Genomic DNA, 223,721 nt, shown 5'->3' on the forward strand with positions numbered 1-223,721 from the left:
GCGTCGCGCTGCCGGGTCTCTTTCGCCAGCGCCTTCTCGGCCTCGCGCAGCCGCTCGGCGAGCTTCTTCACCTTGCCGGCGGCACGGTCGGACTCGTCGCCCAGCGACTTCCCTGCGCCGCCGCGGTGCTGGGTGCCGTGGACGTCGAGGCCCCGCAGCGGAGGGGACGGAGCGAACAGGCCGCCGCTGGCGAACCCGGGGAGGTCCGCCTTCGGCACGCGGCGTTCGTTGAGTGCGGCCATGAACCCGACGCCGTAGTGCTTGACCGCGGCTGCCTGCTGCACGAACTCGTAGTTCGACAGGCGGGCGTTGATGAGGTCGTCGCGGGGCCCACCCGGGCCAGTGACCAACCCGCCGCCGGCGCGCCGCTCACGTCGCCCCTCGGTGGGAGTGACGAACTCGCGTACCTCCCGGCGCACCGTCGTGATGGTGATCGTCGAGTCGCGGTCCTTCGCCGCCTGGTCGAGGGTGCGAGCGACCGCCCGGGCTCGCTCTGAGGCCTCGTCCTTGATGGTCATCAGCGCCTCGCGCTGCTCCTCGGTGAGCTTGTACTTGGCCACCAACCGGTCCACGTCGGCGACCGTCCTCGGGATGTTGCCCGCGCTCAGCCGGGTCTGGACCGCCCGAGGCAGCTCGTCGTACGCCGCCTTGACCGCGCGCGTCGTCGCCCGAACCTGGGCGGCGTTGTCCTGGATCAGGCCCTTGACCATCTGCCACGTCAGCCCCTGGGAGCGGAGGAACTTGCCCATCTGCTGCTCGCCGATGCCGAGCTGCCCGCCGAGGCGCACCAGCTCTCGGCGGCCCTCCTTCATGATCCGGGTCAGCCGGTCCGGCCCTGCACCGTCGGCGTCGGCCGCCACCATCTTGTCGGTGAGAGCTGTGATGCGCTCCTGGACGGCGGCGCGGTTCTGGATGGCGGCGTTGCTGTCGCCGACGAGTATGCGGTTCTTGGCCAGGTCGTCGTTGAGGGTGCGAAGCCCGGTGATCCAGGCGTCGTTGGCCCTGGTGACGTCCATTTGCGGCGTCAGCAGCGCGTCGAGAGCTGCGCGCAGCGCGTCTGCTGAGTCGGCGGCCGAGAGCATGACGTCGCCGGAGTCGGTGATGACCTTGTTCAGGTTGGTCATGCGGCCGGCGTTGCTGTCGGTCTCGCGGAGCTCTTCGTTGATCTTGCTGAGAGCGTCGTCGTAGGGCGTCAGGTCGCCGGTGTTGGTGGCGACAGTCCGCGCGGCGATCGCTCGCAGCCCGGTCCCCTGGCCCTCGATGAACTCCTGCTGCTCCTTGAGCCGGGCCAGGTCCTCCTGGCTGAGGCCGAGGCTGTCCATCGCGGGCCGGGCCCGCAGCAGCGCTGCCTCGAGCTCGGCGACCGATCGGGCGGACCCGTCGAGGGGGCCGATGGTCATGCCGAGCGACTCACCCAGGCCGGCCGCGGCCTCCTGGTTGATGCGCATCTGGTTCTCGAGGGCGGCCAGGTCCTCCTCGGCGGTGTCGGCCTGGTCGCCCTTCCAGGCGTCGAAGATCCGGAACCCGCCGGCCACGGCCGGGTTGAACCAGGCGTCACCGGCGAGCCCGCCGTTGTCCTCGCTGTCGGCGCGCAGCTTGTCGAGCTCGGCCTTCGTGGCAGCCAGACCGGACTGCATGGCGGTGAAGTCGCTCCCGGCGAGCGCGGCCTGGGTGCGGTCGATGGCGGCCTCGACGTCGTCGTTCGCGGCCGCGAAGTCCATCGCCAGACCGACGGCTGCACCGGCCGCGGTGCCCCACGGACCGGCCAGCGTGCCGGCCATGGCCAGCATCGCGGTGTTCGTCAGCCCGACCTCCTCCGATGCACCGGAGGCGAGCAGCCCGACCCCCACGGCCATGCCGCCACCGCGAGCGACCTGCGACATGCGGGCGGCGCGCTGCTGCGCGGCGACGACCGAGGGGTGCGGGGCGGCCGCGGCGCCCTGTAGGTGCGCCGGCAGGCCGGGGATGGGCGTGGGCGGTCGCGTCGCCGTGGGCGTGCGCCACGGGGCGACGAGCGCGGCGACGGCCGAGGACTGGGCCACGGCGGCGGTGCGGCTGAACAGTCGCAGCGCGGCGACGGCGGCGAGGATCGGGGTGGCCATGTCGGAGTCGGCGATGGTCTCGACGACGTTGAGCACTGCAGTCAGCCCGGTCAGGACCGGCCCGCCGAGCGGGGCCGCGGCCTCGACGACCGCGGTGACGGCGGAGACGAGGCTGGTGAACAGCTCAGCGACCGCGGGTCCGTTGGCGTGGGCGTAGACCAGGAACGACTCGACCGACTCGCGGCCCTCACTGCTCCCGGCCCAGGAGTCGAAGCCCTGGGCGACGTCCTCAACCCAGGACAAGAACCGGTCGTTGCCGGGGTCGAGGTTCATCCACAGCTCGCCGGCGCCGTGGGCTAGGTCGCCGAAGACGCGGCCGAGGGTGGCGACGGCGGACGGCATCTCGGTCTCGAGGTAGTCCAGGAGTTCCGCCCACCGGTCGGAAGCGAGCGACTCGGCGCCGCGGGCGATGACGCCGCCGCCGGCGGCACCGGTGCGCTCGAGGATGGCGGCGATCTTGGGTCCGACGCGCTCGAAGTCGACGAGAGATTCGGTCAGCCCGGGCATCCAGCCCTCGGCGGCGGCGTCCTGGATCATGCTGAGGGTGGGCTTGAACTTCTCGAAGTCGGCGACGAACCGGCGGGCGGCGGGCGAGAGGTCGGTCAGCGCCTCGCGGGCCTTCTCGAGGGTGGCGGCGGTCGGGTCGAGCCGGTAGGCGTCAATCGCCTTCACGGCGTCGCCCACGCCCTGGAATGCCACGATCATGGAGCCGCCGGCGATGCCGGCCGCGGTGGCGGCGGTGGCCAGCCCACCGAGCGCCTGAGCCCCGACGGCGCCGATCGGGATCAGAGCCGGCGCGATCCCGATGATTCCGTCAATCGCGAGGCCGACCCGCCCGGAGAACCGGTCGAGCACGTTGCCCGCCTGCTCGACCTCGACGCTCGTACGCCGCACTTGGCTGCCGGCGGTCTGGGTGCTGCTGCCGAACCGGGTCATGCCGCCGGTTCCCCGCGACGCGGCGGCGTTGAGCTCGTCGACCCGCCGGCGAGCCTCCGCGAGCGCGGTCGAGGTGGTGTCGCTGTCGCGGCCGAGCCCCTGCACGTCGCCCCGCATGCCCCCGATCGCTCCGCCGGCGCGACGCGCCGACGCCTCGACGCCGCCGAGCTGGGCGTCGAGGAGCGCCGCGCGAGCAGACAGCGCGTCGAACTCCCGCGCCATCTCTCGCGCGTTGCGCTGAGCGTGCGCGATGTCGAGCCGCAGCCGCATCTCGACGGAGCGGTCCATGGTCAGCCTCCGGTGCTGGTGTCGGCGAGGTCGTCGAGGCGGGCGGCCCAGAGGTCGACCTCGAGGAGCGCCTGGGCGGCCGGCTCGTGCAAGGTGCCGTCGGCAGTCAGCGGCAGGTCGGCCAGGAGCCGCTCGGACACCCATGGGTTGCCGGGAGCGCGAACGCTCAGGATGCGTCGGGCTGTGACCTCGCGATCGAGGGCGGCCTTCTCACGGTCTAGGGCGCCGGCCTGCTCGTCTAGCTCGTCGACCCGCTGGCTCGCCTCCTTGATCCAGACGACCTCGGCCTCGTCGACGAGCAACGGCGGCGTCTGCCACGTCGTCCGTGCAGCGCGCCAGCCGGCGACGACAGCGGCCCAGGCGCGCTCCCAGGGGCGCATCGGGCGGGCGGTCGACGGGTCGCCGGGTTGCCACCCGTCGCAACACCGGCAGCGCCTCATGCGTCCGCCGTGCTGAGGTCGCCAACCTTGCCGGTGAGCGCGGCCAGGTGTTCGCGCGCGGCGGCGATCTCGTCGGGGAGTTCGGCCAGCCTGATCTGGGCCCGGGCGTGGCGGTTGCGGATGGTCTGGGGGTTGGGCACCAGTCCCATCGCACGCTCCTCGGCGAGCTGGGCGTCGACGTCGGCGGGCATGGTGCGCTCGAGCGACTCGAGCTCGTCGAGGATCTGCTGCTGGCGCGCGACGGCGACGAGGTGGCGTCGCGCCGGCACGAGGGCGCCCGCGCCGAGGCACTGCGGCAGGTCCTCGCCCTTGAGTTCCGCGTCGGGATCCTGGCCGTTGGCCACTGCGCGGACGGCCGCCGCGTGTCGTCGTGCCGTAGTAGCTCGGGAGGTCAGGACGTGGGTCTTCGCGTGCGTGATCCTGCGGCGGCCGTTTCCCAGGTTCTCGGTGTTGCGCTCCTCGTCGTAGAGCTCGACGAGCGCGCGGTCGTAGTCGACGAACGAGACGCCCTCCTCGCCCTCGAGCTCGGCGAAGATCCGCGCGACCTTCGCCTGGTGCGCCGCGAGCTCGCGCGCGGCCGTCTCCGCGTCAGCGGCCAGGCGGTCCGCCTCCCGGTGCAGGTAAGCCACCTCGACACGGGCCACTCGCGGCTGAGTTGCCAGGACAGCTCGGCCGGCCAGGTCGATGCGCGCCGTCAGCCGAGCTGTCTCGGTGACGATGCCGTCTGCCGCGGCTGGGTCGTCGAGCACCAGGTCGCCGGCGCGTGCGGTGAGGCTCTCCAACTCGGCCTCAGCCGTCGACTGGGATTCCTCCCACTGCTCGACGACGCGACGTTGCTCGAGCACAGCGTCACGTGCCGCGGCGACCGCGGTGGCCAGGTCCTCCTCGGTGCGGCCGATGGTCTCGCGCGGCAACGTCGTCACGAGCTGACCCCCGCCTGGCGCTCCTGCTTGCGGACCCAGTCCGCCACCAGGCCACGCATCCCGCTCTGGCCCTCAGCGCGCGCCAGCATCTCCCGCACCTCGGCCTCCGTGACCGGCTTGGGCGCCTTCGACTCGGAGAGGGAGCCGCCCGCCTTGGCCTGCCCGTCGACGCGCGCGCCGATGCGCTGCACCGCGGTCTCCATCGCCGGCGACATCGGCGTCAGTCCGCCGTACCCCGACGGGCGCAGCGACGTCGCGACGTCGACGAAACCGAAGTACTGGCCCGACTGCATCGCCGCCGCTCCGCGCGTGGCTTCCTCGACGGTGAAGCCGGCCTCGATGAAGTGCTCATGCATCGAGTCGGCAGCGGGGGCCTTCAGCCCGAGCGCCTCGTCGATCTGCTCCCACGGGTCGTTGGACATCTGGTGCTCCTCAAGGGGTTCGGGTCGGCGGTGCTACGCCGCGACGCGCGGCTGCTGGACGAGCTCGACGTTGACCGTGCCGGCGCCGGCTGCCTTGGTGGCGCCGGTGGCGAGGCCCTTGTCGATGACGGGGCGGGTGTGGCCGAACAGCGTGTTGCCGCCGGCCGTGGTGGTGAGGGCGTTGCCGGCGGTGATGTAGATCGCCGTGCCGACGTCGTTGACGGCCTCGGGGACCGTCAGGGCGTAGCAGCCGTCGGGCTGGACGGAGGCGTAGCCGGCGGGGTTGCCGACGCCGCCGAACTGCTTGCCGCCGACGACCTCGGTGCGGTCGGTCTCGGCGACGCCGATGAAGCCGCCGACCTTGACGGGGTCGCCGGAGCGGATGCCGGCGGGGACCGGCAGCGAGATGGCCGGGCGGCTGCCGGCGAAGACCTGGTTCTTGGACATGCTCAGGCTCCCGTCTTGAGGCCGAGGGCCTCGTCGATCTGGTCGATGGATGGTGTGACCCGGCTGCCGCCGAATCCCCGGACGAGTCCCACGCCCGCCGGGTCATGCTTGGTGACCGCCTCGGCGTCGACGAGCCGGATGAACGCGGCCTCGTCGAGGTCACCGGCCTCGGTGAGCGACCGATCGAGGTCGGCGAGGAAGCCCCTCACCTCGAGATCGGAGAACGTGACGCCCGCCCACCGCGCCCGCTCGACGACGAGCACGCTCGCCCGCCCGGTCACGGCTTCACTCACGTCGCTCATCTGCTGTGCCTCCGTCTGTCCCACTCGGCTGCCGACGAAGCCCGGATGAGCCACGTCCCGTTGTCCAGCTGGCGGCCGGCCAGCCCTGTCTCGCCACCACGACGACACAAACGCCGGATCCATTCGACGCTCACCCGGTACTGGTCGGCCGCCTCCCGCGCTGTCACCTCGGGATCACCACTGGGCGCCTCCGACCCTGCACCGAGTTCCGGCCCTGCCTGTTCCGGAGTTCCGACCTCGGAACCCATCCGGTCGCGCCACTGCCGCACGGACTCAGTCATCGAGTCCATGCCGCTGAGGATCTCCTGCGCAAAGAGCTGCCGCTCCTCGTCGCCGCTGGCACCCCACGCCTGGGCCTTCTGGACCAGCGCTGGGCCCTCGTCGCGCAGGATCACCGCGGCGAGCCGCGGCCCGATGACCGCCGGCAGCAGCGGCCGCCGTCGATACCCCGTCACGTCCCGCCCCGCCAGCACGCCGCGCACAGCTGCGCCGTCACCAGGTAGCCGGCGGCCTCGAACTGCAAGGGCAGCAGGGGGCCACGCGCCACGCTCGGGGCGGCGCCGCACGAGTCGCACACCTGCGACGCCGCCGGCCTAGTCGACACCAGCGCGATCGAGCAAAGCCCGCAGAGCAGGCCGACAGTCGGGTAGAGCCGCACTACTCCCAGGTAAGTCGGATCCGCGACGTGCTCGCACCACTCGGTCCACCACTCGACGTCGCCGGCCTTCGGGGGCAGCCGTCCAGAGAGGCGCCCAACCAGCAGTTGGGCTGCCAGTGACTCCACCGACGCGCTCTGGCGCCTGTGCCGCGCCGGCACCGAAGCATGCCACCGCGCCGCCGCCTCGACCGCCGCCGCCGCCCGCTGGTCCCGCACGAACGGTGCGACCGGGATCCGTTGCTGACCGGTCACTGGCCACCCCCGCGCGCGAGCCGATCCGCCGGCGACAGGCCACCCCACACCCCATGCCGCTCCCCCGCCGCCAGCGCGTACACCAGGCACTGGCGCCGCACCGGGCACCACGTGCAGCCCTGCACCGCGAACTCGACGTCGACCGCACCAGCCGGCGACGTCGGACGGTCCGGCCACCACCGCGCTGGGTCCCGCTCGCACGGCACCGGACGCCCCTCGACACGGACCTCGGCGACCACAGCCTGCAGCGCCACCCACGCCCCGGCCGCCCGGGCAGGCACACCCCACGCCGGCCACTCCGCAGCGGGCTGATCAACCGCCTGCGGAATGTCGGAGGTCGCCCCTACCGTCGTCACCACCCCGACACCCATAGCGCTCGATCCCGACTAGGAGACGCCGCCGTGACCGACCTACCTGCCGAGAACCCAGCACTCACCGACGCACGCCTGATGCGTGCCCTCGTCGAACTGACCGACCAACACCCCAGCGACCGCTGCAGCGGCGTCGACGCCGCAGCCTCCGCCGGCGTCGATGACGCGCTCGTCGAGGACTCCGTCTCCCGCCTCAAGCGCCGCGGCCTGGTCATCCCCGACGGCGGCCCGACACGCATGGGCGACGGGAACAGGCACTCCGGCCTGCGCGTCACCCCAGCGGGATACGACTTCGCCGCCGGCCTCGGACCACTCGGACGCTGACCGCCGATGACCACCACACCGCCACCGCCCAACCAGCCGCCGCTGCCAGACCGCTGGCACAGCCGCGACTTCCCGGTCCTGCTCGAGGCCGCCAAGATCCTTGACAGCAGCGAGACCCTCGACGACAACACGGGACCGCAAGAGATCGCCGACTTGCTCGGCATCCCAACGCAGGAAGCCAGGACTGCGCTACACGCACTGGTGGACGGCCGATACCTGCACCTGTCCCGGGCCACCGCGCCAGGAGGCGACGCATCCGCCCAAGCGTTCGCCGCTTGGTTCCCCAGCTGGTTCGTGCTCGGCGAGCGCGGACGTCGCGCCGTCGGACTCTGGCCCGGCGACCGCGCCGCCGAGACCCTCGTCGACCTGCTCCGCCAGGCCGAGGACTCCACGACCGACCCCGAAGAGCGGACCCTCATCCGCCGTGCCGCCGGCGCCGTCAGCTCGGTCTCCCGTGACGTCATCGTCGACGTCACCGCAGCCTTCGTCCGCTCCCAGACCGGGCTCTGATCGATGAGCGCCGACACCGCCGCCGCCCTCATCGCCGGCATCGCACTTGCTGTGGCGATTGCGACCTTCGTCCGCGGCGAGCTCAACGCCAAGAGTGCGGACCGCGCCGAGCGGGTGGCCCGCGACGCGCTCAGCGAGTCCAAGCGCTTGGCCGACTCGGTCGAGGAGATTGAACGCCACCGAGCCCCGCGGGTGCAGTGGGCCGTCGACCACGACGGACAAGAGTCGTTCCTCCGCAACCAGGGCCAAGCGACCGCGTACGCCGTCGAACTCGACTGCCCCGCCGCAGTCCTGTTCGAGGTCACCGACACACCTCGTGACGTCCAGTCTGGCGAGGCCGTCCGGTTCTGGACGGTCACGAGCTCGGGGGGTGACCCGCTTGAGCTGATCGTGACCTGGTCCGACACCCCATCCGGCGTGCGCCGCCCCTGGCGCCAACCGCTCTGATGGACGGCAGCACCGCGGCCGCAGCCGCCTCCGCACTGATCGCAGCCGGCGCCCTGGCCGTCGCCGTCATCGCCGTGCGCCGAGCCGGCGACGCGAACGACATCGCCAACCGCTCCGCCACCTCTGCAGCCGCAGCTAACCGGATCGCTGACGAAGCCCTGGACCTGGCGCATAAGGCTGAGGCCCGCGCTCAGCGGCTCGAGGATCGGGCCAACGAACGCAACGACGTCCGCTGGGAGCGCAGGCCGTGGATCGGCACCCACCGCCCAGGTTCGGGTGGCGTCAAGTTCCAGCACGTGGGCACTGACGACGCGCGCGACGTGCACCTGGTCATCGAGCTCATCGAGACGGGCCAGCACCTGCGCGACTCCCACCGAACTGTCGCGCCAGGGGACCCCATTGCCCGCGACCTCACTGGCCAGATCACGACGGCGCGGCATGCCGCCCGCCCAATCCGGGACGTCGACGGGATGGAAGCCCCGGCAGACCCGGCACTCGCCACGCTGACCGCGCGCGTGTCGATCACCTGGCAGACAGAGTCCGGGGTGGCGCACTCGTTCGACGCCGGCACCGTCCAGCTGGTGTGACCGGGTTCCTCTCCAGGAGTCAAGTGCCCAGCCGCTGACCTGCACGAACAGTGCGTGTGGGTGCAGCGTGGGCACACCCCGAAGGCCACGCATCAGCCTCGACCTCCGGTGTCGAGCGGCCCGACCATGACCGAGAGCCGACGACGCTGCAACCGATCCAGGAACCGCGACCGATCACGCGCCGGCGTCAGCACCCGAGCCGGCTCGATCGCCAGCGCCATCGCCACCCGCAACAAGTCCTCGCGCGACAGCACCTCGAGGTCGAGGCGCACCGACGCCACCGCGGCGTCGACGCTCTCCGCCTGCATCGCCGACTCGATAGCGTCGTACGCCACCAGGTGCGCACCCGCCGTGGTCATCATCGGTCTGCTCCCGGCGACTGGTCACCGGTGCCACCGGCCGGCAACGCCATCGGCCGCACAACCGGACCGCCTGCCTCGACCTGCAGCGGCTCGAGGCCGGAGAGGAACCGGTCGACCATCGCCGTCCGCACCGCCGGCGCGACGCCACCCACCTCGAGCGCAGCCAGGAACGCCGAGGTCACCAGCGTCGCGCGCTCCTGCTCGAGCGCGAGGTGCCGCTCCGCGATCCCGAGCCGAGCCGTGTCGACGAGGACCTGGCGCAACTCCTTGAGCACCCTGGCCCAGGCGAGCGACGTCGGCCCGTCGAGCGCCTCCTGCGCGAGCCGAGCACCGAGCACGTCGGCCGCGTGCTGCAACTTCCCGGTGAGCGACTGCAGCGCGCCGACCGGATCGACCACCGGCGCCGCGTTCGGATCCCACACCAGCTCCAGCAGCGCAGTTGCCTCGGCCTCAGTGCGCCGACGCTGCGCAGCCTCGCGAGCCTGGGGCGACGCGCCGCCGTGCATCACACACACCGACTGGCCAGGAGCAGGGAACCTCTTGCACCGCCTGCCCGAGCGGCGCGACGTCGCCTTGCATCGCCGGTCATCGACGGCATGGGGTCGGTCCGGTTGCCCGCCGGGCATGGGGTCGGCGGACTCGGCCGCGCTGGTCGTCTGCGGTCGATCGTCGTCCATGGGGTCGCCGGGGACGGGCGTCGTCCACGGGGTGTCCGAGCCGCGGCGCGGGTCGTTCGTGGTGGTGCGGGTCATCGGGCCTCGGTTGTGTCGTGGTCGGTTAGTTCCCCGGGTGGAGTAGCTGCGTTGTCTTCCCTGGGACGACCTCCCTCCCCATAAGGGAGGTGGGGGAGGTCGTCGGACGTCCCTGGGGGAGGTGCTGGGGAGGTCGAGGGATGTGGGGACGTGAGCGTGAAGATCCGAGCGCCCCTGGCTCCTGCCTTCGAGACGACGCGGCCGTCCTTCTCCAGGAGCTGAGCTGCTTTGGTGCCGTCGCCCTTGGAGTGGGCGAGCTCGAGGTCGCCGCTGGTGAGGAGTGCCTTGATGGCGGTATCGAGCTGGTTGCCGGACATGCTGGGTGTCTCGGCGAGGAGGTCCGCGACGACGGGGACCAGGTCGCGGATGCGACGGACGATGGTGGCGCTCTTGCGGGAGCCGGCGCCGGTCATGGTCAGGAGCCGGGTGACCGGGTCGAAGTCGAGGGCGTCCTCGTTGACGAGGATGTCGCGGCCCTCGGCGCGGAGGAACCGGGCGCGTTCGTCGTCCCTGGCTCGGGTCAGGGTGATGATCGAGTCGGCCCAGTCCTCGAGGGCGGTGGATCCGCGGGTGCGTTCGCCGTTCCAGCCGGCGTGTGCGGTGAGGACGATGTCGCGGGCGCCGACTTCGGTGCGGGCGAAGAGGTCTAGGTCGGTGAGCCAGGCGCCGACCTCGCCGGGGTCGTTCTGGCTGGTGCCGGTGTAGGCGCGGCCGAAGGGGTCGACGATGAGGGTCTCGACGTCGAGGTCGCGGAGGCGGGCGGCGAGGGATTCGCGGTCCTCATCGACGCCGAGGGGGTTGCGGCGGCCGCGGAGGTTGACCAGGAAGAGGCGGTTGTGGTCGATGCCGACCTCATCGGCCCAGGTGGCGAGCATGTGCCCGGACACCTCGTAGTTGAGGAACGCGATGCGGCCGGTGACCTTCTGGTGGACGGGGAAGCGCCCGAGGAGGTCGCCGCCACGCAGCAAGCAGCGAGCGAGGTTCAACTGCAGCGTCGTCTTGCCCGTCTTGCGCTGCGCGACGACCAGCGTGCCGGCGTCGGAGGGGATCAGCCCTTCGACGCGGTGAGCTGGCGGCGCCGGCCGGGCCAGGACGTCGCCGAGGAAGCCGGCGTCGAAGGGCGGGACCGGTGTCGCTGCGCGCTGCTCGGCCGCGAAGAGGGCCTCGGCCTCGTGCGCGGCTCGGCGGCGGTTCAGGGCGCTCCGGACAGCTTCATCGTGCCGGCGGGCCTCGTCTGCGACGGCGAGCTGGTGAGCGTTGGCACGCTCGAACTCGGCATCGTGCTGGGCGATGCGTTCGGCCTCCCGCTCGCGCTCGGCGATCTCGTCGTCGGTCCAGGCGGGCATGTCGTCCACGGAGGCACTCACGCCGGCCCCCGGTGGGGCTCGATGTCGCGGCGCTGCTGCTCGATCGCGTCGTACGCCGCGTCGAGGCGCCGGCCGTCGAAGTCGGAGAGCAGTGCGGTCGCGGTGTGGTGGAACGCGACGTCGACCAGGCCGTCGACGCCGGCCGCACGGTGGCGACAGTTGATCGCGGCCTCGGCGGAGCGGCGTGCCTGCTCGTCGAGCTCGGCCTCAGTGGCGCGGCCGGTGTAGTCGCCTTCCCGGGGGGCGGCCCACTCGTGCATGCGGGCGCGGCGGGTCCAGTAGGCGGCCCATGCCTGGGTCCAGACGTCCTGTAGCACCCGGGCTTGGAGGTGGGCGACCGAGGTACGGGGGTGGGTGGGTGCGGCGGTCACTGGGCCACCACCCGGATGTCGCGGAACGGCTGGGCGCCGCGGGATCGCCACCAGGGGCAGGTCGCGTCGTGGAACACCTCGACGCGAGCGAACGTGGGCCCCGCCGCGGCGACGTCGTCGACGAGTCGCACGCGCGACCGGCAGTCGGGGCAGCGCGCGGCCGAGCGAACAGCCTTCCGGCGTCTCGTGCGGGCCGGACTGCTCACAGGCCACCCCTGTGACGGGGTCGTTCAGCAGCTCTGCCGTCCGGCGTTGTCTGTTGCTGCTGCGGCGGAGGCGTGGGCATCATGGGGTCGGGTCTCCTGCTTCCTGAGGGCGAGGATCTGGGCGTCGGCGTCACCGGTGGCAGGTGGCGCCGTCCGCACGTCGGGGGCGTAGCCGACGAGCTCGAGCAGCCGCGGCACCGGGACGACAAGGCGTCGCCCGAGAGGCAGCGTCGGGATGTCGCCACGCTGTGCCGCGGCGTACGCGGCCTTGCGGCCGAGCCCGAGCAGCTCACCGGCTTCAGGCACGGTGATCGTCAGCGGGAGAGTGACGGTGATCGTCTGCATCACGCGACCGCTTCCTGCAGGGCTTCGAGTGCCTCGACCCATTGGGCGAGCTGAGCCTGCTGTGGTCGGGCCGCGCCGGTCTCCCAGCGCGACAGTGTCGCTCGATCGACGCCGAGGGCCCGCGCGAGGCGTTCCTGGCTCACGCCGGCCGAAACGCGTATCTCTCGAGCGACGGGGGGCTTGGTGAGCTGGTGGGCACGTCGAACCTGGGCAAGCAGGTCCTCAAGTGGCGCCGTGGTCATGAGACGAGGTTGACCGTTGGCGCACGTTAAAAGCAACAGCACTTGCACGGTGCGTGTCTCGTTTATCGGTGCCGCAAGTGAGACACCGTGCGCTAGTCGTGCAGAGCCTGTTGCATTTGCAGTAGCGGGTGCGTACGGTCCGAACCGTGACCGATCGCCATCCCTACACGGTGCACATCCCCCCGCGCGAGGCGCACCTGACGCCCGACACCTGGATCCGGGTCGAGAGCGCGAGCCTCACTCAGCCCGTGTGGATCAAGCTCAGAGTCGTGGGCAACCACCGCCCAGTCGTCGCCGGATTGCAGTTCGACGACGGCCGCGAAGTCACCGGGCGCCAACTGCGAGAGTTGCGACTTCCGGAGATCGCCCAGGCGGTCTATGACGCCGCCCTGACAGCGACACGCGCCAAGTGGGACCAGGCTCAGGAGGCGAAACAGAGGCTCCTAGACCAGTTCGGCTACACAGAGGACACGCTTCATGGCATCCCCTCGCCCCTGCTTCCTGGCGAGCCCTCCGAGGCGTCGCGTGTCGCGGGCGAATGGGTGGGTGCAGGACTGCGCGCCCGTCACCTAGCTCGCTGGCTCGATGAGGTGTCAGACGCCACCAGCGACCTAGAGCACACGCCAAGGGGACGCGGTGCAGCACCACCCACCGAGGAGGACTTCCGCACGTTCGCGCGCGTCTACCTCGAAGAGGCCACGGTCGAGCCGACGTCAGCAACGTCGCGGACCGCGAAGCGGCTGCAGATGTCCCGACCGACCGCATACCGCTGGCTGGATCAGGTCCGCGACCGCGGCCTCGTGCCGTCGCGAGAGGCGACGTCGTGAGCGCCGTGTTCCGCCGGTGCGGCTGCCGCGACGACGCTGGCCGTCAATACGGCACGCTTCCCGAGCGACCCACCGCCGAGCAGCGCGCCAGGGCTTGTCCGTTGATGGCCACCGACCCACGCCACGGCGCCTGGACCTTCCGTGTCTCCGCCGGGACAGTCACCGACCCGACCACGGGACGGAAGAAGCGTCAGCAGATCCGCGGCGGCACCTACCCCACGAAGCGTGACGCTCAAGCCGAGCGGAACCGAGCGCTCTCGAAGCTCGACGCCGGCAAACTCGTCACCCCGTCCCGGGAGACCCTGGCCGAGTACCTGCCTCGCTGGCTCGAGCGTCGAGCAACGACCGGCGTCAACGGCCGCAAGCCACTGGCCGGCACCACGCTGGCGAACTACCGACGCTACGTCGACCAGGACCTCATCCCGTCCAGGCTCGGCGCCATGCGGCTGCGCGACATCCGCCGTGGCCACGTGCAGGCGTACGTCGACGACCTGGTCACAGCCGACCGGGGCGCAACGACCGTGCGCCGGATCGTCGCCACGCTGCAGTCAGCGTTCACCAGCGCTGTTCGAGACGAGCTGATCGACGAGAGCCCCGCCCGACTCCTCGAGCTGCCCCCGATCGACCGCAAGGCGTTCGAGGCGTGGGAGCCGGAGCAGGTCGGACACTTCCTCGACGTCGCCGCCCAGCACCGGCTCGGCGCGTTCTACGAGACGGCCGTCTGGACCGGTCTGCGTCGCGCCGAGCTCTGCGCCCTGCGATGGGACGACGTCGACCTCAGCAGCCGGGAGCTGCGCGTCCGGAAGTCCAAGACAGACGCCGGCGTCCGCCGGGTGCCCCTCAGCGACGCGGCCGCCGGCGCCCTGGTGGCGTGGCAGATCGCTCAGAGCGCCGAGCGCGAAGCGTGGGGCGCGGCCTACCAGGACAGCGGACTGGTGTTCACAATGGAGAACGGCCGCCCGCTGCTCCTGCTGTACACCACCAGGCTCTTCGACAAGCTGCGGATCCGCGCCGGCCTGCCCGCAATGACGCTGCACGGCCTGCGCCACACGTGCGCGACGCTCTACCTGAACTCCGGGTCGGACATCGAGTTCGTCTCCAAGCTGCTGGGTCACAGCGACGTGCGGGTCACGTCGTCGATCTACAGCCACCAGGTCCGCAGCGTCGGGCGTGAGCGCGCCGACCAGGCCGCGGCGATGGTCCCTCGGGGGGCCTCGGTGCCCACACTGCACCCACAACCGTCTCAGGACGCGCAACAGGCCGCCTCCGCGATGAGCGGAGACGGCCTGTGACCTGCGGTGTTGCTTGCTCCCCCGGTTGGACTCGAACCAACGACATCCTGATTAACAGTCAAGCGCTCTGCCAACTGAGCTACAGGGGATCGTGCGGGGATACGGTAGCAAGGCTCCGCGGCCAGCGGGAATCGGGTCAGCGCCGACCCATCACCGGTGTCTGGATGACCTTGACGCCGATGCGCCGGTCGACGAGCTTGCCCCGCCCCTGGGGCATCGGCTCGAACTTGTTGCCGTGCAGCACGACGCCCTCCTCCTTGCTGCCCGAGAGCAGGACGCCGGGCGTGCCGAGCTCCTTGAGCCGCTTCTGCAGGGGCTCGAACCCGCCCGACCCGGACCCGCCCGCGGAGCGGGACAGGACCACGTGCAGGCCGATGTCGCGCGCCTGCGGCAGGAACTCGACGAGCTGGTGCAGCGGGTTGGGCTGCTGGGCGGCGATCATCTCGTAGTCGTCGATCAGCAGGAACAGCTTCGGGCCCTCCCAGCGCGGGATCTCCTGGGCGGTCGGGTCGATCTTGATGCTGCCCAGCCGCTCGCGCAGGGCCGCGGCGATCTGCTTGGCCATCTCGGGGGCGTCGGCGGAGTTCATCACGTAGGCCAGCTGGTGGCCGGTGGTGATCGCGCCGATCAGGCCGCGGCGGTAGTCGAAGGTGAGGATCTTGGCCTCCTTCGGCGTCCACCTGGTCGTGATGCCGCGGGCGATCGCGCGGAGCAGGTTCGACTTGCCCGACTCCACGTCCCCGAGGACCAGGAAGTGAGGCTCGGCGTCGAAGTTGACGAAGACCGGGGAGAGCGTGTCCTCGTCGATGCCGATCGGGATGACCGCACGCTCGGCGTCGGGCGCCGGCAGGTCGTCGTACGGCATCTGGCGCGGGAGCAGGCGCACCGGCGGTGCCGCGGGGCCGGTCCAGGCAGCGCTGACCTGCTTGACCAGGTCGGCGACACCGTCGCCGACGTCGCGGGCGTCGGTGCCCCCGTCGATGCGGGGCAGGGCGGTGAGGTAGTGGAGCTTGTTGCGGCTCAGCCCGCGGCCGGGCGACTTCTCCGGCACGTTCTTGGCGGCCCGCCGGTCGACGTCGGACTCGGCGGGGTCGCCCAGCCGCAGCTCGAGGCGCGTGGTGATCAGGTCGCGGATGGCCGGGCGCAGCTCCAGCCACCGCTGGATCGAGAGCACGACGTGCACCCCGAAACCGATGCCGCGGGTGGCGATCTGGGTGATCTGGCCCTCGAGCTCCTCGTGGTCGGAGCGGATCGTGCCCCAGCCGTCGACCACGAGGAAGACGTCGCCGAAGCCGTCGCTGGCGACGGTGCCGGCCTCGATCATCCGACGGTAGCTGGCCATCGAGTCGATGCGGTGCGCGGTGAACAGCGCCTCGCGCGCGTCGAGCAGCGCCCGCATCTCCGCGACCGTGCGTCGGAGCCGCTCGGGGTCGAGGCGGCTGGCCACCGAGCCGACGTGCGGCAGGTCGGCGAGGCCGTTGAGCGTGCCGCCGCCGAAGTCGATGCAGTAGAACTGCACGTCCTGCGGCGTGTGGGTGAGCGCGAGGCTGGCGATGAGCGAGCGGAGCAGGGTGCTCTTGCCGCTCTGCGGCCCGCCCACCACCACGCAGTGGGACGACGCCAGGTTGACCCACAGCGGGTCGCGGCGCTGGTCGAAGGGCTTGTCCTCGATGCCGATCGGCGCCGACAGGAACCGCGCCGGGTCCCACTGCTGCGGCTGCAGCCCGCGCTCGCCGGCGACCAGCGGCGGGAGCAGCGCGTCCAGCGGCGGCGGCTCGTCGAGCGGGGGCAGCCAGATCTGCCGCGCGGCCATGCCGCGGCCCTTGAGCCGGTCGACCGTGATGTCGAGCAGCGTCTCGCTCGGGCCGGCGTGCCGCGGCTCGACGGGCTCGGCGTCGACGGGCGTGGCCTCGACCTGCACCGGCATGAAGTCGAGCTGGTAGGGCAGCACCTGGGCGTCGGTGCGGTCGTCGGAGGACCCACCGCCCACCGTGGAGGTGCGCTTGTACGGCGCCGAGACGTACGCCGCCCGGAACCGCACCAACCCCTCGGTCGCCTCCTTGAGGTAGGCGTGGCCCGGTGCGCTCGGCAGCTCGTAGGCGTCGGGGACGCCGAGCACCGAGCGGCTCTCCATCGCCGAGAAGGTCCGCAGCCCGACCCGGTAGGACAGGTGGGTGTCGAGGCCGCGGAGCTTGCCCTCCTCGAGCCGCTGCGAGGCCAGCATCAGGTGCACGCCCAGCGAACGCCCGAGCCGGCCGATCATCACGAACAGGTCGATGAAGTCGGGCTTGGCGCTGAGCAGCTCGCTGAACTCGTCGACGACGACGAACAGCGACGGCATCGGCTCGAGCGGGGCGCCCTGCTCGCGGGCCTTCTCGTAGTCCTTGAGCGAGGCATAGTTGCCGGCCGCTCGCAGTGCCTCCTGGCGGCGGACCATCTCGCCCTCGATGGCGTCCTTCATCCGGTCGACGAGGATGAGCTCGTCCTCCAGGTTGGTGATCACCGCCGAGGTGTGGGGCAGCACGTCGAGGCTGGCGAAGGTGGCGCCACCCTTGAAGTCGACGAGCACGAAGTTGAGGACCTCGGGCGAGTGGGTCACCGCCATCCCGAGCACGAGGGTGCGGAGCAGCTCGGACTTGCCGGAGCCGGTGGCGCCGATGACCAGTCCGTGCGGTCCCATGCCGCCCTGCGCCGACTCCTTGATGTCGAGGTCGACCGGCTGCCCGCTCGGGCCGATGCCGATCGGCACCCGCAGCCGGTCGCGCGGCGCGCGCGGCCGCCAGGTCGCGCTCGTGTCGATGTTGTACGGGTCGCCGAGGCGCAGCAGCTCGGGGAGCGTGACGTCGACGGTGAGCAGGTCGGTCGGCTCGGCGTCGGAGGACGACGCCGCCGAGACGCGCCAGCCGCTCATGCAGCGCGCGAGCGTCTCGCACTCGGTCAGCGACAGGGCGTCGGGCACGCCGAGCACCGACCTGCTGACCTCCTCGGAGCGGCCCTCGCGCCGCACCATCGCGATCGTGTCGTCGCGGAGCTCGAGGCGGAGCACGCCGTTGGCCCGGTCGGTGGGCAGCACCCCACGGATGTCGATGACGGTCACACCCTGCACGAGGCCGGAGGTCAGCTGCGCCTCGGGAGGCACCCGCCCCCCGTCGAGGACGACGACCAGGTGCGGACCGTCGGCGCCGGCCTCGGCCCCGAACCGCGGCCGGTTGCGCAGCGCCTCGCCCATGTGCGACTCGATCGCGAGCAGGTCCTCGTTGACCAGGCGGACCTGGCCGACGGCGTCGACCTCGTCGGCGAGACCGTGGGGCAGCCACTTCAGCCACTCCCAGCGACCGACCGCGGCCCGGCCGGCGCAGACCGCGATCCGGACGTCGTCGGGCGTCTGCAGCGTGGCGAGCTGGGCGACCATGGCGCGCGCCAGGGCCCGGCCCTCCTCGACGGGACCGTCGATGCTGATCAGGCCGAAGGCGCGCAGCGAGACCGCGACGGGCAGCTCGGAGACCCGGTTGTGGGTGCTGACGAAGCGGCGCAGGGAGCCGGCCGAGATGGGTTCGAGGTCCTCGACCGGTTTCGTCTCGGGGGTCACCAGCGTCACCGCGAGGCGTTGCGGACCGCGGCCCACCCGCACGGCGAGGTGGTCGACGTCGGAGGAGCGGCGCTCCCACAGCCGGGTGCCGAGCGCGATGCACCACAGCGACGCCGGCTCGGGGTGGTGCCAGAGCGCAGCCTTGCGCTGCTGCTCGGCCGCCTTGCGCACGCGTCGTCGTACCTGGACGAGGTAGCGCTGGTAGTCGCGCCGGTCGGCGTCGAGCTTGCGCCGCTTCTCCCCCGCCTGGCGGCCGATGTTGCCGAAGGCCATCGCGGCGAAGCTGATGCCGATCATGCCCATCGCGATCATCATCACCGGCTCGCCCCGGGCGCGGGTCGACATCATCAGCGCCATGCCGCCGGCCCCGGCGAGCATCGGGAGCACCATCAGCGCCTGGCCGAGACCGCCGCCCTGCTGGGTCTCCGGGAGCTCGGGCGGGGAGTCGAGGACGATCTCGCCGCGGGGCTCGGCCGGAGGCTTCTGCCGCGCGGGCCGCTGGAACACGTGCGTACCCACGTCCACCCTTCCGAGCTCGTCGTCGCGGGGATCCGGACCCATCCCGGGCCGGCAGGCGCGGATGGTCCAGGATGGTAACGACCACGACGGGTGACGTCCAAGGAGGTGCGGTGGCCACGACTGCCACGTCGAGCCTGTGCCGGCTCACGGTGATGACCACGCAGACCCGGGTGGACCTCGCGGTCCCCCTCGACCTCACCGTCGCCGAGCTGCTGACCACGCTGGTCCGCACCCTCGGCCCGCAGGTGGCCGACCAGGGCGCCTCCGCCGGCGGCTTCGTGCTGCAGCGGGCCGGCGAGGCGCCGCTCGACCACGCCACCACCCTGCGCGCCGGCGAGATCCGCGACGGCGACGTGCTGCACCTGCGGATGCGGGCGACCCAGATGCCCGAGATCGCCTACGACGACGTGCTCGACGCCGTCGCCACCGGCGTCCTGACCCGCTCGGTGCGCTGGTCGGCCGACCACACCGCCCGCGCGTGCCTGGTCGGCGCGTCGCTGTGCGTGGCCTTCGTGCTGGCCGCCTGCCTGCTCAGCGGGCCGTCGTGGACGGTCCCGACGGCGATCGCCGGCGGCACCAGCCTGCTCCTGCTCGGCGCCGCCACCGCCCTCGATCGGGCCTACCAGCAGCGCGGGGCGGCCCTCACCGCCGCCGGCTGGGCCGTCGTCGCGGCGGCCTGCGCCGGGGCGACCGTCGTCGGCGGCGACGAGCGCCCGTGGGAGTTCGGCGCGACGCAGCTGCTGCCGGCCGGTGCGGCCGCCGTGCTGGTCTCGGTGCTCGGCCTGATCCTGCTCACCCGGGGCGTGCCGGGGCTCGTGGCGGTGACCGGCACCGGGCTGCTCGCCGCGATCGGGTCGGCCGCGGCCGACCTCGGCGACTTCGACGTGGCGGCCACGGCCGCGTTCACGGCCGGGGTCGCGCTGCTGGCCTCCCCCGCGATCCCGGTGGCGGCGTTCAAGCTGTCCCGGCTCGCGCTGCCGTTCGTCCCCACCGGTGCCGGCGACCTGCGCGCCGACCGCTCGACCATCGACGGCACCCGCGTCCTGGGTCAGGCGGCGCGGGCCGACCAGTTCATGACCGGCATCGTGGTCGCACTGGCGGCCGTGCTGGCCAGCGCCGGCGTCATCCTGGCCCAGGGCAGCACCAGCGCCCAGATCCTCGCCGGCGTCTTGGGCGGCATCTGCGTCCTGCGCGCCCGCCTGTTCACCGGGCGCTCGCAGCGGATGTCGATGCTCCTCGCGGGCGCCGTCGCGGGCCTCGCCCTGCTGACCCACCTGGCGATGAGCAACGACGACGCCACGCTCCGCCTCCTGGCCGTGGCGCTCCCGGTGGCCGGCCTGGCCCTGACCATGCTCGCGCTGGTCACGGTGCTGCCGGGTCGCCGCTACGCGCCGCCGAGCGGCCGCGCCGCCGACGTCATCGAGTCGATCCTCGTGCTGTCGGTCCTGCCCCTGATCCTCGGCGTCATCGGGGTCTACGCCGAGCTGCGCCAGGTCCTGGGCTGAACCGACGGGCCGGGGTCAGCGGGCCGCGGAGTGCAGCACGGCCGAGCGCAGCACCTGGGCCTCGGCCGGCGAGGCGTCGACCCGCACCAGCTCGGCCCGGCCGCGGGTGACCATCGCGATCGTCTGCGGCGGGAGCCCCGCGGCGAGCCTGGTCCGGGTGGCGTCGTCGAGCCCGAGGAGCCGCGCCAGACCGGCCGCCAGGTCGGGGTCCATCGCGCCGAGGGCGACGACGTCGGCCCGCGCGTACGACGACAGGGCCGACCGGGCAGCCGCGCCACCCAGGCCGGTGCGCACGGTGCGCAGGTCGAACAGGCACTGCCAGTCGGCGACCTCGCGCAGCGGACGCCGCTCGTCGGGCCGGTCGTCGACGACCACCATCGGCCCCCGCTGGCGCAGCAGCGGGCTGTCGTCGGGGACGAGCCGGGCATCGGCGCCGTGCTGGAGCACCGGTGCCCACGACGACGGCCGGTCGCTGACCACCCGCACCGGGGTCCCCGACAGCGCGGCGCGCATGGTGAGCAGCTGCGCCGCGAACCCGCCGGAGCACACCACGACCCGGGTCGGCACGGGGCGGAACAGCCGCACCGAGAACGGCCCGGACCGGCCGGTGCCCAGGTAGGCGCCCGTCGCAGCCGCGGGCAGGCTCTGCCCCGCTCGCACCACCGACTCGCTCATGGCGTCACCTCGCCTCGGCCGGGACGCCGAGCAGCGTCGTCGCGCGCAGCAGCGGTACCTGGTCGCCGACGGGCCGGTGCAGCGTCAGCCCGGCCGCGCGGGTGGCGCCCTCGAGGGTGCGGGCGCACTCCCGCACGGCCGCGGCGGGCCCGCTGAGCCGCACCAGCAGCCGTACGGTCGGCTTCCGCTGCGGCGGCGGACCCGGCTGCAGCGTCACGCTCGTGGCGACGATCGGGACGGGCAGGGAGGCGGCGATCTGCTCGAGCTGGCCCAGGGCGTCCCTCCCGGTCACCGCGAAGGTCATCGAGATCGACCCGGCCACCACGACGTGGTCGGTGCGCTCGGCGACCGGCGGCACGGAGCCGTCGGCCGCGGCCACCGGCCCAAGGCTGGAGGCGTTGTGCAGCTCGACCACCGCCGCCGGGAGCCGCCGGATCGCCACGCCGGCACCGTTGAGGACCTCCTCGGCGCGCAGCACGCACCGGCGCAGGATCTGCTGGACCGCCGGGGTCCCACCGCGGGAGGCGATCACGTCGGCGGCGAGTGCGGTGTCGAGCGAGAGCACCAGGAACCTCGACGTGAGCCGGGCGATCGGTGCGCCGCCCGACGGGGTGCCCGTGCCGGGCGCGGCCGGCGACACGAGGCAGACGACCCGCACGCTGGACAGCGGCACGTCCTCGACGGTGAGCAGCTGTGCCAGGCCCGCCAGCGGGATCGGGGGGTCGTCGTTGAAGACGTCGAGCAGCGGCAGCGCCAGCGGCACGCTCCACGTGGTGGCGTCCTTGATCGCGCCCACCGAGACGCCGCCGCTCCCCCGCGGCACCGTGACGACCTCGTAGGCCCCGCCGGCCAGCGAGGCGATGCCGGCCCCCGTCACCCGGCGGCGTCGTCGGCGCATCGCGAACCACGACCGCAGGACCAGGTAGGTGCTGCGCCGACGCCACGGCAGCAGGAGCAGCAGGCACACGACCGCGACCGCGGCGCCCGCCACGAGCCAGGCGCCCTCCTGGACCAGGCCGATCGCCACCGCCGCCGCCGCGACCTCCAGCAGCACGAGCTGGGTGCGGGTCGGCCGTGGCATGCGGGCGAGTATGCCGGACACCATAAGGTGTCCCGGGTCCTGCCCACCATCGGCGAAGGAGGCATCGTGCAGACCCGTCGCGACCAGCTCCACGCCTACCGCTTCATGACCCGGCGCGCCATGTCGGCCCTGGTCACGGGCGAGCCCGACACCGTCGAGCCACCGATGCGCCGCCTCGTCGTGACGACGATCAGCGGGGTGATGATCGCGATCGTCGTGGCCGCGGCGTTCCTGGTCATCGGCCTGCTGCGACCCGGGTCGGGTGAGGACTGGAAGGAAGACGGCACCGTGGTGGTCGAGCGCGGGACCGGCGCGCCGTTCGTGATGAGCAACGGCGTGCTGCACCCCGCCGTGAACTACCCGTCGGCGGTCCTCGCCTCGGGGGCCACCGGCACCGTCGAGGCCCAGCAGGTGAGCCCCGACGACCTGGCCACGGTCGAGCGCGGGGAGCGGATCGGGATCCCGGGACTGCCGGGGAGCCTGCCGCCCGACGACGACCTGCGCACCGACCCGGTGACCATCTGCTCGCGGGCCGACGGCGAGGGCGCCAACGTCACGGCGATGGTCACGGTCGACGTCGGCTCGGGTGAGACCGTGCCCGGCATCCCCGACGACGAGGCCGTCGTGGTGAGGTCGTTCGGCCGCGAGAAGGGCGACCTGTACCTGCTCTGGCGCGGGCAGCGGCACCTGATCGAGCCGGAGGTCAACACCGCGCTGGGGTTCCGCGGCAGCCAGGTCAGGGTGGGCCGGGCGTTCTTGTCGGCGCTGCCGCTCGGCGCCTCCTTCGCCACCCCCGAGATCGCCGGGCTCGGCGACCCCCGCCCCCTCGGCAACGGCAGGACCCTGCGCGTGGGGCAGCTCGTCCGGGTCGCCGACGACGACGTCCGGGTGCTGCTCGACGACGGCCTCGTGGCCGTCGACGAGGTCCAGGCCCGGCTGCTCGGCACGCTGACGGTCGACGGCCAGCCCCTGGACGACGTCGAGCTGCCCGTCGGCGACCTCGCCGAGATCGGCGCGTCCACCGGGGCGGCGCCCGACCTGGCTCGGCAGACCAGCGGGTTGCCGACGACGCTGCCTGCGCCGTCCGAGGCGGCCGAGACCGTGCACGGGGTCTGCGCGTCCTACCGGCACGGGGAGCCGGTGCCCGTCCTCGGCGTGCCGGACGGCGAGGAGCAGCCGAGCGAGCCCACCGGGGACAGCAGCCTCTCGGCGCAGGGCCTGGCCGACGTCGTGACCGTCCCGCCCGGGACCGGGATGCTCGCCAGCTCGCCGCAGGCCGCCGCGGTCAGCCTCATCACCGACGAGGGGGTGCGCCACCAGGCCGCCACCCTCGCGACCCTCGCGGGGTTCGGCTACGGCAACGAGACGCCCGTCGAGCTTCCCGTCGAGCTGCTCGCCGTCATCCCCGATGCCGAGGCCCTCGACCCAGGTGCGGCCCTCGAGCCGGCCCCTCTCTCCGCGTCGACCACCGCGGCTTCCTCAGCCTCCTGATCCGTTCATCTCGCGTCCGTCGCCCGTCCCCGGTCCGCCGTGATACGCAGGACGAAATCCGTGGTGTCGTTGTTTAGCGGTGTCGACCGCGGGCATGTCAGCCACTACGTGACCACCAACCCAAGGAGGAACCACCGTGGCCGGATTCGGAACCAGCCAGGAAGCAATGGCCGCTGGTGCGGCCCATGTCAACGAAGCCACCGAGCAGGTGCAGGGGCACATCAACAGCCTCCGCTCCGAGGTCGAGACCATGCGCGGCGGCTGGGGCGGTGAGGCCTCGAACGCGTTCGGGGTCCTGCACACGAACTTCGAGAACCAGGCGAACCGCATCAACAACGCTCTGCGCGCCATGTACGAGGCGCTGGGGGCCACGCGTGCGACGTACGCGGCCCAGGAGGAGCAGGAGACGTCCAACATCACCAGCATGGCTGGCCAGATCAACGAGTCCTGAGGAGACACACCATGAGCGAGATCCGCGTCAATTTCGGTTCACTCGAGGGCGGCCAGGCCGGCATCCAGGCGAACCACGGTCGCCTCGTCGGTTCGCTGGACGACCTGGAGGCCAACCTGCAGCCGATGCTGTCCACCTGGGACGGTGAGGCCCGCGAGGCCTACTTCCGCTGCAAGCAGGAGTGGGACGCCGCCGCCGAGGCGATGTCCACCACGTTGCAGCAGATCGGCCAGCTGGTCGGCAACGCGCACCAGAACTACACCGCCGCCGAGCGCTCCGCGACCAACACCTGGTCCTGACGTACCGACGGCTCCGACGCAGGGCGGCCGGGGCCTCCAGCCCCGGCCGCCGTGCGCGGTCAGCCTGACCCAACCGAGGAGATTCGTAGATGACTGGAGAGACGCAAGGCTTCCGGATCAAGCCCGAGGAGCTCTTGGACGTCGCCGACATGGTCGCGGACCTGTTGGACGAGGTCTCGGGCTCCGGCGGCAACATCGCAGGAAGTCACGAGCAGTTCACGAGGGACGCCGCCACGAGCCACATGAGTGCCGCGTGGTCGTCGATCTTCAAGGAGTCGGCCAACGGCATCGCCGTGGAGGCCTACGACTACCAGTTCAGGGGGATGGACGCGAAGTACCAGGCGATCATCCAACAGCTGACGACGCTCGAGCAGGCGTGCCGGTCCACCGGCCAGACCTACCTCGACCGCGACCAGGACACCACGACCAACGTCAACCAGGTCGACGCGGGCTCCAGCCCGTCCGGACCGATCCCGGGGGTGTGAGACATGGCTGGCCAGGACGGATACACCACCGGAGCACAGGGCTACGACTTCTGGAGCGAGGGCGACGGCAACGCCGAGGGCATCAAGGAGCAGCTCCTCAACAGCAACCCCAACCTGCTCGACCCGATCATCGGCTCCATGATGGACACGCACGCCATGGGCGGCACCATCATCAGCCGGATGAACACCATCGAGGCGCGCCTGCGCGACGCCTGGGGCGGCGAGAACGCCGACACGGCCCTCGACACGGTGGGCAAGATCAAGACCAACGGCGAGACGCTGGAGACCGAGGCCAAGGCGGTCCACGACCCGCTCACGCAGTTCAAGTCGTCCTGGGTCGCCGTCAAGGGCGAGGCCGAGGGGCTCGACGCGACCCCGGTGTCGCACAGCATCGCGCTCGGTGTGGTCAGCCCGGTCGCGGGCGTGGCCTCCCACCTGAACAACGACAACGACGAGGCCCGCGCGCTGACCAAGCGCCTGGTCGAGGACTACCAGGCCGCGATCAACCAGATGCCGGGCGAGTACGTCTGGCAGCAGCCGCTCGACACGGTCTCGAACGAGCCGTACACGCCGCCGACCACGGATGGTCCGGGCCCGGGTCTGCCCAACCCCGGTCCTGGGGGTCCCGGCGGACCGGGCGTCCCCGGAGGCATGGGCGACTTCAACGGACCCAACGGACCCAAGGACCCGCCCGACCTGCCCGGCGTGCCCGGCACTCCCGGCGGCCCCGGTGGGCCCGGCCTGCCCGGCGGCCCCGGTGAGCCCGGTCTGCCCGGCACCCCGGGCGGCCCCGGCGGCCCCGGCTACCCCGGCGGCCCTGGCGGCATCGGCCCGGGCGGACCTGGCGGACCCGGCGGACCCGGCATCGGGATCGACCCGAACTCGTCCCTGGCCGGCATCGGCCCGGGCGGACCCGGCCCGGGTCCCGGCCTCGGTGGCCCCGGCCCCGGTGGCGGTCTGAGTGCCGGGCCTGGTCCCGGTGCTGCCGGCGGCCTGGCCGGCCCCGGTCCGGCCGGCGGTCCGGCCGGCGGTCCCGGAGGGGGTGCCGGCGGTGGGGTCGGCGGACCCGGTCGCACCGGCGGCCCCGGCATGATGCCGATGATGGGTCAGGGTGGTCAGAACGACGACGAGGAGAGCGAGCGCTCCACCTGGCTCGCCGAGGACGAAGACGTCTGGAGCGGCGAGGACCTGCCGCCCAACCTCACCTAGACCCCTACGGTTGCCTCCATGTCATTCGCTGTGACCCAGCGACAGCGCCGGCGGTTCGCCGCCGGCGCTGTCGCCGTCCTGGCCGGTCTCGTCGCCCCGACCGTCGTCGCGACCCCGGCTCCGGCCCGGCCCGCTGCACCGGCCGTCGACGTCCGCGCCGAGCAGTGGTGGCTCGACATCCTGAGCGCCGAGGAGGTCTGGGAGCGGCACACCCGCGGCGAGGGCGTCGTCGTCGCCGTCGTCGACGACGGCGTGCACCCCGGCGGTGACCTCGAGGGGGCCGTGCTCCGCGGGTTCACCGAGGACGGCACCGGTCGCGGCGACATCGGCGACGACGGTGAGTACCACGGCACCACGATGGCGACCAGGATCGCCGGGCGCGGCAACGGTCCGGGGATCATGGGGGTGGCCCCGGACGCGAACATCCTGCCGGTCCGCATCTCCGCCAACGACGACATCACCCAGGCCCTCGAGGTGCTCACCGAGATGCCCGACCCGCCGGAGGTCGTCAACATCTCCATCGCCGGCGACGGCACCTGCCCGCCCGAGATGCAGACCGCCGTCGCCGGTGCCGTCGAGGCCGGGATGATCCTGGTCGCGGGCACCGGCAACGACGGCGAGCTCTCCGGGTCCCGGTCGACCTACCCGGCCTCGTGCGCGGGCGTGGTCGCGGTCGGCGCCTACGGCTACTACGGCCGCAGCGGCGACCGCCTCGACCTCCGCGTCTGGGAGGAGAGCGAGTCACCGCCCTACCTCTCGCTGGTGGCCCCGGGCGTGCGGATGATCGCCTTCGCCCCGGGGGCGACCACACCGGTCTACTTCGACGGCACCAGCGACGCCACCGCCGTCGCCTCCGGTGCCTTCGCCCTGGTCCGTGGCGCCTTCCCCGACATGCCCTCGCGCGAGCTCGTGGCCCGCGTGCTCGCGACCGCGCGCCCGCTCGACCTGGCCGAGAGCAACGACGGCAAGAAGAACGACGCGTGGGGCTTCGGCACGATCCGGCCCCGCTCGGCCATCCAGGACGACGTGCCTGCCGGCGCACCCAACCCCGTCTACGCCGCGCTCGACGACCTCGCGCCGCCGCCCGACGACGCCGGCCCCGCCGGCGGGGGGCCCGACGACGCGCCTAGCGCGGCGTCCGACACCGGCCCACCCGAGACCGCCGCCCCTGACGACGACGGCGACAGCGTCGTCGTGATCGCCGCGGTGGCCGGCGTGCTCCTGATCATCCTCCTCGCCGTCGGCCTCGGTGTCGCGCTGTCGCGCCGCGGGCCGCGCCGACCGACCGGACCCGGGTGGCCCACATGACGACCGACCAGCACCTCCTCCGCCGCGGCGCCGAGGAGACCCTGCGACACCCCGCCGACCTCCAGGACCTGCTGGCCCACCGGCGGTGGGTGCGTCGTACCCGACCGTTCGGCCACGTCGTGGCCCACGACGTCTTCACCCCCGACTTCTACGGCCGCCTGCACACGCAGGTGACCGGGCTCCTCGACGACGGCACGACGTTCGCCTCGCGCAACATGGGCGCCTACGACGCCTCGTCGTCGATGATCGCGGCCCACCGCGAGGGGCCCCTGGGGCTGTTCATCTCCCGTGCCTGGCACGACCTCATCGCCGGTGTCTGGGGCATGGAGGCCACCGGTGACGTGACCGCCACGCTGCACCACCACGCACCGGGTGGCCGCAGCGGCTGGCCGCACAACGACCTCAACCCGGGATGGTTCGCCGGCCCCGAGCCGGCCGCCGACGAGATCCGCCTGGCCGACAACGACGTCGTCCACCACCACACGGGTGCGGCCGCACCCGGCATCGAGACCCGTGAGTGCGTGCGTGGCGTGGCCCTGCTGTTCTACCTGGGCAACCCGGAGTGGCAGCCCGGCGACGGCGGCGAGACCGGGCTGTTCGACTCGCAGAGCGGCGCGCGGCACGGCGCCTACGCGGCGGTCCCGCCGATCAACAACTCGTTCGTCATGTTCGAGTGCACGCCCTTCAGCTGGCACTCGTTCCTGACCAACCGCACGCCGCGGACGTCCGTGGTGATGTGGTTGCACCGCCGCAAGGACGAGGTCATCGACCGCTGGGGGGAGAAGAGCATTGTCTACTGGGGCTCCTGAGTCCGGACGCCGTGTCTGCGTCATCACCGGGGCCGGCGGCACGCTGGGCTCGGCGTTCTGCCGCGCCCACGCCGCCGACTACGACATCGTCGCCGTCTGCCGGCACCGGGCGCCCGACGTCGCTTCGCAGTACGACTCCCACGTCGACCCGCTCGACCCGGGTCGCGACATCGACGGCGGCCGGGTCTTCGTCGTGCACACCGACCTGGAGAAGGAGGGCGAGGTCGAGCACGTCGTCGACCTCGTGCTCGCCCGCTACGGCCGGGTCGACCTGCTGGTCAACAACGCGGGCCTGGGCTACCAGGGCGTCGCCCTCGTCGACGGCGAGGCCGCCCTCGAGTCCTTCGACCGCTACTTCAAGATCAACGTGCACGTGCCGATGCGGCTGGCCGTGCGGTTCGCCCAGCGCTTCTGGACCGCCCAGGACCGCGACAACCGCGAGCACAACCGCAACGTCGTCAACGTCTCGAGCATCGCCGGCAACCGCGTCTACCCCGGCGGCCAAGCGGTGTACGGCGCGTCCAAGGCCGCGCTGAACCACCTCACCCGCCACCTGGCAGCCGAGTTCGAGCAGTTCGGCGTGCGGGTCAACGGCCTGGCACCCAACAGCTTCCCCGGCATCGTGGCCACCGAGACCGTCGCCGACGCGATCGTCCGCCTCGACCGCGAGTCGGTGACCGGCAAGATCCTCGCCCTCGGCACCTGAGCGGGTCCGGCGGCCGGGCTCAGGGAGCCGGGTGCGTACGCCGCCGCTCCGCGGCCGTACGACGCCACGCCATGCTGCCGATCGTGACGAGAGCGGCGGTGCCGAGGAGCCCCGCCCCCACGCCGTAGGCGATGTTCTGCAGCGTCCGGTCGGGGGGCTCGGGCAGGTCGGGCGGTGCGATCGCGGGCAGTGGCTCCGCGGGCACCTCGAGCCGCTTGTCGTCGCGGGTCGCGGTGACGGCGAGGTAGGGGTTGACGATGCCGTAGCCGTAGTGGTCGTCGGGCACGGTGGCGCCCGGCCGGTCGGCCGTGGCCTTGATCCGGCGCACCACCTCGTCGGCCGGCAGCCTCGGGTAGCGCTCACGGACCAGGGCCGCGGTGGCACTGACGAACGGCGTGGCGAAGCTGGTGCCGCTGTAGAAGCGGAAGTCGTCCTCGAACGAGGTGAGGCCCACGATCCCCGATCCCGGGGCGACGACACCGAGGTAGGACCCGTAGGTGGACTCCTCGATGACCGCGTCGTTCTCGTCGGTGGCGCCCACGGCCAGCACGTGCGCGAACTCGTCGTCGTCGGCGTACGCCGCCGGCCAGCCGGGCGCGTTGCCCTCGGCGCCGTCGTTGCCGGACGCGGCGACGACGACCACGTCCGCCGCGCCCGCCTCCAGCACGGCGCTCCGGACACCGGGGTCGTCGACGGGGACCACCAGCGACATGTTGATGACGTCGGCGCCCGCCTCGACGGCGGCGTCGATGGCGCGCACCACGCTCGCAGGCGTGGAGAGGTCCTCGGTGTCGGGGTCGTCCTGCTTGATCGGCATGATCGTCGCCTCACGCGCGAGGCCGACGAACCCGGTCTCCGCCACGGCCGGGGCGGCGATGATCGAGGTCACGCCCGTGCCGTGCCCCTCCTCGTCGCAGTCCTTGATGTCGTCGGGCTGGTAGGGCGGCCCCAGCACGTTGAGCCCCGGTGCGCGTCGCAGGTCGGCCAGCTGCGACTGCGACGTGTCGAGCCCGCTGTCGATGACCGCAACCAGGACGCCGGCACCGGTGGCGACCCGGTGCACCCGCTGGAAGTCGAGCCGGTCCTGGGCCCACGGGACCTCGGCGTACCCGTCGAGGCGGTCGGCGGCGCTGGCGTTGTCGCAGTCGTTGCCCGGACCGGCGTACGCCGGTGCGTGGCTGCCGACGGGACCGACCACGGCCGCCAGCCCCAGCGCCAGCGCGGCTGCGGCACGGCCGGTCACGGCGCGCCCCGATCGCACGGTCCCCACCACGGCAGGTTAGCCGTTCACCCGAGGCCGACCTCGGTGCGGGCGGCGACGAGCGCCTCGGCGGCGGCCAGCCGGACGAGGGGGTCGTCGGGGTCGACGCCCTCGTCGTACTCGTAGACCCAGGAGAGGTCTCCCGTGCGTCCGGGCGCGCGCCGGGCGATCACCCGGACGCCGCGACGGTCGGTGACGGGGACGTGCCGCTGGTAGACGACCGAGGCCGTGACGCGCTCGCGGATCAACTCGACGAGCCGGGCGGGCTCGGCGACGACGTAGACGTGCTCGGGGCGGTGCTCCCCCCACGCGCCGACCTCGGTGAGCCGCAGGGTGGTGGTCTCGCGGTCCCAGTCGGCCGCCTCGACCTCCTCCCACGGCACCCGCTCGGGGGCGTAGAAGGCGTCGCGGGTGCCGCCGATCGTGGTGCCGTCGTCGGTCGTGGCCCAGGCCAGGAGCCGCTCCCCCGGGCCGACCGGCAGGTCGGGACGCCGCGCGCGGGCCCTCACTGCTGCCCCACGATCCGGTCGCGCAGGGTGCGCCGGTACTGCTCGAGGGCGGCGAGCTCGCCGAAGAGCTTGTTGTAGTCGGCCGCCTGGTCGACGGGGTTGGTGCGCTGCAGCCGTGCCTTGACGTCGGCGATCCGCCGGATCGCGGTGAGCTCGAGCAGTCGGAAGACGTAGAGGGAGACGTAGGTGGCGTCGGGTGTCTTCATCAGGGGCTCGACCGCCAGCGCGCTGACCACCGACGAGACCGCCGGGTCGGTGGCGGCGTTGCGCAGCCGGGTGGCCCACTGGGGGTCGTCGGCGCCCGCCACCAGGCCGCCCGCAGCGGCGACGAGCTCCCACACGCCGCGGTAGGTCGGGTGGGTGAAGTCGTTGACGCCGATGTCGGCGGTCGTGCGCCCGATCGCGATCGGGTGCTGCAGCACGAGCTTGAGGGTCTCGCGCTCGATCGCGAACCGGGGGTCGCGCAGGTCGGGCACGGCCGAGCGCGGGCGTGCGGCCGGGGCGGGCTCGGGGGTGCCACCGGCCGAGCGCCGGGCGGCGCGGCGTACCTCGGCCAGGACGACGTCGGTGTCGACCTCGGCGCCGATCATCTTGGTGATCTCCTGGGCGAACGCGACCACCTTGGACTGGTCGCGCACCGAGGCGACCAGCCGCGCGCTCTCGCGCATCGCGTCGATGCGACCGTCGGCGCGGTCGAGGTCGTACTTGCTGACGATGTTGCCGAGCACGAACCGGTAGAGCGGCTGCCGCCGGGCGACGAGGTCGCGGACGGCGGCGTCGCCGTCGCGGATGCGCAGGTCGCACGGGTCGAGGCCCTCGGGCTGGACGGCGACGTAGGTCTGGGAGACGAACTTCTGGTCGCCCTCGAACGCCTTGAGCGCGGCGCGCTGGCCGGCGGCGTCGCCGTCAAAGGTGAAGATCACTTCACCGCGGAACTCGTCGTGGTCGTGCATGAAGCGGCGCAGCACCCGGGTGTGGTCGTCGCCGAACGCGGTGCCGCAGGAGGCGACCGCGGTGGTGACGCCGGCGAGGTGGCAGGCCATCACGTCGGTGTAGCCCTCGACGACCACGGCCTGGGAGGTCTTGCCGATGGAGGTGCGGGCGAGGTCGATGCCGTAGAGGACGTGGCTCTTCTTGTAGAGCGTGGTCTCGGGGGTGTTGAGGTACTTGGCCTCGATGCGGTCGTCGTCGAAGATCCGGCGCGCACCGAACCCGATGGTCGCGCCGCCCGGCTCGCGGATCGGCCACAGCAGGCGCCCGCGGAACCGGTCGTACGCCGACCGCCCGACCGCCACCAGCCCGGCCGCGACCGCCTCGTCCTGGCTGAAGCCGCGCCCGCGCAGGTGGCGCAGCAGGTCCTCCCCGCCGCGGGGCGCGAAGCCCATCCCGAACTGCTCGGCCGCGGCCTGGTCGAACCCCCGCTCCTGGAGGAACGTGCGCCCGGCGACGGCGTCGGGGGCGCCGAGGTGCTCGGCGTAGAACTCCTGCGCGACCCGGTTGGCCTCGACGAGCCGCTGGCGCGGTGGGCCCTTGGGACGGTCGTCGTGACCGTCGCCCTCCTCGCGCCGCAGCTGGACGCCGGCCTTGTCGGCCAGCCGCTCGACCGCCTCGGTGAAGGAGAGGCCGTCGATCTGCATCACGAAGCTGATGGCGTCGCCGCCGGCCTGGCAGCCGAAGCAGTGGTAGAAGTGCCGCTGCGGGTTGACGTTGAACGACGGCGTCTTCTCGTCGTGGAACGGGCACAGGCCCTTCAGCGACCCGCCGCCGGCGTTGCGGAGGGTGACGTAGTCGCCGACGACCTCCTCGATGCGGACCTTCTCGCGGACTTCTGCGATGTCCTCCTCGCGGATCCGGCCTGCCACCCCGCGATCCTACGGGCGGCCCGGCGCGCTCAGTAGGCGCCCGTCGTCACGTTGTGGAGATCGTCGCCGGCCGCCCACCGGTGCAGCTGGTCGCGCACCAACCGGTGGGCCCGCGGCCACATGGCACTGGTCATCCCACCGACGTGCGGGGTGACCAGCAGGCCGGGCGCGTCCCAGAGCGGGTGGTCGGCCGGCAGGGGCTCGGGGTCGGTCACGTCGAGCGCTGCGGTGAGCCGGCGCGAGCCGAGCGCGGCCATCAGGTCGTCGGTGACCACGACGGGTCCGCGGGCGAGGTTGACCAGCAGCGCGCCGTCCCTCATCCGGGCCAGGAACCCCGCGTCGACCAGGCCGCGCGTCTCGTCGGTCAGCGGCACGACGAGCACCACGACGTCGGCCCCGGGCAGCAGGTCGGGCAGCTCGTCGAGGGCGTGGACGCCGTCGCGGGCGGTGCGTGCGACCCGGGTGAGCTCGACCTCGAACGGCGCGAGCCGCGCCTCGATCGCGCGGCCGATGGCGCCGTACCCGACGAGCAGGACGCGGCGGTCGGCCAGCGACGGGCGCCACCCGCCGGCCCACGCGTGGCGCTGTTGGGCGCGCACCGCGTCGGGGATGCCGCGCAGCGACGCCAGCACGAGGGTGAGCGCGAGCTCGGCGGTGGAGGCGTCGTGGATCCCGCGGCCGCTGCACAGCACCACCCCGTCGGGCACGTGGCCGCGCACGTTGTCGACGCCGGCGGTGAGCGTCTGCACGACCTCCAACGAGGCCATCCGCGGGATCACCGCGCTCACCTCCGGGCCGAGCCGGTAGGGCGGCACGTAGAACCGCACGTCCCCGACCGTCCCGGGCACGTCGCCGTCGACGGGGTCGACGACCTCGTAGCGCAGGCCGGTCGGCGGGTCACCGAGCTCGGCGGGGTCGAACGGCAGCCAGACCAGGGGTGCGGACACGCCACCGACCCTACGGACCCGGCCGGCCGAACGGTGTCCGATTCCCGCTCGGATGCGGCGTCCGACGCCCGCCGGACGAGCCCGGCACGAGCGGTCAGGCTCGCTGCATGACCACCCAGAACCCCGTCCCTGTCCGCCTGTCCCTCGTCACCGGAGCCACCCGGGGCCTCGGCCGCGCCGTCGCCCACGCACTCGCCGACGTGGACGACCACGTCATCGTCACCGGCCGCCGGCAGCCGGACGTCGACGAGGTCGTGGCCGAGCTGGTCCGACGCGGGGGGACGGCGAGCGGCGTCGTCCTCGACGTCGACTCCCCCGCCTCGGTGCGGTGCGCCGCCGACGAGGTCCGCGAGCGCTGGGGCCACCTCGACGTGCTCGTCAACAACGCCGGGATCCTGCCCGAGGCCACCGCGGCACCCGACGTACTGGTGGACCACGCGGTGCTCGAGCGGACGTTCCGCACCAACGTGCTCGGCGCCGCCGCGGTGCTCGACGCCTTCGTGCCGCTGGTGCGCCGCAGCTACGCCGGGCGGATCGTCAACGTGTCGTCGACGATGGGCTCGCTCACCGACCAGGCCGACCCGGCGTCGCCGTACTTCGACACCGCCGTGCCGGCGTACCGGGCCTCGAAGGCCGCCCTCAACAGCCTCACGATCTCGCTCGCGAAGCTCCTGGCCGACACCCCCGTCGTCGTCACCGCGGTCTGCCCCGGGTTCGTCCGCACCGAGCTCACGCCGATCAACGACCAGGCACCGCTTGCACCGCACGAGGCCGCCCGGGTCGTCGTCGACGCCGCATCGGTGGGGGCGGACACCCCGTCGGGCGCCTTCGTCGGCGCCGCCGGCCCGATCGCCTGGTAGCGACCGGGCGCTCAGCCCGCCACGAACCGCGCGTGGCGGGCGACGGCGGAGGCGTCGGTGAGGGAGGCGACCTGGTCGACGACGACGCGGAGCCGGGCGGCGTCGTCGGGTGCGGCCCGCCAGTCGTCGGCGTAGACGCGGTCGAGACCGTGCGGGGCGCGGTCGCACAGGACGGCGACCAGCTCGGCGAGCAGCTCACGCTGGTGCTCGAGCGCCGCGACCCGGTCGGCGGCCTGCATCACGTAGTGCGCCGCGATGCCCTTGAGCACCGCGATCTCGAGCAGGGTCCGGTCGGGCAGCACCAGGTCGGTGCGGTAGCGCGCCAGCGGACCCTCACCCGCGGCGAAGGTGGCCTGCTGGACGTCGCCGCAGAACCGGCCGATCAGGTCGCTGGTGAGGTTCTTCAGCGCCGCCTGGTGCCGCCGGGTGCCGGCGTACGACGTGGTCGGCCAGCCGTCGATCGAGCACAGTCCGTCGAGCGCGGCGTCGAGGTCGGCGTCGTGGGCGTCGGGGAGGTACCACTCGCGCAGCGTGTCCCACACGGCGGGACGGTCGAGGGTGGTGAGGTCGAGGCGGCCGGCCACGACGCCGTCCTCGACGTCGTGGACGGAGTAGGCGACGTCGTCGGCGAGGTCCATCACCTGCGCCTCGAGGCACAGCCGGCGCGGCGGGGCGCCGCTGCGCATCCAGTCGAAGACCGGGCGGTCGTCGGCGTACACGCCGAACTTCTGGGCGTCGGGACCCTCGGCGCCGCGCAGCCACGGGTACTTGGTGCAGGCGTCGAGGGTGGCGCGGGTGAGGTTGAGGCCGACCGAGACGTCGCCGTCGAAGGTCTTGGCCTCGAGCCTGGTCAGCAGCCGCAGCGTCTGGGCGTTGCCCTCGAACCCGCCGCACGCCTCGCTGACCTCGGCCAGGGCGCGCTCGCCGTTGTGCCCGAACGGCGGGTGGCCGAGGTCGTGGGCGAGGGCAGCGGTCTCGCTGATGTCGGGCTGGCTGCCCAGCGCGCGCGACAGGTCGCGCGCGACCTGGGCGACCTCGAGGGAGTGGGTGAGCCGGTTGCGCACGAAGTCGTCGGACTGCGGCCCCACGACCTGCGTCTTGGCCGCGAGCCGCCGTGACGAGGCGGCGTGGACGACCCGCGCCCGGTCACGCTCGAACGGCGTCCGCTCCGGCGCGTCGACGCGCTTGGGCGGCTCGACCACGCGCCGCTCGCGGGCCGCGGCGTCGTACAGCTCGTCGTCGGACATCAGCCCCAGCCTAGGGACGCCGGGTTCCGGGGTGCGGCCCGGGACCGGCACGCCCGGCGGGTCGCCGTACCCTGACGCGTGACTGACCGCGCGCGAGGCGTCCGCCAGGACGCCGGCGCCGGTCGAGAGGTGAGGGGCATGTCGACGTCGAGCGGTCCCCTGCGACTCCGGCTGGTCGAGCACCCCGGCACCGACCGGCTCGACGGCGGCTGGTGGCCGCGGACCCGCGACCTGGCCGTCGAGCTGCGCGAGCTGGTCGGGCAGTGGCCGGCAGAGCGCGGGCGGCTGGTGCACGCCCGGGTCTCACCACAGGACTGGGACTCCCCTGCCGGGCCGGTGTCGGTGTCGGGCGCGACGGTCGAGACCGGGCCGGAGGGCGACGACGCGCACGTGGCCGTCCTCACCACGGCGGACGGCACCGTGCTGCGCCTGCTGGTCGTGCCGCCCGGATTCGCCGCCGCCCACGGCGACGAGGCACTGCTGGCCGCGGCGAGCCGGGGCAACGCCCACCCGGCGTCCGAGCTGCTCGACGAGGTGGTGGCCCACCCGCCGTCGCCGGCCGCCGACCACTGGACCGACTCCCGGGAGCCCCGCGAGCAGGACTCCACGGCGCCGTAGGACCAGCGGGACCCGACGGCCCGACGGCCCGACGGCCCGCCGGCGTCGGTCAGTACGTCGTGACGTGCACGTGGTCGTAGTGGTTGGCGGTGGTGGACCCGCGGTCCTCCATGCCCCGCCAGCCCTCGCCCGAGCGCTCGACGGACCAGATCTGCTGGGAGTAGATGAGGTAGCTGACCCCGAGCTCGGCGTAGTACTTGCGCACGAACTCGGCGACCTGCCACCCGCGGTCGCCGGAGACCATGATGTCGACGGCGATGCCCTGGGCGTGCTCACCGTCGCTGCGGAAGGTGCCGAAGATGGTGATCTCGGGGAACTCGGCGCAGACGGCGGCGTGCACCTTCTTGATGTTCTCGCTGACGCCGGAGGGCACCGAGGTGCCGTTGGTGCAGTCACCGCCCAGCGCGAACGGCTCCTCCTCGGAGAGGTAGCCCGCGGTCACCCAGCGGGTCTCGGTCTCCTCCCAGACGATCTCGACGCGGCCCTGCAGGCTGCGGCCGGTGACCAGCACCTGCTCGCCGGCGTCGACCTCGCCGGTGTTGGCGGCGTCCTCGGCGGGCGTGGACCAGAGGTTGAGCAGCTCGGTCGTCCAGAGCCGGGTGTCGGCCTGGCGGATCGCCGCGCGGACGGCCTCGGGGGCCATCATCAGCTCGGCCTCGGTCGGGGGCGCGGGCTTGCGCTTGACCTGCTTCGGCTCGCCCTCCAGCCGGGCTCCCCCGCGGCTCGTGATGCTGCGCGACGTGGCGGGCTGGCGCTCGATCACCTCGCCGACCATCTCGGCGGCGGGGTCGACGGTGTCACCGACGACCGGCGCCTCGGCCGTGGGCGCGGCGGTCAGGCTGGCGGGGGCCACCTCGGCGCCGATCACACCGATCGAGACGACGCCGGCGGTGGCGACGACGGCCAGCGGGCCGGCGAGGGTGATGGCGCGGAGCTGGGTGATGCGGGCTCCGAGGAGCCGGCGGGCATTGGTTTCCCGCTTGTGGCGATGTTGAGCCACAGCGCTGGTCCTTTGCGTGTCGATGTCAGGGCTGTGCCCGCCGGGTCACGGCGGGCACGAGGACCGAGTGAAGCACACCCGCGCGGGTGGCGGGCAATCTCTCCCCACCCTCTCGCGGGTGTCCTCGGTCACCCGGGTTCAAAACCGCAGGTCAGGCGTTCGATCGCGCGGCAACGGCAGATCGCGCGGGCCCGGATGTGCCGTTCCCGTTCGATCGCGCGGCAACGGCAGATCGCGCGGGCCCGGATGTGCCGTTCCCGTTCGATCGCGCGGCAACGACAGATCGCGCGGGCCCGAATGTGCCGTTCCCGTTCGATCGCGCGGCAACGACAGATCGCACGGGCCCAATTCTGCCGTTCCCGTTCGATCGCGCGGCAACGGCAGATCGCGAGGTGGCCCCAGCGCCACCGCGCCCGATGGAGGGACCTAGCCCCCGCTGGTCTCACCGGCGTCCTCGCGCAGCACCGTGCGGGTGCCGTCGGTGTCGTCGAGCCACCCCTCGGGCAGGACCACCCGCGCCCGGGGGCTCCCCTGGCGGCCGCGGGGGGTGCCGAGCTCGGAGACGGGGAACGGCTCGTCGGGGTCGAGCCCGGCCAGCAGGGCGTCGAGGTCGGCGAGGGTGGTGACGAGCGCGAGGGCGCGGCGTACGTCGCCGCCGGCGGCGAAGCCCTTGAGGTACCAGGCCACGTGCTTGCGGAACTCCTTGCAGCCGCGCTCCTCGCCCATGTGCTCGCACAGCAGCTCGGCGTGCCGGCGCATCATCACCGCGACCTCGCCCAGCGTGGGCAGCGTGCGCACCTCCTCGCCGGCGAAGGCGGCGGCCAGGTCGCGGAACAGCCAGGGGCGTCCGAGGCAGCCACGACCCACGACCACGCCCGCGGCGCCGGTCTGCTCGACCATGCGCAGCGCGTCGCCGGCCTCCCAGATGTCGCCGTTGCCGAGCACCGGGATGCCGACGTGGTCGACGAGGGTGCCGATCGCCTCCCAGTCGGCCTGGCCGCTGTAGGCCTGGACGACGGTGCGGCCGTGCAGGGCGATCGCGGCGCACCCCGACTCCTCGGCGATCCGGCCGGCGTCGAGGTAGGTGAGGTGGTCGTCGTCGAGGCCCTTGCGGGTCTTGATCGTCACCGGGACGTCGTACGGCGCGGCCGCCGCGACCGCCTGCGCCAGGATCTCGCCCAGCAGGTTGCGCTTCCACGGCAGCGCGCCGCCGCCGCCCTTGCGGGTCACCTTGGGCACCGGGCAGCCGAAGTTGAGGTCGACGTGGGCGACCCCGTGGTCGCCGCAGAGGATCTCCACGGCCTTGCCGACGTAGACCGGATCGGTGCCGTAGAGCTGGACCGACCGCACCGTCTCGAGCTCGTCGAAGGCGAGCATCCGCAGCGTGGTGTCGTCGCCCTCGACCAGCCCGCGGCTGGTGATCATCTCGCAGACGTAGAGGCCCGCGCCCTGCTCGGCGCAGAGCCGGCGGTAGGCGGCGTTGGTGATGCCGGCCATCGGGGCCAGCACCACGGGGGTCTCGACCCGGAGCGGGCCGAGCCGGAGCGGGGCGGTCACCGGTCCATGATGGACCGGCGCGCGGACGGGCCGGAAATCCGCCGCCCGGCGTCAGTCGGCGTCAGTCGGCGTCAGTCGGCGTCAGTCGGCGTCAGTCGGCGTCAGTCGGCGGCGTCGCCGCCGCGCGTGCCCTTGCGGTCACCCCGTTCGCGGCCACGGTCGGCGAGGTCCTTGACCTTGCCGGTCCAGGTGATCGGCACCACGCCCTCGGGCGGGCGGAACATGACCTGCTCGAGCTCGGCGCCGCGTGGCACCAGGAAGATCAGGCACGAGCGCGCCTCGTCGCCGGGGGCGAAGATCGCGGGCAGCGTCGAGCCGGGGCACGGCTCGAAGTCCTGGTCGACGCCGGTCGGCGGGACGAGCCGCTGCTCGGAGTCGACGACGTAGAGCGGCAGCTGGCGTCCGCCCAGGTCGGTGTCGCCGCCGTTGCCGACGTCGACGGTGACGAAGTACGGCGTGGCGGTGGCCATCTCGCGGTCGAGCTCGAAGCCGACCAGCGACTTCTCCACCGTGGTCCGCTCGACCCGGACGACGCTGACCCCCACGACGCCGACGACGTCCTGGCGCGGCTTCCACGCCGCGAGCGCCGGCTCCCGGAGGTCGAGGTCGGTGCCGGGCTCGGTCAGCTCGCGCCCCTCCGGGGCCGGCAGGTACGACGCCGGGTCGGTCGGGGCGGTGTCGGTGGCCGCGTCGGTCGCCGTCGTGGAGGTGGGTTCCGGCCCACTGTCGGCGTCGTCGGAGGAGCCCCCGCCGCCGCACGCCGCGAGCAGCACCCCCGCGGCAGCGGTGGCGACGACGGCGAGCGGGCGGCGGGGCACGTCAGCAGCCGACGAGTCGCTCGGCAAGGTAGGCCGTGACGCCCGCGAGCGGGACCCGCGACTGCGCCATCGAGTCGCGCTCGCGGATCGTGACCGCGTCGTCGTCGAGGGTGTCGAAGTCGACGGTGATGCAGAACGGCGTACCGATCTCGTCGTGGCGGCTGTAGCGCTTGCCGATCGAGCCGGCGTCGTCGAAGTCGATGTTCCACGAGCGGCGCAGCTCGGCGGCGAGGGCGCGGGCCTTCGGCGACAGGTCGGCGTTGCGGCTCAGCGGCAGCACCGCGGCCTTGACCGGCGCGAGCCGCGGGTCGAGGCGCAGCACGACCCGCTTGCGCGAGCCGCCCTTGGTGTCGGGCGCCTCGTCCTCGGTGTAGGCGTCGACCAGGAACGTCATCAGGCTGCGGCTCAGCCCGGCCGCCGGCTCGATGACGTAGGGCACGTAGCGCTCGTCGGCCGCCTGGTCGAAGTAGCTGAGGTCCTTGCCCGAGGCCTCGCTGTGGGTCTTGAGGTCGAAGTCGGTGCGGTTGGCGATGCCCTCGAGCTCGCCCCACTCCGAGCCCTGGAACCGGAAGCGGTACTCGATGTCGACGGTGCGGGTCGAGTAGTGGCTCAGCTTCTCCTGCGGGTGCTCGAAGTGGCGCAGGTTGTCGGGGTCGATGCCGAGGTCGACGTACCACCGGGTGCGCTCGTCGATCCAGTACTGGTGCCACTCCTCGTCCTCGCCCGGCTTGACGAAGAACTCCATCTCCATCTGCTCGAACTCGCGGGTGCGGAAGATGAAGTTGCCCGGCGTGATCTCGTTGCGGAAGCTCTTGCCGATCTGCGCGATCCCGAACGGCGGCTTGGTGCGGCTGCTGGTCACCACGTTGGCAAAGTTGAGGAAGATGCCCTGCGCGGTCTCGGGGCGCAGGTAGTGCAGGCCCGACTCGTCCTCGACGACGCCGAGGTAGGTCTTCAGCAGCCCGGAGAACTGGCGCGGCTCGGTCCACGCGCCGCGGGTGCCGCAGTTGGGGCAGGCCAGCGTGGCCAGGTCGATGGTGTCGGGGTCGACGGCCTCGTCGCCGTCCTTGGCCTTCTTCTCCGCCGCCGCCTCCTGGAGGTGGTCGGCGCGGAACCGCTTGTGGCAGCTCTGGCACTCGGTGAGGGGGTCGCTGAACGTCTTCTCGTGACCGCTGGCCACCCACGTCTGGCGCGGCAGGATAATCGAGGAGTCGAGCCCGACGACGTCGTCGCGCGACTGCACCATCGACCGCCACCACTGGCGCTTGATGTTCTCCTTCAGCTCCACGCCCAGCGGGCCGTAGTCCCAGGCCGACCGGGTGCCGCCGTAGATCTCGCCGCAGGGGTAGACGAACCCCCGGCGCTTGGCGAGCGAGACGACGTGGTCGACGGCGGACGTGGGCGGCTTGGCCACGGGGGCACTCCTGGAGCTGGGTGCGGTCGGCTGGCTGCTGACCGCGGAACGGTCAGCCTAACGAGCGCGTCTCGCGGATATTGAGGTCGGTGCCGGGGTCGGCGACCTCGTAGGCGCTGGGCTCGTCGAGCGCCCGCCCGAGCGTCGGCACCGCGTGCAGCTTGACGTCGTACGACGACAGCGCCCGGCGGTAGGCGCCGACGTGCTCCCACGTCGTGGTGAGCACCCACAGCTCGGGATCGTCGACGTTGCGCCCCATCGTGCCGGCGAGGTAGCCCGGCCGGGCGGCGAGCGCCTCGTGGGCCCGCTGCAGGTCGGCGCGGAAGGACCCGCCCTGCTGTTCCGGGACCCGGAAGCGGTTCACGACGATCACGTCGCGACCCTAGTCTCGCCCCATGACCACCCCCGCCGAGGCCCCGTACGTCAAGCCGGACGGCGTCACCTACCCCGACGCCCCCTGGCACATGGTCGGCTCCCTGTGGCTCAGCGTGTTCCGCCTGGGCCACGACGTCGACGCGCTCCGGCCGAAGGGGGTCTACGGCGCGGCGTTCGTCTCCTACACCGAGGGCAGCCCGCTGACCTACTCCGAGCTGCTCGTCGCCCGGGCGCTGCCGGCGAGCGCGGGCAAGGGTCGCAAGGTCACCATCACCGACATCTGGGTCGACTCCCCCGCCTCGGTGGCCGGGGGCCGCGAGCTGTGGGCGATCCCCAAGGGACTGTGCGACTTCGACCTCGAGACCAGCCACCGCGGCCCGCTGTCGTCGACGGACTGGTCGGCCTCGCTCGAGCGCCGCTCGATCGCCAGCGCCACCTTCCGCGACGTCTCGCGGGCGGCACCGCGGGTCCCGTTCAAGGGCGCGACCTGGCAGCCCGCGCTGCCCGAGGGTGGCGGCGAGAAGGGTGCGGTGCTGCAGGGCTCGTCCAAGACGCTGCCGGCGCGGGCCCGCTGGGACTTCGCCGCCGACGGCCCGCTCGCGTTCCTCCGCGACGCCCGCCAGCTGGCGTCCTTCCGCATGTCCTCCTTCCGGATGCTCTTCGGCTGACCTGCGCGAGCTCGCGAGCGCAGGTCAGGGAAGAAGAGGGTTGAGGAGTGTCGGCACGGTCCCGAGCGCAGCGAGGGACGGTGCGACACGTCTCGAAACCCCGGAGGCCAGGAATGACGGCTGAGGGCCCACGGCGATGGTGAGAGGACGCCCCGAGCCCGACCCGGCGTACGTCGCCCGGGTGGCGCCGTACGCCCTGGCCCTCCCCGACGCCTACGAGGAGGACGCCTGGACGGGCGTGCGGTGGCGGGTGCGGACGCGGACGTTCGCGCACGTGCTCGTGCTGACGCCCGACCGCGTGGCGGGCTTCGGCGAGGGGGTGGTCGTCGAGCCCGTGCCGGCCCTCACCTTCCGCTCCGGCGGTGACGAGCTGCTGGCGCTGACCCACGCGGGTCCGCCGTACCTCCGGCCACCGTGGGCGCCGGGCGTCGTCTCGCTGCTGCTCGGTGCCGACACCGACTGGGACGAGGTCGGCGAGCTGGTCACCGAGAGCTACCGGCTGCTCGCCCCGCAGAAGCTGGTCGCCCGGCTGCCGGACCGCTGAGCCGCGGCTCGGTCACTGGTCATCCCGCGCCGCAGCGCCGACCTGACCCGGCCCATACCCGGGTCAGGCCGGCTGGGCGCCGAGGCGCCCGGCCTCGACGGCGTACGACGCCAGCCGGCGCACGGGCGAGGCCGCGACCAGCGCGTCGTCGACGAACCACTGGTCGCCGCGGAACGTCTGCGGCGTGACCTCGCAGGTCAGGTAGCCGCGCTTGCGGCCCTCGTAGAACAGCATGTGCGGGTTCTCGGCCAGCGCACCCTCGAACACGTCGTTGTTGTCCTTGAGCGTGGTCACCGAGCTGCCGATGAACTCGCTGGTCACGACCGGCGAGGTGGGGTCGAGGGTGAGCCGGACATCGTTGACCATCGCGGCGTGCACGTCGCCCGCCAGCACCACCGGGTTGCTCGGCGCGGCCTCGGCGAGGAAGCGGGTCAGCCGCTCGCGCGCGACGGGGTAGCCGTCCCACTTGTCCATGTTGAACCACTGCGGGCGCCCCGGCCGGACGTCGATCGCCGCGAGGTAGACCTGCTGGGCCAGCACGTTCCAGGTGGCCGCCGACCCGGCGAGCCGCGCGAAGAGCCACTGCTCCTGCTCGGCACCGGTGAGGGTGCGGGCCGGGTCGAACGCGGCCGGCGGCAGCGCCCGGAACGTCTCGCCCCCGATGAGCGGCGTGCGGTACTGCCGGGTGTCGAGCATGTCGAACGCGGCGAGGGCGCCGTACTCGAGGGTGCGGAAGAGCCGGATGCTCGGGCCCTGCGGGCGCGCGGACGCCGGCAGCGGCAGGTGCTCCCAGTAGGCCTGGTAGCCGTTGGCCTTGCGCTCGGCCGCGGTGTTGATGGTCATGTTGTTGACGACCTCGTGGTCGTCGGGGACCACGACGAAGGGGTGCGCGGCGTGCGCGTCCTGCAGGTCGGGGTCGAGGCGGTACTGGGCGTGCCGCAACCGGTAGTCGGTCAGCGACTGCAGCGTCACGAACGGCACGTGTCGACGGTCGGGGCCCGCGGCCGGGTTGGCCGCGCCGGCGCCCTCGTAGATGTAGTCGCCCAGGTGCAGCACCACGTCGACGTCCTGCGCCGCGAGGTGGCGGTAGACGGCGTAGCGCCCGGCCGGGAAGTTCTGGCACGACAGGGTCGCGAAGCGCAGGTTGGTCACCGCCGCCCCGACGCCGGGGAAGGTGCGGGTGCGACCGGTCCTGCTCACCTGGTTGCCGACGCGGAACCGGTACCAGTAGTGCCGGTCCGCCTCGAGGCCGCGCACGTCGACGTGGACGGCGTAGGCGTCGGCGACGGTCGCCCGCGCACTGCCCGAGGCCACCACGTCGCGCATGTCCTCGCGGGTCGCGACCTGCCAGCCCACCTGGACCGGGCGCCCGTCCTGCTGGGCCATCCCACCGAGGCCGTCGAGGGCCAACGGGTCCGGGGCCAGCCGGGTCCACAGCGTGACCCCATCGGGCCGGGGATCGCCCGACGCCACGCCCAGCGTGAAGGGGTAGCCGGCCACCTTGGACGCGTACGCCGGCCGGGCCGCGATCCCGGTCAGCCCCACCGCCGCCACACCACCGGCGCCGAGGACCCCACGTCGAGTCAGCCTCATGGGCGGGACGCTAGGAGGCCCAGGTGACCGCCAGGCGTCACCAGGATGACCGGCCGTGGCCGGCTCCGAACACTGGTCGAGTCGAGACCCGGCGAGGCGGCCTCCTCAACCACCGGTGACCCACGCTGGTCGAGGAGGGCCGCCAGGCCCGTCTCGAGACCATGCCCCACGCTGGTCGAGGAGGGCCGCCAGGCCCGTCTCGAGACCAGGCCCCACGCTGGTCGAGGAGGGCCGCCAGGCCCGTCTCGAGACCATGCCCCACGCTGGTCGAGCCGGGCGAGCGCCAGCGAGCCCGAGTCGAGACCTGGCGAGGTGCGCATCCTCGGGTGGTTTCGAGACGGTTGCTAGCGCAACCTCCTCAACCACCGTCAATGACGCTGGTCGAGCCGGGTCGAGACCCGGCGCGGTGCGCGTCCCGGGTGGTTTCGAGACGGTTGCCAGCGCAACCTCCTCAACCACCGTCAGTGACGCTGGTCGAGCCGGGCGAGCGCCAGCGAGCCCGAGTCGAGACCCGGCGAGGTGCGCATCCTCGGGTGGTTTCGAGACGGTTGCCAGCGCAACCTCCTCAACCACCGTCGGTGACGCTGGTCGAGCCGAGTCGAGGCCGGCGAGGTCCGCATCCTCGGGTGGTTTCGAGACGGTTGCCAGCGCAACCTCCTCGACCACCGTCAGTGACGCCGGTCGAGCCGGGCGAGCGCCAGCGAGCCCGAGTCGAGACCCGGCGAGGGTAGGCACCCTGCGGGGGTCTCGACTCGCGGAGACTCCGTCCCCGCGGCTCGACCACCGTCGGTGGCCGGTCGTCGTACGACGGCCCTTGAACGCCGGTCGAGCCCGAGTCGAGACCCGGCGAGGTGCGCATCCCGGGGGGTTCGAGTCGGTCGCCAGCGCGACCTCCTCGACCACCGTCGGTGACGCAGCGGCGGACCCGTCGGGTCAGTCGTCCTGCTTGCGGTCCTGCTTCTTGGCCTCGGTGAGGTCGCTGAGGCGGTCGGCGTCGGCCTTGGCCTCGGCGGCGGCGCGCTCGGTCTCACGGGCGTCGTCGAGCTCGGACTGCGCGCCCCGGAGGGCCGACTTGCGCTTGGCCTCGGCGACGGAGTCGACCTGCTTCTTGCGCTGGTCGACCGTGGCGGCGCGGTCGGCGGCGCGCTTGTCGGCTGCCGCCTTCCTCGCCTGGGCGGTCTGGGCGGCCTTGGCGCTGGCGTCCTGCTTGCCGCGGGCCTCGACGGCGTCGGCCTCGTCGAGGCCGGACGAGACCCGCTCCTGGGCGGCCTTGCGCTTGCGCGCGGCCTCCTGCCGACCCGCCGACGCCGTCTGCTGCGCCTCCTCGCGGCGGGCTGCGGCCTCGGCCTCGAGCCGGGCGGCGGTCAGGAGCTGCTCGGTGCGCTCGATGCGGTCGGAGCCGCGCTTGGCGATGGCGGGGTTGGCCAGCACGGTGCCGGCGAGCCGGTCGGCCGAGCCGATGACCTTGTCCAGGGCCACCCGCGGTCCGGAGGTCTCGGGCAGCAGCTGGGCCAGCCGGTTGTCGATGGCCACCAGCGGCAGCCGGGCCAGCTCGTAGGGGAAGGAGACGACGGTCGTGATCATGGTGGTCCTCAGCTCTCGGTCCGGGCGCGCAGCTGCGCGGCCTGCTGTTCGGCGACGGCGGCCTCGCGCTCGAGGCGGGCCGCCTCGGCTGCCGCGTCCTGCTCGGTCGCCGCGGCGTCGGCGGCCAGGGCACCGGCCTCCTGCACCCGCGCCGAGGCGACCTGGTCGGCCTGCCTCTCGGCGGCGGCGCGACCGGCTTCCTCCCGCTGGGCGGCGGCGCGGGCGGCGGCGTCGTGCTCGACGGCTCGCTGCTGCTCGACGACCGACTCCTCGCGCTGCGCCTCGGCGCGGGCGGCGCCCTTGAGCTGCGCGGCCTCGGCCTCGGCCTCGCGGATCTCGCCGACGGCCTCCTCCCGCTTCGCCTCGGCGACGGCCTCGTCGGCGACGGCGGCCCTGCGGTTGCTGGCCTCGGCCTGCTGCAGCTGCCCCTCCTCGACGAGCTCGTCCTTCCCGGTCACCGCGCCGGCGACCTCCTTCGCCTTGCCTGCGACGCTGCCGAGCAGACCGTCGCGGGCCTGTGCTGCCTTGTCATCGCTCATGTCCCCCCGGTACCCCTCCCGGCGGGTGCGGCCCTCCCCGTCGGTGTGACATGTCCCCCACGGAGTCGGCGCGAGAATGGTGCGGACCCGGTGTCGATCGACGGGATCCTCGTTCGACCAGAGGGTGAGAGGGACCGCCACGGTCCCGCCGACCGGAGGAGCAGACGATGAAGTACATGCTGATCATGCGGGCCACCGACGAGGGTCTCGCCGCGTTCGCGGACGTCGAGTTCGAGGAGATCATCGAGACGATGGGCCGCTTCAACGAGGAGCTCGTCAACGCCGGCGTCCTGGTGGCCGCGGAGGGACTCGACGACGCCGCCGACGGGGTGGTCGTCGACTTCGGCTCGACGCCGCCGGTCGTCACCGACGGGCCGTACGGCGAGACCAAGGAGCTGTTCGGCGGCTTCTACATCCTCGACGTCGCCTCGAAGCAGGAGGCGGTCGAGTGGGCCAAGCGCGCCCCGATGGGAGGACCCGGGATCATCACCGAGATCCGCCGGGTCGCCTCGATCGACGAGTTCCCGCAGGACAACGAGTGGGTCCGCAAGGAGCGCGCCTGGCGCGAGCGCACCGGCCAGCTGTGACCCGTGCCCGGGAGGCCGTCGAGGCGGTGTGGCGGATGGAGTCGGCCCGCATCGTCGGTGCCTTGGCGCGGGTCACCGGCGACCTCGCCCTCGCCGAGGACGTCGCCCAGGAGGCCCTCGCGGAGGCCCTGGTCACCTGGCCCCGCGAGGGCGTCCCGGCCAACCCGGCGGGCTGGCTGATGACCGTCGGACGGCGTCGGGCCATCGACGCCTTCCGCCGTCGCTCGGCCCTCGACGACCGCTACGCCGCGCTCGCCCGCGACCTCGGCGACGGCGAGGCCTCCTCGGGTCTCGGCACGACTGGCACGGCCGGCACGACGGGCGGGGCTGCCGACGACGTCCTGTGGGACCCCGACCGCATCGACGACGACGTCCTGGCGCTGCTGTTCACCGCCTGCCACCCGGTGCTGGGCCCCGAGGCGCAGGTGGCGCTGACGCTCCGGGTGGTCGCCGGTCTCGGCAGCGACGAGGTCGCCCGGGCGTTCCTGGTGCCGACCGCCACCGTCCAGGCCCGGATCACGCGGGCCAAGAAGACGCTGTCGGCCGCACGGGTGCCGTTCGAGGTGCCTCCGGCGGCGGAGCGGCGCGACCGGCTCGCGGCGGTGCTCAGCGTGGTCTACCTCGTCTTCAACGAGGGTGCCCACGCCACCTCCGGTGCCCACCGGATCCGCGCCGACCTCGCCCACGAGGCGCTCCGCCTGGGCCGGGTCCTGGTCCGGCTCCTCCCCGACGAGCCCGAGCCGCACGGCCTGCTCGCCCTGATGGAGCTGACGGCGGCGCGCTTCCCGGCGCGCACCGGCGACGACGGCCTGCCGGTGCTGCTCGAGGCGCAGGACCGCACCCGCTGGGACCACTCCGCCGTACGCCGCGGCCGGGCCGCCCTGGCGACGGCCGGTTCGGTGGGCCGCGGCCTCGGGGCGTACGGCGTCCAGGCGGCGATCGCGGAGTGCCACGCGGTGGCGCCGTCCGCGGCGTCGACCGACTGGGACCGCGTCGTCGTGCTCTACGACGTGCTGGCCCGGCTGGCGCCGTCGCCGGTGGTGGGGCTCAACCGGGCGGTCGCGGTGTCGATGGCACACGGCCCGGCCGCCGGGCTGGCGGAGGTCGAGGCGTGGGCCGACGACGACCGGCTCCGCGGCACCCACCTGCTGCCCCTGGTGCGTGGCGAGCTGCTGGCGCGCCTGGGCCGCACCGCCGAGGCGCGAGCGGAGCTGCGGACGGCGTACGAGCGCTGCACGAGCAACGCCGAGCGCGGGGTCCTCCAGCGCAAGCTGGACGACCTCGCCCGGCCGGCGCCCTGAGCTCAGCCCTCGTCGGCCCCGTGCTCCTCGCTCGCCCGGCGGGCCGACTCGCGGATCTCGAAGACCTCGGTGGCGAACCCGCCGACCACCGAGGCGATGTCGCGGACCGCCGCGGTGACGATGGTGGCCACCTCGCCCACCGTCGTCGCGGCCGCCTCGGCCGTGGCCTGGATGGTGTCCTTGCTGATCTCGGCCTTCGACAGGTGGTCCGGGGTCACGGGCTCGTCCATGTCTCCAGTGTGCCCGCTCAGGAGGCGGCGGCGGCCTTCGGCGGCAGGGCCATCTTGCAGATCTTCTTGGCGACGCTGAAGAGCTGCTTGCCCAACGGTCCGGTGTTGTACTGCAGGCCGTAGCGCTCGCAGATCTCCTGGACCTCCTCGGCGACCTGCGGGTAGCGACGCGCCGGCAGGTCGGGGAAGAGGTGGTGCTCGATCTGGTGCGACAGGTTGCCGGTCATCAGGTGGAACAGCTTGCCGCCGGTGATGTTGGCCGAGCCGAGCAGCTGGCGGTAGTACCAGTGCCCGCGCGACTCGTCCTCGCACTCCTCCTCGGTGAACGTCGCGACGCCCGCCGGGAAGTGCCCGCAGAAGATGATGTTGAACGCCCAGATGTTGCGGATCAGGTTGGCCGTGGCGTTGCCGGCGAAGGTCAGCGGGAACAGCGGGCCGGTGAGCGCCGGGAACAGCACGTAGTCCTTGAGCGCCTGGCGCTTGACCTTGCGCATGATGCCCGCGTGCAGGGCCTTGTTCTCCGAGATCGAGCGCTTGCCGGCGACGATGTTCTCCACCTCGAGGTCGTGCATCGCCACGCCCCACTCGAAGAAGACCATCAGCAGCAGCGCGTAGAGCGGGTTGCCGAGGTAGTAGGGGTGCCAGGGCTGGTCCTCGTCCATGCGGAGGATGCCGTAGCCGATGTCGCGGTCCTTGCCCAGGACGTTGGTGAAGGTGTGGTGGATGTAGTTGTGGCTGTACTTCCACTGCTCGCCGGGGCAGACGTTGTCCCAGTCGTACATCCGGGAGTTCAGGCCCGGGTCGCCCATCCAGTCGTACTGGCCGTGCATGACGTTGTGGCCGATCTCCATGTTCTCCAGGATCTTGGAGACCGCCAGCGAGGCGACGGCGAGCGGCCAGGCCGGGGGCAGGTAGAACAGCGCGCGGCCGGCGACCTCGAAGCCGCGCTGGAGCTTGACGACCTTGCGGATGTACGTCGCGTCCTCCTCGCCGAGCTCGCCGAGGATGCGCTGCCGGATGGCGTCCATCTCGGCGCCGAACGCGTCGAGCTGCTCGGCGCTCAGCTTGGCGGTGTGCCGCTTGACCTCCTCGACGTCGATCGTCTCGAGGATGTCGTCGATGTGTGCTGTGGACATGTCAGGGACTCCTTTACAGCTCGACGGCGCAGTCGCCCTCGGGGGCGCTCACGCAGATCTGGATGTCCTCATCGGGGAGCGACGAGGTGGCGCCCGAGAGCACGTTGCGGACGGTGCCCTCGGTCTTGCGGGTCGTGCAGGAGAAGCAGATGCCCATCCGGCAGCCGAACTCGGGCTCGAGCCCCAGGGCCTCGGCCTGCTCGAGCAGGGTGGCGCCGGTGTTGGCGGCCTCGGCGAGCACGCTGCCGGACCGGGTGAAGGCGACGTCGCCCTCGGCGGAGCCGACGCCGGCCGGCTTGGGGGCCTTGAAGAGCTCGGTGCGCAGGCGCCGCTCGCCGCCGTCGGCGTACGCCGCCACGACGAGCTCCATCAGTCCCGCGGGTCCGCACGCCCAGGTGTCGGTGTCGCGGTAGCGCGGCACGAGCCGGCGCAGCTCGAACTCGGAGAAGACGTGGTCGCCGTGGCGCAGGTGCACGGTGACGTCGTTGTCGGCGGCCGCGACGGCCGCCAGCTCGTCGGCGAAGATCTGGTCCTCGACCGAGCGCGAGTAGTGCAGGAAGGTGACCTTCCGACCCGCGCGGCCGTCGTAGCCGTCGCGCAGGAGCGTGCGCACCATCGACATCGCCGGCGTGATGCCGGAGCCGCCGGTGATGAACAGCAGGTGGTTGTTGGTGGGGGTGGCCGGGCTCTCGTCGTAGGTGAAGTCGCCCTGGGCCTGGCTCAGGTGCAGCACCAGACCGGGCTCGGCGGCGACGAGCCGCCTGGACACCTCGCCCTCGTCGTGGGCACGGACGGTCAGGGTGATTGTCTCGCCCGGCACCGAGGCGGCCGAGGAGACGGTGAAGCAGCGCGTCATCCGGCGGGCCGACCCGGGCAGGTCGAGGCCGACCTGCACGTACTGACCGGCGCGGTGACCGCGCCAGGTCGACGTGGGCTGCAGGGTGATCGTGGCGACGGGGGCGGCGTCGCTGGCCGGGTTCTCGCGCACGACCGAGACGACGCGGGCGCGGACCTCCTCGGCCGCCCACATCGGGTTGACCATCTCGAGGTAGCGGTCGACGCCGTGCGGCGAGGTCAGGGCGGCCAGCACCCGCGAGCGCAGGATGCGCTGGGCCACGGGCATCGGTGCGGTGGTGCTCATCGGTGCCTCCAGGTTTGGGTGTACGTGTGTACACCCACGAGCATGGTGGACCTCTCGCGAGGGGTCAACCGCCGTCCCGGGTGAGTGTGGACACACGTGCACCTGTGAAGCCGTCCTAGACTCCCGGGGTGACCGAGACCACCCAGACGCGGGTCGAGCGCAAGGAACGCACCCGGCGCTCCATCCTCGACGCGACGCTGGTGCTCTGCGAGGAGAGCAGCCTGGTCGCGCTCTCGCTGCGCCAGGTGGCCAAGCAGGTCGGCATCGTGCCCACCGCGTTCTACCGGCACTTCGACTCCATCGAGTCGCTGGGGCTGGCACTGGTCGACGAGTCCTTCGTGTCGCTGCGCGCCATGCTGCGCGACGTACGCCGCCACGACCCGGCGCTGAGCGACATCGTCGACCGGTCGGTGGCGACCCTGCTCACCCACGTCCAGCACGACCGGCAGCACTTCCAGTTCATCGTGCGCGAGCGGGCGGCCGGTCCGCTGTCCGTGCGCGCCGCCATCCGGCACCAGATCGAGCTGTGCGAGCGCGAGCTCGCCACCGACCTGGCGCGGCTGCCCGGCACCGCCGAGTGGAGCGCGGAGGACCTGCACGTGCTGTCCAACCTGATCGTCACCGCGATGGTCGCCACCGCCGAGGACGTCCTGGTCGCCGCCGGCCGGCCCGACGCCGAGAAGGCCGTCGCCGAGCGCGCCCGCACGCAGCTGCGGATGGTCATCATCGGGGCGCTCGGCTGGCAGTCACGCGGCTGAGGGCCCGCGGTCCCTCCCTAGGATCGCGCCATGGAGCCCCAGGAGTACGCCGCCCACGACGCCGTCGGCCTCGCCGAGCTGGTCCGCCTCGGCAAGGTCACGCCCGACGAGCTGACCCGGGCCGCCCGCGCCCGGATCGCCGAGGTCGACGACCGCATCAACGCGGTCGTGGTGGAGATCGACCCCGCGGTCACCTCCGCGGCGGGTGCCGGCGGCGCGTTCCACGGCGTCCCGTTCCTGGTCAAGGACCTCCACCAGGACGTCGCCGGCCACCCCACCAGCGGTGGCTCGCGCTCGCTCGCCACCACCGTGGCCACCGAGAACGCCGACGTGGTGCAACGCTGGCTCGACGCCGGGCTCACGGTGCTCGGCAAGACCAACACCCCCGAGTTCGGCGCCAAGGGCGTCACGGAGCCGTTGCTGTTCGGCCCGGCCCGCAACCCCTGGGACACCGACCGCACGCCCGGCGGGTCCTCCGGCGGCTCGGCCGCGGCCGTCGCGGCCGGCATCGTGCCGTGCGCCGGGGCCAGCGACGGCGGCGGGTCGATCCGGATCCCCGCCTCGGCCTGCGGTCTGTTCGGGCTCAAGCCCACCCGCGGCCTCGTGCCGTCGGGACCGGCCCACGGCGAGCCGCTCGGCGGCACCGCCACCGACGGCGTGATCTCGCGCAGCGTGCGCGACACCGCCGCGATGCTCGACGTGCTCGCCGGGCCCACTGCGTCGTCGCCCTACCTCGCAGCGTCGCCGGCCGCGTCGTACGCCGACGAGGTCGGGCAGGACCCCGGCACCCTGCGGATCGGCCTGTGCACGGCGAGCTCGATCAACCCCGACCCCGACCCCGAGGCGGTCGCGGCCGCCACCGCCGCGGGTGAGCTGCTCGAGAGCCTCGGCCACCACGTCGAGCACCTCGACGCGGCGCCGTTCGACGACGCCGCGCTGGCCAAGGACTTCCTGACCAGCTGGTTCGTCTACTGCGCCTACTCCGTCGAGGAGGCCAAACGGGTCTCGGGCAGCGGCGACGGCGGCTTCGAGCCCGACACCCTCACCATGGCCGCGCTCGGGCGCGCGACGAGCCCGGTCGACCTGGTCCGCGCCTTCGAGGACCGGCACCTGCACGTACGCCGGCTCGCGCAGTTCCATGACACCTACGACCTGCTCCTGACCCCCACCACCGCCACCGCTCCCCCGCGCATCGGCGCCTTCGACGCGCCCGGCCCCGTGCAGCTCGCCCAGCGGGCGCTGCTCACCGCCCGCGCCGCGGGCGTGCTGCGCTTCACCCCGATCGTCGAGACGATGATCAGCCAGAACCTCGGCTGGGTGCCCTACACCCAGCTGGCCAACCTCACCGGCCGCCCGGCGATGACCGTCCCGCTGCACTGGACCCCCGACGGCCTCCCGATCGGCGCCCAGCTGGTCGGCCGCCTCGGCGCCGACGGCCTCCTGCTCCGCCTGGCGGCCCAGCTCGAGCAGGCCCAGCCCTGGGCCGACCGCCGCCCGCCCCTCTGACCCGGCCGGCACCCACGGTGGTCGAGGAGGCCGGACCCGGCCATCACCGACGGTGGTTGAGGAGGTTGCGCTAGCAACCGTCTCGAAACCACCCAGTAGCCGCACCCCACCGAATCTCGACTCGGGCTCGACCAGCGGCGGTCGCCGACAGGGCGTCGTACGACGGCCGGCCACCCACGGTGGTTGAGGAGGTTGCGCTGGCAACCGTCTCGAAACCACCCAGGATCCGCACCCCACCGGGTCTCGACTCGGCCGGCGTGGGAGTGGTCTCGAGACGGGCCTGGCGGCCCTCCTCGACCAGCGTGGGTCACCGATGCGGTGGATAGGTTGCGCTGGCAACCTCTCGAAACCGCTCAGGTCGCGCGGGGCACCACGGGGCGGACCGTGACCTCGGGGATCGTCGCGTCGGGCGGAAGGTCGAGGACGTGCAGGATCGTGTCGGCCACGGTGCCCGGGCTGATCCAGCGCGACGCGTCGTAGGTCCGGCCCTCCTGCTCGTGCACCTTCTCCTGCATCGGCGTCGCCGTGCGGTTCGGGAAGACCGTGGTGACCCGCACGCCGTGCTCGACCTCCTCGGCGCGCAGCGCGTCGGCGAACGCCCGCAGCCCGAACTTCGAGGCGGCGTACGCCGACCAGCCGGCACCCGCCGACAAGCCGGCGGAGGAGTTGACGAAGACGACGAGGCCCCGGGCCGCCCGGACCGCCGGCAGCACCATCCGGGTCAGCACCGCCGGTGCGACCAGGTTGACGTCGAGCTGCGCGCGCAGCGAGGCGGTCTCCAGCGTCGAGACCGGTGCGAGGTCGACGACCCCGGCGACGTGGTGCACCGAGTCGAGCGCGTCGAGCTCGGGCAGTCCCAGCGACGCGGGGTCGGAGAGGTCGGCGACGACGACATCGGCCCCGGGGAACCGCTCGGCCAGCTCGACGGCACGCAGCGGCGTCCGGGCGAGGAGCACCAGGGAGTCACCGCGGGTGTACAACCGGTCGGCGAGCGCGGCCCCGATGCCGGAGCCGGCGCCGGTGATCAGGTGGCGGGGCATCAGGCGGTGAAGACGATCTTGCCGAAGACGTCGCCGCCGGCCATCGCCTCGAAGCCCGCGCGGGCGTCGCGGAGCGCGACCTCGCGGTCGATGAGCGGCTTGGTGCCGGTGGCGTCGAGCATCGAGACCAGCGAGGCGAGCTCGTCGCGGGTGCCCATCGTCGAGCCGACCACCGAGAGCTGGAGGAAGAAGATCCGGGTCAGCTCGGCGTCGTCGAGCTTCGGACCGGACGTCGTCCCGGAGATGACGATGACGCCGCCGGGGCGCAGCGACCGCACGGAGTGCGACCAGGTGGCGCGCCCGACGGTCTCCATCACGCCGTCGACCTTGACGGGCAGCCGCGCGCCTGACTCGAACACGTCGTGCGCGCCGATCTCGAGCGCCCGGGCGCGCTTGGCCTCGTCGCGCGAGGTCGCCAGCACCCGCAGGCCCGCGGCGCGGGCCAGGATGATGCAGGCCGTCGCGACGCCACCGCCGGCGCCCTGCACCAGCACGGTGTCGCCGGCCGTGAGCCGGCCGCGGGTGAACAGCATCCGGTACGCCGTCAGCCACGCGGTCGGTAGGCAGGCGGCCTCGGCGAACGAGAGCGACGCCGGCTTGGGGACGACGTTGCGGCGCGGCACCACGACCTGCTCGGCGAGCGTGCCCTGGTGCCGCTCGGAGAGCAGGGAGCGCTTGGGGTCGAGGGTCTCGTCGCCGGACCAGGACGGGTCGCTGATCACGGCGTGCACGACCACCTCGTTGCCGTCCTCGTCGAGCCCAGCGGCGTCGCAGCCGAGGATCATCGGCAGCTGCTCCTCCTTGAGCCCCACGCCGCGCAGGGACCACACGTCGTGGTGGTTGAGCGAGGCGGCCTTGACGGTGACCGTCGTCCACCCGTCGGGCGCGACCGGGTCGGGCCGCTCCCCCAGGACCAGGCCGTCGAGGGGGTTCTCAGCGGAGAAGGACTCGGCGTAGACAGCGAACATGCACCCGACCGTAGCGGCGTGTCGTGCGCTCGTGACCGGGGCGGTCTAGCGTGGACCGCATGGACCACCCCACCGTCGTCGTGCTCTTCGGTGCCACCGGAGACCTCGCCAAGCGCAAGCTCCTGCCCGGACTCCTCCGCCTGTGCGAGGCCGACCTGGTGCCGGAGATGCGGATCATCGGCACCTCCCTCGAGGACCTCGACCGCGCCGCGTTCCACGCGCTCGCCCGGGGCGCCTGCGAGGAGTTCGGGAAGGGCGAGATCACCGACGACCGTTGGGCCGTCTTCAGCGACCAGCTGCACTACGTCCCGACCTCCGCCGGACCCCAGGCCCTCGCCAAGATGGTCGGTGCCCTGGAGAGCGAGCTCGGCGACGCGGCCGACGTACGCCGTCTGCACTACCTCTCGGTGCCGCCGCGGGCTGCCCTCGACTGCATCCGCGACCTGCACGCCGCGGGACTCGTCGAGCGCTCCCGGGTGGTGATGGAGAAGCCGTTCGGGGTCGACCTGGCCAGCGCCAAGCAGCTCAACGACCGGGTCCACGAGGTCTTCGCCGAGGACCAGGTCTTCCGCATCGACCACTTCCTCGGCAAGGAGGCGGCGCAGAACATCCTGGCGTTCCGCTTCGCCAACGGGCTGTTCGAGCCGATCTGGAACCGCCAGTTCATCGACCACGTGCAGATCGACGTGCCCGAGACCCTCGGCCTGGAGGGGCGCACGGCGTTCTACGAGACGACCGGCGCCTACCGCGACATGGTCGTCACCCACCTGATGCAGGTGCTGGCGTTCATGGCGATGGAGCCGCCGACCACTCTGGCGCCGGGCCCGATCGGCGAGGAGAAGCTCAAGGTGTTCCGCTCGATGCGGCCCATCGAGCCGCACAACGTCGTCCGCGGCCAGTACAACGGCTACCGCGGCAAGGAGCAGGTCGCCGACGAGTCCGACACCGAGACCTTCATCGCGCTCAAGGTCGAGATCGACAACTGGCGCTGGGCCGGCGTCCCGTTCTACCTGCGCACCGGCAAGAAGCTGGCCGAGGGCGCCCGGATCATCTCCATCGCGTTCAAGGAGCCCCCGCTGTCGATGTTCCCGGCGGGGTCCAACGTCGGCACCCAGGGGCCGGACCACCTCACCTTCGACCTGGCCGACCAGTCGCGGATGTCGCTGTCGTTCTACGGCAAGCGGCCCGGGACGGGGATGAAGCTGGAGAAGCTGTCGATGCAGTTCGCCACCGTCGACACCACGAGCACCAGCCTCGTGCTGGAGGCCTACGAGCGGCTCATCCACGACGCGATGCGCGGCGACCACACGCTGTTCACCTCAGCCACCGGCATCGAGACACTGTGGGACAAGTCGACGATGCTCCTGGAGAACCCGCCGCCGGTGCGCGGCTACGCCCCCGGCTCGTGGGGCCCCAACGCCATCCACCAGCTGATCGCGCCCCACGCCTGGCGGCTGCCGTTCGAGCGGATCTGGCGCGACCCCAACCGGATGGGCTGACGGCGCTCGGCCGGTCGCGCTACCGCCGCGCGACGCCGTCGGCCCGGGCGGCGGCAGCGACGGCGGCGGCGACGGCGGGGCCGACACGGGGGTCGAACGGCGAGGGGATGACGTAGTCCTCGGTGAGCTCGTCGCCCACGAGGTCGGCGAGGGCGTTGGCCGCGGCGAGCTTCATGCCCTCGGTGATCGCGGTCGCGTGCACGTCGAACGCGCCGCGGAAGATCCCGGGGAACGCCAGCACGTTGTTGATCTGGTTGGGGAAGTCGGAGCGGCCGGTGGCCACCACGCGGGCGTAGCGGTGCGCCACGTCGGGGTGGACCTCGGGCGTCGGGTTGGCCATCGCGAAGATGATCGACTCCGGCGCCATCCGGGCGATGTCCTCCTCGGGGATGGTGCCGCCGGAGACGCCGAGGTAGACGTCGGCGCCGTCGAGGGCGTCGGCCAGCGAGCCGCTGCGACCGGTGTGGTCGGTGGTCAGCTCGGCCAGGGCCTTCTTGACCGGCGTCAGGTCGCCGCGGCCGGAGTGGACCACGCCCTTGCGGTCGGTGACCGCGAGGTCGGTGATGCCGGCCTCGAGCAGGATCTTGGCGATGGCGACGCCCGCGGCGCCGGCGCCGGAGATCACGACCCGCGTGGTGGCCGGCGTACGACCGGTCAGCCGCAGGGCGTTCTTGAGCGCAGCCAGCGCGACGACGGCGGTGCCGTGCTGGTCGTCGTGGAAGACCGGGATGTCCAGGCGCTCCTTGAGGCGGTCCTCGATCTCGAAGCAGCGCGGCGCCGAGATGTCCTCGAGGTTGATGCCCCCGAAGCTCGGCGCCAGGCGCACCACGGTCTCGATGATCTCCTCGGTGTCGGTGGTGTCGAGGCAGATCGGCACGCTGTCGACGCCGCCGAACTGCTTGAACAGCACGGCCTTGCCCTCCATCACCGGCATCGCCGCAGCCGGGCCGATGTCACCCAGCCCCAGCACCGCGGTGCCGTCGGTGACGACCGCGACCGTGTTGGGCACCCACGTGTAGTGCTGGGTCAGCGACGGGTCCTGCGCGATCGCCTCGCAGACCAGCGCCACCCCGGGCGTGTAGGCCAGCGACAGGCCGTCGCGGTCGTGGAGGTCGACGGTCGAGACGATCGCCATCTTGCCGCCCACGTGCAGGTCGAAGACGGGGTCGCCCGCGCGCGGGTGCGATGGTGCCTCGGCGGTCTCGGGGGTCGGGTCGGCCACGATCGGGGATACTTCCACACCCCGAACCCCGCACGACCGCGTCTCGTGGAGACCCGGGTCACAGCCGACGGGGGCGTGGCCACAGCCGCCAGCGGGCGACGCCCAGCACGTCCTCGGGCCGTACGACGCCCCGCGCCCGGGAGTCCGCGCGGCCCTCCTCGGCGTTGTCGGAGAGCAGCCACCAGCCGGTCCCCCGCCACCCGGCCACCCGCTTGACCACCACCGTCCCGTCGCGGAAGCGCGCCACCGCGACGTCGCCGTCGCGCAGCTCCACGCCGTAGCGCACGAGCAGGCGGTCGCCGTCGCGCAGCCCCGGCAGCATCGACCGTCCGCGCACCAAGACCATCCCGAGGGGTCTGGGAGCCGGGCCGTCCACGCGGAGTAGTGTCGCAAACGACGTCCCCAACGCTTGAGAGGAATCCCATGCTCTCCCGCTTCTTCGCTCCCACCATCGAGGCCCAGGCCCACTGCGACCTGCCCTGTGGTGTCTACGACCCCGCCCAGGCGCGCATCGAGGCCGAGTCGATCAAGGGCATCATCGCCAAGGTCGCCGACAACGACGACCCCGACTTCCGCACCCGCGCCATCCTGATCAAGGAGCAGCGCGCCGAGCTGGTCAAGCACCACCTGTGGGTGCTGTGGACCGACTACTTCAAGCCCCCGCACTTCGAGAAGTACCCCCAGCTCCACGTGCTGGTCAACGAGGCCACCAAGCTCGCCGGCGCGTCCGGCGCCAAGGGCACCCTCGACGCCGACGTGGCCGACCAGCTGCTCGCCAAGATCGACGAGATCGCCGAGATCTTCTGGGAGACCAAGAAGGCCTAGGTGCCGCAGGTGCCTCCACGGGCCTGACCGAGGTGCTCGACCGACCTCGCCGGCAGCGGACGACCACGGGCGCGGATCCCCTCATGGGGGGTCCGCGCCCGTGTCGTTCCCGCCGTGCGGCAGCGGGACCTAGCCGGCTCGGCGGGTCAACGCCAGTCGCGTCGGGGTGACCGCCCACCCGACCCCCGCGCACAGCAGGGGTACGCCGAGCACGACCAGCCCCAGCGCGGCCCAGGGCACCGGCGTACCGGGTGGGCCGACCACCTGGAGGAGGGACGCCCCGCCGGCCAGCCCCAGCAGCAGCCCGATGGCGGAGCCGAGCCCGCCGACGTAGAGCGCGTGTCCGGCCGAGGTTGCGCGACGCACCCACGGCGGGGCCCCGATGGCGGCCAGGGTCGCGGCGTCGTCTCGGGACTCGGCGGCCGAGAGGGCCACGATCAGCCCGACGACCAGGCCGGTGACGACCAGCACCCCGACCGCACCGGCCAGCACCAGCGCATCCTGGTCCTGCGCACCGGTGCTCTCGAGCCCGTTGTGGGCCGAGATCCCGTGGAGCGCCAGTCGGTCGGAGTCGTCGGCGTGCAGGCCGTCGGGGCCGGCCACCCACCACGCGTCGGGGTCGGGCCGCAGCGTGGCGCCCAGGGCGGCGGCGGTCTCCGCGGAGATCCACCCGGACTCGTAGGTCGCCCACGCCGTGTCCACCCGGAGGGCCGGCAGGCTCAGGTCCCTCCGCCCCGGACCGCGTCCGGCGTGCGCCGCGAGCCGGCCCGAGGGTGCGGGGACGAACGTGAGGACCGATCCCGCGGCAAAAGCGGCGCGAGCCTCGTCAGAGACCTCGGCCAGGGCCAGGAAGTCGTCGTCGACGACCCGGATCGGGTCCCCTCCCGGGCCCACCAGGTCGCGCCGGCCCAGGACGGGCGTCGAGGTCACCAGCAGCTTCTCGGCGCCGACGACGTCGTGGAGGGTGCGCTCGAGCGCGCCGACCCTGGCGGGATCGGTCGCCCGGCCCCCGTCGAGGTGGACCGAGCCGACACCTTCGGGCAATCCGCTCCCGGAGCCCGACTCGGGGATCGAGCCGGCAGCCGCGACCCCCATCCCGGCGAAGACCGCGCCCATGGTGGTGATGCCGACGGCGAGCACCGCTGCCGTCGTACGACCCCGGTTGCGCGTGGCGTCCCGGGTGGCCAGGCGCCACGGGAGCCAGCCGCGGCTGCTGGTGCTGCCCGCGGCCGAGATCAGCCAGGGCAGCGCGAGCGTCGTCCCGACGAGGACGACCAGGGCGCACGCCCCGCCGAGCACGACGGGCACGGCGGAGACCACAGGGGTCGCGGCACCGGGGTCGACCGCGCCGCCGTCGCGGGCGGCCGAGGCCGCCGTGGTGCCGTAGGTGCGGGCGATCCACCAGCCGCAGACCACCAGCCCGAGCAACCCGCCGCCGACCAGGGCGAGTCCAGGGTCGCGGAACCGGTGGCGGCGCGCGGACCGGGTCGCCACGTGCCCGTCGAGGGCCTGCGCGGCAGTCATCCGACCGACGCCCCAGGCCGGGATCGCGGCCGCGAGCACCGCGCTGACCACGCCGAGGACCGCGATGACCAGGATGCTGCCGACCGAGAACGAGTAGTCGTAGTAGGTGGTGGAGCCCAGCCGTCCCAGGGTTCCGCGGCCCCAGCCGAGGACCGCCAGCCCACCCACGGTGCCGAGCGAGGCGGCCAGGACGCCCACCCACAGTCCCTGGGCGAGGAGGGTACGACGGACGTCGGCCGCGGTGGCACCGAAGGTGATGAGGAGACCCAGGGCGCGAGCCTGGCGCCGGGCTCCGACGGCGAACGCCGCGCCCACCAGCACGAGCACCTCGGTCAGCCCGATCCCGATGACCACGGCCCCGACGGCGACCGCGACCGGATCGGCGGGTGTGGGGAGAGGGGCGGCCTGACCCCAGTCACGCGGGTGCTCCACGGCGTCGCGCATCCACGACGAGACCCCCGCGGCAGCCAGCTCCTCGTGCAGCTCGATCGCCTCCGCGGTCGACAGCTCCGGCAGGTCGACGAGGAAGCGCGGCATCAGCGGGCCGCCGGCGTAGGGGTCGCGGGTGACGCCCTCGAGCACGACCGTGTCGGGCGGCACCACGAACGAGCGGGTCTCCTGGATGGCCGAGCCGGCGTCGGTGATCCCGACGACGTCCAGCGCCGTGCCGTCCTCGAGCGCCACGGTGGCGTCGGCGGCGGGCCCCGAGCCGTCGAGGAGACCGAGCTCGTCGGCGACGAGCCGGGGAAGCGCCACCTCATCGGGCGCCGACGGCGCCCGGCCCGCCACCAGCGGATCCGTCGTGCCGCGGACCAGCGGGTCGTCGAGGTCGGCGACGGTGGCGGTGAAGGTGCCACCGGTCGCGAGCCGAAGCTGGGCCTCACCGGTCCGGGTCACGCGTGAACCCGGCGGCAGCAGGCTCGTGACGTCGACGGCAAGGGGGTCGCGCCGCTCGCTCCGCGCGACGCCGCGGGCCTTGCCGGAGGTGACGTAGCGCCCCTGGTCCTCGTGCCTCGAGGTGACGGCCGGCCACGGGGTCACCCTCAGCTCGGCGTCGGCGGACCCGTAGTCGGTGTAGAGGGAGTTGGAGGAGTAGAAGTCCTCGGTCAGCGTGATCGTCGAGACGACGACGGCCGCCGTGACGGGGAGCGCCACCAACAGCGTGAGGACCGCCGTGCGGAGACGGTGGGCCAGCAGGTCGCGCCAGGCCATCCGCAGGGCAGGGCGCCAGCGGTGGATGCGTGCCACGCCTCAGACCTCCGCGAGCAGCGACTCGGGCTCCGCGGCCCGGCCGGTGTCGTCGACGGCGGCGCCGTCGCGCAGGAAGACGACACGGTCCGCCCAGGCAGCATGGCCGGCGTCGTGGGTGACGAGCAGGGCAGCGACCCCCTGGGCGCAGCGGTCCCGCAGCAGCCGCATCACCTGCTCCCCGGTGGCCGAGTCGAGGGCGCCGGTGGGCTCGTCGGCGAGGATGAGGGTGCGCTCGCCGACCACCGCACGCGCGATCGCGACCCGCTGCTGCTGCCCGCCCGACATGTCCTGCGGCAGCCGGTCGGCCAGGTCGACCAGGCCGACCTCGCTCAGCGCGTCGCGGGCGTGGGTGCGCGCGGTCCGGGCGCGGACGCCGTCGAGCTCGAGGGGCAGCGCGACGTTCTCCGCCGCGGTGAGCGACGGGACCAGGTTGAAGTCCTGGAACACGTAGCCGACCCGGTGCCGCCGCAGCCGGGCCAGCTCGCGCGGGGCCAGGTCGCCGAGCTCGACCCCGTCGACGAGCACCTGGCCGGCCGTCGCCCGGTCGAGGCCGCCGGCGAGGTTGAGCAGGGTCGACTTGCCCGACCCGCTCGGTCCCATGACCGCCACCAGCTCGCCGACCTCGACGTGGATGGTCAGGCCGCGCAGGGCATGGACGGCGGCGTTGCCGGCGCCGTGGATGCGGTCGACGTCGACCAGGGAGAGGGCGGTCATCGGATGCTCTCCTTCGCGGGGGTGGGGACGGCGGCCGCGACGGGAGCGGTCGCCGGGCGGGCACGGATGAGGGCCTGCTCGCAGTGGTCGAGCCAGCGCAGCTCGGCCTCGGCCATGAACCTCAGGTTGTCGAGCACCAGGGACCAGGCGAGGTCGTCGCTCTCGCCGTCACGCTTGAGGCGGGTCAGCTCCTGGAGCCGTTGCATGGTGGACGTGCGCTGGGCCTGCACGATCGCGCGCACGTCGAGGCCCGGCGCCGTGGCGGCCAGCGCGAGCTTGATCGCGAGCTCGTCGCGGGGACGGTCACCGAGCGTGATGGGCCGGGTCCACCACGTGCTCAGGGTCTGGCGCCCGAGGTCGGTCAGCTCGTAGCGCTGCCGAGCCTCCTCGTCGGTGTCCAGGGCGGTGACCTGGCCGTCGCGCTCGAGCCGGGCCAGCGTCGAGTAGACCTGGCCGATGTTCAGCGGCCAGGTGGACCCGGTGGCCTGCTCGAACTCGGCGCGCAGCTGGTAGCCGTACATGGGGCCCCGGTCGAGGAGGGCCAGGAGACCGTGCGGGATGCTCATGGATATCGAGTATGCATACCGCGTATCCAAGGCACAAGTACCGACGGTGCGTGTCACGGCCGACGTCCGCGACCGGGTCACCCCGGACTCACAGGCAGCCGGCGCGTGCCCCGATCCTGTCGAGCCCGGACAGGTCGCCGGCGCCGTAGAGGTGGTTGGCCCTGGTGAGGCTGCCGTTCATCAGCTGGGTGCTGCCCGTGCCGTGGCCGAGGCCGAGCCCGTGCAGCAGCTCGTGGGTCAGCACCTGGCCCCAGGTGACGGGGCCGGTGCGGGCGAACCCGGGCCGCAGCGTGTGGGCGGCGTCGAGGACGACGTAGCCGCGGGTGAGCTCGTAGGCCACGTCGCGCCCCGCGGGGGCCGGCACGGACGAGCCGCCGCCGTACCCGATGGTGGAGCCGGCCAGGCGCGGCACAGCGGTCTCGTCGGTCCAGGAGACCGCGAAGTCGACGTTGTCCGGGTAGGTGGCGGCGGTGTAGTGCACGTACGACGTGCTGCCGACGTAACGGAACCGGAGCCCGGTGTGACCGGCGATGCCGGCGAACGCACGCTTGGTGTCGGCCAGCGACCCGACGTAGGAGCCGGTCGGGTTGTAGGCCCACCGGATCGTGGTGCACGGGTCCCACCGGACGCCGCCCGACTTCAGCCAGGTCCAGTCGTCCGCCGAGCCGGCGGGGGCGGGGAGGTCGGTCGCCGGCGCCACGGCCGGGTCCGGCGGCGCCGAGGGGTCGCCCGGTCCCGGCGGCACGGGCGGTCCGGGTTGCTCCGTCGACGGCGGCGTCGGCCGGGACCGCACGGCCACCACGACGTCGCGCGAGGCCACCGCCCGGAGCGGGTCGCTGCGCCGTGCGGTCACCCTCAGGCGCACGCGCCCCGCGACCGTCCGGGCCGGCGCGACCATCGTGAACGAGCCGTCCCGGGTGGAGCGGGTGGTGGCGATCGTGCGCCACGACCCCTCGACCCTCCGCTGCAGGCGCAGGGGGCGCGACCCGGACCGGACCCGGACGACGCCGGTGACGCTGACCCGCTGGCCCACCCGCACCCAGGTGGGTGCCGAGACCGAGAGCTGGACCCGGCGGCCGAGGTGAGCACCGTCGGCGGACGGGCCGGGCGGGGTCGCGGCCACGGTCCGCACGACGTCCGGACCGGTGGCAGGGCCAGTGGAGGGAGCGGTGGCGGGACCGCCGAGGCCGGCGACGAGCACCGCACCCGCCAGGACGACGGCCCAACGGCGTGACGTGCGGGGGCCGGGCGCGGGCATGCGGATTCCTTCGACGACGAGGCGACCGCAGCGCTTCTCCGCCGGCGGCGGAACCCTCACGGACCAACACTGCGACGTTATCGACGCCGGGGCGGCGGAAACCGAAGTTGAGGGCACCTTGAACCGACCTTGCAGCCGACCCCCGCTCCGGAGCGGAGAACCCGTCTAACAAGAATGATTCTCGTTTGCGTTAGGGTGTGGACCGCACCGTCCACCACCCGAGAGCCGCTGATGACCCACCCCCTGCACCACCTCCTCCCCGTCCGCGGCCGACCGCGCCGCAGGGCCGTCGCCGGCGTCGCCTCGGTCCTGGTCGGTGTGCTGGTGCTGGCCTGCACCGCCTCGACCGCCGCCGACGCAGCGGACGGCGACGACGCCGCGGTCCTCGCGGTCGTCGCCGAGGGTCCGGTGACGGCGTTCGACGTGCGGACCGAGACCGGCACCCCCCTCGTCACGACCACCGCGCAGGGCCGGACCGTCGCGCCCGAGACGGTCGAGATCGTGGTGGACGGCGACCTCGCGGCGTACGACGTGGCGCCCGACGTCACCGCGCCGTGGGACGGGGTCGTCGCGGCGGGCACCCGGGTCTACCAGGCACCCGGCGCCGGGGTGCCCGGCCTGCCGGCGATCGGCTGGAGCGCGGAGCAGGCGCCGGGGACGGCCGTGACCCTCGAGCTGGCCGTCGACGGGCCCGGCCGGGTGGTGGCGTTCTCCCCCACCGGCGACCCGGCGCGGCTGGACGTCCACCTCGACACCGCTGCCGACCCGAGGGCCACGGTCCCCCTGCCGGGCACGGCGGTCGCGCCCACCTGGCTGTTCGGGCAGCCCGGCGACTACCTCATCGAGGCGCACGCCGTCACGGTCGCGCCCGACGGCGGCCAGGTCACCGGTCCGGCGACCACGCACCTGGTCCGGGTCACCGCCCCACGACCCACGACCCCGCCCGCCCCGGCTCCCGTGCCGGAGCCGCCGGCGGCGCCGGTCGCGCCGGTCGCGCCGCCGGCACCCGTCCTCCCCGAGCAGCCCCCCACCCGGCACCCGGTGCGGCGCGGCCCCACGGCCCAGCGCGCGGGCTGCGTCGTCCCCGGCCTGTCCCCCTCGGCGGAGACCGTGTCCGACGGCCACCTCGACTACGGGGTGCAGGTCCGGGCCGGGACCCTGGTGTCGCGGCTCAAGGACGACCGCACGACCCCACCGACCTGGCGGCGTCCCGACTCAGTGCTGCTCGCCCTCGGCGACGCCGCCCGCAGCACCGTGCCCGCCGGAGCGGCGTACTCGTTCCTCGGGCAGAGCGGCGACCCGGTCTGGAACATCGGGCAGACCCAGCAGGACGGCGTGCCGTGGCTGGGGTGGAACACCCAGCACCCCAGCGCGGTCTCGGGGATCGCCGGGCCGACCACGTGGCGCCTCGACGACGTCGACGGGCCGGGTGAGGTGTTCGTCTACCAGACCGGGTCGTTCGGCGCGCTCACCAAGGTCCTCGGTCGGACCGCGGGGTGGCCCGACCGCACCACGATCGCTCCCGGCACCCACGTGCACGGCAACCTCACCTTCACCGAGCCCGGGTCCTACCGGATCACCACCACCCACCTGGCCACGCTCGACGGGGGCCGACGGGTCTCGAGCACCGACACCCTCTTCGTCCAGGTCGGCCCCTGCGCCGACGGCAGCGACCCGGACCCGACGCCGGCGCCCGGGCCCGACGGTCCTGATGGTCCCGACGGTCCTGATGGTCCCGACGGCACCGACCTGCCCGACCCGGCCGGCGACCGCCCCGGCACCGGGACCGGGACGGGCGAGGCGGCCGACGGCGACGGGCCGGCCGGGACCGGGCTGCCCGGCGCACCGGCGCACGCGCCGGCCTGCGTCCCGACGAGCGACGCCGGCGGCTCCGGCTCCGGCTCGGGCGGGGACGCCGGCACCGGGCGCGGCACCACGACCCCGCCGGCCACCCGGGAGCGCATCACCACCGGGCACTTCGACTTCGGCTCGCAGCTCGTCGACGGGGCCCTGGTGGCCCGGGTCAAGGACGACCGCAGCCAGCCGCCGTCGTGGGAGGACCCCGCCGGGTTCGCGTTCGTCCTGGGTGCCTCCGCGGTCCAGGAGGTGCCGGCCGGCACCGACCACGCCTTCCTCGGCAGCCCCGGCGACCAGGTGTGGCTGATGCCGCAGACCCAGGTCGACGGCATCCCGTGGCTGGGCTGGAACACCCAGGACCCGGCGGTGCGCGAGCAGGTGAGCGGACACGTCCGCTTCCGGCTCGACTCCGTCGACGGACCGGGCGACCTGGCGGTCTACCTCACCGACTCGTTCGGTGGTGTCGGCGAGAAGGTGTTCGGGTCGGTGGCGGGGTTCCCGTCGTCGTTCTCCGTGCCGCTCAACGTGCACGCCCACGGCAGCTGGGCCTTCACCGCCCCCGGGGCCTACCGGGTCACCCTCACCCAGAGCGGCACGCTGGACGCCGGCACGGCGGTGTCCGCGACCGCCACGCTCACCTTCCTCGTCGGGGACGAGGCCTCCTCCCGGCGCGTCGTCCCGAGCGTCGCGACCGCACGGACGACGAGCGTCGCGACCACCGCGCCGGTCCTGGCGCCCGCGGCCCCCGCCCCGCCAGCGGCGCCAGCGCCCACGGTCGAGAGGACCTGCACCCTGCCCGGCACCGGGCTGGACAGCACGGTCGACCGGCTCCTGCCGCTCGGCCTGACCCTGCTGTTCCTCGGCGGGCTCGTGCTGCGCGGCCGCCGACCCGTCGCGCCGAGGTGGCTGCGCCGTGCCGCCTAGGGCCCTGCTGGCCGTCCTGGGTGCGGCGGTGCTCGTGGCGGCCGGGTGCGCCACCCCGCCCACCCTGTCCGACGACGACCCGCGCCTGCAGGTCGTCACCACCACCGCCCTGATCGCCGACCTGGTCGCCCGGGTCGGTGGCGACGACGTCAACGTGACGTCCCTGGTGCCCGAGGGCGCCGACCCGCACAGCTACGAGCCCAGCCTGCGCCGGGTGCGCGACGTGGTCTACGCCGACGTCGCCTTCAGCAACTACCTGCTGCTCGAGGAGCACACCATCATCAAGGCGCTCGATGCCAACCTGCCCGCCGAGGCCGTCAACATCTCGCTCGCCGAGGACGCGGTGAAGTACGCCGCCGAGATCATCCCGCTGGTCGAGAACGTCAACCTCGACACGATCTGGCTGGGCCTGCGCGCCGAGGGCGACGGCGCGGCGTACGACGCCACCCGCGCCTCCGACGTCCTGGTCAGCGCCACGGCGGCGACCGGCCCCGGTGACCTGGTCGGCTACCTCACCGGCAGCTTCGGCGACCCCGAGGTCTACTTCGACTCCTCCGACGGCTTCGACGACGCCGACGGCTACCGCGACGACACCGCGACCCTGCCGGTCGACGCCCACACCCACATGTCGTGGGCCTTCACCGAGCCGGGGGTCTACACCCTCACCCTCGCCGCCCGCCTGCAGCCCGACGAGCAGTCGGCCTCGGTCCCGCTCGGCGAGTCGACGTTCACCTTCGCCGTGGGCGTGCCGCCCGAGGACGTCGTCCCCGGCGCCCGGGTGCTCGACCAGGGCCACGCCGACCTCACCGCCGACCTCGACACCGGCGAGGTCGGCATCCGCTACGACCCCGAGGGCGGCGGCGAGCTCACGCAGGAGGAGCTGGCCGCCGAGGACGTCGTCGTCGACGTACCGGCCAAGGCACTCGCCGAGGTGCCCGACGACCGGCGACTGGGGTTCCTCGGCACCCCCGGCACCGCCATCCACCAGCTGCCACAGGCGGTGCTGGGCAAGCACGTGCACGGCGAGATCGACCCGCACCTGTGGCAGGACGTCGGCAACGCCCAGGCCTACGTCGAGCTGATCCGGGACACCCTCGCCGGCGCCGATCCCGAGCACGCTCGCGACTACCGCGACCGCGCCGCGGACTACCTCACCGAGCTCGAGGCGCTCGACGAGCACCTCGCCGAGACCATCGCCTCCATCCCGGCCTCCCGCCGCTACCTGGTGACGACCCACGACGCCTTCGCCTACCTGGCGCACGCCTACGACCTGCGGATCGCCGGCTTCGTGACCCCCAACCCCGCGGTCGAGCCGTCGCTGGCCGACCGTCGCAAGCTGACCGAGACCATCCGCAACCTCGACGTGCCGGCGGTCTTCCTCGAGCCCAACCTGGCGGCTCGCTCCGGCACCCTCGCCCAGGTGGCCGAGGAGGAGGGCGTCGAGGTGTGTCCCATCTACGGCGACACGCTCGACGACGAGGTCACCAGCTACGTCCAGATGATGCGGTTCAACGCCGCGTCGCTCCACGACTGCCTCTCCTGAAGGAGCACGACCCATGTCCCGTCCCCGGCTCGCCCTGGCGACCCTGAGCCTGACCCTGGCCGCGCTCGCCTGCCCCCCGGCGCAGGCGACGCCGACCGACGACCCCGGCCTCGACCAGCGCATCGAGGGCGACCAGGACGTCGCCACCGACGACGTCGTCCGCGACCGCGGGCACGTCGACCTCGGGCCGCGCTTCGCCGACGGCGAGTGGGAGCTGATGGTCCACGACGACACCGGGGCCGACGGGGCCGGCGGCTCGGTGTGGCGCGAGCTCGACCGCACCGTCTTCGCCGTCGGCGACGTCGCGCTGCAGCAGGTGCCGGACGACCCGGCGTACGAGTTCCTCGGCGTCCCGGCGGGTGAGCCGGTGCACGTGGTGCCGCAGACCCAGTCCGACGACATCGTGTGGATCGGCTGGAACACCCAGGACCCCGAGGTGATGGCCTCGGTCGACCGCGGGGTCACCCTCAGCCTGACCGGCGTCGACGGACCGGGCGACCTCGTCGTCTACCTCCAGGACGGCGGCTTCGGCGCGCCCGACGTGCTGTGGGACTCCACGGTCCCCGAGGAGCAGCCGCTCTTCGTCGACGTCAACACCCACACCCACGCCAACTGGGTCTTCACCGAGCCCGGGGTCTACCTGGTCTCGATCGAGGCGTCGGCCCAGCTCGTCGACGGGTCCGAGCAGGCGGCCACCGGCACCCTGCGGGTCGCCGTCGGCGACGCGACCTCGGCCGACGACGCGTTCTCCGCGCAACCCGCGGCGACCGCGCCGTCGCAGACCGTGCCCTCCCCCGCCGGGGAGGCGGACGAGGAGGCCGCCACGGAGTCGGCCGACGACGACTCCCTGGCACCGGTCGCCCTGGCCGTCGGAGGTGCCGCGCTGCTGCTCGCGGCGGTCGCGGTCGCCCTGGTGCTGCGCGGCCGCTCGGCCCGTCGTCGTGCCCTGGACCAGCCGTGAGCCGCGCGCTCGAGGTCGCCGGGCTGGTGGTCGACCTGGGCGGCCGCCCGGTGCTCGACGGCATCGACCTGGTCGTCGACCGCGGCGAGCTGGTCGGGCTGATCGGGCCCAACGGTGCGGGCAAGACGACGCTGCTGCGCGGCGTCCTGGGGCTGCTGCGCCCGCGGGCGGGCACCGTGCGGGTGGAGGGCGTCCCCGTCCGCCGCCGCAGTGCCGGGATCGGCTACGTGCCGCAGCGCCACGAGTTCGCGTGGGACTTCCCGATCAGCGTCGAGCAGGTCGTCGCCTCCGGCCTGACCGGCCGGCTCGGTCTGCTGCGTCGTCCGGGCGTGCCGGAGTGGCGGGCCGTGGGCCGGGCCCTCGACCTGGTCCGGATGGGCGACCTGCGCGCGCGCACCGTCGGGGAGCTCTCGGGCGGCCAGCGGCAGCGGGTGCTGGTGGCCCGCGCCCTGGCCCTCGACCCCACGGTGCTGCTGCTCGACGAGCCGTTCTCCGGGCTCGACATGCCCACCCAGGAGATCCTCCTCGAGCTCTTCACGTCCCTGGCCCGCGACGGCCGCGGCGTCCTGATGACCACCCACGACATCGTCTCCGCGCTGTACTCCTGCGACCGCGTCGCGCTGCTCAACCGCCGCATCGTCGCCGACGGGCCGGCCTCGCAGCTGCAGGACCCGGCCCTGTGGACCGAGACCTTCGGGGTCAGCGAGAACAACCCCCTGCTGCGGATCCTGGAGCCACGCTGATGCCGCTGTCCGACTTCCTCGCCGACCTGCTCAACCCCGACCTGCGCTTCCTGCCCAAGGCCCTGGGCGTCGCGGTGATGGCCGCGATCGTCTGCGGCGTGGTGGGGTGCTACGTCGTCCTGCGCGGCATGGCCTTCATCGGCGACGCCGTGGCCCACGCGGTCTTCCCCGGCCTGGCGGTGGCCTTCGTCGTCTCGGGCAACCTGATCCTCGGCGGCACCGTCGCCGGCGTCGTGACCGCCGTCCTGATCGCGGTCTTCTCCCAGGGCCGGCGACTCAAGGAGGACTCGGTGATCGGGGTCTTCTTCGTCGGCGCGTTCGCGCTCGGCCTCGTCGTGATCTCCCAGGCCCCCGGCTACGCCGGCTCGCTGCAGCAGTTCCTCTTCGGCTCGCTGACCGGCATCCCCGACCGCGACCTCGCCGTCGTCGGCGTCACCGGCCTGCTGGTCCTGGGCGCGGCGGTGCTGCTCCACCAGCAGCTGGTCGCCGTCACCCTCGACCGCGAGATGGCCCGCGCCCTCGGCCTCCGGGTCTTCTGGCTCGACCTGGCGCTCTACGTGCTGGTGACCCTGGCCGTGGTCATCTCCGTCCAGACGATCGGCAACATCCTGGTCCTCGCCCTGCTCGTCACCCCCGCGGCCACGGCCCGGCTGCTGACCGACCGCCTCGGCGTGATGATGGTGCTCGCCCCCCTGCTCGGCAGCGTCTCGGCCCTCGTCGGCCTCTACGTCTCCTGGTCGTGGGACCTCCCGGTCGGCGGCACCGTCGTCCTGGTCCTGACCTCGCTCTTCCTCCTCGCCTGGCTCGGCGCCCCCCGCCACGGCCAGCTCGCCCGCTGGCGCCGTACCCCGTCGTACGACTCCGCCGGCTGAGGACCACCCGTCGTACGACGTCGCACGGCGACGGTGGTCGAGCCGCGGGGACGACGTCTCCGCGAGTCGAGACCCCCGCAGGGTGCCTTCCCTCGCCGGGTCTCGACTCGGGGTCGGGCGCTCGCCCGGCTCGACCAGCGTGAGTGGCCGTCGTACGACGGTCGATCACCGACGGTGGTCGAGCCGCGGGGACGAAGTCTCCGCGAGTCGAGACCCCCGCAGGATGCCTTCCCTCACCGGGTCTCGACTCGGGCTCGCTGCCGCTCGCCCGGCTCGACCAGCGTCGTCGTACGACGTCCTGACATCACCCCGGCCACGACGACAACGGGCCCCGGCGGATGCCGGGGCCCGTCGGGTGTCGCGGTCGCTCAGCGGCGGGCGACCTGCACCGCGAGGCGGTCGGTGCTGGAGCGGAACGACGCGTTGCCCAGGTAGCGGACCGTCAGGGCGTGGCGGCCGGGTGCGAGGCGGGGCAGCCGCAGCTGGGCCGGCGTGCCGGCGACCCGGGCCCTACCGAGCACCTTCGAGCCGCGCGCGACCACGACCGTGCCCCGCGGGGCGAGGTCGGAGCGGACCTGGATCCGCACGACCGGGCGGCGAGCGGCGGTGGCGCGGGCCGACGTGGTGGTCGCGGCCTTGCGGACCGTGAGCGCGTGCGCCGCCGCGGTCGAGGCACGCTGGGCCCCGGCGTCCTGCGGGACGAACGTCGCGGCGACCGACTGCCGGCCCACCGGGAGGGTGCGCGGCAGGGTGATCGGCGCCGCGCCCTGGGGCGAGAGGGCGACCGAGGCACCGACCGGCTCACCGCCGACCGTGAGCCGCACCGAACCCGCGCCGGGCGCCGTACCGGCGGCCACGCGGACGTCGGCGACGACGGCCCGGCGCGCGCCGTACGAGCTGGTGGCGCTGCTCAGCGCCACCGACGTCGTCGTCCCCACCGCGGCGCCCTCGACGACGTCGAGGGTGATCGGGGCCGACTCGGCCACCACGGCGTGGTCGTGGTCGAACAGGCGGGCCACCACGGTGGCGCCGTCCATGTCGGCCGCGATCGGCAGCTCGGCGTCGGCCGCGTCGCTGCCGGGGATGTAGGTGTAGAACTCCTCGCCGGTCTTGCGCAGGTACCAGTGGTAGTGCGCCTGGTCGGTGACCGGCTGCTGGGTGGAGGTGAACCGGGCCACGTCGCCGACCCGGTGGGTGGCCTGGTCGGCGCTCGCGCCGAGCGTGGTGATCTGGTCGAGCTGGGAGACGTCGAGCGTGATCGGCTCCGACGACGCGACGACCTGGTGGTCGGCGCCGTACAGGCTGGCGTAGACCTGCGCGCCGTCCCAGACCAGCGACGTCGGCAGCTTGAGCTCGGCGGTGCCCGACCGGTTGCTGATGGCGTAGTCGGCGTCCCCCGGCTTCTTGATGAACCAGTGGTAGTGGTCGAGGTCGGTGGGGGCGGTCGGGGCCGCGCTCAGCGTGATGCCCTGGCCGTAGAGGTACGTCGCGCCCGGCCGGTTGGGCGTGACCTCCAGGCCGAGGTCCGCCGCCTCCTCGCCGACCTGGATCCGGTACTCCGCCGCCGGCCCGGTCAGGACCGGACCCTCGGTGGTCTGCGCGGTCGGGGTGACCGTCAGCGTGTAGGTGCCGACCTCGGTGAACGCCCACTCGGTGTGCACGTGGGCGCTGCGGCTGACCGGGATCGTGTCGGGACCGCCGTCGCTGGAGTCGACGTGGTGGTTGGTCGGCTCGCCGAAGGGGCTCTGCATGTAGGAGTGCACCTCACCGGGCCCCTCCACCTCCACCGCGAGCCGCACGGGCTGGCCCGACGCCGGCAGCGTGGTGCCGGCGGGGAGGCTCGCGACCAGGCGCTCGGTGCTCCACCCGGGCCACGGCAGTGCCTGGTCCTGGCTGAACGGCAGGACGTAGACGGTGTCGCCGGTCTCGCCGAGGAAGTCGTAGGACGCCAGGAGCCCCTCGGGCAGCTCGAACGCCGCCTCGTCGGCGTCGACGGCGATGGTGACGTCCGCGGGGTCGCGGAACACCTTGCCCGAGCCGTGGAGGCCGGTGTCGTCGCCGACCCGCAGCGCCAGGCCGCCGGACGGCTGGTCGTAGGTGACGTCGAAGAGATCGATGTGTCCCGAGGTGAGGACGAACGGACGGGGTTCGGCCGCCGCGGCGGGCGAGCCGGACGCCGCGATCAGCGTCACCGGCAGGGCGAGGGCGAGGACGGGAGCCAGGACGGCCCTGTTGAGCTGGATGGTCATGGACGACTTTCGAGAGAGGACGACGGAGCTTGGATCATAATGAGATTCATTCTCAAATAGCAATGTGGTCCACCGGTGTTTGCCGGCGCGGTGCTCGGGTACGGCCCGAGCACGAGCAGGGGTGGCAGTAGGGTCGCAACGCCGAGCACCGTCAACGAAGGACATGGACATGCCAGTGACGTCCCAGCCCGTCGACCAGCCCGTGGCCCCCGACGGTCGCGCCGACGTCGAGCTCCGGCTGCCGGCCGACAGTGCCTACGCGTCGGTGCTGCGGACGACGACCGCCGGCCTGGCCGCGCGCCTGGACTTCACCATCGACGACATCGAGGACCTGCGGATCGCGGTCGGCGAGGCCAACGCGATGGTGCTCGACCACGCCGACGACGGCGGCGACCTGACGGCTGCGTTCTACCTCGCGCCCGGCCGGATGACGATCTCGATCGCCGTCCAGGCCGCCGGCAACCCCGTCCCCGACCTCGACAGCTTCGCCTGGCAGGTGCTGGCGACGCTGGCCTCCTCGGCCGACATCGAGAGCGCCGGGGGCCGGTTCGCGATCGTGATGACCATGGTGTCCTCGGCTGCCGGAGCCGGCAGCTGACCATGGAACCGACCCCGCCTCGCGACGACGTTCGCGAGCCCGACCCGGCGGACGACGCCCGCCGGACCCGCGTCGAGCTCACCCGACAACGCAGCGCCGAGCTGTTCGTCGTGATGCGTGACGACCTGGGCTCCGACGCGACCCGCTCCCACGCCCGCGACTCCCTCGTCCACCTGCACCTCCCGCTGGTGGAGCACTGCGCACGCCGCTTCCGCAACCGTGGCGAGCCGTTCGAGGACCTGGTGCAGGTGGGCACGATCGGGCTGATCAAGTCGATCGACCGCTTCGACACCGACCGCGGCGTCGAGTTCTCGACCTACGCCACCCCGACGATCATCGGCGAGATCAAGCGCTACTTCCGCGACAAGGGCTGGGCGATCCGGGTGCCGCGGCGGCTCCAGGAGCTGCGCATGCAGATCGGCGCGGCGACCGCCGAGCTCACCCAGAGCCTGGGCCGCTCCCCCACCCCGCGCGAGCTGGCCGAGTCGATCGGCTGCACGGTCGAGGAGATCGTCGAGGGCATCGAGTCGAGCAACGCCTACTCGACGCTCTCGCTCGACGCCACCGACAGCACCGAGGACGGCTCCTCGAGCATGCTCGACGCCATCGGGATCGACGACGAGGGGCTCGAGCACGTCGAGATCCGCGAGTCGATCAAGCCCCTGCTGGAGAAGCTGCCGGCGCGGGAGAAGCGGATCCTGCTGCTGCGGTTCTTCAAGAACATGACCCAGTCGCAGATCGCCGAGGAGATCGGCGTCTCCCAGATGCACGTCTCCCGGCTGCTCACCCGGACCCTCGAGGAGCTGCGGGCCTCGCTCGAGGCCCCCGACGGGCACTGACCCCGCGCGGCCCGGCCCGGCGCGACGCCGACCGGGCGCCCGTCAGGACCCGTCGTCGGGGTCGCCGAGCAGCGCCTCGAGCGTGGCCGGATGGATCATCGCGGCCAGCGCGACGAGGGCGCTGACGGCGAGCGCGAGAGCCAGCAGGGCGTTGTCGCGGGCGTTCCAGGCGATGCCGAGCTGGATCAGCTGGGTGATCATCACCGGCCCCCGCGCCCAGGGACGCCGACGGGTCAGCGCCCAGGCGCAGGCCAGGAGCGCGACGCCGTAGGCGCCGAAGAAGACCCCGACCGACACGCCGACCTCGAGCCGCGACGGGACGACGTCGAGCAGCCCGACGACCGCCAGCACGACCAGGCCGACCCCCTGCAGGGCCACCAGGACGGCGGCGACGAGGAGCGGCAGCGGGGCGGCCGGGGAGGTGGGCGTGGACGTCGCCGGATCGGTCACGGGCCGAGCGTACGCAGCCCACGATCGTCTCTGTGACCCAACGAACCGGTGGAAACACTTGATCCGGGCACCGATAGTTGCGACAGTGGTCGAGCGCTCGTGAAATCCTTCACACACGGGATTGTCCGCGCGCCCGCAGGCCTGAGCATCCCTGCCTGCACGTCTCTACCTAGAAGGATCCACCTGCCATGGATTGGCGCCACCGTTCCGCCTGCCTCGACGAGGACCCGGAGCTGTTCTTCCCGATCGGCAACACCGGCCCCGCCATCCTCCAGATCGAGGAGGCCAAGCAGGTCTGCCGACGTTGTGACGTCCGCGAGCAGTGTCTCGCATGGGCGCTGGAGGCGGGACAGGACCACGGCGTCTGGGGTGGCTTGAGCGAGGACGAGCGCCGGGCCCTGAAGCGTCGCAACGCCCGCGCCCGGGTGCGCACCGCCTAGTCCCCGGTTTCCCGAGGACCCCTCACGCGAGCTCCGGCACGTCGATCGCGACCCGGGTGCCGCCGTCGGGCCGGGCCCGCACCTCCAGCTGGCCACCGAGCTCCGACTCCACCAGCGTGCGCACGATCGACAGGCCCAGGTTGGTCGACCCGTCGAGGCTGAAGCCCGGCGGCAGGCCGCGACCGTCGTCGTCGACGACGACGTGCATCCGGCCCGCGACCCGGTCGACCCCGACCACGATCGTGGCCTGCGCGGCGACGTCGGCGTCGTCGTAGCCGTGCTCGACGGCGTTCTGGAGGAGCTCGGTCAGCACCATGGCCAGGGCGTTGGCCGCCTCGGAGGGCAGCACTCCGAAGCTCCCCTCGCGGCTGACCCGGACCCGTCCGGTCAGCGCGCTCACCTCGGCGACCATCGTGCCGAGGCGGTCGGCGATCTCGTCGAACTCCACCGTCTCCTCGACCGCCTGGCTCAGCGTCTCGTGCACGATCGCGATCGTGCCGACCCGGCGCACGGCCTCCTCGAGCGCGAGCTTGGCGGTCTCGTTGTCGATCCGGCGCGCCTGCAGCCGCAGCAGGGCGGCGACGGTCTGCAGGTTGTTCTTGACCCGGTGGTGGATCTCGCGGATGGTCGCGTCCTTGGTCACCAGCTCGCGGTCGCGCCGCCGCAGGTCGGTCACGTCGCGCACCAGCACCAGCGCGCCGATGTGCGTGCCCTCGGGCCGCAACGGGATCGATCGCACGATCAGCGAGACCTCGTCGGTGCCGATCTCGACGTCCCGGTGGGCGCGACCGCCGAGCACCGCGCTGAGCGTCTCCTCGTCGGGACGCCGCCGCGGCGGCACCAGGTCGCGCACCACCTCCGCGACCGACTGGCCGGCGAGGTCGCCGGACAGCCCGAGCCGGCGGAAGACCGACTGGGCGTTGGGGCTGGCGTAGGCGACCCGGCCGGCGTCGTCGACGCGGACGAACCCGTCGCCCACCCGCGGGGAGTCGGCGTGGTCGCTGCGCTGCCCGGTGGCCGGGAAGTGCCCGGAGGCGATCATCTGGGTCAGGTCGGTCGCGGCCTGCAGGTAGGACAGCTCGAGGCGGCTGGGGGTGCGCACCCCGAGCAGGTTCGTGTGCCGGCCGATCACCCCGATCACCCGGCCCGCCCGCACCACCGGGATCGACTCCATGCGCACCGGCACCTCGTCGCGCCACTCGGGGTCGCCCTCGCGCGCCGTGCGGCCCTGGTCGTACGCCGCCTCCAGCAGCGGCCGGCGTCCGCGCTCGACGAACTGGCCCACCAGGTCGTCGACGTACGCCGTGGGGCCGGTCGTCGGCCGCATCTGCCCGGCCGCCCAGAATCCCGTCCCCGCCCGGTCGGGCAGCCACAGCACCAGGTCGGCGAAGGAGAGGTCGGCGATGATCTGCCAGTCGGCCTGCAGGAGCTGCAGCCAGGCGACGTCGTCGGCGTCGAGATCGGTGCGCGTGCGGACGATCTCGGCGAAGGACGGCACCGACCGAGGATAGGCCCCCGTCCGGACCGGAACCCTCCGGATCGGACCCACCCGACTGGGTGGTGCCGAGTTTGTCTGAAACAATGCGCCGGTGTCTCGGGTGAACTGGAAGCAGGTGCACGACGATGACTTCCGGGTCCCGGAGCACCTCTCGTTGAGCGACCTCACCGAGGAGCTGACGGTGATGCTCGGTGACGTCGACCCCGTCCTGCGGGACGGGACGGCGTACCCCACGTTGGCGACCTGGATCGCCCGCGGGGTCTACGACGACCTGCTCCCCGGCCTGGGCGACGGCATGGTCGCCGGGCTCGGCGCCGGGCTGGGTGAGCGCGACACCGACAGCGTGTTCCGGCGCGCGTTCTCGGCCCTCGTGGTCGCCGAGTGCATCGAGCGCGACAACAGCCGGCCGCTCGTGCTCGGCGGCAAGGTGCTGCAGTGGGGCGACGCGATCGCCACGTGGCTGCTGCGCGAGCAGGACCTGCGCGGCTGGGTCGACGGCAAGGGCTGGGCGCACGCGGTCGCGCACGGCGCCGACGCCCTCGGCGCGCTGTCCCGCTCCCCCCACCTCGGACGCGCCGAGCTGACCGTCGTGCTCGACGTCGTCGCCGACCGGCTGCTGCTGCCCGTCGACCAGCCGTTCACCCACGGCGAGGCCGACCGGCTCGTCGGCACCACGATGGCGGTGCTCCGCCGCGGCACGGTGCCGCTCACGGTGCTCGAGCCGTGGGTCAACCGGATCGCCGGCGGCGCCTCCCCGCACGCCCGCGCGCGCGGCTCCGACCCCTACGTCACGACCGGCAACGCCCAGGCCTTCCTCCGCTCCCTCTACCTCCGCCTCGCCCTCGGCAGCCGCCCCCCGACCGTGCGCGCCGACCTGATGCTCGTGCTCGTCGGCGTCCTGCGCGAGACCAACGAGGCCTTCTCCGTCTGACCCCGCCCGGACCCGTCGCGCTGACCTCCCGCGCTGACCCGTCGTACATGTACGACGGGTCAGCGTCGATCTCGCGGTGACCCGTCGCATCGTTGCGACGGGTCAGCGTCGATCTCGCGGTGACCCGTCGCATCGTTGCGACGGGTCAGCGTCGATCTCGCGGTGACCCGTCGCATCGTTGCGACGGGTCGATAGCGTGCGGGCATGACCGACGAGAGCCCCGAGCAGATCACCGGGCACGCGGGGGAGCTGGCGGTCGCCGCTGCCCGCGCGCACGGTGTCGAGACGATGTTCACCCTGTCCGGCGCCCACGTCTTCCCGATGTACGACGGCGCGGTGCGGACCCAGCAGGAGGGCCAGGGACCTCCGGTGCGGCTCCTCGACGTGCGGCACGAGCAGACCGCGGCGTTCGCGGCCGAGGCCACCGGCAAGCTGACCCGGGTGCCGGGGCTGGCGGTGCTCACCGCGGGCCCGGGCGTGACCAACGGCGTCAGTGCGATCGCGCAGGCGCAGTTCGCCGGCTCCCCGATGGTCGTGGTGGGCGGCCGGGCGCCGCAGAACCGCTGGGGCAGCGGCAGCCTGCAGGAGCTCGACCAGCCCCCGATCGTGGCGTCGGTCTCCAAGCACGCCGCGACCCTGCCGACCGCCGGCGACGTGCTCGGCGGGATGGACGAGGCGTTCCGGCTGGCCGGCTCGTCGCACCGCGGGCCGGTCTTCGTCGACGTGCCGATGGACGAGTTCTTCGCCAGCTCCTCCGGCCCCGCGCCGAGCGGCGAGCGCACCCGCGGCGCCGAGCCCGACACCGACGCGGTCGACCGGGTGGCCGGGCTGCTCGCCGCGGCCGCGCGCCCGGTGCTGGTCCTCGGCACCGACGTGTGGGCCGATCGAGCCGAGGTGGCCGCGATGCGGTTCGTCGAGGCGGCCGGCGTCCCGGCGATCACCAACGGGATGGGCCGCGGCGTCGTCCCCGGCGGGCACCCGCTCCTGGTGACCAAGGCGCGCAGCCAGGCGCTCAAGGAGCCCGACCTCGTGGTCGTCGTCGGCACCCCGCTCGACTTCCGGCTCGGCTACGGCGTCTTCGGCGACGCCCGCGTCGTCCACGTCGCCGACAGCCCCGGCCAGGTCTCGCAGCACGCCGCGCTAGCCGAGTCGGTCTCGGGTGACCTCACGTCGTTCTTCGACGGCCTCCTCGCCGCGCTCGAGCGTGGCGCCAAGCCCGACTGGCGCGCCTGGGTGACCTCCCTGCAGGAGACGGTCGCCGCCGCGGTCGAGCGCGACCGCGCGCTGCTCGGCGCCGAGGCCGACCCCATCCACCCCGCCCGGATCTACGGCGAGCTGGTGCCGCGGCTGGCCGACGACGCCGTCGTGATCGGCGACGGCGGCGACTTCGTCAGCTTCGCCGGCAAGTACGTCGAGCCCAAGCGCCCCGGGGGCTGGCTCGACCCGGGCCCCTACGGCTGCCTCGGGGCCGGCCTCGGCGCGGCGATGGCGGCCCGGATCGCCCGCCCGTCGTCGCAGGTCGTGCTGCTGCTCGGCGACGGCGCCGCCGGCTTCTCGCTGATGGACGTCGACACGCTGGTGCGCCACGACCTGCCGGTGGTGATGGTGATGGGCAACAACTCCGCCTGGGGCCTGGAGAAGGGCCCGATGCAGATGCTCTACGGCTACGACGTCGCGGCCGACCTCGCCCCCCGCACGGCGTACGACGGGGTGGTCAAGGCCCTCGGCGGCGCCGGCGAGACCGTGACCGACCCCCGCCAGATCGGCGCCGCGATCGACCGGGCCTTCGCCTCGGGGGTGCCCTACCTGGTCAACGTGATCACCGACGTCGACGCGGCCTACCCGCGGTCGACCTTCGGCATCTGATGCACGTACGACGCCTCGAGCCCGGCGACCACGCGCAGGTACGGCGGGTCCTGCTCGCCGCCTACGCCGACCACGTCGCCGAGGAGGCCGACTACGCCGACCAGCTGGTCGACCTCGAGCGGCGCGACCGCGAGGCCGAGGTGTGGGTGGCGCTCGACGACGACGGGACCGTCGTCGGCACGGTGACCCTGTGCCCGCCCGGGTCGTCGTGGCGCGAGATCGCCACCGACGAGGAGGGCGAGTTCCGGATGCTGGCCGTCGACCCCGCCCACCACGGCCGGGGCCACGGCCGCGCCCTGTCGGTCTGGGTGGTCGAGGAGCTACGCCGTCGTGGCCTCGCGGCGGTCGTGCTGTCGAGCAGCACCACGATGACGAGCGCGCACCGTCTCTACGAGAGGCTCGGCTTCGTGCGCCTGCCCGAGCGCGACTGGTCGCCGAACCCCCACGTCGACCTGCTGGCCTACCGTCTGGAGTCCTGAGTGGACGAGCTCACCGCCACCGTGTCCTTCACCGTGACCGACGACGACACCGCCGCCGCGGTCGGCTCCGGGACGCTCCCGGTGCTCGGCACGCCCCGGTTGCTGGCCTGGTTCGAGGCTGCCACCTGCGCCGCCCTCGAGCCGACCCTGCCGGCGGGCTCGACGTCGGTCGGCACCCGGATCGCCGTCGAGCACCTCGGCGCCTCGCCCGTCGGCCAGGCGGTCGAGGTCACGGCCTCCACGGCGTACGCCGACGGCCGGCTGCACCGCTTCACCGTGGCGGCGCGGCACGTGGGCGGCACCTCGGCCGGCAAGGTCGTCGGCTCCGGGGAGGTCACCCGGGTCGTCGTCGACCGCGAGCGGTTCCTCGGGCGCCTGTAGCGCGGAGGACGGACCGGAAAACGAACGCGACCCCCGGCCGGTGGCCGGGGGTCGAGAAACAGCTCAGCTGTTGGGGCGCTTTCCGTGGTTGGCGCCCTTCTTGCGGCGCGCGCGGCGCTTGCGTCCGGTCTTGCCCATGGTGTCCTCCTGGGATCGAGATCGGCCCAGTCTCTCAGGCAGGCGGGGCGAGGCGGAAATCGGGCGGCGAAGGCGGTGCCGGTCAGCCCTCGGTGGTGGTGATCTGCACCTGCACCTCGCGGATGCGGATGCGGACCCGCTCGCGGAGGTCGGCCGGGGCCACCTCGGTGCACGACCGCGCGACGACCGACTTCACGGTGCGCTGGAGGTCGTACTTGACCAGGCACGGGTTGCACGAGTCGAGGTGCACGCGGACGGCGTCGCAGTCGGCGTCGTCGAGCTCGTTGTCGAGGAAGTAGACGATGCGCTCGAGGAAGTCGGCACAGTCCTGGTCGGCGGTGGGCCCGGCGTGGGCGTGGTCGTGGCTCATCAGGACTTCGCCTCCACCGTGGCAGCCGGGAGCAGGTCGTTGCCCCGCACGTAGTCGGACAGCATGTCGCGTAGCTGGCGTCGCCCGCGGTGCAGTCGCGACATCACGGTGCCGATGGGCGTGTCCATGATCTCGGCGATCTCCTTGTAGGCGAACCCCTCGACGTCGGCGAGGTAGACCGCGAGCCGGAACTCCTCGGGGAGCCGCTGCAGTGCGTCCTTGACCTGCGAGTCGGGCAGGTGCTCGAGCGCCTCCATCTCGGCCGACTTCAGGCCCGAGGAGCTGTGCGACTCGGCGCGGGCGAGCTGCCAGTCCTCGACGTCCTCGGACATCGACTGCTGCGGCTGGCGCTGCTTCTTGCGGTAGTTGTTGATGAAGGTGTTGGTCAGGATCCGGTAGAGCCACGCCTTGAGGTTGGTGCCCGGCCGGAACTGGTGGAAGGCCGAGTAGGCCTTGGCGAAGGTCTCCTGCACCAGGTCCTCGGCGTCCGCGGGGTTGCGGGTCATCCGCATCGCCGCCGAGTAGAGCTGGTCGAGGAAGGGCAGGGCGTCACGCTCGAAGCGCAGCGAGCGCTCGGCGTCGGTCTCGGTCTCGAGGTCGACGACCTCGGGCTCGGTGGATAGGTCTGTCATCAGGTCCCAGCGTACGTCGCCGGTGGGACGATCCATCACTGCCATCACGTGGGACAGAACACCTCAGGGCCGGGAGGGATTCCCGACGACCTCGCGCACGATCCACTCGAGGGTCGACTCGACCAGGATCTCGAGCGCCTCGTCCTGGCTGACCGGACCCTTCCTCGGCACCCGGAAGGAGTGGTCGGCGCCGGGGACGACGACCAGGTCGAGGTCGGGTGGGAACGACTCCGGCAGGCCCATGGTGTCGCGCTCCCCCTGCACCACCAGGATCGGGACCCGGGCGCCGCGCAGCTCGGGGAGACGCGACTTCTCCGGCTTGCCCGGGGGGTGGAGCGGGAACGCCAGCGCCAGGCAGCCCACCGCACCGAGCCTGCGGGCGGTGCGCGCCGCCGAGCGGGCCCCCGCCGACCGGCCGCCGACGACCAGCGGCGAGCGGGTGCGCAGCTTGTCGGCACCGGCGATGAACGCCTCGTCGAGGGTGGGCGGGGCGGTGGCGACCTTGCGGCCGGCGCGCTTCCACGGCTGTTCGAACCGCACCACCGAGACGTCGTTGCGCGGCAGCGCCGCGGCCAGCGCCTCGAGGTCCGGGGTGTCGATACCGGCGCCGGCACCGTGGCCGAGCAGCACGGTGGCGATCGGGCGCCGCGCCCGGTCGGTGACCAGCAGGCCCTCGCCGTGCGGGGTGTCGACCAGCAGCTCGTGGCGGCTCACAGCAGGGTCCCCTGGCCGTCGCCCGGCTCGTCCCGGGGCTCGTCCCGGGGTTCGTTCCCGGTCTCGTCGAGCGGCAGCGGCTCGACCAGCTCGGGCCCGTTGTTGCGCACGTTGCCGACCGCCGGCGAGACCGGGTAGGCCTCGAGGCGGCCCGGGGCGGCGGGCACCAGCAGGTCGAGCAGGGTGTCCTGGTCGGTGCGCGGGTCGAGCCAGGCGCCCCGGCGGTCGGGCTCGACCATCAGCGGCATCCGGTCGTGGATGCGGCCCAGGTCGTCGGCGGCGTCGGTGGTGATCACCGTGCAGGTCCAGCGGAACCGCTCGGGGTCGTCGTCGGCACGGGTGGGGTCGCGCCAGATCTCGTAGAGGCCCGCCATCGCCAGCACTCCCCCGTCGGCGGGCCGGATGAAGAAGGGCTGCTTGCGCGGCTTCCCCTTCGCCCGTCCGACGGCGGAGGGCTGCTCGGTCTCGTACCACTCGAAGTAGCCGTCAGCCGGCAGCAGGCACCGCCGCTTGGCGAAGGCCCGCCGGAACGCCGGCTTGTCCGCCACGGTCTCCATGCGCGCGTTGATCATCCGGTTGCCGATGCCGGGGTCCTTGGCCCACGAGGGCACCAGCCCCCAGCGCAGCACCCGCAGCTGGCGCACCGGGTCGTCCGTGGCGGCGGGCGGCGCGTCGGGGTCGCCGTCGCGGACCGACGGTGTCCGCTCCACCACGGCGTAGACCTCCTTGGTGGGGGCGACGTTGTAATCGGGCTCGAGCGCCGCCTCGACACGGGAGTCGACGACGTCGAATTCCTCCGCGAGGTCGTCGGGCTGCCTGCTCGAGGCGTACCTGCCGCACATGGCCTCGATCGTAGGGGTGGCGAGGCGCCCCGGGGGATCACCTAGGTTGGGACCATGAGCCTCAGCCGCCTCGTCGCCCGCCCACTGATCGCCGTCGGGATCATCTACCTGGCCCAGGGAAACCTGCGGAACCCCGCCGCGGTGGCGCCGTCCGCCGCCAAGCTGACCGACAAGGTGGTGCCGGCAGCCAAGAAGGCCGGGGTGCCGCTGCCCGAGGACACCGAGACCCTGGTGCGCCTCAACGCCGGCGTGCAGGTGGCCGGGGCACTCGCCCTCGGCACCGGCCGCGCACCCCGCCTGGGTGCCGCCGCGATCATCAGCTCGCTCGTGCCGGCCACGATCGCCGGCCACGCGTTCTGGTCGGAGACCGACCCGGCGGCCAAGGCGAGCCAGACCAAGCAGTTCTTCAAGAACCTCGCGCTGATCGGCTCGCTGATCGTCGTGGCCGGTGACACCGACGGCCAGCCCGGCGTGGCGTGGCGCGCCCGCCGCGTCGCCAAGGACGCCCGCCGCGAGGCCAAGCACCTCGCCGGTGCGGCCCGACGCGAGGCCAAGCTCGCCAAGGCCAAGGTCGGCTGACTTGCCGGACCCGTGGCCCGCACCCCGTGTGCGTGAACCCGTCGACGTCACCGTCTCGCTGCCGGGGAGCAAGTCGCTGGCCAACCGGGCCCTGGTCCTGGCCGCGATCTCCGACGGCCCGTCCGTCGTACGCCGGGCCCTGCGCTCGCGCGACACCCTCCTGATGGCCTCGGCGCTGACGGCGCTGGGCTCGACGGTCGACACGTCCGGTGCCGACTGGCTCGTCACGCCGGGGACGTTCGACCGCGACGCCGACGTCGACTGCGGCCTCGCCGGCACCGTGATGCGGTTCGTGCCGCCGATCGCCGGACTGTCCTCGGGCGCCGTCGCCTTCGACGGCGACCCGCACATGCGCTCGCGGCCCATCGGCGAGGTCCTCGCGGCGCTGGCCGCGCTCGGGGTCGACGTCGACGACGGCGGACGGGGCGCGCTGCCGTTCACCGTGCGCGGCACCGGGTCGGTCCCGGGCGGCACGGTGGTCATCGACGCCTCGGCCTCCTCGCAGTTCGTCTCGGCACTGCTGCTCGCCGGGGCGCGGTTCGACCGTGGCGTCGACGTGCGCCACGACGGCAAGCCGGTGCCCTCGCTCCCCCACATCGAGATGACCGTGGCCGTGCTGCGCGAGCACGGCGTGGAGGTCGACGACGGCGAGGCCAACCGCTGGGCGGTGGCGCCCGGTCCGGTGCAGGCGGTCGACCACGTGATCGAGCCCGACCTGTCCAACGCGGCGCCGTTCCTGGCGCTGGCGGCGGTCAGCGGCGGGCGGGTCACCGTGCGCGACTGGCCCGAGGCCACCACGCAACCAGGCGACGAGCTGCGCTCGATCCTGTCGCAGATGGGGTGCGAGGTCGCCCGCACCGACGACGGCCTCCAGGTCACCGGTCCCGACCGGCTCCAGGGGGTCGACCTCGACCTGCACGACGTCGGCGAGCTCACGCCCGCCGTGGCTGCGCTGTGCGCCCTGGCCGAGGGGCCGTCCCACCTGCGCGGGATCGCGCACATCCGGGGCCACGAGACCGACCGGATCACGGCGCTGGCCACCGAGCTCGGCGCCCTCGGCGCCGGGGTCACCGAGCACCCCGACGGGCTGTCGATCACCCCGGCCCCGCTGCGCGGCGGCGTGTGGCACACCTACGCCGACCACCGGATGGCGCACGCCGGCGTGATCATCGGTGCCGCGGTCGACGGTGTCCTCGTCGAGGACGTCGCCACCACCAGCAAGACCTTCCCCGACTTCGCGGCCTTCTGGTCCTCGCTGGTCTGAGGCACCCTCCCCGATGTCCGGCCGCTACTCCGACCACGACCCCGAGCACTACGAGCGGCCCCGCCGCCGGACCCGCCCGCGCACCAAGGAGCGGCCGTCGTACGACGACGCGGTCGACGGCGTCGTCGTCACCGTCGACCGGGGTCGCTTCACCCTGCTGGTCGACGGCGTCACCGTGCTGGCGGTCAAGGCACGCCCGTTGGGCCGCAAGGGCGTGGTGGTCGGCGACCGGGTGCGCGTCGTCGGCGACACCTCGGGCGACGGCGGCACGCTGGCCCGCGTCGTCGAGGTCGTCGAGCGGACGACGACCCTGCGGCGCACCGCCGACGACGACGACCCGGTGGAGCGGGTCATCGTCGCCAACGCCGAGCAGCTGGTCATCGTCACCGCGCTGGCCGACCCCGAGCCCCAGCCGCGGATGATGGACCGCGCGCTCGTCGCGGCGTACGACTCCGGGATGACGCCGCTGCTGTGCCTGACCAAGGCCGACCTGAAGTCCCCCGACGAGCTGCTGGTGACCTACCGCTCCCTCGGCGTGCCGTGGGTGGTCACCGAGCGCGGCGGCGACCTCACCGAGGTGCGCGAGCGCCTGGCCGGGCGCACCAGCGTGCTCGTCGGGTCGAGCGGTGTCGGCAAGTCCACGCTGGTCAACGGGCTGGTGCCCGACGCGTTCCGCGAGGTCGGCATCGTCAACGCCGTCACCGGTCGTGGCCGCCACACCTCGACCTCGGCCTACCTGCTCCCGCTGCCCGACCACGACGGCGTGGCGGGCGGCTGGATCATCGACACCCCCGGGATCCGGTCGTTCGGGCTCGCGCACGTGCGGCCCGAGGACCTGATCGGCGCCTTCCCCGACCTCGACGAGATGACCGAGGACTGCCCCCGCGGCTGCACCCACGGCGACGACGAGCCGGAGTGCGGTCTCGACGTGGCCCTGGCGCGCGGTGAGGCCGACCCCGACCGGGTGTCGTCGTTCCGGCGGTTGCTCACCGCCCGGTCGGTCAGCGAGTACTGAGCCGCCGGCTCAGCCCTCCACGCCGTACCAGGCGATGCTGGCGCCGGCCTCGCCGGTGAGCACCGTGTAGACGAGGGTCAGCACCCCCAGGACGCCGACACCCACCCCGAGCGCGATGCGGGTGGTGCCGGTGCGGGTGTGGAACCAGGCGGCGGCGAAGGCGACCAGCGCGAAGGCGGTGACCGACCAGCGCAGGATGCCGGCCCGCTCCTCGTGGGTCTCGAGCAGGGCCGGCAGCTCCTCGAACTCATAGCTGCCGGCGTTGGCCTCCGCGACGCTCTCCCCGGAGAGGTAGGCGACCCAGATGGCGACGAACGCGGCGGCGGCCCCCGCCGCGAGCGGCCAGCGCAGCCAGTCCCGCCACCGCGGGACCGCTGCGTAGAGCAGGCCCGCGAGCGCGGCGAGCGGCGTCAGGACCACCGCGGCGTGGACCGCGAGAGCGTGCAGGGGAAGCCCGTTGATCTCCATAGATGAAAGATAAACCACTTCGGGGTCAGTAGCCTGTCGCCCGTGGCCGCAGATCGCACCGACTTCACCGACGACCTGCGCCTCGCGCACGTGCTGGCCGACGACGCCGACGCGCTGACGACGGCCCGGTTCAAGGCGCTGGACCTGCACGTGATGAGCAAGCCCGACCTGACCCCCGTCACCGACGCCGACCAGGCGGTCGAGGAGGGCATCCGGCGCACGCTGTCGCGGGTGCGCAGCCGCGACGCGATCACGGGTGAGGAGCAGGGCTCGAGCGGCAACTCGCAGCGCCGCTGGGTCGTCGACCCGATCGACGGCACCAAGAACTTCGTCCGCGGCGTCCCGGTCTGGGCCACCCTGATCGCCCTCGTCGTCGACGACGAGGTCGTGCTCGGCGTGGTCTCGGCCCCCCAGCTGCAGCGGCGCTGGTGGGCCTCGCGCGGCAACGGCGCCTGGACCGGCCGCTCGCTGCTCAAGGCCACCCGCATGCAGGTCTCCGACGTACGCCGCCTCGAGGACGCCCACCTCGCCTACTCCTCGCTCAGCGGCTGGGAGGAGCGGGGCCGGCTCGACGACGTCCTGTCGCTGATGCGGCGGTGTTGGCGCACCCGCGGGTTCGGCGACTTCTGGTCCTACATGCTGCTGGCCGAGGGCGCGGTCGACCTCGCCGCCGAGCCGGAGCTCGAGGTCTACGACATGGCCGCCCTCGACGTGATCGTGCGCGAGGCCGGTGGCCGGTTCACCGCCCTCGACGGCACCGACGGCCCCTGGGGCGGCAACGCCCTGGCGTCCAACGGCCACCTGCACGAGGCGGCCCTGTCGTTCGTCGGCGGGCTGCCCGACGACCACGAGGGCGACCCCGACTGGCCGACCTCGGGCCCCGGCAGCGTCAGCGACCTACGGGCCCACCGTGCCCGCGAGCCCCGCGAGCCTGGTGACACGAGCCCGCCCCAGCAGTAGCGTCCCGCCCATGCACATCGGTGAGATCCTCGAGGCCAAGGTCAACCGCGACATCGTGACCATCCCTCCCGAGGCCGGCGTACGGGAGCTGATCTCGCTGCTGGCCGAGCACAACATCGGCGCCCTCGTCGTCAGTGGCGACGGCACCAGCGTCGACGGGATCGTCAGCGAGCGCGACGTCGTCCGCCACCTGCACCACGACGGCACGGTCGTCAACAACACCGTCGCGGCGATCATGACCCAGTCGGTCGAGACCTGCACGCCCGACGACGACCTCGACGAGGTGATGGCCCGGATGACGGCCAAGCGGTTCCGCCACGTCCCGGTCTGCGACGGGGGCACGCTCGTCGGCATCATCTCGATCGGCGACGTGGTCAAGCACAAGATCGGGCAGCTGCAGTTCGAGCGCGACCAGCTCGACTCCTACGTGCACCAGCAGTAGGTGGCGACCGCACCCGACCTGGCGCTCTCGACGGCCGCCGGCCGGTGGGTGCTGGTCGCCGCGATCATGGGCTCGGCCCTGGCCGGCATCGACGCCACCGTCGTCAACGTCGCCCTGCCGGCCCTCGGCGCCTCGCTGGACGCGGAGTTCTCGGCACTGCAGTGGACGGTGTCGGCGTACGCGCTGACGCTCGCGTCGTTCATCCTGCTCGGCGGCACGCTGGGCGACCGCTTCGGCCGGCGGCGCATCTTCGTGGTGGGCGTGGTGTGGTTCGCCGTCGCCTCGCTGGCCTGCGGGCTGGCGCAGGACGTCGGGACCCTGATCGCCGCCCGGGCCGTCCAGGGCGTGGGGGCGGCACTGCTGACCCCCGCCAGCCTGGCGATGCTGCAGGTCACGTTCCGCTCCGAGGACCGCGCGCGGGCGATCGGCGCGTGGTCGGGGCTGGGCGGCGTCGCCACGGCCATCGGGCCGCTGCTCGGCGGGTGGCTCGTCGACGTCGCGTCGTGGCGCTGGGTCTTCCTGATCAACCTGCCGCTCGCCGCGGTGGTGGTCTGGCTCGCGCTCCGGCACGTGCCGGAGACCCACGACGAGGGCTCCGACGGCACCGACGTCGACTGGACCGGTGGCCTGCTCGGCGCCGTGGCCCTGGCCGGGCTCACCTTCGCACTGATCGAGGCGCGGCGCGGCGGGGCCGTCGTGGCGGCCGGGCTGGCGGTCGCCGTGGTCGGCGCCGCCCTGTTCGTGCTGCGCGAGCGGCGGGCGGCGTACCCCGTGCTGCCGCTCGGGGCGTTCGCCTCCGGACGGTTCAGTGCCGTCAACGGCGTCACGTTCCTGGTCTACGGCGGCTTCGGCGCGGTGTTCTTCCTGCTGGTCGTGCAGCTGCAGGAGGCCACCGGGTTCGGGCCGGTCGCGGCGGGCTCGGCACTGCTGCCGGTGACGGCGCTGATGCTGGTGCTGTCGCCGCGTGCGGGCAAGCTCGCCTCCCGCATCGGCCCCCGGATCCCGATGTCGGTCGGCCCCCTGGTCTGCGCCGGCGGCCTGCTGCTCCTCGCCGGCGTCGGGCCCGGCGACGGCTACCTCGTCGACGTGCTGCCGGGCGTGGTCGTCTTCGGGCTGGGGCTCTCGCTGCTGGTCGCGCCGCTCACCGCCGCCGCCCTCGGCGCGGCACCCGACGAGCACGCCGGGATGGCCTCGGGCGTCAACAACGCCGTCGCCCGGACCGGCGGTCTGCTGGCCGTCGCCGCGATCCCGGTGATCGCGGGCATCGACAGCGGCGCCCCGTCGGGGTTCCGCAACGCGCTGTGGATCTCGGCGGCGGTCCTGGTCGTCGCCGGGGTGGCCGCCGCACTGACCGTGCGCGACGACGTACTGGGGTCGGGCACCGCGGCCGTGGAGCCGCCGGCCGAGCCGGTCCACCACCTGCGGCACTGCAGCGTGGGAGCGCCCCCGCTCGCCGCGGCGTGCGACGAGCGGGGGCGCATCCAGGGCCAGGACAGGACCTAGCCCCTCGCCTGCGACCGGTTCGGTCCCAGGTGACCGTTCGGCGAGCGGGGACTCGAGCGGACGTCGCTCGGGTCGGACCCCTGGCGCACCTCCGCGCCGTCGCTCACCCGGCCGTTGTCGGTGTCGTAGTCGGCCGGGTCGGTCTGGCGCCGGTCGTGGCGACCGTTGCGGCTTCCGGTGACCTCCTGCTTGTCACCGAGCCGGTCCCGGTCGGTGTCCGCGGCGACCGGGTTGGTCCGGCGGTGACCGATCACGAACGTGCCGCCCCTGGCCACCACGCGCTGCCGGATCCTGGTGCCGACGACCTCCGCGCGGTCGCTCAGCCCGTCCCGGTCGGTGTCCCGGGCGCACGGGTTGGGCCACACCTTGCCGATGGTCCGGCGGTGGCCGGCGCGCGTCACCTGCTGCCGTACGACGATCCCGCGGGTCTCACGTCCGTCGTGCAGCCCGTCACGGTCGGAGTCGACCCGGGTCGGCGACGTGCTGCAACGGGAGTAGCGAGCCGGGCCGGCGACCTCCCGGCCGTCGTCGACGCCGTCGTCGTCGGTGTCCGGGTCACGCGGGTCGCTGCCGAGCGCGGCCTCCTGGCCGTTGGTGAGGCCGTCGCCGTCCGGGTCGGCCCCACCGGTACCACCGTCGGCGCCGTCGTCGGACCCGTCCAGCGGGTCCGTGCCGGCCTCGACCTCGTCGCCGTCGCCGACACCCCCGTCGTCGGTGTCGGGGTCGGTCGGGTCGGTCGTGAAGAACTCGACCTCGGCGCCGTCGGACAGGCCGTCGTCGTCCGTGTCGGGATCGGCGGGGTCGGTACCTGCCGCGGCCTCCTCGCGCGTGGTCAGGCCGTCGCCGTCCGCGTCGTTGGCCGGGTGGTCGTCAGCGGGGTCGAGCGGGTCGAGCCCGTGGGCCACCTCGGCGCCGTCGGTGATGCCGCCGTCGTCGGTGTCCGGGTCGCGGGGGTCGGTCTCGTGGGTGTGGACCTCGGCGCCGTCGGTCAGTCCGTCGTCGTCGGTGTCCGGGTCACGGGGGTCGGTCCCGGCCGCCTGCTCCTCCGTCGCGGTGAGGCCGTCGCCGTCGGCGTCCCCGTCCACGGGCGGTACGTCGTCACCCCCGGCCAGCGGGTCGGTGCCGGCCTCGACCTCGTCGCCGTCGCCGACACCACCGTCGTCGGTGTCGGCGTCCAGGGGGTCGGTCTCGTGGGTGTTGACCTCGGCACCGTCGGAGAGCCCGTCGTCGTCGCTGTCGGGGTCGGCCGGGTCGGTGCCCAGCTCGCCCTCCTGGCCGTCGGGGAGGCCGTCGCCGTCGCCGTCACCGCCCGGGAGGTCGTCGGTCCCGTCGAGCGGGTCGGTGCCGTAGCCGACCTCGGCACCGTCGGTCACGCCACCGTCGTCGGTGTCGGCGTCGTTGGGGTCGGTGCGGGTGCCGTTGACCTCGACACCGTCGGACAGGCCGTCGCCGTCGGTGTCGGGGTCGAGCGGGTCGGTCTCGTGGGTCTTGACCTCGGCGCCGTCGGTGAGTCCGTCGTCGTCGGAGTCGGGATCGGCGGGGTCGGTGCCCGCTGCGTCCTCCTCGGCGTCGGTGAGGCCGTCGGAGTCGGAGTCGACCGGGCCCTGGTCGGCCTGGCAGAGCACGCCACCGGCCGGAGCCGTCGCCGCGGCCGTCATCGGACCCACGGCGAGCGAGAGGTCGACCACGGGGCCGTTCGCCGCGCGCACGGAGAGGTCGATGGCCAGCACGGCGTCGAGCGACGCGGAGGCCGACGTCGCGGTGGTGGTCTCCTGCGGTGCGGCCAACCGCACCCCCAGGTCGACCGTGAGCAGACCGAGGGGGATCGGTACGTCGAGCCGGTCGCCGTCGGCGGGGACGTCGAGGACCTCCCCGTCGGCGAGGCGGACCGTGACCAGCGGGTCGGAGTACTCCGTGGTCCCCCCGGCCCCGCCGGCCGTCGCGCGCAGCACGGCCGGGCCGGCCACCTTCACGACGGCGAGGCCACCCAGCAGCGAGACGTCGCCGACCTGGGTGGTGGTCTCGGCGACCACCAGGTCGCCGTCGCCGGGTGCGTCGACCAGCCGGGTGGTGCTGGTCGTGGTCGAGGCGGCCACCCGGGCCGTGGTCGCGATCGGGGGCAGGCCGGGCAGGGTGGGCACACCGAGCACGGTGAGCCCGGCGAGCTCGGTGCGGGCCGAGCCGAGCAGCCGCTGGCCGCCCACCGCGGGCACGCACGCGTCGTCGCTGAGGTACGCCGCCGAGACGTCGCCCTCGATCACGTCGACGTCGGCCAGCGGCGCCAGGTCGAGCGGCAGCAGCGTCTCGACCGGCGGGTCGCTCGACGGCGGCGCGGAGGCCTCGGTGCTGTCGAGGGGCAGCGGGGTGCCACCGAGCGCGACGTCGACGTTGGCGCTGCTGGCCGTCACCTCCGGCGAGGCCGCCGTGTCGGTGGTGGCCCGGGCGTGCCCGACCACCACGTCGGCGAGGCTGCCGCCGAGCAGGTCGGCGTCGAGCCGCACGATGTCGCCGTGGGCGGTGGCGGCGTACGAGCCCGGTGGGGCGGCGCCGGCCGCCGGGGACGGCAGGGCGGCGCCGAGCGCGACGGCCGTGGTGAGGGCCGTCAGGGTGGCCAGGACGGGCCGGTGGCGCGCCGAGGAGACCAAGGAGGGGGGCATGAGTGATTCTCCAGAGGACGGAGGGACAGGAGGGAGCAGGCTCCGCCGTACCCATGCGTCCCGAGTTTCTGCATCGCCTGCCCGTCCGGGTGGGCGGCGCCCCCTGACCGCGGGGTCCTAGGGTGGCTCCATGGAGAAGCCCGAGATCGAGTTCCCCGACCCCGAACCGCCCACCGACCTGGTGATCTCCGACGTCACCGTCGGCGACGGGCCCGAGGCCGCCGCCGGCCAGACCGTCAAGGTCCACTACGTCGGCGTCGCCCACTCCACCGGTGAGGAGTTCGACGCCTCCTACAACCGCGGTGAGCCCCTGCAGTTCCGCCTCGGCATCGGCCAGGTCATCTCCGGCTGGGACCAGGGCGTGCAGGGCATGAAGGTCGGCGGCCGCCGCCAGCTCGTCATCCCGCCCCACCTCGGCTACGGCGACCGCGGCGCCGGCGGCGTGATCAAGCCCGGCGAGACCCTGATCTTCGTGGTGGACCTGCTCGAGGTGCGCTGAACGCTGCTCGCCCACCTTGCGGGGGTCTCGGCCCGCGGCGACGTCGTCCTCGCGGCTCGACCACCGTCGGTGACCCACGCTGGTCGAGCCGGGCGAGCGCCAGCGAGCCCGGGTCGAGACCCGGCGGGGTGCGCACCCTTGCGGGGTGGTTTCGAGACGGTTGCCAGCGCAACCTCCTCAACCACCGGGTCGGCAACCCACGTTGGTCGGGCGGGTGGTTTCGGGGCGGTAGCCAGTGCAACCTCGTCGACCACCGGTGGTCGGTGACTGACGCTGGTCGAGGAGGGCCGCCAGGCCCGTCTCGAGACCATCCCCCACGCTGGTCGAGCCGGGCGAGCGCCAGCGAGCCCGAGTCGAGACCCGGCGAGGTGCGCACCCTGCGGGGGTCTCGACTCGCGGAGACTTCGTCCCCGCGGCTCGACCACCGTCAGTCACCCACGCTGGTCGAGGAGGGCCGCCAGGCCCGTCTCGAGACCACCGATGGTGGGGTCGCTGCTGCTACCAGGGGAAGTCGTCGGGCGTGGAGCCGTCGGCCACCCGGGCCGACTGGGCCGCGACCTGGACCAGGTCGCCGTTGACCAGCTGGCGGCCCCGGCGGGTCTCGGGCACGCCGTTGACCCGGACGACGCCGCCGGCGAGGAGCTCCTTGGCCGCGGAGCCGGACTCCACGAGGTTGGCGAGCTTGAGGAATTGTCCGAGCTTGATGGTCTCGTCCTCGATCGAGACGTTCACGGGATCAGCCATGGTCCTAGTCAATCACCTCACTCGACCAGGACCGCGACGGCGTGGATCAGCAGCCCCACGAGGCCGCCGACGATGGTGCCGTTGATCCGGATGAACTGCAGGTCGCGTCCCACGTGCAGCTCGATCCGCTGGGCCGCCTCCTTGCCGTCCCACCGCTCGATGGTGTGGCTGATCACGGCGGCAAGGTCGCTGCCGTAGCGCTCGACGACGAACACCGCGGCGTCGGCGGCACGCCCGTCGAGGCGCTCCCGGAGCGCGGCGTCCTCGCCCAGGCGGACGGTGAGAGCGGTGACCTCGGCCCGCAGCCGGCGTCGTACGGCGCCCTCGGGGTCGCCCAGCGACGTCGTCAGCGCGCGCTGGAGCGCCTTCCACAGCGAGATGCCGGACGTGACCACGGCGGGGTGGTCGAGCAGCCGGTCCTTGAGCCGCTCGGCGCGCTCCTGGGTCGCCGGGTCGCCGAGCAGGTCGTCGGCGAGCTGGCGCAGCAGCGAGTCGAGCGCGACCCGCGCGCGGTGGCTCGGGTCGGTGCGGATGTCGCCGACCCAGCGCACCATCTCGACGTGCACGCGAGCAGTGACGCGCTCGTTGAGGCTGTCCGGGGCCCACCAGGGCGCCCGCTCCCCCAGCACCTCCTGGACCGTCTCGGGGTTCTCGCGCAGCCAGTCGTGCAGCTCCTGCAGCGCGAGGTCGACCAGCCCGAGGTGCAGGTCGTCGCGGACCGCCTCCGACAGCAGGCCGCCGAGCAGCGGCGAGATCGGCTCCTCGCGGAACCTCGGCACGAGCGCCTCGGTGACCAGCGCCTCGACGTGCTCGTCGCGCACCTTGCTCAGCGCGATGCAGGCCACCTCGGAGACCTCCTCGACGACGCGTCGCGCGTTGGCCTCCTCCGAGAGCCACTCCCCGACCCGTGCCGAGATGCCGACGGCACCGATCCGCTCGCGGATGATCCCCTCCTGCAGGAAGTTCTCGCGCACGAAGTCCTGCAACCCCTGCCCCAGGTCGTCCTTGCGCTTCGGGATCAGCGCCGTGTGCGGGATCGGCAGGCCGAGCGGGTGCTTGAACAGGGCCGTGACCGCGAACCAGTCGGCGATGGCGCCGACCATCGACGCCTCGGCCCCGGCGTTGACGAACCCGAGGACGCCGTCCTGGCCGAGCGTGGCGACGTACACGACGGCGGCGAGCACGAGCAGCGCGACGGCGACCGTGCGCATCCGGCGCAGCTTGCTGCGTCGTACGTCGTCGGCGGAGGCGTCGACGAGCGGCCCGGGGGCGGGGCTCGTGGTCGTGGCGGTCACCGGCGCGCCGCCCGCACCTGCGTCAGGTACGCCGTGCTGGCCGGCAGCCACGCCGCCACCACCCCGGTCACCCCGAGGGCCACCCAGACCCACGCCTGGGGTCCGAGGACCAACCAGAGCAGCGAGACCACGGCCAGCGCGGTCGCCAGCCCGCGGGCCCAGCGACGCCCGCGGTAGAGCGAGCGGCCGAGCAGCTCGTAGACCAGCGCGGCGACCAGCGAGAGCAGGACGAACGCGACCCCGAGGGCCGTGAGCAGGTCGGCCCACCGGTCGTCGCCCGCGACCTCGATCGCCTCCTGGACGACCTCGGCCGTGCGCCCGTCGAGACCGAGGTCGGAGACGGCGTCGACGGCGGTGACGGCGGTGCCGACGTCGCCGACGGTCGAGCGCGCCCAGACCAGGAACGCGACCGCGGAGCCGACGGTCCACAGCGCGGCCAGGCGCAGCGACCACACCGCCACCCGGATGCTCGGCGGCACCACGACCTGGCGCTTGTCGCTGTAGGGCACGAGGGGCCGGGACGGAGGTCCGGCGGGATGGATCGACACGGGGGCAGTCTCCCCCACCCGGCGCGGCCGGGGTGTCGCATCCCCGGTCCCTGGCGCCCCTCGTGGAACACTGGCCCCCATGCCCGAGCCCCGTACCGTCATCACCTTCGGGACCTTCGACGTCTTCCACGTCGGCCACCTGAGGGTCATCGAGCGGGCCGCGGCCCTGGGCGACCGGCTGGTGGTCGGCGTCTCGGCCGACGCGCTCAACCTGCGCAAGAAGGGTCGCGAGCCGGTCTTCAGCCAGGACGAGCGGCTCGAGATCGTCGCGGCGCTCAAGCCGGTCGACGAGGTGTTCGTCGAGGAGAGCCTCGAGCTCAAGCGCGACTACATCCTCACCCACGGCGCCGACGTCCTGGTGATGGGCGACGACTGGGCCGGGCGCTTCGACGAGTTCCGGGACATCTGCGAGGTCGTCTACCTCACCCGCACGCCCGCGATCTCGACCACCGCCCTGATCGAGAAGATCTCCGCCTCGTCCTGACCGGTCCCCACCGGCCCCCCGACCGCCTCCTCTTCCCCGGAGCTGATCGTCATCCTTCCCCGTGCCCTGCTCGCCGCTGCCCTGCTGGCCGCCGCCCTGACGCTGCCGACCGCCGGCGCCGCACCGGCCGCACCGGCTGCCGGCGTCGGGTCCGCCGCGCCGGCGTCCGCCCGGGCGGAGTCCGACCCGCCCCTGGTCCGGGCCACCCGCCTCCTCCACGGTGAGGTCGCGCGCGACCGTCCGGAGGCGACCATCGCGCTGCGCGACCTCTTCCTGGCCCGGCCCACGCTGGGCGACCTCGGGGAGCAGTTCGCCGGCGGCCTGCTGGCCCGGCCGACCGACGGAGCGCAGGACCCGTTCGCCGACGGCTACTCCGCCCCCGCGACCCGTCGCTGCGGCACGCACGTCTGCGTCCACTGGGTACGCCGTGGCCCCGACGCCCCCGCGACGGCCGGCTGGCCCCGGGTGACGCTGCGGGTGATGGAGCGGGTGTGGCGACGCCACGTCGGGAGGCTCGGCTACCGCGCCCCGGCTCGCGACGGACGGCGCGGCGGCAACGCCAAGTTCGACGTCTACCTCAAGGACGTCGGCAGCCGGGGGCTCTACGGCTACTGCTCACCGGAGTCGCGGGTCGCCGGACGACCCAAGCAGGCCAAGGGCTTCTGCGTGCTCGACGACGACTTCGCGCGCACCCAGTTCGGCCGGGCCCCGGAGCAGACGCTGCGGGTGACCGCGGCGCACGAGTTCTTCCACGCCGTCCAGTTCGCCTACGACTTCACCGAGGACCCGTGGCTGCTGGAGTCGACCGCCACCTGGGTCGAGGAGCGCTTCGCCGACGACGTCGACGACAACCGCGCCTACCTGCGCTTCGGCCAGCTGGCCCGGCCCGGCGTCCCGCTCGACCTCTTCGAGACGACCGGTTACGCCCACTACGGCAACTGGACCTTCTGGGAGTTCCTCGGCCGCCGCTTCGGCCCCGAGGTCGTGCGCAAGGTCTGGGAGCGTGCCGGCACCGGGGGGACGCTGCCCGACGACCACTCGGCCACCGCCGTGCAGGAGGTGCTCGCCGTGCGCGGCGGGCTCCCCCGCTCCTTCGCGGCGTACGCCGCCGCCAACACGGCGCCGTCGCGGACCTACCCCGAGGGCGCGGTCTACCCCTCGGCACCGGTCGCCGAGCGACGACTCTCCGCAACCCAGCGCCGGACCAAGGTGCACGCCCGGATCGACCACCTCACCTCACGCTCGGTGCGCCTGCGCCCCGCCCGCTCGCTCACCCGCGGCTGGCGCCTGACCGTCAAGGTCGACGCGCCCGACCGGCGCCACGCGCCGGCGGCGCACCTGCTCGTGGAGCGGCGTGACGGACGCCTCCAGCAGCGCCGCATCCCGCTGACCCGCGGGGGGTTCGGCAAGGCGGTGGTGCGCTTCGGCGCCGGCTCGACGCGTGCGGTGACGGTGGCGCTGGCCAACGCCTCGACGCGCTACCGGTGCGACCGCGGCACCACCCTCGCGTGCCGCGGCACCTCGCTCGACCAGCGCCAGCCGTTCGTGCTCAAGGCGTTCGTCAGCCGCTGACGGCCGAGCCGTCGAGCCGCTCGCCGAGCCGGTCGAGGCACCGGTCGGCCATCCCCCGCCACATCCGGGCGAACGCCGGCATCACCGGTCGCCCGGCCGCGGTCGGCCGCAGCTCCCACGACCAGGTCACGCGGGTGCCCGCGCCATCGGGCTCGAAGGCCCACAGCCCGTCGACGCCGGCGACCAGCAGGCGCATCGGCCCGTGGACGTCCTCGAGCCGGTAGCCGAACCGTGCCGGCGCGTCGAGCACGGTGAGCACCTCGGTGGTGCGCCCGCCGTCGGAGAAGTGCAGCACCCGGCGCTGCCCGAGCTCCTGCGCCCACGGCCCCTCCTCGTCGACGCGGACGACGCCGGGGATGGCCAGGTAGCGACGGCCGAGCAGCTCGGGCAGCGGCGCCGGCGCCACCACGGCGTACGCCTGCGCCACCGGGACCGGGTAGGTACGGGCGCGCTCGAGGTGGGTCACGGGTCGCACGCTACCGACGCGCGAGGCTCCCCGGGAGGTGCCGCGGGTGACAGGATCGGTCCGTGACCGGACCCGAACCGACCCGCCTCGAGGCCACCCGCGTGATCGCGGCCCCTGCCGCCGACGTCTTCGCCGTCCTGTGCGACCCGCAGGGGCACGTGGCCATCGACTCCTCCGGCATGCTGCAGGGCGCCACCGGCGAGGTCGTCACCGCCGCCGGCGACTCCTTCGCGGTGCACATGGACCGCGAGGCCCTCAACGACTACCCCGAGATGGGTCGCTACGACGTGACGGTCACGATCGCCGACCTCGAGCCCGACCGCCACGTGTCGTGGACGATCCTCGGTCGGGTGCGCCCGCAGATCGGTCACGTCTTCGGCTACCGGCTCGAGCCCGACGAGTCCGGCGGCACTCGGGTCACGTCGTACTACGACTGGAGCGACATCCACCCCGACTGGGCCGCGATGGGGATCTTCCCGGTGCTGTCGGAGGGCGCGCTGCGCGCGACGCTCGGCATCCTCGACCGCACCGTGCGCCGCGGCTACCCCCGTGGCTGAGGGGCGCTGAGCACCGTGCACGTCACCGTCACCGACGTCTCCCGGCTGCAGTTCGACGACGGCACGCCCGTGCGGGCGGCCTCCGCGATCGCGCCGCTGGGCGACGGCTTCCTCGTCGTCCAGGACGACGCCACCCACGGCTGCCTGCTCGACCGGTCCGGCACGGCGAGCAGGCTGCGGCTGCTGCCCCCGGTCGAGGGCCACGACGTCTTCGCCGAGGACGCCGGCACCAAGCACCTCAAGCCCGACCTCGAGGCCGCCTGCGTGGTGCCCGACGGCGTGCTGCTGCTCGGCTCGGGCTCGACGCCGGCCCGGATGCGCACGGTGCTGGTGCGCCCCGACCTGAGCACCGTCGTCCACGACCGGTCCACGACGTACGCCGCGGTCGCGCGGGTGCTCGGGCTGCCGGCCGACGTGCTCAACCTCGAGGGCGCGTGCGTCGTCGACGGGAGGCTGCGGTGGTTCCAGCGCCGGCCGGCCGCGAGCGTCGACGTCGACCTGCCTGGGCTCGACCGGGTCGCCGACCCGCGTCCCGTCGACCTCGGTCGGGTCGACGGTGTCGACCTCGGCGTGACCGACGCCGTGGCGGTGCCCGGCGGGGTGCTGCTCGCGGCGGCGGCCGAGGACTCCCCCACCGCCTACGACGACGGCCCGGTGATGGCCTCGGCCCTGGTGCTGCTGCGCGACGGCGCCGACCCCGTGGTCGCACCCCTGCCCCACGTCGAGGGTCGGGTCGCCAAGGTCGAGGGCCTGGCGCTCGTCTCGTGGGACGACGGCGGCGGCACCGTGGTGGCGACCGTCGACGCCGACGACGCCGACGCCCCGTCGCTGCTGCTGGGGCTCAGCGTCGCGAGTAGTCCCTGAACCCGCGCTTGGTCTTGCGGCCCAGGTAGCCCGCGGTGACCAGGTGCTCGAGCAGCGGCGCCGGCGCGAAGCCGGGCTCGCGGAACTCCAGGTAGAGCTCGCGCTGGATGGCCAGCGACACGTCGTTGCCGACCACGTCGAGCAGCTCGAACGGCCCCATCGGCAGCGCGCAGCCCTGCTTCATCGCGATGTCGATGTCGTCGGCGGTGGCGTAGTGCGCCTCGAGCATCTTGACCGCGTCGTTGAGGTAGGGGAACAGCAGCGCGTTGACGATGAAGCCGGCCCGGTCACCGCACGAGACCGCCACCTTGCCGATCTCGGCGCACAGCGCCCGTGTGGTCTCGGTGACGTCGTCGTCGGTGGAGACCGTGGAGACCACCTCGACCAGCTTCATGACCGTCGCGGGGTTGAAGAAGTGCATCCCGACGACGTCCTGCGGACGGCTGGTGACCCGGGCCATCGAGATGATCGGCAGCGAGGAGGTCGTGGTCGCCAGGATGGCCCCCGGCTTGCAGATCTCGTCGAGGTTCTCGAACAGCGTCGTCTTGACCGTCAGGTCCTCGGCGATCGCCTCGACGACGAGGTCGACGGTGCGCAGGTCGTCGAGGGAGGTGGTGCCGGTGACGCGTCCGAGCACCTCGACCTTGGCGTCCTCGGTGCTCCGGCCGCGCTGGATCTGCTTGTCGAAGCTCTTGGTGATCGCGGCGACCACGCCGGCCACCTTGTCCTGGCTGCGCCCGACGTAGAGCACGTCGTGGCCGGCCTTGGCGAAGACCTCCACGATGCCCGAGGCCATCGTGCCGGTGCCGACGACGCCGACCTGGCGGATGTCGTGCTTGAGCTGCGGCGCCTCGTCGGGCGACGGTGTCTTGTCGTCGACGACGACGACCGGGCTGTCGGGGCCCTCGTAGGTGTAGAAGCCGCGGCCGGTCTTGCGACCGAGCAGGCCCGCGGTGACCATCTGCTTGAGGATCGGGGTGGGGGCGTGCAGCCGGTCGCGGCCCTGGCGGTACATCGTCTCGAGGATCTCGTACGCCGTGTCGAGGCCGATCAGGTCGAGCAGGGCCAGCGGGCCCATCGGGTAGCCGCAGCCGTGGCGCATGGCCGCGTCGATGTCCTCGCGGGAGGCGTACCGGCCCTCGAACATCGAGGCCGCGTGGTTGAGGTAGCCGAACAGCAGGGTGTTGGCGATGAACCCGGCCTTGTCGCCGCACACCACGGGGCTCTTGCCGAGGGTGCCGAGCAGCGCCTGCACGTCGTCGAGGACCGACGGCTCGGTGACCACCGTGCGCACGACCTCCACGAGGTCCTGCACCGGGGCGGGGTTGAAGAAGTGGACGCCGACGACCCGACCCGGAGCCGAGGTCGCCGTGGAGAGCTCGGTGACCGACAGCGAGGAGGTGTTGGTGGCCAGCACCGCGTCGGGGCCCACGACGCCGTCGAGCTCCTGGAAGATCGCCTTCTTGACCGGCATCGACTCCACGACGGCCTCGATGACCAGGTCGGCCGCGGCCAGGTCCTTCAGCTCGGTGGAGAAGGTGATCCGGCCCAGCAGCTCGGCCTGCTCGGCCTCGCTCATCTTCTCGCGCTTGACCGCCCGGTCGGTCGAGTGGGCGAGGTGCTGGCGCCCGCGCTCGACGCCCTCCTCGTTCTGCTCGACGCCGAGGACGGCGTACCCGTGCCGGGCGAAGACCTCGGCGATGCCGGCTCCCATGGTGCCGAGGCCGACGACGCCGATCGTGGAGAAGGTGCGGGCCGGGGCCCCGGACGCGGTGTTGCTGGTCATGGCGGGCATCCTGCCACGCGGCCCGGGAGCGCCGACGACATGTTCACTCACCGGTAACTTGGCGCTCCAGGCGACGCTCCATGACCACCCGGGCGCCCGGCTCGTCGAGGCCGAGCGCGCGCTCCCGCGCCCGCTGGTCGCGCTGGAACGGCTCGAGCCGGTCCGGGTCGACCTCGGCGAACCCGAGGCCGGCGTAGAACGGTCCGTTCCAGGGCACGTCGCGGTAGGTGGTCAGCGACATCCGGTCGTAGCCGGCCCACCGCGCCTCCTCCATGGCGGCCCGGACGAGCGCCGTCCCGATCCCCCGACGGCCGTACGACGGCAGCACCGAGAGCTGCTCGAGGTGGGCGTGCAGGTCGTGCGGGACGACGTGGGCGAACCCGACGAGGCGTCGGTCGTCGGCGGCCACCAGGAGGAAGCCCTGGCCGTCGCGCTCGGCCCCGCTCACGGCAGGTCCGGTCAGCGCCGGCACCACCCGGTCGCCGAAGTGCTCGGCGAACATCGGCGCGCCGGCGTCCTCGATCGCCGCGATCCGGCGCAGGTCGCTCGGGCGCGCCGGTCGGATCGCGATTGTCACGCCCGTCACTCTAGGTTCACCCCCCGTGTGGTGTAGGACGCGGCCACCCGGGCAAGGTTCGTGTTGCCGACGTCCGACCCGGACGCCGGGCACTCCCTGAGAGGACTCTCCATGCACCGTTCCCCCCTGCGCCGCCTCGCACCCGCGGCCCTCGGCGCCCTGTTCCTGACCGCGTCGCTGACCGCCTGCGGTGGCGGCCCCGGTGGTGACGCCCCCGAGGACGCCTCGCAGGAGGAGTTCTGCACCGCCCTGACCGACGAGAAGGGCTTGTTCGGCGCCGCGGGCGACCTCAACGCCGACGACGTCAACGCGTGGGCCGAGGACCTGGCCGAGGTCGGCACCCCCGAGGGCATCGACGGCGACGCCCGCAAGGGCTTCGAGGTCTTCGTCGACGAGCTCGCCGAGGCCGACGACTCCGACCTGGAGGAGGGCGCCGACGGCCCCAAGGTCAGCAAGGACGACGAGGAGAACGTCGAGAAGTTCGTGAGCAGCGGCCCGGTCACCGAGTGCATCGCCGGCAGCATCGAGGCCCCCACGGACGTCCCGTCCTGACCGGCTGAGGCTCCTCGACGTCGGGGGCAGCGGTGCGCCGCTGCCCCCGACGCGTAGATTCACCCCCCGTGAGACTCGTCGTCGCCCGCTGCCAGATCGACTACGCCGGACGGCTCACCGCCCACCTGCCGATGGCCACCCGGGTGCTGATGATCAAGGCCGACGGCTCGGTGCTCGTGCACTCCGACGGCGGCTCCTACAAGCCGCTGAACTGGATGAGCCCGCCGTGCACCCTGCGCGAGGGCACCACCGACGACGGCGCCGTTGAGTGGACGGTCGTGAGTCGGAGCACGCCGAAGGGGCCGGACGACACCCTGCGCATCCTCATCGAGGAGGTGCTGCACGACTCCTCCCACGACCTCGGCATCGACCCGGGCCTGCAGAAGGACGGCGTCGAGAAGCACCTGCAGGAGCTGCTCGCCGAGCACCCCGCGACCCTCGCCGAGGGCCTGACGCTCGTGCGCCGCGAGTTCCCCACCGCCATCGGTCCGGTCGACCTGATGTGCCGGGACGCCGCGGGTGCCAGCGTGGCGGTGGAGATCAAGCGCCGCGGCGAGATCGACGGCGTCGAGCAGCTGACCCGCTACCTCGAGCTGCTCAACCGCGACCCGCTGCTCGCCCCCGTCCGCGGCATCTTCGCCGCCCAGGAGATCAAGCCGCAGGCCCGGGTGCTGGCCACCGACCGGGGCATCGCCTGCGCGGTCGTCGACTACGACGCCCTGCGCGGCCTGGACGACCCCAGCCACCGCCTCTTCTGAGTCCCGCGACTGACGCCATGCGGATCTTCCACATCGCCACGGCGGCCGACTGGGAGGCGGCGCGGACCTCGGGCCGCTACACCACCTCGACGCGGGGGCGCACCCTGGCCGAGGAGGGCTTCATCCACGCCAGTCGCGGCGACCAGTGGCAGGACGTGCGGCGGCGCTGGTACGCCGACGTCACCGAGCCGCTGGTCCTGCTGGTCATCGACCCCGACCGCCTGCGCTCCCCCGTGGTCGACGAGCCGGTTCCCGGCTCGTCCGAGACGTTCCCGCACGTCTACGGACCCCTCGACGTCGAGGCCGTCGTGCGGACCATCCCCCTCGACCCGGCGGTCCCGGAGCCTGCGGAGCGCGGGCTTCGCGAGCCGGCGTCCGCCTCGCCGTCGTTCAGCCGGCTCTACCTGCAGGAGGTGTACCGCAGCGTGGCGCTGGCCGCGCTGGTGCTGGCGACGGTCGTCGTCGGCACGTCCGTCGGCCTGGTGGCCCACGAGGAGTGGGGTCCGCTCACCGGCGCGGCGGCCGGTCTGGCCCTCGGCGTGCTCGTGGCCCGCCACCTGTCCCGCCGCCTGTCCCGCCGCCTGTCCCGCCGCCTGTCCCGCCGCCTGTCCCGCCGCGACCCGGTCACGTAGGTTGTCGCCCTTGAACCCCAACGCCCGGCCCCGCACCCGCCGCCCGCTCCTGGCCCTCGTCACGGCGTCCGTCGTCCTCGCGACCACGCTCACCGCCTGCGGTGGCGACGGCCTGTACGACACCACCTGCGGCGAGCTGGAGGCCCTCTCGACCGACGAGCTGTTCGACACCCTCCAGGACGCCGCCGACGGCGACGGCAGCGACGAGGCGGTCGACGCCGCGGAGCAGCTCCGCAAGACCCCCGACGACCAGCGCCCCGAGGTCGCCCGCCGCATCGTCGAGGGCTTCTGCGAGGGCGAGGACGACGACACCACCCTCCGGGACACCGACCTCGGCTCCAGCTGATCCACGCTGACCCGTCGCACCTGTACGACGGGTCAGCGCGAGGTGTCAGCGCGGGGGGCCGACGAGGGCGGCGACGTCGTCGGCGCAGCCCCACGAGAGGGTCACACCTGAGCCGCCGTGGCCGTAGCAGTGCACGACCCGACCGTCCCGCTCGAGACGGACCTCGGGGCGGGTGGGTCGCAGGCCGACCTTGTGCCGCAGCACCCGGGCGTGCGCCAGGGCCGGCACCAGGGCCGAGGCGCGGCGCAGCACGTCGGCGGCGACCTCGGGCGACGGCGTACGGCTCCACTCGCCGACGTCGGCGGTGCCGCCGACGACCACCTCGCGCTCGCGCGGGACGACGTACGTCGGGCCGGCGGCGTCGAGCCAGAACCGGTCGAGGGTCACGCCGTCGACCACCACGACCTGGCCGGCGACCGGCACGACGGTGTGGTCGGCGCCGAGCAGCCGGGCCCCGAGCCCGGAGCAGTTGACGACGACGTCGTCGGGCCCGGCGGGGTCGGGCAACGACGAGAGGTTGAGGCGGGTCAGGGTGCCGCCGAGGCGCTCGACCGACGCGGCGAGCCACGGCAGGTAGCGCGGCATGTCGACGACGGGGGCGACGACCTCGCCCCGCTGGAGGTCGGTGCCGGGCAGGAGCCGCACCCCGTGGTCGCCGGAGGCGGTGGCGGCGACGTCGGCGAAGACCTGCTCCGACCGCGTCGTCCAGCGTCCGACGAGCTCGGTGGGACCGGCGCGGTAGGGGTGGACGACCGCCGCGGCCACCGCCGAGGTGGTCTCCAGCGGGAGGTCCCGGGCGACCACGTCGACCCGGTGGCCCTGCTCCAGGAGCCGGACCGCACAGGTCAGGCCGACGACGCCGGCCCCGACGACCAGCACCCGGCTCATGCGCTCCCGGCGACCCTCGGTGCGGTGGCGTCGGCGCCCTCGCCGCCCTGCTCGCGGGCGACGTAGTCCTCGATGTCGTCGATGTCGTCGGCGTTGCGGCGCACCACGGCGAGCAGGTCGCTCATCGTGGCGACCTCCTCGACCTGCTCCTTGATGAACCACTGCATGAACTGCTCGGAGGCGAAGTCGTACTCCTCGCGCGCGGTGCGCAGCAGCGCGTTGATCTGCTCGGTGACCCGCTTCTCCTGCGCCAGGGCGAGCTCGACGGGCGCCACGACGCTCTCGAACGACGACACCGGGGCGTCGACGCCGGGGATGACCACGTCGGCGTCGGTGTCGAGGAGGTACTGGACCATCATCATCGCGTGGTCGCGCTCCTCGAGCGCCTGGCCGTAGAACAGCGCGGCCATCTGCGGCATGGTGAGCGCGTCGTAGTGGACGGCGATCGCGACGTACTGGTTGTGGGCCGCGAGCTCGTTGCCGATCTGGGCGTTGAGCTGGTCGGCGAAGCGCTGTGCAACCACGGGGTGAACTCCTGTGTCGGGCGAGCCCGCACGCCGGGTCAGGCTGCGCGGACCAGCTTCTTCTTGGTGACCTTCTTGCCGTCGAGCCGGACGAGGTGACGGCGCTTGACGGTATACCCAGCCGGGAGGGTGCCCTCCTTGAGCATGCGCAGGGGGCAGCGGTCACACTTCTTGCGCGACTCGCAGCACTTCAGCTTCGGCAGCTTGGCCACCTGGCCGCTCTTCTTGCCCACGCCGGAGAGGCTAACACCCAGGTGAGGTTTGCCTTGCCTTGGTGTCACCGACGCCACAGCGCGGGCAGTGCAGGTGCCGGTGCAGGTCTCAGTCCAGCCCGTGCGCGGCGCGGATCACGTCGACGATGCCGCCCATGATCTCGGTGAGGCCGAAGTCCTTGGGCGTGTAGACCGCGGCGACGCCGGCCTGCTTGAGGCGGCGGGCGTCGGCGTCGGGGATGATCCCGCCGACGATCACGGGGACGTCGTCCAGCCCCGCGGCGCGCAGCCCCTCGAGCACCGAGGGCACCAGCTCCATGTGGCTGCCGGAGAGGATCGAGAGACCCACGCAGTGCACGTCCTCGGCGACCGCGGCACTGACGATCTGCTCGGGCGTGAGCCGGATGCCCTGGTAGACGACCTCGAAACCGGCGTCGCGGGCCCGCACGGCCACCTGCTCGGCGCCGTTGCTGTGCCCGTCGAGACCGGGCTTGCCGACGAGCAGCCGCAGCCGCCCGCCGAGCTCGTCGCCGGTGGCCTGGACGCGGTCGCGCACCGCGGTGAGCTCGGCGCCGGCCTCGGCGACGCCGACCGCGCCACTGACGCCGGTCGGTGCCCGGAACTCGCCGAACACCTCGCGCAGCGTGCCGGCCCACTCCCCCGTCGTCGCACCGGCGCGGGCGGCCTCCAAGGTGGCGGCCATCAGGTTGGTCTCGGTCCTGGCGTCGCGCGCCAGCCGCTCGAGCGCCGCCTGCACCGCGTCCTCGTCGCGCTGCTCCTTCCACGCGGCGACGGAGTCCAGCGCGGCCTGCTCGGCCTGGGGGTCGGCGGCCATGATGGCGCCGTCGAGGTCGGCGGTCAGCGGAGACGGCTCGGTGGTCTCGAACCGGTTGACGCCGACGATGATCTCGTCACCGTTCTCGATCCGGGCCCGCCGCGCGGAGTGGGCCGAGACCAGTGCCTGCTTCATGTAGCCGGACTCGACCGCCGCGATCGCCCCGCCCAGCGCCTGGACGCGGTCGATCTCGGCCCGGGCGCCCTCGGCCAGCTCGGCCACCTTGGCCTCGATGACGTGCGAGCCGGCGAAGATATCGTCGTACTCGAGCAGGTCGGACTCGAAGGCCAGCACCTGCTGCAGGCGCAGCGACCACTGCTGGTCCCAGGGCCGCGGCAGGCCGAGCGCCTCGTTCCAGGCCGGCAGCTGGACGGCGCGGGCCCGGGCGTCCTTGGACAGCGTGACGCCGAGCATCTCCAGCACGATCCGCTGCACGTTGTTCTCGGGCTGCGCCTCGGTCAGGCCGAGGGAGTTGACCTGGACGCCGTAGCGGAACCGGCGCATCTTGGGGTCCTGGACGCCGTAGCGCTCGCGGGTGATCTCGTCCCACAACCGGACGAAGGCCCGCATCTTGCAGGTCTCCTCGACGAAGCGGACGCCGGCGTTGACGAAGAAGGAGATCCGGCCGACGACCTTCTCGAAGTCGTCCTCGGAGACCTGGCCGGAGGCCCTGACCTGGTCGAGGACGGCGATCGCGGTGCACAGCGCGTAGGCGAGCTCCTGGGTGGGCGTCGCGCCGGCCTCCTGCAGGTGGTAGCTGCAGATGTTGATCGGGTTCCACTTCGGGATCTCGTGGACCGTGTAGGCGATCATGTCGCCGATCAGCCGCAGGGAGTGCTGCGGCGGGAACACGTACGTCCCGCGCGAGAGGTACTCCTTGATGATGTCGTTCTGGGTCGTGCCCGCGAGCTGGTGGGCGACCTCCGACGGCTCGAGGTCGGGGTTCTGCTCCTCGGCGGCGACCTGGTACATCGCCAGCAGCCACATCGCGGTGGCGTTGATGGTCATCGACGTGTTCATCCCGGTCAGCGGGATGTCGTCGAAGAGCCGGCGCATCTCGCCGAGGTGCGGCACCGGGACGCCGACCTTGCCGACCTCGCCGCGCGAGAGCGGCGAGTCGGGGTCGTAGCCGGTCTGCGTCGGGAGGTCGAAGGCGACCGAGAGCCCGGTCTGACCCTTGGCCAGGTTGGTGCGGTAGAGCGCGTTGGACGCCGCGGCGGTCGAGTGCCCGGCGTACGTCCGCATCACCCAGGGCCGGTCCTTGGTGGGCCGCTCGGCTCGCTCGGTCTCCGTCATGGCCGGAAGCCTAGGACGGCGGTTACGCGTTGGTAACCTGTCTCGGAGTGGGATATCCGACAGTGCGCGTCAGGCGGTGACGGCCTCGCGCTCGACCGCGACCACCCGGATCAGGTGCGTCATGTGCAGCAGGCGGCGGACGGGGCCGTTGCAGCCGCGCAGGGTCAGGCGGTGGCCCTGACGCACGGCCTGTCGCGAGGCGGCGCCGAGGACCCGGAGCGCGGTGACGTCGACCGAGCCGACGGCGGTGAGGTCGACCACGACGCGCTCGTGCACCGCGAGCAGCTCGTAGATCGCGGCGCGGACCTCCCGCGTGCTGCGCACGTCGAAGTCCCCGGTCAGCACCAGGGTGGACCCGTCGGTGTGAATGTCCACGTCGGCTCCTCCTGTTGCGCTCCGTGTACTGACTATGACGCTCTCAACCTCTCCCAGGTTGCACCTGAGGGCCAACGAATTCCGGCAGGTCCCCGGGCGAGTCCCGGGGAGTCCCCGACCTGCCCCCAGGGGAACCCGGCGCCGGCACCGGCCGGCACGGGCCAGCACCGTCCGAGGACCCCGGGACGGGGCTCGCTACTGTGCCCGCATGGTCAACCTCACCCGGATCTACACCCGCACCGGCGACGGCGGCGAGACACGGCTCGGGGACATGAGCGTCACCACCAAGAACGACCCGCGCCTGCACGCCTACGCCGATGTCGACGAGGCCAACGCGCACCTCGGGCTGGCGGTCGCCACCGGCGGCCTCGACGACGACGTGGTCGCCGTGCTGACCCACGTGCAGAACGACCTGTTCGACGTCGGTGCCGACTTCTGCACCCCGGTCGTGCCCGACCCCGAGTTCCCGCCGCTGCGGGTCACCCAGGACTACGTCGACCGCCTCGAGGGCTGGTGCGACCACTACAACGAGCCGCTGGCGGCCCTGCGCTCGTTCATCCTCAACGGCGGTACCCCCGGCGCCGCGCACCTCCACGTCAGCCGCACGGTCGTGCGTCGGGCCGAGCGCTCGGCCTGGGCGGCGTACGACGTCCACGGCGAGACCATGAACGTGCTCGCCATCACCTACCTCAACCGGCTCTCCGACCTGGTGTTCATCCTCGCCCGGCACGCCAACCGCGAGCGCGGCGACGTGCTGTGGGTGCCGGGCGGCGAGCGGGGCTGAGCCCGTCCTCCTGGTCCACCGGCCACCTGTGGAGAGACCCTCGGACCGTCGGTGCCCCGTGCCACGATGGACGAGGTCATGAACATCCTCCGTCGTCTCACCCCCAGCGAGGTCTCGCGGCACTTCGCCCACGACACGATGCTGCGCGCCCGCGGCTACGCCGGCGGGCAGGCGGTCGAGCGGCCCCAGGTCGGCGACCTCACCGCGAGCACGGTCACCGCCTCCGCCGAGGTGCGCGGCTCCGACTCCCGCCCCTACGTCGTGCGCCTGCGGGCCTCCGAGCACGACGACGTGCTGTCCATCGCGACCACCTGCACCTGCCCGATCCAGTTCCAGTGCAAGCACGGCGCGGCGCTGGCCCTCGACCTGGGGGCGATGTTCTCCGCACCGGCCGCGATGAGCTGGGAGCAGCAGCTGGCCGAGCTGGTCGGCGACCTCGCCGACCTGGCCCCGCCCGAGACCGACCCGGTGCCGCTGGCGCTGCAGGTGAGCTGGGACGAGGGCCGCGGCCACCGCGTCTACTACCAGACCGGCCCGCTGCTGCGGCTGCGACCGATGCGGCCGGGCAAGAAGACGAGCTGGATCAAGTCCGGCATCACCTGGAGCACGATCCCGGGCGCGAGCCAGCGCCAGGAGCACGAGCCGCGCCAGCTCGAGGTCCTCAAGGCGCTGCACTCGGCCCTCGAGCGCCACGGCGGCTACTGGTACGCCGGTCGCGAGCCCACCATCGGCGACTTCGGCCCCGACGTGGTGCCGCTGCTGCTCGAGGCGCAGGCGGTCGGCATCCCGCTGCTGCTCCAGCACCTCACCGCCCTGCACCTGGTCGAGAAGCCGGTCGAGCTGCGCGCCGACGTCGGCACCACCGCCGACGGGCCGCAGGTCGCGGTCGGCCTCGACCACGAGGGTCGGCTGTGGCACGGCGCCGAGGTCGCGCTGTGGGGCGACCCGGCCCACACCGCCCTGCTCGACCACGGTGACGGCGAGCTCACCCTCGCGCGGCTCGGACGACGCCTGGGTCGCGGCCCGGCGCGGGTCCTCACCGGCAAGCCCCTGGTGCTGCCGGCCGAGGCCACCGACCGGCTGCCCGACGAGCTGGCCTCGCTGCGCCGGCTGCTGCCGCTGGGGTCGCGCGACGGCACGGTCGAGGTGCCCGACGCCGTCGCCCCGCGGCTGCGGCTGACGGTCCGGTGGGCCACCGCCGACGCCGCCACCCTGGTGTGGGAGTGGGTCTACGGCGAGCAGGTCGTCGGCTTCGACGCCGACGCGCCCGTCCGCGACCGCCGCGCCGAGCGCGAGGTGGTCGCGCGACTGCCCGAGCCGCCCACGCCGCAGCGCCGCGAGGTCAGCGGCGTCGACGTCCTCTCCCTGTCCCTGCTCGAGCTGCCCGTGTGGCGCGACTGCGACGACGTCGAGGTCGTCGAGGTCGACCCGCCCGAGTTCCGCGAGACCGACGCGGCGCCCGTGATCGGCTTCGAGTCCCCGGCCGACGACGACGGCTCCACCGACTGGCTCGACCTGTGGGTGACCATCCGGGTCGACGGCGAGGCGGTGCCGCTGGCCGCCGTGCTGGCCGCCCTCACCCTCGACGAGGAGCACGTCGTCCTGCCGAGCGGGCTGTTCTTCCGCGCCGACCGTCCCGAGTTCGCGCGCCTGCACTCCCTCGTGCGGGCGGCCGCCGAGCTGCGCGAGCCCGACGGCGACCACATCAGCGTCGGCACCCACGACCTCGGGCTGTGGGCCCAGCTCGCCGAGATCGGCGTCGTCGACGCCCAGGCCGAGGAGTGGGTACGCCGCGCCCAAGCGCTGCGCGACCTCACCGACATCCCGCGACCCGAGCCCACCGGCGTCGTCTCGACCCTGCGGTCCTACCAGCGCGACGGCTTCCACTGGCTGGCGCTGCTGTGGGAGCACGGCCTCGGCGGCATCCTCGCCGACGACATGGGGCTCGGCAAGACGCTCCAGGTGCTGGCCCTGGTGGCCCACACGCGGGCCGCGACCGACAAGCCGTTCCTCGTCGTGGCACCCACCAGCGTGGTCTCGGCCTGGGCCACCGAGTCCGCCCGGCACACCCCCGGGCTCCGGGTCCGCACCGTGACGGCGTCGGGGGCGCGCCGCGGCGAGACCATCGCCGAGATCGCCGCCGACGCCGACGTCGTGGTCACCAGCTACACCTTGCAGCGGCTCGAGACCGCGGCCTACGCCGACGTCACCTGGGCCGGTCTGGTGCTCGACGAGGCCCACCAGCTCAAGAACCACCAGAGCAAGACCTACTCCTCCGTGCGCCGGGTCGAGGCGCCGTTCCGCCTCGCCGTCACCGGTACGCCGTTCGAGAACCGCCTGCTCGAGCTGTGGTCACTGCTCTCGATCGTCACGCCCGGCATCTACCCGCAGCCGCGGGCATTCACCGACCACGTCGTGCGCCCGGTGGAGAGGCAGGGCGACGACCAGGCGCTGCAGCGCTTCACCCAGCGGATCAAGCCGTTCCTGCTGCGGCGCACCAAGGAGCTGGTGGCCGCCGACCTGCCGCCCAAGCAGGAGCAGGTGCTGCAGGTCGAGCTCCACCCCCAGCACCGCAAGCTCTACGACACCCACCTCGCCCGCGAGCGCCAGCGCATCCTCGGCCTGGTCGACGACTTCGACGGCAACCGGATCGCGATCCTGGCGGCCCTCACCAAGCTCCGCCAGCTCGCCCTCGACCCCGCCCTGGTCGACCCCGCCCACGACGCGGCCGCCTCCGCCAAGACCGACGTGCTGGTCGAGCACGTCGTCGAGCTGGTCGCCGAGGGCCACCGCGCACTGGTCTTCAGCACGTTCACCGGCTTCCTGCGGCGCGTCCGCGACCGCCTCACCGAGGCCGGCATCCCCACCTCCTACCTCGACGGCACCACCACCCGGCGCGCCGAGGTGATCCAGGAGTTCCGCGACGGCGCCGCCCCGGTGTTCCTGATCAGCCTCAAGGCCGGGGGCGTGGGGCTCACCCTCACCGAGGCCGACTACGTCTTCGTCCTCGACCCGTGGTGGAACCCCGCCGCCGAGGCCCAGGCCGTCGACCGGGCGCACCGGATCGGCCAGACCCGGTCGGTGATGGTCTACCGGCTCGTCTCGACCGACACCATCGAGGACAAGGTGATGGAGCTCAAGGCCCGCAAGGCCGAGCTGTTCGCCCGGGTGATCGACGGCGACGGCGCCGCGTCGCAGTCCATCACCGCCGACGACATCCGGGCGCTGTTCGACTAGGGGCCCACCGGCCTACGGCTGGTCGAGCACCGTCCCGACGAACGCGAGCACCGCCTCGGCGAACGCCTCGGGCTGGTCGAGGTTGACGACGTGCGCGGCGCCGGGCACCACCCGCACCTGGGCGTGCGGGCAGGCGCGCAGGAACGTGCGCACGCCGAGCCGGAACTGGTCGAAGCGCCCGTTGAGGAACAGCACCGGGCACCGCACCCCGTGCAGCATCGACGGGCGGCAGTGGGTCATCACCTCGCGCCAGGCGTCGGCGGTCGGCGCGAAGTAGTAGCCACCGGCGATCACGGGCTCGATCAGCTCGGCGGGGTAGACCCGGCGCAGCAGCCGGTCGTTGAAGCGCGTCATCCGCGCGGGGCCGATCCGGTCGGTGAGCGCGGCGACCCCGCGGTACGCCGCCGCCCCCGGCCCCACGGGGACGGCGGTGCAGCCGGCCAGCACCAGGCCGTCGAGCGACGAGGCGTGCCGGGCTGCGTGGGCCATGGCGACGTAGCCGCCGAGGGAGTGCCCCACGAGCACCGTGGGGCCGGGCGACGCCGTGACGGCCTCCTGCACGACCTCGACGCAGCGGTCGAGCGTGAACCGCTCCCCCGCCCGCGTGCCGTGCCCCGGCAGGTCGACCAGCACCACGTCGACCGCTTGCTCGAGCAGCGCGACCTGCGGCAGCCACTGGCTGCTCGCCAGTCGCGAGCCGTGGACCAGGACGACCCGGGGTCTCATCGGCCCACCGGCACGGGTCGGCGGGCGGCGAGCACCAGGCCCACCGCCGGCAGCATCAGCAGGGCGACGGCCTGGAGCGACTCGAGCGTGCCGATCCGGTCGCCGAGCGCACCCAGCAGCGGCGGACCACCGAGGAAGGCGGCGTAGCCGACCGTCGAGACGACGCTGAGCCGGGCGGCGGCCCGCGCCGGGTCGTCGGCCGCGGCGCTCATCCCGACCGGGAACCCGAGCGACGCGCCGAGCCCCCAGACCAGGCACCCGAGCCCGACCACCGGCCAGGTGCCGCCGTGCACGACGAGCAGCACGCCGCCGGCCACCAGCGCCGCACTCGCCCACAGCGTCGGCACCCGGCCCCAGCGGTCGAGCACCACCGGGCCGCCGAGGCGCCCGAGCGTCATCGCCGTGACGAACACCGCGTAGCCGGCGACGCCCACCCACGCCGCGGTGTCGTAGCCGTCGACGAGCGCGAGCGCGAGCCAGTCGTTGGCCGACCCCTCGGCCACGGCGAAGGTCAGCACCATCAGCCCGACCAGGACGGTGCGTGGCTCGAGCCACGCCCGGGCCGCGCCGGTGGGGCCCTCGGACGGCGTGGTCGGCAGGAAGCCCCGGGTCGCCGCCACCACGGGAGGTACGGCGAGCACCGCCAGCACCGGCAGGTGCACGGCCAGCGGCACGTCGAGCCGCACGACGAGCACGCCGAGCAGCGCTCCGAGGACCGTGCCGAGGCTGAAGCCGGCGTGGAACCGGGGCATCACGGTGCGGCCGAGCCGGCGCTCCACCTCGGCGCCCTCGACGTTCATCGCGACGTCCCACGCCCCGACGCCGGCGCCGTAGACGAACAGGCCGACGGCGGTGACCGCCACCGAGCCGACGACGTCGGCGCCCAGGGCCGCCACGACGAGTCCGAGCACGTCGAGCGCGGCTCCCCCGCGCACCACGGTCGCCGCTCCCCAGCGGTCGACCAGCGCGCCCGTGGTCGGCAGCGCCACCAGCGACCCCGCCGCGATGGTGAGCAGCAGCAGGCCCAGACCGGTGTTGTCGAGGTCCAGGCCGGCCCGCAGGTCGGGGACGCGCGCGACGAGGGAGGCGAACAGGAGCCCGTTGAGGGCGAAGACGACGGCGACCCGGGACGTCACGACGGCTAGCGGTTCCAGTCCGTGCCCGGTGGCCGGGCCTCGAGCCAGGACTGGAAGCCGGTCAGCGAGGCCGCGGACATCGCCAGCTCCACCTCACCGGACGGCGAGTGACAGCGGATCACCACGTGGTCGGGGTAGAGCGACATCTGCTCGGCGCCCAACGGCTCGCGGCGTCCGTCGTAGCTGAGCGACTCACGCGCCCAGGACCGCTTCGGGCGCGGGGCGAGCGAGAACACCCGGAACCACTCGAGGGTCTCGCCGGAGTAGCGTCCGACGCCCAGCACCCAGCCGCGTCCGTCCGCCGAGGGCTGGACCCGGTGACCGAGCTCGAAGACGCCGCCGTGGCGGGCGATGAGGCGCCGGCGCACGACGAGCGCCAGGCCGTAGACGAGCAGCGCCAGCAGGAGCGCTCCGGCGACGTCGATGACCCACTGCCACCACGCCATCGGTTCTGCTCGCTCCTCGTCGTCCGGGAGCGATCACCCTAGGGCATCGGACCGGGGGGTCCCGTACACGGGTCCGGCGCCGCCCAGCCGCATCGCGGCCGGACGGCGCCGGGTCGTCCAGGGGGGACGGTCGGGGCCCGAGGTGACTAGGCCCCGGCGCGCTCGACCGCCAGGATGCGGGCCTCGTGCTGGCGGATCAGCTCCTCGTCGAGCTGCTCGGCCGTGCGGAGCTCGCCGAGCTCGGCGCGGATCGCGTGCTCGTCGATCTCCTCGGCGAGGATCGCCCGCGGGGAGAGGATGGAGACCCGGTCGTCGGCGACGGAGATGAAGCCACCGTCGACCGCCGCGACGATCTTCTCCTTGCCCTCGCCGGTGATCTCCACGACCGCCTCGGTGAGCAGCGACAGCAGGGGCGCGTGCCCCCGCAGGATGCCGACGTCGCCCTCGACGGTCCGGGCGATCACCCGCGTGGCCTCCCCGGACCAGACGGTCCGGTCGGCCGAGACCAGCTCGACCGTCAAGACGCCTGACTCGGCCATGTCAGAGGCTCTTCTGGATCTCGGCCCACCTGGCCTCGACGTCGTCGAGACCACCACACATGAAGAACGCCTGCTCGGCGACGTGGTCGTACTCGCCGTCGGCGATCTTGTTGAACGCCTCGACCGTCTCGGCCACCGGCACCGTGGAACCCTCGATGCCCGTGAACTGCTTGGCCACGTAGGTGTTCTGCGAGAGGAAGCGCTGGATGCGGCGCGCCCGGCTCACGATGACCTTGTCCTCCTCGGACAGCTCGTCGACACCGAGGATCGCGATGATGTCCTGCAGCTCCTTGTTGCGCTGGAGGAGCTGCTTGATCCGGATCGCGCAGTCGTAGTGCGCCTGGCCGATGTACTCGGCCGAGAGGATCCGCGAGGTCGACGTCAGCGGGTCGACGGCCGGGTAGATGCCGAGCGAGGCGATCTCGCGCGAGAGCTCGGTGGTGGCGTCGAGGTGGGCGAACGTCGTGGCCGGCGCGGGGTCGGTGTAGTCGTCGGCCGGCACGTAGATCGCCTGCAGCGAGGTGATCGAGTGACCGCGCGTCGAGGTGATCCGCTCCTGGAGCGTGCCCATCTCGTCGGCCAGGTTGGGCTGGTAGCCCACCGCAGACGGCATCCGGCCGAGCAGGGTCGAGACCTCGGACCCGGCCTGGGTGAACCGGAAGATGTTGTCGATGAACAGGAGCACGTCCTGCTGCTGCACGTCGCGGAAGTACTCCGCCATCGTCAGCGCCGACAGCGCGACCCGCAGGCGGGTGCCCGGCGGCTCGTCCATCTGGCCGAAGACGAGCGCGGTCTGGCCGAGGACGCCGGCCTCCTCCATCTCGACGATCAGGTCGTTGCCCTCGCGGGTGCGCTCACCGACACCGGCGAACACCGACACGCCGCCGTGGTCCTTGGCGACGCGGGCGATCATCTCCTGGATCAGCACGGTCTTGCCGACGCCGGCACCACCGAACAGGCCGATCTTGCCGCCCTGCACGTAGGGGGTCAGCAGGTCGATGACCTTGATGCCCGTCTCGAACATCTGGGTCTTGGCCTCGAGCTGGTCGAACGCCGGGGCCTTGCGGTGGATGCCCCACCGCTCCTGGGGCTCGAACGACTCACCCTCCTCGAGGTTGAGCACGTCGCCGGTGGCGTTGAAGACCCGGCCGAGGGTCGCGTCGCCGACCGGCACCATGATCGGGTTGCCGGTGTCGGTGACGAGGCCGCCACGGACCAGGCCGTCGGTCGGCTTCAGCGAGATCGCGCGGACCATGCCGTCACCGATGTGCTGAGCCACCTCCAGCGGCAGCGTCGTGGTCTCGCCGAGGAGCGTGACGTCGACCTCGAGCTTGTTGTAGATCTCGGGCATGGCGTCGATGGGGAACTCGACGTCCACCACCGGGCCGATGACGCGAGCGATCCGTCCGGTGCCGGCGCTGCCGGTCTCCGGAGACTTGTCGAGCGTTGCGGTCATGGTCTACTCACTCCCTGCGTTCGCATCGGCGAGCGCGTTCACGCCACCGACAATCTCACTGATTTCCTGGGTGATGCCGGCCTGGCGTGCCTGGTTGGCGATCCGGGTGTACTTCTTGATGAGCTCTTCGGCGTTGTCGGTGGCCGACTTCATCGCCCGCTGGCGGGCCGCGAGCTCGGACGCCGCCGCCTGCAGCAGGGCGAAGAACACCCGGCTGCGCACGTACTGCGGGAGCAGCCCGTCGAGCACGGCCTCGGGGGACGGCTCGAACTCGTAGAGCGGCAGGATGCCGGTCTGCTGCTCGACGACCTCGAGGGGCAGCAGGCGCACGGCGGTCGGCTCCTGGACCAGCATCGAGCGGAACCGGGTGTAGACGACGTGCACCTCGTCGACACCGTGGCCCTCGGCGCCGTCCGAGGCGTCGGCGAGGAAGGCGTCGATCAGCGCGCGGCCGACCTCCTCCGCGACGTCGTAGGACGGCTGGTCGGAGAACCCGGTCCACGAGCGCACGACCGGCCGTTGCCGGAACCGGAAGTAGGCCTCGCCCTTGCGCCCGCAGATGTAGGTGTCGATCTCCTTGCCCTGCGAGCGCAGCCGCTCGGCGAGCCGCTCGGACTCCTTGAGCACGCTCGCGGAATAGGCACCGGCCAGACCGCGGTCACTGGTCACGACGAGGATGGCGGCCCGCTTGGGGTCGTCGCTCTCGGTGGTCAGCGGGTGGTCGACGTTGGAGTAGGTCGCCACCGCGGTGACGGCCCGGGTGAGCTCGCGAGCATAGGGAGCGGCGGCCTGGGCCCGCTGCTGCGCCTTGATGATGCGGGACGCAGCGATGAGCTCCATGGCGCGCGTGATCTTCTTGGTCGACTCGACCGACTTGATCCGCGCACGGTACTCACGCAGCGAGAGGGCCATCCCTAGCTCCGCTTCTGCTTGACGACCGTCTCGTGCTCCTCGGACTCCAGCGCCTCGGCCTGCGGCTCGTGGCCCGGCTTGACGGTCTTGCCGTCGGAGGCCTCGAACTGCTGGAGGAAGGAGTCGAAGGCGTCGGTAAGACCGGCCTCGTCCTCGAACTTCGTGGTCTCGCGGATCGCGGCCAGGATGCCCTCGTGCGAGCGGCGCAGGTAGTCGAGGAACTCGCTCTCGAAGCGCAGCACGTCGTCGACCGCGACCTTGTCGAGGCGGCCGGTGGTGCCGAGCCACAGCGCGACGGTCATGTCCTCGAGCGGGTACGGCGAGTAGGCCGGCTGCTTGAGGAGCGCCATCAGCCGCTGACCGCGGTCGAGCTGCTGGCGCGAGGCCGCGTCGAGGTCGGAGGCGAACATCGCGAACGCCTCCATCGCGCGGAACTGCGCCAGGTCGACCTTCAGCGAGCCGGTGACCGCCTTCATCGCCTTGGTCATCGCGGCGCCACCGACGCGCGAGACCGAGACGCCGACGTCGATCGCGGGACGCTGGTTGGCGGCGAAGAGGTCGGACTGCAGGAAGATCTGGCCGTCGGTGATCGAGATGACGTTGGTCGGGATGAAGGCCGAGACGTCGTTGGCCTTGGTCTCGATCATCGGCAGGCCCGTCATCGAGCCGGCACCCAGCTCGTCGGAGAGCTTGGCGCAGCGCTCGAGCAGCCGGCTGTGCAGGTAGAACACGTCACCGGGGTAGGCCTCGCGGCCCGGCGGGCGACGCAGCAGCAGCGACACGGCGCGGTAGGCCTCGGCCTGCTTGGTGAGGTCGTCGAAGACGATCAGGACGTGCTTGCCGTCGTACATCCAGTGCTGGCCGATGGCCGAACCGGTGTAGGGGGCGAGGTACTTGAAGCCCGCACTGTCGGACGCCGGCGAGGCGACGATGGTGGTGTACTCCAGGGCGCCGGAGGCCTCGAGGGCGCCGCGGACGGCGGCGATGGTCGAGCCCTTCTGGCCGATCGCGACGTAGATGCAGCGGACCTGCTTGGACGGGTCGCCGGTCTCCCAGTTCTGCTTCTGGTTGATGATCGTGTCGATCGCGATCGTCGACTTGCCGGTGGCGCGGTCGCCGATGATGAGCTGGCGCTGGCCGCGGCCGATCGGGGTCATCGAGTCGATGGCCTTGATGCCGGTGGCGAGCGGCTCGTGCACCGACTTGCGCATCATCACCGAGGGCGCCTGCAGCTCGAGCGCGCGGCGGTCGGTCGACTCGATGTCGCCCAGGCCGTCGATCGGGGTGCCGAGCGGGTCGACGACGCGGCCGAGGAAGTTGTCACCCACGGGGACCGAGAGGACCTCGCCGGTGCGCCGCACCGTCTGCCCCTCCTCGATCTTGTCGAAGTCACCGAGGACGACGACACCGATCTCGCGGGTGTCGAGGTTGAGCGCGAGACCACGGGTGCCGTCCTCGAACTCGAGGAGCTCGTTGGCCATGCAGGAGGGCAGGCCGCTGACGCGGGCGATGCCGTCGCCCGCGGTCGCCACGTGGCCGACCTCTTCCTTGCTGCTGGCGTCCGGCTTGTAGTCGGCGACGTACTTCTGCAGGGCGTCGCGGATGTCCTCCGGACGGATCGAGAGCTCCGTCATCGTTTCCTTCTCTCTTGGATCTGTACGTCGTACGTCGTGGATGGTGGTGGTCAGCCGGCGATGCGGCGGCGAGCGTCGTCGAGCTTGCTGGACACGGTGCCGTCGATGACGTCGTCACCGATCTCGACACGGATGCCGCCGAGCACGGTCGGGTCGACCAGCAGGTTGAGGTGCACCGGGTGGCCGTACTGCGCCGAGAGGACCGCGGCCAGGCGGGTGGCCTCGTCCTCGGTGAGCTCTCGCGCGACGCGGACGGTGGCCACGCCCTCCTGCTGCACCTCGGCCGCGATCTTCTGGTAGTCGGTCAGGGCCGCCGAGACGGTGCGGTAGCTGCCGGAGACCGCCTGCTCGGCCAGCGTCACCGTCGACGGCAGCGCCCTGCCCCCGAGGATGCCGCCGATGAGCACGGCCTTGTCCTCGGTGGTCCGGGCGGGGTCGGCGAGGGCGTCGCGCAGCTCCGGGTTGGTGCTGACGGCCTGGGACCAGGCGAACAGCTCGTCGGCCAGGCGGTCCGACTCGGGACCGGCGGCCTTGACCAGCGTGATCACGCTGAGCTGCTCGAGCACGTCGGCGAGGTCGCGGGTCTTGGTCCACCGACGGCCGACGGCCGTGGCGAGCAGGTCGAGAGCACCGTCGCCGACCTTGCCGCCGAAGACCTCCCGCACGAGGCCCTGCTTGGCCTCGGTCGGGACCGAGCCGTCGGTCGCGAACCGGCGCAGCGCACCCTCGCCGCGCAGGGTGGCGGCGATGGTGAACAGGTCGTCGGCGAGCCGGGCGCCGGCCTCACCGGAGCCGAGGTGCGTCCCCAGCTCGTCGGTGAGTACGGCGAGTGCCTCGGCCGAGGCTCCGCGCAGGTCCATCGTGTCCCTCTCGTCTGACTAGTTCTGGGCCGGCGTGCCGGCCTCGAGGTCGGCCAGGAACCGCTCGACCACCCGGCTCTGCCGGTCGTCGTCGTCGAGGCTCTCCCCGACGATACGTCCGGCCAGCGTGGTGGCCAGCGTGCCGACCTCGGACCGCAGCGAGGTGACGGCCTGCTGGCGCTCCGCCTCGATCTGCGTCTTGCCGTGCTCCACGATGCGGTTGGCCTCCGACTGCGCCTGCTCGCGCATCTCGGCGATGATCACCGCACCCTGCTCGCGGGCCTCCTCGCGGATGCGAGCGGCCTCGTGCCGGGCGTCGGCGAGCTGCTTGTCGAGCTCGGCGAGCTTGGCGTCGGCCTCGGCCTGCTTGGTCTCGGCCGCGGCCAGACCGCCCTCGATCGCCTTGGTGCGCTCGGCGTAGGCCGCCTCGAAGCTGGGGACGACGAACTTGGCGATCGCGAAGACGACCAGGCCGAAGACCACGAGCCCGATCACGATCTCGACCGGGTGCGGGATGAGCGGGTTGAGCTCCTCCGCCATCACGGTCAGCTGCGGAACCATGCGGTTGCCTCCTGTGGTCGCGACGGGCTCGGCTACGGCTGCAGCACGAACGAGAGCGCGACGCCGATGATGAACAGCTGCTCGGCGAGCACGAAGCCCAGGATGGCGATCGAGCGAAGCTTGCTCTCGGCCTCGGGCTGGCGGGCCACACCGCTGACGAACGCGGCGAAGATCAGGCCGATGCCGATACCAGGACCGATCGCGGCAAGGCCGAGACCGACCATGTTGAGGGTACCCAGCTCCACGGGATTTCCTTTCGTTGTGACGCCGCACTCGCGGGCGTCAGGCTTGTGGGGTGGTGCGGTGCTGCGGTGCTGCAGGTGGTGCGGTGGTGGGACGGATCAGTGCTCGTCGGCGAGCGCGAGCCCGATGTACATCGCGACGAGCAGGGTGAAGACGTAGGCCTGGAGGAACATGATCAGCAGCTCGAGGAAGCTGATCAGGATCGCCATCACCCAGGAGATGATGCCGCCGACGATGCCGACCACCCCGCCGTACTCGAAGAAGAGGTGCTCACCACCCAGGGAGAACACCAGCAGCAACAGGTGCCCGGCGAACATCGTGGCGAACAGACGCAGGGTGAGCGTCGCCGGCCGGACGATGATGTTGGAGAAGAACTCCAGCGGGACCAGGATCAGCAGGATCGGGCCGCGCAGCCCACCGGGCATGGTCTGCAGCTTGAGGTAGCCGAGGAACCCGTGGCGCCTGATGCCGGCGACGTTGTAGACCACCCACGCGACCAGCGCGATCGCGATCACGTAGCCGATGCGGGACATCGGCGGGAACTGCACGAACGGGATGAGCCCGTAGTAGTTGTTCACCAGGACGAAGAGGAACAGGGCGAACAGGTAGGGCACGTACTTCATCGCGTCGTGGGCGTTGATGTTCTCGCGCACGATGCTGTTGCGCACGAACCCGTAGACGGCCTCGCCGGCGAACTGCGCGCGGCCGGGGACGACCGCCGCCTTGCGCGACATCAGGTAGAAGGCCCCCACGATGATCAGCGAGGAGAGCACCACGAGCACCATGGGCTTGGTGACGCCGCTCATCTGCGACTGCCCGAAGAACTCGAAGTGGCCGCTGCCGAAGATGGCGGGCAGGTCGAAGTCGCCTGGTCCGGGCGGCGTGAACGGCTCCTGCGAAACCAGGGCCGTGTGCATGCCGGTCATCGCTTCTCCTGTGTCGTGGTCGCCATGGGTGGGATGAGGTGTGCTCGTGGTCGATCAGCCGGAGCTGTGGTGTCCGGTGGGACGGGACGACCACACCGGCCACCGCGTCGAGAAGCGCCGCGCCAGCGCCCGGTCACTGTCGTGCCACGGTGCGCCGCGCTCGGACAATAGCAGTCCCGTGTCGTCACTTCGAACCCTCGCTGCGGTCGTCGTCACCGAGGTCGTAGAGGGGGATTCGGGCCGCCGAGGCGAGCACGATCTGGCACGTGCTCCACACCAGCGCGCTGGCCACCACCGACGCCCCGAGCCAGCCGCGCGAGAGCGTGTCGTCGAGGAGATCGGCGGCCGAGAAGGCGAGGAAGAGGCCGATGATGACCATCACCTGGCCGGTGTAGGTCACCAGGGCGACCATCAGGGCGACCTCGGCGCTGCGCGAGGACATCGCGTTGACGGCGAGCGCGCCGCTGACGAAGACGGCCAGGACGACACCGGCCCCGACCAGCACCGACAGCAGGCCGGCCCGCCCCGTGACGAGCGCGGCGACGACGGCCAGCACCAGCGAGATGGCGAGCGAGCCGACGGTCGCGCGGACCAGGATGCTGGTCGGCGTCTCTCCCGCGAGGCGGTGGAGGGCGGTCGTCATCGTCGGCGGCCGTTCTAGTAGGGCGTGCGGTGCTGCGTCCTGCTCGTGAAAGTTATCACAAGGTCTCCTCGGACAGCACGCGGGGTCGGTGCACGACCGGCAGCGCAAAGGTCAGCAGCAGGGTGACGGCGAAGCCGACGCCGATCGCGATCCAGACCGGGGAGCCGGTGCGCAGGCTGGCCAGCACCGTGGAGAAGGCGATCAGCCCGGCCCAGACCCACATGATCACGACCGCGCGGCGGTGGGAGTGCCCGATCTCCAGCAGGCGGTGGTGCAGGTGCTGCTTGTCGGGCGCGAACGGCGAGCGCCCCGCCCGGGTGCGGCGCACCACGGCGAGGACGAGGTCAGCGAAGGGCACGATCAGGATCAGGATCGGCAGCGCCGCCGGGAGCAGCATCGGCAGGAAGCTCGCCCGGGCGCCGTCCTGGCCGAGGGTGATGTCCTCGGCGCTGAACTGGGTGGTCACGGTGATCGCGGTCGCCGAGAGCACCAGGCCGATGAGCATCGAGCCGCTGTCGCCCATGAACAGCCGGGCGGGGTGGAAGTTGTGGACCAGGAACCCGGCGCACACGCCGGCGAGCGCGGCGGAGAGCAGCGCGCCCGTGGTCGCCCGGGTCACGTCGTTGGCCGCGCTGAGCTGGTAGCAGTAGACGAAGAACGCCAGGGCCGCGATGCCGACGACCCCGGCGGCGAGGCCGTCGAGGCCGTCGACGAAGTTCACGGCGTTGACCGTGGCGATGACGATCACCGCGGTCAGGATCGCGCCCTGGGCGGCGTCGAGGGAGAACTGCTCCTGGTTGGGGGCGTAGAAGAACTTGAACTGGACCCCGGAGTAGACGAGCAGGCCGACGGCCATCACCTGGCCGCCGAACTTGGTCAGCGCGTCGAGGTCGAAGATGTCGTCGAGGACGCCGACCCCGCAGATCAGGGCGCCGGCGAGGATCACGGCGCGCGCGTCGGGGAACGTGAACGACCCGCTGTCGGGGCTGGACAGGAACGGCAGCTCGCGGGCCACGAGGTAGGCCGCCACCAGCCCGCCGAGCATCGCGAGGCCGCCGAGGTAGGGGATCGGCTCGGCGTGCACGTCGCGGTCGCGGACGGCGGCCACCGCCCCGGTGCGCAGCGCGATCTCGCGCGCGACGACGGTCAGCAGGTAGGTGACGGCACCCGCGACGAGGAAGACGACCAGGTACTCACGCATCGGCCTCACCGTCGACCAGGGTCGCTCCCAGCGGCTCGAGGACCTCGTTGAGCTGCTCGAGGCTCAGCGCCCCCAGGCGCAGCACCCGGCCCTGGCTACCGGTGGCGTCGACGATCGTGGACGACTCCCCCACCGGCGACTCGCCGGCGTCGATGATCACGGCGACCGCCTCGCCGAGCATCTCCTCGGCCTGGTCGGCGTCGGTCGCGGCGGGCGAGCCGGTCAGGTTGGCCGAGCTCACGGCCAGCGGACCGGTCCGCTCGAGGACCTCGCGGGTCAGCTCGTGGTCGGGCATCCGCACCGCCACCGTGCCGCGGGTGTCGCCGAGGTCCCACATCAGGGAGGTCTGCTGACGGCACACGAGCGTGAGCGGGCCGGGCCAGAAGGCGTCGACCAGCGCCCGGGCGTAGCCGGGCACGTCGCGGGCGAGCGCGTCGAGGGTGGTGGCGCTGCTGACCAGGACGGGCGGCGGCATCTCGCGACCCCGGCCCTTGGCCTCGAGCAGGTCGGCGACGGCGTCGGCGTCGAAGGCGTCGGCCGCGACGCCGTAGACGGTGTCGGTGGGCAGCACCACGAGGTCGCCCCGCTGGACCGCGAGGGTGGCGGCCTCGATGGCCGTCTCGCGCTCCTCGTCGGTCCCGGTGGGGTAGCGCTCGGACGTCACCTGCCTCATCCTGCCAGCCGCGCCGTGACGAACCGGGGACGCCCGGCGAGGTCGCGGTGGTCGCGTACGTCGACCCACCCCCCGGCCGCGACGAACGCCGCCGGCGCGGACTCACCCTGGACGTCGGCGTGCTCGGCGCCGACCACTCCCCCGGGCCGCAGCAGCCGCGCGGCGCGGCGGGCGAGCAGGCGGATCGCGTCGAGCCCGTCGGCGCCCGAGAACAGCGCGAGATGGGGGTCGTGGTCGCGGGCCTCGGGCGCCACCGACTCCCACGCCTCGAGCGGGACGTACGGCGGGTTGCACACCACCACGTCGACCGTGCCGCGCAGGTCGTCGAACGCCTCGGCCATCGACCCGGCCCGCAGGTCGACGCCGGTGCCGGCGAGGTTGCGCGTCGCCCAGGCCAGCGCGGACTCGTCGAGCTCGACCGCGTGGACCACCGCGTGCGGCACCTCGTCGGCGACCGCGCGCGCGATGGCGCCCGACCCGGTGCACAGGTCGACGACCACGGGCGCGGCGAGCGGCGCCGCCTGATCGATCGCCCACCCCGCCAGCAGCTCGGTCTCGGGGCGGGGCACGAAGACCCCGGGGCCGACGGCCAGCTCGACGTGGCGGAACCCCGCGACCCCGGTGAGGTGCTGCAGCGGCTCGCGCCGGGCCCGGCGCGTCAGCAGGGCATCGTAGGCGGCCACCTCGCGCTCCCCCACCTCCTCGACCAGGGCCAGCCGGCTGCGCGGGAGGTCGAGGACGTGGGCGAGGAGCACGGCGGCGTCGTGCTCGGGGCTGGCCACCCCGGCCGCCCCGAGGCGGGCGGCGGCCGCCCCGAGGAGCGCGCGGGGCCTCACTGCTCCAGGGCCTCGAGCCGGCCGGCCAGGTCGGCGTCGACGCACGAGTCGAGGACCGGCTGGAGGTCGCCGTCGAGGACCTGGTCGAGGTTGTAGGACTTGTAGCCCGTGCGGTGGTCGGAGATCCGGTTCTCCGGGAAGTTGTAGGTCCGGATGCGCTCGGACCGGTCGACGGTGCGGACCTGGCTGCGGCGGACCTCGCCGGCCGCGGCGTCGGCCTCCTCCTGGGCGGCCGCCAGGAGCCGGGCGCGGAGGATGCGCATGGCCTGCTCCTTGTTCTGCAGCTGGCTCTTCTCGTTCTGGCAGCTGACCACGATGCCGGTGGGCACGTGCGTGATCCGCACGGCGGAGTCGGTGGTGTTGACGCTCTGCCCACCGGGTCCGCTGCTGCGGAAGACGTCGATGCGCAGGTCGTTGTCGTCGATCGTGACGTCGACCTGCTCGGCCTCGGGCAGCACCAGGACACCGGCCGCGCTGGTGTGCACCCGGCCCTGCGACTCGGTCACCGGCACCCGCTGGACGCGGTGGACGCCGCCCTCGAACTTCAGCAGCCCGAACGGCGTGGCGCCCGGCTCGGGGGTGCCCTTGGCCTTGACGGCCACGGTCACCGACTTGTAGCCGCCGAGGTCGGACTCGGTGGCGTCGAGGACCTCGACCGACCAGCCGCGCTGCTCGGCGTAGCGGGTGTACATGCGGAGCAGGTCGCCGGCGAACAGCGCCGACTCCTCGCCGCCCTCGCCGGACTTGATCTCCAGGAGGGTGTCCTTGTCGTCGGCCGGGTCGCGCGGCGCCAGCAGCCGGCGCAGGCGCTGCTCGGCCTCCGGCAGCTGCTCAGCGAGGGTGGCCGCCTCGGCCGCGAACGACGCGTCCTCGCCGGCCAGCTCGCGGGCCGCCTCGAGGTCGTCGCCCAGCGCGGTCCACTCGCGCCAGGCGGCGATGATGGTGGTCAGCTCGGCGTAGCGCCGGTTGAGCTTCTTGGCCAGGCGCGCGTCGGCGTGCGTCTCGGGCTCACCGAGCCGCCCCTCGAGCTCCTGGTGCTCGACGATCAGGCCCTCGACGGGCTCGAACATGGTGACCTCTCCTCGGCTCCTGGGCGACGGTGGAACGGGACGAGCGCCGACCCCCGCATCGGGGGTCGGCGCTCGTGAGGTCGCTACTTGCTGGAGTCGGCGGCGGCCTTCTTCTTGTACCGGGCCTCGAACCGGGCGACGCGGCCGCCGGTGTCGAGGATCTTCTGCTTGCCCGTGTAGAACGGGTGGCACTGGGAGCACACGTCGGAACGGATCGAACCGGAGGCGACGGTGCTGCGCGTCGTGAACGTCGCGCCGCAGGTACAGCTCACCTGGGTGACGTGGTAGTCGGGGTGCGTGTCCTTCTTCATGGCTGTCCTCTCGATGTGCCCCGGGTCGCCGCACGGCGTGCAGCGTGAACCGGAGCCGACGTACATCGTAGTGAACACCGCGCGGTCTCCCATATTCCGCGGGTGGGGGTCGCCGTACCGCTAGGCGTCGCGCGACCCGGCGGGGACGCCGTCGCTGGCCGGGGAGGGCACCGCGGTCAGGCGGGAGTACCGCTCGCCGTGCAGCCGCAGGCGGACGAAGACGGTGGTCCCCTCGCCCTCGGCGGACTCGATGACCACGTCGCCGGCGTGCTTGTCGATGATGGTCTGGACGATGCGGAGCCCGAGGCCGGTGCCCGCGATCTCGTTGGTCATCGCGTTGGAGGCGCGGAAGAACCGGGTGCCGAGCCGGTCGATCTCGGCGCTCGGGATGCCGATGCCGTGGTCGCGCACCACGACCTCGACCCGGCCGAGGACCCGCCGGACCGACACCTCGACCGACCCGTCGTCGTGGCTGAACTTCACCGCGTTGCCGAGCACGTTGAGGAACGCCCGGTAGAGCAGCGCCCGGTCGCAGAGGACCGGCATCGGGACGTCGGGGGCGACCACGTCGATCGTGATGCCGCGGCGGGCCGCGGTCATCCGGACGTCGGTGACCGCGTCGACGACCATCTCGGTGACGTCGGAGGGCTCGAGCTCGGAGGGACGGTTCTCGGCCTTGGAGAGCGCGAGCAGGTCGTCGATGAGGGCGCGCAGCCGGAGCACGTTGCGCCGGGTCGCCTCCAGCATCCGGTCGTGGCGCGGGTCGAGCCGGCCCTCGAACTCGTCGGCGACCATCTCGAGGTAGCCGCTGATGGTGGTCAGCGGCGTCCGGAGCTCGTGGGAGACGTTGGAGACGAAGTCGTCCTTGGCGCTGTCGAGGACGTGGAGCTCGTCCTGGATGCGGCCCTCGACCGCCTGGGCCCGTGAGCCCGCGTCGGCGAAGTCGTTGAGCGCCCGGGCGATCGAGCGGACCTCCTTGGGCCCGGTGTGGGCGGCGGCCCGGCCCTCCGGGTCGTCCTGGAGCATCCGCTGGACGACCTGCTCGAGCGCGCGCAGCGGCTCGGAGATCTCGGCGAGCACACGCGACCGGGTGCGCAGGACCAGGATCACCGAGACGCCGAGGAGCACCACCATCGCCATCACCGTCAGCCACAGGCGCAGGGCGGCGGCGGAGCCGGCCTCGTCGCGCTCGTCCGCCAGCGCCTCGGACGTCGCCGCGCGGGCGTCGCGGTAGCCGGCGAAGGTGCGCTGGCCGGCGGCGTACTGCTCGGGCCGCAGGACGCCGGCACGGCCGGTCACGACCGGCTCGGCGTAGTCCTCGACCCACCGGTCGACCTCGGCGACCTCGCGGTCGACGAGCGTCCCGACACCGGCGCCGTCGGCCTCGCGACGCAGCGCGTCGGCGGCGGCGGCGACCTCGGTGCGTGCCTCGCGGTAGGCGTCGAGGGCGGCAGGCTCGCCGGTGAGCGCCCACGCCGAGGTGGCCGAGTCGAGACCGGCCACGCTCGCCACGAACCGCTCGTGCGCCTCGGTGGCCGGCTCGACCTCGTCGGAGAGGCGCCGCACCGCGGACTCGCTGGCCAGCACGCCGGTCACGCAGATGACGACGGCCAGCACGACGAGCGCGGCCGTCCGCCAGACCACCGGCGCGAGCAGGTCCCGGACCGGCCTGCCCGGTGTGGACCGCTGGACGTCACCCGTCACCGCACCGTCCTCCCCCGGACCGCAGACGCTCCCCCCTCAGGGCGTCGGTGCATCGTAGCGCCGCGCGCGACGGACGGGGAGGCGGACGGGGACGGCCGGAGGCGGTCAGCGCGCGAGCAGGGCCTCGACGCGGGACGCGAGCTCGCGCGGGCTGAAGGGCTTGGTGATGTAGTCGTCGGCCCCGGAGTCGAACCCCGTGTTGACGTCGGACTCCTGGGCGCGGGCCGTGAGCAGGATCACCGGGAGGTCGAGCAGCTCGGGGTCGCTGCGGATGATCCGGATCGCGTCGAGCCCCGAGACCCCCGGCATCATCACGTCGAGGACGCACAGGTCGGGGCGGCGCTCGCGGCAGGCCTCGATCGCCGCGGCCCCGTCACCGACGGCGACGATGTCGTGACCCATGGTCGAGAGCTTGAACTCCACCAGCTCCCGGATGTCGACGTCGTCGTCGGCGACCACGATCCGTGCCATCTCAGTTCTCCTGTCGCGACGACGAGGCGCCGGCCGGTAGGGCGGCGCGCTGCACCTGGGTGAGCAGCTCGATGTTGCTCTGCGTGCCGCGCACCCGGTCGAGCAGCAGCTCGAGAGGACCCTGACCGTCCGCGGTGGCGAGGGCACCGCGGAGCTGGTCCACGATGGCCAGCTCCTGCTCGCCGAGCAGCAGCTCCTCGCGGCGGGTGCCGGAGGCCAGCGGGTCGATCGCCGGGGTCAGGCGGCGCGCGGCGAGGTCGCTGCGCAGCCGCAGCCGCAGGTTGCTGGTGCCCTGCAGCTCCTCGAGGATCGCCTCGTCGGTGGCCGAGCCGCTCTCGACCTGGGCGGTCGCCAGGATCGTGAGGGAGCCGCCGTTCTCGATGTTGCGGGCGGCACCGAAGAACCGCTTGGGCGGGTGCAGCGCCGCTGCGTCGACCCCGCCCGCCATTACCCGGCCCGACGGCGGCGCCGAGAGGTTGTAGGCGCGCCCGAGCCGGGTCAGCCCGTCGAGCAGGACGACGACGTCGTGGCCCAGCTCGACCAGCCGCTTGGCCCGCTCGATCGCGAGCTCGGCGAGGACGGTGTGGTCGGCGGCCGGCCGGTCGAACGTCGAGGCGATGACCTCGCCCTTGACCGTGCGCTGGAACTCCGTGACCTCCTCGGGCCGCTCGTCGACCAGCACGACCATGAGGTGGCACTCGGGGTTGTTGGCCGAGACCGCCGCGGCGATCGACTGCAGCAGCGCGGTCTTGCCGGCCTCGGGTGGCGACAGGACCAGCCCGCGCTGGCCCTTGCCGACCGGCGCGACGAGGTCGATGACCCGGCCGGTCAGGTTGGCGGCGTCGGTCTCCAGGCGCAGGCGCTCGGAGGGGAAGAGCGGGGTCAGCTTGGCGAAGTCGGCCCGCGTGCGGGCGGTGTCGGGGTCGTGACCGTTGACGCTGTCGACGCGCACCATCGGGTTGAACTTCTCGCGGCGCTCGCCCTCGCGCGGGTGCCGGACCTGACCCACGATCGCGTCGCCGCGACGCAGGCCGAACCGGCGCACCATCGACAGCGACAGGTAGACGTCGTCGGGGCCGGGGAGGTAGCCGCTGGTGCGGACGAAGGCGTAGTTGTCGAGCACGTCGAGGATGCCGGCGGCCGGGACCACCACGTCGTCCTCGAGGATCGTCGTGTCGGGCTCGTGCCGGCCGACCGGGCCGCCGGGGGCGTGCTGGTTGCCGCCGCCCTGGCCCTGCGGGGCACCCTGCGCCTGGCCCTGCGGTCCGCCCTGCTGCCCGCCCGACTGACCACCCTGCTGGACCGGCTTGTCCAACCGGTTGCGGTCGCGACCGCGTCGCCGGCGGTTGCGTCCGGTGCGGCCCTCGCCGTCGCCGTCGAGGCCGCCCTGCTGCCCGCCCTGGTCGCCCTGGTCGGGGTCCGACCTCTGCTCGGGCTTCTGGTCCGACTTCTGGTCGGGCTTCTGGTCGGGCTTCTGGTCGGGCTTCTGGTCGGGCTTCCGGTCGGGCTTCTGCTCGGACGAGCGCTCCGGCTTCTGCGCCGGCTTCTGCTCCGGCTTCTGCTCGGACGTGCGGTCGGGCTTCTGCGCCGACCGCTTCTGGTCCTGCTGGGTTGCCTGGCGGTCGGCCTGGCGGTCGGCCTGCCCCTCCGGGTCGGGCCGCCGGTCCGTGGTCCGCGCGGGGGCGTCCTGGCTCGCCGCGGGCTCGTCACTCCCCCGGGCCGGCGGCGGCTCGCGGTCGCCGTCGGTGCTCGCCGCGGGGGCGGCCTGGGACGACCTGGCTGCCGGGGCGGCGCCGGCCTGGGCGGCCTTGATGGCCTCGACGAGCTGGGCCTTCTTGAGCGAGCCCGCACCCTTGATGCCCATCCCCGAGGCCATCGCCTTGAGGTCGGCGAGCAGCATGCCGTTGAGGCCGCCGGCGCGCTTCTTGGGCGCCGGTTCGGCGGATCCGGTGGTCTCGGTCACGTGGGGTCCTTCAGACAGGTGTCGAGTCGCAGCCAGGCACGGCACGGACCGGTCGCGACCCGAGGAGGTGCGTCGCGGTGGACCCGCAGACGCCGCTCCGGGAACCCGGAGCGCGGCAAGGCTAGCACCCGGCCAGGGTGGCGCCGGGCACTCCGATCGCCAGCGCCCGCGCGGTCCAGCCGTCGGGGCGGCGGGCCAGCAACCGGTCGAGGTCGGTGCGGGGGTCGGTGAGGACGAGCACGGTGGGACCCGCCCCCGAGACCACGGCCGCGTGCCGGTCGGCGCGCAGGGCCCGGACGAGCGCGAGCGAGGCCGGCATCGCGGGCTCGCGGTAGTCCTGGTGCAGCAGGTCGTGCGTCGCCTCGTACAGGTGGTCGGGCTGGCCGGCCAGCGCCGCGACGAGCAGGGCCGCGCGACCGGCGTTGGCGGCGGCGTCGGCGTGCGGCACGGTGGCCGGCAGCAGCCCGCGGGCCGCCTCGGTCGAGAGTCCCTCGGGCGGCACGAACACGACGGCGCCGACACCGGGGGCCACCGGGCAGGAGGTGCTCCAGAAGCGGCCGTCGCGGTGGCCGGAGACGGTGAAGCCGCCGAAGTACGCCGGCGCCACGTTGTCGGGGTGTCCCTCGGTGCGGGCGGCGAGGTCGAACGCCTCGAGGTCGCCCAGGCGCTCCGAGCCGCCCTCCACGAGGGCGCGGGCGAGCACGATGCCGCCGACGATCGCGGCCGAGGACGACCCGAGCCCGCGGGCGTGCGGGACCACGTTGCGACAGCGCAGCCGCAGACCGGACGGCTGGCCGCCCAGCGCCTCGAAGGCGGCGCGCATCGCGACGATCACCAGGTGCGTCTCGTCGAGCGGTACGGCGTCGGGTCCCTCGACCTCGATCTCGAGACCACTCGGCAGGACCTCGGACTCGAGCTCGTCGCGCAGGTCGAGGGTCAGGCCGAGCGTGTCGAAGCCGGGCCCGAGGTTGGCCGACGTGGCCGGCACGCTCACGCTCACCGGGCCGTCGACGAACCGGGTCACGCCAGCCCGGCCGCGCTCGCCGCGGCGGCGACGTCGGCGTCGACGACCGTGTCGACCAGGGCCCCGACGCCCTCGAGGGCGGTCGCGGTGTCCTTGAGCCCGTGGCCGGTGACGGTGACGACCACGGTGGCGCCGGCGTAGGTCTCGCCCTGGGCGAGCTCCTGCAGCATCCCGGCGATGCCGGCCGCCGACGCCGGCTCGACGAAGACGCCGTCGCGCGAGGCCAGCTCGCGCTGGGCGGCGAGGATCTGCTCGTCGGTGACCGAGGCGAAACGACCCTCGGACTCCTTGGCCGCCTGCTCGGCGAGGTGCCACGACGCCGGGTTGCCGATCCGGATGGCGGTGGCCTTGGTCTCGGGGTCGGGGAACGGCTCGCCGGTGACCAGCGGTGCCGCGCCCGCGGCCTGGAAGCCCCGCATCACCGGCCGCCTGGTGGCGCGGCCGAGGGCGGCGTACTGGACGTAGCCGAGCCAGTACGCCGAGATGTTGCCGGCGTTGCCGACGGGCAGCAGGTGGTAGTCGGGGGCGTCACCGAGGAAGTCGACGATCTCGAACGCCGCGGTCTTCTGGCCCTCAAGGCGCACCGGGTTGACGCTGTTGACCAGCGCGACCGGGTAGTCGATGGCCAGGCCGCGGGCCATGGCGAGGCAGTCGTCGAAGTTGCCGCGGACCATGATCACCTGCGCGCCGTGCACGATCGCCTGGGCCATCTTGCCCGCGGCGATCTTGCCCTCGGGCACGAGCACGAGCGGCTTGAGCCCGGCCTTGGCGGCGTAGGCGGCCATCGAGGCGGAGGTGTTGCCCGTGGAGGCGCAGACGACGGCCTCGGCCCCCTCGGCCTTGGCGACCGAGATGGCGGCGGTCATGCCGCGGTCCTTGAACGAGCCGGTGGGGTTGCCGCCCTCGACCTTGAGGTGCACCTGGGCCCCGGTGAGCCCGGAGAGCCACTCGGAGTGGACCAGCGGGGTGCCGCCCTCGCGCAGGGTGACCGCGGGCGTGCCCTCGGGGATGTCGAGCAGGTCGCGGTACTCCTCGATCACGCCGAGCCACTGACGGCGGGGCACCCCTCGACCTCCGGGGTTCCCGCCGCGTTGTTCGCCGGAGGAGCGAAGCGGGGAAGGCGAAAAAGGCGGTGGGGTGGTCATTCCTCTGCTCCTTCGACGCGCATCACGGAGGTGACGTCGCGGACGATGTCCATGCCCCGCAGGTGCTCCACGGTCGCGCTGAGCTGGGCGTCGGTCGCGCTGTGGGAGACCACGACGAGCTGGGCGTCGTCGTCGCGGCCCTCCTGACGCACGGTCTGGATGGAGACCCCGTGCTCGGCGAAGGCGTGGGCGACGGCGGCGAGGACGCCGGCGCGGTCGTCGACGTCGATGGCCACGTGGTAGCGGGTGCGGGTCTCGCCCATCGGCAGCACGGCCCGGTCGGCGTACGCCGACTCGCCGGCGCCGCGGGTGCCGGCGACGTGGTTGCGGGCGACGGTCACCAGGTCGCCCATCACCGCGCTCGCGGTGGGCGACCCGCCGGCGCCGGGGCCGTAGAACATCAGCTGGCCGGCGGCGTCGGACTCGACGAACACGGCGTTGTAGGCCTCGCGGACGCTGGCCAGCGGGTGGCTCCGCGGGATCATCGCGGGGTGGACGCGCACGGCGACGGCCTCCTCGCCGTCGGTGCTGTCGGTGCCGGCGCGCAGCTCGCAGATGGCGAGCAGCTTGACCACGCACCCCATGCCGCGCGCCGAGGCGATGTCGGCGGCGGTGACCTCGCTGATGCCCTCGCGGTGCACGTCGGAGGCCGTGACCCGGGAGTGGAAGGCCAGCGAGGCGAGGATGGCGGCCTTGGCCGCGGCGTCGAATCCCTCGACGTCGGCGGTCGGGTCGGCCTCGGCGTAGCCGAGCTCCTGGGCCTCCTCGAGCGCCTCGGCGAACCCGGCGCCGGAGGAGTCCATCTTGTCGAGGATGAAGTTGGTGGTGCCGTTGACGATGCCGAGCACCCGGGTGACCCGGTCGCCGGCGAGCGACTCGCGCAGCGGGCGGAGGATCGGGATCGCGCCGGCGACGGCGGCCTCGTAGTAGAGGTCGCGCCCGGCCTTCTCGGCCGCCTCGAACAGGGTGGGGCCGTCCTCGGCGAGCAGGGCCTTGTTGGCCGAGACCACGCTGGCGCCGTGCTCGAGCGCGGAGAGGATCAGGCTGCGCGCCGGCTCGATGCCGCCGATCACCTCGACCACCAGGTCGACGTCGTCGCGGGCGACCAGCGCCTCCGCGTCGGTGGTCAGCAACCCCTCGGGCAGGTCGATGTCGCGCGGGGCGTCGATGCGGCGCACGGCGACGCCGGCCAGCTCGACCGGCCGCCCGACCCGGGCCGCGATGTCGTGGGCCTGCTCGGAGAGCAGGCGCACCACCTGCGACCCGACCACGCCGCAGCCGAGGACCGCCACCTTCAACGGCTCTGTACCCATCACGCACCCACGTCCGTCGCCAGCAAGTCGTCCTCAGTCTCCCGTCGGAGCAGGATCCTGGCCTCCCCGTCCCGAACCGCGATCACCGGGGGGCGGAGCGCGTGGTTGTAGTTGGAGGCCATCGAGCGGCAGTAGGCGCCCGTGCCGGGCACCGCGAGCAGGTCGCCGGGGGCCACGTCACCGGGCACGAACTCGTCGCGGACGACGATGTCGCCGGCCTCGCAGTGCTTGCCGACGACCCGCGCGAGCACGGGCGGGGCCGCCGAGGCGCGGCTCGCGAGCGTGCAGGAGTAGTCGGCGTCGTACAACGCGGTGCGGATGTTGTCGCTCATGCCGCCGTCGACGCTGACGTAGGTGCGCACGGCCCCGCCGTCGAGCGCGACCGGCTTGACCGTGCCCACGGTGTAGACGGTGCACATCGACGGACCGACGATCGCGCGGCCGGGCTCGATCGACAGCCGCGGCGGCTCCAGCCCCAGCCCGCGGCACTCGTCGGCGACGATCTTGGTCATCTCCGTGGCCAGCTGCGCCGGGTCGGAGGGGTCGTCCTGGGTCGTGTAGGCGATGCCGAACCCGCCGCCGAGGTCCATCTCGGGCATGGTCACGCCCAGCTCCTCGCTGACGCGGGCGTGCAGGCGCAGGACGCGCCGGGCGGCGACCTCGAACCCGGAGGAGTCGAAGATCTGGCTGCCGATGTGGGAGTGCAGGCCGAGCAGGTCGAGCCCCGGCGTCTCGTGGACCCGCCGGACGGCCTCGTAGGCGTCGCCGCTGGTGATCGAGAACCCGAACTTCTGGTCCTCGTGGGCGGTGGCGATGTACTCGTGGGTGTGGGCCTCGACGCCGGCCGTGACCCGGACCATCACGCCCTGGCGGGTGCCGAGCTCGGCGGTGACCTGGGCCAGCCGCTCGACCTCGGCGAAGGAGTCGACGACGATGCGTCCGACGCCGGCTGCCACCGCCCGCCGCAGCTCGGGGTGACTCTTGTTGTTGCCGTGGTAGCCGAGCAGGGCCGGGTCGACGCCGGCGCGCAGCGCGACCGTGAGCTCGCCGTTGCTGCAGACGTCGAGTCGCAGCCCCTCCTCGACCACCCACCGGGCGACCGTGGTGCACAGGAACGCCTTGGCGGCGTAGTAGACGTCGTAGTCGGCGAAGCCGTCGCGGAACGCGCGCGCCCGGGCCCGGAAGTCGGCCTCGTCGAGCACGTACGCCGGCGTGTTGTGCTCGGCCACCAGGTCGGCGACCGCGACCCCACCGACCACGAGGTCGCCGTCGCGCTTGTGGGCGGTGCTGCTCCACAGCAGCGGCACCAGGTCGTTGGGGTCAGCCGGGGGCCGCAGCCAGGCGGGTCCGCGCAGGGCACCGGGCGCGTGGGCCCAGCCGGCCTCGTGGGTGGTGCTCACGACGACCGGTTCACATCCGCTCGGGGGCGGAGACCCCGAGCAGGCCGAGGCCGTTGGCCAGCACGACGCGGGTGGCCTCGACCAGCAGCAGCCGGGCCCGGTGGAGGTCGTTGGTCTCCTCGTCGCCCATCGGCAGCACCCGGCAGCTGTCGTAGAACCGGTGGTAGGTGCCGGCGAGGTCCTCGAGGTAGCGGGCCACCCGGTGCGGGGCGCGCAGGTCGGCGGCGCTGGCGACGACCTTGGGGAAGTCGGCGAGCGAGCGCAGCAGCACGCCCTCCTTCTCGTGGACCAGCAGCGCGGGGTGCGACTCGGCCACCACGCCGAGGTCGGCGGCGTTGCGCAGCAGGCTGGAGACCCGGGCATGGGCGTACTGCACGGTGAAGACCGGGTTGTCGTTGGACCGCTTGGTGATCTCGGCGACGTCGAGGGTCAGCGGCGAGTCGGCCGGGTAGCGGGCGAGGGAGTAGCGCAGCGGGTCGACTCCGATGTCCTCGACGAGCTCCTCGAGGGTCACCATCGTCCCGGCGCGCTTGGAGAGCTTCAGCTCCTCCCCGTCGCGCAGGATCTTGACCAGCTGCCCGATCATCACGTTGAGCGTCTGGTCGGGGTCGTCGCCGACGCACGCGGCCATCGCCCGCAGCCGGCCGACGTAGCCGTGGTGGTCGGCCCCGAGCAGGTAGATGCAGTGGTCGAAGCCGCGGGCCCGCTTGTCGAGGTAGTACGCCGTGTCGGAGGCGAAGTAGGTGAGCTCGCCGTCGGACTTGATCAGCACCCGGTCCTTGTCGTCGCCGAAGTCGGTGGTGCGCATCCACAGCGCGCCGCCCTCGGTGTAGACGTGGCCGAGGTCCTGGAGCCGCTGCAGGGTGTCGGGCACCGAGCCGGAGGCATGCAGGGACTGCTCGGAGAACCAGACGTCGAAGAAGGTGTTGAACGCCGCGAGCGACTCCTGCTGCTGGCGCAGCTGGACGTCGTAGCCCACCTGCCGCACGGCGGCGCGGCGCTCGTCGGGCGGCAGGTCGAAGATGCCCGGGCGGACGGCCTCGACCTGCGGGACGAGGTCGTCGATGTAGCCGCCGGCGTAGCCGTCGTCGGGCTTCGGCTCGCCGAGCGCGGAGGCGATGATCGAGTCGGCGAAGTGGTTCATCTGCACGCCGCGGTCGTTGATGTAGTACTCCCGGGTCACGGTCGCCCCGGCCGCGTCGAGGACCCGGCCGATCGCGTCGCCCAGGACCGCCCACCGGGTGTGGCCCAGGTGGAGGGGGCCGGTGGGGTTGGCCGAGATGAACTCGACGTTGATCGCCTGCCCGGCCAGCACGTCGGAGCGACCGTAGCGCTCCCCCGCCGCGACGACGTCGGCGGCGACCTGGCCCTGCGCGCCGGCCGCGACCGTGATGTTGATGAACCCCGGACCCGCGACCTCGACGCCGGCGATGCCCGCGTCGTCGCGCAGCCGGGCCGCGAGCAGCTCGCCCAGCGCGCGGGGGTCGGTGCCGGCCCGCTTGGCCAACTTGAGGGCCACGTTGGTCGCGTAGTCGCCGTGCCCCTTCTCCCGCGGTCGCTCCACGGTCACCTCGGCCGGCACGCCGTCGGGCAGGGCGAGCGCGCCCTGGTCGACGAGCGACGCCAGGGCGTCGACGACGGTCGCGGAGAGCTGAGCGGGGTTCACCCGTCAAGGCTATCGGCGGCTACCGGTTTCCCTCTCATCAGTTCCGCCGGGTAGTGTCCGGACCGCGCCGTGAGGCGTGCTGCCTCCGTAGCTCAGGGGATAGAGCACCGGTTTCCGGTACCGGGTGCCGCAGGTTCGAATCCTGCCGGAGGCGCACAGGGTCCAGCGCAGGGTCTGCGCCACTCACCGTCCTCGGTGGCCGCCGGGCTTCTCGAGCCGGGCCGGGCGGTCGTCGGACCGCCGCCGGGCCGCGACCAGCGCCGCCAGCGCCGTGGTGATCGGGACGGCGGCGACCAGCCCGATCGTCGCCACCGCGCTGCGCACCACCTCCTGCGCCACGAGCTGGTCGGTCACGACGCCGCCGAAGGATTCGTCGGCTGCGACGATGAGCACGAGCAGCGGCAGCGACGAGCCGGCGTAGGCCAGGACGATCGTGTTGACCACCGAGGCGATGTGGGCGCGGCCGACACGGCTGGCCGCGCGGTAGAGCTCGAGGGCGCCGTGGGCGGGGTTGGCGTGGGCCAGCTCGTCGACGGTGGCGGCCTGGGTGACCGTGACGTCGTCGAGCACGCCGAGGGACCCGATCACGATCCCGGCGAGCAGCAGTCCCTGCAGGTCGACGCTCAGCCCCGTGCCGACGGAGGCAGCCACGTCGTCGGCAGCACCGCTCAGGTGCAGCGCCGCGACCGCCGCGGCGGACAGCAGCCCGGTGAGGACCAGGCTCACCAGGGTGCCCACCACGGCGACGGTCGTGGACAGGGTGAACCCGTGCGTCAGGTAGAGCACGGTCAGGACGATGGCGGCCGAGCCGACGATCGCGACCAGCAGCGGCGGGCTGCCGGCCAGGATCGCCGGCACCACGAACAGGACGAGCAGGGCGAACGTGGCGCCGAGCCCGACCAGGGCGGTGACGCCGCGCCACCGACCGAAGGCGATCAGCGCCAGCACGAACGCGACGGCCACCACCCACAACCCGGTGCCCCGCTGGTGGTCGACGATCGTGTAGACCTCGCCGTCGGGGCTCGTGGCCCGCACCAGCACCACGGCGTCGCCCTCGTCGACCTCCGGCGCCCCCGCACCGTTGGGCAGCGGCACCTCGAGCGGGGCGGCGTCCTCCCCCGCCCCGTCCCCGGTGAGCCGCACCGTCGCCGTGCCGCACCCGTTGACGTCGTCGGGCAGCGTCTCGGGGCACGCCTCGCGCTCGACGGCGGTGACCTCGCCCTCGACCTGCTCGGCCGCGCCCACGGCCGTGGTGATCGACACCGGGTCCGAGGGCCACAGCCAGACCAGCCCGACCAGGGTGGCCAGCGCGAGGGGCGCGACCACGGCCAGCGCGAGCCGGCGCATGCGGCCGGACTCGGGTGCGGCGTGCCGCGGGTGGTGAGCGCCCATGCCGGCCGATGCTAGGGCGACCGGGGGCCGCCGGGCCTCAGCAGCGCTCGATCGTGGCGTCGCGGCGGGCGTCGTCGCCGTAGCGCCGGGCGTCGTCGACGGAGGGCACCACCACGCTGGCGCCGCCGATGGTCGCGATGCCGCCCTGGACGACGCAGGAGGTGATCCGGGCCGGCTCGACCTGGGCGATCACCTGGGCCAGGCGGAACAGCTCGGCCGGCCCGAGGGCGGTGTCGGTGTGCTTCAGCACGGTGAGCACACCCTCCTCGACGAACCCCGGCCGGTCGACCTGGTCACGGATCCGGGCCTGGATGCCGCGCAGCACGACCTGCTGGTTGGCGGAGCGGTCGAAGTCGCCGTCGGGCAGTGTCTTGCGGATCCGCGCGAAGGCCATCGCGTCGTAGCCGGTGAGCCGGATGCGGCCCTGGTCGAACCCGTCGTCCTTGAGGTCGACGTCGGAGAACGGGCGCGGGTTGCGGACCGTGATGCCGCCGATGTCGTCGACCATCTGCTCGAAGAACGGGAAGCGGGTCACGAAGACGTAGTCGGGCTCGACGCCGACCAGGTCGCCCACGACCTCGCCCAGCAGCTGCGGGCCGCCGTGGTAGAGCGCGGCGTTGATGCGGTCGGTGCCGTAGCCCGGGATCTCGACGTAGGAGTCGCGCGGGATCCCGATGGCCGTCGCCGCACCGGTGCGGGTGTTCATCCCGATCAGCTGCAGCGCGTCGCCGCGGGTGCGGGTCATGTCCTCGCCGGGCCGGGCGTCGGACCCGACCCCGAGGACCCAGACCATGTCGTCCTCGAGCGCGACGCCGTGCGCGTGCTTGAACTCCACGAGGACCGCCTGGGTGGACGCGGTGCCGGCGTCGGGGACCACCAGGCCGAGGGTGGCCAGGAGGGCGGTGAGGACGGCGTAGCGCCGCAGCCGGGTCCGCATCAGAGCACGCCCCGCTGCACGTCGTAGCCGAACACGCGCCAGCCGGCGCCGGCCTGGTAGGTCAGGTAGAGGCGGCCGGTGACCCGCTCGCGGCGCTCGGCGCCGGTCTCGCCGGCGCGGGCCAGCCCGAGCCGGAACTGCGCCGTCACCCCGGCGGGACGGCCGCGGTCGGCGAGGACGTCGAGGCGCAGGCGCTTGGCCAGGGCCCGCACGGCGTACGTCGTCTCGCCGACGGCCGCGTTGCTCATCAGCCGGCGGTCCTCACGGGCCCGCTCCTGCGCGCCGCGGGTGAAGACCGCGAACGCGTCGTCGAAGTCGGTCCGGGGGTAGGTGCCGCCGAGGTAGGCGGCCTCGAACCACTGCTCGACGGTCTCGGTGACCTTGTCGCGCACCTGGGCGCGCGCGGACGCGCCGAGCCGGCCGGTCACCGTGCGGACCGTCGCGGCGATCGGGGTGGGTGCGGCCGCCGTCGCGCCCGACGACGGGCCCGGGTCCGGGGCGTCGGAGGCAGGCGCCTCGGGCTCGTCGCTGCTGCACCCGCCCAGGAGGGCTGCGGCGAGGCAGAGGGCGACGACGGACGGTGCTCGGGTCATGACGGGACGGACGCTCCAGACGACGGTCGCGGGGGGTGCGCGTGTGGGTTCGACAACAGGGTGCCTGAAAGTCCACCCGGCGCCGCGCATTTGCTTCCCCGTGGGTCTAGCCTTGACGGGGTCGGACAGCAGTGTCCCGTCAGCACACCACACCACCTTCGGAAGAGGCGAAACTCGTCGTGCCGCAGTCGTCAGGCCCGTCCACCAGCTCCACCGAACCCGGCTCTGACCTCGGGGCGAACGCGTGGCTCGTCGAGGAGATGCGCGAGGCGTACGACGCCGACCCCTCCAGCGTCGACGAGTCGTGGGTCGCCTACTTCAAGAACGGCGGTGGCGCCAACGGCACCGGCGCCGCGGCCGCCCCGGCAGACAAGTCCGCGGAGAAGTCCGCGGGGAAGCCCGCCGCGAAGCCGGCCGTCGAGCCGGCGGCGAAGCCCGCTGAGGCGAAGGCGGCCCCCCAGGCCGAGGAGAAGCCCGCGGCCAAGAGCGAGCAGAAGGCCGAGCCGAAGGCCGAGCCGAAGCCGAAGGCCGAGCCGCGCGAGGTGACCAAGGCCGCCGAGCCGGCCAAGGCGACCAGCAACCCCACGCCCAAGGAGGCGGCGCCCGCCGAGCCCTCCGCGGCGAGCGACGAGCCGACGTACACCGTGCTGCGCGGCGCGCCCGCCCGCACGGTGGCCAACATGGACACCTCGCTGACCGTGCCGACCGCGACCTCGGTGCGCTCGGTCCCGGTCAAGCTGCTCTGGGACAACAGGATCGTCATCAACAGCCACCTCGCCCGGGCCCGCGGCGGCAAGGTCTCCTTCACCCACCTGATCGGCTACGCGCTGGTCAAGGCCGTCCGCTCGATGCCGGAGATGAACAACGGCTTCCAGGTCGTCGACGGCAAGCCCAACCTGGTCACGCCGGCCCACGTCAACCTCGGGCTCGCGATCGACGTCCCCAAGCCCGACGGCAGCCGGCAGCTGCTGGTGCCGGCGATCAAGGCCGCCGAGCAGATGGACTTCGCCGCCTTCTGGACCGCCTACGAGGACGTCGTCCGCAAGGCCCGCGACAACAAGCTCACCGTCGCCGACTTCCAGGGCACCTCGATCAGCCTGACCAACCCCGGCGGCATCGGCACCGTCCACTCGGTGCCGCGGCTGATGGCCGGCCAGGGCGCGATCATCGGCGTCGGCGCGATGGAGTACCCCGCCGAGTGGCAGGGCGCCTCCGAGGAGGCCCTGGCTCGCAACGCCATCTCCAAGGTGATGACCCTCACCTCGACCTACGACCACCGGGTCATCCAGGGCGCGCAGTCGGGTGAGTTCCTCAAGCGGGTGCACCAGCTGCTGCTCGGCGAGGACGGCTTCTACGACGAGATCTTCCGCTCGCTGCGCATCCCCTACGAGCCGATCCGCTGGGGCCACGACATCGCGACGTCCCACGACGACGAGATCAGCAAGCAGGCCCGGATCCTCGAGCTGATCCACGCCTACCGGGTGCGCGGCCACATGATGGCCGACACCGACCCGCTGGAGTACCGCCAGCGCAGCCACCCCGACCTGCAGGTCGAGACGCACGGGCTGACGCTGTGGGACCTCGACCGCGAGTTCGCGACCGGGTCGTTCGGCGGCAAGGGCCGCCCGTTCATGAAGCTGCGCAACATCCTGGGCATCCTGCGCGACTCCTACTGCCGCACCACCGGCATCGAGTACATGCACATCATGGATCCCGAGCAGCGCCGCTGGATCCAGGAGCGGGTCGAGCAGCCGCACACCAAGCCGCCCCGTGAGGAGCAGCTGCGCATCCTGCTGAAGCTCAACCAGGCCGAGGCGTTCGAGACGTTCCTGCAGACCAAGTTCGTCGGGCAGAAGCGGTTCAGCCTCGAGGGCGGCGAGACCACCGTGCCGGTGCTCGACGAGATCTGCGAGGCCGCCGCCGAGGCCGGCCTCGACGAGGTCACGATGGGCATGGCCCACCGCGGCCGCCTCAACGTGCTGGCCAACATCGTCGGCAAGAAGTACTCGCAGATCTTCCGCGAGTTCGAGGGCAACATCGACCCGCGCACCGTCCAGGGCTCCGGCGACGTGAAGTACCACCTCGGCGCCGAGGGCGAGTTCGTCGCGGGGTCCGGCGACACCATCAAGGTCTCGGTCGCCGCCAACCCCTCCCACCTCGAGGCCGTCGACCCGGTGCTCGAGGGCATCGCGCGCGCCAAGCAGGACGTCCTCGACCGCGGCACCGACTACCCGGTGCTGCCGCTGCTCGTGCACGGCGACGCGGCGTTCGCCGGGCAGGGCGTCGTCGCCGAGACGCTCAACCTGAGCCAGCTGCGCGGCTACCGCACCGGCGGCACCATCCACGTCGTCGTCAACAACCAGGTCGGGTTCACCACCTCGCCCGGCTCGTCGCGCTCCTCGCTCTACTGCACCGACGTGGCGCGGATGGTGCAGGCGCCGATCTTCCACGTCAACGGCGACGACCCCGAGGCGTGCATCCGGGTCGCCCGGCTCGCCTTCGAGTACCGCCAGGCGTTCAACAAGGACGTCGTCATCGACCTGGTCTGCTACCGCCGGCGGGGGCACAACGAGGGCGACGACCCGTCGTACACCCAGCCGCTGATGTACGACCTGATCGAGCAGAAGCGCTCGGTGCGCAAGCTCTACACCGAGTCGCTGATCGGTCGTGGCGACATCACGATCGAGGAGGCCGAGCAGGTGCTGGCCGACTACCAGCAGCAGCTCGAGCGCGTCTTCACCGAGGTCAAGGAGGCCACCTCCCAGCCCAAGGAGTGGACGACGGTCCCCGACTACCCGGACAAGCCGGCGGCCGAGACCACGACGGCGATCTCGCCGGAGTGCCTCAAGCGGATCGCCGACGCCTACGTCACCCCGCCCGAGGGGTTCACCGTGCACCCCAAGGTGATGCCGCAGCTGCAGCGGCGCTCCAACGCGATCACCGGGGGCCCGATCGACTGGGGCACCGGCGAGATCCTCGCGCTCGGCTCGCTGCTGATCGACGGCCGCCCCGTGCGCCTGGCCGGCCAGGACTCCCGGCGCGGCACGTTCGTGTCGCGGTTCGGGACGATCATCGACCGCCGCAACGCCGACGAGTGGACGCCGCTGGCATCCCTGACCGACGACCAGGCGAAGTTCTACCTCTACGACTCGCTGCTCTCGGAGTACGCCGCCCTCGGCTTCGAGTACGGCTACTCCGTGGCCCGTCCCGAGGCGCTCACCCTGTGGGAGGCGCAGTTCGGCGACTTCGTCAACGGCGCCCAGATCGTCATCGACGAGTTCATCTCGGCCGGGGAGACCAAGTGGCGCCAGCAGTCGGGCGTGGTCCTGCTGCTCCCCCACGGCTACGAGGGGCAGGGTCCCGACCACTCCTCCGCGCGCATCGAGCGGTTCCTGCAGATGGCGGCCGACGACGCGTTCACCGTGGCGCAGCCGTCGACGCCGGCGTCGTACTTCCACCTGCTGCGCCAGCAGGCGCTCGGTGAGCACCACCGGCCGCTGATCGTCTTCACGCCGAAGTCGATGCTCAAGCGCAAGGAGGCCGCCTCGCAGCCCGACGACTTCACCTCGGGCACCTTCCGGCCGTTCATCGGCGACGCCGTCGCCGACCAGGACGCCGTCGATACGCTGCTGCTGTGCTCGGGCCGGGTGACCTGGGACCTGATGGTCGAGCGGGCCAAGCGCGACGACGCGCAGCGGTTCGCGATCGGCCGGGTCGAGCAGCTCTACCCGCGCCCGGTCGAGGACATCAAGGCCGAGATCGCGCGCTACCCGCACCTGAAGAACGTGCGCTGGGTGCAGGACGAGCCCGAGAACATGGGCCCGTGGCCGCACTACGCGCTCAACGTGTGGCGCGACCTCGACGCCGAGGTCGAGCCGGTGACCCGGCCGCAGTCGTCGTCGCCGTCGGTCGGCACGGTCAAGCGGCACCTGGCCGAGCAGAAGGAGCTCGTCGAGCGCGCGTTCGCCTGACGCGACGGACGCGACACCGGGCCGGGCGCGGCTGCCAGGATGAGGGCATGTACTTCACCGACCGCGGGATCGAGGAGCTCCAGAAGCGCCGGGGTGACGAGGAGGTCACCCTGGCGTGGGTGGCCGAGCAGCTGCAGGGCTTCGTGGACGCCCACCCGGAGTTCGAGACGCCCGTCGAGCGGTTCGCCACCTGGCTGGCCCGGCTCGACGACCCCGACGACTGAGGCACCCAGCCGATGAGTTCGCGGGCCCGGGACGGTCGTCCTCCCCGTGCTCGCTGACCACCTCGTCCTCGCCCTGCCGACCGCCGACCGCGTCCGGGCCCACGCCTACTGGGGTCCCGACGGCCTGGGGCTCGAGACCCCCGGACCGGTGGCCGAGGACGGCGTGCCCGAGCCGCTGCAGGTCGTCCTCAACGACGGCCTCGCGCTGATGCTGGTCCCCACCGACGGCTTCGGCTGGACGGTCGCCGACCGGGAGGTCGCCCCGCCCGGTGTCGTGGAGTGCCAGCTGACGCTCTCCCACGGCACCACCGAGGAGGTGGACGCGTTCGTCGAGCGGGCCCGGGCGGCGGGCGGCGAGGTCGTCGCCGAGCCGGCGCGCCAGCCGTGGGGGTACGCCGCCACGGTGGCCGATCCCGACGGGCACCTGATGGTGGTCCTGGTGCCCGCCTGGGACTGAGGTGGTGCCAGGATGACTCCTCATGGCCGAGCTGCAGTTCTTCACCGGGACCATGGACTCGGGCAAGAGCACCCTGGCGCTGCAGACCAACCACAACCACGCCGCGCGCGGCCGGCACGGCCGCATCTTCACCGCCCACGACCGGGCCGGTGAGTCGATCCTCTCCAGCCGGCTGGGCCTGACCCACGACGCCATCGAGGTGCCGCCCGACTTCGACTTCTGGCGCTACGTCGTCGACTCGCTCACCCAGGGCGCCCGTATCGACTACGTCATCTGCGACGAGGCGCAGTTCTACACCGCGACGCAGATCGACCAGCTGGCCAAGGTGGTCGACGAGCTGCAGGTCGACGCGTTCGCGTTCGGGATCCTCACCGACTTCCGCACCGACCTGTTCGCCGGCAGCCGGCGGCTGGTCGAGCTCGCCGACCGGGTGCACGTCCTGCAGGTGGAGGCGCTGTGCTGGTGCGGCAAGCGGGCCACGCACAACGCGCGCACCGAGGACGGCGTGATGGTCGTCGAGGGCGAGGTGATCGTCGTCGGCGACGTCGACGAGACCCCCGGTGGCCCGCCCGCCGAGGTCGCCTACGAGGTGCTCTGCCGCCAGCACCACCGGCGCCGGCTCACCGCGGCCCGGGCGCACGCCGTCAGCCTGGCGCCAGACCCGCTGCCCTTCGGCTGAGGGCTCAGTCGACCAGGACGGGGATCAGCATCTCGTCGGGGGTGAGCGAGCCGTGCAGGCCGACGAGCTTGCGCTCGTAGGAGAAGCGCTCGCTGGAGAACACCCCGTGGTCGCCCTGGCAGGCCACCACGACGTCGCCCAGGCGTGGCAGGACACCGGCGTCAACGGGCCCGAACCAGCCCCGGCGGACGGCGTCGCCCCGGCTCAGCACCACGGCGCGGTCGCCCAGGAACGCCGTCCAGGTGGCCAGCACGTCGTCGACGGCGCCGCTGCGGCAGTAGAGGTGGCGGAATCGCGCCTCCCCGCCGAGCAGGGCCACCCCGTCGAGCAGCTCGGCGTGCTCGTCGACGTCGACCCGGTGCGCGTCGGGTGAGTCGACCATGCCGTGGTCGGCGACCACCACCAGCCGGGTGTCGGCGGGCAGCGCCTCGCGCAGCTGCTCGGCCTCGGAGTCGATGATGGCGAGCTGCTGCAGCCACTGGCTCGACGCGACGCCCCACCGGTGGCCGGTCCAGTCGAGGTCGCTGTCGTAGAGGTAGGTGAGAGAGGGGCGGGAGGCCGCCGCGGTGACCGCGGCCGCGATCCGCTCACCGACCTTGTCGGCGCCGACGTAGTCGCCGCCGCGGCTCGAGGCGACGGTGAGCCCGGAGTCGCGGAACTCACGCTTGTTGACCACCGTCACCGAGACGCCGGCGGCCGCGAGCGTCGCGAACGCCGTCGGGTGGGGCTGCCACGCGAGCGGGTCGACGTCGGCGTCCCAGAACAGGTGGTTGAGCAGCTGGTCGGTGCCGGGGATGCGCGCGGTGAACCCCACCAGGCCGTGCGCGCCCGGGGCCAGCCCGGTGCCGAGCGAGGTGAGGCTGGTGGCCGTGGTCGAGGGGACGCCGGCCGTGCCGGGGCCACCGGAGGAGGTCAGCAGCGTGGAGAGGTACGGCGCCGCGTGGGCGTACCGCTCGAGCAGCCGGGCGCCCAGGCCGTCGATGAGGAACACGACGTATGACCCCGCGTCGGGGAGCTCGAGACCCGAGGGCGGCACCCCGATCGGCGCGCCGAGGGCGCGCGCGACCGCGGGCACGACGTCGGCGAGGGACCGGCGGCCGTAGGCGGGCTCGACGAAGGCGGCGCTCACGAGGCGTGCGGTCCGCTCAGTGCTGGGTGCGGGCCGAGAGCGAGGCCGCGAACGACAGCAGCCCGCCCACGGCGTCGCGACCGTCGGCGGCGGTGGAGACCCGCAGCGAGAAGTCGTCGGAGGCCAGCACGCCCGTGTAGCCGTGGTCGGCGTCGCACTCGGGGTCGCTGCACCCGGCGGGCTCGAGGTCGAGGCGGGCGACCCCGCCCCACCCGATCGTCATCACGGCCTCGGCCGGCGGCTGCGGACCCTTGGTCGGGTTGGCGGTCATCCGGGTCACCACGACCGACTTCACCGCGGACAGGCTGATCGCCTCGGTGGACGTCGAGGTGTAGGGCTCGGGCAGCAGGTCGTCGCCGGCGTGCTCGTCGGTGTGCGCCAGGATCAGCCGGGTCGGGGTGAGCACCACGACGCTCTGGTGGCGGCGTACCTCCTCGTTGTCGAAGGTCGGCTCGTGGTGCACGTAGAACGAGACCACCTGCTCACCGGCGACGGCGCCCGAGACGGCGTCGGCGACCACCTCCGGGTAGTAGCCGGTGCGGTCGATGGCCTTGCGGAGCTCACGAGCGTGGTCGACGTCGTCGGTGGGACGGGCAGGACGCATGCGCCCAGTCTGTCACTGCTGGGTGGCCATGCCCGCGCCCAGGGCGACCATCATGGTGCCGCCGGCCACGCTCAGCCCGTCGAGCCGTTCGGGACGCCGCGCGAACCACCGCCGGGCCGAGCCGGCCGCCAGCGCCCACAGGCTGTCGGACGCCGCGCAGAGGGCGCCGAAGACCAGGCCCAGCACCGCCAGCTGCGGCGCGGCCGGCGACCCGGACGCCACGAACTGTGGCAGGAACGCCACGAAGAACACGATCGTCTTGGGGTTGGTCACGCCGACCACGAACCCGGTCACGACGGCCTGCCGGGTGCGCTCCGGCCGGGCTTCGCCGCTCAGCAGCGCCTCGCGCGCGTCGGAGCGGTGGCGGATCGCCTGCACGCCGAGGTAGACGACGTAGCCGGCGCCCACCACCTTGAGCACCGTGTACGCCGTCGCGCTGGCCGCGACCACGGCGCCGAGCCCGAGCGCGACCATCAGCACCTGAACGGTGATCCCGACGGCGTTGCCGACCACCGACAGCAGCGCGTCGCGACGCCCCACCGTCAGCGCCCGCCCGAGGGTGAACAGCAGGCTCGGCCCCGGCACCTGGATGAACAGGATCGAGGCGACGAGGAACGCGATCCACTGGCTCGAGCTGGGCACCGCAGCAGTATCCACGGCCGCCGGCCCCCGTGTCCTGGGGTTTCGGCCGCGTCCCTCAGCCGGTCCCGCAGCCGGTCCCTCAGCTGGTCCAGACGGGGTCGCTGACGATCGCGCGGACCTGGTCCGTGGTGAGCCCGGCCGGGTCGTCGAGACCGAGCTCCACGTGCCCGCCGCCGGGCACGGCGAGCGTGGCGTTGACGTAGGTCTCGTCGGTGGGGACCGACTCCCCGTCCACGACGTCCTGCATGACCTGCTCGGTGACGACGCCGACGAGCACGCCGTCCTCGGACCGGACCTCCTCGCAGGACCGCACCAGCACCTCGCCGTCGGCCCCCTGGACACGTCCGTCGAGCTGGTCGCAGGGCTGCACCGCCAGGGAGGGCTCGTTGGCTCCCCCGCCGCAGGGCCCGAGCCGGCTCGACTCCTCGAGGGTCCGCCACAGGCCCAGGACCCCCGGGGGCGGCAGCAGTCGGAGACTGACGCTGCCGACGCCGTCGGCGGTGACGAGGCTGCCGTCCCACTGGGTCGGCCAGTCACTGGTCGGCTTGCCGAGTCGGGTGCCCTCCGGCAGGAGGGCGGACAGCTCGGCCTCGATCTGCGCCGAGGACTTGCTCCACCACCCGGTCTCCGGGTCACACGTCTCGATCGCGGGCGCGCCGGGGTCGGGGGGCGCGGTGGTGGGGCTCGGGGACGTCGGGCTCGAGGACGTCGGGCTCGTGGACGTCGGGTCGGCGGCCACCGGGGGGCCGGCGGGGTCCTGACCCCGTCCTGACCCGTCGGTGGCGAACGTCGGCACGGTGAGCACCAGGGCCGTGGCCGCGGCGACGCCACCGGCGGCGTAGGTGAGCCGGCGCCGGGTGCGCTGCCGACGTCCGCGCGCGATCGCGCCGGGGACGACGTCGGGCGCCCGCAGGCCGCCGACGGCGCGCTCCATGCGCTCGGTGAGGTGGTGGTCGTGCCCGTCGAGGGGCTCGTGGTCGTTCATGAGGTGCTCCTGGGGAGGTCGAGGTCGTCGGCGAGCAGGTCCCGCAGCCGGCGCAGGGCGCGGCTGGTGCGGTTCTTGACCGCCGACTCGGTGAGGTGCAGGTCTGCGGCCGTGGTCGTGACGCTGAGGTCGTGCCAGTAGCGCAGCACGACGACGGCCCGGTCCAGCGGCGCGAGCTCGGCCAGCGCCGCCATCAGCGTGAGCCGGTCGGCGAGGTCCGCCGGCGGCGTTCCGCCGGCGGCGTGCTGCTCGGGCAGCTCCCCCACCGACAGCTCGCTGCTGCGGCGCAGCCGCCGTTCGGAGAGGAACGCGTTGATCAGGATGCGGTGGGAGTAGGCCACCGGGTCGTCGGTGGTGCGGAGCCGGCGCCAACCGGCGAACATCTTGGCCAGCGTGGTCTGCAGCAGGTCCTCGGCGGCATGGGGTGAGGTGGTCAGCAGGTAGGCGCTCCGGTAGAGCCGATCGGACTGCTGGGCCACGAACTCGGTGAACTCAGCGTCGTCTCGCCTGCTCCCTGGCACGGGGCCTCCTCTCGATGGGTGCGGGTGGGTACGCCGAGAAGACGCCCCGACCACCCCATCCGGTCTCACCCGACCTCGTGGAGATCATCCCGTGGCGGAGGGGTCGGGCCGTCGCGCGGAGCGCGACACGTCTCGTGGCGGGGCCCGGTTCCTGGCACCGGCACGGGAACGGGGCGTGATCGGAGGCCACCGACGACGCCGTGCACACCGCGAGGTCGGCAGGAACTGCAAGGGGCCGTCGGCGGCGGCACCACGCCCCGGGCCCGTGCCGGGGGCAGGTGGGCCGCGTCCGCAGAACTATTCAGGCACAGTATCGCCGGGCGGCTCGGACATCCTTCGCACGAACAGGTCCGACCGGGGCTCGGAGACCGGCGCGACGCGGGCCGAGGCGGTGAGCACGTTGGCGCCGTCGACGCCGGCGTGCACGAGCGAGAGCTCCAGGGAGCTGAGCCGCGGCAGGTCGTTCTGCATCTGGGCGACCCGGCTGATCAGCCGTTCGATCGCGCCGACGTCGACCGGCTCGGCACCGCGGTAGCCGAACAGCAGCGGGGAGCTCTTGACCTCCCGCACCATCGTGGCGACGTCGCGCGCCCCCAGCGGCGGGATCCGGTAGGAGCGGTCGGCGAGGAGGTCGATGATCGGCCCGGAGATCCCGAAGGAGACGACGGGCCCGAACAGCGGGTCCTCCAGGCTCCGGATCGCGATGGGGACGCCCGGCGTGGAGTTCTTCTGCACCACGAACCCGGCGCTCGCGGGGTCGCGCACGACCTGGGTGAGCGTCTCCCAGGCGTTGCGCATCTCGGCGGTCGAGTCGATGTTGCGCCACACGTGGGCCAGGTCGGGGCGCTCGCGCATCCCGTCGGCGGTGGCCTTGAGCACGACGTCCCAGCCGAGGGTCTTCCCGGCCGCCTGGGCCTGCCGCAGCGTGGTGACCGGCATCGAGTCCCACAGCAGGATGCCGTACGCCGCCAGCAGCGCGGTCACCTCGGCGCGGTCCAGGTCGCCGCCGTCGGGGTGGCGCCGGAGCACACCGTCGAGGACCCGCTCGGCGGTGGCGCTGTCCACCTCGTCGGGGTCGGGGGCCGCGCCGTCGGGGGTGCGCAGCCACACGGCGTACGCGACGACGCTGGCGAGCGCCCGGACGGCTGCCTCGACCGCCGGGTAGGACGGCACCGAGCCGCGGCCGGCGGAGGCGCCGGCGACGTCGGGCACCCGCAGCAGCTCGGGCACACCCTCGGCGCCGAGGAAGGAGGAGACCAGCGGCTTGTCGGACTGCTCCCCCACGGCGGCGAGCACGTTGGCGACGTCCTCGCCGGAGACGTTGAGCGGGGGGATGTAGACCGCGATGACCGAGTCGACCTCCGGGTCGTCGATGACGTCGTCGAGGGCGTCCTCGAAGTCCTCGGCCGACGGTTCGGCGTTGAGGGTCACCGACCGGGTCACCAGCAGACCGACGGCCGCCGCGGCGTCGGCGGCGAGCAGGCCGAGCGCGTCGGAGTTGCCGACGACCGCGACCCGGCGACCGCGCGGCAGCGGCTGGTGCGCCAGCAGCTGGGCGACGTCGAACATCTCCTCGAGCGTGTCGACCTGGATGATCCCGGCCTGCTTGAACATCGCGTCGAGCGCCTCGGGCGGCGCGGCGATCCGGCGTACGGCGTGGCCCATCGGCACGCCCTGGGTGGTGCGACCGGAGCGGACGGCGATGATCGGCTTGCGCATCGAGACACGGCGGGCGATGCGGGAGAACTTGCGCGGGTTGCCGATCGACTCGAGGTAGAGCAGCACGACCTCGGTGGCGTCGTCCTCCTCCCAGTACTGCAGGAGGTCGTTGCCGGAGACGTCGGCGCGGTTGCCGGCGCTGACGAAGGTGGTCAGGCCGAGGCCGCGGTTCTGCACCTTCTCCAGGATCGCGGAGCCGAGGGCCCCGGACTGGCAGAAGAACCCGGCACGGCCGCGGGGCGGCATCACCGGCGACAGGGAGGCGTTGACCGAGACGGCGGGGTCGGTGTTGATGACGCCGAGGCAGTTGGGGCCGATCAGCCGCAGCCCGTAGGACCGGGAGAGGCCGACGAGGTGGCGCTGGCGCTGCCGGCCCTCCTCCCCGGTCTCGGCGAAGCCGCTGGAGATGACGATCATCCCGTGCACGCCCTTGGCGGCGCAGTCGAGCACCACGTCGGTCACCGACTCGGCCGGTACCGCGACGATGGCGACGTCGACCTCGTCGGGGATGTCGCCGACGGTCTTGAACGCCGGCAGCCCGGAGACCGCCGCGGCGCTCGGGTTGACGGCGTACACCCGGCCGGTGAAGTCGCCGGTGACCAGGTTGCGCACGAGCGCCTGCCCGATCGTGTCCTGGCGGCGGCTGGCGCCGATGATCGCGATGGAGCGCGGGTTGAAGAACCGCTCGATCGAGGCGGCCTCGGCGCGGTGCTCGCGGCTGCGCATCACACCGATCGAGGTCTCGGTGAGGTCGATCGGGAACTCGAGGGTGAGGACGCCGTCCTCGTAGCCGCTCACCACCCGGTAGCCGGCGTCGCGGAAGGTGTGGATCATCCGGTTGTTGTCGGGGAGCACCTCGGCGGTGAACCGGCCGATCCCCCGCTCCCGGGCGGCCTGGGCGAGGTGCTCGAGCAGCAGCTGGGCGATGCCGCGGCCATGGTGCTGGTCCTCGACCAGGAACGCGACCTCGGCCTCCCCGTCGCCGACGACGTCGTAGCGGCCCACTGCGATCATCTGGCCCTGCAGGATCATCACCAGCGCCACCCGCCGGTCGTGGTCGACCCGGGTGAACCGGGCCACGTCGCGGTCGGACAGCGTCGGCATCGGCGAGAAGAACCGGTAGTACTTCGAGCGGTCGCTGACCCGGCCGTAGAACTCGACCAGCAGGTCGGCGTCGTCGGCACGGATCGGCCGGATGTGGGCCGTGCGGCCGTCGCGGAGCAGGACGTCGGCCTCCCAGTGCCGCGGCGCTGCCGGGGCCTGGTCGACGACTGCCGCGTCGAGGTGGGGTTCCGCGGTCACCACGTCAGGCTACCGGGGTCGCGGGGCGCCGGGGCCGGGTCGGGTGGGTTGGGGTCTGGTCCCACGGGTCACACCAGCACCTGGTGTCACGTGGTGGTGTGGTCGCCGGGATTTCCCCGGTGAACCGGGTACTCCCCGCGCCAGGGAGGTCACACCAGTCACTCGCAACCCACCGGCCCCACCTACCGGGCAAAACCTGAACTTCCCAGGCAATACATTGCCCGGGAAGCTCAGAGGTCCCCGGTCCACCGGTGAGATCTCGCCCCCAGCCCCACCCGCCCCCACCGGCCCAGCACCCCCCGTCGGCGCGCCCCGGCGGGCGTCGTCGGTGCCGCCCGCGACAATGGCCCCATGGCTCGACGTACGACGAAGCAGGACCTCCCCGACGACTTCGAGGAGCACATCCTCGACATCGACGTCGGGGAGGAGATGCGCAACTCGTTCCTGGAGTACGCCTACTCCGTCATCTACTCCCGTGCGCTGCCGGATGCCCGGGACGGGCTGAAGCCGGTCCAGCGCCGGATCTTCTACACGATGAACGAGATGGGCCTGCGTCCCGACCGCGGCCACGTCAAGAGCGCCCGCGTCGTCGGTGAGGTGATGGGTCGGCTGCACCCGCACGGCGACGGCGCGATCTACGACGCCCTGGTGCGCACGGCGCAGCCGTGGTCGATGCGCCTGCCGATGGTCGACGGGCACGGCAACTTCGGTTCGCCCGACGCCGGACCGGCGGCGATGCGCTACACCGAGTGCCGGATGGCGCAGGCGGCCGTGGCGATGACGGCCGACATCGACGAGGACACCGTCGACTTCAAGGGCAACTACGACGGCCGCGAGCAGGAGCCGACCGTGCTGCCCGCCGCGATCCCCAACCTGCTGGTCAACGGCACCACCGGCATCGCGGTCGGCATGGCCACCAACTGCGCGCCGCACAACCTGGTCGAGGTCGTCCAGGCGCTCAAGCACCTGATCAAGCAGCCGGGGGCGACCATCGACGACCTGATGCGGTTCGTGCCCGGCCCCGACCTGCCCACCGGCGGCAAGATCGTCGGCCTCGAGGGCATCCGCGACGCCTACGAGACCGGCCGCGGCACCTTCAAGATGCGCGCCTCGGCCCGCATCGAGACCATCGGGCGCCGCAAGGGCATCGTGGTCACCGAGCTGCCCTACGGCGTCGGCATCGAGAAGGTCGTCGAGCGGATCAAGACGCTGGTGCAGGGCAAGAAGCTGCAGGGCATCGCCGACGTCAAGGACCTCTCCGACATGGAGAAGCCCACCCACCTGGTCATCGAGGTCAAGAACGGCTTCGTCCCCGAGGCGCTGCTCGAGCAGCTCTACCGGCTCACCCCGCTCGAGGACTCCTTCGGCATCAACAACGTCGCCCTCGTCGACGGCCAGCCGCGCACCCTCGGGCTCAAGCAGCTGCTCGAGGTCTTCCTCGGCCACCGCTACGACGTCGTGCGTCGGCGTACGACGTTCCGCCGGCTCCGCGCCGCCGAGCGCCTCCACCTCGTCGAGGGCCTGCTGATCGCCATCCTCGACATCGACGAGGTGATCCAGCTGATCCGCGCCAGCGAGACCGCGGAGGAGGCCCGGGGCCGCCTGATGGACGTCTTCGACCTCACCGAGACCCAGGCCGACTACATCCTGGAGATGCGCCTGCGCCGCCTCACTCGGTTCTCCACGATCGAGCTCGACAAGGAGAAGGCCGAGCTCCAGCGCACGATCGACGAGCTCGACGCGATCCTCGGCGACGAGGCACTGCTGCGCAAGGTCGTCTCCGACGAGCTCGGCGAGGTCGCCAAGACCTACGGCACCCCGCGCCGCACCGTGCTCCTGGAGTCGGCCGGTACGACGGTCACCGCCGCCGCGGTCGCGCTCGAGGTGGCCGACGACCCGTGCTTCGTGCTGATGTCCTCCAGCGGCCTGCTCGCCCGCACGTCCAACGCCGACCCCGTCAGCACCGGCGAGGGCCGGAGCAACCACGACGTCGTGGTCTCGGCGGTCGCGACCACGGCCCGCGGCGACGTCGGCGTCCTGACCTCCGCCGGGCGCCTGGTGCGGCTCGCGGTGCTCGACCTGCCGGCGATCCCCCCGAGCGCCAACGACCCGCACCTGCAGGGCGGCCTGCCGCTCAGCGAGGTCCTCTCCCTCGGCGCCGGCGAGCGCGCGCTCGCGCTGTGCTCGCTGGCGAGCGACGGCCCGGGCCTGGCGCTGGGCACCCGCGACGGCGTGGTCAAGCGGGTCAACCCCGAGGTGCTGGCCCGCGACGAGTGGGAGGTGATCGGGCTCCGCGACGGCGACCAGGTCGTCGGCGCCGTCGAGCTCACCACCGGCGAGGAGACGCTGTGCTTCATCAGCGACGTCGCCCAGCTGCTGCACTTCCCGGCGTCCCTGGTGCGGCCCCAGGGCCGCGCGGGCGGCGGGATGGCCGGGATCAAGCTCGGCGCCGACGAGAAGGTGGTGTGGTTCGGGGCCGTCGACCCGGCCGCTCCCGACGGGTCGGTGGTGGTGACCGCCTCCGGCGCGTCGTCCGCGCTGCCCGGCACCGAACCCGGCACGGTCAAGGTGACGCCGTTCACCGAGTACCCCGCCAAGGGCCGCGCCACCGGCGGCGTCCGCTGCCACCGGTTCCTCAAGGGCGAGGACACCCTGGTGCTCGCCTGGGTCGGCACCGCCCCGCCGCGGGCCGCCGCGGCGAGCGGCGCGGCGGTCGAGCTGCCGCCGGCCGACGGCCGACGCGACGGCTCCGGCACCCCCGGCAGCCAGCCGATCGCCGCGGTCGCCGGACCCCTCGCGGCCCGGTTGGCCGCCCCGGCGTCCGCCGGTCCCGCTGGGGATCCTGTGACAGGCTGAGCGCCATGATCTCCCTGCCCCGCAAGGTCGCGGCGGCGTCGCTCGCCGTCGCCCTCGCGCTCGGTTCCGCCGCCTGCAGCGGCGACGACGCCGACCCCTCCCAGAACTCCGACGCCGACGCCGACGGCGACGGCGAGGCCACCCCCGAGGAGGTCATGGGCTTCGCCAAGACCCGGCTCGACGAGACCTCCGGGGTCCGGCTCGAGCTCTCCACCGACCAGTCCCCCGACGTCGACCCCTTCCTCCAGAGCGCCTCGGGCGTCATCACCCGCGCCCCGGCCTTCCAGGGCGAGGCCACCGGCACGATCCGGGGCCAGTCCGCGACGGTGCAGGTGGTCTCGGTCGACGACACCTTCTACGCCGAGCTGCCGGTCGTCGGCTGGCAGGACCTCGACCCCGACTCCCTCTGCGCGCCCGACCCGGCGCAGCTGCTCGACGCCGACAAGGGCGTGTCCACCGTGCTCACCTCGGCCGAGGGACTCGAGGCCGGCGAGGCCGGGCGCGCGGTCTCCGACAACGAGGTCACCGGAACCCCCTACACCGGCACCGTGCCGGGCACGGCGGTCAAGAACCTCCTGCCCTGCGCCCCCGGTGAGACCTTCGAGGCGACCTTCCTCGTCGACGGCGAGGGCGAGCTGCGCGAGGCGCAGATGACCGGTGAGTTCTTCGACGGCGTCGACGACCTGACCTACACGATCTTCATCGGTGAGTACGACGTCGAGCAGGACATCACGGCCCCGTGAGCGTGCCGTGAGCGCGGCGTCCGGGCCGGCGCCGTCGGGGACGCCGGCGCTCGACCCCCGGTCCCGGACCCTGCTGGTCTTCTGCGCCGTCGCGGTCGCCTTCGCCGCCGCCGACACCTACGTCGTGGTGCTGGCGCTGCCCGACATGATGGCCTCGGTCGACGTCAGCGTGGAGCAGCTGCAGCGAGCGGCCCCGATCGTCTCCGGCTTCCTGCTGGGCTACGTCGCGATGCTGCCGCTGATCGGCCGGATCGCCGACCTGCGCGGCCCGGTGCCGGTCCTGACGGCCTCGCTGGTCGCGTTCGCCGTCGGCTCGGCGGTCACCGCGGCCTCCTACGACCTGACGAGCATGGTGGTCGGCCGCTTCCTCCAGGGCGTCGGCGGCGGCGGCCTGGTGCCCGCGACGATGGCGCTGGTGGCCGCGCTCTACCCGGTCGAGCGCCGCGGCCTCCCCCTCGGCATGGTCTCGGCCGTCCAGGAGCTCGGCAGCGTCGTCGGGCCGCTGTTCGGGGCGGCCGTGCTGGCGTTCACGTCGTGGCGCGGGATCTTCGCGATCAACCTCGCCGGCGGCCTGGCCCTGTGGGCGGTGGTGCGGCTCCTGCGCCGCGACGACGCCGGCGACCGGCCGACCGCCGAGCCGCCCGCCGAGCCGCCCGCCGAGCCGCCCGCAGTGCGGCGGGGTCGGTTCGACTACCTCGGGGCCCTGGCCCTGGCCGTGGCGGTGGTGGCGGCGTACCTGATGATCGTGCCGCCCAACGCGCTCTACACCGACCTCACCTACGGCGAGCTGTTCATCCCCGTCGTCGACGACGGCGGACGCTGGCTGCAGCCGGTCGGCCTGGTCTCCGTCGGTGCGTTCGCGGTCTTCTGCGCGCGGTGCGTCCTCGCCCGGCGGCCGCTGTTCGACGTGCGCTCGTGGGGGCGCAGCCTCGCCGAGGCCGACCTGGCAGGCGCGACCTACCTCGCGGTCGCGCTCGGCGGCGTCGTGCTGGCCTTCGCCACCGCCGACCCGGAGGTCTCGGTGCTCTCCGACCAGGGCCCGTGGTTCCTCCTCGGCTCCGCCGTCGCGCTGGTGGCGCTGGTGCTCCACCTGCGGCGCACCGACGACGACGCCGCGCTCGTGCCCCGCGGCACCCTCGGCGCGCGCCCCGCGTGGGGGTCCCTGGTGGTCAGCCTGCTGGTCGGCTGGGCGCTGATCGCGGCGCTGGTCGACATCCCGCTGTTCGCGCGCACCGCGGAGAAGTCCTACTCCCAGCTCGACGCCGCGCTGGTCCTGCTGCGGTTCCTGGTCGCCCTGCCGATCGGGGCCGTGGTCGGCGGGTTCCTGGTGCGGCACCTGCCGGCGGGGGTCATCACCGCCACGGGGATGCTCGCCGCGGCAGCGTCGTTCTGGTGGATGTCGCAGTGGAGCCTCGACTCCCTCGACGCGTTCTCCAGCAACGTGCCGCTCGTCCTCGGCGGCGCCGGCTTCGGCCTGGCCCTGGCCCCCGTCAACGCCGCGATGCTGGCGACCACCCGCGACGACGCCCACGGCGTCGCCAGCGCGCTGGTGGTGGTCGCGCGCATGGTCGGCATGCTGGTCGGCATCTCGGTGCTCACGACGTACGGGTTGGCGAAGCTCTACGACGCCCGCCGCGACAACCCCGACCTCGGGCTCGTCGAGCTCGGCATCCTGCAGGAGCAGGCCGTCTTCGAGGGCGCCGCCGTGGTGGCGCTGGTGGCCGCGGTCCTGGCAGTCCTGCTGTTCCGGGGCGCCCCGACGCGCAGTGTCGAGACCGGCGAGGTGCTACGGGTCGGCTGACCGCTATGTTTCCGCCGTGTCCGACTTCGACGACTTGGTCTCCGCCAATCGGGTCTATGCCGAACGCTTCGCCTCCACGGGCCTCGACGGGGTCGCCGCCGCCGGCGTCGCCGTCGTGACGTGCATGGACTCACGCATCGAGCCCCTCGGGATGCTCGGCCTGAGTCCGGGCGACGCCAAGATCCTCCGCAACCCGGGCGGGCGGGTCGACCACGCCACCCTCGAGGCGCTGGTCATCGCCGTCCACCTCCTCGGCGTCCGGCGGATCCTCGTGGTGCCGCACACCCGCTGCGCCATGGCCTCCAACACCGCCGAGGAGCTGCGCGCGCGGATCGAGGAGGCAGCCGGCGACAGCGCCGGCGACCTCGAGATCCGCGCGGTGCGCGACCAGCTGGAGTCGCTCGCCGACGACGTGCAGAAGGTGCGCACCCACCGGCTGGTGCCCGAGGCGGTCAGCGTCGGCGGGTTCGTCTACGACGTCGACACCGGGCTGCTGCGCCAGGAGTTCTAGGCGTGTCCTAGGCGGTCACGGCCGGCGGCGCGGAGCGCCGCGCCGGGTCGTCGGGGTCGTCGGTGGTCTGCAGCAGCCACCGGTCGTGCGCGAGCCCCTCGGTGACCGCACGCAGCAGGCGGCGTCCGAGCCCACGCCCGCGCGCCTGGGCCCGGACGACGTGGCGCTCCCCCACCCGGGCCCGGCAGGCCGGCTCGTCGGGGCTGGTCGCCGACGACCGCGTCGTACGCCGGCCACACGTCGCCGGGGTCGGTCGACCCGACCTCGACGCGCTCGCTCACGCGTCGAGGGCCTCGACGTCGACCTCGTAGGCGCCCTGCACGATGAACTCCTTGCGCGGCGCCACGTCCGAGCCCATCAGCAGCTCGAAGACCTGCGCGGCGACGTCGGCGTCGTCGACGGTGAGCTTGCGCAGGGTGCGGCGGCGGGGGTCCATGGTGGTCTCGGCCAGCTGGTCGGCGTCCATCTCGCCGAGGCCCTTGTAGCGCTGCACGGGGTCCTTCCAGCGGATGTTCTTCTTCTTCAGCTCCGCGAGCCGGCGCTGCAGCTCGTCGTCGGAGTAGGTGTAGACGTACTTCTCCTGGCCCTTGCGCGGGTTGGAGATCTCGATGCGGTGCAGCGGCGGGACGGCGGTGAAGACGCGCCCGGAGGTGATCAGGTCGGGCATGTACTTGAAGAACAGCGTGGCCAGCAGGCACCGGATGTGGGCGCCGTCGGAGTCGGCGTCGGCCATGAAGATGATCCGGCCGTAGCGCGTCGCGTCGAGGTCGAAGGTGCGCCCGGAGCCGGCGCCGACGACCTGGATGATCGAGGCGCACTCGGCGTTCTTGAGCATGTCGCCGACCGAGGCCTTCTGGACGTTGAGGATCTTGCCGCGGATGGGCAGCAGGGCCTGGTACTCGGAGTTGCGCGCCAGCTTGGCGGTGCCGAGCGCGGAGTCGCCCTCGACGATGAACAGCTCGGTGCGCTCGTTGTCGGCGGCGCGGCAGTCGGCCAGCTTGGACGGCAGCGAGGACGACTCGAGCGCGTTCTTGCGGCGCTGGGTCTCCTTGTGCTGCCGGGCCGCGATGCGGGTCCTGGCGGCGCCGTAGACCTTGTCCATGAGCGGGCGGGACTGCCGCTTGTCGGCCGCCTTGGACGAGCCGAGGAAGTCGCTGAACGCCTTGGCGACGATCTTGCGCACCTCGGACCGGACGGCGGGCGTGCCGAGGATCTCCTTGGTCTGCCCCTCGAACTGCGGCTCGGCCTGGCGGACCGTCACCACGGCCGTCATCCCCTCGAGGATGTCGCTCTTCTCGACGGCGGCGTCGTTGACCTTGAGCACCTTGGCGGCCCGCATCGCGTCGTTGAACGGCCCGACCAGCGCCGCCTCGAACCCCGAGACGTGGGTGCCCCCCTTGGGCGTCGCGATCACGTTGACGAACGAGCGCAGCTCGGTGTCGTAGCCGGTGCCCCAGCGCACCGCGATGTCGACGCCGAGGTCGCGGTCGACGTCCTGCGGGGTCATGTGCCCATGGTCGTCGAGCATCGGCACGGTCTCGGTGAAGGACCCCGAGCCCTGGATGCGCAGCACCTCGGTGACCGGCTCGTCCTTGGCGAGGAACTCGCAGAACTCCGCGATGCCCCCGTCGTGGCGGAACTTCTCCTCGGTGGGTGTCTCCCCGCGCAGGTCGCGGATGACCAGCTCGAGGCCGGGCACGATGAACGACGTCTGCCGGGCGCGCCCGACGAGGCCCTCGATCTCGAAGCGGGCGTCCTGGGTGAAGATGCGACGGTCGGGCCAGAACCGGATGCGGGTGCCGGAGCTGCCCTTGGCGACGCGCTTGCCCTTGCGGGTCATCCCGCTCTGCTCGGTGAACGACGCGTCGGGGCCGTCGCCGTCGAAGACCCCGGCCGCCCCGTGCCGGAAGCTGATGCCCTGCACCGACGGCGACCGGGCGACGTCGATGTCCATCCGCGACGCCAGGGCGTTGACGACCGACAGGCCGACGCCGTGCAGGCCGCCGGTGGCGACGTACGAGCCCCCGCCGAACTTGCCGCCGGCGTGCAGCTTGGTCGCGACCACCTCGACGCCGGGCAGCCCGGTCTTGGGCTCCTTGTCGGTCGGGATGCCGCGTCCGTCGTCGTGCACCTCGGCGGAGCCGTCGGGGTGCAACGTCACCTCCACCCGGTGGGCGGCACCGGCCAGCGCCTCGTCGACGCCGTTGTCGATGATCTCCCACAGGCAGTGCATGAGGCCGCGGGTGTCGGTCGACCCGATGTACATGCCGGGACGCTTGCGCACCGCCTCGAGGCCCTCGAGGACCAGGAGGTGCGCTGCGTTGTAGGTGTTGTCGGCGATCGTGCACTCCCAGCCTGCGTCGGGGTGTGGTGCCGCGACGGACGTCGGGGCATGCTCGAATCTACTAGCGACACGCCGGACCCCGGTGCTCCCACGCCCCCGCCGCAACAGTCACGATGAGGACACGATCAGCGTCGGTCCCAGCGTTTCCGGGTCACACGGGGTACCGCGAGGTCAGACTGGAGCACAGCACCTCCCTGCACCACCTGAGTGACCACAACTGAACAGCCCCGGCCAGCCCCGCGAGGACGACGACGTCCGGGGCGTGGACCACACCCGGCCGGGGAAGGAACCTGCGTGATGGGATCGAGTGGCGTGCCCCACGTGCCGGCGGGAATGTTGGCTCCGCTCGCTAGGTTGGACATGGCACCGACTGAGATGAGAAGAGGCCCTGAAGTGACGACTGCAACCGCCCCCAGCACGGCCGCCCTGACCGCTGAGGACCGCTGCGACCGCTGCGGTGCCCAGGCCTACCTCCGCGTCGAGCTCCAGAGCGGCGGTGAGCTGCTCTTCTGCGCCCACCACGCCCGGGAGCACGGTGACAAGCTGAAGGAGATCGCGGCCACGGTGGTCGACGAGACCCACAAGCTCGCCGCGACGCCGGGCCGTACGCCCGACGAGGAGCGCTGAGCCCCGCCCCACCCACGACGCCACGGCCCCGGACCTCGGTCCGGGGCCGTCGTCGTCGGTAGGGCACGACACACCGGCGCACCCACCCCCGAGGATCCCGGGCGCCCGTGCCAGCCTGTCCCCCGTGGCTGTCGTCCTGTCGCTGTGCGCCGCACTGGCCTACGGGCTGTCCGACTTCGTCGGCGGGGTCGCCTCCCGCCGGGTGAGCCCCTGGGCGATCGCGTTCACCGCCCAGGTCGGGGGCGCGCTCGTCGTCCTGGTGCTGGGCCTGCTGCTGGACGGCCACCCGCGCCGCGCCGACCTCGGCTGGGCGGTGCTGGCCGGCCTGGGCAACGGCATCGGGACTTCGTTCCTCTACCGGGGGCTGGCCGCCGGCCGGATGGGCGTCGTCGCGCCCGTCTCGGGCGTCGGGGCCGCCCTGGTGCCGCTCGTGGTCGGCGTGGGCGCCGGTGAGCGACCGGGGCTGCTGGCCTGGCTGGGCATCACCGCGGCGCTGCCGGCGATCTGGCTGGTCGCCAAGGAGCCGTCCAGCACCCCGGCGACCGACGCGCCCCGCGCGCCCCGCGCACCGGCAGCCGCGGGCCTGGTTGACGGGGTGCTCGCCGGCCTGGGCTTCGGCGTCCTGTTCGCGGCGCTCGGCCAGATCCCCGAGGAGTCGGGCCTGCTGCCCCTGGCGTTCAACCAGGCGGTCGGCGCAGTCGTCGTCGTCGCCGTCGCGACAGCCCTCGGTCAGTCCTGGGTGCCGCGCGGGCCGATGGCGTACGTCGGACTGGCCACCGGCACGCTCGGCGCCGCCGGGAGTGGCCTGTTCCTGGTCGCCACCCAGACGGGGTTCCTCACCATCGCGGCGGTGATCACCTCGCTCTACCCGGCGTTCACGGTCCTGCTCGCCGCGTTGGTCCTGCGCGAGCGGGTGCACCGCGCCCAGGCATGGGGGCTGGTGCTGTGCGGCGTCGCGGTCGGGTTCATCGCGGCGTCCTGACGGGCCGACCGCCACGGCCCCACGCCCGGGGTCGCCGGTCTGGTCCAGCGGCACGATTCGGCGGAGTTCGTGCGGCAGCAGTGCCAAGCAGCCCACCGGCGTGTCATAGTGGACCCACGCCAGGCCGACCCCGATGGACTGCCCCCCAGACATCGGACCGGCCTGGCGGCCTACTTTTTCCGCCGCGGCCTGCCCGCTGGTCGGCCCGGGTCCGGGATGCTGCCGACCGTCGTGACTACTACCTGACGGTTGCAACCGTCAGGTGGTGACCACGAGGCTCGGTAACACGCCCAGCCGGCCCGGTCGCCCAGCCCGCCGTACGGCGGGCCAGGCTCAGTCGAGGTAGTCGCGCAGGACCTGCGAGCGGCTCGGGTGGCGCAGCTTGGACATCGTCTTGGACTCGATCTGGCGGATCCGCTCGCGGGTCACGCCGTAGACCTTGCCGATCTCGTCGAGGGTCTTGGGCTGGCCGTCGGTGAGCCCGAAGCGCATGGAGACCACGCCGGCCTCGCGCTCGGACAGCGTGTCGAGGACGGCGTGCAGCTGCTCCTGCAGGAGCGTGAACGACACGGCGTCGGCGGGCACGATGGCCTCGGAGTCCTCGATGAGGTCACCGAACTCGGAGTCGCCGTCCTCGCCGAGGGGCGTGTGCAGCGAGATGGGCTCGCGGCCGTACTTCTGGACCTCGACGACCTTCTCGGGGGTCATGTCGAGCTCCTTGGCGAGCTCCTCGGGCGTGGGCTCGCGACCGAGGTCCTGCAGCATCTGCCGCTGGACGCGGGCGAGCTTGTTGATGACCTCGACCATGTGCACCGGGATGCGGATGGTGCGGGCCTGGTCGGCCATCGCGCGGGTGATCGCCTGCCGGATCCACCAGGTCGCGTAGGTCGAGAACTTGTAGCCCTTGGTGTAGTCGAACTTCTCCACCGCACGGATCAGGCCGAGGTTGCCCTCCTGGATCAGGTCGAGGAAGAGCATGCCGCGGCCGGTGTAGCGCTTGGCCAGCGACACGACGAGGCGTAGGTTGGCCTCGAGCAGGTGGTTCTTCGCGCGGCGACCGTCCTCGGAGATCCACTCGAGCTCCTCGAGGACCTTCGCCGAGAGCTTGCCGCCCTTGGCGAGCTTCTCCTCCGAGAACAGGCCGGCCTCGATCCGCTTGGCGAGCTCGACCTCCATCTCGGCGTTGAGGAGCGGCACCTTGCCGATCTGCTTGAGGTAGTCCTTGACCGGGTCGGCGGTCGCGCCGGCCACCATGACCTGCTGCGCGGGCTCGTCGGTGTCGTCGGCTGCGGAGATCACGAAGGTCGACGTGGCGGTCGCCTCGTCCTCCTTGATCGTCGGGTCGACCTTGACGTCCTGCTCGAACTGCTCGTCGGGGACGTCGGGGAGGATCTTCTTGCCGTCGGGGCCGATCGTGCCGACGGGACCCGGGGGCTCCTCGGCGGCGGCGGCCTTGCGGGCGGCGGCGGCCTTCTTGGCTGCCGGGGTGGCGACCTTCTTGGCCGGAGCCGCCTTCTTCGCGGGCGGCGCGGCGGTCTCGGCCGTGGCCTCGGCGGTGGCCTCGGCGGCCTTCTTGGCGGGCGCCTTCTTGGCCGCGGCGGTGGCGGTCTTGCGCGTGCCGGTGGTGGCAGCCGCGGCGCGGGCGCTCGCGGGCAGCTCGACGCCGAGGCCCAGGGAGCTCAGGTGCTCGAGCAGCGACTTCAGGTGCCGCGGCTCGACGCCGGCCTCGTCACTGGCGCGGCGGACCTGGTCGGGGCTGAAGGCCCCGGACGGCGTGGCCTGCGCGATGAGCTCGAGGACGGCGGGGTGCGCCAGCACCTCGGTGGGGATCTTGCGTGCGTTCGAGGACACGAACACCTCTCGTCAGGCAGGTGGCAAACAGGTGGGAGCGGTTCGGGGCGCGACAAGGACCGGTGTCGTCAAGAGCCGCTGCGGACATACTGCCACGACCCGGGTGACGCTCCGACCACGAGGGCGGCGCGAGGGCCCGCGGCGAGGCTCCGTGACTACCCCGTGGCCGGGGCGGCGGCGGCCTTGGCCGCGGACTTCTTCTCCTTCTTGAAGTCGCGCACCTTCTGCAGGCTGGCCGGGTCGACGACGTCGGCGACGGAGCGGTAGCCGTCGAGGGCGTAGTCGCCCGCAGCCCGTTCCCAGCCGTCGGGGCGCACGTCGAGCTGCTTGGCCAGCAGGGCCACGAAGATCCTCGCCTTCTGCGCCCCGAAGCCGGGCAGCGCCTGGACGCGCTTGGCCAGGTCCTTGCCGTCGGCGGCCTCGGTCCAGATGCGCTCGGTGCGGCCGTCGTACTGGTCGACGACGATGCGGGCGAGCTCCTGCAGGCGCGCGGCCATCGAACCGGGGAACCGGTGGATGGCGGGGGGCGTCGAGCACAACGCGGTGAACTCCTCCGGGTCTGCCTCGGCGATCGCCCGCGGGTCGAAGGTGCCGAACCGCTCGGTGACCTTGGCCGGGCCGCGGAACGCGTGCTCCATCGGGTACTGCTGGTCGAGCATCATGCCGGCCAGCAGCGCGAAGCTGTGGTCGCTGAGGATCTGGTCGGCGTCGACGTCGCCGGTGATGTGGATCGACATGAGCCCATCCTGCCAAAGCGCGGCGGCGCGGTAGGAGCGGAAGGAGCGGGTGCCTAGGCCTTGACGGCCAGGACCGGGCAGTGCGCGTCGAGCAGCACCCGCTGGGCGTTGGAACCGAGGATGAGCTTGCCCACCGGCGTACGCCGGCGAAGGCCGATCACGATCAGCTCGGCGTCGTTGGACTCGGCGACGCTGACCAGGTCCTCGGCGGCCTCGAAGCCACGGACCAGCTGGCGCACGTCGTGGACGACGCCGGAGGCCTCGAGCTTGGCCCGCACCGAGGACAGGTCGGGCTCGTCCTCACCGCCCCGGGACCGGTGGGAGTGCACGACGATCAGCTCGGCTCCCCGCAGCTTGGCCTCCTCGATCGCCTTGTCGAGAGCAGCCTCGCCCTCGGGCTTGGGCACGTACCCCACCACCACGGTCATGCGGGCACCGTACTCCCGACGGCCGCGCGGGGCACCTGTGGAGAACAGTCCGGGGTGTCGACGGGCTGCGGCAGGGTGAGTGGCATGCACCCGGTCCCCTCGCCGCCCGCGAGCGCGATCACCGAACCGGTCGGTCGCGCGCTGCTCGCGCTGCTGCGGCGCGCGGTGGTCGACCACGCGGCCGAGCGGCGGCGGGTGTTCCCACCGGTGGTGCACGTCGGCGTACCGGGAGGCGCGGTCGCCACGCTCGTCCTGGGCGACCAGCGCCTCGACCACGCGTTGCGCACCGACGCGGTCGAGGCCCTCGTCCGCCGCGCCCGCGGTCCGGGACCGCCGCCGTTGGTGTGGCTCACCCGGGGCGGGTCGGCCCGCGAGGGTCGCGAGATCGACCACGCCTGGCTGGCGGCGTCGCGCTCGGCGTCCGCCGAGCTCGGTCAGGCCCTCCCGATGGTGGTGGTCACCCGGCGGTGCTGGCGCGACCCGTCCACCGGGGTCCACCGCGAGTGGGCGCGGGTCCGGCTGACGGTGCAGGAACGAGCCGCAGACCCGGGCTGAACCCCGGCCGGGTCAGTCCCAGGTGTCAGTCCCAGGTGTGCACGGGCTCGTTGGTGTGCATCCGCTCGCGGTAGTCCAGCAGCGTCGCCCGCAGTGCGTCGAAACGGTCCTCGCCCCGCCGCTGCTGCATGGCCCGCACGAACCACTCCGCGCCGTTGGTGCCCAGCAGGCACCGCTGCTCGATGATCCCGAGCAGACGGTCGATGGTGCCGGCGTCGACGCCCCAGGCCTCCAGGCCCTGCTGGGCCAGCGGCAGCAGCCGCCGCAGGACCAGCTCGGTGGCCCGCACCTGACCGACGGCCGGCCAGTACACCTGGGCGTCGATGCCGTGCTGGGCGGCGACGTGGAAGTTCTCCTCCGCGGCGCTGAACGACATCTGCGACCACAGCGGCCGCTCGCTCTCCGCGAGCGCACGCACCAGGCCGAAGTAGAACGCGGCGTTGGCGATCGTGTCGGCCACGGTCGGGCCGGCGGCCAGCACCCGGTTCTCGACCCGCAGGTGCGGCACCCGCTGGTCGTCGGCGCCGGTGACGTCGTACACGGGTCGGTTCCAGCGGTAGATGGTGCCGTTGTGCAGCCGCAGCTCGCCGAGGCTGGGCGTCCCGCCGGCCTCCAGCACGGCGAGCGGGTCCTCCTCGTCGGTGATCGGCAGCAGCGCCGAGAAGAAGCGGACGTTCTCCTCGAACAGGTCGAACACCGAGGTGATCCACCGCTCCCCGAACCACACGCGCGGCCGCACGCCCTGGGCCTTGAGCTCCTCGCTGCGGGTGTCGGTGGCCTGCTCGAACAACGGGATCCGGGTCTCGCGCCACAGCTGCTTGCCGAGCAGGTACGGCGAGTTGGCACCGACGGCCAGCTGGATCGCCGAGATCGCCTGGGAGGCGTTCCAGTAGGAGGCGAACTGGTCGGGCGAGGTCTGCACGTGCAGCTGGGTGCTGGTGCAGGCGGCCTCCGGGAGGATCGAGTCGGAGGTGGTGTCGAGCCGGTCGACGCCGGCGACCGAGATGGCGAGGTCCTCGCCGCGCGCGTCGAGGATCTGCTCGCTCAGCAGCTTGTAGCGCGGGTTGGCGCTGATGTTGTGCATCCCCATGTGCCCCTCGTCGAGGGTGGGCAGGATGCCGATCATCACCAGGTGGGCGCCGACCTCGGCCGACTTGGTCTCCGCGTCGTTGAGGCTGCGCCGCAGGTTGTCCTCGAAGGTCTCGAGCCCGCCGTCGCGCAGCTTGGCGGGGGGCACGTTGATCTCGATGTTGAACTGGCCGAGCTCGGTCTGGAAGTCGGGGTCGGCGATGGCCTCCAGGGCCTCGGCGTTCTTCAGCGCCGGGTCACCGACCTCGTCGACGAGGTTGATCTCGACCTCGAGCCCGGTCATCGGGTCGTCGGTGTCGAAGGCCGCCTCGCGCAGCATCCGGGCGAACACGTCGAGACACCGGCGCACCTTCTCCCGGTGCCGCGTCCGGTCGGCGGGGGTGAACTCCTGGTGGTCGACCTCTTCGCCCATCCCCCGAACCTAGTGCCGACCGGCCCCGCGTGGGGTCACCCCGTCTCGCGACCTCCGAGTCCCTCCTTCCAGTCGAAGCCGTCGACCCAGACCGACGGCGGGACCGCGCGCTCCAGGGCCTCGGCGAGCAGCCCGCAGAGCCCGTAGTCGGGGTCGACCTCCTCGCACCGGTCGAGGGCGCACCACGCGAGGGCTCCGTCGCCGGACTGCCACGCCGCCCACCCCAGCAGGGCGGCAGCCGCCGGGAGCAACGCCGGCGGCGAGCGGCGGACGACGTCGGCGAAGAACGCCGTCGCGGGACGGGCCCGGTCGCGAGTGATGGCCGACCAGGCGGCGTCGCGGACGCGCAGCGACTGCATGCCGCACAGCAGCCGGGCGACCTCGCCGTCGGCCGGCCGGGCGCCGGACTCGAGGTGGCGGGCCACGAAGCCGTGCGCCCAGGTGCCCTCGGCCAGCTGGACCGACGCGGACTCGAGGCCGGCCGGGTGCCGGGAGGGCAGCCCGGCCGCGAGGGCGTCGACCCGCGCCACCGCGTCGGGGTCACGGTCGAGGCTGCTGGCGAGGTCGGCCCGGGAACGGTGCAGGACCCGGCCGTCGACGACGGCCTGGGCCAGGAAGGGGTGGGCCGCCAGGCGTTGCGGGTCGTAGGCCGCGCCGGCGCCGTGTGCGTCGCGGAGCGAGGACCACCGGTCGTCGCCGACCAGCAGCGCCTCGACGACGTCGATGTCGTGGCGGCGGAACGTCGCGCGCAGCGCGCGCCACGCGGCCCGGCCGAGGTCGGCGTCGGCGGTGTGGACCAGGAGCACGACGCGGCCGACCCGGTGGTGGGCCGCGGGTTGCACGAGGGTCTGCGCCAGCCCTGGCAGCGCGGCGCGGTCGGGCGGCAGGTCGACCCGCGCGTGGAACGGGTGCGTGGCGTCGAAGGTCAGCATCACCACCGACTCGGTGGGCCAGAAGCCCAGGACCACCGCCGCGGCGGCGAGGAGGTCCTCGGGCGAGCGCGCGGTGAGCCGGGTGGGACCGGGCGGGCCAGCCGGGGGTGGGGTGCCGGGGCGGGTGGGACGCGGGGTGGGACGCGGGGTGGGACGCGGGTGTCTGGTCATGGCCTGGACCGTCCCCGGCGGCACCGACAGCCCACGCGCCGACACCCGCACCCTGTGGAGGAACGGCGGCCGCGGCGGCCCTGTGGACGACTCGGGGACGTCTCCACAGGCACCGGGGGCCAGAATCGACCCATGCGGCAGCAGGCGTCGGTGCTCCACCTGGACCTCGACGCGTTCTTCGCCTCCGTCGAGCAGCGCGACAAGCCGTCGCTGCGGGGCAAGCCGGTGGTCGTCGGTGGGGTCGGTGGCCGGGGTGTGGTCGCGGCGGCGTCGTACGAGGCCCGGCGCTACGGCGTCCGGTCGGCCATGTCGACCCGCGAGGCCCGGTCGCGGTGCCCGCAGGCGGCGTTCCTCACCGGGCGCTTCCACGCCTACCGCGAGGCGAGCGACGCCGTGATGGCGCTGCTGCGCGGCGTCTCGCCCTTGGTCGAGCCGCTCTCGCTGGACGAGGCGTTCGTCGACCTCGCCCGCGCCGACCTGCCCGACCTCGAGGTCGCGACGGTGACGGCGTTCGCGGCCGACCTGCGCGAGCGGGTCGCGGAGGCGACCGGAGGACTGCGGGCGTCGGTGGGCATCGGCACCTCGAAGTTCATCGCCAAGGTCGCCAGCGACCTGGAGAAGCCCGACGCGCTCGTGGTGGTGCCGCCGGGCACCGAGCGCGACCTGCTCCGGCCGATGAGCGTCACCGTCATCCCGGGCGTGGGCCCGGCCACCACCGAGCGGCTGCGCCGGGTCGGCATCACCACCGTCGCCGAGCTCGAGTCGGTCGACCTGGACGAGCTCGTCCGGCTGGTCGGCAAGGCCCACGGCACCAGCCTGCACGCGCTGTCGCGGGCGCTCGACGACCGCCCGGTGGTCGCCGAGCGGGAGGCCAAGTCGGTCAGCGTCGAGGGCACCTACGAGACCGACCTGACCGACCGCAAGCTGATGGAGAGCCTGCTGACCCGGCAGGCCGCCGACGTCGCCGGTCGGCTGCGCAAGCACGGCCTGTCGGGACGCACGGTCAGCATCAAGGTGCGCCTGTACGACTTCACCACCCTCAGCCGCTCCTCGACCCTGGCCGAGCCGACCGACAGCCCGGCCGCCATCGGGCGGCTCGCCCGGGCGCTCCTCACCGACCTCGACACCTCCGGCGGCGTCCGGCTCCTGGGCGTGGGCGTCTCGGGGCTGGCCGACTGGGTCCAGGAGGACCTGTTCGGCGAGGCGGGCGTCGCGGGTGAGGACGCCGAGCCCGAGGGCGAGCCCGCGCCCGACCCGCTGCCCTCCCAGCGACGGAGCGGCTACGCCCCCGGGCAGGACGTCGAGCACGACGCGCTGGGGCGCGGCTGGGTGTGGGGCTCGGGGCGCGGCGTGGTGACGGTGCGGTTCGAGACGGCCGGCACGCCGCCGGGCCCGGTCCGCTCCTACTCCGTCGACGACCCGGCACTGCGGCCCTGGCGGCCCCCGGAGCCCGACGAAACCCAGGTGACCGTCGACGCAGGCGGCGCGTAGCGTCCCCGGGATGGACATCACGCCGGTCGACCTCGGCAGCGACCTGGCCCTGCGGGCCTCCTACGACGTCGAGCGCCGCGCCATGCTCGAGGGGCGCGAGGGCATGCCGCACTGGTCCTGGCAGGAGATGTCGGAGATGTGGCGCCACGACGACTCCGGCGAGAAGAAGGTGTTGCTCGGCGGCTGGGAGGACGGCCGGATGGTCGCCGGCGCCGAGCTGTTCATGCCGCTGATGGACAACCTCGACAAGTGCTGGCTCGGCGTCTGCGTCGACCCCGACGCGCAGCGGCGCGGTCGCGGCCGCCAGCTCCTCGAGGCGGTGGAGGGCCTCGCGATCGACGCGGGTCGCACGGTGCTCCTCGCCGAGACCAAGCTGCCCTTCGAGGAGGTGGCGACGCACCGCAACCGGCGCTTCGCGGAGGAGGCCGGCTACTCCTTCTCCAACGTCGAGGTCGTGCGACACCTGCCGCTGCCCGTCCCGGTCGCCGACCTGGAGCGGTGGGCGGCGCAGGCGGCGGTCAAGCACGCCGGCTACCGCCTGGTGACCGTCCGCGACGAGGTGCCCGACGAGCTGCTCGAGTCGTTCGTGGCCATCTTCGGCCAGCTCTCCGTCGACGCGCCCACCGGCGAGGCCGACTGGGAGGAGGAGGTGATGACCCCCGAGCGCTTCCGCGACACGGAGGCGGCGCTGCGCAAGGCCGGCCGCCGGGTGTGGTGCACCCTCGCGGTCGCCACCGACGGCTCCGTGGCGGCGTACTCGACGATCTCGGTGCCACCGGAGGGCGGCCGCACCGACGCGTCCCAGTGGGGCACCTTCGTGGGTCGCGAGCACCGTGGCCGTCGCCTGGGCCTGGCCGTCAAGGCCGCCAACCTCCGTGCCGTCCAGGACGCGCACCCCGAGATGCGCCGGGTGGTCACCCAGAACGCCGAGACCAACGACTGGATGGTCGCCATCAACGAGGAGATGGGCTTCGAGCCCGTCGAGGCCTCGGTCGAGCTGATCAAGCGCGTCGGAGCCTGACCTCGTCACCCGGCCGCAGCTGCGCGCACGCCGCCAGGTCCTCAGGACGCACCACCGCCACCACCGGGTAGCCCCCGGTGACCGGGTGGTCGGCCAGCAGGACGACCGGCATGCCGTCCGGCGGCACCTGCACCGCCCCGAGCACCATCCCCTCGCTGGGCAGCTCCCGGTCGTCGAGGCGCTCGAGCCCCTCACCCGACACCGGCTGCAGCCGAAGTCCGACCCGGTCGGACGAGCCGCCGACGACGTACGCCGTGCGGCACAGGCGCTCGAGCGTCCCGTCGACGAACCGGTCGACCCGGGGGCCGGGGTCGACCCTCAGCACGGCGGGTGTCCCCCGCCGCCACGGAGGAGGTACGTCGACCGCCACCGGCGGGCCGGTCGGCTCGCCGACCGGCAGCAGCGTGCCGGCCTCCACCCGCGGCGGCCCCACCCACGCCAGGGTGTCCGTGGAGCGGGACCCCAGGACCGGCTCGACCACCCAGCCGCCGCCCACGGCGAGGTAGGACCGCACGCCCGCGGTGACCGGACCCAGCCGGAGCTCGGCACCTGCCGGCACCCGCTCGGCACGGGTGTGACCGACGGGCCGGCCGTCGACCCGCACCGCGCAGGGCGCACCGGTCACGGCCACCCAGCGGGCGGCGCCTGCGCGCAGGGTGATCCCGCCGAGGGCCACCTCGAGCACCGCCGCGGCCGGGTCGTTGCCGACCAGCCGCCCGGCCAGCGCGGCGGCCGGCGCGTCGAGCGGTCCGGCACGGGGCACGCCGAGGTGCGCCAGCCCGGCGCGACCGCGGTCCTGCACCGTGACCAGGCCACCGGTGTCGAGCACCTCCCACGCTCGGTCGCCGGTCATCGGGCCACGAACCGGACCCGGGTGCCCGGGGCGAGCAACGCGGGCTGCGCCCGCGAGGGGTCCCACAGCACGGCGTCGGTGCGCCCGAGCAGCCGCCACCCGCCGGGCGAGGCCGTCGGGTAGACCCCGCACCACGCCCCCGCCAGCGCCACCGATCCCGGGGGCACCGAGGGGCGGGGCGTGGCGAGCCGCGGCACCCCGAGGCCGGCGGGCAGCCCGGACAGGTAGGCGAACCCGGGCGCGAAGCCGCAGAACGCCGAGACGAAGGTCAGCGACGCGTGCCGCTCCACCACGCCGTCCCGGTCGGTTCCCCACCGCTCGGCGACGTCGGCGAGGTCGGGCCCGTCGTACGTCGTGGGCACCTCGACCAGCGGGCCGTCGGGCGCGGCGACCCCGGGGGTCCACCGCGCCAGGCGGTCGCGCAGGCGCGCCTCGTCGGGCACGCCGTCGAAGAGCACCGTGACCGCCCCCGGCACGACCTCCTCGGCCCCGACCCCGGCGCTGCGGGCGTACGCCGCCAGGTCGAGGGCCTCGGCCGTCGTGGCGACCTCGGCGAGGAAGGCCCGGGGGCCCACCGGGAGCAGCTGCACGCTGCCAGTGTCCACCCACGCGCAGCAGCGTGGCCCCGTGGCGCCGCCGCCACGGAGGGCGAACCACCACCCCCACGCGCGGCAGCGTGGCGGGCCCGCGTGGCGCCGCCGCCACGGGCGGTGACCACCACCCTCCGCAACGCGGCGGCGACACACGAGCGGTCCGACACGCTCGCGCCATCCAGTACCGGTGGCGGACCCGCGTGGCGCCGCCGCCACGGCGGTGACCACCGCTCCCTCTTGGACGCGGCGGCGACACGCGCAAGGTCCGACCCGCTCGCGCCATCCAAAACAGCGCGGCAGCGCGGCGGACCCGCGTGGCGCCGCCGCCACGAAGGGCAACCACCACCCCTCCTGGACGCGGCGCCGACACGCGAGCAGTCCGACACGCTCGCGCCATCCAAAACAGCGCGGCAGCGTGGCGGGCCCGCGTGGCGCCGCCGCCACGGGCGGTGACCACCACCCCTCCTGGACGCGGCGGCGACACGCGCACGGTCCGACACGCTCGCGCCATCCAATCCGCGCGGCGGCGACACGCGAGCGGTCCGACACGCTCGCGCCATCCAAAACAGCGCGGCAGCGTGGCGGGCCCGCGTGGCGCCGCCGCCGCGAACGGCGACCACCACCCCTCCTGGACGCGGCAGCGACACGCGAGAGGTCCGACATGCTCGCGCCATGAAAAAGGGTGAGGGCCTCTTGATGGTATGAGCATCAAGAGGCCCTCGGCTTGTCCGGGTCGGTGACGTCCGGACGACCCGACGCCCGCTCCGACCCCGCCGTCCCCGTCACCGGGCCGACGCCGCGAGCAGGGCTCGTGGTGTGGGTCTTCGCCGTCGTCTGGTCTCGTCCGGCTGGGTGACGTCCGGACGATCGAGCACTCGCTCCGGTCCCGTCGCCCCCGTCACCGGGACGCCGCTCCTGACAGCTCGAGAGCCGCCGTGAGGATGGACCTTCACTCCTGCCGATCCCCTTCGCTTCCGCCGCCCCGAGGGGCTTCTTCCGCGTCGGTAGGAGAGTTCTATGCCTGCCGGACCGGGGCGCGCAAGGGGTTGGCGCAAACCCGTCCGACATTCCTCTGGTCCCACAGGAGGGTCCACAGAAGTGCCCCGCTCCTCCACAGGAACGGCGCTGAGTCCACAGCTTGAGGACGCCCCTGTGGAGGAGGTCGGCCACCGTCGTAGTGGTCTCGAGACGGGCCTGGCGGCCCTCCTCGACCAGCGTGGGTCGCCGACGGTGGCGGGAGTGGCGGGAGCTGCCGCAGACCGCCACCACCGGTGGTCAAGGGTTGAGCTGGCAACCGTCTCGAAACCACCGGGGAACGCAACCTCGACCACCGGTGGTGGAGGAGGTTGCGCTGGCAAACGTCCTAGAACCACCCGGGTGCGAAACCTCCCCTGATCTCGAGGCGGGCCTGGCGGCCCTCCTCGACCACCGTGGCGTCACAGCCCCGCGAGTCGCCAGCCGTCGCGCTCCAGCGCCGACCGGACGGCGTGGGCGTGGGCGACGGCGCCGGGGGTGTCGCCGTGCAGGCAGAGCGAGTGGACCGACGCCGCCAGCCCGGCCGCCCGGGCCGCGATGGCCTGGCTGTCGTCCAGGACGGCGCCCGGCTCGTCGCGCGGCACGAGCCGGCCGTCGGCGGTGGAGGCGCGGTCGGGGAAGCCCTCCAGCCACACCCCGCGCCCGGCGCCGGCGGCCTGGTCGAGCAGCTCGCCCGGCATGCCCAGCACCGGCAGCGCGCCCGAGCCGGCCAGCACCGCGGCCGCCTGCTCCTCGTCGTCGAGCACCCGGTGGTAGAGCGCCCCGTGGGGCTTGAGGTAGCGCACCGCGGTGCCGGCCGAGGACGCGATGTCGCACAGCACGCCGACCTGGTGGGCCACCTGCTCGCGCAGCACCTCGTAGGCGACGTCGACCGCGACGCGGCCGAAGTGGGCGCGGTCGGCGTAGGACACCTGGGCGCCGACCGAGACGCCGCGCTCGACCGCGCCGTCGCACACGGTGCGCATGATCTCGGGCGACCCGGCGTGGTAGCCGCACGCCACGTTGGCGCTGGTCACCACCGCGAGGAGCGCCGCGTCGTCGGTGACCTCCTCGCCGAGGTCGGCGTTGAGGTCGACGGTCCGGACGAGGTGGGAGGCGAGGTCGGCCACGGGCCGACTCTGCCACCTCGTTACCGTCTTCGACATGAGCGAGTCCCCCGCCCCGGCGGCCCAGCAGACCCGTCCGACGGCGGAGCCTCGCCCGGTCACCACCGTCCACCACGGCCGCGAGCGCGTCGACGCCTACGACTGGCTCCGCGACAAGGAGTCCCCCGAGGTCCTGGCCCACCTCGAGGCCGAGAACGCGTTCACCGAGCAGCGCACCGCCCACCTGGCCGACCTGCGCGAGCGCATCTTCGGCGAGATCAAGGCCCGCACCCGCGAGACCGACCTGTCGGTGCCGACCCGGCTGCGCGAGCACTGGTACTACGGACGGTCCTTCGAGGGGCGTGAGTACGGCGCCACCTGCCGGGTCCCGGCCACCGGCCCCGACGACTGGACGCCGCCGCGCCCGGCCGAGGACGCCGCGCCCGACCAGCCGGCGCTGCCCGGCGAGCAGGTGCTCCTCGACCTCGACCAGCTGGCCGAGGGGCACGAGTTCTTCTCCCTCGGCGGCTCGACGATCAGCCCCGACAGCCGGCTGCTCGCCTACGCGACCGACGTCGTCGGCGACGAGCGCTACACGATCCGGGTCAAGGACCTCGACACCGGCGACCTGCTCGCCGACGAGATCGTGGGCTCGCTGGGCGGCGGCACCTGGGACCGCGCCGGGGAGCACCTCTACTACACGACCGTCGACGACTCCTGGCGCGCCGACAAGGTGTGGCGCCACCGCCTCGGCACCTCGCAGGAGGCCGACGAGCTGGTCTTCCACGAGACCGACGAGCGGTTCTTCGTCGGCTGCGGCCGGACCCGCACCGACCGGTTCCTGGTGGTCGCCAGCGGCTCGAAGACCACGACCGAGTACCACCTGCTCGACGCCGACGCCCCCGAGCTCGGGTTCCGCCTGTTCGCCGCCCGCGAGGAGGGCGTCGAGTACGCCGTGGAGCACGCCGTCCTGCGCGGCGAGGACCGCTTCCTGGTGCTGCACAACGGCGCCGGGCCCGACTTCGAGCTCGGGGTCACCCCGGCCGAGCCGACCCCGCGGACGGGATGGGTGCCGCTGCTGCCGCACGACCCCGCCGTCCGGCTGGAGGACGTCGACGCGTTCGCCGGCCACCTCGTCGTCCACCAGCGCAGCGAGGGGCTCACCCAGCTGCGCATCCTCGAGCTCGACGACGACGCCCCGACCGGCGTCGGCGACGACTACCTCGTGGAGTTCGACGAGGACGTCTACACCGTCGGCTCGGGCAGCAACCCGCGCTTCGACCAGCCGACCGTGCGGCTGGGCTACGTCACCATGACCGTGCCGTCCTCGGTCTACGACTACGACGTCCGCACCCGCGAGCTGACGCTGCTCAAGCAGGCCCCCGTGCTCGGCGGCTACGACCGCGACGACTACGAGGAGCACCGCCTCTGGGCCACCTCGGTCGACGGCGAGCAGGTGCCGATCTCACTCGTCGTCCGCCGCGACGCCCGCGCCGGCGGCGGACCGGTCCCCCTCCACCTCTACGCCTACGGCGCCTACGAGATGTCGACCGACCCCGCGTTCTCGGTGGCCCGGCTCTCCCTGCTCGACCGCGGCGCGGCGTTCGCGATCGCCCACGTGCGCGGCGGCGGCGAGATGGGTCGTCGCTGGTACGACGCCGGCAAGCTCGCCCACAAGCAGCACACCTTCGACGACTTCGCCGCCTGCGCCCGCCACCTCGTGACCGAGGGCTGGACCACCGCCGACCGGCTGGTCGGCGAGGGCGGCAGCGCCGGCGGCCTGCTGATCGGCGCGGTGGCCAACCAGGCCCCCGACGCCTTCGCGGGGCTGGTGGCGCAGGTCCCGTTCGTCGACCCGCTCACCTCGATGCTCGACGCGAGCCTGCCCCTGACCGTCACCGAGTACGACGAGTGGGGCAACCCCGAGGGCGATCCCGAGGCCTACGACGCGATCGCGGCGTACTCGCCCTACGACAACGTCGCGGCCCGGACCTACCCGCGGATCCTCGCCGAGACCTCGCTCCACGACACCCGCGTGCTGTACGTCGAGCCGGCCAAGTGGGTGGCGCGGCTGCGGGAGGTCGCTCCCGAGACCGACGTGCTGCTCAAGGTGGAGATGGCGGCCGGGCACGGCGGCGTCTCGGGCCGCTACCAGGCCTGGAAGGACCGGGCGTTCACCCTGGCCTGGATCCTCGACGTGCTGGGTCTCGCCGACGCCTGAGGTGCGGTTCCGGGTCCCGTTTCCTGATCATTGACCCTTCAACCATGAGAACTCCCTGAGATCTCGCGGTTCCGGCAACTCTGGGGCAGTCCGGAGCGTCGTTGCTGACGAAGGGCTTGTGAGGGACGGCAAGCCTTCGGGGTGATGTGGGAATCCACCCACCACCACGAACGTTGGAACCAGACGTGGACGCAAGGTCGACCACGAGACCGTAAGGAGGGTCCCCATGGCTACCAGGACCGCATCGACGGGCACCCGCGAGATCGAGGGCCGCGACAGCGTCGGCCTCTACCTCGACGAGATCGCCCGCAACCCCCTGCTCGACGCGGCCATGGAGGTCGAGCTCTCGAAGACGATCGAGGCCGGTCTCATGGCGGAGGCGCTGCTCAAGGAGGGCCGCGTCGGGCGCAAGAAGGGCGGCGCACCCATGCGTGCCTCCCAGGAGGAGCTCGAGTGGCTCGCCGAGGAGGGTCGCAAGGCCGTCGACACCTTCATCACCGCCAACCTGCGTCTCGTGGTGTCGATCGCGCGCAAGTACGGCCGTGCGCAGATGCCGATGCTCGACCTGATCCAGGAGGGCAACACCGGCCTGATCCGTGCGGTCGAGAAGTTCGACTACACCAAGGGCTACAAGTTCTCCACCTACGCGACGTGGTGGGTGCGGCAGGCGATCACCCGCGGCATCGCCCAGCAGGCGCGCGTGGTGCGGCTTCCCGTGCACGTCGTCGAGGAGCTCAACCAGGTCGGCGGCGCCCGCCGCACGCTCGAGCGCCAGCTCGGTCGTGACCCGGAGCCGGCCGAGATCGCCACCGAGCTCGGCATGGACGTCGACCGAGTCCTCGACCTGATGGCCTGGGGTCGCGAGCACGTCAGCCTCGACACCCCCATCGACGAGGACGGCGACACCTCGCTGGGCGACCTGATGGCGCAGGAGACCTCGCCGTCGCCCGACGCGACCGTGCTCGACACCGAGTCGCGCGACCGGCTCAACAGCCTGGTCGGCAAGCTCGACGACCGCGCGGCCGACATCATCCGCTCGCGCTACGGCTTGGTCGACGGTCGCCAGCACAAGCTCGCCGACATCGGCGCCAAGCACGGCATCTCCGCCGAGCGGGTGCGCCAGCTCGAGCGCGAGGCGCTGCAGAAGCTGCGCCGCCTGGGCGACCCCGACCTGGCCGCCTGAGCCGCCTGAGCGGCCGCACAGCACGACGTCCACGAGAGCCCCCGCCCCGGACCGGGCGGGGGCTCTCGTGCGTAGGCTGCGGCGCGTGCAGATCACCCCGGGCGGGCTGGACGACCCCGCGGTCGTGGCGTTCCTCGAGGCGCACGTCGCCCAGCTGCGGGCGCTCTCGCCGCCCGAGTCGAGCCACGCCCTCGACCTGCCGGGCCTCCGGGCGCCGGAGGTCTCGTTCTGGTCGGCCCACGACGGCGAGGAGCTGGTCGGCTGCGTGGCGCTCAAGCGCCTCGGTGCCGTCGCGGCCGGCGGTCACGCCGAGCTGAAGTCGATGCGCACCGCACCCCACCGCCTCGGCGAGGGCATCGGCGGGCGCCTGGTCGAGCACGTCCTGGCCGAGGCCCGCGGCGCGGGCTTCACCCGGGTCAGCCTCGAGACCGGCAGCGAGGAGTTCTTCGCCCCGGCCCGCCGCCTCTACGCCCGCCACGGGTTCGTCGAGTGCCCGCCGTTCGGGGACTACCGACCCGACCCGTTGAGCACCTTCATGACGCGCGAGGTGTGAGGGCGTCGAGCGCCGCCAGCTCGTCCTCGACGTACGCCGGCCGGCCCACCGCCAGCCCGCAGAGCAGCAGCGGCACCCCCAGGGCGGCGAGCCCGAGCAGCGGCGCGGTCCAGCTGCCGGTGGCGTCGTGCAGCACGCCGACGGCCAGCGGGCCGCCGGCGGCCCCGAGGTAGCCGACCGACTGCACGAACGCCGACAGCGAGGCCGTGCCCTCCGTGGTCCGGGCCCGCAGGCCGATGAGGGTGAGCACCAGCGGGAACGTCGCCAGGCCCCCGCCGATGACCACCGCCCAGAGCAGGGCCAGGTCGTGCGGCGCCAGGACCAGCCCGAGGTGGCCGATCGGGAAGCAGCAGGCCAGCCCCGCCACCAGCGGCCGGGGGTCGGCCATCCGACCCGTCGCCGCGGGCACCACGAACGAGAGCGGGATGCCGGTGGCGGTGACGACGCCGAGCAGCACCCCTGCGGTCGCGCTGGAGAAGCCGGCGTCGCGGAAGACGTCGGCGAACCAGCCGAACACGGCGTAGGCCTGGATGGACTGGAGGGCGAAGAACACCGCCAGCAGGCGGCCGGTCCGGGTGCGGGCCACCCGGGCGAGCGGGATCCGCCCGGCGGCCGGCGCCGGCCGGTGCCCCCGGTCGTGACGTAGGAGCAGCAGCCAGGGCAGCAGGGCCACCAGGGCCAGGAGCGCCCACACCGCGAGCCCGTCGCGCCAGCCGTCGCCGAGGCGTGCCACCGGCACGGTGGCCACCGAGGCGGTGGTGAGGCCGACGGCCAGGGCGGTGGAGTAGACCGCGGTGAGGGTCCCGATCCGGTCGGGGAAGTGTCGCTTGACCAGCGACGGCAGCAGCACGTTGGCGGTGGCCATGCCGGCCAGGGCCAGCAGCGAGAGCAGCAGGAAGGCCGCGGCGCCGTCGACCCGGCTGCGGGCGAGCAGCCCGGCGACGACGCAGGCCAGGGAGGCCGCGGTGACCCGGTGCAGGCCGACCAGCGCCGCGAGCCGGGAGGCGACGGCGCCGAACGCGGCGAAGGCCAGCACCGGCAGCGAGGTGAGCACCCCGGCCTCGGTCGACGACATCCCGAGGCCGGCTCGCACCTCGTCGAGCAGCGGGCCGACGCTGACCGCGGCCGGCCGCAGGTTGACGGCCAGCACCACGATGCCGACGAGCACCAGCAGGCGCCCGGACCGGGTCGCGGTCACCCGCCGGTCAGCTCGGCGAAGACCTCCTCGACCCGCGCGCGGAGCTGCTCGCGGGTGCCGGAGTTGTCGATGACGTGGGTGGCGATCGCGAGCCGCTCCTCGCGCGTGGCCTGCGAGGCGATCCGCGACTCGGCGTCCGCGCGGGTCCAGCCGCGGTCGCGCAGCATCCGCTCGATGCGCAGCTCGTCGGGGACGTCGACCACGATCACCGCGTCGAACTCACCGGCCCGGCCGGCCTCGGCGAGCAGGGGGATGTCGTGGACGACGAGGTCGTCGGGTCCGGTGGCGGCCTCGAGCTCGGCGTACCTCTCGAAGACCAGCGGGTGCACGATCGCCTCCAGCCGCTTGCGCTGCTCGGCGTCGTTGAACACGATCGCGCCGAGTGCCGGCCGGTCGAGGTGTCCGTCGGGGGTGAGGATGTCGGAACCGAACGCCGCCACGACCTGCTCCAGCCCGGTCGTGCCCTGGGCGACGACCTCGCGAGCCAGCACGTCGCCGTCGATGATCGTCGCACCGAGCTCGGCCAGGACCTGCGACACCGTGCTCTTGCCCGAGGCGACGCCGCCGGTGAGTCCTATCCGCACCGGGTGAGCCTACTGACGCTCATCGCGGCCACCGGCGGCACCCACGCGCCCCGGTCGGCGCCGGAGCGTCAGCACCCGCCCCCGCCGCCGTCACCGCCGCCGCCCCCGCCGCCGCCGCCGCTGTCGGAGGACCCACCCCCACCGCCGCAGTCGGAGCCGCCCGACCAACCGCCGCCGCTGTCGGAACCGCCGGACCAGCCGCCGGTGTACCAGTGGGCACTGTCACCAGCGCCCCACGCCCACCGGTCGCCGGCGCGGGCCGGCCGGGGACGCCCCACGGCACTCGTCGCCACCACGCCCACCAGGACGAGGAAGGCGATCACGACGAACCCGACCACGCCCACCACCACGACGCTCACGCTCAGTCACCGCCCCCGCCACCGCCGCCACCGCCGCCGTCGCCGCCACCACCGCCGCTGTCACCGCCGCTGCCGCCGCCGTCACCGCCACCGAACCAGCCGCCGCCGCTGCTACCGCTGTCGTGCCGGTGCCCGTCGTCGTAGGGGCCGAGGTCGGCGTAGGTGCCGCCCCCGTGGTCCCGCATCCTCGGCCGGCGCCGGGCGTTGCGCCTGCTGGACGAGACGGTGATCAGCACCGCCCAGCAGACGACGACGAACGCGATCACCAGCAAGAAGATCTCCATGTCCGCGGTGTGCCCCGCCGGGCCCTGCCCCAACCATGTCGGACGGGACCGGGTCTGCTCAGCAGCCGTGGTTGGCCTGGGCGCAGGTGTCCATGACGTCGAGCGGTGCGGCGGCCGGGCCACCCCGGACCTCGACCAGGGCCGGTCCGGCCGCGGCGTCCTGGCCGGGGGCCAGGTAGGTGACCAGCCACCACAGGTCGTCCGGCGGGCCCCCGACGACGGTCGACGTCGCGACGTGCCCGTCGGGAAAGGTGTACTCGACGGCGAAGTCGGGGGTGCCGGCGGGTACCGGCCCCCCGGCGACGAACAGCGCCTCCGTGCCGGCCGGGAACTCCGTGCTCAGCTCGTACGGGTTGCGGTCGCCGCCGCCGGCGAGCGGCTTGGGGTGGTGGACCGTCGGGCCGGCGCCGCCGTCGTGGCACAGCGTGTAGCGCCCGTCGGCGACGTAGAACGTCGTGGTGCCCGTCGGGTCCTCGGTCGAGACCGCTGGTTCGGCGCCGGGGAGCACCGCCGGCGTCTCCCGGGCGCACGCGTCCGAGCGGTTCGGCTCGAGCCCGGGCACCGCGCCGGGGTCGCCGGTCGGGACCGACGGGGGCGGCGTGGTGGGCTCGGCCTCCGAGGTGGTCACCGTCGGGGCGCCGGGGCCGGCCGGCCCGGCGCCGCGGTCGTCCCCGTCGCCGCCGCCGAGCAGGACGGCACCCGTGACCACCGCGCCGACGGCGACGGAGGCGGCGACCGGCACCAGCCAGCCACGGGCCGGCGACCGCACCTCTGCGGCGTCCCGGCCGGCCACCACGCGCTGGCGGATCCTGGCGCGGGTCGCATCGTCGAGCGGCTCGTCGGGCGGGGTCGACTCGGTCATCGTCAGGCTCCTTCGGTGAGGTGGAGGCGCCGGCGGGCGCGGGAGAGCCGCGAGCGGACCGTGCCGACGGGGACGTCGAGGGCCGCGGCGGCGTCGTCGTAGGACAGCCCGGACCAGACGACCAGGGCGAGGACGTCGCGCTCGCGCTGCGGGAGCCGCTCGATCGCCGCGAGGACCTCACGCATCCGCTGCTCGGTGTCGAGCCGCTCGACCACGCGGTCGGCGTGGTCCGGCTGGGCGGCGGGCGCCGGGATCCGCGCCACGGCCCGCAGGTGTCGACGGCGTCCGCGCGTCAGGTTGCGGCAGACGTTGGTGGCGACGCCGTACAGCCACGGGACGGCGGAGCCGTCGTGCACCTGCACCTGGTGGCGGCGCCGCCAGACCTCGAGGAAGACGGTGGCGGTGGCGTCCTCGGCGTCGGCCCGGTCGGCCGTCAGCCGGAAGCAGTGGCGGTAGATGCGGTCGGCGTGCCGGTCGAAGAGCTCGGTCAGGGCGTCTCCGTCGCCTGCCCGCAACCGGTCGGCCAGGGCGGCCTCGCTGGGTCTCGTCACGGTCTCCTCCGGTGGGCTCATACCCCGTCATGTCCGCAGCCGGACCCAGGTTCCCGGATCGTCGCGGGCCGATGTGGGTCCTCGCAGCGCGACGCGCCGGATCGAGCACTGCTCTCGGTCGTTGCCGCCGCTCTCGTCCTGCGCGACGATCGCTCCATGCCGTCAGCACCCCTCACCGCCCGCGCCGCCGCCCGCGCCGAGCTCACCCGCGCGATCCTCGACACCGCCGCCGCCCACCTGGCCGAGACCGGTCCCGCGGGGTTGTCGGTGCGGGCCGTCGCTCGCGACCTCGAGATGGCCTCCTCGGCGGTCTACCGCTACTTCCCCAGCCGTGACGCCCTGCTGACCGCGCTCCTCGTCGAGGCCCACGACGACCTCGGTGCCGCCGTCGAGGCCGCCGACGCGGGCGTACGCCGTGGCGACCTGCGCGGCCGGCTCCGGGCGATGGCCACCGCGCTGCGGCAGTGGGCCGTCGACCACCCCCACCGGTACGCGCTGACGCACGGCTCCCCCGTGCCCGGCTACGCCGCCCCCGACGACACCGCGGCGCCCGCGCAGCGGGTCACCCTCGCGCTGCTCGGCCTCCTCCGTGACGCGCAGCAGGCCGGACGGCGTCCGGTCGGCCCGACCCGGGTCGCGGCGGCCGAGAAGGCCGCACTCGCGCCGGTCGTCGCGCTGGTGGACCCGCCGCTGAGCCCGGCGTACGCCGTGCGCGGCCTGACCGTGGGGGCGGCGCTGCTCGGCCACGTGTCGCTCGAGCTCTTCGGCCACCTGCCCCAGGGCATTCTCGACCCCGACACGCACTACGCGACGGTCGTCGACGTCCTCGCGGCCGACCTCGGCCTCTCGTGACCCCTCCCGACCTGGTCCCCGGCGACCGGGTCGCCCTGCTGGTGCCACCGTCGGCGGCGTACCTCGACGCCGTGCTGTCGCTGCTCGCCCGCGGCGTGGTGCCGATCCCGCTCGACCCGCGGCTGACCGACCACGAGCGACGCCGCGTCCTCACCCCGCTCGAGCCCACGGTCGTGGTCACCGACGACGAGGCCCTGGCGGCGGTGACGACGCCCGACCGCGGCACGCCCCTGGCCCGGCCGATGCACTGCACGAGCGGCACGACCGGCACGCCCAAGGGCGTGTGGAGCGGGGTCCTCGGTCAGGCGGACGCGGAGGCGCTGGTGGCCGAGGAGCGCGACCTGTGGGGCTTCGGGCCCGACGACGTCAACCTGGTGCTCAGCCCGCTCTACCACTCCGCGCCGCTCCGGTTCGCGATGGGCACGGCCCTGGCCGGGGGCCGGGTGGTCCTGCCCGGGCCCTTCGACCCGGCGGCCGTCACGGGGGCGATCGAGGCCGAGCGGCCCACCACGATGTTCTGCGTGCCGACCCACCTGCAGCGGCTCTTCGCGCACTGGGACGACGTCGGCGTCCCCGACCTGTCGTCGTTCCGCCTGGTGGCGCACGCGGGCGCCCCGTGCCCGCCGCCCGTCAAACGACGCCTCATCGACCTGTTCCCCCGTGGTTCCACCTGGGAGTTCTACGGCTCGACCGAGGGCCAGTTCACCGCCTGCCGCAGCGAGGAGTGGCTCGAGCGGCCCGGCACGGTGGGGCGGGCCCGGCCCGGCCGCACGCTGCGCACCGACGACGACGGGACGATCTGGTGCGCGGTGCCGCCGCACGCACGGTTCGAGTACTACGGCGACCCGGCGCGGACCACGGCCGCCTGGCGCGTCGCCGACGGCGCGAGCTGGTTCACCGTCGGCGACCTCGGCCGGCTCGACGACGACGGCTACCTCCACCTCGACGGCCGCCGCGAGGACCTGGTGATCAGCGGCGGGGTCAACGTCTACCCGCTGGAGGTCGAGCAGGTGCTCGGCGAGCACCCGGGCGTCACCGAGGTCGCGGTGTACGGCGTCGACGACCCCGACTGGGGCCAGCGGGTCTGCGCAGCCGTCGTCGGGTCGGTGACCGAGGCCGAGCTGGCGGCGTGGGCCCGGGAGCGGCTCGCACCGCCCAAGCGGCCCAAGACCTGGACCTTCCTCGACGAGCTCCCCCGCACGCTGACGGGGAAGGTCAGCGTGCTGGACCTGCGACGCATCGGCTAGGGCGCATCGGTGAGCCTCAGCGCGAGCACCGTGCGGGCCAGGTCGAGCAGCTCCGCCTCCCTGAACGGCTCGCGCTCGAGCGGGTCCCCGGGCGGCACCAGGCGGCCTCGTCGCTGCGAGAACGTCCCCCAGGGCAGCTCCTCGGGGTCGTCGGGCACCTCGTGCACGTCGGGGTCGAACGCGGGGAAGCCCGCCGACGCGGCCACGGTCACCACGGCGTCGCCGTCGCTCACCCGGACGGCCCGGACCGGACCCTGGTAGGAGTCGCTCCACGTCACCGCGGCCGTGTCCCCGGCGTCGTCCCGGGTCACCGAGCACACCCGACCGACGCCCTCCGGCGGGTGCAGCGGCGTGTCGCAGAGGTCGGTGGACGTCGCGGGCGCGACGACTAACCCGAGGTAGCCCGTACGTCCCCGGTCATCGACGGCGAGGTGGTAGGTGAACGTCGCCGGCCCCATCCCTCCCCCGCCCCCTCGGGCGCGCAGTCCGGCGCGCTCGAGCGCGCCGTCGACGGCCAGATGGAAGCTCCGGTCGATCCGTGCGGGAACCACGGGAACCGCGGGAGCCGGCGGGGTCGAGGTGGACGAGGCGGGTCCGGGGTCGATCCCGCGCGGCGGGCCGGACGACGTCGACGTCACGCCGCCGGCGACGCCGGCCGCGGTCACGACCACCGCCGCCGCGGCCGTGCCGGCGACCGCGCGACGGCGCCGTACGGCGCGGCGCCGACCCGTGCCGACGACGAGGTCGTGGTCGAGGGTGACGGGGACGTCGGCCTGGGCCAGGCGTCGGAGGTCCTCGATGAGGTGGTCGGTCATGATGGTTCTCCTCGGTGGGCGTGGACGGGGACCTGCTGGCGGAGCGCGGCGAGTGCCCGCGCGGTCTGGCTCTTGACGGTGCCGGTGCTGCAGCCCAGCGCGGCGGCGGTCTGCTGCACGTCGAGGTCCTCGAGGTAGCGCAGCGCCAGCACGGCCCGCTGGCCGGGGGCCAGGCGGCGGAGGGCGGCGACGAGGTCGGCGTGCTCGTCGGAGTGGTCGCTGGGGTCGGCGCTGACCTCGTCGGTCACCCGGTCGTCGCTGTGGGCCAGGCGCTCGCGCCGCCACGGGCGGCGGCCCTCGTCACGGTGCCGGTTGACCAGGCACCGGTGCACGTAGGCGTCGGGGTTGCCGGCCCGCTCCACGCGGTGCCAGTCGACGTAGAGGCTCACCAGCACCGACTGCACGAGGTCCTGCGCCTGGTGCCAGTCACCGGTCAGGGCGTGGGCGGTCCGCAGCCATCGTCGTTCACGTGCCCGGACGAAGGCCTCGAACCCGGTCCTGCGGCTCTCGATGCTCATGGAGGGATGACGGAACCGAGGGCGTGCGAGGTTGTCGTCGACGTCCGATCAGCAGGCGAACTGGCGCCGGTAGGTCTGCGGACTGACCCCACGGATCCGGGTGAAGTGGTGGCGCAGGGTGGCGGCGTTGCCGAACCCGACCTCAGCGGCGATCTGGTCGACGGTGTTGTCGGTGCGCTCGAGCATCTCCTCCGCCAGCTGCAGCCGCTGCGAGGTGACCCACGCGTGCGGCGTCGTGCCGGTCTCGTCGCGGAAGCGGCGGGCAAAGGTGCGCGGAGACATGTGCGCCTGGCGCGCCAGGGTGTCGACGTCGAGGGGCTCCCCGAGGTTCTCGCTCGCCCAGGCCAGCACGGCGCCGAGGGTCTCGGCCTGGTAGTCGACGACCTGCCGCTGGATGAACTGTGCCTGCCCGCCGTCGCGGTGGGGCGGTACGACGATCCGGCGCGCCGTGGTGGCCGCGACCCGCGCCCCGAACGTCTGGCGCATCAGGTGGAGGGAGGCGTCGATGCCGGCGGCGCTGCCGGCGCCGGTGAGGACGTTGTCGGACTGCACGTAGAGCACGTCGGGCCGGACGATCGCACGCGGGTACATCCGCGCCATCCGGTCGGTGTAGCGCCAGTGGGTGGTGCACTCGCGGCCGTCGAGCAGCCCGGCACCGGCCAGCAGGAACGCCGCGCTGCAGTGGGCGTAGATGATCGCCCCCCGGTCGTGGGCCGCGGTGACGGCCTCGACGACCGCGGGGTCGTGGCGCAGGAAGTCGTGGAACGGCGAGACGCACACCAGGTCGGCGTCGGCGGTGGCGTCGAGGCCCGCGTCGACGAGCAGGTCGTAGGACGAGCGGCCCTTGACCCGACCCGGCCGCGGCGTGCACACCGTGAAGTCGAAGACCGGGTTGTCGTCCTCGGGGTGGTAGGGCTCGCCCCACACCTCCACCAACGATCCGAGCCCGAACGGCTCGGCCCCGTCCTGCACGATCACGGCCACCTTCTGCATGCCGACGACGGTACAACAGAACTGGCAGAAAATCGACGGGGACCGACATGTCTGCCACTCGTGGCAGGATCACCCGAGGCGCAGTATTACTGCCATGACCTTCTTCGTGATCCTCACCGTGGCCGTGGCCCTGACCATCGCCGCCACCGTCCGCTCCGTCTTCCACGACGCGCCCGCCGCGCGCCCCCGCTCCCACCGCGTCGACCCGGACTTCGTGTCCCCGGCGTCGCGGTTCCCCCACGACCGGGCCGCGTGATCGCCGCCCGCCACCTCCACTGACCACCACCGAGAACGGCCGAAGGCCCGGTCCCCCTGCGGGGACCGGGCCTTCGTCGTTGCTACGGGTGGGGCTCAGCCGATCAGGCCTGGCCGCCGGTCAGCTTCTCGCGGAGCGCCTGCAGCGCCTCGTCGGAGGCGAGCGAGCCGCCGTCGTCCTCGCCCTCGGCGGGCTCGCCGCCGGAGGAGTACGACGTGGCCTCGCCGGCCTCGGCGTCGGCCGTCTTGGCGTCGGCCTGCTGCTTGACGTGGGCCTCCCAGCGAGCGTGCGCCTTGGCGTACTGCTCCTCCCAGATCGCACGCTGCTCGTCGAAGCCCTCGAGCCACTCCCCCGTGTCGGAGTCGAAGCCGTCGGGGTAGACGTAGTTGCCCTGGTCGTCGTAGGTCGCCGCCATGCCGTACAGCGTGGGGTCGAACTCCTCGACGTCGGAGGCGGTCGCGGTCTCGTTGGCCTGCTTGAGCGACAGCGAGATCCGGCGACGCTCGAGGTCGATGTCGATGATCTTGACCATCACGTCGTCGTTGACCTGGACGACCTGCTCGGGGATCTCCACGTGGCGCTCGGCCAGCTCGGAGATGTGCACCAGGCCCTCGATGCCCTCCTCGACGCGGACGAACGAACCGAAGGGCACCAGCTTGGTGACCTTGCCCGGCACGATCTGCCCGATCTGGTGGGTCCGGGCGAAGTGCTGCCAGGGGTCCTCCTGGGTCGCCTTGAGCGACAGCGAGACGCGCTCGCGGTCCATGTCGACGTCGAGCACCTCGACGGTGACCTCGTCGCCGACGGTGACGACCTCGGACGGGTGGTCGATGTGCTTCCAGGACAGCTCGGAGACGTGGACGAGACCGTCGACGCCACCGAGGTCGACGAACGCACCGAAGTTGACGATCGAGGACACGACGCCCTTGCGGATCTGGCCCTTCTGCAGCTGGGTCAGGAAGCCGTGGCGGACCTCGGACTGGGTCTGCTCGAGCCAGGCACGGCGCGACAGGACCACGTTGTTGCGGTTCTTGTCGAGCTCGATGATCTTGGCCTCGAGGGTCTGACCGACGTAGGGCTGCAGGTCGCGCACGCGGCGCATCTCGACCAGCGACGCCGGCAGGAAGCCGCGCAGGCCGATGTCGAGGATGAGACCACCCTTGACGACCTCGATGACGGTGCCCTCGACGACGCCGTCCTCCTCCTTGACCTGCTCGATGGTGCCCCAGGCGCGCTCGTACTGGGCGCGCTTCTTGGACAGGATCAGGCGGCCTTCCTTGTCCTCCTTCTGGAGGACGAGGGCCTCGACCTGGTCGCCGACCGAGACGACCTCGGACGGGTCGACGTCGTGCTTGATGGACAGCTCGCGGGAGGGGATGACGCCCTCGGTCTTGTACCCGATGTCGAGGAGGACCTCGTCGCGGTCGACCTTGACGATGGTGCCCTCGACGATGTCGCCGTCGTTGAAGTACTTGATGGTCAGGTCGATGGCGGCCAGGAAGTCGGCCTCGGACCCGATGTCGTTGATCGCGACCTGGGGCGTGTCGGTGTCGTAGTCCGAGAAAGCAGTGAGTGTGGTCAAGGGAATGGGATCCTAGGGGTGGACAGAAGTCTGTGTCTGGACGCGCCGGAAGCCCGGTTTCACTACCCGGCCACCTGGACGGCGACCGGCTCCGCTGGCGGAGCCCGATAGCGAGCCGAGATCCGCTCCGTACGGGACGACGGCAGACCTCTGGCGCAGTGTGCGAGTCTACGTCGCCCGCTCCGGGGCCGTCCAATGCGGGCCACCGGGCCCGGGGCCCCGCGCGACCCGGTCGCGCAGCAGGTCGTGCGCCCGCGCGGCCACCGGGTTGTCCGCGCGCCGGGCGGCGAGGTCGACCAACGCCCACAGGTCGGCTGCCTCGGCCAGCGCCCGCGCCCGGCCCGGCGGGGTGCCCAGCCGCTCCTCGTACGCCGCCAGCACGCCGTCGGCGTACGGCTGCCAGCGGCCGGAGCCCTCGAAACGCAGCACGTTGCCGAGGTCGGTGAACGGGTGGCCGGCGTGGGCGTACTCCCAGTCGAGGAGGCCGGTGACCTCGAGCGACCCGGGGTCGATCAGCAGGTTCTTGGGGTTGAGGTCGCTGTGCACCAGGCACCGGCGCGCGGCGGTGGCGAGCAGCTCGTCGGCCTCGTCGCACCGGTCGACCAGCGCGTCGAGCTCGGCGTCGCTCCAGCCGGCGAGGGCGGCACGGTGCGCGTCGGCCCAGCCGACCAGCCCGTCGGGGAGGTCCCACGGCTCGATGCGCAGGTCGGGGCCGACGAGGTCGCCGGTGCGCAGCTGGGGCATCCCGCCGAGCGTCGCGACCAGGGCGCCGACGTGCCGACCCACCGTGGCGAGCCCCGCGTCGTCGAGGGTCGGCAGGATGAGGTCGCCGCGGGTCCCGGGCAGGAACGACGTCACGAGCAGTGCCGGCATCTCCCCCGAGGCCGGACGCACCTCGAGCACGTCGGCGACGGGCAGGAGGCCGCGGACCAGCCGCAGGAGCGCCGCGTCGACCTCGGCGCGGGCGGGGTTGCGCAGGTGGATGCGCACGACCTGCCGCTCCCCCGCCCCCTCGGCGAGGAAGGTCTCGCCCGACCAGCCGCCCTCGAGCGGGACGAGCCCGAACAGGTCGGCGGTCACCCGGCCGTCCTGGTCACTGCGGTGTCCCCGGCGGGTCGAGGGAGATGACGGCGTCGGGCTCGGCGTACCTGACGCCCTCGGCGGCGGTCAACGCCTCGACCAGCCGGGCCTGCCCGGCGGCGTCGAGCGGACGTCCGGCGTCGACGACGACGGAGTCGGACGTCAGCACCCGCTGCTCGGTGACGGTCAGGCACAGCCGCTCCCCCACCTCGGCGAGCAGCGCGGCCCGGGCCTCGGGATCACGCGCCAGCGCGGGGTCGAGGCCCACGATGTAGTCCTGGTACGCCGGCTCCACGGCGTCCTCGCCGACCACCGGGAGGCTCGGGCACGAGTCGGAGGTCGGGCCGGACGTCGGGCCGCCGACCGGGTCGTCGGCCCCGCCCGACTCGCTGCCGCAACCGGCCAGCACGAGCAGCGCGCCGGCGACCGGAAGCACCCGCAGCCTCATCCCAGGAGCGTAGGTCATCCGGGTCGCGCCGGGGTGCGCGCGGCTACGGTGACGTCGTGACCAGCGTTGCCCCGGACCCCGAGGCCCCGGACTCGCGCCACCACCCCCCGCTGCCGGAGTCGGTCCGCTCCGACCGGCGCGCCGTCACCGAGGAGCAGTCGCGCCGCGCCAACGGTCCCGACTGGGACCGCTACGCCGACGAGTACCAGGCCACGCACGGCGCCTTCCTGGGAGACGCCGGGTTCGTCTGGGGTCCCGAGGGCCTGACCGAGGCGGAGGCCGGCCTGCTCGGCGACGTCACCGGGCGCGACGTGCTCGAGGTCGGCTCCGGTGCCGGTCAGTGCTCGCGCTGGGTGCGCGCCCACGGCGGCCGGGCGGTCGGGCTCGACCTGTCGTGGCGCCAGCTGCAGCACTCGCGCCGCCTCGACCTCGAGACCGGCGTCGAGGTGCCCTCGGTGCTGGGGACGGCGACGCACCTGCCGTTCGCGGACGGCTCGTTCGACGTCGTCTTCGCCGCCTTCGGGGCGTTGCAGTTCGTGCGCGACATCGACCTCGCCGTCGCCGAGACCGCGCGGGTGCTGCGCGACGGCGGCCGGTTCGCGTTCTCGATCACGCACCCGACCCGCTGGATGTTCCCCGACGACCCCGGCGAGCCCGGCCTGGTCGCGAGCCAGTCCTACTGGGACCGCACGCCGTACGTCGAGGTCGACGACGACACCGGCGAGGTGACCTACGTCGAGCACCACCGCACCCTCGGCGACTGGGTCGCGCTGCTCGCCGGCGCCGGCTTCGCGATCACGACCCTGCTCGAGCCGGAGTGGCCCGCCGGGCACGACCGGGTCTGGGGCGGCTGGTCCTCGGTCCGCGGGCGCTACACCCCCGGTACCGCGATCTTCGGCGCCGACCTGTCCCGCCCGTACCGCCGCTGAAGTCGGCCTCGCGGCCGTCGCCCCCGTTCACCCTTGTCAGCGGCGACGGCACTGCGCACACTGTGGTCCCCACCACTCGCACCGACCTCACTCTCGGGGTCATCCCCCCTGCTCGGCCGACTCGACACGACAGGGTGATCGGAGTCTCGGCACTCGTGAAGAAGCACCTCCGCACCCGCGCCCTCGTCGCCGGGATCATGGCCAGCGCCTGCCTGCCCGTAGCAGTCTCCACCGCCGCACCGCCCACGCGGGATTCAGCCGAGGCGGCCGCCCCGGTGCCGTCGCCGATCGCGACCGGTGAACCGGCGACATCGGCTACGCCGGTGGGCGTCCCGCCGAACCAGCAGTTCATCGTGCGGTTCCGCGAGGCGAGCACGGCTGCACGCCGCGGACCCGCGGCGGCGCGGTCGCGGTCGGATGCGCTCGCGTCCGTCTCGCGTGCGACCGGGTTCGGACTGAGCCAGCGGTCACGGATGTCCACCGGCTCGGTCGTCGTACGGACCGGCCGAGCCCTCGGACGGGCCGACCAGGAGCGCCTGACGCGTGGTCTGGAGGCGCACCCCGCGGTCGAGTACGCGGTCCCGGACGGGATGAACTACCCCCACGCGGAACCCTCCGACCCCGACTACTCCGCGCAGCAGTGGCACTACGGCCCGCGCGGCGCGCGGTTCCCGCACGCGTGGCGCTTCACCCGCGGCGCCGGGGTCAACGTGTCCGTCATCGACACAGGTCGCACGACCCACGCCGACCTCGACACCGTGGGGGGCTGGGACTTCATCTCCGATCCGTCCACGGCTCGAGACGGCGGTGGGGCGGACTGGGACGCGCAGGACGAGGGCGACTGGCACGGCGCCGGCCAGTGCCCGGGCACGCCGCCGGACGACTCCAGCTGGCACGGCACCCATGTCGCCGGAACCATCGCGGCCACCTGGAACGGGGTGGACGGAGTGGGGGCTGCGCCCAGCGTGCGGGTGCAGCACGTCCGGGCCCTGGGACTCTGCGGTGGGAGCACGTCGGACATCGCCGACGCCATCACCTGGGCGGCCGGGGTGCCGAGGCCCGGCATGCCCAACGACCACCCCGCTGACGTGATCAACCTCAGTCTCGGCGGCTACAGCGCCACCGGCTGCGACCGTGACTACCAGGACGCCATCAACATCGCCAGAAGCCGGGGCGCCGTCATCGTTGTGTCCGCGGGGAACGACAACCAGGACGTAGCGACGTCGAACCTGGCGTCGTGCGACGGTGTGATCACGGTCGCCAACGTCACCTCGGCCGGCGTGCGGAACTCCGACCCGGCGGACGGATCGAACTACGGGGCCGCGGTCGACGTGTCGGCACCGGGCACCGACGTCTGGTCGACGGTCAACACCGGCAACACGACGCCGACGCAGAGCGGGACGTACGAGTCCTACGACGGGACCAGCATGGCCGCCCCGCACGTGAGCGCGCTGGCGGCCCTCGTCCTGGCAGAGCACCCCGACATGACGCCCGACGAAGTCGCGGCTGCGATCAAGAGGTCCGCCAGCCACCGCCCCGTCAGCGGTTGCGGCGGCTGTGGCACGGGCATCATCGATGCGGGACGGACGCTCGCCGACCTGGCGCACACGAAGGCGAACACCGGCCTGAACGCCATGTTCAACAACTACGCCAACCGCACCGGCTACCAGGAGATGTGCGATGACTGGAGCGGTGGCGACGGCACCCAGTCGATCCCCCTCCCCAACGGCGACCGCGCCTGGTTCTTCTCCGACAGCTATCTCGGCTCGCCCACGATCCGCGACAACGGCTTCCTGACCAGCGGACTCCGGAACGCCATCGTGGTGCAGTCCGGCAACGGCCTGCGGACCATCACCGGGGGCGGCACCTGCCAGGAGGACCGGACCGACATCGACTTCTGGGACCGCTACGCACGCACCCCTGTCCGTGAGGCCGGCGCCGGTTGGTACTGGACCGCCGACGGGATGATGTCGGCCGGCCGGGTCGTGAAGTTCCACTGGCGCAACGTGGCCACGCCGGACGGCTTCTGGCAGGAGACGCACGGTGCGATGACGGTCCAGCCGGTGTCCGACTTCTCCGGGTCGGTCGCCAGCCCGGTCCCGACGCTCCTCCCCCGGCACACGCCGTACGGGGAGCACCCGTTGATGTGGGGGATGGCGCTGATGGAGCACGACGGGTTCGTCTACGTCTACGGCTCCGCCTCCGTCAACGCGACCAAGGAGCGGCGGTTGTACGTCGCGCGCACCACCCGGGCCGAGCTCGCCGACTTCTCGACGTGGCGCTTCCGCACCGCCTCCGGCGGGTGGTCCGGGTCGCAGGCCGAGGCGGACCCGGTCTCGTCATCGTTCGAGCCGACCATGAGCTACTCCGTCCGACAGATCAACGACACGTTCTGGCTGATCCAGCGGGAGCCGGGTCTCAACGGGGGTGACATCGTCGCCCACCCCTCCTCCACGCCGTGGGACTTCACCCCCCGGGCGGTCACGCTGCACACCCCGCCCGAGGGGACGCACGCCGCGCCGGACTTCCTGCTGCACTACGACGCCCGGGTCCACGACGGACTGGGATCCGGCGGCGACGTCGTGGTCTCGTACAACGTCAACACGACCGCGGTCAGCATCGGGTGCCGCTCGCTCAACGACCACGACGGCTCCGTCTACCGGCCACGGTTCCTGACCGTGCCTTCCGAGAAGTTCCTCCCCTCGGCCGCCGAGCCGGTCACCGACACCTCCCCCGGGGGCTGGACGTCCCCGCCGGTCGTCACGTCGGGCTACGACGGGCGTTGGTACGACGGCTGGGCCTATCCCTCGCACTGCCCCCCGCTGGTGAAGTCCACCGACCTGACCGGGACCCCACTGAACAGCGGCGTCGTGCAGCTCGACTGGACCGACTACGGCCGCGACATGTGGTACTGGATCGAGGTGCGGGACGCCACGGCGGGCACGGCGTGGAAGCGGATGGAGTACTGGGCCACCGGCAACGCGTTCGACCACCAGGCGGTGACGACGGCCGCGCAGAACGGACACACCTTCCAGTACCGGGTCGTGCCCTACGCCAACGGCCCCGGCGGACGGGAGGCCCCGACGTCGGACGTGTACTCCACACGGGTGGCGGTCGCCCGACCGGCGACGCCCACGGGCGTGCAGGCCAGCACCCCGGCCACGAAGAACGGCACGGTCACGGTCCGGTGGAGCCGGGTCATCTCGCCCTCGGTCGACAACTTCTACCGGGTCTTCTACTGGGACCGGACGAAGGGTGAGACCGAGGCCACCGCCAAGGTGACGGGGTGGATGTCCAAGGACACCCTGAGCCGCCGACTGACCCTCGTCCGCGGCCACGCCTACAGCTTCGACGTGCAGGCGAGCAACCTCGGCGGCGTCAGCCCTCGGTCCCTCAACGTCGGGGTCACGGCCTGATCACACCGTTGGCGAGGTGGGACCGAGCCGGTGGACCGGGTCACGGTCCCACGCCGGCAAGACCCTCATCGAGCTCAGCCTCGTGCGCCCACCGGCTCCTGCGGCGAGTGCGCGGAGTGCTGGGCGACGGTGCGGCGGCGGCTCAGCACGATGATCGCGATGCCGGCGATCGTCAGCGGGATGCCGACGATGTAGCCGACCAGGGGGACGACCTTCCGGACGAGCTGCAGGCGGCCCCGGTTGTCCTTGGCGTCGGCGACGCTCGTGGCGACCTGGTCGTCGGTGAACGCGACGTCCAGGGCCAGGAACGGGCTGCCGTCGGTGAGGGTGCGCGCCTGGGTGCTGCTCTGGTCGACGATGGCCCCGGTGAGCGGCTCCACGTTGATCCGGATGGTGTCGTTGTAGAGGCCGGGGACCCCGTCGCTGACCTCGATCTCCTCGTCGACGATCTCCACCGAGAAGACGTAGGTCTCGAGGCCCTTGACGTCCTCGGTCTCCACGTACTCGGCGGTGACGGCGCGTCCCGCCGTCCCGGACCAGTACGGGTAGTCCTTCTTCTCCGTCTCGAACGGGAACTTGTTGACCAGACCGTCGTGCGGGACGGCCGCCGGCGAGAGGTACTTCTGGTCGTTGACGGCGAGGCCGTCGACGCGGTCGGCGGCGAACTCGTCGGTCGACGCGGTGAGCAGGCGCTCCATCGGGTCGTCGGACGAGACACAGTCGGGCGGGTCCTCGATGTCGCGGACCACGCACGACGAGTTGCTGAAGACCACGACGTCGTCGTCGGACTTCGCGGAGTCCGCACGGGTGATGCTGGTGACCCGGACGTCGAACTCGTCGACGCCGTCGGGTCCGGCGAGACCCGCGGTCCCGGCCAACCGCGTGGTCGAGTCGACGTCGAGCGGCGTCTTCATCAACGCTCCGGTCGCGTAGACCTGCATCAGGATCGCGAGGACGACCAGGAACACGCCGACGAAGGCCAGGCCGTAGCCCACCTTCGAGGAAAGAACTGTACGCACGAGCACCCCTCCCAAAGCACTAGTGACCGGACAGTAACGCAGGTTGTGTGGCGGCGGTCACTCTCTGCCGGATGTGTCGACAGGGTTGTTCCGAGCACGTCCCACCAGGGGTGCCACCCGAGGCTCGACGAGACGGACGACGTCCCGGGCGACGCGCACCGTGGCGACGACGAGCAGCGCCAGGAGCAGGATCCCTCCCAGGGCGACGAACCACGCGTGCTCCTCGGCACCGCGGCGGGCAGCGGTACGCAGCACCATCGGGGCCCAGGCGACGGCGACGAACCACGCCGAGGCGGCGGCCGCCCACCGCTGCGGCGGGGACCACTGCACGAACGACGAGCCCGCTGCCGGTGCCTGGTCCGCGGCCAGGCAACATAGGGCGGACAGCACGCCGACCAGGATCAGCCACTCCTGCGCCTCGCCGGATCCCAGGAACGAGGACGCGAGCACGGTGCCCGGCAGGCACAACGCCGCGCCACCGCCGAGGGCGGCCGCGCGGGCGGGCGAGAGTCGTACCCAGCCCGCCGAGGCGGCGGCGGCGAGCATCCCGGCGGCGAACTCGTCAGCCCTCCCCCAGGTGCTCAGCGACGAGCGGTACCACCCGAGGTCGTCGCCCGCGACGACCAGCCACACCGTCGAGGCCAGCACCACGACAGCGCAGGCGCCGGCCAGGAGCACCGGCCGTCGACCGAGCAGCAGCACCAGCCCGAGCGCCACCGCGCCGAGCTGCACGAGCACCGCGAAGACCCAGAGGCCGGACAGGTCGGCCCGGGCGGCCAAGGGGCGCTCAGCCAGGTAGAAGTTCCAGTCGAGCGTCAGGACGTGGCGGATCGAGGTCAGCGTCACCGAGCGCGACGTCGGGTCGGTGTCGTCGACCGACCACACGACCAGCGCCGCGAGGCAGATCGTCGCGAGCAGCACCATGACGACGCCCAGCACCCCCGCCGCGAGCGTGACCGGACCTCGCCAGCCCGCCGCGCGCGCGTCGAGGAGCCGCCGGGTGAGCACGAAACCCACGCAGGCGAGGATCACGCTCAGCGCCTCGTTCCCCGAGCGGAACAGGCTGTCGAGGGGACGGACCAGCTCGAGGTCGGGCGCCGGCAGGAACTGACCGAGCTGGCCGAGCACGTACAGCACGGTGGCGCCGCCGAGCAGCCCGAGCACGATGGGGGGCGTCCGCAGACCGGCCCCCTTCATGACGCGGGCCCGGCCGGGGCGTCCGGGCGCATCCGGAAGACGGGACGGGTGGCGAGGAGCCGGCGCACCCGCCGTTCGACGTACCGCTCCAGGAGCACCACGACCACCGCCACGATCGCCAGCGCCAGCGCCGAGCGGGGAACCCAGTGCCACGAGGCGGTGTGCCGCGCCACCACGATGAACACCGGGAGGTGCCAGACGAAGATCGACAGGGACGCGTTCCCCAGCGTGGTGAACGGACCCCACGACAGGAACCGGACGGAGCGGGTCGGGCGGTCGTTCTGCCACACCGCCGCGACGGCGAGGCCGGCGACCGCCGTGAACGCGAGGCTCCACGGGCCGAGGTAGCCGAAGTCGCCCAGCATCGGGAGCGTGAGCTTGAGCGCGAGCAGGGCCAGCAACGACACCCAGAGCACGTGGTGCCACCGCCAGCGGACCATCGCCGGGAGGGCGAGAGCGACCACCACGCCCCAGATCAGGCCGTCGGCGCGGGTGGTGGTGAGGGTGGAGGCGAAGATCCAGCCGCTGCCGTCACCCAGCACGTCCTGGCGGTGCTGGTAGACGAGCGCGACCAAGGCGACCAGCAGCGCGGCCAGGGCCAGCCGGCGGCGCCCCGCCACGGCGATCAGGAGCGGCAGCACCAGGTAGCACTGCTGCTGCACGCTCAGGTACCAGAGGTGCCCGAGCTCGCCCTCGACCTGGAGGAAGTCGTCCCGCCCGAACAGGTTGAAGGTGTAGGTGAGCACGTGCATCACGTTGTGCACGACCGCGCGACCGTCGTACGCCGCGCCGCCCTCGAGGCGCAGCACCAGCGCGACCGCGGCGCACAGGAGCACCAGCTGGGGGCCGAGGCGCACCAGGCGGCGCAGGTAGAAGCGCATCGGGTCGAGCACCCCGCGCTCGTGCTCGCGCAGCAGCCCGAGGGTGACGACGAACGAGCCGACGACGAAGAAGACGGTGACCGCACCGCCCCCGAGCAGCCCGTTGACGATGGGCACGTCGTAGACCTCGCCGCGTGGCCAGAGCTTGCCCGTCGCGTGGTTGACGACGACGGAGGCGATCACCAGCCCACGCAGGCCGTCGAGCGCGGCGACCCGCACCGCTCGTCGGTCGGGTCCGCGGGGCGTGGTCGCCGCCGTGACGGGGGCGGCCGAGGTCACGGTCGTGCCGATCGGCGGCCGCGCGGTCGAGCAGTGCCCGAGCAGCGCCACCTGCCGTCGCGAGGAGTCCCCGGGCGGTGAGGTGCTCGCATAGAGTTCCCGGCATGGCGAGCGGGGACGAGTCGGTGCGCCCTGCGCGGCTCCGGACCCTCGACGGCGTCCGTGGCTACGCCATCGTGCTCGTCATTCTCTCCCACGGCTGGATCCTATGGCCGACCGACGGGCTCTACTCCCGCACCTGGTCGCGGGTGTTCTTCACCAGCGGGAACGCCGCGGTCTCGGTCTTCCTCGCGGTCGGGTTCTTCCTCATCACCAGTGCCGTCCTGCAGCGCGAGGGGCCCCTGTCGCTGCCGTCGGCCGGCCGGACCCTGCTGCGCCGGGGGGTGCGGCTCGGCGGTCAGGCCTACGCGCTGCTCCTCCTGGTCGTGGTCGTCACCACCCTCGACCCCGGGTCGTACGAGGGCCAGGACACGCCCAGGTCGCTCCTGCACATCGCGACCTTCACCTGGAACTGGTACCTGCACGACCACTCCGACGTCGCCCGCCCCGACCTCGGGCACCTCTGGTACCTCTCCGTCGACCTGCAGATGCTGGTCGTCGTCCTGGTGCTCCTCCTGCTGCTCCGCCACCGGCCCGCCCGCCTGGTCGCCTGGCTCGCGGCGCTCCTCCTGCTGTCGTGGTGGTGGCGCCACCACATGTTCGCCCTCGAGCCGTCGGGCGTGGCGCTGCGCACCTGGGCCCGGGGGGATGCCGCCCTGGCCGGTGCGCTGGCCGCCGCGTGCCTGCCCTACCTCCGGCCGCTCGCCGACCGGGTCGACTACCGCGTCGTCGCCCTGGTCAGCACCATGACCCTGCCGGCATCGTTCGTCCTCACCTCCGACCTGGGCTGGTACTTCGGCCTGGGCGGGATCGTCCTCGACCTGAACCTGATGGCCCTCGTGGTGGGGTGCACGCTGGCGGCGCCTCCCGTCGTCGTCCGTCAGGTCCTCGCCAACCGGGTGGCGGCCACCCTCGGCCGCTACTCCCTCGGCGCCTACCTGTGGCACTACCCCGTGTTCTGGTACGTCTCGACGCAGTCCCCCCAGATGTCCTGGCTGCCCAAGACCCTGCTCGCGGTCTCCGCCACCGTCGTGATCGCCGTCGCGATGCACGCCTACGTCGAGCGGGCGGTGCAGCGCGTGCTGGACCACCCGGCCTGGCGGCCGCCCGCGACCGACCCCGGGCACGCGGACGCCACCCCCGTGGCGTCGCCGGACCGGAGCGCTCCTTGACGACGGCGTCCACCAGCCCCACGACCGTCAGCACCGAGGCGGGGTCCCCCGAGACCAGGAGGTCCGTCGTACGCCCCGACCGTCGTCGACGGTGGGTCACCACCTGGGGACTCCTGGTGGGAGGCGTCGCCTACCTCGCCTCCCTCCTCGACTACGGGACCGACCTGGGCCGACAGGCCAACGGGTTCGGGTTCGCCTCCACGTTCTTCGACACGCAGGGCCGCGCGTTCCTCGACGGCCGGCTGTCGGTCCCGCCCGGCAGCCTCGGCATCGAGGGCTTCGTGCAGCGCGGCTCGGAGTACACCTACTTCGGCCCGTGGCCCGCGATCGTGCGGCTGCCGGTGCTCGTGACCACCTCCGAGTTCGACGGCCGGCTGACCGTGTTGTCGATGCTGCTCGCCTTCGTCGTCCTGGCGCTCGTGCTCCCGCGGCTCCTCTGGCTGGTGCGCGACCTGATGCGACCGGACGAGCCGGTGAGCACCGTCGAGTCCGTCGCCCTGGGAGCCGTCCTGGCCCTCGCGGCCGGCGGGACGTCCCTGACCTTCGTCGCCTCGCTGCCCTGGGCCTACCACGAGGTCTACGCCTGGTCGGTCGCGTTCACGGTCGGCTCCATGTACTGGTTGTTGCGCACCATGGTCGAGCCGAGCCGGGCCACGGTGGGGTGGCTGTTCGCCTTCGCGACCGGGTTGATCCTGACCCGCGCGACCGGCGGCTGGGCCGTGTGCCTGGTCGCGCTGGCCGTGGGGTGCTGGCTGTGGAGCGGGCGCCTGGGACCCGACCGGCGGCGCTGGGGCACCCGGGTCGTGCTCGTCGCGGCGGCGGCGCTGCTCGTCGGGGCGACGGTGAACTGGCTGAAGTTCCGCCACCCCTTCGCCTTCCCGCTGGAGGACCAGCGGTTCACGGAGATCAGCGCGCAGCGCCGCGAGGCGCTGGCCGCCAACGGCGGCAGCATCATGGGCCCGCAGTTCTTCCCGACCGCGCTGTCGGCGTACTTCCGGCCCGACGGGCTGCGGTTCGTCGACTACTTCCCCTGGGTCACCCTGCCGGCCGAGCCCGTGACACCGACCGACGGGACGGTCATCGACCAGAGCTACCGGACGGCCAGCGTGACCAGCCTGATGCCGTGGCTCCTGCTGATGACGGTGGTCGCCACGTGCGCGGTGTTCCGCCCCGGGGTCGACCTGGGACGCCGCATGCTCCGGGCGCCCCTGGCCGCGGGCGTGCTGATGACCGGAGGCGTGATGGCCTACGGCTACTTCGCGACCCGGTACACCGCGGAGTTCGTGCCGGCCCTGGTCCTGGGCGGCTTCATCGGCACCGTCGCGGTCAGCCGGGTGCTCGAGCGCGCCCCCCGCCTGCTGCGCGTGGGGTTCGTGGGTGTGGCCACCACCGCCGCCGCGCTGGGCATCGCGGCCAACCTCCTGCTGGGGCACGCAGCGGTGGCGACCACGACGCGCGGCGCGGACCTGGAGTCCTACCTCGAGCTGCAGCGGCGCCTGACGCCGGACGCCCAGGCCCGGCTCGTGACACAGGCCGACCGTCCTCCGGCGCCCGACGAGGGCGAGACCGACCAGCTGTGGGTCGAGGGCGACTGCGACGCCTTGTACCTGCACACCGGCGACCGCTACACGCCGTGGCTCCTGGTCGAGCGGCGCGACCTGGTCGTCACTGTCTCCCTCGACGCGGACCTCGACTACGCCCGGGTCAAGCTGTTCGAGTCCGACACGACGGTCCTCAACGAGGTCTACCTGCAGGCCGTCTCGGCGGACAAGTTCCGGCTCCAGGTCAAGACCGAGGAGGACATCTTCTCCGGGCCGTGGATCGAGCTGCTGCCCCCGCACGAGGTGCGGGTGGGTGCCCGGGTGGTCGCGCAGCTCAGCTATGCCGACATCACCTCACAGCCCGGCGGCCACCTCGCCTTCCTGCGCGCGTTCGAGGTCGACGACGACGGCAACGCCGCGCCGGTCGCGGTCGGGGTCGCCGCCCCCGACCTGGCCAGCCCGCCCGACGGGGTCCGGGTCGAGGTCACGCCCGGGGTCGACCCCGCCGTGTGCAGGAGCGTCCGACCCGCCTCGTGACCGGTTGCTAGCGCCCGCCGCCGGACCTGCGGCGGCGCAGGCGGTGCACCCGGGTCAGGACCCGGCTCACGTGCTCGTCGGAGATGCCGAGCCGGCGCTTGGCCCGGTCGTAGAAGTCGAGGGCCGTGCGGTCGGCCCGGATCGCGGCCTTCTTCAGCAGGCTCTCCTCGGGGCGGGCCTGGTAGTTGGTGGACCGGCGGACGGCGCCGTCCTCCTCGGTGAAGTAGTAGAGCGCCATCGAGCGACGCGCCACGTCGGGCGGGCAGGTGAGGCCGTCGGGGTGGCCGTGGAAGGTGTCGGCCGCGGTGGTGAACACGAGCATCCGGTTGCCGGCGGGGGTGACGCGCGCCTGGCAGGCGGTCATGTCGCGGTCCCACAGCTCGAGCTTGCCGCCCCACTCGTCGTGCCACTCGTCGTTGAGGTAGAGCAGGATGTTGACGCGGCGCGCCCAGTTCTCGTGCGTGTGGTGCGTGGTGAAGTCGGCGTGGATGTTGAGGTGACCGCCCCGCAGGGTCTGGTGCAGTCCGCCCCCGTCCATCGTCCAGTCGGGGATCAGGTCGTCGATCCCGGTGAGCTCGGAGAGGAACCGGACGAACTCGGGCGAGCAGAACTCGCGGGCGACGTCGTGCAGCGTCGGACCCCACGTGTCGGGCTCGGTGTTGGAGTACTTCGTCTCGTTGACGTGGAGGTAGCCCTTCCAGAACTCGTCCCCGATCCCCGGGAACTCGCCGACGGCCTTGTCGAACACCTCGGGGCGCAGGACGTCGTCGAGGACGAGGTGCGGGAAGGGCTGCGCCGAGCCGTACGCGACCTTCTTCGCCTCCAGGTCGGTCTGGAGGCTGGCGAGGTCGACGAGCGGGGTGTGATCCACGCTGGAACTATGCCACGCGTCACATCGCGCGCCGTCCACGACTACAGTGACGTCACGGTCCGCCGAGGGAGGCAGTCGCGACCATGCGACTGGCGGCGGCCGAGGGAGCTGACATGACCATCCGGCACACTCGCGCACGCCCACGCCCAGACCGAGCCACCCCCGCACCAGGTGCGGTGACCGAGCCGTCGTGGTCGGCGACCGGTCTGCGGGTCGGGGTCCTGGTCGTCGCCTACAACGCAGCCACGACGCTGGCCCAGACGCTGTCGCGACTCCCCCCGTCGTTCGCGGAGAACGTCGCGCACGTCCTGGTCTGCGACGACGCGAGCTCCGACGACACCTACGAGGTCGGGCGGCGCTTCCAGGAGGGGTCGAGGCTGCCGCTGACGGTGGTGCGCCACGAGCGCAACCTCGGCTACGGCGGCAACCAGAAGGCCGGCTACGCCTGGGCCATCGCCGAGGGTCTCGACGTCGTCGTGCTGCTGCACGGTGACGGGCAGTACGCCCCCGAGTGCATCGAGGACCTGGTGCGCCCCCTCGCCCGGGGCGAGGCCGACGCCGTCTTCGGCTCCCGCATGATGCGACCGGGAGAGGCCCGCGCCGGCGGCATGCCGACGTACAAGCTGGTGGGCAACAAGATCCTGACCCGCCTGCAGAACCGGCTCGCCGACCTCGACCTCTCGGAGTGGCACAGCGGCTACCGGGCCTACCGGGTCGACGCCCTCGAGGACCTCGACCTCGCGTCCTACAGCGACGGGTTCAACTTCGACACCGAGATCATCCTGGGCCTGCACGAGCAGGACAAGAAGATCCTCGAGGTGCCGATCCCGACCTACTACGGCGACGAGATCTGCTACGTCAACGGCCTGCGCTACGCCAAGGACGTCACCGGCGACGTGGTGCGCTTCCGGCTCCGGCGGATGGGCTTCGGGCAGCGGGGCCCTGGGGTCGACACCGACGCCTACGAGCTCAAGCCGTCCGAGCACTCCTCCCACGGCGTGCTGCTGCGGTGGCTGGCCGCGACGGCGCCCAGCCGCGTGCTCGACGTCGGGTGCTCGGACGGCCAGTTCGCCGCGCTGACCCGGGGACTGGGGCACACGGTGACGGGGGTCGACCTCGTCAAGCACGAGGGCATCGTCGACCGGGTCGACCACTTCGTCGAGGCCGACCTCAACGCGGGTCTGCCGGAGCAGGCCGGGCACGACTACGGAGTCGTCGTCGCGGGCGACGTGCTGGAGCACGTCATCGACCCGGCCGCCCTGCTGACCGACCTCGCCGCTCGCCTCGACGACGGCGGCGAAGTGCTCATCTCGGTGCCGAACTTCGCGCACTGGTACCCCAGGGCGCGGGTCGTGGCCGGTCGCTTCGACTACGACCAGCGCGGCCTCCTCGACCACGGCCACGTGCGGTTCTTCACGCGCCGCAGCCTCGAGGCACTGATCGACCAGTGCGGTCTGCGGATCATCGAGAGCGCCACGGTCGGGTCGCCGTTCGACGTCGTGGCCCGCGGGACCGACCCCGAGTCGGCGGCTGCTCGAGCCGCGCGGCGCGTCGCGGTCGCCGACCGGGCCGCGACCCGGGCCTGGCCGACCATGTTCGGCTACCAGTTCCTCTACCGCCTCGGCCGACAGAGTCCTTGACCCGGGGGCGGCAGCGCGCGGCCCACCCGGACCGGCTCCGGATCGCCATCCTGACCTGGCGCGACTCGACCCATCCCGACGGTGGCGGCTCGGAGGTCTTCGTCGAGCAGGTCGGCCGGGGGCTGGTGGCCCGCGGGCACGAGGTCACGGTCGTCTGCGCCCGCCACCCGGGGTCCGCAGCGGACGGTGACCTCGACGGGGTGCGGCTGCGCCGCACGGGCGGACGGCTCACGGTCTACCCCCGGGCGCTGCTGTGGACGTGGCGCCAGGGACGTCGGCTCGACGTGGTGGTCGACGTGATCAACGGCCTGCCCTTCGGCACCCCGCTCGTACGCCGCCGCGGCCTGGTCGCGCTGGTGCACCACGTCCACCAGCGGCAGTGGCACATCATCTACCCGGGCCTGCGCGGCCGGATCGGGTGGTGGGTCGAGCGGGTCCTGACCCCGCGCCTGTACCGCGGCGTGCCCCACCTGACCGTCTCGGAGGCGTCGAAGGCCGACCTCGCGGTCATCGGCGTCGACCCCGGCCTCGTCCAGGTCGTGCGCAACGGGGTCGACCACCGCCCGGTCGCCGGCCCCACGTCGGCCACACCGCGTCTGGTCGTGCTGGCACGCCTGGTCCCGCACAAGCAGATCGAGCAGGCCTTCGAGGTGGTCGACCGCCTGCGCGACCGACTGCCCGGCCTGCACCTCGACGTCGTCGGGGAGGGCTGGTGGCGCCCCGAGCTGGAGGCAGCCCTCGACCGGCAGCGGCTCCGGGACGACGTCACCCTGCACGGCCGCGTCGACGACGCCGAGCGCGACCGGCTGCTCGCCAGGGCCTGGCTGATGCTGTTGCCGTCGGTCAAGGAGGGCTGGGGCCTGGCGGTCATGGAGGCCGCCGTGCAGGGCACCCCGACCGTGGCCTACCGGCACGCCGGCGGACCGACCGAGTCGGTCGCGGACGGCGTCACCGGGCTGCTCGCCGACGACCTGGACGGGTTCGTCGAGGCGGCCCGGGTCGTCCTGGAGGACGACGCGACGCGGTCGCGGATGTCAGCGGCGGCGCGACGACGTGCCGCGAGCTTCGGCTGGACGAGGACCGTGGACGAGGTCGAGCGGACGCTGCGGCGCGTCGGTCAGGTGTCGTCGCCGTAGGTGAGGATCGGCGACTTCGCCGGGTTGGTGTCGGGGGCCGAGGTCTGCGACGCGACGAGTCCGAACGTCAGGACGCTGGCGGTGACACCTCCGGCGATGATCGGAATGACGAGCTTGAGCACGAACGGCACGATGGATCCCCTCTCCCTGGTCAGACCCTAGCACCGGACGGTGCCCGCGGGGGGGCTCCTCGGTCCGCGCCGCCGCGCGCGCGACGCCGCAGCCGCCGCCAGCGCGGTCAGTGCTGCCGCCGCAGCCAGTCCGACGGCGAGACGCCTCGCCCCGGAGGCGCCGGGCGGACCCGCGGCGGCACCCGGCACGGCGTACAGCGCCATCTCGGCGTCGCCGTGGACCTGCTCGAGCCCGGCCAGGTCGAGGTCGGGCGCCGCGGGGTCGTCGCGGTAGACCAGCACCCAGGCGACCGCCTCGGCACGCATCGCGTCCAGCACGGGCCCCTCCTCGAGGGCGTCGCCGATCGCCGCGGCCCGTTCGCTCTCCCCGCGCACGAGCACCGAACCGACCTGGAGGTCGTCGGAGACGAGCACGCGCCGGTCGAACCACCGCACCGCCGGGTCGGACGACGTGAGCCCGTGGCCCCAGCGGAAGCCGCGGTAGGCCCGCCACGGCAGGACGGCCAGGTCACCCGGCTCCCCCTCCAGCCGGTCGGCGACAGCGTCGAAGCCGGCCGGGAACGTGACGGGGTCGAGCGTCCGGGCCGTCGTCACCGACCCGTCCGGCAACAGCACGACCGGCAGCGGCACGGCGACGAGCGCGACGGCTGCGACCACCTCGGACCCGTGCCGACGTACGGCACCGACCGCCCGGTCGGTCACCACCCCGACCGCCACCACCGCCAGGAGCACGTAGGGCGCCAGGAACTTCTGCGAGTCGCGCAGCAACCCGGCGCCCGGCACGTGACGGACTGCCTGCTCGAGGACCTCGGTGCCGGCCGGCACGACCGGGAGCACCGCGAGCGCGAGGCCGCCCGCCGCGAGCAGCACCAGCCCGCGGGGACCGCCCAGCGCCGGGAGGGTCAGGAGCCGGCGACCGGCCAGCAGCAGGGCGACGACCACGACCACCGCCGTGGCCGGGCCCCACCAGCCCTCCCGCGAGCCGGGCACGCTGGTGCTGTCCCAGATGCCGCCGAGACCGAGGAGGGCGACCAGCGGCCCGCTCCTCCCCTCCCCGTCGGCGGCGAACGCGGCGACGCCGGCAGGGTCGGAGGGGCGGACACCCGTGCCGAGCAGCGAGGCCACCAGCCACGGGAGCTGCAGCGCCACGCACCCCGCCGCGACGGTGAGCACGGTCCGCCGCGAGGTCGCGGCGACGGCGAGGAGAGCGGCGGCGGACGCGACGAGACCACCGGTCGGCGTGATCGAGGCCAGCCCGACCCAGAGGACCAGCGCACCCGGCCCGGCGCCGTCCTCGCGCACCCGCCGGGCGGCGAGGAGGATCCAGGGCAGGACGGCGTACGACGCCAGCAGGGCCCACTGCCCGAGCGTGAGCCGCTCGACGACGTAGGGGTTCCAGACCGCGAGCCCGCCGGCCGTTAGCCGCGCGACCACGCTGAGGTCGGCCAGGAGGCGGTGTGCACCCCACCCGGCCAGCACCAGGAGGCCGGGCACGAGCACCCGCGCGAGCACTCCCCCGTCGACCAGTCCGTCCAGGGCGGCGACCCACGCGTCCAGCGGGACGGCACGGGGGGCGGTGTCGGCGAGGCCCCAGGTCGCATCGGTCCACGGCTGCCGCGGCACGAACACCAGGTCGCGCGCCAGCGGGTGCCCCGAGCGAGTCAGCAACGGCCAGCAGAGGACGACCGCGAGGAGCAGGGGCCAGGCGTCGAGCACGACGCCGCGGACGCGGGCACCGCTGCCTATGCTCGCCCGGTGACCCACGCCGCAGAGCCTAGGGGCGCGTTCGCCGAGGCCTTCGCGCGTGCCGAGCGTGTCCCCGGCTGGCTCACCCGTGCCCAGGCCCGGGTGCTGCACGACGCCGCGGCGCAGGTGGGGCCGGGCCACGCCGTCGTCGAGGTGGGCAGCCACCACGGGCGGTCGACGATCGTCCTCGCCGCCGCCGCGCGCCCCGAGGTGCTCGTCGTCGCGGTCGACCCGTTCCCCGCCTCCTGGCGCTACGGCGGGACGGACACCGAGCAACGGTGCCGCGCCAACCTCCGCGCGGCGGGCGTGGCCGAGCGGGTCGACCTGCGGGTCGCGACCAGCGACGAGGTCCGGGCCGGGTGGGACCACCCGGTCGGGCTCGTCTACGTCGACGGCAAGCACGACTACTGGTCGGTGGTCGCCGACCTCGGGTGGAGCCGCCACGTCGTCCCCGGCGGGCGGGTGCTCGTCCACGACGCCTACTCCTCGCTGGGCGTCACCCTCGGCCTGTTGCGGGTCGTGCTCACCTCCCCCGCACTGCGGTACGACGGCCGCACCGGCTCGCTCGCGGCCCTGACCCTCGCGCGGCCGGGGGTGCGGGACCGGCTGCGCGCGCTCCGGCCGCTGCCGTGGTGGGTGCGCAACCTGGTGGTCAAGGTGCTGCTGCGGGGCCACCTGCGACGCGCGGCCGCGGCCCTGGGCCACCGCGGGCCCGACGACCCCTACTGAGGGTCCACGGGGCCGGCGCTCCGCGCCTGGGTCCGGCGCCACCGCTGTGGAACACTCGCGTCTCGTGTCCGAGCAGTCCACGACCCGACCTCCCGGGACTGCGGCGCCGAGGAGCGCTCCCAAGGGCGGCGTGATCGCCGTGGCGATCGGCGTCATGAACATCGCGACGTACGGCTTCACCATCGTCGCCGCCCGGGCCCTCGGTCCCCAGCAGTACGGCGCCCTCGCGGCCGTGATGAACCTGCTGCTCGTGGTCAGCGTCGCCTCGCTGGCCCTGCAGGCCACCGCCGCCCGGCGGGTCGCCTCGACGCCCGGTGACGTCCACGAGATCGAGATCGGGGTCCGTCGGGTCACCTTCCGCGCCGCGCTGGGGCTCGGCGGCGCCCTGGTCCTCGCGGCGCCGCTGGTCAACTGGGCGCTGCGGCTCGAGAGCCTGCTCACCGCCGCGCTCGTCGGGCTGATCGCCGTCCCCCTGACCGTGATGGGCGGTCAGGCCGGCATCCTCCAGGGCGAGCGCCGCTGGCACCCGCTGGCCCTGCTGTACGTCGCGGCCGGCGTGCCCCGCCTCGTCCTCGGCACCGCCCTCATCCTGTGGCAGCCCGAGGAGCTGACCGCCACCGTCGGCGTCCTCCTCGGCGCGCTGGCGCCGGTGGTCGTCGGCTGGTTCGCGCTGCGCGAGCGCGGCCACGTCCACCACGAGCGCACCGACGCCGACCACGGCGGGCGGGCGCTGGTGCGCGAGTCGATACGCAACTCCGGGGCGCTGCTGGCGTTCTTCGCGTTGGCCAACGTCGACGTGATCGTGGCCCGCAACGTGCTCAGCGACCACGACTCCGGCCTCTACGCCGGCGGACTCATCCTCACCAAGGCGGTGCTGTTCCTGCCGCAGTTCGTCGTGGTCGTCGCCTTCCCCGACATGGCCGACGCCGGCGGACGCCGCCGCGCGCTGCGCCTGAGCCTGGCCCTCGTGGCGGTGCTCGGCGTGGTCGGGGTCGCGGCGTCGTACCTGCTCTCGAGCGTGGCGCTGGTCTTCGTCGGCGGCAGCGACTACGCCGAGGTCGAGCAGCGGCTCTGGCTCTTCGCGATCCTCGGCACCCTCCTCTCGATGATCCAGCTGCTCGTCTACGCCCTCCTCGCCCAGGAGGCCGGCCGCTCCCTGCTGGTGCTCTGGGCCGCCCTGCTGGTCATCGGCGTGGTCGCCGCCACCGTCGCCGACTCCGTGGTCTCGCTGGTGACCATCGTGGTCGCCGTCGACGTCGTGCTGTGCGCCGTGCTGCTGGTCCCGGCGCTCCTGATGCGACCCAAGGTCGCCGTACCCGCCGACTGACCGACGTCGGTCGAGGAGGTCGGTCGCGACCGCTCGACACCACGCTGGTCGAGGAGGTCGCCCCCGACGGCGACCCACGCTGGTCGAGCCGGGCGAGCGCCAGCGAGCCCGAGTCGAGACCCGGCGGGGATGCCTACCCCCGGGGGTCTCGACTCGCGGAGACTTCGTCCCCGCGGCTCGACCACCGTCGGTGACCGGCCGTCGTACGACGCCCCCGACGGCAACCCACGCTGGTCGAGCCGGGCGAGCGCCAGCGAGCCCGAGTCGAGACCCGGCGGGGATGCCTACCCCGGGGGTCTCGACTCGCGGAGACTTCGTCCCCGCGGCTCGACCACCGTCGGTGACCGGCCGTCTTACGACGCCCCCGACGGCAACCCGCGCTGGTCGTGCCGGGCGAGCGCCAGCGAGCCCGAGTCGAGACCCGGCGGGGTGCCCGGCTGACGGTGGTCTCGAGGCGGTTGCCAGCGCAACCTCGACCGACGTCGGTCGAGGAGGTCGGTCACGACCGTCTCGAGACCTCGTGTCAGTGCGCGGCGTCGTGCCAGGAGCGGCCGGTGCCGACGGAGACGTCGAGGGGGACGGTGAGGTCGGCGGCGCCGGCCATCTGCTCGCGGACGACCTGCTCGAGGGCCTCGGCCTCGCCGGGGGCGACCTCGAAGACGAGCTCGTCGTGGACCTGGAGGAGCATCCGGGACCTCAGGTCGCTGTCGTCGAGGGCCTGCTGGGTGCGCAGCATGGCGACCTTGATCAGGTCGGCGGCGGAGCCTTGGATGGGGGCGTTGAGCGCCATCCGCTCGGCCATCTCGCGGCGCTGGCGGTTGTCGCTGTTGAGGTCGGGCAGGTAGCGGCGGCGGCCCATGATGGTGGAGGTGTAGTCGTCCTTGCGGGCCTGCACCACGACGCCGTGCAGGTAGTCGCGGATGCCGCCGAACGTCTCGAAGTACTCGTCCATCAGCCCCCGCGCCTCGCTCGGCTCGATGCCGAGCTGCTGACCGAGCCCGAACGCCGACAGGCCGTAGGCGAGGCCGTAGTTCATCGCCTTGATCTTGGCGCGCTGCTCGACGCTCACCTCGTCGGCCGGGACGTCGAAGACCCGCGAGGCCGTGATCGAGTGGAAGTCGCGCCCGGACCGGAACGCCTCGATGAGCAGCTCGTCCTCGGAGAGGTGCGCCATGATCCGCATCTCGATCTGGCTGTAGTCGGCCGTCAGCAGCGACTCCTGCCCGGGCCCGACCACGAAGCCCTCACGGATGCGGCGGCCCTCCTCGGTGCGGATCGGGATGTTCTGCAGGTTGGGCTCGGTGCTGGAGAGCCGGCCCGTGGCCGCGATCGTCTGGTTGAACGTCGTGTGGATGCGCCCGTCGGCGGCGACGGTCTTGAGCAGCCCGTCGATGGTCTGGCGCAGCCGGATCACGTCACGGTGGCGCAGCAGGTGGGCCAGGAACGGGTGCTCGGTCTTGACGTGCAGCGCCTGCAGCGCGTCGGCGTCGGTGGTGTAGCCGGTCTTGGTCTTCTTGGTCTTCGGCATCTCCAATTCGTCGAACAGCACGGCCTGCAGCTGCTTGGGCGAACCTAGGTTGATCTCGCGACCGATCGTGTCGTACGCCGCCTCCGCCGCGCGGCGCACCTCGCGGTCGAACTCGTCCTGGAGCGCCTCCAGGTGCTCGACGTCGACGGCGATGCCGGTCTGCTCCATCCGGGCCAGCAGGTGCACCAGGGGCAGCTCGACGCCGGCGAGCAACGGACCGCCGCCCCGCTCGTCGAGCTCGACGTCGAGCGCCTCGGCGAGGTCGAGCACGGCGCGGGCGTGCAGCATCGCCGGGCCGGCGACGTCGGTGCCCTCGTCGAAGAGCAGCCCCTGGTCGTCCTCGGCCTGTTCCTGCTTCAGCTCGCGCTTGAGGTAGCGCACGGTGAGGTCGGCGAGGTCGTAGGTGCGCTGGTCGGGTCGGACCAGGTAGGCGGCGAGCGCGGTGTCGCTGACGACACCGGCCAGCGGCCAGCCGTGGGCCGCGAGCGCGAGCTCGGGCCCCTTCGCGTCGTGCAGGACCTTGGGCGCGGCCGGGTCGCCCAGCCAGGTCTTGAGCGCGGCGTCGTCGTCGGGGGTGAGCGTGGTGGTGTCGAGGTAGGCGGAACGACCGGTGGCGGTGGCCAGGCCGATGCCGTCGACGTGACCGGTGCCGCTGCCCCAGCCGCCGCGCACGTGCAGGCCCGTGCGGACGCCGTCGAGCTCGGCGAGCCAGGCACCGACGGTGCCCGGCTCGAGCGCCTGGCCCTCGAGCTCGAAGCCGCCCTCCTCGAGCACCTCGACCGAGCCGACCTCCTCGAACAGGCGGTTGCGCAGCACCCGGAACTCGAGGCCGTCGAAGAGCGTGTGGACCTCCTGGCGGTCCCACGCCTGACGCTCGAGCTCGCGCGGGTGCAGGTCGAGGTCGAGGTCGCGCACCAGCGCGTTGAGCCGACGGTTGCGCATGACGTCGCCGAGGTGCTCGCGCAGCGCCTCGCCCTTCTTGCCGGTGATCTTGTCGGCGTGCTCGATGACGCCGTCGAGGTCGCCGTACTGCTTGAGCCACTTGGCGGCGTAGCCCTGGCCCACCCCGGGCACGCCGGGCAGGTTGTCGGAGGTCTCGCCGACGATGGCGGCGAGCTCGGGGTACTGCGTCGGGGGGACGCCGTACTTGGCCTCGACGGCGGCGGGGGTCATCCGCGCCATCTCGGAGACGCCGCGCATCGGGTAGAGCAGGGTCGCGTCGTCGGTCACGAGCTGGAAGGCGTCGCGGTCGCCCGAGAGGATCAGCACCTCCATGCCCTCGGCGAGGGCCTGGGTGGTGAGCGTGGCGATGATGTCGTCGGCCTCGAAGCCGGGCTTCTTCAGGTAGGGGATGCGCAGCGCGTCGAGCACCTCCTCGATGAGGGGCAGCTGGCTGCTGAACTCGTCGGGCGACTTGTTGCGCTTGGCCTTGTACTCGGCGTACTCCTCGAGCCGGAAGGTCTGGCGGGAGACGTCGAAGGCGACCGCGATGTGGGTGGGCTGCTCGTCGCGCAGCATGTTGATGAGCATCGAGGTGAACCCGAAGACCGCGTTGGTGTGCTGACCGGTGGTGGTGGAGAAGTTCTCCACCGGCAGCGCGAAGAACGCCCGGTAGGCCAGCGAGTGGCCGTCGAGCAGCAGGAGGCGCGGTCGGCCGGCGGGGTCGGGGGTCGCATCGGTCACGCGGCCGACACTATCCGCCGCCACGGACGGTCCGCCGCCCCGGCAGGATGGCCCGCATGAGCGAGGAGAACGAGTCCGTGGCCGAGGTGCTGGCGGCGATGCCGATGGGCACCCTCAACGACAAGATGGGCGTCGTGCTGGGCGAGGTGACCGCCGAGCGGGTCACCGCGACGATGCCCGTCGAGGGCAACCAGCAGCCCTACGGGCTGCTCCACGGCGGGGCCTCGGTGGTGCTGGCCGAGTCGCTGGGCTCGATCGGGTCGGCGATCCACGCCCACCCGATGGACAAGGTCGCGGTGGGCGTCGACATCAACGCCACCCACCACCGCTCGGCCACGTCCGGGCTGGTCACCGGGGTCGCGACGCCGGTGCACCTGGGCCGCTCGAGCGCGTGCTGGGAGGTCGTGATCAGCGACGAGCGCGGCAAGCGGGTGTGCACCGCGCGGATCACCTGCGCGCTGGTCCCCCGGGCGCAGCTCGGGATGTAGCAGCGCGGGCGTGCGGCGTCAGCTGGACGGCGTCGCCGGCTGGGTACGCCGCATCGAGCGGCGGGCGGCCAGCACCCGGGTGAGCTGGCGACCGCCGCTGCCGGGCGCGACCGAGGGCCGCTGCGCGGTGAGCCGGGCCCGGACCGCAGCGGTGGGCGCCACCCGGTAGGTGGCGAGGGGGCCGAGGGCGAGCCGGGCCATGAACCGGTTGCCGTCACGGGAGCCGGCGGCGACGGCGGTGCAGACCTGGGGCACGCCGCACTCCTCGGCGAAGGCCACCGCGGCCTCCATCAGCATCCGGCCGACGCCGTGCCGGCGGAACTGCGGCAGGACGTGCGGTGAGAGGACCTGGAGCGCCGGCTCGAGGTTGAGCGAGGTGACCGTGCCGACCTTGAGCAGCACCGCGCCGGCCGCCTGGCCGTCGTAGTCGGCAACCACGAGTCGCTGCTCGGGCGAGGTGGCGGCCGCCTTGACGAGCTGCTCGACGTCGGCGACCTGGTCGTGGTGGTCGCACCGTCGTAGGACGGAGGCCCACAGGTCGGCCAGGAAGGGAGCGTCATCAGGCTCGGCCTCGCGCAGGGCCACCATCGATCGCGACACCGACAACCTCCTGCTCCCCCGCCGACCAAGACGTCGGCGCCCGGTCGGACACCGGGGTCGGGTACCCGGTCGCCAGCGAACACTACGCTCAGGGCGCTCGTCGTGACAGAGGAGGTCCACAGCCCGTGTTCCCCGGCATCGGCACCGTCGTCAACGTCGCCGCCGTGCTCGTCGGCGCGGCGATCGGCCGCCTCGTGGGCAACCGGCTGCCCGAGCGCACCCGCGACCTCGTCACCGACGGCCTCGGCCTCGTCACCCTGCTGATCGCCGCCACCTCGGCGATGGCCGTGCTCGACCCCGGGCTCGCCGACGAGGTCGGCAGCAGCGCGCCGATGCTGATCGTGCTGGGGTCGATCCTGCTCGGCGGCATCGCAGGGTCGCTGCTGCGGCTGGAGAGCCGGGTCGAGGGGATCGGCGGCTGGTTGCAGCGACGGCTGGCCGGCGACCGGGGCTCCGACGAGCGCCAGCGCTTCATCGAGGGCTTCGTCGTGTCCTCGCTGATCTTCTGCACCGGGCCGCTGACGATCCTCGGCGCGCTCGACGACGGGCTCGGCAACGGCGCCGACCAGCTGTTCCTCAAGTCCACCCTGGACGGGTTCGCGGCGATCGCCTTCGCCGCCTCCTTCGGGTGGGGCGTCGCGGCGAGCGCGGTCACCGTGGTCGTCGTCCAGGGCAGCCTGACACTGCTGGGCGTGGTCCTCGGCGACGTCCTGCCCGACCCGCACCTGGCCGCGATCACGGCGACGGGAGGGCTGCTGCTGGTCGGCGTCGGCCTCCGCCTGCTGCGGATCCGCGAGGTCCCGGTGGCCGACCTGCTCCCCGCGCTGCTGGTCGCTCCCCTCCTCGTGAGCCTGGTCACCACGTTTCGGTGAGACAACATTTCGGTGTCTGCTGGGCGAGCAGCGCACGGACAGGTCTATTGTCCTGCGCACGGTGCCCCATCCCGGCACACAGATTCGGAGGGACCCCTTGCGCACGCCTGCCCTTATGCGAGCCCGGACCGGGCCGACCAGGAGGAGTGGTGCTCACGGCTTCGCGCCGCTGCTGGCCGCGTTGCTCGCCGCCCTGGTCGTCCTCGGCCTGAGCCTCGCCCTCGCCCCACCCTCCTCGGCCAGCACCACCGACGACCCGTCGGAGAGCGCGACCACCGAGCCCGGCACCGACGACGGCACCGCCGACCCGTCGGGCGGGGGCGTGTGCGTCTTCCCCGAGAACCAGGACAGCCAGATCCACATCAAGGGCTGCCTGCGTGACCAGCGCTCCGAGCCGCCCACCCCCGTCGAGGGTGTCACCGTGACGGTGGAGGGGCCCGACGGCGCGGTCGTCGAGGAGGTCGTCACCGACAGCTCCGGCGTCTTCGACGTCGCGCTGCCCGGCGACCCGCTGACGAACCTCAACCAGGACTTCGTCATCAAGATCGACACCGAGACGCTCCCCGAGGGCTCGGCGCTGCGCAACCCCGAGCAGGTCGAGCTGACCGCCAACTTCAACACCACCAGCGACTACACGGTCACCTTCCCGATCGACGACCCGCTGCCCGACCCGCCCGGCAAGCTCATCCGCGGCCTGCAGCTGCTCGTCGGCGGCATCGTGTTCGCCCTGCTGCTCGCGATGGCGGCGCTCGGGCTGTCGATGATCTTCGGCACGACCGGTCTGACCAACTTCGCCCACGGCGAGCTGATCACCTTCGGCGCCCTGGTCGGCTTCTGGATCGACGACCTGCCCGGCGCGATCGACCTCCCGGTCGTCGGCAACGTCACGATCATCGTCGGGGTGGTCGCCGCGTTCATCGTCGGCTCGCTGTTCGGCCTGGCCAACGACCTGGCCCTGTGGGGACCGCTGCGGCGTCGCGGGACCGGCCTGATCGCGATGATGATCGTCAGCATCGGTCTCTCGATCTTCCTGCGCAGCGTCTTCCAGTACCTCGTGGGCGGGCAGAACCGGAACTACTCGCAGTACTCCTCGGTCGAGCCGTGGAGCATCGGCCAGGTCCTCATCACCTCCCGCGACGTCGCGGTCGTCGCCATCGCCCTCGTCGCCCTGATCGGGGTCTCGGCGCTGCTGCAGTACACCCGGCTGGGCAAGGCGACCCGCGCGGTCGCCGACAACCCCGCGCTGGCGTCGTCGTCCGGCATCAACGTCGAGCGCGTCATCGGCGCCGTCTGGACCGTCGGCGGCGGCCTGGCCGCCTTGTCCGGCGTCCTGCTCGGCATCACCCAGGGCTTCAACTTCCAGCTCGGGTTCAAGATGCTGCTCCTGGTCTTCGCCGCCACCGTGCTCGGCGGCCTGGGCACCATCTGGGGCGCCATGGTCGGCGCCCTGGTGATCGGCACGTTCGTCGAGGTCTCGACGCTCTTCATCCCCTCGGAGCTGAAGTACGTCGGTGCACTGGTGATCCTGATCGTCGTCCTGCTCGTCCGCCCCCAGGGTCTGCTCGGCCGCGCCGAGCGGGTCGGTTAGTCGCAAGGGAGACACCGTGGACTACGGGAGCATCCTCAGCTTCACGATCGAGCAGGCCTTCGGCCCGCTCGCGATCGTCTACTGCCTGGCCGCCATCGGCCTCAACGTGCACTTCGGCTACACCGGGCTGGTCAACTTCGGCCAGGCCGCCTTCCTCGCGGTCGGCGGCTACACGATGGCCTCCTTCGTGGCCGTCTTCGGGCTCGGCCTCTGGCTGGGCATGGCCGTCGGCATCCTGCTCGCGGTCGTGCTGGCCCTGCTGCTCGGCATCCCGACCCTGCGGCTGCGGGCCGACTACCTCGCGATCGTCACGATCGCGGCGGCCGAGATCATCCGCCAGACGCTCGGCTCGGTGACCTTCGACCGCAAGTTCGACCTCGGCGGCCAGGACGGCCTGCAGAACAACTTCGTCAAGGACTTCCGCGCCCTCAACCCGCTCGACGACGCCGTCGTCATCGGCCCGTTCGAGTGGGGCCGCAACGACGCCTGGGTGATGATCGTCGGCTGGATCGTCGTCGCGCTCAGCCTCCTCATCGTCTGGCTGCTGATGCGCGGCCCGTGGGGCCGGGTGCTGCGGGCGGTCCGCGAGGACGAGGACGCCGTGCGCAGCCTCGGCAAGAACGTCTACGCCTACAAGATGCAGGCGCTGGCCATCGGCGGCGTGTTCGGTGCCCTCGGCGGCTTCGTCTACGGCCTGTACAAGAACGCCGTGATCCCCACCGACTACGCCACCGACACCACGTTCTACGCCTTCACGGTGCTGCTCGTCGGTGGCGCGGCCCGGGTGCTCGGTCCGCTCGTCGGCGCCATCATCTTCTGGGGCCTGCTCAGCGGCCTCGGCGCCTTCTTCACCCAGGCGGCCCGCACCGACCTGCTGCCCGAGTGGCTGATGAGCGGTGACCAGGCCAGCCTGATGCGCTTCATCATCCTCGGCCTGGCACTCATGGGCCTGATGATCTTCCGCCCGCAAGGCATCTTCGGAGACCGCAAGGAGCTGGCGATCGATGGCCGCTGACAACCCCTCCCTCGAGAAGCGTCCCGGCGGCTCCCACGCCGCCGGGACCGCACCCTCGTCGTCCTCGACCCCGGTCGGAACCCCGGTCGGCACCAAGGACGACGTCTTCGCCGACGTCGAGCGCGAGCCCGGCGCCCGCAAGCCCGACCCGATCGTGGTCGCCACCGGCATCAAGCGCACGTTCGGCGGCCTCGTGGCCGTCGACGTCGACCACGTGGAGATCCAGCGCGGCAAGATCACCGCGCTGATCGGTCCCAACGGCGCCGGCAAGACGACGTTCTTCAACCTGCTCACCGGGTTCGACCAGCCCGACGAGGGCTCCTGGTCCTTCAACGGGACGCCGCTGTCGAAGATGCCGGCGTACAAGGTGTCGCGGCTCGGCATGGTGCGCACCTTCCAGCTGACCAAGGTGCTGGCCAAGCTGACGGTCATCGAGAACATGCGCGTCGGCGCCACCCACCAGCAGGGCGAGAAGCTGTGGGCGGCGATGTTCTCCTTCCTCTGGCGTCGCCAGGAGCACGAGATCACCGCGCGTGCCGACGACCTCCTCGGCCGCTTCCTGCTCGACAAGAAGCGCGAGGACTTCGCCGGCTCGCTGTCCGGCGGCCAGCGCAAGCTGCTGGAGATGGCCCGCGCGCTGATGGCCGACCCCGAGCTGGTGATGCTCGACGAGCCGATGGCCGGCGTCAACCCGGCCCTGAAGCAGTCGCTCCTCGGTCACGTGAAGTCGCTGCGCGACGAGGGCCGCACGGTCCTGTTCGTCGAGCACGACATGGACATGGTGCGCGACATCTCCGACTGGGTCATCGTGATGGCCCAGGGCAAGGTGATCGCCGAGGGGTCGCCGGATACCGTGATGGGTGACCGTCGCGTCATCGACGCCTACCTCGGCGCTCACCACGACCAGGAGCTCACCTTCGAGGCCGAGCAGCAGATCCTGGCCGAGGCGGAGGCCGAGATCGCCGCAGTGCACGCCGACGAACCCGGCGAGAAGTCTGGAGACCACGCATGACCGAGAATCCGCTGTCCCAGCGTCCCGGTACCGACGAGGGTGCCGCCACGGTGCGCGAGGCACACCTGCGCGAGGCCGACAACGCCGTGCTGCGCGCCGACGCCCTCGTCGCCGGCTACCTGCCCGGCATCAACATCCTCAACGGCTGCGACCTGTACTGCGCCGAGAACGAGCTGGTCGGCATCATCGGCCCCAACGGCGCCGGCAAGTCGACCCTGCTCAAGGCGCTGTTCGGCCTGGTCAAGGTCGGCTCCGGCACGGTGAAGCTCAAGGGCAAGGACATCACCAACCACCGCGCCGACTCCCTGGTCACCCAGGGCATCGGGTTCGTGCCGCAGAGCAACAACGTCTTCCCGTCGCTGACGATCCAGGAGAACCTGGAGATGGGCTGCTACCAGCGCCCCGCCAGCTTCAAGGAGCGGTTCTCCTTCGTCAGCGACCTCTTCCCCGCCCTCTACGACCGCCGCGCCCAGCGCGCCGGCTCGCTGTCGGGTGGTGAACGCCAGATGGTGGCGATGGGTCGGGCACTGATGATGGAGCCGTCGGTGCTCCTGCTCGACGAGCCGTCCGCCGGCCTCTCCCCCGTGCTGCAGGACGAGGTCTTCGTCCAGACCCGCCGGATCAACCGCGCCGGCGTCTCGGTGATCATGGTCGAGCAGAACGCCCGCCGCTGCCTGCAGATCTGCGACCGCGGCTACGTCCTCGACCACGGCCGCAACGCCTACACCGGCACCGGCAAGGACCTCTCCACCGACCCGAAGGTGATCGAGCTGTACCTGGGCACGCTCGCCAAGGTCTGACCGGCGCCCCCGCGTCACCTCGTCGCTCCGCTCGCCCCCGTGGGTCGGGCGGAGCTGGCGTTTTAGGTCCGGCGGCGGCGTTCGGGCCGGATTGCCCGGGAAGTTCAGAGTTCCCCGGTTCACCGGTGAATCCCCGACCCCGGGCCCACGACTTCAGACTTCCCCGGTCCACCGGTGAAAAATCCCGACCCCGCCTCCCGCCCCGGTCCGACCACACCGCCGGCGCCCCGGGGCACCGCCAGGGCGCCGGGCCGGCGGCGTCGTCGCGCCGCGGCAGGGGTGGGCGCAGCGGTCGCCGGCGCAGCCCTCGACCCCCGTCGGTGACGGTCACGCCACCGGAAAACGGCCACCGGGCCCGACCCCCGAGGGGGCCGGACCCGGCGTGTGGTGCACGGTCAGGTGACCGACGGGGCCTCGATCACTCGAGGACGCCGCCGACGGAGTCGACCTGCTCGTAGGTGTTGCCCTTGCTGTACTCCTGGATGCCGATCGTGGCGGAGTTGGGGCTACCGGTGTCGTTGAAGTCGACCGGGCCCGACGCACCGTCGAAGTCGATGTCCTCACCGGCGGTGAGGAGCTCGACGCACTCGGCGTACTCGGTGCACTTGGTGCCCTCGCGGGAGATCTCCTGCAGCTTCGAGGCGATCGCCTGACCCGAGTCGTCCTTCGCGGCGGTGGCGGCCAGGGCCACCATCACCATGGCGTCGTAGGACTGCGGACCGTAGGTGAAGTCCTCGAGGGGCTTGTCGGCCGCACCGTTGAGGCGGTCGTTGAAGCCCGGGTCGACCTCGGCCGGGGCCGGGAAGGTGCCCTTGACGCCGGTCAGGTCGAACTGCTGGTCGCTGTAGTCGGCCATGTTGCCGTCGACGAAGTAGTACTGGACCTTGTCGGGACCGAGACCCTTGGCGATGAGGCCGGGGATGATCTTGGTGACCTCCTCGAAGGTGATCAGCACGATCGCGTCGGGCTTCGCCGCGGCGAGCTGGTTGATCTCGGCGGTGAAGTTCTCGGCGTCGGCGGAGTAGAGGATGTTCGCCGGGACGTTGGCACCCTTCTCCGTCAGCGTGGTCTCGACCTGCTCGGCCAGACCCTCGCCGTAGGCGTCCTGACGCGCCATCACGGCGACGTTGGAGAACCCGTCCTGGACGGCGAGGTCACCGAGGACCTGGCCCTGCAGACGGTCGGACGGCGCGGTGCGGAAGTACAGGCCCTTGTCGTCGTAGGTGTCGAACGCCGGGGCGGTGTTGGCCGGCGAGAAGTGCACGACGCCGGCGCCGGTGATCTTGTCGATGACGCTCAGCGAGACGCCGGAGGCAGCGGCGCCGATGACGACGTCGACCTTCTGGCCCAGCAGGGCGTCGACCGACTGGCCGGCGATGTCGGGGGTGCCGTCGCCGGAGTCCTCGAGGAGGAGCTTCTCGTCGAGCGGCTGGCCGTTGACGCCACCGGCCTCGTTGATGTCGTTGATCGCGAGCTGGACGCCCGCGATCTCCGGCGGGCCGAGGTAGGCGAGGTCACCGGTCGTCGGCAGCAGGGCGCCGACCTTGAGGGTGCCGTCACCGGTGGGCGCGGGGGCTGCTTCGCTGCTCTCCGAGCTGCCCTCCGAGGGCGACTCGGACGCGGAGTCGCTGGCGCTGTTGTCGTCGCTCGGCTCGTCCTCGCCGCCGCATGCGGACAGGGCGAGGGCGGCGACGGCCGCGAGGGCGGCCGCGCGGCGAGCGGTACGTCGGGTGGGGGTCAAGATTGCCTCCAACTTTCTCGGGCGGTCCGGGCCGGCGGCCCGGAACGGGGTGCTGCTGGGAGCAACCTAGCCCCCGCCGCCGCCAGACAGGACGTACTCAGGCACATCCGGCACCGAAGTTGCATTTTCGTGACCTTCAACACCTGGCCGTGATCAGCCCGTCACACCGGGCCCGTGCTCGACGACCCCCTCGGCGACCTCGCGCATCGAGAGCCGGAGGTCCATCGCGGTCTTCTGGATCCACCGGAACGCGTCGGGCTCGGACAGCCCGAGCTGCTGCTGCAGGATCCCCTTGGCCCGGTCGACGGACTTGCGGGTCTCCAGGCGCGCGGTGAGGTCGCCGACCTCGGCCTCGAGCTGGGCCAGCTCGGCGAAGCGGGAGACCGCCATCTCGATGGCGGGCACCAGGTCGGACTGGGTGAACGGCTTGACCAGGTACGCCATCGCTCCGGCGTCCCGGGCCCGCTCGACGAGCTCGCGCTGGCTGAACGCGGTGAGGATGACGACCGGGGCGATCCGCTTGCTGGCGATCGCCTCGGCGGCGGCGATCCCGTCGAGGACCGGCATCTTGACGTCGAGGATCACCAGGTCGGGACGCAGGTCGGTGGCCAGCTCGATGGCCCTGGCCCCGTCGCCGGCCTGGCCGACGACGTCGTACCCCTCCTCGGTGAGCATCTCGGCGAGGTCCATCCGGATGAGGGTCTCGTCCTCGGCGATGACGACGGTTCGGGCATGCGCTGCGGCGTTCACGCGCCGCAATCTAGCCGTTGCCGAACGTGGGTCAGGCCGGGTGCTCGGACGCGGCGACCCCGATGTGCCCGCCGTCACCCCGGCGGTGCGCCGCCCGCTCCTGGAGGAACAGTGCGACCTCGGTGCGCTCGACGCGGCGTCGGCTGCACTCGGTGGACGCCGAGCGGGCGTTGGCGACCGCCCGCTCGTGGCTGGCCGCGGCCCAGGCGCGTGGGGTCCACATGTGCTGCTCCTGTCGGGGGGACGACTCCGGCTTAGTACAGTACATCACTGGACTAAGCACGGTTAAGGACGTCCGTGCCGATCGGCTAGGGTTTCGCACCGCTCGCCCCGATATTCCAACCGGTAGAGAAAATCGGCTCAAACCCGATCCAGTGTGGGTTCGAATCCCACTCGGGGCACACCCGCGGCGGCCCTCGCAGCGTCAGGCCAGCGTCAGGCCTGGCGCCGGTAGGCCGGCGCGACCTCGTTGATCGCGTCGCCCATCTGGTGGATGCGCAGGGCGTTGGTCGAGCCGGGGATGCCGGGCGGGCTGCCGGCGACGATGACCACCCGGTCGCCCTCCTTGACGCGGCCGATCTGCAGCAGCTGGTCGTCGACCTGGCGCACCATCTCGTCGGTGTGGTCGACGCTCTGCGTCCGGAACGTCTCGACGCCCCAGCTGAGCGAGAGCTGCGAGCGCACCCGGTCCTCGGGGGTGAAGGCGAGGGTGGGGATCGCACCGCGCATGCGGGACAGGCGCTTGGCCGAGTCGCCGCTCTGGGTGAAGGCCACGACGTACTTGGCGTCGACGCGTTCGGCGACCTCGGCGGCCGCCTTCGCGATCACCCCGCCGGTGGTGTGGGGGTTCCACTCGATCGTGGAGAAGCCGCCGGTGTCGGTGGCCTCGAGGGCGTGGTTCTCGGTGGCCACGATGATCCGCGCCATCGTCTCCACGGTGTGGATCGGGTGGTCGCCGACGCTGGTCTCGCCGGAGAGCATCACCGCATCGGCCCCGTCGAGGACGGCGTTGGCGACGTCGCTGGCCTCGGCGCGGGTGGGCGACGGGCTGGTGATCATCGACTCGAGCATCTGCGTGGCGACGATGACCGGCTTGGCGTTGCGGCGGGCCTTGTGCACGATCTGCTTCTGCAGGAACGGGACGTCCTCGAGCGGGCACTCGACCGCGAGGTCGCCGCGCGCGACCATGAAGCCGTCGAACGCGTCGATCACCTCGTCGAGGTTGGTGATCGCCTGGGGCTTCTCGATCTTGGCGATGACGGGCAGCATCTGCCCCTCCTCGCGCATGATCTTGCGGACGTCCTCGGCGTCCTTGGCGTCACGCACGAAGCTGAGCGCGATGAAGTCGACGCTGAGGCTCAGCGCGAAGCGCAGGTCGGCGATGTCCTTCTCCGACATCGCCGGCACCGAGACGGCGACACCGGGCAGGTTGATGCCCTTGTGGTTGCTGACCGTGCCGGCGACCAGCACCTCGGTCTCGACGTCGGTGCCGTCGACGACCGACACGACGCGCAGCCGCACCTTGCCGTCGTCGATGAGGATGGGGTCGCCCGGCGAGACGTCGCCCGGCAGGCCGGCGTACGTCGTGCCGGCGACCTCGGCGTCACCCGGCACCGTGCGGGTGGTGATGGTCCAGCGCTGCCCGCGGACCAGCTTCACCGGCCCGTCGTCGAACGTGGCGAGCCGGATCTTGGGGCCCTGCAGGTCGGCGAGGATGCCGACCCCCTTGCCGGAGGCGTCGGCCGCCTGGCGCACCAGCCGGTAGGTCTCCCGGTGGACGTCGTGGCTGCCGTGGCTCATGTTGAGCCGGGCCACGTCCATCCCGGCGTCGACGAGCTGACGGATCTGCTCAGCCGAGCTGGTAGCAGGTCCCAGGGTGCACACGATCTTTGCTCTCCGCACGTGCCCACCCTACTCACCCTTGGATCGATCCAATAGCCGAAGGGCGATAGTCGTGGACGATTCGCACCCGGTGCGAGCCGTCCACGACCACCGCGCGGCTCAGACGACGAGCGGACGCGCCGTCGGCGGGATCGGGGCCGGCAGCGCCGTGGAGCCGGTGAGGTGCTCGTCGACCGCCGCGGCGGCCGCCCGGCCCTCCGCGATCGCCCACACGATGAGCGACTGACCGCGACCGCAGTCACCGGCGCTGAAGACGCCGGGGATGTTGGTCTGGTAGCCGTGGTCGCGGGCGACGTTGCCGCGCTCGTCGAGGTCGACACCGAGCTGCTCGACCAGGCCCGGCTTCTCCGGTCCGAGGAAACCCATCGCGAAGAGCACCAGCTCGGCCGGGATCTCGCGCTCGGTGCCCTCGACCTCGACCAGTCGGCCGCCCTCGACGTACACGTCGACCAGGCGCAGCGCCCGGACGTTGCCGTCGTCGTCGCCGAGGAACTCCTTGGTCGAGACGGCGTAGACGCGCTCGCCGGCCTCCTCGTGGGCCGAGGAGACCCGGAACGTCATCGGGTACGTCGGCCACGGCTGGCCCGCGGGCCGCGAGGTCGGCGGCTCGGGCATGATCTCCAGCTGGGTGATCGACGCGGCCCCGTGGCGCGTGGAGGTGCCGAGGCAGTCGGCGCCGGTGTCGCCGCCGCCGATGATGACGACGTGCTTGCCGGTGGCCAGGACCTGGTCCTCCACCTGCTCCCCCACCGCCGCCCGGTTGGCCTGGGGCAGGAAGTCCATCGCCTGGTGGATGCCGCCGAGCTCGCGGCCGGGCACGGCGAGGTCACGCGGCTCGGTGGCACCGACGGCGAGCACGACGGCGTCGTAGCGCTCGCGCAGCTGCTCCCCCGTGAGCCCGGACTCCTCCGAGCCCACCTCGATGCCGGTGCGGAAGACGGTGCCCTCGCGCTTCATCTGCTGCAGGCGCCGGTCGAGGTGCTGCTTCTCCATCTTGAACTCGGGGATGCCGTAGCGCAGCAGCCCGCCGATCTTGTCGGCCCGCTCGTAGACCGCGACCGTGTGACCGGCCCGGGTGAGCTGCTGAGCAGCCGCCAGGCCGGCGGGGCCGGAGCCGACCACGGCGACGGTGCGGCCCGAGAGCCACTCCGGTGCCTGCGGACGCACCAGGCCCGACTCCCAGGCCTTGTCGATGATCGAGACCTCGACGTTCTTGATGGTCACGGGGTCCTGGTTGATGCCGAGCACGCACGCCGTCTCGCACGGCGCCGGGCACAGCCGACCGGTGAACTCCGGGAAGTTGTTGGTCGCGTGGAGGCGCTCGATCGCGGCCTCCCAGTCGTCGCGCCAGACCAGGTCGTTCCACTCGGGGATGATGTTGCCGAGCGGGCAGCCCTGGTGGCAGAACGGGATCCCGCAGTCCATGCAGCGCCCGGCCTGCTCGGTGATGATCGGCAGCAGCGCGCGGCCGGCCGAGCCGGGGTAGACCTCGTTCCAGTCCTGGACG

220 protein-coding genes and 3 tRNA genes (2 of these 223 only partly in view) are annotated in these 223,721 nt (G+C 73.0%); 89 read left to right on the plus strand and 134 right to left on the minus strand.

Annotation, left to right across the window (positions count from 1 at the left end; translation table 11 throughout):
* The 9 genes in view from AC4MBH_RS04285 to AC4MBH_RS04325 are tightly spaced (at most 56 nt apart) and all read right to left on the minus strand, a layout consistent with a single transcriptional unit that may run on beyond the window.
* Positions 1-3,326, minus strand: the 5' portion of a protein-coding gene (locus AC4MBH_RS04285; RefSeq protein WP_491793113.1) for a hypothetical protein. 577 nt of this gene lie to the left of the window's left edge; only the first 3,326 of its 3,903 coding nucleotides appear in the window; it begins with the start codon at positions 3,324-3,326; its stop codon lies off the left edge, out of view.
* Positions 3,327-3,328: 2 nt separating this feature from the next.
* Positions 3,329-3,706, minus strand: coding sequence for a hypothetical protein (locus AC4MBH_RS04290; RefSeq protein WP_491793114.1), 378 nt, complete (start codon positions 3,704-3,706; stop codon positions 3,329-3,331).
* A gap of 56 nt (positions 3,707-3,762) precedes the next feature.
* On the minus strand, positions 3,763-4,689 hold the full coding sequence (locus AC4MBH_RS04295; RefSeq protein ID WP_491793115.1) for a hypothetical protein: 927 nt from the start codon (positions 4,687-4,689) through the stop codon (positions 3,763-3,765).
* Positions 4,686-5,111 (minus strand): hypothetical protein, encoded by a 426-nt coding sequence (locus AC4MBH_RS04300; RefSeq protein ID WP_491793116.1) that lies wholly within the window; start codon positions 5,109-5,111, stop codon positions 4,686-4,688. The genes AC4MBH_RS04295 and AC4MBH_RS04300 overlap by 4 nt, the downstream gene beginning before the upstream one ends.
* A 33-nt stretch (positions 5,112-5,144) precedes the next feature.
* A complete protein-coding gene (locus AC4MBH_RS04305; RefSeq protein WP_491793117.1) occupies positions 5,145-5,558 on the minus strand; it encodes a hypothetical protein in 414 nt (137 codons plus the stop codon).
* 2 nt (positions 5,559-5,560) lie between these two features.
* Positions 5,561-5,860 carry a hypothetical protein gene (locus AC4MBH_RS04310; protein ID WP_491793118.1) on the minus strand — a complete coding sequence of 100 codons (300 nt, stop codon included), beginning with the start codon at positions 5,858-5,860 and terminating at the stop codon, positions 5,561-5,563.
* Positions 5,857-6,342 (minus strand): hypothetical protein, encoded by a 486-nt coding sequence (locus AC4MBH_RS04315; protein ID WP_491793119.1) that lies wholly within the window; start codon positions 6,340-6,342, stop codon positions 5,857-5,859. The genes AC4MBH_RS04310 and AC4MBH_RS04315 overlap by 4 nt, the downstream gene beginning before the upstream one ends.
* Positions 6,312-6,770: a hypothetical protein gene (locus tag AC4MBH_RS04320; protein ID WP_491793120.1), complete on the minus strand. Its 459-nt coding sequence runs from the start codon at positions 6,768-6,770 to the stop codon at positions 6,312-6,314. The genes AC4MBH_RS04315 and AC4MBH_RS04320 overlap by 31 nt, the downstream gene beginning before the upstream one ends.
* Entirely contained in the window at positions 6,767-7,141 is a 375-nt protein-coding gene (locus tag AC4MBH_RS04325; protein WP_491793121.1) for a WhiB family transcriptional regulator, read from the minus strand. The genes AC4MBH_RS04320 and AC4MBH_RS04325 overlap by 4 nt, the downstream gene beginning before the upstream one ends.
* A 30-nt stretch (positions 7,142-7,171) precedes the next feature.
* Here AC4MBH_RS04325 and AC4MBH_RS04330 point away from each other — a divergent pair, with 30 nt between their 5' ends.
* From AC4MBH_RS04330 to AC4MBH_RS04345, 4 genes are read left to right on the plus strand one after another with little or no spacing between them, the layout of a single operon-like run.
* Positions 7,172-7,465 (plus strand): hypothetical protein, encoded by a 294-nt coding sequence (locus AC4MBH_RS04330; RefSeq protein WP_491793122.1) that lies wholly within the window; start codon positions 7,172-7,174, stop codon positions 7,463-7,465.
* A gap of 6 nt (positions 7,466-7,471) precedes the next feature.
* Positions 7,472-7,975 (plus strand): hypothetical protein, encoded by a 504-nt coding sequence (locus AC4MBH_RS04335; RefSeq protein WP_491793123.1) that lies wholly within the window; start codon positions 7,472-7,474, stop codon positions 7,973-7,975.
* A gap of 3 nt (positions 7,976-7,978) precedes the next feature.
* Positions 7,979-8,422, plus strand: coding sequence for a hypothetical protein (locus AC4MBH_RS04340; protein WP_491793124.1), 444 nt, complete (start codon positions 7,979-7,981; stop codon positions 8,420-8,422).
* Positions 8,422-9,009, plus strand: a complete 588-nt coding sequence (locus AC4MBH_RS04345; RefSeq protein ID WP_491793125.1) for a hypothetical protein — start codon at positions 8,422-8,424, stop codon at positions 9,007-9,009. Before AC4MBH_RS04340 ends, AC4MBH_RS04345 begins: the two co-directional genes overlap by 1 nt.
* A gap of 92 nt (positions 9,010-9,101) precedes the next feature.
* Here the strand turns inward: AC4MBH_RS04345 and AC4MBH_RS04350 are convergent, their stop codons facing one another.
* From AC4MBH_RS04350 to AC4MBH_RS04380, 7 genes are all read right to left on the minus strand, one after another.
* On the minus strand, positions 9,102-9,368 hold the full coding sequence (locus AC4MBH_RS04350) for a hypothetical protein (protein ID WP_491793126.1): 267 nt from the start codon (positions 9,366-9,368) through the stop codon (positions 9,102-9,104).
* Complete coding sequence (locus tag AC4MBH_RS04355) at positions 9,368-10,123, minus strand: hypothetical protein (RefSeq protein ID WP_491793127.1); 756 nt, start codon at positions 10,121-10,123, stop codon at positions 9,368-9,370. The genes AC4MBH_RS04350 and AC4MBH_RS04355 overlap by 1 nt, the downstream gene beginning before the upstream one ends.
* Entirely contained in the window at positions 10,120-11,469 is a 1,350-nt protein-coding gene (locus AC4MBH_RS04360) for an AAA family ATPase (RefSeq protein WP_491794106.1), read from the minus strand. The genes AC4MBH_RS04355 and AC4MBH_RS04360 overlap by 4 nt, the downstream gene beginning before the upstream one ends.
* Positions 11,470-11,486: 17 nt before the next feature.
* On the minus strand, positions 11,487-11,861 hold the full coding sequence (locus tag AC4MBH_RS04365; protein WP_491793128.1) for a hypothetical protein: 375 nt from the start codon (positions 11,859-11,861) through the stop codon (positions 11,487-11,489).
* Positions 11,858-11,992 carry a hypothetical protein gene (locus tag AC4MBH_RS04370; RefSeq protein WP_491793129.1) on the minus strand — a complete coding sequence of 45 codons (135 nt, stop codon included), beginning with the start codon at positions 11,990-11,992 and terminating at the stop codon, positions 11,858-11,860. The genes AC4MBH_RS04365 and AC4MBH_RS04370 overlap by 4 nt, the downstream gene beginning before the upstream one ends.
* Before the next feature lie 99 nt (positions 11,993-12,091).
* A complete protein-coding gene (locus AC4MBH_RS04375) occupies positions 12,092-12,415 on the minus strand; it encodes a helix-turn-helix domain-containing protein (RefSeq protein ID WP_491793130.1) in 324 nt (107 codons plus the stop codon).
* Positions 12,412-12,654, minus strand: coding sequence for a helix-turn-helix domain-containing protein (locus AC4MBH_RS04380; RefSeq protein ID WP_491793131.1), 243 nt, complete (start codon positions 12,652-12,654; stop codon positions 12,412-12,414). The genes AC4MBH_RS04375 and AC4MBH_RS04380 overlap by 4 nt, the downstream gene beginning before the upstream one ends.
* A 146-nt stretch (positions 12,655-12,800) precedes the next feature.
* Between AC4MBH_RS04380 and AC4MBH_RS04385 the strand changes: the two genes are divergently transcribed.
* Positions 12,801-13,481, plus strand: coding sequence for a hypothetical protein (locus AC4MBH_RS04385; protein ID WP_491793132.1), 681 nt, complete (start codon positions 12,801-12,803; stop codon positions 13,479-13,481).
* Between the two features lie 104 nt (positions 13,482-13,585).
* Positions 13,586-14,773, plus strand: a complete 1,188-nt coding sequence (locus AC4MBH_RS04390; protein ID WP_491793133.1) for a tyrosine-type recombinase/integrase — start codon at positions 13,586-13,588, stop codon at positions 14,771-14,773.
* A 16-nt stretch (positions 14,774-14,789) separates the two neighbouring features.
* Here AC4MBH_RS04390 and AC4MBH_RS04395 read toward each other — a convergent pair.
* Both AC4MBH_RS04395 and eccCa read right to left on the minus strand, forming a co-directional pair.
* Positions 14,790-14,862 (minus strand) — tRNA-Asn (locus AC4MBH_RS04395).
* Positions 14,863-14,909: 47 nt separating this feature from the next.
* Positions 14,910-18,881: a type VII secretion protein EccCa gene (gene eccCa, locus AC4MBH_RS04400; protein ID WP_491793134.1), complete on the minus strand. Its 3,972-nt coding sequence runs from the start codon at positions 18,879-18,881 to the stop codon at positions 14,910-14,912.
* Between the two features lie 110 nt (positions 18,882-18,991).
* On the opposite strand from eccCa, the gene eccD reads away from it, so the two are divergent.
* A complete protein-coding gene (gene eccD / locus AC4MBH_RS04405; RefSeq protein ID WP_491793135.1) occupies positions 18,992-20,386 on the plus strand; it encodes a type VII secretion integral membrane protein EccD in 1,395 nt (464 codons plus the stop codon).
* A gap of 15 nt (positions 20,387-20,401) precedes the next feature.
* On the opposite strand, the gene AC4MBH_RS04410 is transcribed toward eccD, so the two are convergent.
* On the minus strand, positions 20,402-21,061 hold the full coding sequence (locus AC4MBH_RS04410; RefSeq protein WP_491793136.1) for a hypothetical protein: 660 nt from the start codon (positions 21,059-21,061) through the stop codon (positions 20,402-20,404).
* 4 nt (positions 21,062-21,065) lie between these two features.
* Entirely contained in the window at positions 21,066-22,142 is a 1,077-nt protein-coding gene (locus tag AC4MBH_RS04415; protein WP_491793137.1) for a type VII secretion protein EccE, read from the minus strand.
* Positions 22,143-22,208: 66 nt separating this feature from the next.
* On the opposite strand from AC4MBH_RS04415, the gene eccB reads away from it, so the two are divergent.
* The 8 genes from eccB to AC4MBH_RS04455 all read left to right on the plus strand — a co-directional run bounded on the left by eccB (position 22,209) and on the right by AC4MBH_RS04455 (position 28,900).
* On the plus strand, positions 22,209-23,633 hold the full coding sequence (gene eccB / locus AC4MBH_RS04420; RefSeq protein ID WP_491793138.1) for a type VII secretion protein EccB: 1,425 nt from the start codon (positions 22,209-22,211) through the stop codon (positions 23,631-23,633).
* A 136-nt stretch (positions 23,634-23,769) separates the two neighbouring features.
* The gene (locus tag AC4MBH_RS04425) at positions 23,770-24,084 is read left to right on the plus strand and encodes a WXG100 family type VII secretion target (protein WP_491793139.1); all 315 of its coding nucleotides are present in this window, start codon (positions 23,770-23,772) and stop codon (positions 24,082-24,084) included.
* Positions 24,085-24,095: 11 nt separating this feature from the next.
* Positions 24,096-24,383, plus strand: coding sequence for a WXG100 family type VII secretion target (locus AC4MBH_RS04430; protein WP_491793140.1), 288 nt, complete (start codon positions 24,096-24,098; stop codon positions 24,381-24,383).
* Positions 24,384-24,472: 89 nt separating this feature from the next.
* Complete coding sequence (locus AC4MBH_RS04435; RefSeq protein WP_491793141.1) at positions 24,473-24,868, plus strand: WXG100 family type VII secretion target; 396 nt, start codon at positions 24,473-24,475, stop codon at positions 24,866-24,868.
* 3 nt (positions 24,869-24,871) lie between these two features.
* Positions 24,872-26,077 (plus strand): hypothetical protein, encoded by a 1,206-nt coding sequence (locus tag AC4MBH_RS04440; protein ID WP_491793142.1) that lies wholly within the window; start codon positions 24,872-24,874, stop codon positions 26,075-26,077.
* Between the two features lie 18 nt (positions 26,078-26,095).
* On the plus strand, positions 26,096-27,385 hold the full coding sequence (locus AC4MBH_RS04445) for a S8 family serine peptidase (RefSeq protein WP_491793143.1): 1,290 nt from the start codon (positions 26,096-26,098) through the stop codon (positions 27,383-27,385).
* Positions 27,382-28,194: a 2OG-Fe(II) oxygenase gene (locus tag AC4MBH_RS04450; RefSeq protein WP_491793144.1), complete on the plus strand. Its 813-nt coding sequence runs from the start codon at positions 27,382-27,384 to the stop codon at positions 28,192-28,194. The genes AC4MBH_RS04445 and AC4MBH_RS04450 overlap by 4 nt, the downstream gene beginning before the upstream one ends.
* Complete coding sequence (locus AC4MBH_RS04455) at positions 28,175-28,900, plus strand: SDR family oxidoreductase (RefSeq protein WP_491793145.1); 726 nt, start codon at positions 28,175-28,177, stop codon at positions 28,898-28,900. The genes AC4MBH_RS04450 and AC4MBH_RS04455 overlap by 20 nt, the downstream gene beginning before the upstream one ends.
* A 19-nt stretch (positions 28,901-28,919) precedes the next feature.
* Here AC4MBH_RS04455 and AC4MBH_RS04460 read toward each other — a convergent pair whose 3' ends face one another.
* Genes AC4MBH_RS04460 through AC4MBH_RS04475 form a run of 4 tightly spaced genes read right to left on the minus strand, consistent with a single transcriptional unit; the run spans position 28,920 to position 33,479 of the window.
* On the minus strand, positions 28,920-30,143 hold the full coding sequence (locus tag AC4MBH_RS04460) for a S8 family serine peptidase (protein ID WP_491793146.1): 1,224 nt from the start codon (positions 30,141-30,143) through the stop codon (positions 28,920-28,922).
* Between the two features lie 44 nt (positions 30,144-30,187).
* Positions 30,188-30,670 (minus strand): hypothetical protein, encoded by a 483-nt coding sequence (locus AC4MBH_RS04465; RefSeq protein ID WP_491793147.1) that lies wholly within the window; start codon positions 30,668-30,670, stop codon positions 30,188-30,190.
* Positions 30,667-32,532, minus strand: a complete 1,866-nt coding sequence (gene dnaG / locus AC4MBH_RS04470; protein ID WP_491793148.1) for a DNA primase — start codon at positions 32,530-32,532, stop codon at positions 30,667-30,669. The genes AC4MBH_RS04465 and dnaG overlap by 4 nt, the downstream gene beginning before the upstream one ends.
* A gap of 29 nt (positions 32,533-32,561) precedes the next feature.
* On the minus strand, positions 32,562-33,479 hold the full coding sequence (locus tag AC4MBH_RS04475) for a 2-hydroxyacid dehydrogenase (RefSeq protein ID WP_491793149.1): 918 nt from the start codon (positions 33,477-33,479) through the stop codon (positions 32,562-32,564).
* Between the two features lie 107 nt (positions 33,480-33,586).
* Here AC4MBH_RS04475 and AC4MBH_RS04480 point away from each other — a divergent pair, with 107 nt between their 5' ends.
* Positions 33,587-34,339 (plus strand): SDR family NAD(P)-dependent oxidoreductase, encoded by a 753-nt coding sequence (locus tag AC4MBH_RS04480; protein WP_491793150.1) that lies wholly within the window; start codon positions 33,587-33,589, stop codon positions 34,337-34,339.
* Positions 34,340-34,350: 11 nt separating this feature from the next.
* Here the strand turns inward: AC4MBH_RS04480 and AC4MBH_RS04485 are convergent, their stop codons facing one another.
* A complete protein-coding gene (locus AC4MBH_RS04485; protein ID WP_491793151.1) occupies positions 34,351-35,586 on the minus strand; it encodes a deoxyguanosinetriphosphate triphosphohydrolase in 1,236 nt (411 codons plus the stop codon).
* 138 nt (positions 35,587-35,724) lie between these two features.
* On the opposite strand from AC4MBH_RS04485, the gene AC4MBH_RS04490 reads away from it, so the two are divergent.
* The gene (locus AC4MBH_RS04490) at positions 35,725-36,204 is read left to right on the plus strand and encodes a DUF5994 family protein (RefSeq protein WP_491793152.1); all 480 of its coding nucleotides are present in this window, start codon (positions 35,725-35,727) and stop codon (positions 36,202-36,204) included.
* A 49-nt stretch (positions 36,205-36,253) separates the two neighbouring features.
* Here the strand turns inward: AC4MBH_RS04490 and AC4MBH_RS04495 are convergent, their stop codons facing one another.
* The 5 genes from AC4MBH_RS04495 to AC4MBH_RS04515 all read right to left on the minus strand — a co-directional run bounded on the left by AC4MBH_RS04495 (position 36,254) and on the right by AC4MBH_RS04515 (position 41,366).
* Positions 36,254-37,204, minus strand: coding sequence for a VldE C-terminal domain-containing protein (locus AC4MBH_RS04495; RefSeq protein ID WP_491793153.1), 951 nt, complete (start codon positions 37,202-37,204; stop codon positions 36,254-36,256).
* Between the two features lie 426 nt (positions 37,205-37,630).
* Positions 37,631-38,701, minus strand: a complete 1,071-nt coding sequence (dusB, locus tag AC4MBH_RS04500) for a tRNA dihydrouridine synthase DusB (RefSeq protein ID WP_491794107.1) — start codon at positions 38,699-38,701, stop codon at positions 37,631-37,633.
* A 161-nt stretch (positions 38,702-38,862) separates the two neighbouring features.
* Entirely contained in the window at positions 38,863-39,579 is a 717-nt protein-coding gene (locus tag AC4MBH_RS04505; RefSeq protein ID WP_491793154.1) for a hypothetical protein, read from the minus strand.
* A gap of 1 nt (position 39,580) precedes the next feature.
* Complete coding sequence (locus AC4MBH_RS04510) at positions 39,581-40,993, minus strand: glycine--tRNA ligase (protein ID WP_491793155.1); 1,413 nt, start codon at positions 40,991-40,993, stop codon at positions 39,581-39,583.
* A 52-nt stretch (positions 40,994-41,045) separates the two neighbouring features.
* Entirely contained in the window at positions 41,046-41,366 is a 321-nt protein-coding gene (locus AC4MBH_RS04515; protein ID WP_491793156.1) for an antibiotic biosynthesis monooxygenase family protein, read from the minus strand.
* Positions 41,367-41,388: 22 nt separating this feature from the next.
* Here AC4MBH_RS04515 and AC4MBH_RS04520 point away from each other — a divergent pair, with 22 nt between their 5' ends.
* Together AC4MBH_RS04520 and AC4MBH_RS04525 are read left to right on the plus strand one after the other, a co-directional pair.
* Positions 41,389-42,036 carry an acetoacetate decarboxylase family protein gene (locus AC4MBH_RS04520; protein ID WP_491793157.1) on the plus strand — a complete coding sequence of 216 codons (648 nt, stop codon included), beginning with the start codon at positions 41,389-41,391 and terminating at the stop codon, positions 42,034-42,036.
* Positions 42,037-42,172: 136 nt separating this feature from the next.
* Entirely contained in the window at positions 42,173-42,580 is a 408-nt protein-coding gene (locus tag AC4MBH_RS04525; RefSeq protein WP_491793158.1) for an MmcQ/YjbR family DNA-binding protein, read from the plus strand.
* Positions 42,581-42,643: 63 nt separating this feature from the next.
* Here the strand turns inward: AC4MBH_RS04525 and AC4MBH_RS04530 are convergent, their stop codons facing one another.
* The 3 genes from AC4MBH_RS04530 to AC4MBH_RS04540 form a co-directional block, all read right to left on the minus strand.
* Positions 42,644-44,173, minus strand: a complete 1,530-nt coding sequence (locus AC4MBH_RS04530) for an alkaline phosphatase D family protein (protein WP_491793159.1) — start codon at positions 44,171-44,173, stop codon at positions 42,644-42,646.
* Between the two features lie 933 nt (positions 44,174-45,106).
* Positions 45,107-45,757, minus strand: coding sequence for a hypothetical protein (locus AC4MBH_RS04535; protein ID WP_491793160.1), 651 nt, complete (start codon positions 45,755-45,757; stop codon positions 45,107-45,109).
* Positions 45,758-45,765: 8 nt separating this feature from the next.
* Entirely contained in the window at positions 45,766-46,296 is a 531-nt protein-coding gene (locus AC4MBH_RS04540) for a hypothetical protein (RefSeq protein WP_491793161.1), read from the minus strand.
* A 167-nt stretch (positions 46,297-46,463) separates the two neighbouring features.
* On the opposite strand from AC4MBH_RS04540, the gene AC4MBH_RS04545 reads away from it, so the two are divergent.
* Both AC4MBH_RS04545 and AC4MBH_RS04550 read left to right on the plus strand, forming a co-directional pair.
* Entirely contained in the window at positions 46,464-46,883 is a 420-nt protein-coding gene (locus tag AC4MBH_RS04545; protein WP_491793162.1) for a YciI family protein, read from the plus strand.
* The gene (locus tag AC4MBH_RS04550; RefSeq protein WP_491793163.1) at positions 46,880-48,184 is read left to right on the plus strand and encodes an RNA polymerase sigma factor; all 1,305 of its coding nucleotides are present in this window, start codon (positions 46,880-46,882) and stop codon (positions 48,182-48,184) included. Before AC4MBH_RS04545 ends, AC4MBH_RS04550 begins: the two co-directional genes overlap by 4 nt.
* 2 nt (positions 48,185-48,186) lie before the next feature.
* On the opposite strand, the gene AC4MBH_RS04555 is transcribed toward AC4MBH_RS04550, so the two are convergent.
* From AC4MBH_RS04555 to AC4MBH_RS04565, 3 genes are read right to left on the minus strand one after another with little or no spacing between them, the layout of a single operon-like run.
* Positions 48,187-48,414, minus strand: a complete 228-nt coding sequence (locus AC4MBH_RS04555; protein WP_491793164.1) for a hypothetical protein — start codon at positions 48,412-48,414, stop codon at positions 48,187-48,189.
* A gap of 17 nt (positions 48,415-48,431) precedes the next feature.
* A complete protein-coding gene (locus AC4MBH_RS04560; protein WP_491793165.1) occupies positions 48,432-49,550 on the minus strand; it encodes a fatty acid desaturase family protein in 1,119 nt (372 codons plus the stop codon).
* 13 nt (positions 49,551-49,563) lie between these two features.
* On the minus strand, positions 49,564-50,691 hold the full coding sequence (locus AC4MBH_RS04565) for a flavin reductase family protein (protein WP_491793166.1): 1,128 nt from the start codon (positions 50,689-50,691) through the stop codon (positions 49,564-49,566).
* A gap of 128 nt (positions 50,692-50,819) precedes the next feature.
* Here AC4MBH_RS04565 and AC4MBH_RS04570 point away from each other — a divergent pair, with 128 nt between their 5' ends.
* Complete coding sequence (locus tag AC4MBH_RS04570; RefSeq protein WP_491793167.1) at positions 50,820-51,449, plus strand: TetR family transcriptional regulator; 630 nt, start codon at positions 50,820-50,822, stop codon at positions 51,447-51,449.
* Between the two features lie 30 nt (positions 51,450-51,479).
* Positions 51,480-52,955, plus strand: coding sequence for an amidase (locus AC4MBH_RS04575; protein WP_491793168.1), 1,476 nt, complete (start codon positions 51,480-51,482; stop codon positions 52,953-52,955).
* Between the two features lie 353 nt (positions 52,956-53,308).
* On the opposite strand, the gene AC4MBH_RS04580 is transcribed toward AC4MBH_RS04575, so the two are convergent.
* Positions 53,309-53,995, minus strand: coding sequence for an SDR family oxidoreductase (locus AC4MBH_RS04580; RefSeq protein ID WP_491793169.1), 687 nt, complete (start codon positions 53,993-53,995; stop codon positions 53,309-53,311).
* Entirely contained in the window at positions 53,995-54,963 is a 969-nt protein-coding gene (locus tag AC4MBH_RS04585) for a zinc-binding dehydrogenase (RefSeq protein ID WP_491793170.1), read from the minus strand. Before AC4MBH_RS04585 ends, AC4MBH_RS04580 begins: the two co-directional genes overlap by 1 nt.
* A gap of 59 nt (positions 54,964-55,022) precedes the next feature.
* Between AC4MBH_RS04585 and zwf the strand changes: the two genes are divergently transcribed.
* The gene (gene zwf / locus AC4MBH_RS04590) at positions 55,023-56,462 is read left to right on the plus strand and encodes a glucose-6-phosphate dehydrogenase (RefSeq protein ID WP_491793171.1); all 1,440 of its coding nucleotides are present in this window, start codon (positions 55,023-55,025) and stop codon (positions 56,460-56,462) included.
* A 19-nt stretch (positions 56,463-56,481) separates the two neighbouring features.
* Here the strand turns inward: zwf and AC4MBH_RS04595 are convergent, their stop codons facing one another.
* Positions 56,482-57,597: an NAD(P)-dependent malic enzyme gene (locus tag AC4MBH_RS04595; RefSeq protein ID WP_491794108.1), complete on the minus strand. Its 1,116-nt coding sequence runs from the start codon at positions 57,595-57,597 to the stop codon at positions 56,482-56,484.
* A 145-nt stretch (positions 57,598-57,742) separates the two neighbouring features.
* Positions 57,743-58,060 carry a S24/S26 family peptidase gene (locus tag AC4MBH_RS04600; RefSeq protein ID WP_491793172.1) on the minus strand — a complete coding sequence of 106 codons (318 nt, stop codon included), beginning with the start codon at positions 58,058-58,060 and terminating at the stop codon, positions 57,743-57,745.
* Positions 58,061-58,107: 47 nt separating this feature from the next.
* On the opposite strand from AC4MBH_RS04600, the gene sodN reads away from it, so the two are divergent.
* The gene (gene sodN / locus AC4MBH_RS04605) at positions 58,108-58,509 is read left to right on the plus strand and encodes a superoxide dismutase, Ni (protein WP_491793173.1); all 402 of its coding nucleotides are present in this window, start codon (positions 58,108-58,110) and stop codon (positions 58,507-58,509) included.
* 129 nt (positions 58,510-58,638) lie between these two features.
* Here sodN and AC4MBH_RS04610 read toward each other — a convergent pair whose 3' ends face one another.
* The 4 genes from AC4MBH_RS04610 to AC4MBH_RS04625 all read right to left on the minus strand — a co-directional run bounded on the left by AC4MBH_RS04610 (position 58,639) and on the right by AC4MBH_RS04625 (position 63,822).
* Positions 58,639-61,281 (minus strand): ABC transporter permease, encoded by a 2,643-nt coding sequence (locus tag AC4MBH_RS04610; protein WP_491793174.1) that lies wholly within the window; start codon positions 61,279-61,281, stop codon positions 58,639-58,641.
* A 3-nt stretch (positions 61,282-61,284) separates the two neighbouring features.
* Complete coding sequence (locus tag AC4MBH_RS04615; protein ID WP_491793175.1) at positions 61,285-61,998, minus strand: ABC transporter ATP-binding protein; 714 nt, start codon at positions 61,996-61,998, stop codon at positions 61,285-61,287.
* Positions 61,995-62,564: a PadR family transcriptional regulator gene (locus AC4MBH_RS04620; RefSeq protein WP_491793176.1), complete on the minus strand. Its 570-nt coding sequence runs from the start codon at positions 62,562-62,564 to the stop codon at positions 61,995-61,997. Before AC4MBH_RS04620 ends, AC4MBH_RS04615 begins: the two co-directional genes overlap by 4 nt.
* A gap of 88 nt (positions 62,565-62,652) precedes the next feature.
* Positions 62,653-63,822, minus strand: coding sequence for a hypothetical protein (locus AC4MBH_RS04625; RefSeq protein ID WP_491793177.1), 1,170 nt, complete (start codon positions 63,820-63,822; stop codon positions 62,653-62,655).
* A gap of 231 nt (positions 63,823-64,053) precedes the next feature.
* Between AC4MBH_RS04625 and AC4MBH_RS04630 the strand changes: the two genes are divergently transcribed.
* Genes AC4MBH_RS04630 through AC4MBH_RS04650 form a run of 5 tightly spaced genes read left to right on the plus strand, consistent with a single transcriptional unit; the run spans position 64,054 to position 70,722 of the window.
* Positions 64,054-66,603, plus strand: coding sequence for a TIGR03773 family transporter-associated surface protein (locus AC4MBH_RS04630; protein WP_491793178.1), 2,550 nt, complete (start codon positions 64,054-64,056; stop codon positions 66,601-66,603).
* Positions 66,593-68,146: an anchored repeat ABC transporter, substrate-binding protein gene (locus tag AC4MBH_RS04635; protein WP_491793179.1), complete on the plus strand. Its 1,554-nt coding sequence runs from the start codon at positions 66,593-66,595 to the stop codon at positions 68,144-68,146. Before AC4MBH_RS04630 ends, AC4MBH_RS04635 begins: the two co-directional genes overlap by 11 nt.
* A gap of 13 nt (positions 68,147-68,159) precedes the next feature.
* Positions 68,160-69,107: a choice-of-anchor M domain-containing protein gene (locus AC4MBH_RS04640; protein WP_491793180.1), complete on the plus strand. Its 948-nt coding sequence runs from the start codon at positions 68,160-68,162 to the stop codon at positions 69,105-69,107.
* Positions 69,104-69,850, plus strand: coding sequence for an anchored repeat-type ABC transporter ATP-binding subunit (locus AC4MBH_RS04645; protein WP_491793181.1), 747 nt, complete (start codon positions 69,104-69,106; stop codon positions 69,848-69,850). Before AC4MBH_RS04640 ends, AC4MBH_RS04645 begins: the two co-directional genes overlap by 4 nt.
* A complete protein-coding gene (locus AC4MBH_RS04650; protein ID WP_491793182.1) occupies positions 69,850-70,722 on the plus strand; it encodes an anchored repeat-type ABC transporter permease subunit in 873 nt (290 codons plus the stop codon). Before AC4MBH_RS04645 ends, AC4MBH_RS04650 begins: the two co-directional genes overlap by 1 nt.
* Before the next feature lie 368 nt (positions 70,723-71,090).
* On the opposite strand, the gene AC4MBH_RS04655 is transcribed toward AC4MBH_RS04650, so the two are convergent.
* The gene (locus AC4MBH_RS04655) at positions 71,091-72,971 is read right to left on the minus strand and encodes a choice-of-anchor M domain-containing protein (RefSeq protein WP_491793183.1); all 1,881 of its coding nucleotides are present in this window, start codon (positions 72,969-72,971) and stop codon (positions 71,091-71,093) included.
* 169 nt (positions 72,972-73,140) lie between these two features.
* Here AC4MBH_RS04655 and AC4MBH_RS04660 point away from each other — a divergent pair, with 169 nt between their 5' ends.
* Together AC4MBH_RS04660 and AC4MBH_RS04665 are read left to right on the plus strand one after the other, a co-directional pair.
* On the plus strand, positions 73,141-73,569 hold the full coding sequence (locus AC4MBH_RS04660) for an ATP-binding protein (RefSeq protein ID WP_491793184.1): 429 nt from the start codon (positions 73,141-73,143) through the stop codon (positions 73,567-73,569).
* Between the two features lie 2 nt (positions 73,570-73,571).
* Positions 73,572-74,408 carry an RNA polymerase sigma factor SigF gene (locus tag AC4MBH_RS04665; RefSeq protein ID WP_491793185.1) on the plus strand — a complete coding sequence of 279 codons (837 nt, stop codon included), beginning with the start codon at positions 73,572-73,574 and terminating at the stop codon, positions 74,406-74,408.
* A 42-nt stretch (positions 74,409-74,450) separates the two neighbouring features.
* On the opposite strand, the gene AC4MBH_RS04670 is transcribed toward AC4MBH_RS04665, so the two are convergent.
* Positions 74,451-74,858, minus strand: a complete 408-nt coding sequence (locus tag AC4MBH_RS04670; protein ID WP_491793186.1) for a hypothetical protein — start codon at positions 74,856-74,858, stop codon at positions 74,451-74,453.
* A gap of 188 nt (positions 74,859-75,046) precedes the next feature.
* Here AC4MBH_RS04670 and AC4MBH_RS04675 point away from each other — a divergent pair, with 188 nt between their 5' ends.
* The gene (locus AC4MBH_RS04675; protein WP_027863177.1) at positions 75,047-75,298 is read left to right on the plus strand and encodes a WhiB family transcriptional regulator; all 252 of its coding nucleotides are present in this window, start codon (positions 75,047-75,049) and stop codon (positions 75,296-75,298) included.
* A 22-nt stretch (positions 75,299-75,320) separates the two neighbouring features.
* On the opposite strand, the gene AC4MBH_RS04680 is transcribed toward AC4MBH_RS04675, so the two are convergent.
* Complete coding sequence (locus AC4MBH_RS04680; protein WP_491793187.1) at positions 75,321-76,796, minus strand: sensor histidine kinase; 1,476 nt, start codon at positions 76,794-76,796, stop codon at positions 75,321-75,323.
* Between the two features lie 91 nt (positions 76,797-76,887).
* Here AC4MBH_RS04680 and AC4MBH_RS04685 point away from each other — a divergent pair, with 91 nt between their 5' ends.
* From AC4MBH_RS04685 to AC4MBH_RS04700, 4 genes are all read left to right on the plus strand, one after another.
* A complete protein-coding gene (locus tag AC4MBH_RS04685) occupies positions 76,888-77,727 on the plus strand; it encodes a DUF2785 domain-containing protein (protein WP_491793188.1) in 840 nt (279 codons plus the stop codon).
* 204 nt (positions 77,728-77,931) lie between these two features.
* On the plus strand, positions 77,932-79,593 hold the full coding sequence (locus tag AC4MBH_RS04690; RefSeq protein ID WP_491793189.1) for an acetolactate synthase: 1,662 nt from the start codon (positions 77,932-77,934) through the stop codon (positions 79,591-79,593).
* Positions 79,593-80,072, plus strand: a complete 480-nt coding sequence (locus tag AC4MBH_RS04695) for a GNAT family N-acetyltransferase (protein ID WP_491793190.1) — start codon at positions 79,593-79,595, stop codon at positions 80,070-80,072. The genes AC4MBH_RS04690 and AC4MBH_RS04695 overlap by 1 nt, the downstream gene beginning before the upstream one ends.
* Positions 80,073-80,453, plus strand: coding sequence for a thioesterase family protein (locus AC4MBH_RS04700; RefSeq protein WP_491793191.1), 381 nt, complete (start codon positions 80,073-80,075; stop codon positions 80,451-80,453).
* A gap of 63 nt (positions 80,454-80,516) precedes the next feature.
* Here AC4MBH_RS04700 and AC4MBH_RS04705 read toward each other — a convergent pair whose 3' ends face one another.
* From AC4MBH_RS04705 to AC4MBH_RS04725, 5 genes are all read right to left on the minus strand, one after another.
* Complete coding sequence (locus AC4MBH_RS04705; RefSeq protein ID WP_370249596.1) at positions 80,517-80,591, minus strand: 50S ribosomal protein bL37; 75 nt, start codon at positions 80,589-80,591, stop codon at positions 80,517-80,519.
* Positions 80,592-80,673: 82 nt separating this feature from the next.
* Positions 80,674-80,961: a mycothiol system anti-sigma-R factor gene (gene rsrA, locus AC4MBH_RS04710; protein WP_491793192.1), complete on the minus strand. Its 288-nt coding sequence runs from the start codon at positions 80,959-80,961 to the stop codon at positions 80,674-80,676.
* A complete protein-coding gene (locus tag AC4MBH_RS04715; RefSeq protein ID WP_491793193.1) occupies positions 80,961-81,593 on the minus strand; it encodes a sigma-70 family RNA polymerase sigma factor in 633 nt (210 codons plus the stop codon). The genes rsrA and AC4MBH_RS04715 overlap by 1 nt, the downstream gene beginning before the upstream one ends.
* Before the next feature lie 63 nt (positions 81,594-81,656).
* Complete coding sequence (locus tag AC4MBH_RS04720) at positions 81,657-82,307, minus strand: alpha/beta hydrolase family protein (RefSeq protein ID WP_491793194.1); 651 nt, start codon at positions 82,305-82,307, stop codon at positions 81,657-81,659.
* The gene (locus tag AC4MBH_RS04725; RefSeq protein ID WP_491793195.1) at positions 82,304-83,149 is read right to left on the minus strand and encodes an SOS response-associated peptidase; all 846 of its coding nucleotides are present in this window, start codon (positions 83,147-83,149) and stop codon (positions 82,304-82,306) included. Before AC4MBH_RS04725 ends, AC4MBH_RS04720 begins: the two co-directional genes overlap by 4 nt.
* A gap of 54 nt (positions 83,150-83,203) precedes the next feature.
* On the opposite strand from AC4MBH_RS04725, the gene AC4MBH_RS04730 reads away from it, so the two are divergent.
* From AC4MBH_RS04730 to rsgA, 3 genes are read left to right on the plus strand one after another with little or no spacing between them, the layout of a single operon-like run.
* Positions 83,204-83,728, plus strand: a complete 525-nt coding sequence (locus AC4MBH_RS04730; RefSeq protein WP_491793196.1) for a hypothetical protein — start codon at positions 83,204-83,206, stop codon at positions 83,726-83,728.
* Positions 83,729-83,756: 28 nt separating this feature from the next.
* Positions 83,757-84,992, plus strand: coding sequence for a 3-phosphoshikimate 1-carboxyvinyltransferase (gene aroA, locus AC4MBH_RS04735; protein ID WP_491793197.1), 1,236 nt, complete (start codon positions 83,757-83,759; stop codon positions 84,990-84,992).
* 13 nt (positions 84,993-85,005) lie between these two features.
* A complete protein-coding gene (rsgA, locus tag AC4MBH_RS04740; protein ID WP_491793198.1) occupies positions 85,006-86,007 on the plus strand; it encodes a ribosome small subunit-dependent GTPase A in 1,002 nt (333 codons plus the stop codon).
* 9 nt (positions 86,008-86,016) lie between these two features.
* On the opposite strand, the gene AC4MBH_RS04745 is transcribed toward rsgA, so the two are convergent.
* Positions 86,017-86,475, minus strand: a complete 459-nt coding sequence (locus AC4MBH_RS04745; protein ID WP_491793199.1) for a DUF2231 domain-containing protein — start codon at positions 86,473-86,475, stop codon at positions 86,017-86,019.
* Between the two features lie 9 nt (positions 86,476-86,484).
* On the opposite strand from AC4MBH_RS04745, the gene AC4MBH_RS04750 reads away from it, so the two are divergent.
* Genes AC4MBH_RS04750 through AC4MBH_RS04760 form a run of 3 tightly spaced genes read left to right on the plus strand, consistent with a single transcriptional unit; the run spans position 86,485 to position 89,380 of the window.
* Positions 86,485-87,435 (plus strand): inositol monophosphatase family protein, encoded by a 951-nt coding sequence (locus tag AC4MBH_RS04750; RefSeq protein ID WP_491794111.1) that lies wholly within the window; start codon positions 86,485-86,487, stop codon positions 87,433-87,435.
* Between the two features lie 10 nt (positions 87,436-87,445).
* Positions 87,446-87,877, plus strand: a complete 432-nt coding sequence (locus AC4MBH_RS04755; RefSeq protein ID WP_491793200.1) for a CBS domain-containing protein — start codon at positions 87,446-87,448, stop codon at positions 87,875-87,877.
* Positions 87,878-89,380, plus strand: coding sequence for an MFS transporter (locus AC4MBH_RS04760; protein ID WP_491793201.1), 1,503 nt, complete (start codon positions 87,878-87,880; stop codon positions 89,378-89,380).
* Here AC4MBH_RS04760 and AC4MBH_RS04765 read toward each other — a convergent pair.
* A complete protein-coding gene (locus AC4MBH_RS04765; RefSeq protein ID WP_491793202.1) occupies positions 89,377-92,037 on the minus strand; it encodes a hypothetical protein in 2,661 nt (886 codons plus the stop codon). The genes AC4MBH_RS04760 and AC4MBH_RS04765 overlap by 4 nt on opposite strands.
* 130 nt (positions 92,038-92,167) lie before the next feature.
* On the opposite strand from AC4MBH_RS04765, the gene AC4MBH_RS04770 reads away from it, so the two are divergent.
* Positions 92,168-92,536 carry an FKBP-type peptidyl-prolyl cis-trans isomerase gene (locus tag AC4MBH_RS04770; RefSeq protein WP_491793203.1) on the plus strand — a complete coding sequence of 123 codons (369 nt, stop codon included), beginning with the start codon at positions 92,168-92,170 and terminating at the stop codon, positions 92,534-92,536.
* 498 nt (positions 92,537-93,034) lie between these two features.
* Here AC4MBH_RS04770 and AC4MBH_RS04775 read toward each other — a convergent pair whose 3' ends face one another.
* Genes AC4MBH_RS04775 through AC4MBH_RS04785 form a run of 3 tightly spaced genes read right to left on the minus strand, consistent with a single transcriptional unit; the run spans position 93,035 to position 95,123 of the window.
* Positions 93,035-93,280, minus strand: a complete 246-nt coding sequence (locus AC4MBH_RS04775) for an RNA-binding S4 domain-containing protein (RefSeq protein WP_491793204.1) — start codon at positions 93,278-93,280, stop codon at positions 93,035-93,037.
* 17 nt (positions 93,281-93,297) lie between these two features.
* Positions 93,298-94,575 (minus strand): DUF445 domain-containing protein, encoded by a 1,278-nt coding sequence (locus AC4MBH_RS04780; protein WP_491793205.1) that lies wholly within the window; start codon positions 94,573-94,575, stop codon positions 93,298-93,300.
* Complete coding sequence (locus tag AC4MBH_RS04785) at positions 94,572-95,123, minus strand: hypothetical protein (protein ID WP_491793206.1); 552 nt, start codon at positions 95,121-95,123, stop codon at positions 94,572-94,574. The genes AC4MBH_RS04780 and AC4MBH_RS04785 overlap by 4 nt, the downstream gene beginning before the upstream one ends.
* A gap of 79 nt (positions 95,124-95,202) precedes the next feature.
* On the opposite strand from AC4MBH_RS04785, the gene AC4MBH_RS04790 reads away from it, so the two are divergent.
* Entirely contained in the window at positions 95,203-95,607 is a 405-nt protein-coding gene (locus AC4MBH_RS04790) for an FAD synthase family protein (protein ID WP_491793207.1), read from the plus strand.
* A 324-nt stretch (positions 95,608-95,931) separates the two neighbouring features.
* Positions 95,932-97,179 (plus strand): MXAN_6640 family putative metalloprotease, encoded by a 1,248-nt coding sequence (locus AC4MBH_RS04795; protein WP_491794113.1) that lies wholly within the window; start codon positions 95,932-95,934, stop codon positions 97,177-97,179.
* Here AC4MBH_RS04795 and AC4MBH_RS04800 read toward each other — a convergent pair.
* Positions 97,169-97,645: an SRPBCC family protein gene (locus AC4MBH_RS04800; RefSeq protein WP_491793208.1), complete on the minus strand. Its 477-nt coding sequence runs from the start codon at positions 97,643-97,645 to the stop codon at positions 97,169-97,171. The two genes, AC4MBH_RS04795 and AC4MBH_RS04800, sit on opposite strands and share 11 nt — an antisense overlap.
* Before the next feature lie 62 nt (positions 97,646-97,707).
* On the opposite strand from AC4MBH_RS04800, the gene AC4MBH_RS04805 reads away from it, so the two are divergent.
* Together AC4MBH_RS04805 and AC4MBH_RS04810 are read left to right on the plus strand one after the other, a co-directional pair.
* Positions 97,708-98,202: an SRPBCC family protein gene (locus tag AC4MBH_RS04805; RefSeq protein ID WP_491793209.1), complete on the plus strand. Its 495-nt coding sequence runs from the start codon at positions 97,708-97,710 to the stop codon at positions 98,200-98,202.
* A 15-nt stretch (positions 98,203-98,217) separates the two neighbouring features.
* Positions 98,218-99,066 (plus strand): DUF6910 family protein, encoded by an 849-nt coding sequence (locus AC4MBH_RS04810; protein ID WP_491793210.1) that lies wholly within the window; start codon positions 98,218-98,220, stop codon positions 99,064-99,066.
* On the opposite strand, the gene AC4MBH_RS04815 is transcribed toward AC4MBH_RS04810, so the two are convergent.
* Both AC4MBH_RS04815 and AC4MBH_RS04820 read right to left on the minus strand, forming a co-directional pair.
* A complete protein-coding gene (locus AC4MBH_RS04815) occupies positions 99,044-100,852 on the minus strand; it encodes a 3-hydroxyacyl-CoA dehydrogenase family protein (RefSeq protein ID WP_491793211.1) in 1,809 nt (602 codons plus the stop codon). The two genes, AC4MBH_RS04810 and AC4MBH_RS04815, sit on opposite strands and share 23 nt — an antisense overlap.
* 43 nt (positions 100,853-100,895) lie before the next feature.
* Positions 100,896-101,429, minus strand: coding sequence for a GNAT family N-acetyltransferase (locus AC4MBH_RS04820; RefSeq protein WP_491793212.1), 534 nt, complete (start codon positions 101,427-101,429; stop codon positions 100,896-100,898).
* Positions 101,430-101,540: 111 nt separating this feature from the next.
* On the opposite strand from AC4MBH_RS04820, the gene AC4MBH_RS04825 reads away from it, so the two are divergent.
* The 4 genes from AC4MBH_RS04825 (at position 101,541) to AC4MBH_RS04840 (ending at position 103,717) form a co-directional block, all read left to right on the plus strand.
* The gene (locus AC4MBH_RS04825; RefSeq protein WP_491793213.1) at positions 101,541-101,981 is read left to right on the plus strand and encodes a hypothetical protein; all 441 of its coding nucleotides are present in this window, start codon (positions 101,541-101,543) and stop codon (positions 101,979-101,981) included.
* A gap of 68 nt (positions 101,982-102,049) precedes the next feature.
* On the plus strand, positions 102,050-102,739 hold the full coding sequence (gene nucS / locus AC4MBH_RS04830; RefSeq protein WP_491793214.1) for an endonuclease NucS: 690 nt from the start codon (positions 102,050-102,052) through the stop codon (positions 102,737-102,739).
* 17 nt (positions 102,740-102,756) lie between these two features.
* Positions 102,757-103,371, plus strand: a complete 615-nt coding sequence (locus AC4MBH_RS04835) for a DUF952 domain-containing protein (RefSeq protein ID WP_491793215.1) — start codon at positions 102,757-102,759, stop codon at positions 103,369-103,371.
* 10 nt (positions 103,372-103,381) lie between these two features.
* Positions 103,382-103,717 (plus strand): hypothetical protein, encoded by a 336-nt coding sequence (locus tag AC4MBH_RS04840; RefSeq protein ID WP_491793216.1) that lies wholly within the window; start codon positions 103,382-103,384, stop codon positions 103,715-103,717.
* A 45-nt stretch (positions 103,718-103,762) separates the two neighbouring features.
* Here AC4MBH_RS04840 and AC4MBH_RS04845 read toward each other — a convergent pair whose 3' ends face one another.
* The 5 genes from AC4MBH_RS04845 to AC4MBH_RS04865 form a co-directional block, all read right to left on the minus strand.
* Positions 103,763-104,605 carry an FAD-dependent oxidoreductase gene (locus AC4MBH_RS04845; RefSeq protein ID WP_491793217.1) on the minus strand — a complete coding sequence of 281 codons (843 nt, stop codon included), beginning with the start codon at positions 104,603-104,605 and terminating at the stop codon, positions 103,763-103,765.
* Positions 104,602-105,129 carry a ferritin gene (locus AC4MBH_RS04850; protein WP_491793218.1) on the minus strand — a complete coding sequence of 176 codons (528 nt, stop codon included), beginning with the start codon at positions 105,127-105,129 and terminating at the stop codon, positions 104,602-104,604. Before AC4MBH_RS04850 ends, AC4MBH_RS04845 begins: the two co-directional genes overlap by 4 nt.
* A gap of 38 nt (positions 105,130-105,167) precedes the next feature.
* Positions 105,168-105,362 (minus strand): hypothetical protein, encoded by a 195-nt coding sequence (locus AC4MBH_RS04855; protein WP_491793219.1) that lies wholly within the window; start codon positions 105,360-105,362, stop codon positions 105,168-105,170.
* Positions 105,363-105,450: 88 nt separating this feature from the next.
* Positions 105,451-107,472, minus strand: coding sequence for a protein meaA (locus tag AC4MBH_RS04860; RefSeq protein WP_491793220.1), 2,022 nt, complete (start codon positions 107,470-107,472; stop codon positions 105,451-105,453).
* 69 nt (positions 107,473-107,541) lie between these two features.
* On the minus strand, positions 107,542-107,847 hold the full coding sequence (locus AC4MBH_RS04865; RefSeq protein WP_491793221.1) for an STAS domain-containing protein: 306 nt from the start codon (positions 107,845-107,847) through the stop codon (positions 107,542-107,544).
* 208 nt (positions 107,848-108,055) lie between these two features.
* On the opposite strand from AC4MBH_RS04865, the gene AC4MBH_RS04870 reads away from it, so the two are divergent.
* On the plus strand, positions 108,056-108,631 hold the full coding sequence (locus AC4MBH_RS04870) for a cob(I)yrinic acid a,c-diamide adenosyltransferase (RefSeq protein ID WP_491793222.1): 576 nt from the start codon (positions 108,056-108,058) through the stop codon (positions 108,629-108,631).
* Positions 108,632-108,697: 66 nt separating this feature from the next.
* The gene (locus AC4MBH_RS04875; RefSeq protein WP_491793223.1) at positions 108,698-111,868 is read left to right on the plus strand and encodes a DEAD/DEAH box helicase; all 3,171 of its coding nucleotides are present in this window, start codon (positions 108,698-108,700) and stop codon (positions 111,866-111,868) included.
* A gap of 12 nt (positions 111,869-111,880) precedes the next feature.
* On the opposite strand, the gene AC4MBH_RS04880 is transcribed toward AC4MBH_RS04875, so the two are convergent.
* From AC4MBH_RS04880 to argS, 25 genes are all read right to left on the minus strand, one after another.
* Positions 111,881-112,594, minus strand: a complete 714-nt coding sequence (locus tag AC4MBH_RS04880) for an alpha/beta fold hydrolase (RefSeq protein ID WP_491793224.1) — start codon at positions 112,592-112,594, stop codon at positions 111,881-111,883.
* The gene (locus tag AC4MBH_RS04885; protein ID WP_491793225.1) at positions 112,591-113,730 is read right to left on the minus strand and encodes an MFS transporter; all 1,140 of its coding nucleotides are present in this window, start codon (positions 113,728-113,730) and stop codon (positions 112,591-112,593) included. Before AC4MBH_RS04885 ends, AC4MBH_RS04880 begins: the two co-directional genes overlap by 4 nt.
* A gap of 5 nt (positions 113,731-113,735) precedes the next feature.
* Entirely contained in the window at positions 113,736-114,176 is a 441-nt protein-coding gene (locus AC4MBH_RS04890) for a DUF2550 domain-containing protein (protein ID WP_491793226.1), read from the minus strand.
* 146 nt (positions 114,177-114,322) lie between these two features.
* Positions 114,323-114,715 (minus strand): F0F1 ATP synthase subunit epsilon, encoded by a 393-nt coding sequence (locus tag AC4MBH_RS04895; RefSeq protein ID WP_491793227.1) that lies wholly within the window; start codon positions 114,713-114,715, stop codon positions 114,323-114,325.
* 1 nt (position 114,716) lies between these two features.
* Positions 114,717-116,171, minus strand: coding sequence for a F0F1 ATP synthase subunit beta (gene atpD, locus AC4MBH_RS04900; RefSeq protein WP_491793228.1), 1,455 nt, complete (start codon positions 116,169-116,171; stop codon positions 114,717-114,719).
* Positions 116,172-116,174: 3 nt separating this feature from the next.
* Complete coding sequence (locus AC4MBH_RS04905) at positions 116,175-117,083, minus strand: F0F1 ATP synthase subunit gamma (protein WP_491793229.1); 909 nt, start codon at positions 117,081-117,083, stop codon at positions 116,175-116,177.
* Between the two features lie 2 nt (positions 117,084-117,085).
* The gene (gene atpA, locus AC4MBH_RS04910) at positions 117,086-118,717 is read right to left on the minus strand and encodes a F0F1 ATP synthase subunit alpha (protein ID WP_491793230.1); all 1,632 of its coding nucleotides are present in this window, start codon (positions 118,715-118,717) and stop codon (positions 117,086-117,088) included.
* 50 nt (positions 118,718-118,767) lie between these two features.
* On the minus strand, positions 118,768-119,577 hold the full coding sequence (locus AC4MBH_RS04915; protein WP_491793231.1) for a F0F1 ATP synthase subunit delta: 810 nt from the start codon (positions 119,575-119,577) through the stop codon (positions 118,768-118,770).
* A gap of 18 nt (positions 119,578-119,595) precedes the next feature.
* Positions 119,596-120,126, minus strand: coding sequence for a F0F1 ATP synthase subunit B (locus tag AC4MBH_RS04920; protein WP_491794115.1), 531 nt, complete (start codon positions 120,124-120,126; stop codon positions 119,596-119,598).
* A gap of 44 nt (positions 120,127-120,170) precedes the next feature.
* Positions 120,171-120,362: an ATP synthase F0 subunit C gene (gene atpE, locus AC4MBH_RS04925; RefSeq protein ID WP_491794117.1), complete on the minus strand. Its 192-nt coding sequence runs from the start codon at positions 120,360-120,362 to the stop codon at positions 120,171-120,173.
* A gap of 117 nt (positions 120,363-120,479) precedes the next feature.
* Positions 120,480-121,307: a F0F1 ATP synthase subunit A gene (atpB, locus tag AC4MBH_RS04930; protein ID WP_491793232.1), complete on the minus strand. Its 828-nt coding sequence runs from the start codon at positions 121,305-121,307 to the stop codon at positions 120,480-120,482.
* A gap of 184 nt (positions 121,308-121,491) precedes the next feature.
* A complete protein-coding gene (locus AC4MBH_RS04935; protein ID WP_491793233.1) occupies positions 121,492-121,950 on the minus strand; it encodes a hypothetical protein in 459 nt (152 codons plus the stop codon).
* A gap of 55 nt (positions 121,951-122,005) precedes the next feature.
* Positions 122,006-123,151: a glycosyltransferase family 4 protein gene (locus tag AC4MBH_RS04940; protein WP_491793234.1), complete on the minus strand. Its 1,146-nt coding sequence runs from the start codon at positions 123,149-123,151 to the stop codon at positions 122,006-122,008.
* Positions 123,144-123,815: an L-threonylcarbamoyladenylate synthase gene (locus AC4MBH_RS04945; RefSeq protein ID WP_491793235.1), complete on the minus strand. Its 672-nt coding sequence runs from the start codon at positions 123,813-123,815 to the stop codon at positions 123,144-123,146. The genes AC4MBH_RS04940 and AC4MBH_RS04945 overlap by 8 nt, the downstream gene beginning before the upstream one ends.
* Positions 123,816-123,820: 5 nt before the next feature.
* Positions 123,821-124,660 carry a peptide chain release factor N(5)-glutamine methyltransferase gene (prmC, locus tag AC4MBH_RS04950; RefSeq protein ID WP_491793236.1) on the minus strand — a complete coding sequence of 280 codons (840 nt, stop codon included), beginning with the start codon at positions 124,658-124,660 and terminating at the stop codon, positions 123,821-123,823.
* A complete protein-coding gene (gene prfA / locus AC4MBH_RS04955) occupies positions 124,657-125,730 on the minus strand; it encodes a peptide chain release factor 1 (RefSeq protein WP_491793237.1) in 1,074 nt (357 codons plus the stop codon). Before prfA ends, prmC begins: the two co-directional genes overlap by 4 nt.
* 83 nt (positions 125,731-125,813) lie before the next feature.
* Positions 125,814-126,041 carry a 50S ribosomal protein L31 gene (gene rpmE, locus AC4MBH_RS04960; protein ID WP_491793238.1) on the minus strand — a complete coding sequence of 76 codons (228 nt, stop codon included), beginning with the start codon at positions 126,039-126,041 and terminating at the stop codon, positions 125,814-125,816.
* A gap of 120 nt (positions 126,042-126,161) precedes the next feature.
* Positions 126,162-127,745: a sensor histidine kinase gene (locus tag AC4MBH_RS04965; protein WP_491793239.1), complete on the minus strand. Its 1,584-nt coding sequence runs from the start codon at positions 127,743-127,745 to the stop codon at positions 126,162-126,164.
* 105 nt (positions 127,746-127,850) lie between these two features.
* A complete protein-coding gene (locus AC4MBH_RS04970) occupies positions 127,851-128,216 on the minus strand; it encodes a response regulator transcription factor (protein WP_491793240.1) in 366 nt (121 codons plus the stop codon).
* A gap of 1 nt (position 128,217) precedes the next feature.
* Positions 128,218-130,116 (minus strand): transcription termination factor Rho, encoded by a 1,899-nt coding sequence (gene rho / locus AC4MBH_RS04975; protein WP_491794119.1) that lies wholly within the window; start codon positions 130,114-130,116, stop codon positions 128,218-128,220.
* Positions 130,117-130,300: 184 nt separating this feature from the next.
* Positions 130,301-131,203 (minus strand): homoserine kinase, encoded by a 903-nt coding sequence (gene thrB, locus AC4MBH_RS04980; RefSeq protein ID WP_491793241.1) that lies wholly within the window; start codon positions 131,201-131,203, stop codon positions 130,301-130,303.
* Positions 131,200-132,267: a threonine synthase gene (gene thrC / locus AC4MBH_RS04985; protein WP_491793242.1), complete on the minus strand. Its 1,068-nt coding sequence runs from the start codon at positions 132,265-132,267 to the stop codon at positions 131,200-131,202. Before thrC ends, thrB begins: the two co-directional genes overlap by 4 nt.
* Before the next feature lie 77 nt (positions 132,268-132,344).
* Positions 132,345-133,661, minus strand: coding sequence for a homoserine dehydrogenase (locus AC4MBH_RS04990; RefSeq protein WP_491793243.1), 1,317 nt, complete (start codon positions 133,659-133,661; stop codon positions 132,345-132,347).
* Entirely contained in the window at positions 133,661-135,061 is a 1,401-nt protein-coding gene (gene lysA / locus AC4MBH_RS04995; protein ID WP_491793244.1) for a diaminopimelate decarboxylase, read from the minus strand. Before lysA ends, AC4MBH_RS04990 begins: the two co-directional genes overlap by 1 nt.
* Positions 135,062-135,071: 10 nt before the next feature.
* Positions 135,072-136,727 carry an arginine--tRNA ligase gene (gene argS, locus AC4MBH_RS05000; RefSeq protein ID WP_491793245.1) on the minus strand — a complete coding sequence of 552 codons (1,656 nt, stop codon included), beginning with the start codon at positions 136,725-136,727 and terminating at the stop codon, positions 135,072-135,074.
* Between the two features lie 81 nt (positions 136,728-136,808).
* On the opposite strand from argS, the gene AC4MBH_RS05005 reads away from it, so the two are divergent.
* Positions 136,809-136,881, plus strand: a tRNA-Arg gene (locus tag AC4MBH_RS05005).
* Between the two features lie 29 nt (positions 136,882-136,910).
* On the opposite strand, the gene AC4MBH_RS05010 is transcribed toward AC4MBH_RS05005, so the two are convergent.
* The 3 genes from AC4MBH_RS05010 to AC4MBH_RS05020 are packed head-to-tail and all read right to left on the minus strand — an operon-like array spanning position 136,911 to position 139,649.
* On the minus strand, positions 136,911-138,119 hold the full coding sequence (locus AC4MBH_RS05010) for a YibE/F family protein (RefSeq protein WP_491793246.1): 1,209 nt from the start codon (positions 138,117-138,119) through the stop codon (positions 136,911-136,913).
* 37 nt (positions 138,120-138,156) lie between these two features.
* The gene (locus AC4MBH_RS05015; protein WP_491793247.1) at positions 138,157-139,056 is read right to left on the minus strand and encodes an LCP family protein; all 900 of its coding nucleotides are present in this window, start codon (positions 139,054-139,056) and stop codon (positions 138,157-138,159) included.
* On the minus strand, positions 139,056-139,649 hold the full coding sequence (locus AC4MBH_RS05020; RefSeq protein WP_491793248.1) for a hypothetical protein: 594 nt from the start codon (positions 139,647-139,649) through the stop codon (positions 139,056-139,058). The genes AC4MBH_RS05015 and AC4MBH_RS05020 overlap by 1 nt, the downstream gene beginning before the upstream one ends.
* 179 nt (positions 139,650-139,828) lie before the next feature.
* Here AC4MBH_RS05020 and AC4MBH_RS05025 point away from each other — a divergent pair, with 179 nt between their 5' ends.
* Genes AC4MBH_RS05025 through AC4MBH_RS05040 form a run of 4 tightly spaced genes read left to right on the plus strand, consistent with a single transcriptional unit; the run spans position 139,829 to position 144,980 of the window.
* Entirely contained in the window at positions 139,829-143,620 is a 3,792-nt protein-coding gene (locus AC4MBH_RS05025; protein WP_491793249.1) for a multifunctional oxoglutarate decarboxylase/oxoglutarate dehydrogenase thiamine pyrophosphate-binding subunit/dihydrolipoyllysine-residue succinyltransferase subunit, read from the plus strand.
* A 47-nt stretch (positions 143,621-143,667) separates the two neighbouring features.
* Entirely contained in the window at positions 143,668-143,844 is a 177-nt protein-coding gene (locus tag AC4MBH_RS05030; protein WP_491793250.1) for a DUF6104 family protein, read from the plus strand.
* Positions 143,845-143,890: 46 nt separating this feature from the next.
* The gene (locus AC4MBH_RS05035; protein WP_491793251.1) at positions 143,891-144,301 is read left to right on the plus strand and encodes a VOC family protein; all 411 of its coding nucleotides are present in this window, start codon (positions 143,891-143,893) and stop codon (positions 144,299-144,301) included.
* A 22-nt stretch (positions 144,302-144,323) separates the two neighbouring features.
* Positions 144,324-144,980, plus strand: coding sequence for a thymidine kinase (locus AC4MBH_RS05040; protein WP_491793252.1), 657 nt, complete (start codon positions 144,324-144,326; stop codon positions 144,978-144,980).
* A 4-nt stretch (positions 144,981-144,984) separates the two neighbouring features.
* Here the strand turns inward: AC4MBH_RS05040 and AC4MBH_RS05045 are convergent, their stop codons facing one another.
* The 6 genes from AC4MBH_RS05045 to AC4MBH_RS05070 form a co-directional block, all read right to left on the minus strand.
* The gene (locus tag AC4MBH_RS05045; RefSeq protein ID WP_491793253.1) at positions 144,985-146,109 is read right to left on the minus strand and encodes an alkaline phosphatase family protein; all 1,125 of its coding nucleotides are present in this window, start codon (positions 146,107-146,109) and stop codon (positions 144,985-144,987) included.
* A 16-nt stretch (positions 146,110-146,125) separates the two neighbouring features.
* Positions 146,126-146,713, minus strand: a complete 588-nt coding sequence (locus tag AC4MBH_RS05050; protein WP_491793254.1) for a DUF5998 family protein — start codon at positions 146,711-146,713, stop codon at positions 146,126-146,128.
* Between the two features lie 12 nt (positions 146,714-146,725).
* The gene (locus tag AC4MBH_RS05055; RefSeq protein WP_491793255.1) at positions 146,726-147,355 is read right to left on the minus strand and encodes a LysE family translocator; all 630 of its coding nucleotides are present in this window, start codon (positions 147,353-147,355) and stop codon (positions 146,726-146,728) included.
* A 79-nt stretch (positions 147,356-147,434) separates the two neighbouring features.
* Entirely contained in the window at positions 147,435-148,340 is a 906-nt protein-coding gene (locus AC4MBH_RS05060; RefSeq protein ID WP_491793256.1) for a hypothetical protein, read from the minus strand.
* Entirely contained in the window at positions 148,337-148,861 is a 525-nt protein-coding gene (locus AC4MBH_RS05065) for a SigE family RNA polymerase sigma factor (protein ID WP_491793257.1), read from the minus strand. Before AC4MBH_RS05065 ends, AC4MBH_RS05060 begins: the two co-directional genes overlap by 4 nt.
* A 297-nt stretch (positions 148,862-149,158) precedes the next feature.
* A complete protein-coding gene (locus AC4MBH_RS05070; protein WP_491793258.1) occupies positions 149,159-151,882 on the minus strand; it encodes a bifunctional acetate--CoA ligase family protein/GNAT family N-acetyltransferase in 2,724 nt (907 codons plus the stop codon).
* A gap of 351 nt (positions 151,883-152,233) precedes the next feature.
* Between AC4MBH_RS05070 and AC4MBH_RS05075 the strand changes: the two genes are divergently transcribed.
* Genes AC4MBH_RS05075 through AC4MBH_RS05090 form a run of 4 tightly spaced genes read left to right on the plus strand, consistent with a single transcriptional unit; the run spans position 152,234 to position 157,793 of the window.
* Positions 152,234-154,738 carry a DNA gyrase/topoisomerase IV subunit A gene (locus tag AC4MBH_RS05075; RefSeq protein ID WP_491793259.1) on the plus strand — a complete coding sequence of 835 codons (2,505 nt, stop codon included), beginning with the start codon at positions 152,234-152,236 and terminating at the stop codon, positions 154,736-154,738.
* 5 nt (positions 154,739-154,743) lie between these two features.
* Positions 154,744-155,481 (plus strand): LppX_LprAFG lipoprotein, encoded by a 738-nt coding sequence (locus AC4MBH_RS05080; protein ID WP_491793260.1) that lies wholly within the window; start codon positions 154,744-154,746, stop codon positions 155,479-155,481.
* 7 nt (positions 155,482-155,488) lie between these two features.
* Complete coding sequence (locus tag AC4MBH_RS05085) at positions 155,489-157,282, plus strand: MFS transporter (protein WP_491793261.1); 1,794 nt, start codon at positions 155,489-155,491, stop codon at positions 157,280-157,282.
* A 16-nt stretch (positions 157,283-157,298) separates the two neighbouring features.
* The gene (locus AC4MBH_RS05090; RefSeq protein ID WP_491793262.1) at positions 157,299-157,793 is read left to right on the plus strand and encodes a beta-class carbonic anhydrase; all 495 of its coding nucleotides are present in this window, start codon (positions 157,299-157,301) and stop codon (positions 157,791-157,793) included.
* A 7-nt stretch (positions 157,794-157,800) separates the two neighbouring features.
* Here the strand turns inward: AC4MBH_RS05090 and AC4MBH_RS05095 are convergent, their stop codons facing one another.
* Entirely contained in the window at positions 157,801-157,968 is a 168-nt protein-coding gene (locus AC4MBH_RS05095; RefSeq protein ID WP_491793263.1) for a hypothetical protein, read from the minus strand.
* Positions 157,969-158,070: 102 nt separating this feature from the next.
* A complete protein-coding gene (locus tag AC4MBH_RS05100) occupies positions 158,071-160,134 on the minus strand; it encodes a DNA gyrase/topoisomerase IV subunit B (protein ID WP_491794120.1) in 2,064 nt (687 codons plus the stop codon).
* A gap of 378 nt (positions 160,135-160,512) precedes the next feature.
* On the opposite strand from AC4MBH_RS05100, the gene AC4MBH_RS05105 reads away from it, so the two are divergent.
* On the plus strand, positions 160,513-160,764 hold the full coding sequence (locus AC4MBH_RS05105) for a DUF7455 domain-containing protein (RefSeq protein WP_491794122.1): 252 nt from the start codon (positions 160,513-160,515) through the stop codon (positions 160,762-160,764).
* Between the two features lie 124 nt (positions 160,765-160,888).
* Positions 160,889-161,746 (plus strand): EamA family transporter, encoded by an 858-nt coding sequence (locus AC4MBH_RS05110; protein ID WP_491793264.1) that lies wholly within the window; start codon positions 160,889-160,891, stop codon positions 161,744-161,746.
* A 333-nt stretch (positions 161,747-162,079) separates the two neighbouring features.
* Here AC4MBH_RS05110 and AC4MBH_RS05115 read toward each other — a convergent pair whose 3' ends face one another.
* The 3 genes from AC4MBH_RS05115 to AC4MBH_RS05125 all read right to left on the minus strand — a co-directional run bounded on the left by AC4MBH_RS05115 (position 162,080) and on the right by AC4MBH_RS05125 (position 164,762).
* Positions 162,080-163,603 (minus strand): RNA polymerase sigma factor, encoded by a 1,524-nt coding sequence (locus AC4MBH_RS05115; protein WP_491793265.1) that lies wholly within the window; start codon positions 163,601-163,603, stop codon positions 162,080-162,082.
* Positions 163,604-163,752: 149 nt separating this feature from the next.
* Entirely contained in the window at positions 163,753-164,334 is a 582-nt protein-coding gene (locus AC4MBH_RS05120) for an HhH-GPD-type base excision DNA repair protein (protein ID WP_491793266.1), read from the minus strand.
* A 53-nt stretch (positions 164,335-164,387) separates the two neighbouring features.
* A complete protein-coding gene (locus tag AC4MBH_RS05125; RefSeq protein WP_491793267.1) occupies positions 164,388-164,762 on the minus strand; it encodes a universal stress protein in 375 nt (124 codons plus the stop codon).
* Between the two features lie 84 nt (positions 164,763-164,846).
* Between AC4MBH_RS05125 and AC4MBH_RS05130 the strand changes: the two genes are divergently transcribed.
* The gene (locus AC4MBH_RS05130; RefSeq protein WP_491793268.1) at positions 164,847-165,317 is read left to right on the plus strand and encodes a hypothetical protein; all 471 of its coding nucleotides are present in this window, start codon (positions 164,847-164,849) and stop codon (positions 165,315-165,317) included.
* A 25-nt stretch (positions 165,318-165,342) separates the two neighbouring features.
* Here the strand turns inward: AC4MBH_RS05130 and AC4MBH_RS05135 are convergent, their stop codons facing one another.
* Together AC4MBH_RS05135 and AC4MBH_RS05140 are read right to left on the minus strand one after the other, a co-directional pair.
* Positions 165,343-166,818 (minus strand): glutamate-cysteine ligase family protein, encoded by a 1,476-nt coding sequence (locus AC4MBH_RS05135; RefSeq protein WP_491793269.1) that lies wholly within the window; start codon positions 166,816-166,818, stop codon positions 165,343-165,345.
* A gap of 35 nt (positions 166,819-166,853) precedes the next feature.
* Positions 166,854-167,921, minus strand: a complete 1,068-nt coding sequence (locus AC4MBH_RS05140) for a DUF4192 domain-containing protein (RefSeq protein WP_491793270.1) — start codon at positions 167,919-167,921, stop codon at positions 166,854-166,856.
* A gap of 132 nt (positions 167,922-168,053) precedes the next feature.
* Here AC4MBH_RS05140 and AC4MBH_RS05145 point away from each other — a divergent pair, with 132 nt between their 5' ends.
* Together AC4MBH_RS05145 and AC4MBH_RS05150 are read left to right on the plus strand one after the other, a co-directional pair.
* Positions 168,054-169,412: a DNA polymerase IV gene (locus AC4MBH_RS05145; protein ID WP_491793271.1), complete on the plus strand. Its 1,359-nt coding sequence runs from the start codon at positions 168,054-168,056 to the stop codon at positions 169,410-169,412.
* A 10-nt stretch (positions 169,413-169,422) separates the two neighbouring features.
* Positions 169,423-170,433, plus strand: coding sequence for a GNAT family N-acetyltransferase (locus AC4MBH_RS05150; protein WP_491793272.1), 1,011 nt, complete (start codon positions 169,423-169,425; stop codon positions 170,431-170,433).
* On the opposite strand, the gene AC4MBH_RS05155 is transcribed toward AC4MBH_RS05150, so the two are convergent.
* The 3 genes from AC4MBH_RS05155 to AC4MBH_RS05165 form a co-directional block, all read right to left on the minus strand.
* A complete protein-coding gene (locus tag AC4MBH_RS05155) occupies positions 170,414-171,286 on the minus strand; it encodes a 5-oxoprolinase subunit C family protein (RefSeq protein WP_491793273.1) in 873 nt (290 codons plus the stop codon). The genes AC4MBH_RS05150 and AC4MBH_RS05155 overlap by 20 nt on opposite strands.
* Positions 171,283-171,876, minus strand: coding sequence for a 5-oxoprolinase subunit B family protein (locus tag AC4MBH_RS05160; protein ID WP_491793274.1), 594 nt, complete (start codon positions 171,874-171,876; stop codon positions 171,283-171,285). The genes AC4MBH_RS05155 and AC4MBH_RS05160 overlap by 4 nt, the downstream gene beginning before the upstream one ends.
* 1,439 nt (positions 171,877-173,315) lie before the next feature.
* Complete coding sequence (locus AC4MBH_RS05165) at positions 173,316-174,023, minus strand: LamB/YcsF family protein (protein WP_491793275.1); 708 nt, start codon at positions 174,021-174,023, stop codon at positions 173,316-173,318.
* Positions 174,024-174,057: 34 nt separating this feature from the next.
* Between AC4MBH_RS05165 and AC4MBH_RS05170 the strand changes: the two genes are divergently transcribed.
* The 3 genes from AC4MBH_RS05170 (at position 174,058) to AC4MBH_RS05180 (ending at position 177,956) form a co-directional block, all read left to right on the plus strand.
* A complete protein-coding gene (locus tag AC4MBH_RS05170) occupies positions 174,058-176,220 on the plus strand; it encodes a S9 family peptidase (protein ID WP_491793276.1) in 2,163 nt (720 codons plus the stop codon).
* Between the two features lie 226 nt (positions 176,221-176,446).
* Positions 176,447-177,403, plus strand: a complete 957-nt coding sequence (locus AC4MBH_RS05175) for a sigma-70 family RNA polymerase sigma factor (RefSeq protein ID WP_491793277.1) — start codon at positions 176,447-176,449, stop codon at positions 177,401-177,403.
* A gap of 85 nt (positions 177,404-177,488) precedes the next feature.
* On the plus strand, positions 177,489-177,956 hold the full coding sequence (locus AC4MBH_RS05180) for a GNAT family N-acetyltransferase (protein ID WP_491793278.1): 468 nt from the start codon (positions 177,489-177,491) through the stop codon (positions 177,954-177,956).
* On the opposite strand, the gene AC4MBH_RS05185 is transcribed toward AC4MBH_RS05180, so the two are convergent.
* From AC4MBH_RS05185 to AC4MBH_RS05210, 6 genes are all read right to left on the minus strand, one after another.
* Positions 177,937-179,154 (minus strand): MFS transporter, encoded by a 1,218-nt coding sequence (locus tag AC4MBH_RS05185; RefSeq protein WP_491793279.1) that lies wholly within the window; start codon positions 179,152-179,154, stop codon positions 177,937-177,939. The genes AC4MBH_RS05180 and AC4MBH_RS05185 overlap by 20 nt on opposite strands.
* A complete protein-coding gene (coaE, locus tag AC4MBH_RS05190) occupies positions 179,151-179,738 on the minus strand; it encodes a dephospho-CoA kinase (protein ID WP_491793280.1) in 588 nt (195 codons plus the stop codon). Before coaE ends, AC4MBH_RS05185 begins: the two co-directional genes overlap by 4 nt.
* A gap of 68 nt (positions 179,739-179,806) precedes the next feature.
* Positions 179,807-180,097 carry a hypothetical protein gene (locus AC4MBH_RS05195; RefSeq protein ID WP_491793281.1) on the minus strand — a complete coding sequence of 97 codons (291 nt, stop codon included), beginning with the start codon at positions 180,095-180,097 and terminating at the stop codon, positions 179,807-179,809.
* Between the two features lie 2 nt (positions 180,098-180,099).
* Positions 180,100-180,381 carry a hypothetical protein gene (locus AC4MBH_RS05200; protein WP_491793282.1) on the minus strand — a complete coding sequence of 94 codons (282 nt, stop codon included), beginning with the start codon at positions 180,379-180,381 and terminating at the stop codon, positions 180,100-180,102.
* A 58-nt stretch (positions 180,382-180,439) separates the two neighbouring features.
* Positions 180,440-181,243: a hypothetical protein gene (locus AC4MBH_RS05205; protein WP_491793283.1), complete on the minus strand. Its 804-nt coding sequence runs from the start codon at positions 181,241-181,243 to the stop codon at positions 180,440-180,442.
* Between the two features lie 2 nt (positions 181,244-181,245).
* Positions 181,246-181,794 carry an RNA polymerase sigma factor gene (locus AC4MBH_RS05210; RefSeq protein ID WP_491793284.1) on the minus strand — a complete coding sequence of 183 codons (549 nt, stop codon included), beginning with the start codon at positions 181,792-181,794 and terminating at the stop codon, positions 181,246-181,248.
* A 156-nt stretch (positions 181,795-181,950) separates the two neighbouring features.
* On the opposite strand from AC4MBH_RS05210, the gene AC4MBH_RS05215 reads away from it, so the two are divergent.
* A complete protein-coding gene (locus tag AC4MBH_RS05215; protein ID WP_491793285.1) occupies positions 181,951-182,646 on the plus strand; it encodes a TetR/AcrR family transcriptional regulator in 696 nt (231 codons plus the stop codon).
* Positions 182,643-183,893, plus strand: a complete 1,251-nt coding sequence (locus AC4MBH_RS05220; RefSeq protein ID WP_491793286.1) for a class I adenylate-forming enzyme family protein — start codon at positions 182,643-182,645, stop codon at positions 183,891-183,893. The genes AC4MBH_RS05215 and AC4MBH_RS05220 overlap by 4 nt, the downstream gene beginning before the upstream one ends.
* On the opposite strand, the gene AC4MBH_RS05225 is transcribed toward AC4MBH_RS05220, so the two are convergent.
* From AC4MBH_RS05225 to AC4MBH_RS05235, 3 genes are read right to left on the minus strand one after another with little or no spacing between them, the layout of a single operon-like run.
* Positions 183,890-184,708, minus strand: coding sequence for a hypothetical protein (locus AC4MBH_RS05225; RefSeq protein WP_491793287.1), 819 nt, complete (start codon positions 184,706-184,708; stop codon positions 183,890-183,892). The two genes, AC4MBH_RS05220 and AC4MBH_RS05225, sit on opposite strands and share 4 nt — an antisense overlap.
* The gene (locus AC4MBH_RS05230; RefSeq protein ID WP_491793288.1) at positions 184,705-185,226 is read right to left on the minus strand and encodes a SigE family RNA polymerase sigma factor; all 522 of its coding nucleotides are present in this window, start codon (positions 185,224-185,226) and stop codon (positions 184,705-184,707) included. The genes AC4MBH_RS05225 and AC4MBH_RS05230 overlap by 4 nt, the downstream gene beginning before the upstream one ends.
* A gap of 48 nt (positions 185,227-185,274) precedes the next feature.
* Positions 185,275-186,219 (minus strand): GlxA family transcriptional regulator, encoded by a 945-nt coding sequence (locus AC4MBH_RS05235; RefSeq protein ID WP_491793289.1) that lies wholly within the window; start codon positions 186,217-186,219, stop codon positions 185,275-185,277.
* A gap of 94 nt (positions 186,220-186,313) precedes the next feature.
* On the opposite strand from AC4MBH_RS05235, the gene AC4MBH_RS05240 reads away from it, so the two are divergent.
* Positions 186,314-186,475 (plus strand): hypothetical protein, encoded by a 162-nt coding sequence (locus tag AC4MBH_RS05240; protein WP_491793290.1) that lies wholly within the window; start codon positions 186,314-186,316, stop codon positions 186,473-186,475.
* A gap of 103 nt (positions 186,476-186,578) precedes the next feature.
* On the opposite strand, the gene rpsA is transcribed toward AC4MBH_RS05240, so the two are convergent.
* The 3 genes from rpsA to AC4MBH_RS05255 all read right to left on the minus strand — a co-directional run bounded on the left by rpsA (position 186,579) and on the right by AC4MBH_RS05255 (position 189,585).
* On the minus strand, positions 186,579-188,057 hold the full coding sequence (rpsA, locus tag AC4MBH_RS05245; RefSeq protein ID WP_491793291.1) for a 30S ribosomal protein S1: 1,479 nt from the start codon (positions 188,055-188,057) through the stop codon (positions 186,579-186,581).
* A gap of 168 nt (positions 188,058-188,225) precedes the next feature.
* A complete protein-coding gene (locus AC4MBH_RS05250; protein ID WP_491793292.1) occupies positions 188,226-189,137 on the minus strand; it encodes a phosphotransferase family protein in 912 nt (303 codons plus the stop codon).
* A 13-nt stretch (positions 189,138-189,150) separates the two neighbouring features.
* Positions 189,151-189,585 (minus strand): hypothetical protein, encoded by a 435-nt coding sequence (locus AC4MBH_RS05255; protein WP_491793293.1) that lies wholly within the window; start codon positions 189,583-189,585, stop codon positions 189,151-189,153.
* Positions 189,586-189,641: 56 nt separating this feature from the next.
* On the opposite strand from AC4MBH_RS05255, the gene AC4MBH_RS05260 reads away from it, so the two are divergent.
* Complete coding sequence (locus AC4MBH_RS05260) at positions 189,642-190,514, plus strand: class I SAM-dependent methyltransferase (RefSeq protein ID WP_491793294.1); 873 nt, start codon at positions 189,642-189,644, stop codon at positions 190,512-190,514.
* Between the two features lie 155 nt (positions 190,515-190,669).
* Complete coding sequence (locus AC4MBH_RS05265) at positions 190,670-193,930, plus strand: DUF5005 domain-containing protein (protein WP_491793295.1); 3,261 nt, start codon at positions 190,670-190,672, stop codon at positions 193,928-193,930.
* Between the two features lie 74 nt (positions 193,931-194,004).
* Here AC4MBH_RS05265 and AC4MBH_RS05270 read toward each other — a convergent pair whose 3' ends face one another.
* Genes AC4MBH_RS05270 through AC4MBH_RS05280 form a run of 3 tightly spaced genes read right to left on the minus strand, consistent with a single transcriptional unit; the run spans position 194,005 to position 197,357 of the window.
* Entirely contained in the window at positions 194,005-194,949 is a 945-nt protein-coding gene (locus tag AC4MBH_RS05270; protein WP_491793296.1) for a PorA family protein, read from the minus strand.
* A gap of 57 nt (positions 194,950-195,006) precedes the next feature.
* A complete protein-coding gene (locus AC4MBH_RS05275) occupies positions 195,007-196,146 on the minus strand; it encodes a hypothetical protein (protein WP_491793297.1) in 1,140 nt (379 codons plus the stop codon).
* Positions 196,143-197,357 carry an acyltransferase family protein gene (locus tag AC4MBH_RS05280; protein ID WP_491793298.1) on the minus strand — a complete coding sequence of 405 codons (1,215 nt, stop codon included), beginning with the start codon at positions 197,355-197,357 and terminating at the stop codon, positions 196,143-196,145. The genes AC4MBH_RS05275 and AC4MBH_RS05280 overlap by 4 nt, the downstream gene beginning before the upstream one ends.
* Positions 197,358-197,410: 53 nt before the next feature.
* On the opposite strand from AC4MBH_RS05280, the gene AC4MBH_RS05285 reads away from it, so the two are divergent.
* The gene (locus AC4MBH_RS05285; protein ID WP_491793299.1) at positions 197,411-198,577 is read left to right on the plus strand and encodes an acyltransferase family protein; all 1,167 of its coding nucleotides are present in this window, start codon (positions 197,411-197,413) and stop codon (positions 198,575-198,577) included.
* A complete protein-coding gene (locus AC4MBH_RS05290; protein ID WP_491793300.1) occupies positions 198,574-200,655 on the plus strand; it encodes a hypothetical protein in 2,082 nt (693 codons plus the stop codon). The genes AC4MBH_RS05285 and AC4MBH_RS05290 overlap by 4 nt, the downstream gene beginning before the upstream one ends.
* A gap of 7 nt (positions 200,656-200,662) precedes the next feature.
* Here the strand turns inward: AC4MBH_RS05290 and AC4MBH_RS05295 are convergent, their stop codons facing one another.
* Entirely contained in the window at positions 200,663-201,526 is an 864-nt protein-coding gene (locus AC4MBH_RS05295) for a 2OG-Fe(II) oxygenase (protein WP_491793301.1), read from the minus strand.
* Positions 201,527-201,702: 176 nt separating this feature from the next.
* Here AC4MBH_RS05295 and AC4MBH_RS05300 point away from each other — a divergent pair, with 176 nt between their 5' ends.
* Entirely contained in the window at positions 201,703-203,166 is a 1,464-nt protein-coding gene (locus AC4MBH_RS05300; RefSeq protein ID WP_491793302.1) for a bifunctional glycosyltransferase/class I SAM-dependent methyltransferase, read from the plus strand.
* The gene (locus AC4MBH_RS05305; protein ID WP_491793303.1) at positions 203,163-204,302 is read left to right on the plus strand and encodes a glycosyltransferase family 4 protein; all 1,140 of its coding nucleotides are present in this window, start codon (positions 203,163-203,165) and stop codon (positions 204,300-204,302) included. Before AC4MBH_RS05300 ends, AC4MBH_RS05305 begins: the two co-directional genes overlap by 4 nt.
* Here AC4MBH_RS05305 and AC4MBH_RS05310 read toward each other — a convergent pair.
* Together AC4MBH_RS05310 and AC4MBH_RS05315 are read right to left on the minus strand one after the other, a co-directional pair.
* Complete coding sequence (locus AC4MBH_RS05310) at positions 204,284-204,433, minus strand: hypothetical protein (RefSeq protein WP_491793304.1); 150 nt, start codon at positions 204,431-204,433, stop codon at positions 204,284-204,286. The genes AC4MBH_RS05305 and AC4MBH_RS05310 overlap by 19 nt on opposite strands.
* 27 nt (positions 204,434-204,460) lie before the next feature.
* Positions 204,461-206,197 carry an MmpA family trehalose lipid delivery protein gene (locus AC4MBH_RS05315; RefSeq protein WP_491793305.1) on the minus strand — a complete coding sequence of 579 codons (1,737 nt, stop codon included), beginning with the start codon at positions 206,195-206,197 and terminating at the stop codon, positions 204,461-204,463.
* On the opposite strand from AC4MBH_RS05315, the gene AC4MBH_RS05320 reads away from it, so the two are divergent.
* Entirely contained in the window at positions 206,189-206,908 is a 720-nt protein-coding gene (locus AC4MBH_RS05320) for a class I SAM-dependent methyltransferase (RefSeq protein WP_491793306.1), read from the plus strand. The two genes, AC4MBH_RS05315 and AC4MBH_RS05320, sit on opposite strands and share 9 nt — an antisense overlap.
* 64 nt (positions 206,909-206,972) lie before the next feature.
* Positions 206,973-208,235 carry a lipopolysaccharide biosynthesis protein gene (locus AC4MBH_RS05325; RefSeq protein WP_491793307.1) on the plus strand — a complete coding sequence of 421 codons (1,263 nt, stop codon included), beginning with the start codon at positions 206,973-206,975 and terminating at the stop codon, positions 208,233-208,235.
* Positions 208,236-208,758: 523 nt separating this feature from the next.
* Here the strand turns inward: AC4MBH_RS05325 and polA are convergent.
* Positions 208,759-211,446 (minus strand): DNA polymerase I, encoded by a 2,688-nt coding sequence (gene polA, locus AC4MBH_RS05330; protein WP_491793308.1) that lies wholly within the window; start codon positions 211,444-211,446, stop codon positions 208,759-208,761.
* A 56-nt stretch (positions 211,447-211,502) separates the two neighbouring features.
* On the opposite strand from polA, the gene AC4MBH_RS05335 reads away from it, so the two are divergent.
* Positions 211,503-211,934 carry a hotdog fold thioesterase gene (locus AC4MBH_RS05335; RefSeq protein ID WP_491793309.1) on the plus strand — a complete coding sequence of 144 codons (432 nt, stop codon included), beginning with the start codon at positions 211,503-211,505 and terminating at the stop codon, positions 211,932-211,934.
* An 18-nt stretch (positions 211,935-211,952) separates the two neighbouring features.
* On the opposite strand, the gene AC4MBH_RS05340 is transcribed toward AC4MBH_RS05335, so the two are convergent.
* Positions 211,953-212,534 (minus strand): GNAT family N-acetyltransferase, encoded by a 582-nt coding sequence (locus tag AC4MBH_RS05340; protein ID WP_491793310.1) that lies wholly within the window; start codon positions 212,532-212,534, stop codon positions 211,953-211,955.
* Positions 212,535-212,659: 125 nt separating this feature from the next.
* On the opposite strand from AC4MBH_RS05340, the gene AC4MBH_RS05345 reads away from it, so the two are divergent.
* From AC4MBH_RS05345 to AC4MBH_RS05365, 5 genes are all read left to right on the plus strand, one after another.
* Positions 212,660-213,406 carry a DUF554 domain-containing protein gene (locus tag AC4MBH_RS05345; RefSeq protein WP_491793311.1) on the plus strand — a complete coding sequence of 249 codons (747 nt, stop codon included), beginning with the start codon at positions 212,660-212,662 and terminating at the stop codon, positions 213,404-213,406.
* 115 nt (positions 213,407-213,521) lie between these two features.
* The gene (locus tag AC4MBH_RS05350) at positions 213,522-214,994 is read left to right on the plus strand and encodes a branched-chain amino acid ABC transporter permease (RefSeq protein WP_491793312.1); all 1,473 of its coding nucleotides are present in this window, start codon (positions 213,522-213,524) and stop codon (positions 214,992-214,994) included.
* Between the two features lie 16 nt (positions 214,995-215,010).
* Complete coding sequence (locus tag AC4MBH_RS05355) at positions 215,011-216,009, plus strand: branched-chain amino acid ABC transporter permease (protein WP_491793313.1); 999 nt, start codon at positions 215,011-215,013, stop codon at positions 216,007-216,009.
* The gene (locus AC4MBH_RS05360; protein WP_491793314.1) at positions 215,999-217,021 is read left to right on the plus strand and encodes an ABC transporter ATP-binding protein; all 1,023 of its coding nucleotides are present in this window, start codon (positions 215,999-216,001) and stop codon (positions 217,019-217,021) included. The genes AC4MBH_RS05355 and AC4MBH_RS05360 overlap by 11 nt, the downstream gene beginning before the upstream one ends.
* Positions 217,018-217,821, plus strand: coding sequence for an ABC transporter ATP-binding protein (locus AC4MBH_RS05365; protein WP_491793315.1), 804 nt, complete (start codon positions 217,018-217,020; stop codon positions 217,819-217,821). The genes AC4MBH_RS05360 and AC4MBH_RS05365 overlap by 4 nt, the downstream gene beginning before the upstream one ends.
* 418 nt (positions 217,822-218,239) lie before the next feature.
* On the opposite strand, the gene AC4MBH_RS05370 is transcribed toward AC4MBH_RS05365, so the two are convergent.
* The 3 genes from AC4MBH_RS05370 to AC4MBH_RS05380 all read right to left on the minus strand — a co-directional run bounded on the left by AC4MBH_RS05370 (position 218,240) and on the right by AC4MBH_RS05380 (position 220,535).
* Entirely contained in the window at positions 218,240-219,562 is a 1,323-nt protein-coding gene (locus tag AC4MBH_RS05370; protein WP_491793316.1) for an ABC transporter substrate-binding protein, read from the minus strand.
* 153 nt (positions 219,563-219,715) lie between these two features.
* On the minus strand, positions 219,716-220,312 hold the full coding sequence (locus AC4MBH_RS05375; protein ID WP_491793317.1) for an ANTAR domain-containing response regulator: 597 nt from the start codon (positions 220,310-220,312) through the stop codon (positions 219,716-219,718).
* Between the two features lie 31 nt (positions 220,313-220,343).
* Positions 220,344-220,535, minus strand: a complete 192-nt coding sequence (locus AC4MBH_RS05380) for a hypothetical protein (RefSeq protein WP_491793318.1) — start codon at positions 220,533-220,535, stop codon at positions 220,344-220,346.
* A gap of 104 nt (positions 220,536-220,639) precedes the next feature.
* Between AC4MBH_RS05380 and AC4MBH_RS05385 the strand changes: the two genes are divergently transcribed.
* Positions 220,640-220,713 (plus strand) — tRNA-Leu (locus AC4MBH_RS05385).
* Positions 220,714-220,747: 34 nt separating this feature from the next.
* On the opposite strand, the gene pyk is transcribed toward AC4MBH_RS05385, so the two are convergent.
* A complete protein-coding gene (gene pyk / locus AC4MBH_RS05390) occupies positions 220,748-222,214 on the minus strand; it encodes a pyruvate kinase (RefSeq protein ID WP_491793319.1) in 1,467 nt (488 codons plus the stop codon).
* A gap of 99 nt (positions 222,215-222,313) precedes the next feature.
* On the minus strand, positions 222,314-223,721 hold the 3' portion of the coding sequence (locus AC4MBH_RS05395) for a glutamate synthase subunit beta (protein WP_491793320.1). Its footprint extends 68 nt past the window's final position; 1,408 of the gene's 1,476 nt are visible here — the last part of the coding sequence; its start codon lies beyond the right edge, outside the window; it ends in the stop codon at positions 222,314-222,316.

This window comes from Nocardioides sp. WJ219 (assembly GCF_058559815.1).

Excerpts from the sequence above, each read along its gene's own strand:
- AC4MBH_RS04290 (WP_491793114.1), bottom strand. The coding sequence starts at position 3,706 with ATGCGCCCCTGGGAGCGCGCCTGGGCCGCTGTCGTCGCCGGCTGGCGC.
- AC4MBH_RS04300 (WP_491793116.1), bottom strand. The coding sequence starts at position 5,111 with ATGTCCAACGACCCGTGGGAGCAGATCGACGAGGCGCTCGGGCTGAAG.
- AC4MBH_RS04305 (WP_491793117.1), bottom strand. The coding sequence starts at position 5,558 with ATGTCCAAGAACCAGGTCTTCGCCGGCAGCCGCCCGGCCATCTCGCTG.
- AC4MBH_RS04310 (WP_491793118.1), bottom strand. The coding sequence starts at position 5,860 with ATGAGCGACGTGAGTGAAGCCGTGACCGGGCGGGCGAGCGTGCTCGTC.
- AC4MBH_RS04325 (WP_491793121.1), bottom strand. The coding sequence starts at position 7,141 with ATGGGTGTCGGGGTGGTGACGACGGTAGGGGCGACCTCCGACATTCCG.
- AC4MBH_RS04335 (WP_491793123.1), top strand. The coding sequence starts at position 7,472 with ATGACCACCACACCGCCACCGCCCAACCAGCCGCCGCTGCCAGACCGC.
- AC4MBH_RS04340 (WP_491793124.1), top strand. The coding sequence starts at position 7,979 with ATGAGCGCCGACACCGCCGCCGCCCTCATCGCCGGCATCGCACTTGCT.
- AC4MBH_RS04345 (WP_491793125.1), top strand. The coding sequence starts at position 8,422 with ATGGACGGCAGCACCGCGGCCGCAGCCGCCTCCGCACTGATCGCAGCC.
- AC4MBH_RS04350 (WP_491793126.1), bottom strand. The coding sequence starts at position 9,368 with ATGACCACGGCGGGTGCGCACCTGGTGGCGTACGACGCTATCGAGTCG.
- AC4MBH_RS04355 (WP_491793127.1), bottom strand. The coding sequence starts at position 10,123 with ATGACCCGCACCACCACGAACGACCCGCGCCGCGGCTCGGACACCCCG.
- AC4MBH_RS04360 (WP_491794106.1), bottom strand. The coding sequence starts at position 11,469 with ATGCCCGCCTGGACCGACGACGAGATCGCCGAGCGCGAGCGGGAGGCC.
- AC4MBH_RS04380 (WP_491793131.1), bottom strand. The coding sequence starts at position 12,654 with ATGACCACGGCGCCACTTGAGGACCTGCTTGCCCAGGTTCGACGTGCC.
- AC4MBH_RS04390 (WP_491793133.1), top strand. The coding sequence starts at position 13,586 with ATGGCCACCGACCCACGCCACGGCGCCTGGACCTTCCGTGTCTCCGCC.
- AC4MBH_RS04410 (WP_491793136.1), bottom strand. The coding sequence starts at position 21,061 with ATGAGCGAGTCGGTGGTGCGAGCGGGGCAGAGCCTGCCCGCGGCTGCG.
- AC4MBH_RS04415 (WP_491793137.1), bottom strand. The coding sequence starts at position 22,142 with ATGCCACGGCCGACCCGCACCCAGCTCGTGCTGCTGGAGGTCGCGGCG.
- AC4MBH_RS04430 (WP_491793140.1), top strand. The coding sequence starts at position 24,096 with ATGAGCGAGATCCGCGTCAATTTCGGTTCACTCGAGGGCGGCCAGGCC.
- AC4MBH_RS04435 (WP_491793141.1), top strand. The coding sequence starts at position 24,473 with ATGACTGGAGAGACGCAAGGCTTCCGGATCAAGCCCGAGGAGCTCTTG.
- AC4MBH_RS04440 (WP_491793142.1), top strand. The coding sequence starts at position 24,872 with ATGGCTGGCCAGGACGGATACACCACCGGAGCACAGGGCTACGACTTC.
- AC4MBH_RS04445 (WP_491793143.1), top strand. The coding sequence starts at position 26,096 with ATGTCATTCGCTGTGACCCAGCGACAGCGCCGGCGGTTCGCCGCCGGC.
- AC4MBH_RS04450 (WP_491793144.1), top strand. The coding sequence starts at position 27,382 with ATGACGACCGACCAGCACCTCCTCCGCCGCGGCGCCGAGGAGACCCTG.
- AC4MBH_RS04480 (WP_491793150.1), top strand. The coding sequence starts at position 33,587 with ATGACCACCCAGAACCCCGTCCCTGTCCGCCTGTCCCTCGTCACCGGA.
- AC4MBH_RS04485 (WP_491793151.1), bottom strand. The coding sequence starts at position 35,586 with ATGTCCGACGACGAGCTGTACGACGCCGCGGCCCGCGAGCGGCGCGTG.
- AC4MBH_RS04490 (WP_491793152.1), top strand. The coding sequence starts at position 35,725 with ATGTCGACGTCGAGCGGTCCCCTGCGACTCCGGCTGGTCGAGCACCCC.
- dusB (WP_491794107.1), bottom strand. The coding sequence starts at position 38,701 with ATGGCCGGCATCACCAACGCCGCCTACCGCCGGCTCTGCGCCGAGCAG.
- AC4MBH_RS04520 (WP_491793157.1), top strand. The coding sequence starts at position 41,389 with ATGACCACCCCCGCCGAGGCCCCGTACGTCAAGCCGGACGGCGTCACC.
- AC4MBH_RS04525 (WP_491793158.1), top strand. The coding sequence starts at position 42,173 with ATGGTGAGAGGACGCCCCGAGCCCGACCCGGCGTACGTCGCCCGGGTG.
- AC4MBH_RS04530 (WP_491793159.1), bottom strand. The coding sequence starts at position 44,173 with ATGAGGCTGACTCGACGTGGGGTCCTCGGCGCCGGTGGTGTGGCGGCG.
- AC4MBH_RS04535 (WP_491793160.1), bottom strand. The coding sequence starts at position 45,757 with ATGATCACGACCGTCGTCTCCTTCCCCTACGAGCTGGCCCGGCTGCCG.
- AC4MBH_RS04540 (WP_491793161.1), bottom strand. The coding sequence starts at position 46,296 with ATGAGCGATGACAAGGCAGCACAGGCCCGCGACGGTCTGCTCGGCAGC.
- AC4MBH_RS04545 (WP_491793162.1), top strand. The coding sequence starts at position 46,464 with ATGAAGTACATGCTGATCATGCGGGCCACCGACGAGGGTCTCGCCGCG.
- AC4MBH_RS04555 (WP_491793164.1), bottom strand. The coding sequence starts at position 48,414 with ATGGACGAGCCCGTGACCCCGGACCACCTGTCGAAGGCCGAGATCAGC.
- AC4MBH_RS04560 (WP_491793165.1), bottom strand. The coding sequence starts at position 49,550 with ATGTCCACAGCACACATCGACGACATCCTCGAGACGATCGACGTCGAG.
- AC4MBH_RS04565 (WP_491793166.1), bottom strand. The coding sequence starts at position 50,691 with ATGAGCACCACCGCACCGATGCCCGTGGCCCAGCGCATCCTGCGCTCG.
- AC4MBH_RS04575 (WP_491793168.1), top strand. The coding sequence starts at position 51,480 with ATGGAGCCCCAGGAGTACGCCGCCCACGACGCCGTCGGCCTCGCCGAG.
- AC4MBH_RS04580 (WP_491793169.1), bottom strand. The coding sequence starts at position 53,995 with ATGCCCCGCCACCTGATCACCGGCGCCGGCTCCGGCATCGGGGCCGCG.
- AC4MBH_RS04585 (WP_491793170.1), bottom strand. The coding sequence starts at position 54,963 with ATGTTCGCTGTCTACGCCGAGTCCTTCTCCGCTGAGAACCCCCTCGAC.
- zwf (WP_491793171.1), top strand. The coding sequence starts at position 55,023 with ATGGACCACCCCACCGTCGTCGTGCTCTTCGGTGCCACCGGAGACCTC.
- AC4MBH_RS04595 (WP_491794108.1), bottom strand. The coding sequence starts at position 57,597 with ATGGCGATCGTCTCGACCGTCGACCTCCACGACCGCGACGGCCTGTCG.
- sodN (WP_491793173.1), top strand. The coding sequence starts at position 58,108 with ATGCTCTCCCGCTTCTTCGCTCCCACCATCGAGGCCCAGGCCCACTGC.
- AC4MBH_RS04615 (WP_491793175.1), bottom strand. The coding sequence starts at position 61,998 with ATGACCGCCCTCTCCCTGGTCGACGTCGACCGCATCCACGGCGCCGGC.
- AC4MBH_RS04620 (WP_491793176.1), bottom strand. The coding sequence starts at position 62,564 with ATGAGCATCCCGCACGGTCTCCTGGCCCTCCTCGACCGGGGCCCCATG.
- AC4MBH_RS04625 (WP_491793177.1), bottom strand. The coding sequence starts at position 63,822 with ATGCCCGCGCCCGGCCCCCGCACGTCACGCCGTTGGGCCGTCGTCCTG.
- AC4MBH_RS04630 (WP_491793178.1), top strand. The coding sequence starts at position 64,054 with ATGACCCACCCCCTGCACCACCTCCTCCCCGTCCGCGGCCGACCGCGC.
- AC4MBH_RS04640 (WP_491793180.1), top strand. The coding sequence starts at position 68,160 with ATGTCCCGTCCCCGGCTCGCCCTGGCGACCCTGAGCCTGACCCTGGCC.
- AC4MBH_RS04650 (WP_491793182.1), top strand. The coding sequence starts at position 69,850 with ATGCCGCTGTCCGACTTCCTCGCCGACCTGCTCAACCCCGACCTGCGC.
- AC4MBH_RS04655 (WP_491793183.1), bottom strand. The coding sequence starts at position 72,971 with ATGACCATCCAGCTCAACAGGGCCGTCCTGGCTCCCGTCCTCGCCCTC.
- AC4MBH_RS04660 (WP_491793184.1), top strand. The coding sequence starts at position 73,141 with ATGCCAGTGACGTCCCAGCCCGTCGACCAGCCCGTGGCCCCCGACGGT.
- AC4MBH_RS04665 (WP_491793185.1), top strand. The coding sequence starts at position 73,572 with ATGGAACCGACCCCGCCTCGCGACGACGTTCGCGAGCCCGACCCGGCG.
- AC4MBH_RS04675 (WP_027863177.1), top strand. The coding sequence starts at position 75,047 with ATGGATTGGCGCCACCGTTCCGCCTGCCTCGACGAGGACCCGGAGCTG.
- AC4MBH_RS04690 (WP_491793189.1), top strand. The coding sequence starts at position 77,932 with ATGACCGACGAGAGCCCCGAGCAGATCACCGGGCACGCGGGGGAGCTG.
- AC4MBH_RS04695 (WP_491793190.1), top strand. The coding sequence starts at position 79,593 with ATGCACGTACGACGCCTCGAGCCCGGCGACCACGCGCAGGTACGGCGG.
- rsrA (WP_491793192.1), bottom strand. The coding sequence starts at position 80,961 with ATGAGCCACGACCACGCCCACGCCGGGCCCACCGCCGACCAGGACTGT.
- AC4MBH_RS04715 (WP_491793193.1), bottom strand. The coding sequence starts at position 81,593 with ATGACAGACCTATCCACCGAGCCCGAGGTCGTCGACCTCGAGACCGAG.
- AC4MBH_RS04725 (WP_491793195.1), bottom strand. The coding sequence starts at position 83,149 with ATGTGCGGCAGGTACGCCTCGAGCAGGCAGCCCGACGACCTCGCGGAG.
- AC4MBH_RS04730 (WP_491793196.1), top strand. The coding sequence starts at position 83,204 with ATGAGCCTCAGCCGCCTCGTCGCCCGCCCACTGATCGCCGTCGGGATC.
- rsgA (WP_491793198.1), top strand. The coding sequence starts at position 85,006 with ATGTCCGGCCGCTACTCCGACCACGACCCCGAGCACTACGAGCGGCCC.
- AC4MBH_RS04745 (WP_491793199.1), bottom strand. The coding sequence starts at position 86,475 with ATGGAGATCAACGGGCTTCCCCTGCACGCTCTCGCGGTCCACGCCGCG.
- AC4MBH_RS04755 (WP_491793200.1), top strand. The coding sequence starts at position 87,446 with ATGCACATCGGTGAGATCCTCGAGGCCAAGGTCAACCGCGACATCGTG.
- AC4MBH_RS04765 (WP_491793202.1), bottom strand. The coding sequence starts at position 92,037 with ATGCCCCCCTCCTTGGTCTCCTCGGCGCGCCACCGGCCCGTCCTGGCC.
- AC4MBH_RS04770 (WP_491793203.1), top strand. The coding sequence starts at position 92,168 with ATGGAGAAGCCCGAGATCGAGTTCCCCGACCCCGAACCGCCCACCGAC.
- AC4MBH_RS04775 (WP_491793204.1), bottom strand. The coding sequence starts at position 93,280 with ATGGCTGATCCCGTGAACGTCTCGATCGAGGACGAGACCATCAAGCTC.
- AC4MBH_RS04790 (WP_491793207.1), top strand. The coding sequence starts at position 95,203 with ATGCCCGAGCCCCGTACCGTCATCACCTTCGGGACCTTCGACGTCTTC.
- AC4MBH_RS04815 (WP_491793211.1), bottom strand. The coding sequence starts at position 100,852 with ATGACCAGCAACACCGCGTCCGGGGCCCCGGCCCGCACCTTCTCCACG.
- AC4MBH_RS04825 (WP_491793213.1), top strand. The coding sequence starts at position 101,541 with ATGCACCGTTCCCCCCTGCGCCGCCTCGCACCCGCGGCCCTCGGCGCC.
- AC4MBH_RS04835 (WP_491793215.1), top strand. The coding sequence starts at position 102,757 with ATGCGGATCTTCCACATCGCCACGGCGGCCGACTGGGAGGCGGCGCGG.
- AC4MBH_RS04845 (WP_491793217.1), bottom strand. The coding sequence starts at position 104,605 with ATGAGCCGGGTGCTGGTCGTCGGGGCCGGCGTCGTCGGCCTGACCTGT.
- AC4MBH_RS04860 (WP_491793220.1), bottom strand. The coding sequence starts at position 107,472 with ATGACGGAGACCGAGCGAGCCGAGCGGCCCACCAAGGACCGGCCCTGG.
- AC4MBH_RS04870 (WP_491793222.1), top strand. The coding sequence starts at position 108,056 with ATGGTCAACCTCACCCGGATCTACACCCGCACCGGCGACGGCGGCGAG.
- AC4MBH_RS04875 (WP_491793223.1), top strand. The coding sequence starts at position 108,698 with ATGGACGAGGTCATGAACATCCTCCGTCGTCTCACCCCCAGCGAGGTC.
- AC4MBH_RS04880 (WP_491793224.1), bottom strand. The coding sequence starts at position 112,594 with ATGAGACCCCGGGTCGTCCTGGTCCACGGCTCGCGACTGGCGAGCAGC.
- AC4MBH_RS04890 (WP_491793226.1), bottom strand. The coding sequence starts at position 114,176 with ATGGCGTGGTGGCAGTGGGTCATCGACGTCGCCGGAGCGCTCCTGCTG.
- AC4MBH_RS04895 (WP_491793227.1), bottom strand. The coding sequence starts at position 114,715 with ATGGCCGAGTCAGGCGTCTTGACGGTCGAGCTGGTCTCGGCCGACCGG.
- atpD (WP_491793228.1), bottom strand. The coding sequence starts at position 116,171 with ATGACCGCAACGCTCGACAAGTCTCCGGAGACCGGCAGCGCCGGCACC.
- AC4MBH_RS04905 (WP_491793229.1), bottom strand. The coding sequence starts at position 117,083 with ATGGCCCTCTCGCTGCGTGAGTACCGTGCGCGGATCAAGTCGGTCGAG.
- atpA (WP_491793230.1), bottom strand. The coding sequence starts at position 118,717 with ATGACGGAGCTCTCGATCCGTCCGGAGGACATCCGCGACGCCCTGCAG.
- AC4MBH_RS04915 (WP_491793231.1), bottom strand. The coding sequence starts at position 119,577 with ATGGACCTGCGCGGAGCCTCGGCCGAGGCACTCGCCGTACTCACCGAC.
- atpE (WP_491794117.1), bottom strand. The coding sequence starts at position 120,362 with ATGGTCGGTCTCGGCCTTGCCGCGATCGGTCCTGGTATCGGCATCGGC.
- atpB (WP_491793232.1), bottom strand. The coding sequence starts at position 121,307 with ATGACCGGCATGCACACGGCCCTGGTTTCGCAGGAGCCGTTCACGCCG.
- AC4MBH_RS04935 (WP_491793233.1), bottom strand. The coding sequence starts at position 121,950 with ATGACGACCGCCCTCCACCGCCTCGCGGGAGAGACGCCGACCAGCATC.
- AC4MBH_RS04940 (WP_491793234.1), bottom strand. The coding sequence starts at position 123,151 with ATGCGTGAGTACCTGGTCGTCTTCCTCGTCGCGGGTGCCGTCACCTAC.
- prfA (WP_491793237.1), bottom strand. The coding sequence starts at position 125,730 with ATGTTCGAGCCCGTCGAGGGCCTGATCGTCGAGCACCAGGAGCTCGAG.
- rpmE (WP_491793238.1), bottom strand. The coding sequence starts at position 126,041 with ATGAAGAAGGACACGCACCCCGACTACCACGTCACCCAGGTGAGCTGT.
- AC4MBH_RS04970 (WP_491793240.1), bottom strand. The coding sequence starts at position 128,216 with ATGGCACGGATCGTGGTCGCCGACGACGACGTCGACATCCGGGAGCTG.
- rho (WP_491794119.1), bottom strand. The coding sequence starts at position 130,116 with ATGCTGCTCGCCGACCTCAAGGCGATGGCCTCGGGGATGGGCATCAAG.
- AC4MBH_RS04990 (WP_491793243.1), bottom strand. The coding sequence starts at position 133,661 with ATGGGTACAGAGCCGTTGAAGGTGGCGGTCCTCGGCTGCGGCGTGGTC.
- AC4MBH_RS05010 (WP_491793246.1), bottom strand. The coding sequence starts at position 138,119 with ATGGGCGCTCACCACCCGCGGCACGCCGCACCCGAGTCCGGCCGCATG.
- AC4MBH_RS05015 (WP_491793247.1), bottom strand. The coding sequence starts at position 139,056 with ATGCGGACCCGGCTGCGGCGCTACGCCGTCCTCACCGCCCTCCTGGCC.
- AC4MBH_RS05020 (WP_491793248.1), bottom strand. The coding sequence starts at position 139,649 with ATGACCCGAGCACCGTCCGTCGTCGCCCTCTGCCTCGCCGCAGCCCTC.
- AC4MBH_RS05030 (WP_491793250.1), top strand. The coding sequence starts at position 143,668 with ATGTACTTCACCGACCGCGGGATCGAGGAGCTCCAGAAGCGCCGGGGT.
- AC4MBH_RS05040 (WP_491793252.1), top strand. The coding sequence starts at position 144,324 with ATGGCCGAGCTGCAGTTCTTCACCGGGACCATGGACTCGGGCAAGAGC.
- AC4MBH_RS05050 (WP_491793254.1), bottom strand. The coding sequence starts at position 146,713 with ATGCGTCCTGCCCGTCCCACCGACGACGTCGACCACGCTCGTGAGCTC.
- AC4MBH_RS05060 (WP_491793256.1), bottom strand. The coding sequence starts at position 148,340 with ATGAACGACCACGAGCCCCTCGACGGGCACGACCACCACCTCACCGAG.
- AC4MBH_RS05075 (WP_491793259.1), top strand. The coding sequence starts at position 152,234 with ATGGCTCGACGTACGACGAAGCAGGACCTCCCCGACGACTTCGAGGAG.
- AC4MBH_RS05080 (WP_491793260.1), top strand. The coding sequence starts at position 154,744 with ATGATCTCCCTGCCCCGCAAGGTCGCGGCGGCGTCGCTCGCCGTCGCC.
- AC4MBH_RS05105 (WP_491794122.1), top strand. The coding sequence starts at position 160,513 with ATGAGAAGAGGCCCTGAAGTGACGACTGCAACCGCCCCCAGCACGGCC.
- AC4MBH_RS05120 (WP_491793266.1), bottom strand. The coding sequence starts at position 164,334 with ATGTCGATCCACATCACCGGCGACGTCGACGCCGACCAGATCCTCAGC.
- AC4MBH_RS05125 (WP_491793267.1), bottom strand. The coding sequence starts at position 164,762 with ATGACCGTGGTGGTGGGGTACGTGCCCAAGCCCGAGGGCGAGGCTGCT.
- AC4MBH_RS05130 (WP_491793268.1), top strand. The coding sequence starts at position 164,847 with ATGCACCCGGTCCCCTCGCCGCCCGCGAGCGCGATCACCGAACCGGTC.
- AC4MBH_RS05135 (WP_491793269.1), bottom strand. The coding sequence starts at position 166,818 with ATGGGCGAAGAGGTCGACCACCAGGAGTTCACCCCCGCCGACCGGACG.
- AC4MBH_RS05140 (WP_491793270.1), bottom strand. The coding sequence starts at position 167,921 with ATGACCAGACACCCGCGTCCCACCCCGCGTCCCACCCCGCGTCCCACC.
- AC4MBH_RS05145 (WP_491793271.1), top strand. The coding sequence starts at position 168,054 with ATGCGGCAGCAGGCGTCGGTGCTCCACCTGGACCTCGACGCGTTCTTC.
- AC4MBH_RS05150 (WP_491793272.1), top strand. The coding sequence starts at position 169,423 with ATGGACATCACGCCGGTCGACCTCGGCAGCGACCTGGCCCTGCGGGCC.
- AC4MBH_RS05155 (WP_491793273.1), bottom strand. The coding sequence starts at position 171,286 with ATGACCGGCGACCGAGCGTGGGAGGTGCTCGACACCGGTGGCCTGGTC.
- AC4MBH_RS05170 (WP_491793276.1), top strand. The coding sequence starts at position 174,058 with ATGAGCGAGTCCCCCGCCCCGGCGGCCCAGCAGACCCGTCCGACGGCG.
- AC4MBH_RS05175 (WP_491793277.1), top strand. The coding sequence starts at position 176,447 with ATGGCTACCAGGACCGCATCGACGGGCACCCGCGAGATCGAGGGCCGC.
- AC4MBH_RS05200 (WP_491793282.1), bottom strand. The coding sequence starts at position 180,381 with ATGGAGATCTTCTTGCTGGTGATCGCGTTCGTCGTCGTCTGCTGGGCG.
- AC4MBH_RS05205 (WP_491793283.1), bottom strand. The coding sequence starts at position 181,243 with ATGACCGAGTCGACCCCGCCCGACGAGCCGCTCGACGATGCGACCCGC.
- AC4MBH_RS05215 (WP_491793285.1), top strand. The coding sequence starts at position 181,951 with ATGCCGTCAGCACCCCTCACCGCCCGCGCCGCCGCCCGCGCCGAGCTC.
- AC4MBH_RS05225 (WP_491793287.1), bottom strand. The coding sequence starts at position 184,708 with ATGACCGACCACCTCATCGAGGACCTCCGACGCCTGGCCCAGGCCGAC.
- AC4MBH_RS05230 (WP_491793288.1), bottom strand. The coding sequence starts at position 185,226 with ATGAGCATCGAGAGCCGCAGGACCGGGTTCGAGGCCTTCGTCCGGGCA.
- AC4MBH_RS05235 (WP_491793289.1), bottom strand. The coding sequence starts at position 186,219 with ATGCAGAAGGTGGCCGTGATCGTGCAGGACGGGGCCGAGCCGTTCGGG.
- AC4MBH_RS05240 (WP_491793290.1), top strand. The coding sequence starts at position 186,314 with ATGACCTTCTTCGTGATCCTCACCGTGGCCGTGGCCCTGACCATCGCC.
- AC4MBH_RS05255 (WP_491793293.1), bottom strand. The coding sequence starts at position 189,585 with ATGAGGCTGCGGGTGCTTCCGGTCGCCGGCGCGCTGCTCGTGCTGGCC.
- AC4MBH_RS05275 (WP_491793297.1), bottom strand. The coding sequence starts at position 196,146 with ATGAAGGGGGCCGGTCTGCGGACGCCCCCCATCGTGCTCGGGCTGCTC.
- AC4MBH_RS05285 (WP_491793299.1), top strand. The coding sequence starts at position 197,411 with ATGGCGAGCGGGGACGAGTCGGTGCGCCCTGCGCGGCTCCGGACCCTC.
- AC4MBH_RS05335 (WP_491793309.1), top strand. The coding sequence starts at position 211,503 with ATGAGCGAGGAGAACGAGTCCGTGGCCGAGGTGCTGGCGGCGATGCCG.
- AC4MBH_RS05350 (WP_491793312.1), top strand. The coding sequence starts at position 213,522 with ATGCGAGCCCGGACCGGGCCGACCAGGAGGAGTGGTGCTCACGGCTTC.
- AC4MBH_RS05360 (WP_491793314.1), top strand. The coding sequence starts at position 215,999 with ATGGCCGCTGACAACCCCTCCCTCGAGAAGCGTCCCGGCGGCTCCCAC.
- AC4MBH_RS05365 (WP_491793315.1), top strand. The coding sequence starts at position 217,018 with ATGACCGAGAATCCGCTGTCCCAGCGTCCCGGTACCGACGAGGGTGCC.
- AC4MBH_RS05380 (WP_491793318.1), bottom strand. The coding sequence starts at position 220,535 with ATGTGGACCCCACGCGCCTGGGCCGCGGCCAGCCACGAGCGGGCGGTC.